This window comes from Prevotella heparinolytica (assembly GCF_002998535.1).
In the GTDB taxonomy this organism is placed as follows: Bacteria; Bacteroidota; Bacteroidia; order Bacteroidales; family Bacteroidaceae; genus Bacteroides; species Bacteroides heparinolyticus.
Genome location: NZ_CP027234.1, coordinates 2,116,372 through 2,347,057, shown reverse-complemented (window position 1 = coordinate 2,347,057; position 230,686 = coordinate 2,116,372). Strand labels below are relative to the sequence as shown.

At 48.9% G+C, this 230,686-nt stretch carries 160 protein-coding genes, 3 tRNA genes and 7 pseudogenes (1 of these 170 cut by a window edge); 92 read left to right on the top strand and 78 right to left on the bottom strand.

From position 1 onward, the window contains the following. The 3 genes in view from leuS to C3V43_RS09545 are tightly spaced (at most 43 nt apart) and all read left to right on the top strand, a layout consistent with a single transcriptional unit that may run on beyond the window. Positions 1–2,731, top strand: the 3' portion of a protein-coding gene (leuS, locus tag C3V43_RS09555; protein WP_106069615.1) for a leucine--tRNA ligase. Its footprint begins 110 nt before the window's first position; 2,731 of the gene's 2,841 nt are visible here — the last part of the coding sequence; its start codon lies beyond the left edge, outside the window; it ends in the stop codon at positions 2,729–2,731. A gap of 5 nt (positions 2,732–2,736) precedes the next feature. Continuing rightward, positions 2,737–3,639: a YitT family protein gene (locus C3V43_RS09550; protein ID WP_106069614.1), complete on the top strand. Its 903-nt coding sequence runs from the start codon at positions 2,737–2,739 to the stop codon at positions 3,637–3,639. A 43-nt stretch (positions 3,640–3,682) separates the two neighbouring features. Further along, complete coding sequence (locus tag C3V43_RS09545) at positions 3,683–4,264, top strand: non-canonical purine NTP diphosphatase (RefSeq protein ID WP_106070539.1); 582 nt, start codon at positions 3,683–3,685, stop codon at positions 4,262–4,264. A gap of 85 nt (positions 4,265–4,349) precedes the next feature. Here C3V43_RS09545 and nadA read toward each other — a convergent pair whose 3' ends face one another. Continuing rightward, positions 4,350–5,288 (bottom strand): quinolinate synthase NadA, encoded by a 939-nt coding sequence (gene nadA, locus C3V43_RS09540; RefSeq protein ID WP_106069613.1) that lies wholly within the window; start codon positions 5,286–5,288, stop codon positions 4,350–4,352. A 474-nt stretch (positions 5,289–5,762) separates the two neighbouring features. Between nadA and C3V43_RS09535 the strand changes: the two genes are divergently transcribed. Both C3V43_RS09535 and C3V43_RS09530 read left to right on the top strand, forming a co-directional pair. Further along, complete coding sequence (locus C3V43_RS09535) at positions 5,763–6,299, top strand: RNA methyltransferase (RefSeq protein WP_106069612.1); 537 nt, start codon at positions 5,763–5,765, stop codon at positions 6,297–6,299. Between the two features lie 142 nt (positions 6,300–6,441). After that, the gene (locus C3V43_RS09530) at positions 6,442–7,404 is read left to right on the top strand and encodes a YitT family protein (RefSeq protein WP_106041235.1); all 963 of its coding nucleotides are present in this window, start codon (positions 6,442–6,444) and stop codon (positions 7,402–7,404) included. A 26-nt stretch (positions 7,405–7,430) separates the two neighbouring features. Here the strand turns inward: C3V43_RS09530 and C3V43_RS09525 are convergent, their stop codons facing one another. After that, complete coding sequence (locus C3V43_RS09525; protein ID WP_106069611.1) at positions 7,431–9,419, bottom strand: sensor histidine kinase; 1,989 nt, start codon at positions 9,417–9,419, stop codon at positions 7,431–7,433. Positions 9,420–9,557: 138 nt separating this feature from the next. Beyond that, a complete protein-coding gene (locus tag C3V43_RS09520) occupies positions 9,558–10,193 on the bottom strand; it encodes a DUF4294 domain-containing protein (protein ID WP_174704387.1) in 636 nt (211 codons plus the stop codon). Between the two features lie 434 nt (positions 10,194–10,627). Here C3V43_RS09520 and C3V43_RS09515 point away from each other — a divergent pair, with 434 nt between their 5' ends. The 5 genes from C3V43_RS09515 to C3V43_RS09495 all read left to right on the top strand — a co-directional run bounded on the left by C3V43_RS09515 (position 10,628) and on the right by C3V43_RS09495 (position 14,683). Continuing rightward, on the top strand, positions 10,628–12,658 hold the full coding sequence (locus C3V43_RS09515; RefSeq protein WP_106070538.1) for a helix-hairpin-helix domain-containing protein: 2,031 nt from the start codon (positions 10,628–10,630) through the stop codon (positions 12,656–12,658). 97 nt (positions 12,659–12,755) lie between these two features. Further along, entirely contained in the window at positions 12,756–13,529 is a 774-nt protein-coding gene (locus C3V43_RS09510; protein WP_106069609.1) for a radical SAM protein, read from the top strand. A gap of 119 nt (positions 13,530–13,648) precedes the next feature. Beyond that, positions 13,649–14,113, top strand: coding sequence for an Lrp/AsnC family transcriptional regulator (locus tag C3V43_RS09505; RefSeq protein ID WP_106069608.1), 465 nt, complete (start codon positions 13,649–13,651; stop codon positions 14,111–14,113). 51 nt (positions 14,114–14,164) lie between these two features. Further along, a complete protein-coding gene (locus C3V43_RS09500; RefSeq protein ID WP_106069607.1) occupies positions 14,165–14,476 on the top strand; it encodes a DUF4491 family protein in 312 nt (103 codons plus the stop codon). Between the two features lie 133 nt (positions 14,477–14,609). Then, positions 14,610–14,683, top strand: a tRNA-Ile gene (locus tag C3V43_RS09495). 160 nt (positions 14,684–14,843) lie between these two features. On the opposite strand, the gene C3V43_RS09490 is transcribed toward C3V43_RS09495, so the two are convergent. The 14 genes from C3V43_RS09490 to typA form a co-directional block, all read right to left on the bottom strand. Beyond that, entirely contained in the window at positions 14,844–15,116 is a 273-nt protein-coding gene (locus C3V43_RS09490; protein WP_106069606.1) for a helix-turn-helix domain-containing protein, read from the bottom strand. Between the two features lie 144 nt (positions 15,117–15,260). Next, the gene (locus tag C3V43_RS09485; RefSeq protein ID WP_164996238.1) at positions 15,261–15,644 is read right to left on the bottom strand and encodes a PIN domain-containing protein; all 384 of its coding nucleotides are present in this window, start codon (positions 15,642–15,644) and stop codon (positions 15,261–15,263) included. Between the two features lie 39 nt (positions 15,645–15,683). Then, positions 15,684–17,471 (bottom strand): AAA domain-containing protein, encoded by a 1,788-nt coding sequence (locus tag C3V43_RS09480; RefSeq protein WP_106069604.1) that lies wholly within the window; start codon positions 17,469–17,471, stop codon positions 15,684–15,686. A gap of 2 nt (positions 17,472–17,473) precedes the next feature. Beyond that, on the bottom strand, positions 17,474–21,472 hold the full coding sequence (locus tag C3V43_RS09475; protein ID WP_106069603.1) for a sacsin N-terminal ATP-binding-like domain-containing protein: 3,999 nt from the start codon (positions 21,470–21,472) through the stop codon (positions 17,474–17,476). A gap of 12 nt (positions 21,473–21,484) precedes the next feature. After that, positions 21,485–21,823 carry a hypothetical protein gene (locus C3V43_RS09470; RefSeq protein WP_106069602.1) on the bottom strand — a complete coding sequence of 113 codons (339 nt, stop codon included), beginning with the start codon at positions 21,821–21,823 and terminating at the stop codon, positions 21,485–21,487. A gap of 129 nt (positions 21,824–21,952) precedes the next feature. Next, a tRNA-Gln gene (locus tag C3V43_RS09465) sits at positions 21,953–22,023 on the bottom strand. Between the two features lie 92 nt (positions 22,024–22,115). Next, complete coding sequence (gene tyrS / locus C3V43_RS09460; RefSeq protein WP_106069601.1) at positions 22,116–23,408, bottom strand: tyrosine--tRNA ligase; 1,293 nt, start codon at positions 23,406–23,408, stop codon at positions 22,116–22,118. A 63-nt stretch (positions 23,409–23,471) separates the two neighbouring features. Beyond that, positions 23,472–24,146: a TatD family hydrolase gene (locus C3V43_RS09455; RefSeq protein ID WP_106069600.1), complete on the bottom strand. Its 675-nt coding sequence runs from the start codon at positions 24,144–24,146 to the stop codon at positions 23,472–23,474. After that, a complete protein-coding gene (gene yidD / locus C3V43_RS09450) occupies positions 24,143–24,364 on the bottom strand; it encodes a membrane protein insertion efficiency factor YidD (RefSeq protein WP_106069599.1) in 222 nt (73 codons plus the stop codon). The genes C3V43_RS09455 and yidD overlap by 4 nt, the downstream gene beginning before the upstream one ends. Then, positions 24,361–24,753 carry a ribonuclease P protein component gene (gene rnpA / locus C3V43_RS09445; RefSeq protein WP_106069598.1) on the bottom strand — a complete coding sequence of 131 codons (393 nt, stop codon included), beginning with the start codon at positions 24,751–24,753 and terminating at the stop codon, positions 24,361–24,363. The genes yidD and rnpA overlap by 4 nt, the downstream gene beginning before the upstream one ends. 126 nt (positions 24,754–24,879) lie before the next feature. Next, complete coding sequence (locus C3V43_RS09440; protein WP_106069597.1) at positions 24,880–25,632, bottom strand: uroporphyrinogen-III synthase; 753 nt, start codon at positions 25,630–25,632, stop codon at positions 24,880–24,882. 4 nt (positions 25,633–25,636) lie between these two features. After that, positions 25,637–26,368, bottom strand: coding sequence for a DUF4271 domain-containing protein (locus C3V43_RS09435; protein WP_106069596.1), 732 nt, complete (start codon positions 26,366–26,368; stop codon positions 25,637–25,639). Next, complete coding sequence (locus tag C3V43_RS09430; RefSeq protein WP_106069595.1) at positions 26,365–26,952, bottom strand: LOG family protein; 588 nt, start codon at positions 26,950–26,952, stop codon at positions 26,365–26,367. Before C3V43_RS09430 ends, C3V43_RS09435 begins: the two co-directional genes overlap by 4 nt. A 92-nt stretch (positions 26,953–27,044) precedes the next feature. Then, positions 27,045–28,844: a translational GTPase TypA gene (gene typA, locus C3V43_RS09425; RefSeq protein ID WP_106069594.1), complete on the bottom strand. Its 1,800-nt coding sequence runs from the start codon at positions 28,842–28,844 to the stop codon at positions 27,045–27,047. A gap of 228 nt (positions 28,845–29,072) precedes the next feature. Between typA and rpsO the strand changes: the two genes are divergently transcribed. From rpsO to C3V43_RS09410, 3 genes are all read left to right on the top strand, one after another. Continuing rightward, complete coding sequence (gene rpsO, locus C3V43_RS09420; RefSeq protein ID WP_106069593.1) at positions 29,073–29,342, top strand: 30S ribosomal protein S15; 270 nt, start codon at positions 29,073–29,075, stop codon at positions 29,340–29,342. A 319-nt stretch (positions 29,343–29,661) separates the two neighbouring features. Beyond that, positions 29,662–30,237, top strand: a complete 576-nt coding sequence (locus C3V43_RS09415; RefSeq protein ID WP_106069592.1) for a helix-turn-helix domain-containing protein — start codon at positions 29,662–29,664, stop codon at positions 30,235–30,237. Between the two features lie 57 nt (positions 30,238–30,294). Next, positions 30,295–31,941, top strand: coding sequence for an AMP-binding protein (locus C3V43_RS09410; protein ID WP_106069591.1), 1,647 nt, complete (start codon positions 30,295–30,297; stop codon positions 31,939–31,941). 161 nt (positions 31,942–32,102) lie between these two features. On the opposite strand, the pseudogene C3V43_RS09405 reads toward C3V43_RS09410, so the two are convergent. Next, positions 32,103–32,423 (bottom strand): annotated as a pseudogene (locus C3V43_RS09405) (DNA alkylation repair protein); the annotation flags it as partial. A gap of 835 nt (positions 32,424–33,258) precedes the next feature. Here C3V43_RS09405 and C3V43_RS09400 point away from each other — a divergent pair. Next, a complete protein-coding gene (locus tag C3V43_RS09400; protein WP_106069590.1) occupies positions 33,259–33,966 on the top strand; it encodes a DUF6266 family protein in 708 nt (235 codons plus the stop codon). Positions 33,967–34,087: 121 nt separating this feature from the next. Here C3V43_RS09400 and C3V43_RS09395 read toward each other — a convergent pair whose 3' ends face one another. After that, positions 34,088–34,570, bottom strand: a complete 483-nt coding sequence (locus C3V43_RS09395) for an S-ribosylhomocysteine lyase (protein ID WP_106069589.1) — start codon at positions 34,568–34,570, stop codon at positions 34,088–34,090. 27 nt (positions 34,571–34,597) lie between these two features. Next, positions 34,598–35,308 (bottom strand): 5'-methylthioadenosine/adenosylhomocysteine nucleosidase, encoded by a 711-nt coding sequence (locus C3V43_RS09390; RefSeq protein ID WP_106070537.1) that lies wholly within the window; start codon positions 35,306–35,308, stop codon positions 34,598–34,600. Between the two features lie 136 nt (positions 35,309–35,444). Here C3V43_RS09390 and C3V43_RS09385 point away from each other — a divergent pair, with 136 nt between their 5' ends. The 3 genes from C3V43_RS09385 to C3V43_RS09375 are packed head-to-tail and all read left to right on the top strand — an operon-like array spanning position 35,445 to position 39,588. After that, entirely contained in the window at positions 35,445–37,952 is a 2,508-nt protein-coding gene (locus C3V43_RS09385; RefSeq protein ID WP_106069588.1) for a YfhO family protein, read from the top strand. A gap of 59 nt (positions 37,953–38,011) precedes the next feature. After that, complete coding sequence (gene rbfA / locus C3V43_RS09380; protein ID WP_106069587.1) at positions 38,012–38,344, top strand: 30S ribosome-binding factor RbfA; 333 nt, start codon at positions 38,012–38,014, stop codon at positions 38,342–38,344. Then, the gene (locus C3V43_RS09375) at positions 38,344–39,588 is read left to right on the top strand and encodes an FtsX-like permease family protein (protein ID WP_106069586.1); all 1,245 of its coding nucleotides are present in this window, start codon (positions 38,344–38,346) and stop codon (positions 39,586–39,588) included. The genes rbfA and C3V43_RS09375 overlap by 1 nt, the downstream gene beginning before the upstream one ends. Before the next feature lie 163 nt (positions 39,589–39,751). Here the strand turns inward: C3V43_RS09375 and C3V43_RS09370 are convergent, their stop codons facing one another. The 3 genes from C3V43_RS09370 to aroQ form a co-directional block, all read right to left on the bottom strand. Further along, complete coding sequence (locus C3V43_RS09370; protein WP_106069585.1) at positions 39,752–40,384, bottom strand: O-methyltransferase; 633 nt, start codon at positions 40,382–40,384, stop codon at positions 39,752–39,754. A gap of 61 nt (positions 40,385–40,445) precedes the next feature. Then, entirely contained in the window at positions 40,446–41,906 is a 1,461-nt protein-coding gene (gene pyk, locus C3V43_RS09365) for a pyruvate kinase (RefSeq protein ID WP_106069584.1), read from the bottom strand. 53 nt (positions 41,907–41,959) lie between these two features. Further along, positions 41,960–42,379 carry a type II 3-dehydroquinate dehydratase gene (gene aroQ, locus C3V43_RS09360; protein WP_106070536.1) on the bottom strand — a complete coding sequence of 140 codons (420 nt, stop codon included), beginning with the start codon at positions 42,377–42,379 and terminating at the stop codon, positions 41,960–41,962. A 133-nt stretch (positions 42,380–42,512) separates the two neighbouring features. Here aroQ and xerD point away from each other — a divergent pair, with 133 nt between their 5' ends. Together xerD and C3V43_RS09350 are read left to right on the top strand one after the other, a co-directional pair. Continuing rightward, on the top strand, positions 42,513–43,463 hold the full coding sequence (xerD, locus tag C3V43_RS09355) for a site-specific tyrosine recombinase XerD (protein ID WP_106069583.1): 951 nt from the start codon (positions 42,513–42,515) through the stop codon (positions 43,461–43,463). A gap of 135 nt (positions 43,464–43,598) precedes the next feature. Further along, the gene (locus C3V43_RS09350) at positions 43,599–45,293 is read left to right on the top strand and encodes a tetratricopeptide repeat protein (protein WP_106069582.1); all 1,695 of its coding nucleotides are present in this window, start codon (positions 43,599–43,601) and stop codon (positions 45,291–45,293) included. 92 nt (positions 45,294–45,385) lie between these two features. Here C3V43_RS09350 and C3V43_RS09345 read toward each other — a convergent pair whose 3' ends face one another. Beyond that, entirely contained in the window at positions 45,386–47,050 is a 1,665-nt protein-coding gene (locus C3V43_RS09345) for an IS1182 family transposase (RefSeq protein WP_106069581.1), read from the bottom strand. 314 nt (positions 47,051–47,364) lie between these two features. On the opposite strand from C3V43_RS09345, the gene C3V43_RS09340 reads away from it, so the two are divergent. Together C3V43_RS09340 and C3V43_RS09335 are read left to right on the top strand one after the other, a co-directional pair. After that, on the top strand, positions 47,365–48,393 hold the full coding sequence (locus C3V43_RS09340) for a TlpA disulfide reductase family protein (RefSeq protein ID WP_106069580.1): 1,029 nt from the start codon (positions 47,365–47,367) through the stop codon (positions 48,391–48,393). A gap of 10 nt (positions 48,394–48,403) precedes the next feature. Beyond that, entirely contained in the window at positions 48,404–49,942 is a 1,539-nt protein-coding gene (locus C3V43_RS09335) for a YifB family Mg chelatase-like AAA ATPase (protein WP_106069579.1), read from the top strand. 52 nt (positions 49,943–49,994) lie between these two features. On the opposite strand, the gene C3V43_RS09330 is transcribed toward C3V43_RS09335, so the two are convergent. The 10 genes from C3V43_RS09330 to epsC form a co-directional block, all read right to left on the bottom strand. Next, complete coding sequence (locus tag C3V43_RS09330; RefSeq protein ID WP_106069578.1) at positions 49,995–50,801, bottom strand: metal ABC transporter ATP-binding protein; 807 nt, start codon at positions 50,799–50,801, stop codon at positions 49,995–49,997. 112 nt (positions 50,802–50,913) lie between these two features. Beyond that, complete coding sequence (locus C3V43_RS09325; RefSeq protein ID WP_106069577.1) at positions 50,914–51,843, bottom strand: metal ABC transporter solute-binding protein, Zn/Mn family; 930 nt, start codon at positions 51,841–51,843, stop codon at positions 50,914–50,916. Positions 51,844–51,954: 111 nt separating this feature from the next. Next, entirely contained in the window at positions 51,955–52,638 is a 684-nt protein-coding gene (mnmD, locus tag C3V43_RS09320) for a tRNA (5-methylaminomethyl-2-thiouridine)(34)-methyltransferase MnmC2 (RefSeq protein ID WP_106069576.1), read from the bottom strand. An 87-nt stretch (positions 52,639–52,725) separates the two neighbouring features. After that, positions 52,726–53,202, bottom strand: coding sequence for a YqaA family protein (locus C3V43_RS09315; RefSeq protein WP_106069575.1), 477 nt, complete (start codon positions 53,200–53,202; stop codon positions 52,726–52,728). Then, a complete protein-coding gene (locus C3V43_RS09310) occupies positions 53,187–54,185 on the bottom strand; it encodes a hypothetical protein (protein ID WP_106069574.1) in 999 nt (332 codons plus the stop codon). The genes C3V43_RS09315 and C3V43_RS09310 overlap by 16 nt, the downstream gene beginning before the upstream one ends. Before the next feature lie 14 nt (positions 54,186–54,199). Next, a complete protein-coding gene (purD, locus tag C3V43_RS09305) occupies positions 54,200–55,474 on the bottom strand; it encodes a phosphoribosylamine--glycine ligase (protein WP_106069573.1) in 1,275 nt (424 codons plus the stop codon). Between the two features lie 254 nt (positions 55,475–55,728). Further along, positions 55,729–57,993: a S9 family peptidase gene (locus C3V43_RS09300; protein WP_106069572.1), complete on the bottom strand. Its 2,265-nt coding sequence runs from the start codon at positions 57,991–57,993 to the stop codon at positions 55,729–55,731. A gap of 33 nt (positions 57,994–58,026) precedes the next feature. Continuing rightward, positions 58,027–58,605: an ORF6N domain-containing protein gene (locus tag C3V43_RS09295; RefSeq protein ID WP_106070535.1), complete on the bottom strand. Its 579-nt coding sequence runs from the start codon at positions 58,603–58,605 to the stop codon at positions 58,027–58,029. Between the two features lie 65 nt (positions 58,606–58,670). Next, complete coding sequence (locus C3V43_RS09290) at positions 58,671–60,194, bottom strand: THUMP domain-containing class I SAM-dependent RNA methyltransferase (RefSeq protein ID WP_106069571.1); 1,524 nt, start codon at positions 60,192–60,194, stop codon at positions 58,671–58,673. 79 nt (positions 60,195–60,273) lie between these two features. Beyond that, a complete protein-coding gene (epsC, locus tag C3V43_RS09285; protein WP_106069570.1) occupies positions 60,274–61,176 on the bottom strand; it encodes a serine O-acetyltransferase EpsC in 903 nt (300 codons plus the stop codon). A 252-nt stretch (positions 61,177–61,428) separates the two neighbouring features. On the opposite strand from epsC, the gene cysK reads away from it, so the two are divergent. The 8 genes from cysK to C3V43_RS14695 all read left to right on the top strand — a co-directional run bounded on the left by cysK (position 61,429) and on the right by C3V43_RS14695 (position 71,709). After that, positions 61,429–62,376, top strand: a complete 948-nt coding sequence (gene cysK, locus C3V43_RS09280; protein ID WP_106069569.1) for a cysteine synthase A — start codon at positions 61,429–61,431, stop codon at positions 62,374–62,376. A gap of 72 nt (positions 62,377–62,448) precedes the next feature. Further along, positions 62,449–63,483 (top strand): tyrosine-type recombinase/integrase, encoded by a 1,035-nt coding sequence (locus C3V43_RS09275; RefSeq protein ID WP_164996237.1) that lies wholly within the window; start codon positions 62,449–62,451, stop codon positions 63,481–63,483. Between the two features lie 398 nt (positions 63,484–63,881). Beyond that, a complete protein-coding gene (locus C3V43_RS09265) occupies positions 63,882–65,123 on the top strand; it encodes a DUF3575 domain-containing protein (RefSeq protein WP_106069566.1) in 1,242 nt (413 codons plus the stop codon). Next, the gene (locus C3V43_RS09260; protein WP_106069565.1) at positions 65,120–66,166 is read left to right on the top strand and encodes a DUF5119 domain-containing protein; all 1,047 of its coding nucleotides are present in this window, start codon (positions 65,120–65,122) and stop codon (positions 66,164–66,166) included. Before C3V43_RS09265 ends, C3V43_RS09260 begins: the two co-directional genes overlap by 4 nt. Positions 66,167–66,242: 76 nt before the next feature. Continuing rightward, positions 66,243–67,340: a fimbrillin family protein gene (locus C3V43_RS09255; protein ID WP_106069564.1), complete on the top strand. Its 1,098-nt coding sequence runs from the start codon at positions 66,243–66,245 to the stop codon at positions 67,338–67,340. A 239-nt stretch (positions 67,341–67,579) separates the two neighbouring features. Further along, positions 67,580–70,279, top strand: coding sequence for a fimbrillin family protein (locus C3V43_RS09250; RefSeq protein ID WP_129588745.1), 2,700 nt, complete (start codon positions 67,580–67,582; stop codon positions 70,277–70,279). Positions 70,280–70,695: 416 nt separating this feature from the next. Further along, complete coding sequence (locus C3V43_RS09245) at positions 70,696–71,226, top strand: HU family DNA-binding protein (protein WP_106069562.1); 531 nt, start codon at positions 70,696–70,698, stop codon at positions 71,224–71,226. Positions 71,227–71,433: 207 nt separating this feature from the next. After that, entirely contained in the window at positions 71,434–71,709 is a 276-nt protein-coding gene (locus C3V43_RS14695; RefSeq protein WP_164996236.1) for a hypothetical protein, read from the top strand. 80 nt (positions 71,710–71,789) lie between these two features. Here C3V43_RS14695 and C3V43_RS09235 read toward each other — a convergent pair whose 3' ends face one another. The 3 genes from C3V43_RS09235 to metK form a co-directional block, all read right to left on the bottom strand. Continuing rightward, positions 71,790–72,206: a DUF2442 domain-containing protein gene (locus C3V43_RS09235; RefSeq protein WP_106069560.1), complete on the bottom strand. Its 417-nt coding sequence runs from the start codon at positions 72,204–72,206 to the stop codon at positions 71,790–71,792. A 27-nt stretch (positions 72,207–72,233) separates the two neighbouring features. Beyond that, positions 72,234–72,449: a DUF4160 domain-containing protein gene (locus C3V43_RS09230; RefSeq protein WP_106069559.1), complete on the bottom strand. Its 216-nt coding sequence runs from the start codon at positions 72,447–72,449 to the stop codon at positions 72,234–72,236. A 169-nt stretch (positions 72,450–72,618) separates the two neighbouring features. Then, positions 72,619–73,911, bottom strand: a complete 1,293-nt coding sequence (gene metK / locus C3V43_RS09225) for a methionine adenosyltransferase (RefSeq protein WP_106069558.1) — start codon at positions 73,909–73,911, stop codon at positions 72,619–72,621. Between the two features lie 457 nt (positions 73,912–74,368). On the opposite strand from metK, the pseudogene C3V43_RS14940 reads away from it, so the two are divergent. The 7 genes and pseudogenes from C3V43_RS14940 to C3V43_RS09185 all read left to right on the top strand — a co-directional run. Next, a pseudogene (locus C3V43_RS14940) lies at positions 74,369–74,524 on the top strand (helix-turn-helix domain-containing protein); the annotation flags it as partial. Continuing rightward, a pseudogene (locus C3V43_RS09210) lies at positions 74,514–75,017 on the top strand (site-specific integrase); the annotation flags it as partial. The pseudogenes C3V43_RS14940 and C3V43_RS09210, both read left to right, overlap by 11 nt. Before the next feature lie 138 nt (positions 75,018–75,155). Next, complete coding sequence (locus C3V43_RS09205) at positions 75,156–75,359, top strand: helix-turn-helix domain-containing protein (protein ID WP_106069556.1); 204 nt, start codon at positions 75,156–75,158, stop codon at positions 75,357–75,359. A gap of 1 nt (position 75,360) precedes the next feature. Then, entirely contained in the window at positions 75,361–77,274 is a 1,914-nt protein-coding gene (locus C3V43_RS09200) for an HsdM family class I SAM-dependent methyltransferase (RefSeq protein ID WP_106069555.1), read from the top strand. Further along, a complete protein-coding gene (locus C3V43_RS09195) occupies positions 77,267–78,355 on the top strand; it encodes a restriction endonuclease subunit S (protein ID WP_106069554.1) in 1,089 nt (362 codons plus the stop codon). The genes C3V43_RS09200 and C3V43_RS09195 overlap by 8 nt, the downstream gene beginning before the upstream one ends. A gap of 67 nt (positions 78,356–78,422) precedes the next feature. Next, on the top strand, positions 78,423–78,845 hold the full coding sequence (locus C3V43_RS09190) for a restriction endonuclease subunit S (protein WP_235655832.1): 423 nt from the start codon (positions 78,423–78,425) through the stop codon (positions 78,843–78,845). Beyond that, positions 78,842–81,190 carry an AAA family ATPase gene (locus C3V43_RS09185; RefSeq protein WP_106069553.1) on the top strand — a complete coding sequence of 783 codons (2,349 nt, stop codon included), beginning with the start codon at positions 78,842–78,844 and terminating at the stop codon, positions 81,188–81,190. The genes C3V43_RS09190 and C3V43_RS09185 overlap by 4 nt, the downstream gene beginning before the upstream one ends. Before the next feature lie 282 nt (positions 81,191–81,472). Here C3V43_RS09185 and C3V43_RS09175 read toward each other — a convergent pair whose 3' ends face one another. Continuing rightward, positions 81,473–81,880 (bottom strand): site-specific integrase, encoded by a 408-nt coding sequence (locus C3V43_RS09175; RefSeq protein ID WP_106069552.1) that lies wholly within the window; start codon positions 81,878–81,880, stop codon positions 81,473–81,475. A gap of 422 nt (positions 81,881–82,302) precedes the next feature. Here C3V43_RS09175 and C3V43_RS09170 point away from each other — a divergent pair, with 422 nt between their 5' ends. Further along, positions 82,303–82,995, top strand: coding sequence for a DUF6266 family protein (locus C3V43_RS09170; protein WP_106069551.1), 693 nt, complete (start codon positions 82,303–82,305; stop codon positions 82,993–82,995). Between the two features lie 138 nt (positions 82,996–83,133). Here C3V43_RS09170 and folK read toward each other — a convergent pair whose 3' ends face one another. The 7 genes from folK to C3V43_RS09135 all read right to left on the bottom strand — a co-directional run bounded on the left by folK (position 83,134) and on the right by C3V43_RS09135 (position 88,558). After that, positions 83,134–83,601, bottom strand: coding sequence for a 2-amino-4-hydroxy-6-hydroxymethyldihydropteridine diphosphokinase (gene folK, locus C3V43_RS09165; RefSeq protein WP_106069550.1), 468 nt, complete (start codon positions 83,599–83,601; stop codon positions 83,134–83,136). Between the two features lie 15 nt (positions 83,602–83,616). Continuing rightward, on the bottom strand, positions 83,617–84,675 hold the full coding sequence (queA, locus tag C3V43_RS09160; RefSeq protein ID WP_106069549.1) for a tRNA preQ1(34) S-adenosylmethionine ribosyltransferase-isomerase QueA: 1,059 nt from the start codon (positions 84,673–84,675) through the stop codon (positions 83,617–83,619). 80 nt (positions 84,676–84,755) lie between these two features. Continuing rightward, positions 84,756–85,466 (bottom strand): tRNA pseudouridine(55) synthase TruB, encoded by a 711-nt coding sequence (truB, locus tag C3V43_RS09155; protein WP_106069548.1) that lies wholly within the window; start codon positions 85,464–85,466, stop codon positions 84,756–84,758. 2 nt (positions 85,467–85,468) lie between these two features. Further along, complete coding sequence (locus C3V43_RS09150; RefSeq protein ID WP_106069547.1) at positions 85,469–86,359, bottom strand: undecaprenyl-diphosphate phosphatase; 891 nt, start codon at positions 86,357–86,359, stop codon at positions 85,469–85,471. Continuing rightward, complete coding sequence (locus C3V43_RS09145; RefSeq protein WP_106069546.1) at positions 86,359–86,604, bottom strand: DUF3098 domain-containing protein; 246 nt, start codon at positions 86,602–86,604, stop codon at positions 86,359–86,361. The genes C3V43_RS09150 and C3V43_RS09145 overlap by 1 nt, the downstream gene beginning before the upstream one ends. Positions 86,605–86,723: 119 nt before the next feature. Next, the gene (locus tag C3V43_RS09140; RefSeq protein WP_106069545.1) at positions 86,724–87,599 is read right to left on the bottom strand and encodes a cell division protein FtsX; all 876 of its coding nucleotides are present in this window, start codon (positions 87,597–87,599) and stop codon (positions 86,724–86,726) included. 62 nt (positions 87,600–87,661) lie between these two features. After that, positions 87,662–88,558 carry a class I SAM-dependent methyltransferase gene (locus tag C3V43_RS09135; protein ID WP_106070533.1) on the bottom strand — a complete coding sequence of 299 codons (897 nt, stop codon included), beginning with the start codon at positions 88,556–88,558 and terminating at the stop codon, positions 87,662–87,664. 319 nt (positions 88,559–88,877) lie between these two features. On the opposite strand from C3V43_RS09135, the gene C3V43_RS09130 reads away from it, so the two are divergent. After that, entirely contained in the window at positions 88,878–89,309 is a 432-nt protein-coding gene (locus C3V43_RS09130) for a hypothetical protein (protein ID WP_106069544.1), read from the top strand. A gap of 13 nt (positions 89,310–89,322) precedes the next feature. Continuing rightward, positions 89,323–90,567 carry a THUMP-like domain-containing protein gene (locus tag C3V43_RS09125; protein WP_106069543.1) on the top strand — a complete coding sequence of 415 codons (1,245 nt, stop codon included), beginning with the start codon at positions 89,323–89,325 and terminating at the stop codon, positions 90,565–90,567. A 14-nt stretch (positions 90,568–90,581) separates the two neighbouring features. On the opposite strand, the gene C3V43_RS09120 is transcribed toward C3V43_RS09125, so the two are convergent. From C3V43_RS09120 to upp, 4 genes are all read right to left on the bottom strand, one after another. After that, positions 90,582–90,785 (bottom strand): helix-turn-helix transcriptional regulator, encoded by a 204-nt coding sequence (locus C3V43_RS09120; RefSeq protein ID WP_106069542.1) that lies wholly within the window; start codon positions 90,783–90,785, stop codon positions 90,582–90,584. Next, complete coding sequence (locus C3V43_RS09115) at positions 90,778–91,224, bottom strand: hypothetical protein (protein ID WP_106069541.1); 447 nt, start codon at positions 91,222–91,224, stop codon at positions 90,778–90,780. Before C3V43_RS09115 ends, C3V43_RS09120 begins: the two co-directional genes overlap by 8 nt. Positions 91,225–91,522: 298 nt before the next feature. Further along, positions 91,523–92,041 carry an isoprenylcysteine carboxyl methyltransferase family protein gene (locus tag C3V43_RS09110; RefSeq protein WP_106069540.1) on the bottom strand — a complete coding sequence of 173 codons (519 nt, stop codon included), beginning with the start codon at positions 92,039–92,041 and terminating at the stop codon, positions 91,523–91,525. 78 nt (positions 92,042–92,119) lie between these two features. Then, entirely contained in the window at positions 92,120–92,779 is a 660-nt protein-coding gene (gene upp, locus C3V43_RS09105) for a uracil phosphoribosyltransferase (RefSeq protein WP_106069539.1), read from the bottom strand. 317 nt (positions 92,780–93,096) lie between these two features. On the opposite strand from upp, the gene pckA reads away from it, so the two are divergent. Next, positions 93,097–94,704 (top strand): phosphoenolpyruvate carboxykinase (ATP), encoded by a 1,608-nt coding sequence (pckA, locus tag C3V43_RS09100; RefSeq protein ID WP_106069538.1) that lies wholly within the window; start codon positions 93,097–93,099, stop codon positions 94,702–94,704. A 409-nt stretch (positions 94,705–95,113) separates the two neighbouring features. On the opposite strand, the gene C3V43_RS09090 is transcribed toward pckA, so the two are convergent. Continuing rightward, complete coding sequence (locus C3V43_RS09090) at positions 95,114–95,683, bottom strand: RNA polymerase sigma-70 factor (RefSeq protein WP_106069536.1); 570 nt, start codon at positions 95,681–95,683, stop codon at positions 95,114–95,116. 308 nt (positions 95,684–95,991) lie between these two features. Here C3V43_RS09090 and C3V43_RS14930 point away from each other — a divergent pair. From C3V43_RS14930 to C3V43_RS09045, 8 genes and pseudogenes are all read left to right on the top strand, one after another. Further along, positions 95,992–96,148, top strand: a pseudogene (locus C3V43_RS14930) (IS982 family transposase); the annotation flags it as partial. A 171-nt stretch (positions 96,149–96,319) separates the two neighbouring features. Further along, a complete protein-coding gene (locus tag C3V43_RS09080) occupies positions 96,320–97,060 on the top strand; it encodes a Lin1244/Lin1753 domain-containing protein (RefSeq protein ID WP_106069535.1) in 741 nt (246 codons plus the stop codon). 207 nt (positions 97,061–97,267) lie between these two features. Then, a complete protein-coding gene (locus C3V43_RS09075; RefSeq protein WP_106069534.1) occupies positions 97,268–98,203 on the top strand; it encodes a FecR family protein in 936 nt (311 codons plus the stop codon). 422 nt (positions 98,204–98,625) lie between these two features. After that, positions 98,626–101,802 carry a SusC/RagA family TonB-linked outer membrane protein gene (locus C3V43_RS09070; RefSeq protein ID WP_235655831.1) on the top strand — a complete coding sequence of 1,059 codons (3,177 nt, stop codon included), beginning with the start codon at positions 98,626–98,628 and terminating at the stop codon, positions 101,800–101,802. Positions 101,803–101,821: 19 nt separating this feature from the next. After that, positions 101,822–103,684: a RagB/SusD family nutrient uptake outer membrane protein gene (locus tag C3V43_RS09065; protein WP_106069532.1), complete on the top strand. Its 1,863-nt coding sequence runs from the start codon at positions 101,822–101,824 to the stop codon at positions 103,682–103,684. A 36-nt stretch (positions 103,685–103,720) separates the two neighbouring features. Then, on the top strand, positions 103,721–104,191 hold the full coding sequence (locus C3V43_RS09060) for a DUF5018-related domain-containing protein (protein ID WP_106069531.1): 471 nt from the start codon (positions 103,721–103,723) through the stop codon (positions 104,189–104,191). A gap of 508 nt (positions 104,192–104,699) precedes the next feature. Then, a complete protein-coding gene (locus C3V43_RS09050) occupies positions 104,700–106,526 on the top strand; it encodes a right-handed parallel beta-helix repeat-containing protein (RefSeq protein WP_106069529.1) in 1,827 nt (608 codons plus the stop codon). 125 nt (positions 106,527–106,651) lie between these two features. After that, positions 106,652–107,299: a nitroreductase family protein gene (locus C3V43_RS09045; RefSeq protein ID WP_106069528.1), complete on the top strand. Its 648-nt coding sequence runs from the start codon at positions 106,652–106,654 to the stop codon at positions 107,297–107,299. Between the two features lie 504 nt (positions 107,300–107,803). On the opposite strand, the gene C3V43_RS14805 is transcribed toward C3V43_RS09045, so the two are convergent. Then, positions 107,804–107,974: a hypothetical protein gene (locus C3V43_RS14805; RefSeq protein WP_164996235.1), complete on the bottom strand. Its 171-nt coding sequence runs from the start codon at positions 107,972–107,974 to the stop codon at positions 107,804–107,806. Between the two features lie 294 nt (positions 107,975–108,268). Between C3V43_RS14805 and C3V43_RS09035 the strand changes: the two genes are divergently transcribed. From C3V43_RS09035 to C3V43_RS08970, 14 genes and pseudogenes are all read left to right on the top strand, one after another. Further along, a complete protein-coding gene (locus C3V43_RS09035; RefSeq protein WP_394336172.1) occupies positions 108,269–109,948 on the top strand; it encodes a glycoside hydrolase family 43 protein in 1,680 nt (559 codons plus the stop codon). A gap of 114 nt (positions 109,949–110,062) precedes the next feature. Beyond that, positions 110,063–113,215: a SusC/RagA family TonB-linked outer membrane protein gene (locus C3V43_RS09030; protein WP_174704386.1), complete on the top strand. Its 3,153-nt coding sequence runs from the start codon at positions 110,063–110,065 to the stop codon at positions 113,213–113,215. Between the two features lie 12 nt (positions 113,216–113,227). Continuing rightward, positions 113,228–115,162 (top strand): RagB/SusD family nutrient uptake outer membrane protein, encoded by a 1,935-nt coding sequence (locus C3V43_RS09025; RefSeq protein ID WP_106041010.1) that lies wholly within the window; start codon positions 113,228–113,230, stop codon positions 115,160–115,162. Between the two features lie 44 nt (positions 115,163–115,206). Continuing rightward, positions 115,207–118,059 carry a SusC/RagA family TonB-linked outer membrane protein gene (locus C3V43_RS09020; protein WP_106069525.1) on the top strand — a complete coding sequence of 951 codons (2,853 nt, stop codon included), beginning with the start codon at positions 115,207–115,209 and terminating at the stop codon, positions 118,057–118,059. Between the two features lie 20 nt (positions 118,060–118,079). Then, entirely contained in the window at positions 118,080–119,873 is a 1,794-nt protein-coding gene (locus C3V43_RS09015) for a RagB/SusD family nutrient uptake outer membrane protein (RefSeq protein ID WP_106043206.1), read from the top strand. Positions 119,874–119,905: 32 nt separating this feature from the next. Further along, on the top strand, positions 119,906–120,931 hold the full coding sequence (locus C3V43_RS09010) for a DUF5627 domain-containing protein (RefSeq protein ID WP_106069524.1): 1,026 nt from the start codon (positions 119,906–119,908) through the stop codon (positions 120,929–120,931). A gap of 20 nt (positions 120,932–120,951) precedes the next feature. Next, entirely contained in the window at positions 120,952–123,201 is a 2,250-nt protein-coding gene (locus C3V43_RS09005) for an endo-1,4-beta-xylanase (RefSeq protein WP_106069523.1), read from the top strand. 100 nt (positions 123,202–123,301) lie between these two features. Next, a pseudogene (locus C3V43_RS09000) lies at positions 123,302–124,585 on the top strand (glycoside hydrolase family 5 protein); the annotation flags it as partial. A 121-nt stretch (positions 124,586–124,706) separates the two neighbouring features. Further along, positions 124,707–125,831, top strand: a complete 1,125-nt coding sequence (locus C3V43_RS08995; protein ID WP_106069521.1) for an endo-1,4-beta-xylanase — start codon at positions 124,707–124,709, stop codon at positions 125,829–125,831. A gap of 553 nt (positions 125,832–126,384) precedes the next feature. Beyond that, a complete protein-coding gene (locus C3V43_RS08990; RefSeq protein WP_317046019.1) occupies positions 126,385–128,958 on the top strand; it encodes a glycosyl hydrolase 115 family protein in 2,574 nt (857 codons plus the stop codon). Between the two features lie 72 nt (positions 128,959–129,030). After that, positions 129,031–131,601: a xylan 1,4-beta-xylosidase gene (xyl3A, locus tag C3V43_RS08985; RefSeq protein WP_106069519.1), complete on the top strand. Its 2,571-nt coding sequence runs from the start codon at positions 129,031–129,033 to the stop codon at positions 131,599–131,601. A 30-nt stretch (positions 131,602–131,631) separates the two neighbouring features. Beyond that, positions 131,632–134,154: a glycosyl hydrolase family 8 gene (locus tag C3V43_RS08980; RefSeq protein WP_106069518.1), complete on the top strand. Its 2,523-nt coding sequence runs from the start codon at positions 131,632–131,634 to the stop codon at positions 134,152–134,154. Positions 134,155–134,432: 278 nt separating this feature from the next. Then, the gene (locus C3V43_RS08975; RefSeq protein ID WP_106069517.1) at positions 134,433–136,367 is read left to right on the top strand and encodes a sialate O-acetylesterase; all 1,935 of its coding nucleotides are present in this window, start codon (positions 134,433–134,435) and stop codon (positions 136,365–136,367) included. An 18-nt stretch (positions 136,368–136,385) separates the two neighbouring features. Next, positions 136,386–137,951 (top strand): glycoside hydrolase family 43 protein, encoded by a 1,566-nt coding sequence (locus C3V43_RS08970; RefSeq protein WP_106069516.1) that lies wholly within the window; start codon positions 136,386–136,388, stop codon positions 137,949–137,951. A 6-nt stretch (positions 137,952–137,957) separates the two neighbouring features. On the opposite strand, the gene C3V43_RS08965 is transcribed toward C3V43_RS08970, so the two are convergent. Then, positions 137,958–142,031 carry a hybrid sensor histidine kinase/response regulator transcription factor gene (locus tag C3V43_RS08965; protein ID WP_106069515.1) on the bottom strand — a complete coding sequence of 1,358 codons (4,074 nt, stop codon included), beginning with the start codon at positions 142,029–142,031 and terminating at the stop codon, positions 137,958–137,960. Between the two features lie 154 nt (positions 142,032–142,185). Continuing rightward, positions 142,186–142,485, bottom strand: a pseudogene (gene rhuM, locus C3V43_RS14925) (RhuM family protein); the annotation flags it as partial. Positions 142,486–143,523: 1,038 nt separating this feature from the next. Here rhuM and C3V43_RS08950 point away from each other — a divergent pair. Both C3V43_RS08950 and C3V43_RS08945 read left to right on the top strand, forming a co-directional pair. Beyond that, positions 143,524–146,721 carry a SusC/RagA family TonB-linked outer membrane protein gene (locus C3V43_RS08950; protein WP_106069513.1) on the top strand — a complete coding sequence of 1,066 codons (3,198 nt, stop codon included), beginning with the start codon at positions 143,524–143,526 and terminating at the stop codon, positions 146,719–146,721. A gap of 33 nt (positions 146,722–146,754) precedes the next feature. Further along, on the top strand, positions 146,755–148,752 hold the full coding sequence (locus C3V43_RS08945) for a RagB/SusD family nutrient uptake outer membrane protein (protein WP_106069512.1): 1,998 nt from the start codon (positions 146,755–146,757) through the stop codon (positions 148,750–148,752). Positions 148,753–149,388: 636 nt separating this feature from the next. Here the strand turns inward: C3V43_RS08945 and C3V43_RS08940 are convergent. The 4 genes from C3V43_RS08940 to C3V43_RS08925 form a co-directional block, all read right to left on the bottom strand. Then, positions 149,389–151,341: an alpha-glucuronidase gene (locus tag C3V43_RS08940; protein WP_394336171.1), complete on the bottom strand. Its 1,953-nt coding sequence runs from the start codon at positions 151,339–151,341 to the stop codon at positions 149,389–149,391. Between the two features lie 75 nt (positions 151,342–151,416). Continuing rightward, positions 151,417–152,394 carry a glycoside hydrolase family 43 protein gene (locus tag C3V43_RS08935; RefSeq protein WP_106069510.1) on the bottom strand — a complete coding sequence of 326 codons (978 nt, stop codon included), beginning with the start codon at positions 152,392–152,394 and terminating at the stop codon, positions 151,417–151,419. Positions 152,395–152,460: 66 nt separating this feature from the next. Further along, entirely contained in the window at positions 152,461–153,957 is a 1,497-nt protein-coding gene (locus tag C3V43_RS08930) for an MFS transporter (protein WP_106069509.1), read from the bottom strand. A 21-nt stretch (positions 153,958–153,978) separates the two neighbouring features. Then, complete coding sequence (locus C3V43_RS08925) at positions 153,979–155,706, bottom strand: sialate O-acetylesterase (RefSeq protein ID WP_106069508.1); 1,728 nt, start codon at positions 155,704–155,706, stop codon at positions 153,979–153,981. 365 nt (positions 155,707–156,071) lie between these two features. Here C3V43_RS08925 and C3V43_RS08920 point away from each other — a divergent pair, with 365 nt between their 5' ends. Then, on the top strand, positions 156,072–160,151 hold the full coding sequence (locus C3V43_RS08920) for a hybrid sensor histidine kinase/response regulator transcription factor (protein ID WP_106069507.1): 4,080 nt from the start codon (positions 156,072–156,074) through the stop codon (positions 160,149–160,151). Positions 160,152–160,932: 781 nt separating this feature from the next. Here the strand turns inward: C3V43_RS08920 and C3V43_RS08915 are convergent. The 3 genes from C3V43_RS08915 to C3V43_RS08905 form a co-directional block, all read right to left on the bottom strand. Then, the gene (locus C3V43_RS08915) at positions 160,933–162,303 is read right to left on the bottom strand and encodes a TolC family protein (protein ID WP_106069506.1); all 1,371 of its coding nucleotides are present in this window, start codon (positions 162,301–162,303) and stop codon (positions 160,933–160,935) included. A 157-nt stretch (positions 162,304–162,460) separates the two neighbouring features. After that, positions 162,461–165,640 carry an efflux RND transporter permease subunit gene (locus tag C3V43_RS08910; protein WP_106069505.1) on the bottom strand — a complete coding sequence of 1,060 codons (3,180 nt, stop codon included), beginning with the start codon at positions 165,638–165,640 and terminating at the stop codon, positions 162,461–162,463. 15 nt (positions 165,641–165,655) lie between these two features. Then, positions 165,656–166,759: an efflux RND transporter periplasmic adaptor subunit gene (locus tag C3V43_RS08905; RefSeq protein ID WP_106069504.1), complete on the bottom strand. Its 1,104-nt coding sequence runs from the start codon at positions 166,757–166,759 to the stop codon at positions 165,656–165,658. 223 nt (positions 166,760–166,982) lie between these two features. On the opposite strand from C3V43_RS08905, the gene C3V43_RS08900 reads away from it, so the two are divergent. Continuing rightward, positions 166,983–167,891, top strand: coding sequence for a helix-turn-helix domain-containing protein (locus C3V43_RS08900; protein ID WP_106069503.1), 909 nt, complete (start codon positions 166,983–166,985; stop codon positions 167,889–167,891). 52 nt (positions 167,892–167,943) lie between these two features. On the opposite strand, the gene C3V43_RS08895 is transcribed toward C3V43_RS08900, so the two are convergent. The 6 genes and pseudogenes from C3V43_RS08895 to lpdA all read right to left on the bottom strand — a co-directional run bounded on the left by C3V43_RS08895 (position 167,944) and on the right by lpdA (position 173,589). After that, positions 167,944–168,387: a hypothetical protein gene (locus tag C3V43_RS08895; RefSeq protein WP_106069502.1), complete on the bottom strand. Its 444-nt coding sequence runs from the start codon at positions 168,385–168,387 to the stop codon at positions 167,944–167,946. Between the two features lie 60 nt (positions 168,388–168,447). After that, positions 168,448–169,137 carry a hypothetical protein gene (locus C3V43_RS08890; RefSeq protein WP_106069501.1) on the bottom strand — a complete coding sequence of 230 codons (690 nt, stop codon included), beginning with the start codon at positions 169,135–169,137 and terminating at the stop codon, positions 168,448–168,450. A gap of 175 nt (positions 169,138–169,312) precedes the next feature. Then, entirely contained in the window at positions 169,313–170,791 is a 1,479-nt protein-coding gene (gene dacB, locus C3V43_RS08885) for a D-alanyl-D-alanine carboxypeptidase/D-alanyl-D-alanine endopeptidase (RefSeq protein ID WP_106070531.1), read from the bottom strand. A gap of 56 nt (positions 170,792–170,847) precedes the next feature. Beyond that, positions 170,848–170,985: pseudogene (locus tag C3V43_RS08880) on the bottom strand (putative signal transducing protein); the annotation flags it as partial. 17 nt (positions 170,986–171,002) lie between these two features. Continuing rightward, on the bottom strand, positions 171,003–172,205 hold the full coding sequence (locus C3V43_RS08875) for a TlpA disulfide reductase family protein (RefSeq protein ID WP_106069500.1): 1,203 nt from the start codon (positions 172,203–172,205) through the stop codon (positions 171,003–171,005). A 25-nt stretch (positions 172,206–172,230) separates the two neighbouring features. Beyond that, positions 172,231–173,589 carry a dihydrolipoyl dehydrogenase gene (lpdA, locus tag C3V43_RS08870; RefSeq protein WP_106069499.1) on the bottom strand — a complete coding sequence of 453 codons (1,359 nt, stop codon included), beginning with the start codon at positions 173,587–173,589 and terminating at the stop codon, positions 172,231–172,233. A 156-nt stretch (positions 173,590–173,745) separates the two neighbouring features. On the opposite strand from lpdA, the gene C3V43_RS08865 reads away from it, so the two are divergent. From C3V43_RS08865 to C3V43_RS08840, 6 genes are all read left to right on the top strand, one after another. Continuing rightward, positions 173,746–174,699, top strand: a complete 954-nt coding sequence (locus C3V43_RS08865; RefSeq protein WP_106070530.1) for a hypothetical protein — start codon at positions 173,746–173,748, stop codon at positions 174,697–174,699. 399 nt (positions 174,700–175,098) lie between these two features. Beyond that, positions 175,099–176,055, top strand: coding sequence for a calcium/sodium antiporter (locus C3V43_RS08860; protein ID WP_106069498.1), 957 nt, complete (start codon positions 175,099–175,101; stop codon positions 176,053–176,055). Positions 176,056–176,166: 111 nt separating this feature from the next. After that, positions 176,167–177,303 carry a GNAT family N-acetyltransferase gene (locus tag C3V43_RS08855; protein WP_106069497.1) on the top strand — a complete coding sequence of 379 codons (1,137 nt, stop codon included), beginning with the start codon at positions 176,167–176,169 and terminating at the stop codon, positions 177,301–177,303. A gap of 236 nt (positions 177,304–177,539) precedes the next feature. Further along, the gene (locus C3V43_RS08850; RefSeq protein ID WP_106069496.1) at positions 177,540–179,474 is read left to right on the top strand and encodes a DNA topoisomerase IV subunit B; all 1,935 of its coding nucleotides are present in this window, start codon (positions 177,540–177,542) and stop codon (positions 179,472–179,474) included. Continuing rightward, entirely contained in the window at positions 179,471–179,941 is a 471-nt protein-coding gene (gene coaD, locus C3V43_RS08845) for a pantetheine-phosphate adenylyltransferase (protein WP_106069495.1), read from the top strand. The genes C3V43_RS08850 and coaD overlap by 4 nt, the downstream gene beginning before the upstream one ends. 10 nt (positions 179,942–179,951) lie before the next feature. Continuing rightward, complete coding sequence (locus tag C3V43_RS08840; RefSeq protein ID WP_106069494.1) at positions 179,952–181,571, top strand: S41 family peptidase; 1,620 nt, start codon at positions 179,952–179,954, stop codon at positions 181,569–181,571. Positions 181,572–181,579: 8 nt separating this feature from the next. On the opposite strand, the gene C3V43_RS08835 is transcribed toward C3V43_RS08840, so the two are convergent. Continuing rightward, positions 181,580–182,182 carry a phosphatase PAP2 family protein gene (locus C3V43_RS08835; RefSeq protein WP_106069493.1) on the bottom strand — a complete coding sequence of 201 codons (603 nt, stop codon included), beginning with the start codon at positions 182,180–182,182 and terminating at the stop codon, positions 181,580–181,582. Between the two features lie 104 nt (positions 182,183–182,286). On the opposite strand from C3V43_RS08835, the gene C3V43_RS08830 reads away from it, so the two are divergent. The 4 genes from C3V43_RS08830 to C3V43_RS08815 all read left to right on the top strand — a co-directional run bounded on the left by C3V43_RS08830 (position 182,287) and on the right by C3V43_RS08815 (position 187,177). After that, positions 182,287–183,189, top strand: a complete 903-nt coding sequence (locus tag C3V43_RS08830) for a helix-turn-helix domain-containing protein (RefSeq protein ID WP_106069492.1) — start codon at positions 182,287–182,289, stop codon at positions 183,187–183,189. Between the two features lie 521 nt (positions 183,190–183,710). After that, the gene (locus C3V43_RS08825; RefSeq protein WP_106069491.1) at positions 183,711–184,409 is read left to right on the top strand and encodes a succinate dehydrogenase/fumarate reductase cytochrome b subunit; all 699 of its coding nucleotides are present in this window, start codon (positions 183,711–183,713) and stop codon (positions 184,407–184,409) included. A 35-nt stretch (positions 184,410–184,444) separates the two neighbouring features. Beyond that, complete coding sequence (locus tag C3V43_RS08820; protein ID WP_106069490.1) at positions 184,445–186,391, top strand: fumarate reductase/succinate dehydrogenase flavoprotein subunit; 1,947 nt, start codon at positions 184,445–184,447, stop codon at positions 186,389–186,391. A 30-nt stretch (positions 186,392–186,421) separates the two neighbouring features. Continuing rightward, a complete protein-coding gene (locus tag C3V43_RS08815; protein WP_106069489.1) occupies positions 186,422–187,177 on the top strand; it encodes a succinate dehydrogenase/fumarate reductase iron-sulfur subunit in 756 nt (251 codons plus the stop codon). A 90-nt stretch (positions 187,178–187,267) separates the two neighbouring features. Here the strand turns inward: C3V43_RS08815 and C3V43_RS08810 are convergent, their stop codons facing one another. After that, the gene (locus C3V43_RS08810; RefSeq protein ID WP_235655830.1) at positions 187,268–189,025 is read right to left on the bottom strand and encodes a phosphatase PAP2 family protein; all 1,758 of its coding nucleotides are present in this window, start codon (positions 189,023–189,025) and stop codon (positions 187,268–187,270) included. A 214-nt stretch (positions 189,026–189,239) separates the two neighbouring features. Here C3V43_RS08810 and C3V43_RS08805 point away from each other — a divergent pair, with 214 nt between their 5' ends. After that, complete coding sequence (locus C3V43_RS08805) at positions 189,240–190,043, top strand: glycerophosphodiester phosphodiesterase family protein (RefSeq protein WP_106069488.1); 804 nt, start codon at positions 189,240–189,242, stop codon at positions 190,041–190,043. A 13-nt stretch (positions 190,044–190,056) separates the two neighbouring features. Here the strand turns inward: C3V43_RS08805 and dprA are convergent, their stop codons facing one another. The 4 genes from dprA to C3V43_RS08785 all read right to left on the bottom strand — a co-directional run bounded on the left by dprA (position 190,057) and on the right by C3V43_RS08785 (position 193,640). Then, complete coding sequence (gene dprA, locus C3V43_RS08800) at positions 190,057–191,181, bottom strand: DNA-processing protein DprA (RefSeq protein WP_106069487.1); 1,125 nt, start codon at positions 191,179–191,181, stop codon at positions 190,057–190,059. Between the two features lie 175 nt (positions 191,182–191,356). Next, positions 191,357–191,767 carry an acyl-CoA thioesterase gene (locus C3V43_RS08795; protein WP_106070528.1) on the bottom strand — a complete coding sequence of 137 codons (411 nt, stop codon included), beginning with the start codon at positions 191,765–191,767 and terminating at the stop codon, positions 191,357–191,359. A 95-nt stretch (positions 191,768–191,862) separates the two neighbouring features. Continuing rightward, complete coding sequence (locus tag C3V43_RS08790) at positions 191,863–193,155, bottom strand: peptidase U32 family protein (protein ID WP_106069486.1); 1,293 nt, start codon at positions 193,153–193,155, stop codon at positions 191,863–191,865. Positions 193,156–193,175: 20 nt separating this feature from the next. Further along, positions 193,176–193,640 carry a DUF2059 domain-containing protein gene (locus tag C3V43_RS08785; protein ID WP_106070527.1) on the bottom strand — a complete coding sequence of 155 codons (465 nt, stop codon included), beginning with the start codon at positions 193,638–193,640 and terminating at the stop codon, positions 193,176–193,178. A 101-nt stretch (positions 193,641–193,741) separates the two neighbouring features. Here C3V43_RS08785 and dusB point away from each other — a divergent pair, with 101 nt between their 5' ends. Beyond that, a complete protein-coding gene (gene dusB, locus C3V43_RS08780) occupies positions 193,742–194,722 on the top strand; it encodes a tRNA dihydrouridine synthase DusB (RefSeq protein WP_106069485.1) in 981 nt (326 codons plus the stop codon). 101 nt (positions 194,723–194,823) lie between these two features. Then, positions 194,824–196,395 carry an L-aspartate oxidase gene (gene nadB / locus C3V43_RS08775; protein ID WP_106069484.1) on the top strand — a complete coding sequence of 524 codons (1,572 nt, stop codon included), beginning with the start codon at positions 194,824–194,826 and terminating at the stop codon, positions 196,393–196,395. A gap of 116 nt (positions 196,396–196,511) precedes the next feature. On the opposite strand, the gene rbr is transcribed toward nadB, so the two are convergent. Beyond that, complete coding sequence (gene rbr, locus C3V43_RS08770; RefSeq protein WP_106069483.1) at positions 196,512–197,090, bottom strand: rubrerythrin; 579 nt, start codon at positions 197,088–197,090, stop codon at positions 196,512–196,514. Between the two features lie 1,080 nt (positions 197,091–198,170). On the opposite strand from rbr, the gene C3V43_RS08765 reads away from it, so the two are divergent. The 11 genes from C3V43_RS08765 to C3V43_RS08715 all read left to right on the top strand — a co-directional run bounded on the left by C3V43_RS08765 (position 198,171) and on the right by C3V43_RS08715 (position 219,082). Next, the gene (locus C3V43_RS08765; RefSeq protein WP_106069482.1) at positions 198,171–199,856 is read left to right on the top strand and encodes a SulP family inorganic anion transporter; all 1,686 of its coding nucleotides are present in this window, start codon (positions 198,171–198,173) and stop codon (positions 199,854–199,856) included. 57 nt (positions 199,857–199,913) lie between these two features. Continuing rightward, positions 199,914–200,819, top strand: a complete 906-nt coding sequence (locus C3V43_RS08760; RefSeq protein WP_394336031.1) for a DNA/RNA non-specific endonuclease — start codon at positions 199,914–199,916, stop codon at positions 200,817–200,819. A 116-nt stretch (positions 200,820–200,935) separates the two neighbouring features. Next, positions 200,936–201,667 carry a DUF5020 family protein gene (locus C3V43_RS08755; RefSeq protein WP_205729957.1) on the top strand — a complete coding sequence of 244 codons (732 nt, stop codon included), beginning with the start codon at positions 200,936–200,938 and terminating at the stop codon, positions 201,665–201,667. Between the two features lie 42 nt (positions 201,668–201,709). Next, positions 201,710–203,020 (top strand): NCS2 family permease, encoded by a 1,311-nt coding sequence (locus C3V43_RS08750; RefSeq protein ID WP_106041145.1) that lies wholly within the window; start codon positions 201,710–201,712, stop codon positions 203,018–203,020. Between the two features lie 1,381 nt (positions 203,021–204,401). Further along, positions 204,402–205,508: a FecR family protein gene (locus C3V43_RS08745; RefSeq protein WP_106069481.1), complete on the top strand. Its 1,107-nt coding sequence runs from the start codon at positions 204,402–204,404 to the stop codon at positions 205,506–205,508. A gap of 213 nt (positions 205,509–205,721) precedes the next feature. Next, the gene (locus C3V43_RS08740) at positions 205,722–209,042 is read left to right on the top strand and encodes a TonB-dependent receptor (RefSeq protein ID WP_106069480.1); all 3,321 of its coding nucleotides are present in this window, start codon (positions 205,722–205,724) and stop codon (positions 209,040–209,042) included. Between the two features lie 21 nt (positions 209,043–209,063). Further along, positions 209,064–210,713: a RagB/SusD family nutrient uptake outer membrane protein gene (locus C3V43_RS08735; protein WP_106069479.1), complete on the top strand. Its 1,650-nt coding sequence runs from the start codon at positions 209,064–209,066 to the stop codon at positions 210,711–210,713. A gap of 148 nt (positions 210,714–210,861) precedes the next feature. After that, positions 210,862–212,571, top strand: coding sequence for a hypothetical protein (locus C3V43_RS08730; protein WP_106069478.1), 1,710 nt, complete (start codon positions 210,862–210,864; stop codon positions 212,569–212,571). A 151-nt stretch (positions 212,572–212,722) separates the two neighbouring features. Next, entirely contained in the window at positions 212,723–212,890 is a 168-nt protein-coding gene (locus tag C3V43_RS08725) for a RagB/SusD family nutrient uptake outer membrane protein (protein WP_235655829.1), read from the top strand. Positions 212,891–213,022: 132 nt separating this feature from the next. Further along, positions 213,023–215,002 carry a beta-N-acetylhexosaminidase gene (locus C3V43_RS08720; protein WP_106069477.1) on the top strand — a complete coding sequence of 660 codons (1,980 nt, stop codon included), beginning with the start codon at positions 213,023–213,025 and terminating at the stop codon, positions 215,000–215,002. Between the two features lie 54 nt (positions 215,003–215,056). Continuing rightward, a complete protein-coding gene (locus C3V43_RS08715) occupies positions 215,057–219,082 on the top strand; it encodes a glycoside hydrolase family 2 TIM barrel-domain containing protein (RefSeq protein ID WP_106069476.1) in 4,026 nt (1,341 codons plus the stop codon). Between the two features lie 125 nt (positions 219,083–219,207). Here the strand turns inward: C3V43_RS08715 and C3V43_RS08710 are convergent, their stop codons facing one another. After that, the gene (locus C3V43_RS08710) at positions 219,208–220,704 is read right to left on the bottom strand and encodes a butyryl-CoA:acetate CoA transferase (RefSeq protein WP_106069475.1); all 1,497 of its coding nucleotides are present in this window, start codon (positions 220,702–220,704) and stop codon (positions 219,208–219,210) included. Between the two features lie 99 nt (positions 220,705–220,803). Continuing rightward, entirely contained in the window at positions 220,804–221,226 is a 423-nt protein-coding gene (locus tag C3V43_RS08705) for a hypothetical protein (protein ID WP_106069474.1), read from the bottom strand. A 763-nt stretch (positions 221,227–221,989) separates the two neighbouring features. On the opposite strand from C3V43_RS08705, the gene miaB reads away from it, so the two are divergent. Continuing rightward, positions 221,990–223,372, top strand: a complete 1,383-nt coding sequence (gene miaB / locus C3V43_RS08700) for a tRNA (N6-isopentenyl adenosine(37)-C2)-methylthiotransferase MiaB (protein WP_106069473.1) — start codon at positions 221,990–221,992, stop codon at positions 223,370–223,372. Between the two features lie 183 nt (positions 223,373–223,555). Here miaB and C3V43_RS08695 read toward each other — a convergent pair whose 3' ends face one another. From C3V43_RS08695 to C3V43_RS08685, 3 genes are all read right to left on the bottom strand, one after another. Further along, complete coding sequence (locus C3V43_RS08695; RefSeq protein WP_164996234.1) at positions 223,556–226,993, bottom strand: bifunctional proline dehydrogenase/L-glutamate gamma-semialdehyde dehydrogenase; 3,438 nt, start codon at positions 226,991–226,993, stop codon at positions 223,556–223,558. 531 nt (positions 226,994–227,524) lie between these two features. Beyond that, positions 227,525–228,529, bottom strand: a complete 1,005-nt coding sequence (locus C3V43_RS08690) for a 2-oxoacid:ferredoxin oxidoreductase subunit beta (RefSeq protein WP_106069472.1) — start codon at positions 228,527–228,529, stop codon at positions 227,525–227,527. 12 nt (positions 228,530–228,541) lie between these two features. Beyond that, positions 228,542–230,392 carry a 2-oxoacid:acceptor oxidoreductase subunit alpha gene (locus C3V43_RS08685; RefSeq protein ID WP_106069471.1) on the bottom strand — a complete coding sequence of 617 codons (1,851 nt, stop codon included), beginning with the start codon at positions 230,390–230,392 and terminating at the stop codon, positions 228,542–228,544. A gap of 161 nt (positions 230,393–230,553) precedes the next feature. Between C3V43_RS08685 and C3V43_RS08680 the strand changes: the two genes are divergently transcribed. Further along, positions 230,554–230,625 (top strand) — tRNA-Arg (locus tag C3V43_RS08680). The last annotated feature ends 61 nt before the right edge of the window (positions 230,626–230,686 follow it).

Genomic DNA, 230,686 nt, shown 5'->3' with positions numbered 1-230,686 from the left:
CATGTTCCCCTACCCCTCCGGTGCAGGCTTGCACGTAGGACACCCGCTGGGTTACATCGCTTCGGACATCTACGCCCGCTACAAACGACTGCAAGGTTTCAATGTACTGAATCCCATGGGATACGACGCATACGGACTTCCGGCAGAGCAGTATGCCATACAGACGGGACAGCACCCTGCCATCACCACCAAAGAAAACATCGACCGCTATCGCAAACAATTGGACAAGATAGGTTTCTCTTTCGACCGGAACCGCGAAATACGCACTTGCGAACCGGAATATTATCATTGGACGCAATGGGCTTTCCAGAAGATGTTCAATAACTATTATTGCAACGATGCCAAACAGGCACGCCCCATTGAAGAACTGATTGAGGTCTTCCAAAAACAAGGTAACAAAGACTTGAACGCGGCTTGCAGCGAAGAACTGCACTTCACTGCCGAAGAATGGAACTCCAAAACCGAAAAGGAACAGCAGGAAATCCTGATGAACTACCGCATCGCCTATCTGGGAGAAACAATGGTGAACTGGTGTCCGCAACTGGGAACCGTACTCGCCAACGATGAAGTGGTAGACGGTGTATCCGAACGAGGAGGTTTCCCCGTAGTGCAAAAGAAGATGCGTCAATGGTGTCTGCGTGTATCCGCTTATGCGCAACGTTTATTGGACGGACTGGATACCATCGACTGGACCGAATCTCTGAAAGAAACCCAAAAGAACTGGATAGGCCGCAGCGAAGGTGCCGAAATACAATTCAAAGTGAAAGACAGTGATTTGGAATTCACCATTTTCACCACCCGTGCAGATACCATGTTCGGTGTCACCTTCATGGTATTGGCTCCCGAAAGCGAATTGGTATCGCAACTGACAACCGATGCACAGAAAGCAGAGGTGGATGCCTACTTGGAACGTACCAAGAAGCGTACCGAACGCGAACGCATTGCCGACCGTAGCGTTACCGGTGTATTCTCCGGAAGTTATGCCGTGAATCCTTTCACAGGCGAAGCAGTGCCCATCTGGATCAGCGATTATGTATTGGCCGGATACGGAACAGGAGCCATCATGGCCGTTCCTGCCCATGACAGCCGTGACTATGCCTTTGCCAAACACTTCGGATTGGAAATACGTCCGTTGGTAGAAGGTTGCGATGTCAGCGAAGAGAGCTTCGATGCCAAAGAAGGCGTTGTATGCAACTCTCCGCGCAAAGATGCTGTTCCTTATTGCGACCTTTCATTGAACGGGCTCACCGTCAAGGAAGCCATCGAAGCGACCAAGAAATATGTAAGGGAACACAATCTGGGACGCGTAAAGGTCAACTTCCGCCTGCGTGATGCCATCTTCTCGCGGCAACGTTATTGGGGCGAACCTTTCCCTGTGTATTACAAAGAAGGTATGCCCTACATGATTCCCGAAAACTGCCTGCCTCTGGAACTTCCCGAAGTAGCAAAATTCCTGCCTACCGAAACCGGCGAACCTCCGTTGGGACATGCCGTGAAGTGGGCTTGGGACACTGTAAACAATTACGTCGTAGAAAACGAAAAGATAGACAACAAAACCGTTTATCCACTAGAACTGAACACCATGCCGGGATTCGCCGGTTCGAGCGCTTACTACCTGCGCTACATGGATCCTCGCAATCATAAAGCATTGGTCGATAAAAAAACGGATGAGTATTGGCGCAACGTAGACCTTTATGTGGGCGGAACGGAACATGCCACCGGACACTTGATTTACTCCCGCTTCTGGAATAAGTTCCTGTACGACCTCGGTGTTTCCGTAACGGAAGAACCGTTTCAAAAGTTAGTGAACCAAGGCATGATTCAGGGACGAAGCAACTTTGTATATCGCATCAAGGACACCAACACATTCGTGTCTCTGAACCTGAAAGACAAATACGACACTACCCCACTCCACGTGGATGTAAACATCGTATCGAATGATGTATTGGACATTGAAGCCTTCAAAGCATGGCGTCCCGAATATGCAACTGCCGAGTTCGTCTTGGAAGACGACGGCAAATACATCTGCGGATGGGCTGTGGAGAAGATGAGCAAATCGATGTTCAATGTTGTAAATCCCGATATGATTGTCGAGAGATACGGAGCCGACACGCTTCGTATGTACGAAATGTTCCTTGGTCCGGTGGAACAGTCGAAACCATGGGATACGAACGGCATAGACGGTGTGCACCGCTTCATCAAGAAATTCTGGTCTTTGTTCTACGACCGCAACGGCAACTATTTAGTGACGGACGAACCGCCCACCAAAGAAGAACTGAAATCACTGCATAAGCTGATTAAGAAAGTGACGGGAGACATCGAGCAGTTCTCTTACAACACCAGCATCAGCGCCTTTATGATTTGCGTAAACGAATTGTTCGGCATGAAATGCAGCAAAAAGGAAATCCTGAACCAATTTGTCGTCGTACTGGCTCCTTTTGCCCCGCACGTATGCGAAGAATTGTGGGAAACAATGGGAAATACAGAATCCGTATGTGATGCCGAATGGCCTGCCTCCAAGGAAGAATATCTGGTGGAAGACACTGTGAACTACACCGTTTCTTTCAACGGAAAGGCACGCTTCAACATGGAGTTCCCGGCAGATGCAACACCGGATACCATTCAAGCCGATGTATTGTCCGATGAACGTTCGGCCAAATGGATAGAAGGAAAGACCATTGCCAAGGTAATCGTCGTGCCGAAGAAGATTGTGAACATCGTTTTCAAATAACAGATATGCAAATTACAAAACCAACCAAAGCAGAAGTGACGAGAGAATTGCGAGACTATGTCTTCATCACTTTCGGACTCATCAGCTACGCACTGGGATGGGCGGCATTCCTCATCCCTTATCAGATTACTACCGGAGGCACTACCGGTATCGGAGCCATTATCTATTACGCCACCGGATTTCCAATCCAATGGTCGTACTTCATCATCAATGCCATTCTGATGACATTTGCCATTAAGATACTCGGACCGAAGTTCAGTATCAAAACCACATATGCCATCTTCGGACTGACTTTCCTGCTTTGGTTTTTCCAGTTGTTAGTGAACGGAGCGGACGGTGTTCCGCCGCAGATACTCGGTCCCGGACAAGACTTCATGGCCTGCCTGATAGGCGCCACGATGTGCGGAATCGGATTAGGCATCGTGTTCAACTGCAACGGAAGCACGGGAGGTACCGATATTATCGCCGCTATCATACACAAGTACCACGACGTCACCTTAGGACGCATGGTAATGGCATGCGACATAGTCATCATAAGTTCCTGTTACTTCATCTTCAACGACTGGCGACGGGTAATATTCGGTTTTGTAACTTTGTTTGTCATAGGATTCGTGTTGGATTACATCGTAAACAGTTCCCGACAATCCGTGCAATTCTTCATCTTCTCAAAAGAATATGAGAAAATTGCCGACCGAATCACCAAAGAAACCCATCGTGGTGTGACGGTACTCGACGGCATCGGCTGGTACAGCAAACATAACGTGAAAGTATTGATCGTACTTGCCTACAAACGCCAGTCGATAGAAATATTCCGGATGGTGAAAGACATAGACCCGAATGCGTTCATCTCGCAAAGTTCCGTCATCGGCGTATATGGAGAAGGATTCGACCGACTGAAAGTGAAGTAGTAATACAGGCGAGCCACAAATATAAAGGAGATATTCAATGAGTATAAAAAAGAAATTCGTATTTGCTACCAACAACACACACAAGCTGGAAGAAGTCAGCGCCATTCTTGGTAAGAAGATTGAACTTCTCAGCATGAAGGACATAGACTGCAACGTCGATATTCCCGAAACAGCAGATACGCTCGAAGGAAATGCTTTGATAAAAGCAAGATATATCTTCGAAAATTATCACTTGGATTGTTTTGCCGACGATACCGGTTTGGAAGTAGAAGCTCTCAACGGTGCTCCCGGAGTATATTCAGCCCGTTATGCCGGCGATGCACACGATTCGGAAGCCAATATGAAAAAACTGCTGAAAGAGATGGAGAATGTAGAAAATCGCAGAGCCCAATTCCGCACCGTATTTGCCCTTATCATCAACGGAAAAGAACACTTGTTCGAAGGAATCGTCAAAGGAGAAATCATCAAAAACAGAAAAGGAACTTCCGGCTTTGGATATGACCCTGTATTCGTGCCCGAAGGTTATTCACAAACCTTTGCCGAAATGGGCAACGAACTGAAGAATAAAATCAGCCACCGGGCAATGGCCACCCAAAAGCTTTGCCACTTCCTATTGATGAAATAATACTTGAGTTTGGGATAAGAAGCAGGTACACAGTAAAGCCCCCTATAAATGGCAATCGTTTATAGGAGACTTATATTTTAGATAACTACAATCCCAATTCGGCCGATATTTCCAACATCCTTTGTATGGGCTTCACTGCTTTGGCAACAATTTCGGCATCCACTTTTATTTCGGGCGACTCGTTTTTCAAGCAGTCATAGAGCTTTTCCAACGTATTCAGACGCATGTAGCTGCATTCATTGCAGGCACAGGTACTGTCGTTGGGAGGAGCAGGAATAAAAGTTGTATGCGGACACTTCTTTTGCATTTCGTGCAGGATGCCCGACTCCGTAGCCACAATATAACTCTTTTCAGGATGAGCCACGGCATATTTCAGCAATGCAGCCGTAGAACCTACCACATCGGCCAGCTTCAGAACCGTGCTTTTACATTCGGGATGCGCCAATACCAACGCACCGGGATACCGCATCTTTAATTCAACAATCTTTTCAACCGAGAATTGCTCGTGTACATGGCATGCGCCATCCCATAGTAACATCTCTCTTCCGGTGATGGAGTTGATATAATTACCCAGATTCCTGTCCGGCCCGAAGATTATTTTCTCATCTTTAGGGAAGCTTTCCACAATCTGCCTGGCGTTGGTAGAAGTGACCACCACATCGGTCACTGCCTTCACGGCTGCCGTTGTGTTGACGTAGGATATCACCGTATGTCCGGGATGCTCTTTGACAAACTTACCGAACTTATCGGCTGGACAACTATCAGCCAGCGAACAACCTGCCTCCATATCCGGAACCAGTACTTTCTTGTCAGGACAGAGAATCTTTGCCGTCTCGCCCATGAAGTGCACACCGCACATAACGATAATGTCAGCCTCCGTGCGAGCTGCCCATTGTGCCAAGGCCAGACTGTCACCCACATAGTCGGCTATATCCTGTATCTCACCTTTCTGGTAGTAGTGCCCCAGAATGATCGCACTCTTTTCTTTCTTCAGCTGTTTGATGGCTTCTGTCAGATTATCCATAATTATATTTTTTATTTCTCTTCTTTTAAAAAATCCTTTGATGGTGATGATAGTCGGTTAATAGTGTGGATAAATAAAAATGATTTTTCTTGCTTATTAAGTTATTAGTTATAAGCCATGTACTATCCTTAAGTTATCAACTCATTTTAAAGTATTCTATCAGCTGATTATAAGCTTACTACAGCTTTTATTATCTTTTCTATTAACAACAGTTCACAAGGCGCAAAGTTAATAACTTTAGAGAGATTAATGGTCGAAACAATGCTTAAAAATGTGTTGATATACCCTTAGAAGATTTTTGCTAACTTATTTGTTTTGTTAGTATCAGTATCGTAATATATTTTTCAATGAATAATGCAAGGATTACTTTTAAAAATGTTTCCACGCTGTATCGATACCTTTTCCACGGTTATTAACAGGGATGTTAACGGAAAGAATTATCTTTGCATCAGATAAATATAAATAGAGCGGCACATGAATCGAAAACTGAAGATAACGGAGTTGAATCGCATCAGTGTGGAAGAGTTTAAGGAAGCGGATAAACTGCCTCTGGTGGTCGTGCTGGACAATGTTCGCAGTCTTCATAACATAGGTTCTGTGTTTCGCACTTCGGACGCTTTCCGCATAGAGTGCATTTATCTTTGTGGCATCACTGCCACTCCTCCCCACCCTGAAATGCACAAAACGGCACTTGGAGCCGAATTCACCGTAGATTGGAAGTATGTTGATAACACTGTTGAAGTTGTTGATAACCTCAAGGAAGAAGGTTATACGGTCTATTCCATAGAGCAGGCAAAAGGCAGTGTGATGCTGGATGAACTTACGTTGGATAAGAGCGAAAAATATGCCGTGGTGTTGGGAAATGAGGTGAAAGGTGTTCAGCAGGAGGTGATAGACCATTCTCACGGTTGCATCGAAATACCCCAATACGGAACGAAGCATTCTTTGAACGTATCGGTCACGGCAGGTATCGTTATTTGGGATTTATTCAAACAATTGAAACAGCTGTAAGGCTTATTCCTGGTTTTGTGCATGTATATATGCAGTAGATTGGTTCTATGTACTTAAATTTATGCCTGTTCGGTACATTGATATGTTTTTATGTTTTCGTATATTTGCTGCATAAATATATAGATATATAATTCTGATTGATATGAAAAAAGTAATATCTTCGTGGATAGGTGTTTTTGTGGGTTGCATCATTATGGGAGCAGGGTTTGTATACTTTATCAATCCCTATAATTTGGTTCCGGGTGGGGTGTATGGAGCGAGTATTGTGCTTCATAATCTGGTTCCTTCCATTCAGGTGGGTACGTTCGGATATATGTTCGACATTCCGTTGCTTATTATTTCCGTGCTTTTTCTTGGAAAAAAACTCGGAGCGCGCACCATCGTTGCAGCGCTTTTCACTCCGCTTGTCATGAATACTTTGTCCATCTTGTCTTATCCTTCCAAGGAAGCACTCCATCGGTTGGATCCTACACAGTTACTGGGCGGTTGCATCGACATGACAAATCATCTGATGCTGACTTCCATAATCGGTGCGGTGGTCATCGGCATCGGTTGCGGCACCGTGGTGCGCAGTCAGGCTACAACGGGAGGCACGGACATTGTGGCAATGTTGTTGCAGAAATACTGTCACATACGTTTTTCAAAGGCCATTTTGCTGGTAGATGGCGTTGTGGTATTGTTCGGTCTGTTGGTCATCGGTTTCGGTATCGGCAATCCGGGCGATTCTGCCCAGCCTTCTTGGCATTTGTCTTTCTATTCGCTCATTGCCATTTTCGTCACTTCGAGGGTGATGGCCTATGTTATCAACGGAGAGAAGAACGATAAGATATTGTTTGTCATCAGTGATATGCGCCTGACTGCCTTGCACGACTATATTATCAAGGATTTGGACCGCACGGCCACCTGCATCAAGAGCAGCGGCCTGTATACAAAGTCCGATAAGGAAATGTTGTTTCTTGTGATGAGTTATAAAGAGGTGGCGGGCATTAAGCAAAAAATAAGAGAGGTCGACCCGAAAGCTTTCGTAGTGGTGACCGATGCTTACGATGCCTTTGGCGAGGGATGGAAAGAGTTGCCGATGGCGGGAGAACTGCAACCGGAATAAGGGGCGGGGGATAACAGTAAATAAAGCTATTCAATGATCAGGGGTGTCGTCGTGACATCCCTTTTATGTTTATAGGGGATTGTGAATATAAATCGTGCTCCTTGCATGTATTCAGAATCAATCCATATTCTGCCTCCCAGTTTTTTTATGGTAATCTTGCAAATGGAAAGTCCCAGCCCGGTGCCTTGTACATATTCGTCCAGTTTGCAGAATCTTTCGAATACGGCTTTCTGTTTGTCCAACGGAATGCCGCATCCGGTGTCGGTAACGGAAAATATCCATTCTTGTGCTTCATCATCGGGTTTCACACTCAGTTCGATGAAACCTTCCCGGGTGAACTTGGCAGCGTTTCCTATCAAGTTGATAAGGATCTGATTAAATTTTGTAAGGTCGGTTTCCGCGTTGGCGGTTAGCGTGGAGTGACGGAAATACAGCTTTGTATCTTTGTTGATGCTTGTCTGTATGCTGTTCATAACGTTTTGGCAATGTGGTATCAAATCTGTTTTGGAGAAGTTGAAATTCTGCTTGTCCGATTCCAGCCGCGAAAGGTCGAGGATGTCGTTGATGAGTTTCAACAACAAGTCCGAATTATAAGAGATGATGTTTACATATTCCTTTATATTTTTATTTTGTTTGGTCTCTTCTTGTAAGATGGTGGAAAATCCCACTATGGCATTGAGCGGAGTGCGTATTTCGTGGCTCATGTTCGATATGAACGCCGATTTCAGCCGGTTGCTCTCTTCGGCTTTATCCTTGGCTGAACGCAGTTCCTTTTCGGAATCCTCCAACCGTTTCTTGTCGTCCATCAGTTTGTTTTTCAGTTGGTGGATGTGCCAGGAATAGTGTATGGATATAATTATTCCCACGATAAGACTTATCATGACCACTGACATTAGCAGCAAATACCACCTGTAATTGTGTAATACTTCTTTCCAATTTAAGGTGGTGTCATTGATGTAGATGCTTTTATCGGGTAACATTTCTTTTGATAAATTGAATTTTTTCAATTTATCCATGTCAAAACGAAATTCATTGTAACAACGATGGAGGTATACAGGAAAGTCTTTCTTTTCTTTATCGATGTGTTGATAGACGTGTTGTGCAAGTGTCACTCCTACTTCTTCATTATATTTTGGGATGGAACCTCCGATGCACCAATAGCCTATACCTGTTCCGGTAAGGCTGAATACGGGTAGTTCGTTGTTGGCTTCCTTGAAGAGGTATTCGGCGTTTTTCATGTAGATTACATTCTTTTTGTCAAACCTCCAGATGCAGAGAATGGCCGCGGTGTTTTCGGGCAGTGAGGCCGTGGTGTGCAAAGCTTCTTCAAGATCCATCCGGCTGCCGTTTATGTAGATAAGGTTCATGTGCGGATAATTTTTCTCAAGCGTGTGTTTTACGATTCTCATCTCACTCAGTCCGAGGTAGGTATTATCGCTGATGATGGCTATGTTTTTGGTAGAGGGGAATAAGCGGGTGATCAGTTTGTAGTCGGAATCTGTGTCGTATTCATAGTAGTCAAAGAATCTTACGTTGAACTGTTCCATCACTTGTTTGTAGTCCACGATTCCTTGTTTTTGGGTATCAGCTACTTGCAGTGAAGGGATGGCATTGTCTGTGAATGTGGCACCGTATCGTTGGCCCATGATACATCCTAAAGGGATTTTCTTGTATTTCTCTTCGGTCAGCGAAAAGTAGCACGACCATGCTTCGGGTCCTAAAAGCAGGATGAATTTTGCGTCGGGATGTTTGTCGAGTATCTTTTTCATCCTGTTCATCCAATTGGTTCTTTCGTCCAAAGACAAGCAGTTGATCGATTCTACCACCGGTGAATATTTACCGTCCAACCGTGTGTATTCATTTACGAATTTCGTGATATTGCTGTATATATATTTACTTTCGTAACTATAGGAACTGATAATCAGTATTTCTTCCTTGTTTTTTTCTTGTTGTTGTGCGTATGCGGCTGAAAGGCAGAAATAAAGGAAAAAGAATGTTTTTATAATGCGTTTCATGGGAAATGGATTTGTTCGTCCGGACAAAAATAAATATTAATTTAGTAATAATGAAAGAATAATCCTGGAAAATGAAATTTTTACAAGTTTATAGCGAATCCTCCCGTAAAAGTCTTGATTTTTCGGCTTGGGGATGGTTCACAATTGTCCGTTTTCCACTAACTTTATTACTCGTTCGGTCAGCGCATCTTCTCCTGCGGGGTCATACTTTTTTTTCAGGCTGGCACCGAACAATGTGGCAAAGGTTTGGTAGAATCCCGCCTTGAAAGAGCCCATGAATGCCTTTACTAGTTCATAACCCGTGGAGTGCGTCTGTCGGTCTACCAGCTTTATCAGCAGCTTGCCCTGCGTAAGGGTCAGTTTCTTTAGCCGGGGGGTATATTGTTCTTTCATGCCTTTCTCTACGGCCTTGATGTGCTGCCGGCGTGCTTTCTCGTTGGGTAGGGTCATCATGTACTCGTAGGTTTCGATGATGGCACGGTTCACTTCTTTGGCGATGGGAAGCACTTTCTTCACGTCGCGGATAAGTTTATAGTACTTTTCCATCTCTCGCTTGTTCTTGAACGTTAGCGGCTTGAATATGTAGACGTTGGGCAAGTCGATACACGGAATGGTGTCTCCCTCGTACACGCACATGGGCACAAGGTAAACATTCTTTTGCGCATCGGCCCTTGTGGGCTGTCGCTGTGCAAGAGCTTTCGGGCCGATGCAGAGCAGAAACACAATGAATATTACGATATTAAGCCTAATGTTCATGTTACAAAAGTATATCATTCCACGGAATGTTGTTGCATTCGGTTGTTTTTTCCTCGGTATCTTAACTTATTTATTGAACTTTTGAGAATCGCGCAGCCAGCCTGTGCATTTGTGGGGATCGGTATTGCCGGAGCGGAAGCCGAGGGGGCATACGGTTCTGTTCGCCTGCGGATATATGCGCTCCATGCACAAGATGCCATCTTGTGTATCATGAGATGTGCATGTCATGCAACATAAGATGGCATCTTGTGCAGCGTAAATCAATATCTCGTGTTCATTGATACGCTTGTCTTAGGGGCATCGGGAAATATCTGCCTTATTTTCCGCCAATGGGTTGCTTATGCAAGTTGTACTTTTACGTTAAGTTTTCAGGAGAGTTCTTTCCTATTTCCGTTTAATAGCCGTACTTTCGCATGCCGATGACCATCAACAACGAAACGAATATAGAGAGAATGAAATACATCAGATTGGGAGTTTTTGTGAGTATGCTGCTGACGACCGCTGTGCTTTGGGCGCAAAACACGCCCTTGTCTCTTTGGGAAGAGCATCTGGAACAATTATCTGCCGATGCCGGAGAAGAGCATGATTGGGAAAACGAGCTGCAAGAACTCTCCCAACTACTGCAAGAACCCCTCAACCTCAACGAGGCGACCAAAAGCCAATTGGAGCGATTTCCTTTCCTTACGGATATTCAGATAGAAAACCTGTTGGCATACATCTACGTGCATGGGCCGATGCAGACCGTATATGAACTGCAACTGGTGGCGGAGATGGATAAACGCACCATCGAACTGCTGCTGCCCTTTGTATGCGTACAGCCGCTGAAAGGGGAGGGTAGGCGTTATCCCACCTTGAAAACCATCATGAAGTATGGTCGGCACGAAGCCCTTGCCCGTCTGGATTTGCCTTTCTATACGCGCAAAGGATATGCCAAGAACTACCTTGGCCCTTCGCCCTACCACTCCATGCGTTATGCCTTCCGCTACGGCGACTACCTGCAAGCAGGCATAACGGGCGAGAAGGATGCCGGAGAGCCGATGTTCGGCCTGCACAACGGCAAAGGCTATGATTCCTATTCGTATTATTTCATCATCAGGAACTTGGGCAGACTGAAAACGCTGGCTTTGGGCAATTATCGCCTCAGCTTCGGGCAAGGGCTGGTGGTCAGTACCGATTTCCGTTTGGGCAAGACCTTCTCCCTGTCCGCCGCCGAACATCGTGCCGGAGGCATACGCAAGCATGCCTCTACGGACGAATACAACTACTTCCGCGGAGCGGCGGCAACGGTGCAGGTCATTCCTTCGTTGGAGCTGTCGGCCTTCTGCTCGCACCGCCTCATGGATGGTGTGGTGAAGGAAGGAGAAATTACCTCCATCTACAAGACCGGCCTGCACCGCACGCAGAAAGAAGCGGACAAGGCAAATGCCTTTGCTCTTCAGCTCATGGGCGGCAACCTGACCTACGCGAAAAAGACATTAAAGTTGGGGGCAACGGGCATCTGTTATTTCTTCGACCGCCCTTATGAACCGAAACGGGACGGTTATAGCCGATACAATCTGCACGGCACAGCGTTTTATAACATCGGTGTGGATTATCAATATCGTTTGGGACGTATTGTGTGGGTAGGGGAGGCGGCCATGGGCAAGCAGGGATATGCTTTATTGAACAAGTGGAAGTATGACTTCTCGCCCGACTATCGGTTGTTGCTCGTTCATCGCTACTATTCCTTTGATTATTGGGCTATGTTCGCCCGCTCCTTTGCCGAAAGCAGCGCACCGCAAAACGAGAACGGTTGGTATCTGGCGGCAGAAACTGCTCCCTTTGCCCGTTGGAGGTTCTTCGCTTCGATAGACATGTTTTCCTTTCCTTGGTGGAAGTACCGCATCAGCAAGCCGTCGCAAGGAACGGATGTCATGTTTCAGGCATCCTATTCGCCCCGGCGCAATCTGTCCATGTATCTTAATCATCGATATAAGCGGAAGGAAAGAGACGTGACGGGCAGCGGCGGTGCAGTTACGTCGCCCATACGCCATCATCGGTTTCGGTATAGGCTGTCCTATGCGCCGGGGAGCTTTACATTCCGCACCACGATCGACTACAATCATTTTCGTCAGCAAGACAAAGCAGGCTATCACTTCGATGGGAAAGACGGATATCAGTTCACACTGTCTTGCGCCTACTCTCCTTCTTCCTTCCCCTTGTCGCTTGCCTTGCAAGCCACTTATTTTGATACGGACGATTACGATTCGCGCATATATGCCGCTGAAAGAGGCTTGCTGTACACCTTTTCTACGCCGTCTTTCTCCGGCAGAGGCTGGCGTTATTCCGCTGTTCTCCGTTACGACGTGGGCAAGGCCTTTATGTTTCTTGCCAAGTTCGGACAGACCGTTTACGGCGACCGCGAGACCATCGGTTCAGGCAACGAACAGATAGACAGCCATCGCAAGGCAGACTTGCAGATGCAGCTTAGAGTCAAGTTTTAGGCGGATTTCCATCCGTTGTTCCATTTATTCACTATATTTGCTCTTGCCTCAGGTTCATTCAGGTCAAAATAATAATTCATCAAATCATACGCTAACGATGACGGTCATTTATCCTTCTCCCATATTTGGTCCCGTTCATTCCCGCCGTTTGGGAGTATCATTGGGAATCAATCTGTTGCCTGCCGACGGCAAGGTGTGCACTTTCGACTGTATTTATTGCGAATGCGGCTTCAATGCCGACCGTCGCCCTAAACAGCAGTTTCCCACGCGCGAGGAGGTACGTGCCGCCCTCGAAGCGCGCCTGCAGAACATGCGACAGAACGGCCCTGCGCCCGATGTGCTGACCTTTGCCGGAAACGGTGAGCCTACCGCTCATCCCCGCTTCCCCGAGATCATAGAAGACACGCTGACCCTGCGCGACCGCTATTTCCCACATGCCAAGGTAAGCGTTCTGACCAACTCCACCTTTATCCATAAGCCTGCCGTGTTCGACGCCTTAAATAAGGTGGATAACAACATCCTGAAGCTCGACACGGTGGACGAGGCTTACATCCGCGAACTCGACCGTCCAACCGGTTCTTATTCCGTGAATAAAATCATCGAAGGTATGAAAGCCTTCAAGGGCAACTGCATCATACAGGCCATGTTCCTGAAAGGCAGCTACGCAGGCAAGAATATGGACAATACCTCGGACAAATACGTTCTTCCTTGGCTGGAAGCAGTGAAGGAGATAGCCCCTCGTCAAGTGATGATTTATACCATCGACCGCGAAACACCCGGTCAAGACTTACGGAAAGCCACACACGAAGAGCTGGATCGCATTGCAGCCCTGATAAAGAAAGAAGGAATAGAAGTAAGTGTATCTTATTGAATTATCTCACATATTTGTCACTTTTACTCATTTTTCCTTTCGTTTTTATAGATAAATTAAAATAAAGTCCTATATTTGCTTACTATTTGATAAGAATAAAACTTTACTTATTTACTATTATGGAAAAAATAGACAATCTTGACCGGCAGATTCTGGAAATCATTTCCCAAAATGCCCGTATTCCTTTCAAAGACGTAGCTGCCGAATGTGGAGTATCACGTGCTGCCATTCATCAGCGCGTACAGCGTTTGATTGATCTTGGGGTTATTGTTGGATCAGGCTATCATGTAAACCCCAAGTCCCTTGGATACAGAACCTGTACGTACGTGGGAATCAAGTTGGAAAAAGGTTCCATGTATAAAACGGTGGTTGCCGAGCTGAACAAGATTCCCGAAATCGTAGAATGCCACTTCACCACAGGCACATACACCATGTTGACCAAAGTGTATGCCCGCGACAACGAACATCTGATGGACTTGCTGAATAACAAAATGCAAGAAATTCCGGGTGTGACAGCCACAGAGACACTGATATCCTTGGAGCAAAGCATCAAGAAAGAAATTCCTATTTGTCCTGAGAAATAAAAAAGAGTTATAAGTGATTTGTCATCAGCTTATAGTCAATAGCAAACAATAATGGATTTCTTGAACGAATATCATCTGTCTGGTCTTGTCATCGGTATCTGTACATTTATCATTATCGGACTGTTTCATCCCATAGTTGTAAAAGCCGAATATCATTTGGGCACCAAATGTTGGTGGATTTTCCTTCTGCTCGGCATCGGCGGCGTCATAGCTTCTCTTTGCACGGAGAATATTATGGTTGCTTCTCTGTTGGGCGTATTCGCTTTCTCTTCCTTCTGGAGCATCAAAGAAGTGTTCGAGCAGGAAGAGCGGGTAAAAAAAGGCTGGTTTCCTAAGAATCCTAAAAGAATCTATAAGTTCTGAGGAGTTGCTGGTATATTTTACCGGTCTTTTTCGCAAGGCTGTTTTTGGTGTGTTTTTCTTTTTTAAGCGAAATTCTTGCATATTTCAATGGAAAACACTACTTTTGTCCCCGCTATCCGTAGAAGGATACATCGGACTTGTAGCTCAGTTGGTTAGAGCAACAGACTCATAATCTGGAGGTCCCTGGTTCAAGCCCAGGCTGGTCCACACTGAAAATCAGCAACTTAGAAGAAATTCGAGTTGCTGATTTTTCGTTTTGCGAAAACAATGCGAAAACAATCGGGTTGAGTTCGACACCATTTTATACAAGTTTTCGCAATCTTGTGAGACTGCGAAAACAAATATTCGAGAAGCGCAATGGATAAAACTACAGACTTTCATCAGCTTTGAAATACTCTTTTGCCAGATCAATGGCATCCAATTGCAAGGCTTTATCCTTAGCCTTCAATGTGGCATATACCGCATCGGCCAGCCAAAGAGTCGTTAACTCGTGTTCATTAACTTTATACAATTCGGCCAACTTGGGTATCATGTCGCGACGAACACGCCTTGCACCCAGTTCCATCTTGCTATACATCGGCATATCCGTTTCCAAGAGTTCCGCCAGATGGCGCTGCCTAAGCCCACGTTCCAGCCTCATGGCCTTAATCTTTGGACCGAAATACCATAAATTCTTTTATCCTTCATATCTCTTAGTAATCTTCTGTGATACATATAATCTTTCTCTCGTCATCATAGTCCCCAAAGTGCGAATTTTGCACTTTGGATTTAATTGTTTTGCCCATTACCTTTTCAGGAAGTTTCTTAATGATACAGTCGCAATGCCAAGAATCTTACATTTTAGCTGCAAACCATTATCCGAAGTTAGCATTATCGGGTTCTCGGATTTGTATTTCAAAGCAACGGACATAATCATATTATCTGGAGATTTTTTATCAAAATCCTCAGGAAGCAAAGATGTATCATCAAATTCATAAAAGAGTTCATGGTTCTTTTCTATATTTAATAATCTAAGAGCCTTCTCTGCATTCTTTTTCTTTTGTTCATCCAATTTTATCTTCATTTTGTCAAGTTCGTCTGTTACTTTCGCAGACAAGATAATCGGGTATTTCTTATCAATCTTACTGATAATATCAGAACAATCTACAAACACATTCGTATCTATCACATAGTAATTTCGTTTAAGTTTGCTGATTTCCTTTTTCTTTCACTCAAGCAAAGAGGGATCTATCTTTCCAAGCACCTTAAGTCTCGGCTTTTGGTCATCGTCTTCTTCAGTTTTTTCAATTTTAGGAACAGCATTCGATTTAACCCGTTCTAAATAATTACGCACATCATTATCCATATTGACCGTGTTCAACATGTTTTCATCACATACGATGACTGTGTTGAATATGGAGCGGCTTGTCGCCACATTGAATAATGTCTTTTCTAGAGACATATACTGCAAATCATTTGGAATGCAAAAGAAACAGACATCACAAGTAAGTCCTTGCACCCTTTCAACAGTATCAATTAAGACATTCTTTTGCTCTCCATAGTGGTTGATAAATGCACGCTGCATATTCTTAACCGTGGCTCTAAACTTTGAAAGAATGGCTATCTCTAACTTAGAGTTGTATGCAAGGATAGCCCGAACCATAGTTAGAACCTGGTCAATCATATTATCTGGCGCACGATTTCCTGATTCAAGAGGAAGCATCAAAAGTGATGGGCCACCACCTGAGGAAAGATTCGCAACAGGCAAATCATTATGTTTGTCTGCGACTGAACGTAATGCGCCATTGTAGAAAATGCCAGTAAATGCACATGCCCTTTCTGAGAGGCGATATGTATCACCCAGCAAATAACTCGGAAAAGAGAAGTTCTCGCAAAGAGTTTTGAATCCAGACGAAAGCGGTCTCCAATTCTTCTCTAATAATTTATCCGGGTTCATGTTGATGACTGGGGGCATCTGGCATTGGTCTCCAATCCAGATAACCTTCTTGCCCAATTTCTTTGCTGCACAGACCATTACAAAGAATCCTTGACTGGCTTCATCCATAATGACGTAATCAAAAGGAGGCTGGTCAATTATCATTTTGGCCCAATTTGAAGCCGCATAAAAAGTTGCCAGAGAAAGATTTCCTGGAATACAATGGATATCAGTTCCGTCGATTCTCTGAAGATTGGGAATTTCTTTCTGCTCATCCGTGGTTAGGCTAGTTTTGAAAACCCTTCCATCTTCAAGCATCTTTTTTAATGAATCTTTCCCAGCCAACTCCATCAATGCTCGATTTGTTAGTGCTGTTACAAGAACGCTGGCATTTTCTGGAAGACCAGCAATCAAGCTTGCCATTTTATATGTTTTGCCAGTACCTGGAGGCCCTTGGACAACAATCTCGTCAGTTAAAGAAAGTTGCCCAAGAAAGAAATCACCAGTACTGTTTTTAGCGGTCAGTTTAACAGGACTCCATTCAACTATCTGTCGATCATAATCCATCATTTTCCCAACGACACTATCAGTAGGTTCTGAACGAACTATGCTGATTAGATTCTGGTAATACTTAATCGGCGGTTCCTGAGGCCCAAGGACGAGGATGCACTCAGATTTAAGCTCGTTAGCAAGTTCCAGAGTAATTCCCTTAATGCCTACAAAAGAAAAATCAGGATCATCTGTTTTCCCAAGCCAAGCACAGTATACCTCCGAAAACTCCTTTTGGTACTTACGCCTCAAATCAGCCCATGAATTGTCCCTCCAATTCTTGAACTTACACATCTCACCAATGAATAAAGCGGCGCAAAAGTAGTCTCCCTTTCTAGGCAGTCCCCGAGAATTACGCATCTTCAAGATGGCACATCCTTTTTCGTCCATTTTTAAATATTGAGAGACGAACACTTCGCCACTCTCCATCAAAGCAACGGCCTTCTTGCTAATTAGTTTTATATATTTCTCTGATATTGCAGACAGCTCCTCATCAAGGAACTTTTCCTGCTGTTCTCTTGTATACTGCATAATTAAATATCTTCGTTTGTAGCAATTAGTATTGTTCCATCATTTTTCTTCTCCAAACCAAATCCCTTTATCTCTTCGTATGCGGAGTAGTGTGGGTCTCTAACTATAAATTTGGTGTTCTTGACGTATTTGAATATAACCGCAAGTGCCTGGAAATACTCTCTAGGCGTATGGCGTGCATCAAATACTAGATTGACATTGGAGTCGTTTCCGAATAATTCCTCAAACGTTACCGGTCGGATGCCTTGATTGTTTTCTACTATGAGTAGATTATTAGGATTCGACATTAATATCTCAAATGATGATGCTGAAAGATAAATATAACGTTGTTTCGCACTGCGGACCACAACATTGATGGGGTTGCCGTCAGAATCTTTGATGACTCCGACTAAATCTGAAAGTGATGTCTCTGGTATCCATTGGGAAACATCATAACCATGTGCAGCGAGGTAAGGCTTGGTGTGAATACGAGCCTCCTTATTGATTTCTTTCTGCTTTTCTGTCTCAACATTTCCTAATTCGCGCACGTCCACCTCTTCTGTGGGCATGGTGATTTCTTGCGGTCCACTAGCACCGCTTTTATTAACGGTCAATTCAACTGAAGGTTCGATTAACTTGCTTACGTCGTAGCCGCAGTCTGCGAGATAATCAACAAGAGATTGATGATCGTCAGTTATAAGAATCACCATCAATTTGCTGTCATTACTGCTTCCTAAGTTAAGATGACTACATAGAGGTGATAACAGCGGCTCCATAAGTGCAGGTGTAATCCTGCCAGTATAATAAAAGCTGTCTCCCTTAGAGAACGTGGACTTTGAAATGGTATCCTTATCTACGCCATATGTCAAAGTTATAGAATCACATTTGAAAAAAAGCGTTTTCTGAATCTTACTTTCCAGTTCTGCTTTCTTTTCTTCGAAATCTAATTTCGAATTATCACGCAATACAGCAAGGTATTGTAACTTCTTCAACAATTTTGTTTTCAGTTCTTCGTTTTCAACAGAATTAGTAAATTCTGTAGTAATATCTTTTTGCGTGATAACTTGAACGCCAAATGTTCTAAGCAGTTGGAGCAACTTTTCTCGATTATCTTTACCTATCTTTTCGCAGTATACCTTGTTTTCACTATTTTTAAAGCCATCGACTGTGATATAAGTCAACTTTGAGGCTGGAAGAAAATCCCCGGAATGCGAAAGAATCCTGTGAGTTTCCGCCCATTCTCTAATACTTGGAGAGTCCTGTTCGTCTCTATCAATTATTTCGCGATAAATTTTGGATATGCGTTCCTTTTTTGCATCCTTGTCTTCATCATCATCAATTGAGATTCCTTCCAGAATAGCCAACAGATCTTCTATTGTCAGGTTCATTTTAAAAGGAAGGATAGATCGCCAGCTCTCATGCACTTTTGTGTCAATCGCCAAAATCGGCAGATATTTGCCGGCTAATTCTACTGTAGCCGGATTGTTAATGTAGACTTCAGTGGGAGTGGCAGATGTACCCAGTGTAGTGGGGAACTTTTGCTCATTCGCTATTACGTATTCGAGGAAAGATTTATATCGACTTTTATATTCATAAGGTGCAAACTCACTTAAATTTCTTTCAACTCTGCTTCCCCAAAAAGAGATCTTCCCATATACTTTGTCATTGCAACTCCATTCGTTGCGATTCGTAGATAATACTTTAGAGAAAATAAACTTGTCAATTTCATAATTAGGGTTGTTAAAGTCAACGAATGTGAAATATGAAACACGGAAATGTATATTTACAATGGGGTTTTTATATCCACAATATCCACTATAATGGTGCGGACAATCTGTAAATGAATTTTCTGTTTCTCTTATAAAATTGAATCCTAGTTCGTTATTAGTATAATCCTTTTCTGAAATACCGATTTTGTAAATAACTCCACACTTCTTCAAAAAATAAGCCCAATCATCGACATCACTTCCTTCTGGATAATCTTCCGAAATATACAAATCAGTTCGTGGATTGACAATTTCCATATCATCATCTGGCCGATATATGCTTCCCAAATAGAGGTTACAGATTGGCTGTAATTGACCGTCTTTAGACAGAAAACATAAGTTCTTTGTCTTTTCAGCGTTTGATTCATTCTCTAAAAAGTTTTCCTTTTTCCATACGCTAAATAGGAATCTGCCAATTGATAATGCATTTGCAGTTGTAATGTGTTCTGGATGGTCATATAAATACTCTACAAAGGACATGTTAGACAAATCCCTCATCCCTAGAGATTTCAACCAGGATACCATTGATGAATTATTCTTGATGGTATCATAAATATCTCCATTTAATATTGATACACTTGAAGTTTCCTCGTATAGATCCTTGATATTTGAAGGGAAGAAAAGCACATTAAATCTTCGAAATTCACCATCCTCATCATAGAGGATAGAAGTATCAGCAAGGGAGTCTTTATAAAAATCAAACGTGTTCTCCGGTTTCTGAAAATAATCGTATAAGAAACGGATCAACTTAATATCATCATTAACAGAGATGCTCGCTGTGGTAGCTTTATCAGCAAGGAGTTTGATCAACTCTTCGCTGTCAAACAGGTTGATTAAATTATGGGCATATTCAACAATTTCATCATTATCAACAAAATTGTCTTCAGTGAAACGCGAGCTCTTTTTGCTATTTAAATATGCCAGCATCCTCTCAACGGGAATAATACCTTTCGAGATACCGGTCTTATCAATCAATACTTCTCCAAGTTTTAAAAGACGATCTTCATTGCGGTTTGGTACAAATGCAATGATCTCAAAGGCCTTTTTCAATTCACTACGATACACACTGACCAGTGTATCATTGTCTGGATATACAGTTGGTAATACCTTCGTATAATTGGCAAACTTCTTTGAGAACTGTGAAACGAAAGATAAATAAAGTTCGGGTATCTTCTTGAAAATAAGTTTGTTCCATTCACTCTCTTGATGCAGTTGTTGTCGTCCAGCATCAGTAATAAAGTTTGAATTGATTAAAAATGGTTGACGCAATCCACGGTAGGACGTGGGTAAGAATGTGAATACAGAAGTATTCTTTAATGGAACGACTTCGTCACCCTCTATCTGTACAGCAAAGGAGATCTCAACCTTATCTGCACCCTTTAATTTATCGGGTGTATTGAAATCATGCTCGAGAGCGGCTTTAACCTCAGAAGGGACTTCGACGTCCTTAGTGAAAAGCATCCAGTTACTCTGCTCCTGACTATTCTTCAATAATGTCACATTTTGTGTACAGTCACTCGTGTCATTGTTTTGCTTTTTTCCGACACTAAAGATATGACGTCCATTTCGTTCAAAGCGAATATTAACATTATTACTTCTCAAAAACAACAAGAACTGTAAATCGGAGAACAAATCTTCTATCCGGCTCCCAATCTTATCGGCTTCATTGGTATAGACAATAGTAATAACATTGAATCCTGTTTCACGAAAATCATGAAGCTGGGGCGCATCAATAGGTATTACCTGCCAAGGAACATCATCAGGGCCTAGGACTCCCTCGCTTGGAGGGAAGTTAGGCATAAGTGAGCGAGCCTTTTGTTTATCAAATTCAAAGCAATATTGGCCGCTAATAATGCTAACATGGTTTACAGATGGCATGAATACAGATTTGAATCCAATGCCTTTATAGCCAATTTTATTGCTGTCATTTGCTTTCGTTCCATTACCTACATCACATATGCCCTCAACATCTTTTTCATTGAAAGGCTTTCCGTTATGCATGAAAATGAACCTGTCTTGTTCTGCCTTGATAAGTATCTCTAGTGAGTCATTACCAGTATCTGTAAAAGCATCGACAGCGTTCTGAAGCAATTCGTATACGAACCTTTCGGGTTCGGTATAGATACCTACAGATAATTGAATTAGGGACTTTGCTATAGTCCTAACCTGGGATGCATATTTATAATCTGTGCGCTCTCTTTGTAACTTCTTGATAAAGTCTTCATTGGCGCACGAGTTTGACAGTCCTGTATTCATAACATAAAACAATTAATCCATCGTTAAACCGATTCCATTAATATGAATAAACTCGCATATATCGTAAAAGGAAGTGGCCTCATTAGGGTCAATATATTCATCCACTATGATCATTTTGCGCATCATTGTGGCAAATTCAGTTTTTTGCTCAATTGTCATTGATTTTATGATGCTTAAGCATTTAAGAGTGTTGAGATGCAAGATGTCGAAATGATCCTGGGTTGTCAATTGAAGCACTTGCTTAATGCTTTCGAAATACATAGTCTCTCGGGCATCAATATGCTCGTCAACACTTACGATGTCCAGTAATACTTTGGACATGGCCATTTTCTGATCTTTTGTGTACTCCATATCTTTTATCGTTCTAATTATTATTTCATTTTTTATGCCACACTTCCATAATGCTGGCTATTAATTGCAGACTGGCAAAAAATAATCAGGTCTTGAAAGAGTAATCTTTCAAGGCCTGATTACAAGAAGTTGGACTACCAGGATTCGAACCTGGACAAACAGAACCAAAACCTGTTGTGCTACCATTACACCATAGTCCAAACTTATACGCTTTCTGTTAAAAAGCGGTGCAAAGATAGAGGTCTGTACCGAAATATCCAAATATTCCGGGACTATTTTTTCTATTCTCTCCTTATTTGACGATAATCAGGTAGTAGTTTTTCTTTCCACGCTGCACCAATAAATACTTTCCGTCCAGCAAATCGGCTGCTGTAATCGTTTGGTCGAAAGCGGTTAGCTTCTCTTTGTTCAAGGAAACACCGCCACCTTGCACCAGTTTGCGCATCTCGCCTTTGGAGGCGAATACAGCCGCATTATCCACAAAGAAGTCCACAGCCTTTACGCCTGCCGACAGTGCGCCGCGAGACACCTCGAACTGGGGAACGCCTTCGAACACAGCCAGCAACGTGTCTTCGTCCAACTTCTTCAAGGCCTCGGAAGTGGCATTGCCGAAGAGGATGTTTGAGGCATCTACCGCGGCATTGTAGTCTTCTTCGGAGTGCACCATGATGGTGACTTCCTTTGCCAGACGCTTTTGAAGCGCACGCAAGTGAGGGGCTTCGGCATGTTCCGTCGTCAAGGCTTCTATCTCTTCTTTCGACAATGAGGTGAAAATCTTGATATAGCGTGCCGCATCTTCGTCGCTGACGTTGAGCCAGAACTGATAGAATTTGTAAGGAGAGGTGTAGCGGGGATCGAGCCAAACATTCCCTGATTCTGTCTTTCCGAACTTGCCGCCATCGGCTTTCGTAATCAACGGACAAGTCAAGGCAAACACTTCACCGCCATTGGTACGGCGAATCAGTTCGGCGCCGGTAGTGATGTTGCCCCATTGGTCCGAACCGCCCATCTGGAGCTTGCAGCCTCTGGTTTCATATAAATGCAGAAAATCGTAGCCTTGCAACAGCTGATAAGTGAATTCCGTGAACGAAAGACCGTCGCGTGCTTCACCGTTCAGACGTTTCTGTACGGATTCCTTTGCCATCATGTAGTTCACGGTGATATGCTTGCCTACATTGCGGGCAAAATCAAGGAAAGTGAAGTCCTTCATCCAGTCATAGTTGTTCACCAGTTCCGCCCTGTTGGGAGCGTCGCTCTCAAAATCGAGAAACTTGGCCAGTTGCTTCTTGATGCATTCCTGATTGTGACGGAGGGTTTCTTCGTCCAGCAAGTTGCGTTCGGCCGATTTGCCCGAAGGGTCGCCTATCATACCGGTTGCACCTCCCACAAGTGCCAAAGGCTTGTGTCCGCAACGCTGGAAATGGCGCAACATCATCACTCCGCATAGGTGACCGATGTGCAAAGAATCGGCAGTAGGGTCGATGCCTACATAAGCCGTAACCTGTTCCTTAGCCAATAATTCTTCGGTGCCCGGCATCATCGTGTGCACCATTCCACGCCATTTTAGTTCTTCTACAAAATTCATCGAATGATTGTCTTTATTAATTATTTTCGCAAAAGTACGACACTTTATTGAAGAAACAAACTCTTATTGTTTAAAAAAGAGTTTGATAACATTTTCTTCCACAGAGTTTTTGAGTTCAGAGGAGGGGACACCTCGCACGGTAGCAGCCCGTGCATACAGCTCGTCAATGGAGACATCGCTTTCGTCCGTTTCGATGAACAATCGGTGGGCCGGCATCAGACGAAGCGCCTCCTCCCGGTATTTCTCTCCGAATGAAAGGAAGAAGCCGTGTCGCAGATATTCTTCGGCGAGTGCCGCCTTGCCACGGAAGCCGTGAATAATCCACGGATTGGTAGGACGCAAGGTGTGCTTCAGTGCCAACAGCTCGTCGGTGGCTTTCACCAGATGAATAACCAAAGGTTTGTCTGCCTCCATTGCTAAGCGAGCCTGACGTTCGAACACTTCCAGCTGCAAGGTCATGGGTGCGTCTGCCAGCTTGTCCAGTCCTGCCTCGCCCACAGCCAATACGAGGGGATGGCACACCTGTGTCTCAAGACGATTCATGCGTTCGCTCACGATGAGATTTGGGGTAGGGGAATTATTCCGGCAAGCATAGGGTGCGGTGATGCTCCAAGGGTGTATCCCGACCGAGTACCATCCTTCTTTCTGCGGAAGAAATGTTTCGGGTTCGCAGTTTACGATTGCCTTTCCGAAGGTTTGCGGCAGCCGGTGCGTATGTATGTCGATAGGGATGTTCATGGCACAGGGTCATAACCGGAACCTCCCCAAGGATGGCAGCGCAGAATGCGTCTCACTGCCAGATAAAGCCCTTTGAAAGGTCCGTGTTTCTTGATGGCCTCCACGGCATATTGCGAGCAGGTGGGAGTGAAGCGGCATGATGGGGAGGTCATGGGCGAGATGAACTTCTGATAAAAATAAATGGGAAGCAACAGCAGATATGAAAGTGCTCTTTTCATGGCTCCGAGGTCGTTACTTTCTCGGCAATGCGTGCCAAGGCCGTCTTTACGCGGTTTTCAATGACAGAAGAATCCTCCGGGCGATCGGAAAGATAGATGAAGGCAATGGCCAGACGGCATTGTTTTTCGGCCAGCACGCTCAGCAACTTGTGCTTGTTGACGCGATAGGCTTCGCGTATCTGGCGTTTCACACGGTTGCGTTTCACCGCGCGCTTGAAACGGCGTTTTGAAACGCTGACCAAGATGGAAGCGGTAGCCTCCAGTTCCTCTACCTGCAGATACACCACGCGCAAAGGGAAAATAGAAAACGAATGCGAGCCGCCCGCAAACATCTTCTCTATCACTTTCTTTTTATCCAACCTTTCGGATTTGCACAGGGTATTTGCCACTTTTTTTAGAATTACAATAGGTTATAAAATCAAATTACGAACCACGAATTACGCATGCACGATTGTCTTCACACACTATGCCGCCGTAATCTGTGGTTCGTAATCTGTTATCCGTAACAATGAGGGTTACTTCCCTTTGTTGTTCTCTTTGATAAACATATCGAGTGCCGCCGTCATCGAAGGTGCTTGTACGCTGGGAGCTTCCAAATCCAGACGAAGTCCGGCGTCGCGGACAGCCTGTGCCGTGGTAGAACCGAACGTGCCGATTTTGATTTCTTTTTGGTCGAAATCCGGGAAGTTCTTCTTCAAAGAAGTCACACCGGCCGGACTGAAGAATACCAGCATGTCATAGTCGAACGCTTCGTCTGCCCCGAAGTCGTTGCTGACGGTGCGATACATCACCGCTTCGCTATGTTGAATCTTGTGCTTGTCCAGTATGTTCTTGATGTCATCATTATGTACATCCGACATGGGTACCAAGTACTTTTCCGTTTTGTGCTTTACGATGGCCGGTATCAAATCGTCTATTTTTCCTGTACTGCCAAAGAAGATTTTACGCTTGCGATATTGCACATACTTCTGTATATACAAAGCAACAGCCTCCGTCACACAAAAGTACTTCATGGTTTCGGGGATTGTTACGCGTAACTCGCCGCAAAGATGAAAAAAATGGTCGATAGCATGACGCGAAGTGAAAATAACGGCGGTATGATCGAGGATCGCAACTTTCTGCTGTCTGAATTCTTTCGCTGAAAGGCTCTCCACTTTGATGAACGGGCGAAAATCTATTTTCACACCGTACTTTTCGGCGATGTCGTAGTAGGGAGATTTCTCCGATGCCGGTTTAGGCTGCGACACAAGTACTTTCTTAATTTTCAACGTCCTAAAATTTTATTATCAAATAATCGTTTAATTGCACCATGCCTTGATATAAAACCAGACAAGGGATGATTTCAAGGGCACAAAAGTATAAAATTAAAAGCAAACCGCCATGTAAATCATGACAAAAAAGCTTTATCCACTTGTAGAACATCAATATTTTAGCAAAAAAGACCAAAATGAGGCCGATTATTATTGCCGAATGCAGATTCAAATCAAAATAAACAATGAATAAACTAAACGGGAAGAGGGTAAAACCAAGATGATAAAGCAGCGTGGAATAAGATTCCAACCAAAGCGATGTGGTGCTTTCGTCAAAAAAAATCCAACCCAGTAAGGAGTAAAGCAGCCATTTTGTCACCAGATAAAAAACACATATCCCGATATATATGCTTAGCAAGATTCCGGGATAAATATGATGTACAAGTTCCGGCTGCGCGTCATTGAAATAATTGAAGATGCACACGCCGCCAAGCACGCAAGTTTGCAGAATCAGCAACAACATATAGCGCATGTCGGCTGCCGTGGAAGTAGCGAATATGCTGGTGCGTTCGCGATGAAGCAGAAAGTCTTTCACTAACTGAAACAGGAACTTGCGGCTGCGAGACAGGACATAAGCCGACAGGAAGAAGCAACACAAAAGGATGACGGTGATGCCGTCGTCCATCCGCGGAGAATATGGAAGGGGAATTCCTCCTGTTACCCCCGTTGCCCAAGCCATCAACATCCCTATCATATCGCGGCGAATTTACGGATGGAAGCATCCCATAACGGCAGTGTATGTATCAGCTCGATTGCCTCTTGCGGTGTTTGTACCGTGTGCCAGATGGCGCCGTGCTGCGTACGCATGAAGTTTTCTTCCACCGCTTTGCCGAGCATATCGAGCAGAGGGTCGAAGTAGTTCTTGGTGTTCAGGATGACAATCGGGTTCAGATACAGCCCCAGTTGTTTCCAAGTGATGATTTCCAGCAGTTCTTCCAATGTGCCGCATCCGCCGGGCAGTGCAATGACGGCATCGCTCAGGTCGGCCATCGTTCTCTTTCGTTCGTGCATGCTTTCTACTTCGACGAGCTGTGTGAGTCCCGTATGATGCCATCCCTGTTCCACCATGAACCGGGGAATGACGCCCGTCACTTCTCCTCCCGCACGAAGTGCGGCATCCGATACGGCCGACATCAGTCCCATGTTTCCCGCTCCGTTAATCAGGCGGAGATGCTTCCTGCCCAGCAAAGTGCCCAGCTCGCGGGCGGCATCGAAATAAACAGGGTCTATCTTTGTGCTCGATGCACAATATACGCATACGGAATCTATCTTATTCATCGTTTTTTCCAACCTTTTTTGCAGATACTGCAAAGGTACATGATTTCAAGAAAATCTGAAACGATCCGGAGTATCGTGTATGGATTCTAATTTCAGTTTTTGTTGGCACGTTTGCGCTCCGTTTCATCCAGAATCACCTTGCGCATGCGCATGGATTTCGGAGTGACTTCTACATACTCGTCTTCCTTGATGTATTCCAGCGCCTCTTCCAAAGAGAACTGAACGGGCGGAATCAGGCGGGCCTTTTCATCGGAACCGCTGGCACGCATGTTTGTCAGTTTCTTGGACTTCGTGACGTTCACCACCAAGTCGTTGTCGTGCGAATGCTCGCCCACTACCTGACCGGCATATACTTCATCTTGCGGGAAGATGAAGAACTTGCCGCGATCCTGCAACTTGTCGATGGCATAGGCGAAAGCCGTACCTGCCTCCATGGCAATCATAGAACCGTTGGTGCGGCGTTCAATATCCCCCTTATAAGGCTGGTATTCTTTGAAGCGGTGTGCCATGATGGCTTCACCGGCCGAAGCGGTCAGCACGTTCGTGCGCAGGCCGATGATGCCGCGCGAGGGCATGTTGAATTCAAGGTTGACACGTTCGCCGGTACTCTCCATTTTCACCATTTCACCTTTACGGCGCGTCACCATGTCAATCATCTTGCTGGAGTATTCTTCGGGCACATTGATGGTCAACTCTTCGATAGGTTCGCATCTCACGCCGTCTATCTCCTTGAAGATAACCTGCGGCTGTCCCACTTGCAATTCGTATCCTTCGCGGCGCATGGTTTCAATCAGCACGGACAGATGGAGCACGCCGCGGCCCGAAACAACCCACTTGCCGTCTTCCTCGCTTTTGTTTACGCGGAGTGCAAGGTTCTTGTCCAGCTCTTTCATCAAGCGGTCGTGTATGTGGCGTGAAGTGACGAACTTGCCTTCTTTGCCGAAGAACGGAGAATCGTTGATGGTGAAAAGCATGCTCATGGTAGGTTCGTCGATGGCGATAGGCGGCAATGCCTCCGGATTCTCGTAATCGCATACGGTATCTCCGATTTCAAAGCCCTCTATGCCTACCAGTGCGCAGATGTCGCCGGAAGATACTTCCTGCACTTTCACACGTCCCATGCCCTCGAAGGTGTGCAGCTCTTTGATTTTAGACTTCAACACCTTTCCGTCACGCTTCACCAAAGAGACATTCATGCCCTCCTTCAATGTGCCGCGGTGCACACGTCCCACGGCAATACGCCCGGTATAAGAAGAATAGTCCAAAGAGGTTACCAACATTTGCGGCGTACCTTCCAATTGCTCGGGAGCGGGGATATTCTCCAAAATGCAGTCCAGCAACGGATAGATGTTGTCGGTAGGATGCTGCCAGTCCGTACTCATCCAGTTGTTCTTGGCCGAGCCATAGACAACGGGGAAGTCCAGCTGTTCTTCGGTAGCATCCAAGCTGAACATCAAGTCGAACACCATTTCATAGACCTCTTCGGGGCGGCAGTTCGGTTTGTCCACCTTGTTCACCACCACAATAGGCTTCAATCCGATTTGCAAAGCCTTCTGGAGTACGAAGCGCGTTTGCGGCATAGGGCCTTCAAAGGCATCTACGAGCAAGATGCATCCGTCCGCCATATTCAGCACGCGCTCCACTTCGCCTCCGAAGTCGCTGTGTCCCGGAGTGTCGATGATGTTAATCTTGGTGTCTTTATAATTGATAGAGACATTTTTAGAAAGAATCGTTATGCCTCGTTCACGTTCAAGGTCGTTGTTATCCAGCATTAATTCACCTGTGCTTTGGTTGCTTCGGAAGAGGTTTCCGGCCAGAAGCATCTTGTCAACGAGCGTTGTTTTCCCATGGTCCACATGGGCAATAATTGCAATGTTCCTAATGTTTTGCATATAATACCTATTAATTAAGGCAAAGACAGGCTATGCAGAAAGCCGATACGATTTCATTTGCCGTTCGCATCTATGGGGCCTGTTTTTGCGGTGCAAAGGTACGAATTTTGCATCATATATGCAGATACATAGAAGAAAAAAGCTGAATATCATTGCAATATAAAAGATTATATCTATCTTTGCAGCCCCGAAAGGGAATAATCATAATAACTTTTTAATTAAACAATTATGTATTTAGACGCTGCTAAAAAGCAAGAAATCTTCGGCAAATACGGAAAGTCTAACTCTGATACTGGATCAGCTGAGTCTCAGATAGCTTTGTTTTCCTACCGTATTGCCCATCTGACTGAGCACCTGAAGCTCAACAGAAAGGATTATAGCACTGAAAGAGCTTTGACTATGTTGGTAGGTAAACGCCGTGCGTTGCTGAACTACCTGAAGGACCGCGACATCGAACGTTATCGCGCCATAATCAAAGAACTTGGCTTGCGTAAGTAATTTTACTTGCGACGAAAGCATTAAAAAGAGGAGAATTCTCGGAAAGAGAGTTTTCCTCTTTTTGTTTGTGTGAAGCACTGGATGTTGGAGGCGAAGATGAAACTTTATATTTCCCAACTTTCGTTTTATGCGGATGGGTGGGAGTGCTCTCTTGGAGAATGGGAAAACCGAACAAGGGGAAAAGGGGATACCTTTCTTCCCTTGTTTTCGTATAAACCCAACTTTTTCCCCTCAGAATGTTGCAATAAGTAAAAGTTTCCCTTATTTTTGCGGTTCAACAACTATAATTCATAACTTTTCAGACCGTAAACGCTTCATTATGGATACCAGCAAGATTGTAGGAGAGAAAATAAAAACTCTCCGCGAAAACCAGTCCATCAGTATGGAAGAACTGGCACAACGTTCGGGGCTTGCCATCGAACAGATTGAACGCATAGAACGCAACATCGACCTTCCGTCGTTGGCTCCTCTTATCAAGATAGCACGTGTGCTGGGGGTGAGGTTGGGTACATTCCTCGACGATCAGGACGAAAACGGCCCCGTAGTATGCCGCAAAGACGAGTCGCAGAACAGCATCAGTTTCTCCAACAATGCCATACAGAGCCGCCGTCACATGGTTTATCATTCGCTCTCCAAGTCGAAGGCCGACCGCCACATGGAGCCATTCATCATCGACGTGGCAGCCACCAACGACAGCGACTTTGTGCTTTCCTCGCACGAAGGCGAAGAGTTTATCATGGTGATGGAAGGAATCATGGAAATAAGCTACGGAAAGAACACTTATCTGCTGGAACAAGGTGACAGCATCTACTACGACTCCATTGTTCCGCACCACGTGCATGCTTTCGAAGGAAAAGCTGCCAAAATCCTTGCGGTAATCTATACACCTATTTAATATAAAGAAAGTGGAAAGTAAGAGCTTTCCACTTTCCTGTTTTCCACTCATACAAATATGCTATACGAACGTACGCTCGGCCAATGGCTGGAGCATTGGGCGGAGACTACGCCCGACAAAGAATACATTGTTTATTCCGACCGTAACCTGCGTTTTACGTGGAGCCGCTTCAACCGCCGTGTGGACGACATGGCCAAGGGGCTTATCGCCATCGGCGTGCAGCGAGGGACGCATGTGGGCATTTGGGCCGCCAATGTTCCGGATTGGTTGACACTGCTCTACGCTTGCGCCAAGATAGGAGCCGTCTATGTGACGGTGAACACCAATTACAAACAGTCGGAGTTGGAGTATCTGTGCCAAAACTCGGATATGCACACCCTCTGCATCGTCAACGGCGAAAAGGACAGCGACTTTGTGCAGATGACCTATACCATGCTGCCCGAACTGAAGACCTGCGAGCGCGGACGCTTGAAGAGCGAACGCTTCCCGCACATGAAGCACGTGGTCTACGTGGGACAGGAGAAGCATCGAGGCATGTACAACACTTCCGAACTGCTGGTCTTGGGCGAGAATGTAGAGGACGACCGCCTGAATGAACTGAAGAGCCAAGTGACCCCGCACGACGTGGTGAACATGCAATACACGTCGGGCACCACCGGCTTCCCCAAAGGTGTCATGCTGACGCACTACAACATCACCAACAACGGCTACCTGACGGGCGAGCACATGAAGTTCACCGCCGACGACAAGTTGTGCGTCTGCGTGCCTCTGTTCCACTGTTTCGGCGTGGTGCTTGCCACCATGAACTGCCTGACACACGGTTGCATGCAAGTGATGGTGGAGCGTTTCGACCCGTTGGTTGTGCTGGCCTCTATTCACAAAGAGCGTTGCACGGCACTCTATGGCGTGCCCACCATGTTCATTGCCGAACTGCACCACCCGATGTTCGATATGTTCGACATGAGCAGTCTGCGCACCGGCATCATGGCCGGAGCCCTCTGTCCGATAGAACTGATGAAGCAGGTGGAGGAGAAGATGTTTATGAAGGTGACCAGCGTTTACGGACTGACGGAAGCCTCTCCCGGCATGACCGCCACACGCATAGACGATTCGTTTGAAGTGCGTTGTAACACGGTGGGGAGCGACTTTGAACATACCGAGGTGCGGGTCATCAATCCCGAAACGGGCGAGGAGTGTCCCGTAGGCGTGCAAGGCGAGATGTGCAACCGTGGCTACAACACCATGAAGGGCTACTACAAGAATCCCGAAGCCACGGCCGAGGTGATAGACAAGAACGGTTTCCTGCACTCCGGCGATTTGGGCGTCAAGGACGAAAACGGCAACTATCGCATTACCGGACGCATCAAAGACATGATTATCCGTGGGGGAGAGAACATCTACCCGCGCGAGATAGAGGAGTTTCTCTATCAGCTGAAAGGCATAAAGGATGTGCAGGTGGCAGGCATCCCGTCGAAGAAATACGGCGAGGCTGTGGGGGCTTTCATCATCCTGCGCGAAGGGGCAGACCTGCACGAGTCGGACGTGCGCGACTTCTGCATCGGCAAGATAGCACGCTACAAAATTCCGAAATACATCTTCTTCGTCAAAGATTTTCCCGTGACGGGAAGCGGCAAGATTCAGAAGTTCAAACTGAAGGATTTGGGGCTGCGGCTCTGCGAGGAACAGGGAATCACGATTATCTGAGAGAGTTCAACTAACATCCGAACAGGCTATAAAAAGGGATATTCAGAGAAGAACTCGGTCATGAGAAAACCATATAGCGGCCGCCTTCTTAGTGAACAGCGCCGAATATCCCTTTCGTAGCTGTCCGATATTGGAATTTATTATTCCTGATTATACAAAAATCAAGGATAGGATAAATCCCATTGCTGCACTTCCTGCCGGATCAATTCTGCGTGCTTCTTGCTTATATCCCTTAAAGCGTTTCCAACGGATTTCCTAAGATATTCGCTTTCGTGTGCCTTGTGCTTAGCGATTAGAGCAATAGCCACCAATGGGTTTTCTTTAAAGAACGGGCAACTTGTCCAAATTCTCAATCCCTCTGTTACAGCACGGATAACATTCGGATTATCGTCATTTATCCACTCTTCGACGAGAGGTAGAGACGCTTCGTATCCTCTGTGTTTGCAAATCTCATCAAAAGCCTTTGCAAGCATTTTTGCTACAATATCACATAATATCTTATCTGCGCATCATTAAATTGATAATACCTTTAGAAACTGTTTTGAATTTATTTAAATAGTTATCTATGAGCATTTCCTAATCTTCTTTTTGGTCTTTTTCTCCTTTCACATCCGTCACATAGCCCGCTATACTCCTCATGAGAAAGATGAAAAATCCGCAAAAATACCCCTTAGTAAATAGCGCAAATAAATTCAAAACAGTTTCTTAAAATATAAAAGCTGTTTTTATACTTTACACTGTTTATGCACAAATATATAAAAGTTTTTTTACAATGTGCAGCCATATCGCACGTTTTTATTCCACAACTATTTCATTTAAAACCGATAAAAAGAATCAGCAAAGGCTATGATACCGTATTTTTCTTTCATCATCTTCATCCTGCTATATTCTTATCAGGTTCTTATCATATTCTTATCAGGTTCTTGTTGAGGTGTTCGCTATAGACAGGAAGAAAACAAGAAGATGGCAAAAGTGCGTATCCGCTTTTTCTGAAGTGGGAGAGACTTTTATTTGTGATGTTTTCATAAAATAAAAATAAAGAAGAGGCTCATATCAAGTTGTCGCTCCAAATATCGGCCGGTTTTTTTTCTTAGATGAAAGAGCCCGTGCTGGGAAGTAAAAGAAATTTTGTTGAACGCTTTTGCCTTTTTTCATTTGCGGGAGAAAAACATGCGTCATATCTTTGCCGGCGTAACGGAAACACAAACACCGATACACGACGGACGGAGGAGGTAAGGAAATTGCTGCAGAAGTTTCTCAGGCATCCCCCCCGGCAACACAAACTTATTTTATTCACACACAAAAAAGAATTTCATTATGGGAACAATTACAAGAGGAATCTTCGGAGGATTTTCAGGAAAAGTAGGCACTGTGGTAGGCAGCAACTGGAAGGGCACCAGCTACATGAGAGCATTGGCCTTGAAGGTAAAAGACGCGAACACGGAAAAGCAACGGTATCAGCGAAACAAATTCATCATCACACATAGCTTCTTGAAAACGATGACACCGTTCATACGGTTCGGTTACCGGGGATATGCGAAAAGACAATCGGAATACAATGCGGCCACGTCGTACGTCATGAAGCATGCGATGGCCGACACCAAAGGCACTCCGGTCATAGATTATGACAAGGTGCTGCTGACGCGGGGCACCCTGACGACCGCAGCCAACCCCGCGGCAGTCATAGCCGAGAACAAGGCATCATACACGTGGAAAGACAACAGCGGCACGGGCGATGCGCAAGCCACCGACCGCGCCATGCTGCTGGTCTACAACAAGAAGAAGAATGAGGCTGTGTATGATGTCGATGCCGCCGCTCGCTCGGCCGGCAAGGCTCAGCTGGACCTGCCTGCGGCATGGAGCGGTGACGCCTTGGCCGTGTACATCGGCTTCCGGAGCGAAGACGACCGAAGCGTGGCCAACAGTGCCTGCCTGAAAAACGATGCTTTCAGCACCGGCAGCGAAGAGCAGGGAGGAGGCCAACCGGGCAGCGAATCGGGAGGCGGTGAGAATCCGCTTGGATAAACGCTAAGCCGGACACAGCAGCGGGAAGCGGCATTTTCGATATGCGGCTTCCCGCTTTTCCGTTATTCCTAAGGATTCTATGAATGTCCCTGTATGAGAAGCCTTATCTGCTGTTCTTCTTTTACCGCTCCGGATACTTCATGTTTTCCTCTTTCATCTGCTCCAGCACTTCGTGCAGATACTTGGCCGACTCCCATTTGGCCATAGGGAGGTCGTGAAGCAGGCAGTTGCCGCAGTCTTCCGGTGTGGTGCCCGGAATCTCACCCGTGTATTCGGCCACAAAACGGAATGTATCCTGCATCAAGGCTACAATATCTTGAGGTTGCAAGTCGCCTTTCATCAGCAGGTAATTGCCGGTGAGGCATCCCATAGGTCCCCAATAAATAATCTTGTCCTGCCAATGCGGTTCATTGCGCAGGTAAGTGGCCGCCAGATGTTCGATGGTGTGCAGTGCACCCTGTCCCAATGCCGGTTCCCGATTGGGCTCTTTCATGCGTATGTCAAAGGTGGTGATTACTTCGCCGTTCACTTCATCCTTGCGTGATACGTAGATGCCGCGCAGCATACGGATATGGTCGATGGTAAAACTGGGAATCTTCTTCATGTCTTTTTCTTCTTTATTTTTTTAAGTTTAGTAAGCAAGCGTATCGGGCAGTGAAGACAGGAACGCCCACGTGGTATGGAAAGAGCGTTCGGCCATCGTGCCCCAAAAGTCGAGGTATTGCAAGAACTGGTCTTCGCTTCCGGGCGTGTCGCTGATGATGCGGAAGCTCAGGAAAGGTACTTGATAGAGGTGGCAGGTCTGTGCTATGGCAGCCGATTCCATATCCACCGCCATGCCTTCGGGAAAATGAGTACGCACAGCAGCCAGTCCCGATTGCTCGGTGATGAATTGGTCGCCCGTACAGATGAGGCCGCCATGAATACGGCTTTCCGGTCCGGCGTCGTTCAGCTTCAGGGCATGTTGCAGCAACACGGCGCTCGATTCGAAAAAGAGCGGAAGGCCTTGTATCTGTCCGTAGGCATTTCCGTCGCCGCACCATACGTCGTGATAAACCGTGCGGTCGCCCGCCACCACGTCCGTCACCTTCAGGCAAGGGTCTATGCCGCCTGCCACTCCCGTGCTGATGACACAATCGGGATTGAAGCGCCGTATCAGCTCCGTGGCTCCGACGGCTGCATTCACTTTGCCTATACCGCTTTGCGTCAACACCACCTCGTTTTGCCCGATGCGTCCGGTGATATACTTGAAGCGTGCGTCGCCCGTATCTTTCTTATCCTGCAAGCGTCCGGCCAACTGCCGGTGCTCGCTGTCCATTGCGCTGATTATCCCGATTTTCATGAAAAAAAGTTCTTTATTGAAGATGAATCGGATGCAAAGATACATAAAATGCTGATTGCAAATGACACACCACAGAAAGAAATATCGTACCTTTGCAATCGCAAACCCTCAATCAAAACCATATAAAACAGCAGTCATGAAGAAGATTCTACCCGATTTGATTGCCATTCTGGCATTCGCCCTGCTTTCTTTCGCCTACTTTTTCCCGGCGGACATCGAGAACCGCATCCTGTTTCAACACGACACAGCCGCCGGTGCCGGTGCCGGACAAGAAATCAAAGAGTACTACGAACAAACGGGTGAGCGCAGCCGTTGGACCAACTCCCTGTTCGGCGGAATGCCGGTGTATCAGATAGCTCCTTCGTATGAATCTACCAAACCCTTGCAGTGGGTGCAAAAGACTTACCAGCTCTTTCTGCCCGACTACGTCTGCCTGACGTTCATGCTGATGCTCGGCTTCTACATCTTGCTGCGCGCCTTCGGCATACCGGCATGGCTGGCGGGATTGGGCGGAGTGATGTGGGCATTCTCTTCCTACTTCTTCATTTTGATATCTGCCGGGCACATCTGGAAGTTCATCACGTTGGCATACGTTCCGCCCACGATGGCAGGCATCGTTCTTGCCTATCGGGGCAAACTGTTGGCGGGAGGCATCGTCACGGCACTGTTCGTGGCCTTGCAGGTAACCTCCAACCACATACAGATGTCCTACTATTTCTTCTTCGTCATCTTGTTCTTCGTCGGTGCTTATTTGGAGGATGCATGGCGCAACAAGACGTTGCCCCGATTCTTCAAGGCAAGCGCCGTGCTGGTAGTGGCTGCCCTTATCGGTGTGGCCGCCAATCTGTCGAACCTCTATCACACCTATGCTTACAGCAAGGAAACCATGCGCGGTAAAAGCGAATTGGTGCAAACGGGAGAAACCGCCAAGCAGACCAGCGGCGGACTGGACCGTGACTATATCACCGGATGGAGCTACGGCATCGGCGAAACTCTGACCCTGCTCGTGCCCAACTTCAAAGGTGGGGCATCCGTCCCTTTGAGCCAAAGCGAGACGGCCATGCAGAAAGCGAATCCGATGTACGGCAGTTTATATAACTCATTGACGCAATACTTCGGCGAGCAGCCCATGACCTCAGGCCCTGTCTATGTGGGTGCTTTTGTTCTTTTCCTGTTCATTCTGGGATGTTTCATTGTGAAAGGTCCTCTGAAATGGGCGCTGATAGGGGCTACTCTTTTCTCCATCGTCTTGGCTTGGGGAAAGAATTTCATGCCTCTGACGGATTTCTTTATTGACCACGTGCCGATGTACAACAAATTCCGTGCGGTGTCGTCCATCCTTGTCATCGCAGAGTTCACCATACCCTTGCTGGCCATCTTTGCTTTGAAGAAGATACTGGACGAACCGGAAATCATGAAGCGCGAGAAAAAAGCCTTGTCCATCAGCCTTGCTCTTACCGCAGGCGTTGCCTTGGTGTTGGCCGTGGCTCCGGGAAGTTTCAGTTCCGGTTATGTGCCTGTCCAAGAGGCCCGGATGCTGCAAAACGCCGTCGACCGGAATATGATACCCGCCGAGGAGTTGTCCGGCATCCTTGCCAATCTGGGGGAAATGCGTGCCGCGCTTGTCAGCTCCGATGCGTTGCGAAGCTTTATCATCATTGTCATCGGTTGCGGCTTGCTTGGGCTTTACGTTGCGGGCAAGATGCGCGGTTCGCTGATTGTGGCGGGTATCACACTTCTTTGCTTGTTCGATATGTGGAGCGTCAACAAACGATACCTGCACGACGAGCAGTTTGTTCCCCGCTCTATCCGGACCGAAACGTTCAAGAAGACGAAAGCCGACGAACTGATTTTGCAGGACAATACTCCGGGATATCGCGTCCTGAACTTTGCCGGCAACACCTTCAATGAGAACAATACGTCTTATTGGCACAAGAGCGTCGGCGGATACCATGCCGCCAAACTGCGCCGTTATCAGGAGATGATAGAGCACCACATCTCTCCGGAGATGCAGGCTGCTTACAGCGCCATTGCCACCGCTGGGGGCGAAATGGACAGCGTGGATGCCGATAAGTTCAGGGTTCTGAATATGCTGAATACAAAATATTTCATTCTTCCGGCGGGGCAACAAGGGCAGACAGTTCCTGTTCTCAACCCATACGCCTATGGCAATGCGTGGTTTGTGAACAAGGTGCGGTATGTGAACAATGCCAACGAGGAAATAGATGCCTTGAATGATATTCATCCGGTAGAGACCGCCGTTGTAGACGCACGTTTCAAGAAAACTTTGAAGAGCGTTACGGAAAGCCACAAAGACAGCCTTTCGGTCGTTGAATTGACAAGCTATGCACCGAACCGTTTGACCTACAAGACGAATAATTCCAAAGACGGCGTTGTTGTATTCTCCGAAATCTATTATCCGGACGGATGGCATGTCACCATTGACGGACAGCCGGCTAAACTGGCACGTGCCGACTACATCCTGCGCACCATGTATGTCCCTGCCGGAGAGCATACCATCGAGATGTATTTCGACCCGGTGAGCCTGCATGTGACGGAAGGCATTGCATACGCTGCATTGGCTCTTCTCATCATAGGAGTGATGGTTGTGATTGTGAGGGGAAAGAATCTAAAAAAACTATAAATGCCCGGCGGAACAATATATTTCAGTAACTTTGCTTCTTAAATAAACAACTAAACTGTATGGAAACTACCAGACAAAACAAAATAGCCCGCTTGCTCCAGAAGGAATTAAGCGACATCTTTCTGATGCAAACCAAATCCATGTCCGGCACATTGATTTCAGTGAGCGCGGTACGTATCAGCCCCGATATGAGTGTGGCCCGTGCCTATCTCAGTGTGTTCCCTTCAGAAAAGAGTGAAGAAATCATCAGAAACGTCAACGCAAACATGAAATCCATCCGCTTTGAACTGGGCACACGTGTCCGCCATCAACTGCGCATCATACCCGAACTGAAGTTCTTTGTGGACGATTCATTGGATTATCTGGAGCGGATTGACGAACTCTTGAAATAGTGAATCTGCCATTCTACATAGCCCGTCGTTATCTCTTCTCAAAGAAGAAGCACAACGCCATCAATATCATTTCCGGCATTTCGGTATGTGGGGTGGCATTGGCCACGTTGGCATTGGTATGTACCTTGTCCGTGTTCAACGGCTTTCAGGACATGGTGGCAGGATTCTTCACGGCTTTCGACCCGGAATTGAAGATTACCATCCGTGAAGGCAAAGTTTTCGACCCTCGCGAGTCGCGCATCCGGCAAGTACGTGCCTTGCCCGAAATTGATGTCTGGACGGAAACATTGGAGGAGAATGCGATGGTGCAGTACAAAGACCGTCAGGCAATGGCCGTGATAAAAGGGGTGGAAGATAACTTCGAGCAACTGACTTCCATCGACAGCCTGCTGTATGGCACAGGCCGGTTTGTGCTCAACGATTCATTGGTGGATTATGGCTTCATGGGGGTGGAGCTCATGTCCGAACTCGGTACAGGCATTCAGTTCGTAGACCCTTTGCTGGTCTATGCCCCCAAACGGAATGTACGGGTGAACATTGCCAATCCTACCGCCGCTTTCAATCGGGAGTACCTTTTTTCGCCCGGAGCCATATTCGCGGTCAATCAGAAGAAATACGATTCACGCTACATCCTGACTTCCCTCGGCTTTGCCCGTCGCCTGTTCAATTATGATACGGAAGTCTTCGCCATCGAACTGAAGCTGAAGCCCGGATTCGGCGTCGATGCCGTGCAGAAGAAAATAAAGCATATCCTCGGCGACCGGTTTGTCGTGCAGAACCGCTACGAACAGCAGGCCGATGTCTTCCGTATTATGGAAATCGAGAAGCTGATTTCCTATCTATTTCTCACTTTCATCCTTGTCATTGCGTGCTTCAATGTCATCGGTTCCCTCTCCATGCTGATATTGGACAAGCGGGAAGACGTGGAGACCTTGCGTAATCTGGGAGCGGACGAACGCCTTGTTTTGAGCATCTTCCTGTTTGAAGGGCGGCTGATTTCTGTTTTCGGAGCTACTGTCGGCATCGTGTTGGGATTGTTGCTCTGTTTTCTGCAACAGCACTTCGGTCTGATTTCGCTGGGCGGAGGAAACGGTGCGTTTGTGGTAGATGCCTATCCGGTAAGCGTACACGTCATAGACATCGTTCTGGTGTTCGTCACTGTGATTGCCGTGGGTTTCTTCTCTGTCCGCTATCCCGTGAGATACCTTGGCAGGAGGTTGCTCAAGTCTTCGTCGGCAGAATAAAGTGATAGGTTGCAAAAGTCTGTTGAGGCTTTATTTTCCCCTTGCAGTTTACCGTTCCCAAGGTGTGGGCTTACCTCTTCTAAGGTGTGGGCTAATGCCTTCTGAAGTGTGGGGATAGGCTTCTTAAAGTGTGGGATTAGGTTTGCCGAGATGCGGGCAGACTTCAGCTCCTTTTACGAATAATGGTCAGCCCGTCGCGCAACGGAAGAATCACTTTCTCCACACGTCCGTCGCGTGCCACAAAATCGTTGAATTCCTTGATGCAGATGGTCTGCCGGTCGGAAGCGTGAGGATGCTCTTCCAGTACATGTCCATCCCACAAAGTGTTGTCGGCAATGATATATCCTCCATCGGAAAGACGGGCAAGCACCATTTCGTAATAATCCGCGTATTTGCGCTTGTCACCATCGATGAAGGCCAAATCGAAAGTGAGGTCGAGGCGGGGAACCAGTTTCAAGGCATCGCCGATGTAGAATTTGATTTTGTCGGCATAGTCCGAACCTTCCAGCCACGGACGTGTGAAGTCCTCCTGCTCATCATTGATTTCAATGGTGTGCAGCATTCCGCCCTCAGGCAACCCTTCGGCAATGCAAAGGGCGGAATATCCGCTGTAAGTTCCTATCTCCAGAACCCGACGGGGGCGTATCATACTGACAAACATCTTGAGCATGCGTCCCTGCAAATGCCCGGAAGCCATGCGGGGATAGAGCAACTTGACGTGCGTGTCGCGATAAAGCGCTTTCAGGTAGTCGCTCTCTTCATCGATATGTTGCAGGATATACTCGTCTATTGTCATTATATCAGGCTGGCGGTGAAGCTGTGCCGAAATGTCTGTTGCTCTTCCGGCACAACCTCATTTACAAATATCGGTTGCTGTTGGGAAGCACGCTTTCGGGTGCATGTTTCAAGGCATCCTCCACTACGTTTATCTCAAGGAACGAGGTCTGCGTGCCTGCTTTGCCGCTACTCAAGTAACCCACCATATCGGTCGGTTGCAGGCGGCCCTCCTTCAACAGGCGGCGCAAGGCGGTAAAATAGTATTCCTGTCCGTTGGCAAGTTCGGGCATATAGATGGCCTCCACACCGTAAGAAAGGGCGAGGTGACGCATGGTCTTCTCCTTGTAGCAGATGGCGAGTACCGGGAATTTACCGCGAAACGCAGCCAGATTGCGGGCCGTCCGGCCACTGTAACTGTCTGTGATGATGGCGCGTATTTTCAGTTTTGTAGTGGCTTTTACGGCTTGTTTGGCAAGGAAAGCCGTCACGTCGTTGCTGTTCTCATCCAAAGGAATACGGATGTCGTTGTCGGCCAGTTTATCCTTTTCGGCTTGTGCCGCAACTTTAGTCATCGTTTTCACCGCTTCCAAAGGATACTTTCCGTAGGCAGTCTCGCCGCTCAGCATCAAAGCATCCGTACGATAATAGATGGCATTGGCGATGTCCGTCACCTCCGCACGGGTAGGACGCGGATTGGAAATCATCGTGTGAAGCATCTGAGTGGCAACGATAACCGGCTTCTTGGCCAGAATACATTTGCGAATCAGCACACGCTGTATGCCGGGGATGCGTTCCTGAGGAACTTCTATGCCGAGGTCGCCGCGCGCCACCATCACACCGTCGGCCACTTCCAGAATCTCGTCGATATTGTCTACGCCTTCCTGATTTTCAATTTTGGCAATGATGCGGATGTCGCTGCCATGTGCGTCCAGAATGGATTTAATGTCCAGAATATCCTGCTTGTTGCGCACAAAAGAGTGGGCGATGAAGTCGATGTCTTTCTCGATGGCATACAGAATGTTATTGCGGTCTTTTTCCGTCAGCGACGGCAAGTTGATGCGCACTCCCGGCACGTTGACACTCTTGCGGCTGCCGAGCGTCGTGTCGTTCTGCATTTCGCACAGCAGATAGTCTGCATGCTTCTCTATAACCACCATTTCCATATCGCCGTCATCGATAAGGATGTGTCCGCCTACATTCAAATCCTGAACGAAGTTAGGATAAGAAACCGAGATGCACTCGCGGGTTGTCTGCAACTCAGGGTTACCTACAACCTTGACGCGGTCGCCGGTCTTGAAAGAAATCGGTTCGCCGGCCAAGGGGGTGGTGCGCACTTCGGGGCCTTTCGTATCCATCAAAATGGCAATGCGGTTGGACACCGCACGTACGTTGCCGATCAGCCGTTCAAAACCTTCACGATTGAGATGCGCGGTATTCATACGAACCACATTCATACCGGCTTCAAACAACTGCTTTATAAAATCGACGTCGCAACGTTGGTCGGAAATCGTTGCAACAATTTTGGTTTGCTTCAATAACATAATCTATACCTGTTTATTAAATAATGAATCATGGATAAAGGACCATGAACCGCCTATAATTCTTTCAGTGCCTCTACGGCCAACCGGTAGGAGTCTAAACCGAAGCCGAGAATGACACCTTTGCAAGCGCAGGAAATCATGGAGACATGGCGAAACGCCTCGCGTGCATGCACATTGGAAATATGCACTTCGACCACCGGAGCAGTAACCGCACGGATAGCATCTTGCAGAGCGATGGAAGTATGGGTGTAGGCACCTGCATTCAGCACAATGCCGTCTGCCTCGAAACCCGCCTGCTGAATCTTGTCTATCAATTCTCCCTCGATGTTGGACTGAAAATAATCAATCTCTACATCAGCATATCTTTTGCGGAGGTCGGCAAGATACTCTTCAAAAGTAACGCTGCCGTAAACGGAAGGTTCGCGTTTGCCTAGGAGATTTATGTTGGGGCCGTTGATAATCTGTATCCTCATAACACATTTTTTTATACCTTTGTCTCTCAATTAAATCCGCAAAGAAGATGCGAATGGGTAAGGCGACGCAGATTTTATGATGCTTTTCGCCATGTCACGGCTCGTCTCTGCGGTGCAAAGGTAGAAAAAAGAAATGAAATCAGAAGAAAAAACAAAGAATAAGGAAAGGCAAGCGCTGATAATCAGAAAGTACCGTCAATACCTGAAGTTAGAAAAATCTCTTTCTCCCAATACGCAGGATGCTTATCTGAGGGACTTGGAAAAGTTGCTTCATTTCCTTGACGGAGAAAACAAAAGTTTTCTCGACACTACCTTGGACGATTTGCACCGGTTTGCTGCCGGATTGCACGATATTGGCATTCACCCCCGTTCGCAGGCGCGTATTCTGTCGGGTGTCAAATCGTTTTTCCATTTCCTTGTCATGGCCGATTATCTGGAGGGTGATCCCAGCGAATTGCTCGAAGGCCCTAAAATAGGATTCAAACTGCCGGAAGTGCTGACACTGGATGAGATAGACCTAATAATCAGTGCCGTGGACTTGAGTAAAAACGAAGGACAACGCAACAGAGCCATCCTCGAAACACTGTATAGCTGTGGTCTGCGCGTGTCGGAACTTTGCAACCTGAAAATTTCCGATCTTTATTTTGAAGAGGGTTTCATCAAAGTGGATGGCAAGGGCGGCAAGCAGCGCCTTGTCCCCATTTCTCCGCGTGCCATCAAAGAAATTAAGCATTGGTTCATAGACCGTAATCAGGGTAAAATAAAGAAGGAGTTTGAGGACTATCTGTTTCTGGCACGTTGGGGGAACAAGATTTCGCGCATCATGGTATTTCACATGATCAAAGAACTGGCAAGCAAGGCCGGTATCACCAAGAACATCAGTCCGCATACCTTCCGCCACTCCTTTGCCACCCACCTGCTTGAAGGAGGAGCCAATCTTCGTGCCATACAATGTATGCTTGGGCATGAATCCATCGCAACAACAGAACTTTACACACACATCGACCGCAACAGATTGCGTAGTGAAATCATTGAGCATCATCCCCGTAATATAAAGTATCGCGAGGAGCAAAAGATTCATTAAATTATGGTAAAAATGGCATTGGGGTTAACAAACTCTAAGAGTATTTAATATCTTTGCGTTGTTGTGTTCATGCTTGATGAAGCACAATTGCAGAATAGATAAATCCAATTTACAAACAAAATAATTTTATCTGAAATGACTAAGAAATTGTATCTGCCTTTTTTAATGGCAATGGTTGTTGCGTTAATGACATCATGTAGCAGTAAGATGGGTGAATTGTCATCGGACTATTTCACCGTAACTCCTCAGGTATTGGAAGCTGTGGGCGGTAAAGTTCCCGCTACTATCAATGGAAAATTCCCTGAAAAGTATTTCAATAAGAAAGCCGTGGTGGAGGTGACTCCCGTGTTGAGATGGAACGGTGGCGAAGCCAAAGGCCGGCCGGCCGTATTCCAAGGAGAGAAAGTAGAAGGTAACGACCAGGCTATCTCTTACAAGATGGGCGGCAACTATACCCTGAGAACTTCTTTCGATTATGTTCCGGAAATGGCCAAATCGGAATTGTATCTGGAATTCAAAGCCACCATCGGAAACAAGACGGTGAACATTCCTGCCGTGAAAGTGGCCGATGGCGTAATCTCTACTTCCGAATTGATTGGCAAAACATTGGGCAGCGCCAATCCGGCTAACGGCGACGACGCTTTCCAACGCATCATCAAAGAAAAATATGACGCCAACATCATGTTCTTGATTCAACAAGCCAACGTACGGGCCGGCGAGCTGAAGACCGCCAAAACATTCGGCGACGAAGTGAAGAGCGTGAATGATGCTGCCAACAAAAAAATCAGCAACATCGAAATCTCTGCATACGCTTCTCCCGATGGTGGCGTAAGCCTGAACACCACATTGGCCGAAAACCGTCAGGACAATACTGCCAAAATTATCAACAAGGACCTGAAGAAAGCCAAAGTTGATGCAGCTGTAGATACCAGATATACTGCTCAGGACTGGGAAGGTTTCCAAGAACTGGTTTCCAAATCGAATATCCAGGACAAAGAACTGATTCTTCGCGTTCTGTCCATGTATTCCGATCCGGAACAAAGAGAACAGGAAATCAAGAACATCTCTTCCGTGTACAAGACTTTGGCTGATGAAGTGCTTCCGCAACTGCGTCGTTCTCGTCTGACCTTGAACTATGAAATCATCGGCAAGTCCGACGACGAAATTGCAAACCTTGCCGACAGCGATGCCAAGCAGCTGAATATCGAAGAACTGCTGTATGCTGCGACTCTGACCAAAGATGCTGCCAAGCAAGAGGCTATCTTCACAAAGGCCGCTCAAATCTATCCTAATGACTTCCGCGCTTACAACAATCTGGGTAAGTTGGCATATCAGGCAGGTAACCTTGACAAGGCTGAAAGCTACTTCAAGAAAGCTGCTGCTATCAAAGATGCTCCCGAAGTGAACACCAACCTTGGCTTGATTGCATTGAACAAGGGCGACAAGAGTGCTGCTGAAAGTTTCTTAGGCAAAGCCTCGGGTGCTAAAGCGCTGAACGAAGCATTGGGTAACTTGTATGTTGCTCAAGGTCAATATGACAGAGCTGTAAACGCATTTGCCGAAACAAAGACCAACAGTGCCGCTTTGGCTCAAATCTTGGCTAAAGACTACAATAAGGCAAAGAGTACATTGGCTGCCATCGAGAAGCCGGATGCATATACAGACTATCTGATGGCTGTGCTTGGCGCAAGAACCAACAACTCTTCCATGGTGATCAGCAGCCTGAAGAATGCCATCGTAAAAGAGCCTGCATTGGCCAAGAAGGCGGCTTCCGACTTGGAATTCACCAAGTTCTTCACAAACCCCTCCTTTATGGATATCCTCAAATAATATAAGGTGAGAACCGAAAGGGAGATGAGGGTGTGTCAAAATAGACACATCCTCTTTTTTTGTTTTTTCGCGTCTTCCCTGCTCGATTTCCCTTATGCCGCAATCAACTCTGTTTTTCTTCCATGACGGCCTCCATTGGGCCGGAAAAGGCGTATCAGGACACAAATCAAGGCTGTAAATGCGTCTGACAGCCCCGATATCCCCCCCTTGAGCATCTTTGCGCACATTTTCTTGATGTTGAAGGCCATGGCGAAGAAGGCAAAGTCCATCAAAACCTTGTCTTTTCCAAAGTGCCGGAAGCGTCGGTATGCCATATCGAACTTCATCTGTCCGAAGACGGCTTCAGGTTCAATGCACCGCCGTCCCCTGTGCCTGATGCCTTCCCGGGAAGTGAGCCTTTCCCGTGCCTTTCCCTTGTATTCGTTCAGCCTGTGGTTGACCTCCATGATGCGTCTGTCCGTCCTTGCCCCGTAGCATCTGCATCTGAGCGGGCATCCTTTGCAGTTCTGCGCCCGGTAGCGTGCGCTTTCGGTGAGGTATCCGCCTGCGGTCTTTCCACGGGTTGTCCCGACGCGCTCCATGTGCTGCCCCATGGGACAGACGTAATAATCCTCCTCCTTATTATAGTACAGGCTGTCCTGATGGAACGGGGCCGGTGTATAATGTGGACGCTGTTCCATGTGGAAACGGTTGTACTTGACGTATGCCTCCACGCCGGCATCCTCCATGAAACGGTAGTTCTCCTCCGAGCCGTACCCCGAGTCGGCAACGGCGGTGGAAGGATGACGGTGATAGCGCCGGAAGAAAGAATCCATAAAGGGGATAAACGTGAGCGTGTCGGTGGGATTGGGAAACAGGGCAAAGTCGGTGATGAACTGGTTCTCCGTCGCTATCTGGAGATTATAGCCGGGCTTGGTCTGCCCGTTGTTCATGGCATCCTCTTTCATGTGCATGAACGTGGCGTCAGGGTCTGTCTTGGACATGGAATTGCGACTGCCAATCTGTTCAAGACGGCTGTCATACTCCTGCAGTTTCTCACGGTACTTATCCAGTTCCTTTATCTGTTTCTCCTTTTTCTTGCACTGTGCTTTCTCTTCTTTGGTGGTAGCGGCAGGGGGCGTGGCAAGGGCTTCTCTAAGTTCGGCAGACAGTTCGCTCAATGTTGCGGGCGTGAACTCCACATGCTCTTTCTCCGAGGATTTCTCTTGCGCAATGGTATCATCGACCTGCTGCAGGAGGATGCGTATCTTCTCTATCAGTTTAGTGCGATTCTTTTCTATTGTCCTGCGCCATACAAAAGTGTATTTGTTGGCTTTTGACTCTATCTTCGTACCATCGATATATTCCACATCGAGCGTTACAAAGCCACGCTCCGCGAGCAGAAGAACCAACCGGGTAAATACATTGTTGAGTTCGTCCTTGACACGATTACGGAATCGGTTGATAGTAATAAAATCAGGTTTCTCATATCCTGCAAGCCAAATGAAGTGTATGTCACGCAGGAGCAATTGCTCTATCTTGCGGCAAGAATAGATATTATTCATATAGGCATAGAGGATAACCTTGAGCATTATCTTCGGGTGGTATGGACTACGACCGCTTTCCTTGTAGAGCTTGCGGAAATTATCCAAATTAAGACCGTCAACAATGGCGTTGACCATGCGGACAGGGTCGTTCTCCGCAATATTTTCATCAAGCCGTTGTGGAAAAAGCACCGTTTGGTTGCAAGTGTAAGGGCGAAAGTGTAACTTTGACATAACGTAATTTTGTATGCCTAAAGTTACAAAAACTTTAGGAAATAGCAAAGCCCTGGCTTGAGAAAGTCGGGGCTTTGTGCAAAAAAAGAGGATGTGTCTATTTTGACACACCCTCATTTCTTTTGATGATAAAACTTGGGGAAAACACAAGTCCGCGCACTGCGAACAAAGATTCGGAAATAAAAGTTGAAGTGTGTAAGTCAATCGGTCGGAGGAAAGTTTTAGCGGACACGAATAAAAATAAACTTCAAACAGCTTCTCATTTATATCAAAAAGAAGTACTTTCGCAACGAGTATCAGAAAAAAGAATCGCAATGAAGAAAATCTATCTCGCATACTTTCTGCTTTTCACTTTGTCCGCTTGCAGCAGTAGGACAACAGATTCCGTCCGCCTTAGCGGTGAAATCAAAGGATTGGGAAATGACACTCTTTATATCTATGGTGCGGATAATCTGCATAACCGCATGGATACTTTGATTGCCAAGAACGATAAATTCTCTGCAACCCTCGCGATAGATACATTGGTGGCTGCATGGCTGCAATTCAGTGACGGCACCGAGTATCCTCTTTACCTGAATAAGGGAGACGAAATCAAAATAAGCGGCTCCGTTGCCGAACTTTCCTCGCCGGATATCACCGGCAATGCTCCCAATGAAGAGCTGACCGCCTTCCTGAAAGAACTGAAAAGTATAAGCCAACCTTCGGAGAAGGCCTTGCAGGAAAAGGCCGAAACTTTCATCAACAGCCATCCCGGCTCTTTGGCAAGTATCTATCTGCTGGAGAAATTCTTCGTGCAGAAGCCTCATCCGGACTTTGCGTTTATCAAAAGGCTGACAAACCGCATGAGCGGAGAGTTGAAAGACCGTCCTTACGTGAGCGAATTGATGACCCTTATACAGGAAGAAGAAAGGGTGTCTGTGGGGAAAGTGCTTCCATACATTTCTTTGCCCAATGCCAAAGGCGTACAAATCAGCCGTACCGGCTTTAAAGATAAATACCTGTTAATACACTTCTGGGCTTCGTGGGACTTGCCAAGCATGGAAAACAATGCTGCCTTGCGTCGAATCTACAAGAAAGAAGAGAAGAATAAGATGTTTGCCCTTTGGGGCATCTCTTTGGATGTGGACAAGAAAGCGTGGGAGGATGCTATCAGTAACGATACGTTGAAGTGGGAGCAAACCTGCGATTTCCTGGGCTGGAATACAATGCCGGCCAAACAGCTTTCCATACATGCCTTGCCTGCCAATCTGCTGATTGGCCCTTCCGGAAGGATAGAAGGCAAGAACCTGACTACGGCAGAGATTGAGAAGAAACTGGAGGAGTTGAAACAGAAAGCAAAATAGACCAACGTATATGCTCATAAAAGTTTTCGGGGCGGCTGTTCAAGGTATCGATGCAACTCTTATCACCATCGAAGTCAGCAGTTCCAGAGGTTGCATGTTTTATTTAGTAGGCCTGCCGGATGTGGCCGTCAAGGAAAGCCAGCAACGCATACGCTCCGCCCTGCAGGAGAACGGATACCGGATGCCCACATGTACGCTCACCATCAACATGGCGCCGGCAGACATACGCAAGGAAGGTTCTGCCTACGATCTGCCTTTGGCCATAGGCATGCTTGCCGCCAACGAAATCATGCGGGCGGACAAGCTGGCAGATTACCTCCTCATGGGAGAACTTGGTTTGGACGGCAACCTGCAACCTATCAAAGGAGTGCTTCCTATTGCCATCAAAGCGAGGGAACTGGGTTTCAAAGGTATGATTGTGCCCCGGCAGAATGCTCGTGAAGCAGCAGTGGTCAATAATATAGAAGTATATGGAGCAGGCAACATCAAGGAAGTCATCGAATTCCTCGACGGCAAGCGAGATTTGACGCCTACCATTGTCAACACACGCGAGGAGTTTTATAGCCGTCAAAGCAGTTTTGAGGCAGACTTTGCTGATGTGAAAGGGCAGGAGAACGTGAAGCGTGCCTTGGAAGTGGCCGCAGCGGGCGGACATAACATCCTGCTTGTCGGTGCTCCGGGCAGTGGAAAGTCCATGCTTGCCAAGCGGCTTCCATCCATATTGCCGCCCTTGTCGCTGGGCGAGAGCCTTGAGACGACCAAGATACATTCTGTGGCAGGCAAGCTGGGGCAGAATGGCGGACTTATCTCCCAACGTCCTTTTCAGAGTCCGCACCACACCATTTCCACCGTAGCCATGACCGGTGGCGGCAGTTTTCCGCAGCCCGGTGAAATCAGTCTGGCGCACAATGGTGTGCTCTTTCTGGATGAACTTCCGGAGTTCAACCGCAGTGTGCTCGAAGTGCTTCGCCAGCCGTTGGAAGACCGCAGAATCACCATCTCACGTGTGAAGTGCAATGTAGAATATCCGGCCAGCTTTATGCTCGTGGCAGCCATGAATCCTTGTCCCTGCGGTTACTACAATCACCCGACGAAAGCCTGTGTATGCAGTCCGGGACAAGTACAGAAATACCTTAACCGTATTTCCGGCCCCTTGCTCGACCGCATAGACCTTCAGGTAGAAGTCATTCCCGTGCCTTTCGATAAGATTTCCGATGCCCGTCCGGGCGAGGCGAGTGCCGCCATCCGCGAACGCGTGGTGCGTGCCCGGTCGGTACAAGAAAAGAGATATGCCGAACTTCCCGGTATCTACTGCAATGCGCAGATGAGCAGTAAACTTCTCTCCCTTTATGCCCGTCCCGACGATCGGGGACTGGCCTTGCTGAAAACCGCCATGCACCGTCTCAATCTTTCAGCACGTGCCTACGACCGTATATTGAAGGTTGCCCGCACCATTGCCGACCTTGAAGGCAGTGAGACTATTCAGCCGGCGCATCTGGCGGAAGCCATCGGATACAGGAACCTGGATAGGGAAGACTGGGCGGGATGAATGTAAACCCCATGGCTTATCGGAGGCGGTTTCTGCAGCAAACCGGTTTTCTTTATTCGTGGGCATGTTTGTGCTCTCCCAATATTCTGTGAGGTAGCGTTCCGTGGCCCAGCAGCTCTATCGGACAGTTGAAGTTCCGCTCCAGCCACTCTCCCGTGATGCCGGTATCGGGATGGTAATCCAGTGTCTCGTTGACGCAGGCGATGGATTTGACCTGTTGCAGCACAGTGCCGATGTCGTGGCTGACGAGGATAATGGCACACTCTTTATTGATTTCCGCCAGCAATTCGTAGAGGCGGGCCTCGAAACGCTTGTCGATGTATGTGCTCGGCTCGTCGAGAATGACGACTTGAGGGTCGGAGATGATGGCACGTCCCAACAAGGCACGCTGCAACTGTCCGCCGCTCAGCTCACCGATGGCGCGTTGCTCCATCCCTTCCAACCCCATGCGTGCTATTACATCGCGTGCTTTTTCTCGATGGCAGGAACTGAAACGGGAAATGAGCGTTTTTTTGCTGCTTAGTCCCGATAAAATGACTTCCTCCACCGTGATAGGGAACTTACGGTCTATGCTGTTATACTGAGGAAGATAGCCGATGGTTAGCGGTAAGCGATGAGTGTTTAGCGGTGAGTGCCGAGTGATTGTCTGCTTACCGCTCGTCGCTAACCGCTCACCGTTATATAAAATTTCTCCGGAAATTGGCTTTAACAATCCCAGGATACATTTGATCAGGGTTGTTTTTCCTCCGCCGTTAGGGCCGATTATACCCAGAAAGTCGCGTTCGTGAACGGTCAGGTTCACGTCGCGCAATACGATGTGCCCGTCATATCCGGCATAGAGGTTCTTTATCTCAATCATACGTTTTGTGATCTTTCTAATCGTTCTTAATGCAAATGACACCGCATTTCTTTATTCAAGCTATGTGTGTTACTATCTGCTTCCGGGAAAACGCTTTATTCAGGCATATTGTTTACTCTTGGGGTGTTTGGGTCGGGTTGGACGATAGATTCTTCGCCACATTCAGCATCTCTTCCTCCCAATCGTAGGACAGGGGATTGATGTTTACCACCTGTGTTCCTGTCTGTCGGGCTATTAGCTCGGCATTGCGGCGGTCGAACTCCGGTTGTACGAAGATGACACGTACTTTTTCAGCCTTGCAGGTCTTCATCAGCTCTTTTAAGTGAGCGGGCGAAGGCTCTTTGCCGCCAGCTTCGATGGGGATTTGGTGCAGGTCGTAGTCGCGGGCAAAGTATGACAATGCAGGATGGTAAATCATAAAAGCACGGTCGGCGTTGCCGGCAGAAAGCATTTGGCAGATGAGGTTGTCCGTATGCTTTATTTTCCGGATAAGCTCCTGATAACGCTTCATATAAAACGCTTCGTTATTCTTGTCAAGGGTGCAGAGAGCGTGCAGAATGTTTCCCGCAATGATTTGGGCATTGGTGGCGGAGCTCCAGATATGAGGCTCTATGCCTGAAGCATGGGCATGGTCTGTGTGTCTATGGTTGTCGCCCTCTTCGTGATGATGCACATGGCTATCGTCCGAAATAAGCTCCACGCCTTTGGACATGTCATAAAACTGCAAGTGCGGAGCATTGTCCGTGAGTTTCTCTATCCATGCCAACTCAAAACCGATGTATCCGATGCGGAAGTAAGCTTTACTCTTGGCAAGGTCTACGAGTTGTCCCGGAGTAGGGTCGTAGGTCTCCGGACTCATTCCTTTGGGCACCATGCTGACAACGGTAAACTTATCACCGGCAATGGCTTCGGTGAAATATCGCAAAGGTTCGATAGTGACGGTAATAACAGTCTTGCCGTCGTTTTTCTCCGTTTGTCGGTTTGCCTGCTTGCAAGAAACGAGCAGAACGGCTATGAGGAATAATGCATAAACTTTTTTCATTTGGCAGAGTATTTTATTTGTTGTTAGTTGGTTAGCGATGGTTGGTAAACAGTGGTTAGTGATAAGTGCTTAACGATTGGCAAGGCGTTGACGGGGCATGCTAATCACTGATCACCCACCGCTGACCGCTATTTTCCTTCCTCTCAGTATTTCTCGTTTTCCACCGGGAGGACCCGGAAGACGTTCTACCTCGAACCCTATGCCTTGCAGCATGCGGCGTATCACTCCTTTGGAGCAGTAAGTTGTCAGTATGCCGTTGTCATTCATCACGGCATACAGACTGCGGAATATCTCTTCTTTCCACATCTCCGGTTGCTTTTCGGGAGCAAAAGCGTCAAAGTAAACGAGATCGTATTTTAGCGATAACCGCTCATCACTGACAACTAACCACCCTCCGCTAACCACGTTTTCCTGTATTTTGAGCAGGGTGAAGTAGGGCGTGATGTTTACTTCTTCTTCCCACGGTGCTTGGTGCAGCATCTTGAACAGCGGGTGCTCGCTATATTTTAACGCATCCACTTCCTGCCATGCAAGCGGATAAAGCTCGATGCCGGTGTAGTGTATGTGTCGTTTTTCTTTCTCGGCAGTCTCCAAAGTGAGCAGCGCATTCAGTCCCGTGCCGAAGCCTATCTCCAGCACACGGGGGTGCAAAGCGGTCGAAGCCTTCAGCCCCATGTCGATAAAGATGTGCTGAGACTCGGTGCGTGCTCCCTTCACCGAATGGTAATGCTCATTCAGTTGGGGTACAAACAGCGTTGCACTTCCGTCTTCTGTCTTTTCAATCACACGTTTCATTTTCCTCTACCGTTTATTGTTTGTTTCTCAGTCACCCGCTTTGTTCCTCCCCTCTTTTCCAACCATCCGCATTTTCCTCCATCCGCCTTATCCTATCATCGAAACCGCTCCTTGCAACGCCCATTGCATCACGACGTATCGTGCCAGTTTTCCTGCAAACATGGAAGTGGCAGTCAGCGCAAGGTTGCTGCGCATAAAGCCCAGCGCAATGGCTATTGCCTCACCCACAAAAGGCAGAAAAGCGAAGAAAGCCATCAGTGCACCTTTTCCTTGCAGGAAATGCTGCATCTTGTCTATCTTCTCTTTCTTCACCTTGAAGTATTTCTCAATCCGGTCTATCCGTCCCAGATGTCCCATGTAGTAGCACGTCAGGCCTCCTATCGTGTTGCCCAGCGTGGCTGCAAGGATGCAGAGTGCGGGGCTTAGCCCCACTTTGACCAATGCCACCATCACCACCTCCGAACTGAATGGCAGGATGCTGCCCGCCAGCAAAGCGGAGAAGAACAAACCGGGGTAGCCCCAGTCTATCAATAGCTGCACGAGTGTCTCTATAAAAGCGTCCATATATTGAATCCGAATAGAACGAACAGCCCGACAAGGGCACAGATAAAGAAAAGGTTGGAACTGCGGCTATTGGTAAGCACAAACAAATGTCCCGCCAGGATGCTGACCCCGATAAGCAGGAACGACATCAGATGAATGGTTAAAGCCGGTTGCAGTCCGATACAGACAAAGATGCAGAAGTTCAGCAGGATGAGGAATTGCAGGTAGCTTCGTGTGCGTATCTTGTCCTCGTAGCCGGTCACCAGACAATGTGCCGAACTCACGATGAACAAGATAAGGAGGTATCCGAGGGTGGCTTGCTCCCACGGTGCGAAATCGAACCCGACAGGTGAGAAAGACGCCAATTCCCGGAAGGGATGGTAGAATGTCTCCATTTGTCCGTAGTAGAAAGCATGTCCCAATAAAAACCAGTAGGGTACGCTCCATCCTATCAATGAGGCAAGAAAGCTTTTGGGATGAAGCGATTGGAAGTTGTAGGCTCCTATCCAGAAGATGGGGATGAACAGCATGGTTTGCGGCAGCAGCAGGCTGCCCAGCCCGATGAATGCAAAGGCATGGAAAAGACTACTCATGGGACGTGCCTGCTGATAGCTCCTGAACAGGAAGTACAATGCCACGAGGAATGCGGCAGCCGCCAAGTCTCCGGCGTACAGTGTATGAATGCAGGGACAGACGGATATCAGCAGGATATAGACGGAGGTTTGTACCGATGCCCGCATGCGGATAAGGGCGAACGTATTGTTGAGCTGTATCAGGAAATAACCGATGAGGGCATACAAGACAAAACCTGCGAGACGATTGGCCCAAGCGGGGATGCATAAGTCGCAAAACGTCTGCCAGAGCGGATATTCGTTTGAGTGCACTTGCAAGTCGGGCAACAGAACGCCTGACAGTAACCAGCAGGCCACCGATATCAGGATGGCCGCAGGCAACGTCAGTCGTCCTGCCGTTATCCGGCTCTGGAATCGTTTGGTTCTGTACATACCGCAAATTGCTTTTATAAGTCGAAGCCGATGTCGCGGCGGAAGTATTTCTTTTCGAAGTCTATCCTATCGGCCACTTTATAGCTCTTGGCAAGCGCTTCTTCTTTCGTATCTCCATAGGAGCATACGGCAATCACACGTCCGCCGTTGGTCACCGTCTGTCCGTCTTTCATGGCCGTGCCGGCATGGAACAGGATGCTGTCGGTTTGTGCAGCCTGCTCTAATCCGCTCATCACTTTGCCCTTTTCGTAGGCTTCGGGATAGCCGCCGCTTACCAGCATGACGCAAGCTGCCGTGCGCGGGTCGAACTCCAATGTACGGCGGTCGAGGTCTCCTTGTGCAACTCCTTCCAGCAACTCTACAAAGTCGCTCTTGATGCGCAGCATGACGCTTTCTGTTTCGGGGTCGCCCATGCGCACGTTGTATTCGATGACCATCGGCTCGCATTTCACGTTAATCAATCCCAAGAAGATGAAGCCCTGATATCGGATTCCTTCTTCCTGCAATCCGTTCACCGTGGGTTCGATGATGCGGGTGCGCACCTTCTCCATGAACACTTCGTCGGCAAAAGGAACGGGTGTCACACTGCCCATGCCGCCTGTGTTGAGGCCTTTGTCTCCTTCGCCGATGCGCTTGTAGTCTTTGGCCACGGGCAACACTTTATAGTGCCGGCCGTCGGTCATTACGAACACCGAGCACTCTATGCCGCTGAGAAACTCCTCGATGACTACCGTGGCGCTGGCATCGCCGAACATACCGCCCAACATCTCTTTCAGTTCGCTCTTCGCCTCTTCCAATGTGGGCAGAATCAGTACTCCTTTGCCGGCGCACAAGCCGTCGGCTTTCAGCACATAGGGAGCTTCCAGCGTTTCAAGGAAATCGAGCCCTTCTTGCAGGGTGGCAGACGTAACGCTTTTGTAGCGGGCGGTAGGTATGTTGTGGCGCACCATGAACTCTTTGGCAAACTCCTTGCTTCCTTCCAATATGGCTCCTTTGGCTGTGGGGCCGATGACGGCGATATGGGCGGTGGCGGCATCGGTTTTGAAGTAGTCGAAGATGCCTTGCACCAATGGGTCTTCGGGTCCTACCACAATCATGTCGATTCCTTTCTCAAGAGCAAAGGCCTTGAGTGTGGGGAAGTCGGTGGCTTTCATGTTCACATTCTTGCCTGCTGCGTTTGTTCCGGCATTGCCGGGGGCAATATATAGTTTCTCTACTCTGGCGCTTTGGGCAATCTTCCATGCCAAAGCGTGTTCGCGGCCGCCTGAGCCTAACAATAATATCTTCATGGTTGCTGTTATATATGGTGTTATCGTTTATTTTAGTTCGATATAAAAGGCTGTCTGAAATGACTTCCGTTAGTCGTCACTGTTGACTTCCGTTAGTCGTCACTGTTGACTTCCGTTAGTCGTCACTGTTGACTTCCGTTAGTCGTCACTGTTGACTTCCGTTAGTCATCACTGCTGACTTCCGTTAGTCGTAGCGATGACTCCTGCGTTTCGTTTCACAGACTGCCGGAAGGGTTTTGCAACGCCCTTCTGTATTAGAGATAATCCTCAAAATACCTTGTTATCTTTTCGTGCAGATGCACGCGGTCGCGTCCCAGCACGTTGTGCTTGTGGCCGGGGTAGATGAACAAGTCCGGATAGGTGCGGGCATCCACGCAAGCTTTCATGAACGAGAGGGTATGCTGGGGCACGCAGGTGTCGTCGTGGTCGTCGTGGATGATGAGCAGACGCCCCTTCAGGTTGCCGGCAAGGTTCTTCAGGTTGGTGGCCTTGTAACCTTCGGGATTGCTTTGCGGGGTATCCATATATCGTTCGCCGTACATCACTTCGTAATATTGCCAGTCGATGACCGGACCACCGGCTACGCCTACCTTGAAGATTTCGGGATGGCGCAGCATCAGGGCGGTTGTCATGTGTCCGCCGAAGCTCCAGCCGTGCACGCCGATGCGATTGCCGTCCACGTAGGGCAGGCTTTGCAGGAATTCGGCTCCTTTCACTTGATCTTTGCACTCTTCGATGCCCAATTGGCGGAAGGTGGCATTCTCGAACTCCAGTCCCCGGTTGCTGCTGCCCCGGTTGTCCAGCGAGAAGAGGATATAGCCTCTGTTTGCCATGTAAAGGTCCCAGCCGCGGGCATCGTTCATCCAGCCGTTGCTTATCATCTGGGCATGCGGGCCGCCATATACGTAGACGATGGCGGGGTATTTCCTGTTCGGGTCGAAGTCGGCAGGTTTCACGATGCGGTAGTAGAGGTCGGTTGTGCCGTCGGCGGCTTTGATGGTTCCCGTCTCTATGCTTGGCATGTCGAAACCTTCGTATGGGCTCGAAGCCGTCAGCAGGTTGGCAAGCTGCTTGCCGTTCCGGGTGGCTGTCAGATGGATGGAACGCGGTACATCGGGTGTGGAATAACTGTCGATGAGGTAGCTGCCCGATGCGGAGAGCCGGGGACGGTGCACGCCTTCGCCGTTATCCAGACGTGTGATTTGGCCGTTGCTTACGTTTACCTTATATATATTGCTTTGCAAGGGCGACTCTTTGGTAGCGGTGAAGATGATTTCCTTCTTCTTGACATTGAAGCCGAGCACGTCTTTCACTATCCAGTTGCCGGAGGTGAGCTGCATGCCGGCTGCTTCTTTCGGACTCTTGCCTTTGCCGACGGCTTTTATCAGCCCCCACATCTTTTCCATGCTTTCCGCAGTGAGGGGTTGGGGGTGCGAGGCGAGCTTGCCGAGGTCGTACAGATAAAGGTGGTCGTATCCGCTGCGTTGGCTGCGGTAGATGAATTTCGTGTCGTCCCATGGCAGGAAGAGGATGGCGTTCTGCGGCTCCACGTATTTGGGATGCGTCTCTTCTATCAGCACTCGCACGAGTTCGCCCGTCTCAACATCGTATTGGCAGAGTTTGGAGTGGTTCTGGTCGCGGTTCAATTCTATCAGGAAGAGGCTGCGGCCGTTCGGTGCCCATGCGATATTGGTGAAATAACGGTCGGTGGGGTCGCCGGTGTTGAGGTAGACGGTCTGTTCGGTAGCGGGGCTATAGATGCCCACCTGCACCTTATGGCTGGTCATGCCCGCCATTGGATAGCGGATGGCGTTCAGTTCGCCCACGCGTGCGGTGATGTCTACCAACGGATATTCCGTCACCATGCGTTCGTCCATGCGATAGAAGGCGAGGAGATCGCCGGCAGGACTCCAGAAAGTACCTTTCGAGATGCCGAACTCGTTGCGGTGCACGCTTTGCCCGCATACCACGCCGAGAGGTTCGTCGGTGATACGGTGGCCGTTGACGTAGAGGTTGTTCTTTACGGTGTAGGCCAGATTCCGGCTTTCGGTGCTCAGGTCGTAGTTGGCGGTGGGTTCTTTCGGCAGATTGTCTTTATAGGTCAGTTGACCTGTCTGCCAGTTATAGACGGCATACTTCTGGGCCAGAGGGAGCAGCAGCTCTTTCTTTTCAGCCCACGGCAGGCTGACGCTGTAAAGATGCGACAGTTCTTTCAGCCCGGCCTCTTTCAAGGCGCGGTTTACCGTTTCGCGGGTGACGAGCACGGTTTCCTTACCGCTTTGGAGGTCGATGATTTTCAAGTCGTCCATATCGGGCTTGATGCAGACATCGCCCCACCATTGCAGCCCGTAGAGGTTCTTGGTGTAGCGGTAGGTTTCCCCGCCGGGGATGAGGTCTTCCAGTGTGGGGCGTTTCAGTGTCTCGGCATTTCGTTCTTGTGCCATGATGTGGGTTTCGCTTGGGGCAGACATTGCAAACAGCAGTGCCAGCATGCCCTCGGTTATTGTTTTCTTGTTCATGAGTATGGTTGGTTTAAGGGGCTAAGATTCTTCTTAATCATTATTCCTTTCTTCCTTTCTGAATCCTTTAACGGCTACTCTGCCAAGCGAGGCGCTTCTTACTTGCACCACCGCACTGAGTTTGGCAAAGGCCGAGAAGAGTTCATCGAACTGTTTCTCGTAATTGTCTCTGTCTGAAGACACGTCTTCCTCCAGATATTCTATTCTCTTTCGTAACTCTTCCAGTTCTTGCTTGGGTGCATGCGAAAGAAGATATTGCCGCATGCGGACGAAAGCACGCATGATGTTGATATTGACTTCGATGGCCTGAGGACTGCGCAGAAGGCCGGAAAGCATGGCTACTCCCTGTTCGGTAAAGGCGAGAGGGGCGTAGCGTGTACCGCCCCAACTTGAGGTCACAATTTGTGACCTCAAGTTGGTCATCAGCCATTTTACTTCCTCGTCAGTGAGTTGAAACATAAAATCTTGAGGAAACCGTTCGCTATTTCGGCGTACAGCTTGATTCAAACGTTTTGTCTCCACTCCATACATCTCAGCCAAATCAAAGTCCAGCATCACTTTCTGTCCCCTGATTTCATGTATCTTGTTTTCTATGATAATCAAATCATTCATTGCGATAGCTTTATGTTTCCGATACATCTACCGGTCGCAATTTGTGACCGGTTCGTAAAGGTGGGCTATTCTTCCGGCTTCTTCTCCCGTCTCTTCCTTTCCGGGTAAGACTCTCCCGACCGTGGTTTGCGTTCCGTGCGGAACTCCCTCTTCTCGCGTGGCTTGAACTCAGGCTTCTCTCTGTCGTTGAACTCTCTGCGTTCTCTTGGACGAAACTCTCGTTTCTCTCCGCCTTTGAACTCCCGACGTTCTCTTGGGCGGAACTCCCGTTTTTCGTCACGGAAGTCTCTCTTTTCGCGGGGACGGAATTCCCGCTTCTCTCCATCTCTGAACTCACAGTGTTCTCTGGTGCGGAACTCCCGCCTTTCACCCTCTTTGAACCGACGCTTCTCGTCCGATTCCTCCGGTCCGGATTCCTTGTTCAACCCTTCTCCGCTTTCACGGAACTCCTTGTACTTCCCGTCGAAGATTTCGTATTGACGGAATTGGCACTCCAGCGCACCGTTGAACAAGGGCGTCTTTGTGGTGGCTTTCAGACCGATTTGGTCGAAACACTCATCCCGGTAGGAGAGCACCCATGCCGTATTACCGGTGAAGGCATGTTTCAGCCGTTCGCCTATCATGGAGTAAAGGCCCAGCAGATCGTTTGTGGATATGCGTTCGCCATAAGGAGGGTTGGTGATGATGATAGACTTCTCGGCGGGCTGCTCGAACTGCTGGAAGGGTTGCAGCTTCAGCACCACATCCTTGCTGACGCCGGCGGCCTTTACGTTGCGCATGGCTATCTCGTTGGCTTTCGGATTGTTGTCGTAGCCGTAAATCTTATGAGCGAACTCACGCTCCTGACTGTCGTCGTTGTAGAGGGTGTCGAACAGTTCTTGGTCGAAGTCCACCCACTTCTCGAAAGCAAATTCCTTGCGGAATACACCCGGAGCGATGTTGCGGGCGATGAGAGCCGCCTCGATGGGTATGGTGCCCGAACCGCACATGGGGTCTATCAGGTCGCATTCGCCTCTCCAGCCGGTCATCAGTATCATTCCTGCGGCCAGCACTTCGTTGAGCGGAGCTTCCACAGCTTCCTGACGGTAGCCCCGTCGGTGGAGCGATTCGCCGCTGGAATCGAGCGAGAGTGTGCAGTGGGTTTCGGCGATGTGGATGTTGAGCAGTACGTCGGGATTGTTGACGCGTACGCCGGGACGTTCGCCCGTCTTCTCGCGGAAGTAGTCCACAATGGCATCCTTCACCTTGTAGGCTACGAACTTTGAGTGACGGAACTCTTCGCTGAAGACGGTGGGTTCTACGGCAAAGGTTTTGTCCGTGTCCAGATACTCTTCCCAACGGATGGTTTTTATCTGTTCGTAGACCTCGTCGGCGTCTTTGGCCTCGAAGTGCTTGATGGGTTTCAGGATTCGGATGGCTGTGCGCAGGCAGAAGTTTGCTTTGTACATCATCTCTTTGTCACCGCTGAAGGACACCATGCGGCGGCCTATCTCGATGTCGTTGGCTCCCAGTGCAGTGAGTTCTTGCGCCAGCACTTCTTCCAGTCCCTGAAAGGTTTTGGCAATCATTTCAAAAGATTGTTCGCTCATTTATTTTTTTACTATTTTGAGTATTCTTTGATTCTTGGTTTCGGCCTCTCGGTTCTGTGCTCCGTGGTCTGCGGCTCACTTATCTTCGGGCCTTTGTCTGTACGATTCTTGTTCCGGCCGGCACATCTTCGGTCACCCAGATATTGCCGCCCACGGTAGCACCTTTCCCGATGGTGATGCGCCCCAATATGGTAGCGTTGGAGTAGATAATGACATTGTCCTCCAGGATGGGGTGACGGGGAATGCCCTTGATGGGTTTGCCGTCTTCATCGAGCGGGAAGCTCTTGGCACCGAGCGTCACGCCCTGATACAGCTTCACATTGTTCCCTATGATGCAGGTTTCACCGATGACGACACCTGTGCCGTGGTCGATAGTGAAATAACGTCCTATCTCGGCTCCCGGATGGATGTCGATGCCGGTTTCGCTGTGCGCCATTTCGGTGATGATGCGTGGAATCAGAGGGACACCTTGCTTGAGCAGTTCGTGTGCGATGCGATAGTTGCTGATGGCACGGATGGCCGGATAACAGCTGATGACCTCGCCGAACGAATGGGCGGCGGGATCGCCGTTGTAGGCGGCTTCCACATCTGTGGCAAGTATACGTCTCATCTCCGGCAGGCGACTGATGAATTTGGCGGCCAGCAGGGTAGCTTCTTCGCGTTGCATCTCGGTACAGCAACTGCATTCGCCACCGTCACCGGCAAAGCAGAGGCCGGCAAGAATCTGTCCGGTCAGCAGGTCGAACAGACGTTCTACGTTGACGCCGATGTGGTAGGTCACCGTGCGGCTGTTTACCGTTGAGTTTCCAAAATATCCGGGAAAGATGATGGCTCGTGCCAATTCTATGATATCGCGCAGGATTTTCGCCGAAGGCAGTGGATTGCCGTCCGTATGCTGTTGGAACAGTCCTTTGTATGACTCGCTTTCCGATAGCTCGTCGACTGCCTGTGTCAGAATGTGAGTAAAATTGAGTGGACTCATTACGTGATATCCTTAAGTTTAAAAGTGGCAACAAAGATATGAAATACTCGTTAAATATCCTACATATCCCTCATTTATAGTATGTATTTACCATATTTGTGGTATTTCGGGTGAGGCTGTTTCACACTATTTTTGTCGTATAAAAAATAATATCCTCTCGCCTTCTCCCGAAAGGGAAGAAAAAAGACAGCCGGGTTCAAGCACAAGCCTGTATCTTTTCCCGAGGAAGCGAGACATTAAAAAGGAAAAAATATGAAGAAAGTAGCGCAACGCCTCACCGATTTGGTGGGCAACACTCCCCTGCTGGAGCTGAATAATTACAATCGAAACAAAGAGCTGAAAGCCGATATCATCGCCAAGCTGGAATACTTCAACCCCGCAGGCAGCGTAAAAGATCGTGTGGCGCTTGCCATGATCGAAGATGCCGAGACAAGAGGCTTGCTGAAGCCGGGAGCCACCCTCATCGAACCCACCAGTGGCAATACCGGTGTAGGGCTGGCTTTCGTGGCTGCTGCCAAAGGATATAAGCTGATATTGACCATGCCCGATACCATGAGTCTGGAACGGCGCAACCTCTTGAAAGCGCTTGGAGCCGAATTGGTGTTGACCCCGGGTGCCGACGGCATGAAGGGAGCTATTGCCCGTGCCGAAGAGCTGAAAACCGTCACTCCCGGCTCGCTGATTCTCCAGCAGTTCGATAATCCGGCTAATCCTGCGGCGCACGAGCGCACCACGGGGCAGGAAATCTGGCGCGACACGGACGGAAAGGTCGACATCTTCGTGGCCGGCGTGGGAACAGGAGGTACTGTAAGCGGTGTGGGTGCAGCCTTGAAAGCACATAACCCGAAGGTGAAGATTGTCGCCGTTGAGCCGGAAGATTCTCCCGTTCTTTCGGGTGGGAAGCCCGGTCCTCACAAGATACAGGGTATCGGTGCCGGATTTGTTCCGAGAAACTACAACAGAGCAGTGATAGATGAAATCGTACAGGTGTCCAACGACGATGCCATCCGCACCGGGCGCAAGTTGGCGAAGGATGAAGGCTTGCTGGTGGGTATCTCCTCCGGGGCTGTCATTGCCGCTGCAACCCGCTTGGCGCAGTTGCCCGAAAACGAAGGAAAAACCATCGTGGCCCTGCTGCCCGATACGGGCGAACGCTATCTCTCAACGCTGCTCTATGCGTTCGAGGAATATCCGTTGTAGAGAGACTTTCTCATTTAAGGTTCACGCTGTATTTTTGCGTTCAAATCAAAGAAACGCAAAACCATGATACAGATGTTCAATATTCTATCTTATTTCAGAAGGGCAGACGGACTCCGAAGAGTAAGCTCCGCCGGCAAAAGAGAGACGGAAAAGAAAGTAAGGAACGTAAGTAAAGAGCGGAGCACCGTCCTCACGCTTTCCGGTTTCATCCATGCGGCAGCCCGTGGCTTAAGCCGCTCCACCGCCGACAACTACCGCACGGCGGTGCGTTCGTTCGTCCGCTTCAACGGCGGCAGGGACCTGCCGCTATCCGCGCTGGATGCCGACACCCTGCGCCGCTACGAGCGGTGGCTGCGCGAAAGGGGCGTATGCCCCAACACGTCCTCGTGCTACATGCGCTCCCTGCGCGCCATCTACAACAAGGCGGCCGCAAAGCGGCTCGTGAAGGACAGGACGCCGTTCAAGGGCGTGTTTACGGGCAACGAGCGTACCGTCAAGCGGAGCATCGGGGCGGAGGAGATGCGCAGGCTGATCCTCACCCCCTTTCCCCCTCCCTGCGGGGGAGGAAAGGGGAAAGGGGCCGCACCGGCTCTGGGGGCTTCCGCCCTCGACCTCTTCCTCTTCTCGTTCTACGCCATGGGCATGCCCTTCACCGACCTGGCGCACTTGAGGAAGCGGCAGGTAAAGGACGGGGTGCTTACCTACCGGCGCTGCAAGACGGGGCGGCAGGTGAGGGTGAAACTCGAAAAGTGCATGCTCGACATCTTGGGGAAGTACAAGGCTGAGGGCACGGACTATCTCTTCCCTATATTATATAAGGTGAAGGACGGACGGATATGCCCCGTCTCCTATCCCTGCGCCCTGAACCGCTACAACCGCTCGTTGAAGCAGCTTGCCCGGCAGGCCGGGATTGCGGTGAACCTCACCTCCTACGTCGCCCGACACTCGTGGGCGAGCATCGCCTACGAGCATGGCGTCGACCTGCCCGTCATCTCCAAGGCGCTGGGGCATACCGATACCAAGACCACGCTCATATACATCGAGGGTATAAAGGACGAACGGCTGGCGGAGGCCAACCGCGGACTGCTGGAAAGAATCGGGGCATGAGCCCCCAAAGGCATGCGCCTTACCGACAACATTTTACATCCCACCTCTTACGAAGAGGTGTTGCCTTGCCCGTAAGTCTCTGCAAATAAACCACTTTTATCCCATATTAACAAGCTTTAGGACGAATATTTTATAAATATTATTTACACGAACATTTGCGTCCCCCGCCATTTCGCCTCTGCATCCGCCGGGAAGCGTGTCCCCGCCATAAGGAATCCGCCCCGGAAAGTCTCGCCCATGCCCCCTCCCTCCTTCTTTCCCCCACCTCTTCGTAAGAGGCGGCTTGCCCTGACCCCCTTGCCCACGGCTTTTGCGGGAGATTCCGTCAGGCTTCCTCCCTCTTTCCGTGCACGAGGGCAGGCAAGATGAAAAAGATGTATAACCCTTAAGCGTCAACGATGAAAAGACCCTTTATCCTCCTGTTGCTGCTGCTCCTGTCCGGGCATTCCCGGGCGCAGGATCCCGGCATCCGCCGCGGCACGGATTCCGTGCGCGTCTATTTCCGTCAGGGCGAATCGCGCCTCGACCCCTATTTCCGTGAGAACGGCGCGCGCGTGCGCGCCTTCACCGAGCGTTTCAGAACCCTGCTGCAAGACCCCTCGCGGCGCATACGGGGCCTGCGGGTCACCGCAGGCGCCTCCCCCGAGGGAAGCACGGCATTGAACCAGCGTCTCTCCGAGCGGAGGGCCGAGGCCATCCGGCAGCTGGTCTCCGGCTACTTCCCCCATGAGTTCGGGTGGCTCTCCACCGTGCCCAAGGGCGTGGACTGGCAGGGACTGGAAAAGCTCGTGCAGGCGGACGAGTACATGCCCTACCGCTACGAGGTGCTCGACATCCTGCGCTACACCCCCGAGTGGATTACTCGCGAGGGCAAGGTGGCCGACGGCCGCAAGCGCCGTCTGGCCATGGCGGGCGGGGGCTACGCCTGGCGCTACATGGAGAGCCGCTTCTTCCCCGAGCTGCGCGCCTCCACCCTGCACGTGTGGTACGAGACAGAGGAGGCGCAACAGGCCGTGAAGGACACCGTCTACATCCTCCCGCCCGAACAGGCTGAGGCCGTACCAGCGCCGCAGGATCGCAGACCTTTCTACATGGCGCTGAAGACCAACCTGCTCTATGACGCCCTGGTCGTTCCCAACATCGGGCTGGAGTTCTACTTGGGCCGCGGCTGGTCGGTAGCCGGCAACTGGATGTACACCTGGTTCAAGAGCGACAGCCGCCACCGTTACCACCGCATCTATGGCGGCGACCTGGAGGTGCGGCGCTGGCTGAGCTACGGCAAGAAGCCGCTGACCGGGCACCACATAGGGCTTTACGGCCAGCTGCTGACCTACGACTTAGAGTGGGGCGGCAAGGGCTATCTGGGCGACCGCTGGAGCTACGGGGGCGGCATCGCCTATGGCTACTCCGCCCCCATCGGACGCAGGCTGAACCTCGACTTCAGCATCGGCATCGGCTACTTGGGCGGCGAATACTTCGAGTACATCCCCAAGGGATGGTGCGAGACCCACCGGAAAGAGTGCTACCTGTGGCAGGCCACCCGGCAACGCCGCTGGTTCGGCCCCACCAAGGCCGAGGTGTCGCTCGTGTGGCTGCTGGGCCACGATAACGTAAACAAAAAGAAAGGAGGCAAGAGATGAAAACCTATAATACGATGAAAACGGGAAAGCACCCGTTCCCTTCCCGCACCCTGCGGGCCCTCGGCACCACAGTAGCCGCCATGGCGCTGGCACTCTGCGCGGCCTTAGCAGCCGCCATCATCGCCGGCACGCTCTCATCCTGCGAGCACAAAGGGTTCTGCGAGCCCGGGGCCGTCGTGTCGAGGGTGCATGTCGTCTTCGACTGGCGCAACGCCCCTGGGGCCACGGCCAAGACCATGAGCCTGTACCTCTACCCCGAAACGGGAGGCGAACCCCTCCGCTACGACTTCGACAACGCCGCAGGGGGGACGGTGGAGATCCCGCCCGGCACCTACAAGGCCGTGTTCCTGAACAACGACACCGAGGCCGTGCTGCTCCGCGGTACTGACGGCTACGGTACTTTCGAGGCCTACACGCGCCCCTCCTACCTGCTCGAGCCGCTGGGGCTGCAGGGCAACCCTGCCGGCGCCAACCCCTCGGGCGAGGCCGTCTGCCTGCCCCCCGACCGCCTTTGGGCGGGAAGCCGCACGGATGTGGAGATACTGCCGCCGGAAGGGCCGTCGGGAGCGGCCTACGACCGGGAAGTCACGTTCTATCCCGTGGAGGAGACCTCCCGCTACACGGTGGAGATACGCAACGTCCGGAACCTGAAGTTCGCCTCGGCACTGGGGCTCTCGCTGTCGGGGCTTTCGGGCAGCCTGGCGGTTGCCGGCTCCGCCCGCTCGGCCCTGCGCACGATGCTGCCCTTCGAGGCGAGGGGCGACGAAGCGGCTTCCGTCATCACGGGCGGTTGCCACGCCTTCGGCCTGTCCGCATCGGCCAACAAGATGCGCACGCTGGCGCTCTACGTCATCCTGACGGACGGGAGCAAGCAGTACTACACTTTCGATGTGGCTGCCCAGGTGAACGGGGCCCCCGACCCAAAGAACGTGCACATCGTCATCGACGGGCTCGACCTTCCCAAACCCATCGTGGAGGAGGGAGGAGGCTTCATGCCTTCGGTGGACGACTGGATAGGGGAGAACGTGGAGGTGGAGATGTAGGCGGCAGACATTTGAGATTGTGATGTGACACCTATATATTATCAATTATCAATTATCAATTTAAACGATTAAAGACATGAAAAAGAATGTATTGTATTTGGCAATGGGTCTTCTTGCCCTTGCCTCCTGCTCGCAGGACGAGACCACGGGCCTGGACAACGGCGCGGGCATCAAATTCCGCCCCAGCGTTGGCAACGTGACGCGCGGCCCTGTCATCACCACGGCCAACATCTCGCAGTTCAAGGTGAGCTCTTACCTGGCGGGTGCGGCTGCCAACTTCTTCACGGACCTGCAGGTGAACAAGGCCGGTTCCGTCTGGAGCACTGCGCAGACCTACTACTGGCCGGGCACGGGCACGCTGAACTTCTTCGCGTACTCCCCGGTCGACGTGACGACCGTTGCCGTGAGTCCCACGGCGCGCGCCATCAACAACTTCTCGCCCGCACCGGCCGTTGCCGACCAGAAAGACGTCGTGGTGGCCTTCGCCACGGGAACGAAAGCGGCCAACGAGACTTCCGGCGTTGCCCTGCAGTTCAAGCACATCCTCTCCCAGATACAGGTGAAGGCCAAGTCGGCCAACACCACCGCATATGAGATCAAGGTGCTTGGCGTGAAGCTGGGTCACGTGTCCTCCACGGCCAACTTCACCTTCCCCACCACGGTGGTGACGGGCACGCTGCCCTCCAGCCACTGGACGGTTCCCGGCACAGCGAAGGACTACGCTACCAACCTCGACTCCGAATTCACGCTCACTTCGGACGCCGAGAACATCACCAAGAGCAACTTCCTGATGATTCCCCAGCAGCTTACGCCTTGGACGAAGGGGAGCGGCGCCGACGGTGCCTACATCGCCGTGCTTTGCCGGATTTCGAGCAAGAACGGGGGCAACCTGACGCAGATCTTCCCTCCCCAGGCGGACAAGTTCGCCTATGCGGCAGTGCCCGTCGGGACGAACTGGCTGCCGGGTAAGAAGTACACTTACACGCTGAATTTCCTCGGAAGCGGCGGCGGTGGCAACATAGACCCGAATCCCACGAACCCCGACAATCCGGTAGACCCGAACGTGGACCCCAACCCGGGCACGGGCGGCGATCCTGTATTGGGCGGTGCCATCAAGTTCACCGTTACGGTTGACGAGTGGGACAACCAGCCCGAAGAGGAGATAGGCCTGTAATCCTCGTGTTACGGGCGTCACACCACATACCGAAGGACGGCGGGGGTTGGACCGGCCCGATACAGGCGGCCGGGGAGGGCGCAAGCCCTCCGTCCCCCGACGTCCGCACGTAATATAGCGGTGAGCGGTTAGCGATGAGCGGTCAGCAGGCTGCGCTATCGACTAATCACTGACCACTGACCGTTAACCACTAATCAACTGACCGCTAATTAACGCTAATCGCTAAATAAACTTTGCTTATGAGAACTATTGTAACTATGAGATTTATCCGCCCGGCCACGGCCTCCCGATTGTTGCCGGGCGGCCTGTTGCTGTCCGCCCTGCTGTTTGCGGCGTGCTCGGACGAACATGAAACCGGACACCGTGCGGGGGCGTCCATCGGGTTTGCCGTGACCGCATTGCAGGGGGCGGGGGACGCCCCCTCAACCACGCGTGCCTCCGCCGACAGCGTGCCGCACTTGGAGATAACCCCCATCGGTGGGGAGACGTCGGACGGCGGGCAGGAATTGTACCTGCACACCCTGACGGAAGAGGGCATCGCCACGGATGAGGCGCGGGAAGCCGGCGCCGGCGTTGCCGGGGAAAGCGGCGGCGCAACCACCAAGGGCGCCCCGGTGACAACCGCCACCATGCATGCCGACGCCACGGTGTTCGCGGCCGTATATCCGTCCACCGACACGTGGAACAACACCGTCGCCCCTAACTACTTCTTCGACACGCAGGTGAAGAAGTCGGAAAGCTGGGCGACGACCTACTACTGGCCGGGCACGAACAAGCGGGTGGCTTTCTTCGCTTACGCCCCTCACCACTGCGCGGGCGTTACCCTGACCACGGGCATCACCACGCCCGGAGCACCGGCGTTCAGCTACACCGTTCCGGCGGCCGTGGCTGCCCAGACCGACCTGCTGACGGCCTCGTCGGTGGACGTGGCGGGGGTGCTGCACGCGCCTGCGCCGCTGACATTCAGGCACGCGCTGACGGCCGTGCGCTTCGAGACGGGCAACCCGCTGCTGCCGGGTACGGTGACGAAGATAACGCTGAAGGGGGTGTACGGCACGGCTACGCACCGCATAGGGGAGACGGCGTGGAGCGGTCACTCGACCACAAGGGATTTTGCGCAGACGCTGAACGTGACCACGCCCGACCCCAACGTGTTGGGGGCACCCATCACGCAGCCGGCGGCAACGTTCATGATGATACCGCAGACGCTGCCCGCAGGTGCGCAACTGGAAGTTGTCTACACCGACAAGCTTACGAACACGCAGCGCACGCTCACGGCAAGCATAGCGGGTAAGGCATGGCCTATGGGCAAGACGGTGACCTACCGCATCAGCACGTCGAGCATCTCGGTGGTGCCGAGGCTGAACGTCATCGCCCCGGGTGACTTCGAGCATACGGGAGGCACGCAGAACTACACCGTATCCAGCTACCTGGAGGTGACACGTCCGGGAGACGCGACAAAGACGCTACCCATGGCGTGGACGGTGGAATACTCCACGGACAACGGGCTGAACTGGAGCAGCACCAAACCGGCGTGGCTGACGACGTTCACCGAAAGCGGGCCCGGGGGTAACACCCCGGCGGCGCACCAGGCCACGGCCGCGGCACAGGTGAAGGTGATGTACGAGCCCAACAACGACAACCTGCGGGCTGCATCGCCGAAGACGAACTGGAACCTCTCGAACGCCACGGGGGCGGACGCCGTGCAGAACACGGCCAACTGCTACGTGGTGAACGCGCCGGGTACGTACCGGTTGCCGCTGGTGTACGGGAACGCAATCAAGAACGGAAGCACGAATGCCTCGGCCTATACCTCCACGGCAAGCGGGGCCAATGTGCTGGTGAATTTCATCAACCACCTGGGAAATGCCATTACCAATCCTTATATAGGCAGCAATGCGGGCTGCACGCCTGCCAATGCCACACTCGTGTGGCAGGACGAGCAGGACCTTGTGACTGGTGTGGGGCTGTCGGGGGGATTCCTGACGTTCACGGTGGCGCAAAGCACCATCAAGCAGGGCAATGCTGTGGTGGCGGTGCGTGACGCATCCAACACCATACTCTGGAGCTGGCACATCTGGGTGACGGACTATGTGCCGGGGACAGGCTTGAAGACCATTACCAACTTCCAGAACCATCATTACACCATTCTGCCCGTGAACATAGGCTGGTGCGACGAGAAGAGGGAGAACTATGCTGAAAGGCAGGTGAAGGTACGCTTCAAACAACAAACTACCCAAGGATATCCGGGAACGACAGAGACGGTGACCGTGAAACAGAAAGCGAAAGAAATAATATACATTGGTAACAGCACGTACTATCAGTGGGGGCGGAAAGACCCGTTCGTAGGGGGGCTTTCGGGAAATATCAATAAAACGTGGTACAATGAGGTAGGTACTGCTTCTGTATCCAATCCGCCTGCTCAATATTTTGGCACAGGCAATGCTTGCATCATATCAGGTATCACCAATCCCGGCATGTTTTGTAGAAACGGAGTTATGGATAATACCTATGCCAACCTTTGGAGTGGAGACAATAACATTTATTCTGCGAACAACAATCCGATAGTAAAGACTGTCTACGATCCCTCGCCTGTGGGTTACATATTACCGCCAGGCAATGGCTTTACGGGCTTTACTACAACGGGAGATAATACAAACAACCAATCCCAATTCAATGTACTTTTGCCATGGAATAAGGGTTGGAACTTCTACTGTGGCCTGAATAAGACAGGTGATACCGTTTTTTTCCCAGCTTTGGGCTTGCGAGACGAAAATTCTGCCACGCTGTACGATGTGGAGAACGGTGGCTTCTATTGGTTGGCAGTGCCGTACAATCTGCACTATGGGTGGCGTTTGTATTTGAGCTCGAACTACGTAGGGCCACTGTACAACTACTACCGTAGCCGTGGGTTCGGGGTGAGGCCATGCCAAGAATAAAAGGAGCGAAGCGACCGCATCAATTATTATTTGTAAGGATTATTTTGTTATCGTGCAATCTGAGGTAACAAGCAAATTTATCGGTGTATGCCGTCCGAAGAAGAGAGTTATCTCATAAACAGGATGCTCCGATGATACGGAAATAACGACTTTGTATGTGCGTATTATGCTGACAATGAAACATATACAAACCCGGTTGCGGTATGCGTATCTACCTGCCCGTGACATACGTATCTCAACGGTCATGACATACGTATCTCATGAGGCAAGACATACGTGTCTCGTCACGCACGACATACGTATGTCACCGCCAACGACATACGTATGTCATCGCGGGGTATGAACCGAAGAAAGAGAGTCATCCGAAAGGATGTAATATATTTTTATTAACCATTTAACAAATAGGAGATCGAACTATGAGTGTAAATTACAAATTAGTGCGGAAGAAAAATCCGCAAAAGAAAAGCGAACCTGCCAAATGGTATGCCACGCCCAACAGTGCAAAACCCTTGGCGCAGAAAGCCCTGACCCGTGCCGCCACGGAGAACACTACCACGGCGCCCATCGAGATGGAGGCGGCCATGGAGCTGCTGGCAGCCTTCATTCCGCAACAGCTTCAGCAGGGTCACACGGTGAACGTGCCCGGCATGGGTACATTCCGCCTCACCTTCAAGAGCGAGGGCGTGGAAGACATCGACAAGTTCAATGCCGGGCAGATGATAAAATCGCCCCGCATCGTCTTCACCCCCGCCAAAGAGCTGCGTGAGAGAACTCTGCAAGGCATCAGCTATGAGAATAGCGGCGTACTTGAGAATAAAATCAACTATGCTTCGTTGGCGGACTACCGCAAAGCCAAAGGACTGCCGACGCCTGCACCGGGCGGCACGGGCGGCAGTACAGGCGGCGGCAGCGGCTCGGGCGGCCAGGGAGAGAATCCGCTTGGTTAGTGGTTGTTAGCGGTTAGTGGTTAGTTGTTAGTTGTCAGTGGTGAGCGATTAGTGAGTGGTGAGTGAAAAACAGAAAGCTTCAAAGCCACACGAACAGCGCTCACCACTTATCACTCACCGTTCATCACTTATCGTTAACCGTTCGCCACTCACCGCTCATCACTCACCGTTCACCGCTCATCGACTAACCGTTAAACACTACTACCCATGGCTCCCTATCGAATTACCAAAAGAATACGGGCGGCTGAATTCCGCAAGAGCTGCCTGATAAACATCGACATGACGAAAAGCTCATTTACAGCCTACGACCGCTCGGCCTTGCTATTGCACGCCATATACCCGCAACTGCCCCTCCGGCACGTGACCGGCGAAGACGGAATGACGCATCCGATGGTGACGGACATCCCGCAGAAAATCATCCGCGAGGTGTGCCGCAAGTACCGGTTGGTGGAGGCGACGGCAGCAGTAATCAGCGGTAAGTGATTAAGCATGAAAGGGTAGAGAGAGGTAAAAACTTAACTTTGACGAAAAGTTATGTGGATGATCGGCACAGTTTTTGGAGACTATACAGCAGCCAGTTCTTTACCCAATGCATGCAAAGCTTCCTTGATTTGGTTAATCCGTTCCTCACTCGGCTTCTTTATACCGTAAATATATTTAGAGAGCAGGCTCTTGTTTATACCCAAATTGCGTGCCACCTCGGACACATTCAGTTGCGGAAAATGATTGAATATCTTTGCCACCTCATTGTCGTACATAGGTTCTTCCGTGTCATAAAAGCTCGATATGTGTATATCCTCATCCAATTCAGCCCAGCGGAGCGCTTCGCCCCTCATCTCTAAGGTGTAGCGTTTACGTTGGCTTTCGGTAGCGTCCTTTAATAAAGGGAAAGCCTCTAAAGGACGACTGTATACCTTATCGTCGCTTGAAAGCATGTAAATCCTCTCATTCTCAAACCAAACACCCTTAATTGTTTCCATATTTTCCTTGTTTTAGTGATATTCGTTCTACTTTCCTATGATATCGTCTCTATACATCTCAGTAAGTTCCAAAGCCCGCTTTAAGTATTTTGCTTTCAGCCCGTGGTTATATACTAATTTGATCTCGGGTTCGATTTGAATCTTTGCATCGTCATCTCCTTTTACCACGTGTACGTGAATTGGAGTGTGGTCTTCTGAAAAGAAAAAGAACCGAAGTCCAAATATCTCAAAGATAGTAGGCATGTTTCATCTCTTTAGTTACACAAAACAAAAGTAGGGATAAAATTTATCCCTACAAGCGCTTGGCAATCTTTTTCAAAGTGTGCCGCAAGTACCGGCTGGTGGAGGCAACGGCAGCAGTAATCAGCGGTGAGCAGACGGTAGGTGGTAGACGTCTAATCCCTAACGCCTATCAAAGGCCGAATGCCGCCTTCACCTTGTCTACATAGTCCAGCTTCTCCCAAGTGAAGAGTTCCACCTCTACTTCCTTGTCGCCCTCGTAGCGGCTGCGGAAGTGCTTCACCACGGTTTGCGGTTCGCGTCCCATGTGTCCGTAGGCAGCCGTCTCCTGATAGATGGGATTGCGTAGCTTGAGGCGCTCTTCGATGGCTTTCGGACGGAGGTCGAACAGTTCGTCTATTTTCCGGGCAATCTCACCGTCGCTCATGCCTACGTGGCTGCGGCCGTAAGTATCTACAAAGATATTGATGGGGCGTGCCACGCCGATGGCATACGACACCTGCACCAGCATCTCGTCCGCCACGCCGGCGGCCACCAGATTCTTGGCAATGTGGCGTGCCGCATACGCCGCGCTGCGGTCTACCTTCGAAGGGTCTTTCCCGGAGAAAGCGCCGCCGCCGTGAGCACCCTTGCCGCCATACGTGTCTACGATAATCTTGCGTCCCGTCAGTCCGGTATCTCCGTGAGGCCCGCCGATGACGAATTTTCCGGTGGGGTTGACGTGATACGTGATGCGGTCGTTGAACAATGCCAGCACCTTTTCGGCATGGATGGAGGCGATGACGCGCGGCATCAGCACTTCGATGACGTCCTTGCGGATGACGGCAAGCATCTCCTCGTCGGCCTTCAGCTGTGCGGCTTCGCTCTCGTCGGCAGGTTGCACAAAGTCGTCGTGCTGCGTAGAAACCACGATGGTGTCTATGCGGACGGGGGTTCCGTTGTCGTCGTACTCTATGGTTACTTGGCTCTTGGCGTCGGGGCGGAGGTAGGTCATCACCTTGCCCTCGCGACGGATGTCGGCCAACACCTGCAAGATGCGGTGAGCAAGGTCGAGCGAGAGCGGCATGTAGTTTTCCGTTTCGTTGGTGGCATAGCCGAACATCATGCCTTGGTCTCCGGCTCCCTGTTCCATGGGGTCTTGCCGTTCCACGCCCCGGTTGATGTCGGGACTTTGCTCGTGAATGGCGCTCAGCACGCCGCACGAGTTACTCTCGAACATATACTCGCCTTTTGTATAGCCGATTTTCTTGATTACTTCGCGTGCGATGAGTTGCAGGTCAACGTACGCTTTTGTTTTCACTTCGCCCGCCAGCACCACCTGTCCGGTAGTGACCAGTGTTTCGCAAGCTACTTTCGAACTGGGGTCGTAAGCCAACAGTTTGTCAAGCACAGCGTCCGATATTTGATCGGCCACTTTGTCGGGGTGTCCTTCAGACACCGATTCGGATGTGAATAAATAGCCCATTTCTTCAATGATAATTAATGGTTGATAATTGATGGTTCAATGAGAGGTGGAAGTGGGCAATGAGCAGATGCGCCGGGCAGGAAGCCGTCAGAAAAGGATGTGTTTTTAGCATTTTTTTCTGTGGTTGCAAGCTACTCAAATCTTTCCACATATCATTTTATGGGCGCAAAGATAATGCTTTCTTCTCAAACTCCTCTTTCTGCAAGCGGTATTAACATTCTATAAACAAAGAAGAGGGTTGCCATCTTTCATAAACAGCCAATCGTTTAGGTATACGATGTATCTGTTTTCAATAGAAAGTACGTTTTTTTTGTCTTTGATAACGATATTACCTGTAGCCGAATAGCCGAATCTGATTATAGGCATTTCTTTCGGCACGGGAAATAGCGCTCCAAGCATATATTTTATTACTCCGTTTTCGGCATTGCCTTTGGACGAAAATTTGGTTATTACAGCCTGCGAAAGGCTGTTCCTCTCTTCCCGCACCTTGCAGGACTATCGGGATAAATGCATTTTCCCCTACACGCAGATTGCTGGGAAGATACTTTATCGATTGTCTGACCAGCAACGAATTTTGGAGGAGAGTTATGTCAGCCGAAATGGTGTTTGGTGATTTCGTAGAAGATTGTGGGCGACAGAACAACTGGACGGATTCCACGTATGAGAAATTTGCAGCAGTGAAGAATCATTTGACCAACTTTCGTAAAGCACTTACCTTTGAGTTCTTTGACGAGCAAGGTTTGAATGATTATGTTAGTTATCTGCGTGATGTCTTTCTCTTCCAATGCTTCACAGGTTTGCGCTATTCGGATGTATTCAATCTCCGCAGAAGTGATATTAAAGGCGACCATATTGAAGTTACAACGGTTAAGACTTCCGATAGTTTGATTATCGAACTGAACAATCACAGTAAGGCAATTCTTGATAAGTATAAGGATGTGGTGTTTGAAAATGATAAGGTACTGCTAGTGATTACCAATCAGAAGATGAACGATTATCTTAAAGAATTGGCAGAAATGGCAGGGATTGATGAACCTGTGTGCCAAACTTATTACAAAGGTAATGAGCGCATAGATGAGGTTACGCCTAAATATGTCCTGCTGGGATTTCCAATATTCTTGTAGGTCGACAATGTCTTCGTCAAAACGAAAAACGTTTCTCCACAGTGTTAAAGCTGAATTTATATTCATTGTATTCTGTATAAGTTCATATATTTGCATCTGTAACGGATATAGAAAAAATCAATGGAACAGAAAAAAGAGCATAGCAACCTCATCAAGGAGCATTTGAAGAAGCGAGGCATCACCCAAACGTGGCTCGCCAAAGAATTGGGCATGAGCTTCAGCATCACCAACGCTTACGTTTGCAACCGAAAGCAACCTAACCTTGCTATTATCTTCAAAGTGGCAGACTTACTCAATGTTTCACCCAAAGAATTAGTAAAGTAAAATGGCAAAGAAAGAAGCACAAACAGATATATGGGTATATGAGCTACTGAAGTCGGCTCATATAGATTTATGCTACCAAAGCTCAGATATTCCTGAAATAGAGAAAGCATTGAAAACTGCCTCTAAAGCAGAATCAGGAAAAGTAGGTAAGCCAGAGTTTGTTGGGGTCGTAAAAGACTTTGTATTAGTCATCGAGAATAAAGCCAACATTGTTTGTCACGAGCAACGAGATAAGGATAATAATCTCCTTGAAGACATAGCAAGTAAACAGGGGTATGCTGTAAATGGTGCGTTACACTATGGACGGCATATAATTCAACATACGAATTACAAGAAAGTCATTGCTATTGGTGTTTCTGGAGATGAAAAACGTCATCGTATTACCCCAATCTTTTTGGATGACAGTCTTTATCCTAAAGAGTTGGCAGATGTAGAAACCTTTATCTCTTTCAATGAAGATAATATTGATCGTTACTACCATCGTGAGATTTTACAAGAAGAAAGCGAGGAGGAAAAGACTACTGCCGAGATACTCAAAGACGCAGAAACGCTGCACGAGATGCTTTGGAAAGGAGGTCTGACCAATCAAGAGAAACCGCTTGTGGTTTCAGGGATTTTGTTAGCGCTTCGAGAGGAAAGCTTTAAGGGATTTTCCATTGACGAACTTACAGGCGATACGGTTAAATCCGATGGCAAAAAAATATATGATGCCATCGAAGCCAATCTTACTCGTGCTAATGTTTCGCCCACTACGAAGAGGGATAAGATTTTGGTACAGTTTGCAGTCATTAGAGATAATCGTAAGATTAACGATAAAGACCCAAAGAGCAAGAAAACACTCCTACGTGAATATACCGAATTTTTACGAGAGAGTATTCATCGTTCTATCCTTTATTCTCAGTCCGCGGATGATTATTTAGGCATGTTTTATGGGGAGTTTATGGCTTACTCGGGTAAGGATGGGCAAAATCTGGGAATAGTTCTTACTCCAAGACATATTACAGAACTATTCTGCGACTTGATAGGGTTGAAAACCTCAGACAGAGTACTCGACCCTTGCTGTGGAACAGGAGGCTTTCTCATTGCAGCTATGCACTCAATGTTACAACAGACAGACTGTTTAGACCTTCAACGCTCTATACGCAAAGAACAATTGATGGGTATTGAACTACAAGACTACATGTTTACTATTGCTACAACCAATATGATATTGCGTGGTGATGGCAAGAGCAATTTGCACAACTTCGATTTCCTTGCTGAGTCTGCGAGTAAGCTTCAAAAAGAGATGCACTGCACAGTCGGAATGATGAACCCTCCTTATTCACAGGGGAGTAAAGACGATCCTGATAAGTACGAGATCGCTTTTACTGAACATTTGCTTGATTCCCTAAGCGAGGATGCAAAGGCAATTGTCATTATACCTCAGTCTTCTGTTACAGGTAAGACCACCACTGAGAAAACCATCAAGCGTAATATCCTCAAACACCACACACTCGAAGGGGTGATAACGCTCAATAATAATACCTTCTACGGTGTCGGTACAAATCCTTGTATCGCCATCTTTACGGCAGGCGTGCCACACCCTAAGGAGAAGAAGTGCAAGTTCATCAACTTCGAGGACGATGGTTTCATTGTAGCTAAGCACGTGGGGTTAGTGGATAATGGCACTGCCAAAGACCGCAAACAGCATCTTCTTGATGTATGGAATGGAAAAATAGAAGCAGAAAGTAAATTCTGCGTGGAAACTACGATTGAACCAGAGGACGAATGGTTGCATTCGTTCTACTATTTTAATGATGAAATCCCGAGCGAGGAAGATTTCCGCAAAACGATGGCAGACTATCTTACCTTTCAGTTCAATATGATTACCCACGGAAGAGGCTACCTCTTTGAAAACACTGCAGGCGATGAGTAAGAAGTTAAAACTGACTGATAGGGAGTGGAGGGAATTTGTCTTTGGGGATCTTTTTGATATCTCATCAACGAGTAGTAGTATTGATAAGAAACGACTTACAGGTATACTTGGCAATAACCCCTACATAACTCGTAGTGAAAATAATAATGGAATAGATAGCTTTATTGATAAGCAGGCTTGCTTCTTGATGGATGAAGCTAATGTTATCACTATTGGACTTGACACCCAAACTGTATTCTATCAATCTTTTCCTTTTTATACTGGGCAGAATATTCAGGTCGTAAGACATCCTCAGCTTAATAAGTATAATGCTCTATTCGTTATTAGAGTAATCAAGATACTTGTTCAGAAGTTTAGTTGGGGAAGTTATGGTGCAACCTTAACTCGCCTAAGACGAGGAAAGTTGTTTTTGCCTGTTGATACCAATCATCTACCCGACTGGGCTTTTATGGAAGCCTTTATGAAGCAGGTAGAGGACGAACTTTTATCAGAAGTTCGCCCCAAGCTGGAAGCACAACTACTTGAGCATATCATAAGCCTTGGTGCATTGGAAGACAGGGAATGGAGAGAGTTTTATTTCTCAGACATCTTCACTCGTGTAGAAAGAGGTAAAAGATTAAAGAAAGGCGACCATATAGAAGGAACTACTCCTTATGTATCTTCCACAGCTATGAACAATGGAATAGATGGTTTCGTTGGTAATAGGGAACGGGTACGTATTTTCTCTGATTGCATAAGCCTTGCCAATAGTGGAAGTGTTGGAAATGCATTCTTTCAAGAGTTTGAGTTCGTTGCAAGCGACCATGTAACATCGCTCCAAAAGGAAGGAATAGACAAGTATGCTTACCTATTTATGCTTCCTATTATTAGTAGACTTTCCGAGAAATACAGTTTCAATAGAGAGATAAATGATTTACGCATTTCAAGAGAACGCCTGATGCTCCCTATCCAAGCCGATGGTACGCCTGACTGGGAATTTATGTCCGCTTTTATGAAGAAAGTAGATCAAGATACACTTAGCGATGCATTGCGCTACTTCAATTGCAACAAATGCAAACAAATGTTAATGGGGGGGGGGTAAAATGAGACCTTTCTTTATGGAAGATATTCTATATATTGTTAATGGGGTAAGGCTTACCAAGGCTGATATGACAATAGGTAATCGCCCTTTTGTTGGAGCTTCTGAAGTGTGCAATGGTATTACAGAGTTCGTAGACAATGCTAATGCTAGCATTGACAAAGAGGTTTTGGGCGTGAATTACAATGGTAGTGTTGGCTTTTCGTTCTATCATCCCTACGAAGCCCTCTTCTCTGACGATGTAAAACGTGTACGCTGGAAAGATGAAGACGCCAACAATAAGTATACTCTCCTTTATCTCTCCACCGCCATTGCTCAGCAACGCAGTAAATATGCCTACGGCTATAAATTCAATGCCCAACGTATGAAGCGACAAATCATTATGCTCCCCTCCCAAGCAGACGGTATCCCCGACTACGCCTATATGGAGCAAACTATGCGTGTGATGGAGTATGATGTACTCAGAACATATCTAAATTCAATAAATGTATGATTAAGAAGTTTCTCAAAATCAACAACCTTGGGGTCTTCAAAGACTTTGAATGGGATAAGAATGTCGTAGGTCCTCAAGGAAAGCCAGTAGTCCTGGAAGACATAAACATTTTTTGGGGGAGGAATTACTCTGGAAAGACTACGATTTCTCGGATTTTTCGTGCATTTGAAGTGAGGGCAGGACTCGAGAAATATGAGGGCGGAACTTTCAAGTTTGAAATGAATGATAAGAGTACTGTTGATGAAAACACCTTGGAGAACTTATCTTATCCCGTCCGTGTATTCAACGAAGATTTTGTTAGAGAAAATCTACTCTTTATCAATGCTCCAGAGCAAGGAGTTGCACCATTTGCCGTTTTAGGTGGAAATGTGGAGATAGAGCAAGAGATTCAGAAAATCAAGGGAAAACTAGGCTCGTCGGAAGAGGGAAACGAGACAGGACTTTATCGAGAGAAATTTGAGATAACTAATGCCTATAACACTGCACATAAAAACTATCAAGATGAACAGAATAGTCTAGAACAGAGATTGAAAAATAAAGCTCTTGCAAGAGATGTTGGAATTAAGTACCAGCCAGAAGTATATGGAGATCAAAATTATACAACCCAAAAGCTCAAGGATGATTTAACCCATGTTAAAAAGGAAGATATCCTTACCAATGAGCAAGTTGATGAACTAAAAGCCTCATTGAAAGAAGAACTGAGGCCGATACCTAGCATAAATGAAGTCGTATTTCCTAGCTTTGAAGAAATCAATACAAGAGTAAAAAGCATTGTAGAACAACAAATCTTAGCTTCAAATAAGATAGAGGAACTTGTTCATAATGCTATGGCTCACAAATGGGTGGAGGAAGGTTGTGAATTGCATAGAGATAGGGATACTTGTTTTTTCTGCGGGGGAACAATTACAGAGTCTCGATGGGCAACTTTAGAACGCCATTATGATGAGGCAACAAAGGAATTAAAGTCAAGTATAGAAAAAGCTATTAAGTGGATAAATGATAGTATTCAGATAGCTCAAGAACTCTACAAAGTTTCACCAAGTAACTATTATCCCTGTTTTAAGAATGAGCTAGAGGGGATAAATAAAGACATGGATATTTTCCGAAAAAATCTCATCTCTACCTTAGAAAGTATACTCCAACAATTAAAGAGCAAACAAGAAAGCATTCACACAACTCTTGCCTATACAGAATATACCTTTGATTTCACAGCCATAGGGGCAATATATCAACGCATCCAAAATCTTAATGAGAGTGCTAGTCTGTATGGTAGCAATTTAAGCAAAGTGCAGGCAGAAAATCGAATAAAACTCCGTCTAAGCGAGGTCGCTCGCTTTAAAGAAGAAATTGGATATTCTAATACGTTGGCTACGATTGCAGAAAAAGAGCGTATCGCTAATGAGCAGAAAACTCTCAAAGAGCAGAAAGAATCGGATATTCGTACACTTGAATACGAAGTAAAAGCCAAGGAACGCCTCCGCCAAAACGAAGAAGAAGGGGCAAGAAGGGTAAATGAGATTCTTCAGAACTACTTTGGGCATCGATTTATTGAACTAAGATCAGTAAAGAAAGAAGACAAAGAGGGTATTTATTTTGATGTGTTCAGGCAAGACAAGAAAGCTTATAATCTTAGTGAGGGGGAGAGAAATCTTATTGCCTTTGCTTACTTCGTCGCTAAACTCAGTGATGTTAATACTGTCTCAGAAAAGCCAATGATCTGGATAGATGACCCGATATCAAGTTTAGATGCAAATCATGTCTTCTTTGTCTTCTCCTTAATAGACCAGCAGGTAGTAGCAAAGGAGCAGTGGAGTCAGCTCTTTATATCTACGCACAATCTTGACTTCTTACGCTATCTCAAACGCATACATACAAGCAAACAACGTGCATGGTTTTTGATTGAACGGCAAGGCGATCAGTCTTGTCTACGAAGCATGCCTAAGTATATGAAAGAGCATGTGACAGAGTTTAATTACTTATTTCACCAAATCCACAAATGTAGTCAAGCTACCGAAAGTGAAAATCATGAGCTATTCTACAACTTTGGGAATAATGCACGTAAGTTTTTGGAGGCGTATCTTTACTATAAATACCCTGATAACGAGATAAATTGCCTCCATAAGAAGATGAAGCGTTTCTTCTCTAATGGATGTGAGGCTACTACTATAGATCGTATAGATAACGAACTTTCTCACCTCGAGGGATTAATAGAGAGAGGAATGTCTATATCTGATCATGCTGAAATAAAGAAATGTGCCCAGTATATACTGGGGGCTATCAAAACAAAAGATCCAGATCAATACAATGCTTTTCTTGAGAGCATAGGAGTAAGCAATAAGGAGTAATGAGTATTCTCCTTGTATTTTTTTGGTGCAATAAAGGGTGTAGATCACGTAACTCGTTGATTTGCCCCCTTGTTTGCGGAGAGACAGGGCACTATAAAATATTTGGTAGAGAGTTGGCAATGAGGGCTGATGCTTGTTGGTAACATAAAGATTGACCATATTAAAGCTTTTCCCCAAACGAATTGACAGTTCCGTTTGGCTCATTCTTCTTTCAATGCTTCCTTTATCTTGTTCATATAGCACATGTGAGACCATCTTTTTCGAGTGCAAAATTACATAACTCTATTGGGTATCATGCAGGAAATTGCTTTTATTTTCATTTGGTCTTGCACTTTTTTCTATAGGTCTGTCCATATCCGTTGAAATCTTCCGGTCTGTGATTTGAGCATAGATTTGTGTGCTGGCAATTGATGCATGTCCCGTCATTTTGGCAATATTCTCTATCGGAACACCGGCTTCTAATACCGGCGTACCGAAAGAATGCCGGCCTACATGTGTGGTCAAGGGTATGGCAATTACTGCTCTCAGTTGCAGGGTTTTCAGGAGGAAACGATAGGTCTCGTAGCTGATATTCGGCAAAAGCGTGTCCCGCTCATCTGAGCTATATGTATCAAGCAGAGCAACGACTTGAGGTAGAAGTTTTACCCGACAAAGGGTGTTTGTCTTTTGCCTTCTAAATTTAAGCCATATATCCCCTGCGTCATCCTGAAGTGCGCTACTCTTTCATTTAAAATCTGTAAAAATATTCGGAGGGTTATAATGCCATCTCTTCGTCCTACCATGTTCTTGTCATGTTCTTGTCATGTTCGTGTTGATATGCTCGCTATGGACAAGAAGTAAACACGGAGATGATAAAAGTGCATATCCACTTTTTCGAAGGTGGGAGAGGCTTTTATTTGCTGTGCATGGAATCCAAAAAAACATTTTGTTGAACGCTTTTGCCTTTTTTCATTTGCGGGAGAAAAATATGCGTCATATCTTTGCCGGCGTAACGGAAACACAAACACCGATACACGCCGGACGGAGGAGGTAAGGAAATTGCTGCAGAAGTTTCTCGGGCATCCCCACCTCGGCAACACAAACTTTTTATTAACACAAAAAACTTTTTAATAATGGGAACAATTACAAGAGGAATTCTCGGAGGATTTTCGGGAAAAGTAGGCACCGTGATAGGCAGTAACTGGAAAGGCACCAGCTACATGAGGGCATTGGCCTTGAAGATAAAAGACGCGAACACGGAAAAGCAGCGGCACCAGCGAGCCAAATTCATCATAGCGAATAATTTCCTGAAAACGATGACGCCTTTCATACGCTTCGGCTACAAGGGGTATGCAAAAACACAATCGGAATACAATGCAGCGATGTCATACATCATGAAAAATGCGATGACCGGCAGCAAAGATACCTTAGCCATAGATTATGACAAGGTATTGCTGACACGGGGCAGCCTGACGACAGCGGTGAATCCCACAGCTTCCATAACCGGAAACAAGGTGATGTACACTTGGACGGACAACAGCGGAACAGGCGACGCGCAAGCCACCGACCGCGCCATGTTGCTGGTCTACAACAAGAAAAAGGGTGAGGCCATGTATGACATCGATGCTGCCGTACGCTCGGTCGGCAAGGCTCAACTGGACCTGCCTGCGGCATGGAGCGGTGATGCCTTGGCTGTGTACCTCGGTTTCCGAAGTGAAGATGGCCGAAGCGTGGCCAACAGCACTTGCCTGAAAAACGACGCTGAAAGCGGCGGCGGTGGAGAGTCGGGCAGCGAACCGGGAGGAGGCGAGAACCCGCTCGGATAAACACGGAACGGGCATTTCTCCCAATCCGGCCTGAAAGCCGGACTTTGAAGCGGGAAGCGGCATTTTCGATATGCGGCTTCCCGCTTTTCGGCCATATCCGGGAGCGGCACATGCCGCCTGCGCACTCCGAAAATTATCTTAAAACGACCTTGTCAACCGACTGTTCCGACTGCGGGGGAGGGTCACTTCAGGCGCAATCTCCATTAGCGGATTCATCACGAAGTCGCGTTCCTGCATGAGCGGATGGGGGAGCGTCAGTTCGGGGGTATCGAGCACGACGGGCGTACCGTCGGATTCGAAGCAGAGCAGCAGGTCGATGTCTATCACTCTGTCGCTGTACGCGCCATTCACCGATTTGCGGGCACGCCCCATCTCACGCTCTATCTCTTGCGTGATTCTCAATACTTCCAACGGACGGAAGGCGGTTTTCGTACAAAGGGCGGCATTGAGGAAGGTGTTCTCCGAGGTGAATCCCCACGGGGCAGTAGCATAGAAAGAAGACAGGGAGAGAATTTTCCCTATCTTCTCCTTTATCTTCTGCACGGCAAGAAGCAGGTTCTGCTCCTTATCGCCGAGATTAGTGCCGAGACTGAAAAAAAAGTACATCACTAACCGCTACTTTCACCTATCGGTTATCAGCATCGCGTCGCCGTAGGTGCCGAAGCGGTAGCCTTCTTTCAATGCTACGTCGTAGGCCTCCATCACTTGGTCGTATCCGCCGAAAGCGGCCACAATCATCAGCAGGGTGGAAAGCGGCATGTGGAAGTTGGACACCATGGCGTTGGCTACGGTGAAGTCGTAAGGGGGGAAGATGAATTTGTTTGTCCAGCCGTCGTATGTCTTCAGATGTCCGTCCGTGCTGACGGTACTCTCGATGGCGCGCATCACGGTGGTTCCTACGGCGCATACCTGCTTTCCCATGTCTTTGGCACGGTTCACCGTCTTTACGGCTTCTTCGTTCACAATCATCTGCTCGGAATCGGTCTTATGCTTGGTGAGGTCTTCCACGTCGATGTCGCGGAAGTTCCCTAATCCTGCGTGCAGGGTGATGTAGGCAAAATCGATGCCTTTTATCTCCATGCGTTTCATCAGTTCGCGGCTGAAGTGCAGACTGGCGGTAGGTGCCGTTACCGCCCCTTCGTTGCGGGCAAAGATGGATTGGAAACGCTCGGCATCCTCCGCTTCCACGGGGCGGTTGATGATGCTGTGCGGCAACGGTGTCTCGCCCAACGCATAGAGGGCTTTCTTAAATTCATCGTGCGGGCCGTCGTAGAGGAAACGGAGCGTACGTCCGCGCGAAGTGGTGTTGTCAATCACTTCGGCCACCATCGATTCGTCTTCGCCGAAATAAAGTTTGTTGCCGATACGGATTTTGCGGGCGGGGTCTACCAGCACATCCCATAACCGGAACTCTTCGTTCAGCTCGCGCAACAGAAACACTTCGATGCGTGCGCCGGTCTTTTCCTTGTTGCCGTACAGACGGGCGGGAAACACTTTGGTGTCGTTGAAGACAAATACATCCTTGTCGTCGAAATAATTCAGGATATCCTTGAATGTCTTGTGTTCGATTTTACCTGTCTTGCGGTGCAATACCATCAGGCGCGATTCATCTCTGTACTTCGTGGGATGCAAAGCTATCTTCTCTTCGGGAAGCTTGAATTTAAATTGCGACAGTTTCATATTATATATATATGTGTGCTAATGTGCCGATATGCTTGTGTGGCGGTGAAGCGTGAAGCTACGGCACGATGTTAATAATTCTATTGGTTCTTTTCTTCTGTTTCAATTTCTTGTGCGTCTATCCATTCCTTGAAATCGAGCGGATCCAGGCAGTCTTCTATGCGTACATCGCCCACACGGGTACGTTGAAGAGCCGTGAGGTGCGCCCCGCTCTCCAATGCTTGGCCGATGTCGCGGGCCAAGGCGCGGATATAGGTTCCTTTGCTGCACACTACCCGCACCTTGATTTCGGGCAGGTTGCATTCCAGCAACTCTATCTCGTCGATGACCAGCAGTTTGGGCTTCAGCTCCACCTCCTTGCCTTTGCGGGCAAGGTCGTAGGCGCGTTTGCCATTCACCATACAGGCCGAGAATGCGGGAGGCACTTGCTCTATCTCGCCGATAAATTTCTTCAAGGTTTCCTCCACCAGCCGGCGGGTGATGTGTTCCGTGGGGTAGCGGGCGTCTATCTCATGTTCCAAATCGTATGAGGGAGTGGTGGCACCCAATTGTATGGTGGCTACATACTCCTTGGTATGATATTGGAACTCTTCGATTCTTTTTGTGGCCTTGCCCGTGCAGACAATCATCACACCCGTGGCAAGCGGGTCGAGCGTACCGGCATGTCCTACCTTCAGCTTCTTCACTTTCATCCGCCGGCAGATGTGGTAGCGTGCATGTCCCACAACCTTGAACGATGTCCATCCTAACGGCTTATTGAAATACAATACTTCTCCTTCTTTGAAATCCATGCTTACATTATTTCCAGTGTATGCCCGGTCAGCAACATAATCAATATCAGTCCGCCCACTGCGATGCGATACCAGCCGAATGCCTTGAAGCCGTATTTGGTGACGAAGCTGATGAAGAACTTGATGGCAAGCAAGGCCACCACGAAGGCCACCACATTGCCTATTATCAAGGCCGGCATGTTGTTGACGATGATTTCCGTTCCGCCGTCAAGAAACAGTTTCAGCATCTTGTAGGCGGTGGCGGCAAACATGGTGGGAACAGCCAGAAAGAACGAGAACTCGGCCGCCTGCTTGCGGGTCAGCCTCTGTGCCATGCCGCCCACAATGGTAGCCATGGAACGGGATACACCCGGTATCATGGCAATACACTGAAAGAGGCCGATGTTGAAAGCACGCTTCTCGGTCAGCACCGTGTTTTCGCTGCCTTTATCGAATATCTTGTCGCAGAACAGCATGAACACGCCTCCCACGACCAGCATAACGGCAACCACCGTCACGCTTTCGAGCAGTTGGTCTATCTTGTCGCTGAACAAAAAGCCCAGAACTACCGCAGGGATAAATGCCACCAGCAGCTTCCAGTAGAAATCGAACTTCTGCAAGGAACGCTTGGCCCATATAGCGAGTTTTGCGGATGTTCCTTTCCCGGCGGTTGCTTCAGCATCGAACACCTTGACGGGATTGAGCCGGAAAAAACGTTTCCGGTACAGCCACACCACCGAAAGAATGGCGCCGAACTGAATGATGACCGTAAAGGCTTTGACAAATTCCGTGCTCTCCACTCCCAAGAGGTTTTGCGCAATTATCATGTGTCCGGTGGAAGATACCGGCAAGAATTCCGTCAGCCCCTCGACGATGGCGATGACAATCACCTCGAATATGCTCAAGTCTCCCATCAGTCCTCAGCCTCCTCTTTCTTGGTCTTAGGCTTGCGCAGCACGGCGTATATCATGAATACAAACCCCAAAAGGCAAACCACCGGAGCCACTTTGATGCGTCTTGCGCTGAAAATGTCCGGCTCGAAAGCAGCCTGCGTAGATGCAGGGCCGGTCATCAGAAGAAAACCGATGATTACCACCGCCATGCCCACGGCAAGCAGGATAAAGTTGGTCTTATCAAAAGCGAATTTCTCTTTACTCATTTTATGTCTTTACTATTATACGGTTTTACGGTTCATTGTTTCGTGCAAGTTGCCTCTTGCCTTTAAAAGTCCTTCGGGTGTTGAGGCCGGTTGTAAACGCCGATATGCCCCCGGAGCACCTATATATAATACAGCGTGCTTGCTTTCATCCTGAGATATTTATTGATGGAAAGCAATGCGCACAGCCAAGTGATGAGTACCCCGAACACCAGTACGGCAAGAGATACCGACAGCATGACGTCGGGGGTGATGACTTTCATCAAATCGGGTTCGTATGACACCAGCCACAAGGCTGCCCCCCACAAGATGCCGTCGGCAATGAAGGCGGCCAGCACCCCGATCCAGAAGTTACGGCGCAGGAACGGGCGGCGGATAAATGCCCAGCTTGCCCCCACCAACTTCATGGTGTGGATGAGGAAACGCTTGGAATATATCGCCAGCCGGATGGTGTTGTTTATCAGTGCAAAGGAGATAAAGGTCAGTATCACGGCCAGTCCCAGCAACAACAGGCTGATGTTTCGTATGTTGTCGTTCACGGCATCTATCAGGTCTTTCTGATAGAGCACTTCCTGAATATTGGTATTCTTCTTGATCAGTTTCTCTATTTTGGCGATGCTGTCGGAATTGGCGTAGTCGGAGTGCAGCTTTATCTCGATGGAGGCGGTGAAAGGGTTGTAGCCGAGGAACTCTTGCGGGTCGGTGCCCATCGCCTCGGTCTGCTCGCGCAGGGCCTGCTTCTTGGAGATGTATTCCGTCTGCTTCACGAAGGCTTCCTTATCCAGCTTCTTTTGAAGTTTCAGGATGTCGCCCTCCTTCATGTCGTCGCTGATGAGTACGGAAAAGCTGATGTTTTCTTTGACGTACACGGACAGGTTGTGGGCTGCCAGTACAAAAAACACGACCAGTCCCAACAGCAGCAACACCAACGTCGTGCTGATGCTGGACGTGATGAACTGCATGTCAAAATAGGATATCGAGTTGTTTTTAGCTTTCATCGGTCACTGTCTTATATCTGTTATCGCCCTGCTTCCCGGTCTTTTCCGTCGGCAGGCATTCGTCATTTTTTTCTGAACACGTAAATCATCGAACTGCTGCGCTCTTTCTTCACCAGCGCACTGAACCATGCCAGCGTGCCCACAATCATCCCTTTGAGGAAAGTGCACGAGTGCCTCATGTGCCGTTCCGTCAGCATGGACACATAGAAAGCGTCGAACGGCATGGGATGCCTCTCGGCCAATATGAATCCGTGTTTGGCTCCGAATTGTTGTATGGTGGCGGGGGTGAAATGCCACAAATGGCGGGGCACATCGTAGGCGGCCCAATAGGCGCCGTACTTCTTGGCGTCGAAAGAGGAGCTGTTGGGCACTGCCACAATCAGTACGCCTTTTTCCGTCAACAGGGAATGCAACGTTTCCCATGTCTCATTGAGTGGTTCCAGATGCTCCATGACGTGCCACAGGGTGATGACATCGAAACTGTCCGGAGTGAAATCTTTTAAAGCAGTATGGGGCTTTACGTCCATATTGAAGTGCTCCTTGGCGAATGCGCGTGCTTGCGGACTTTTCTCCACTGCCTCCACCTGCCAGCCGCGGCGCTGCATGGCATCGGCAAAGTAGCCCGTCCCCGTACCTATATCCAGCAGACTCCCCGTCTTGCGGTGGGCTTCGCGCATCACGAGGGCCGCTTTGCGCTTCAGCATGTAGTTGCGCACCCAATGATATACGGAGTTCATCGCTCCTTTTTTCGTATCCGTGTGCGAAATATAATCGGAAGCCTCATAATATCGTCCGATTTCGCTCTCTGCGGGAGCGTCTTGCGTAAGGAGAAATCCGCAGTCCCGACAGCGGCACAGATGGAACATCTCGCCTGATACGTAATGGTCTACACAAGTCAGGGCACGCTCCAAATGCGTTCCGCCACACAACGGACAAGTTTTTATAGTGAGTTTATTCATCGAACGTTCTGCCAACAAGGAAGTGTGCACCCCGCATCATGACAAGGCACACCAACCCCGAATTTGGTGCAAAATAACAAATAAAAACTGATTTACAAGGCTTTCGTTAAGGAGATTTAAGAGTAAAGCCGCAGGGTGGATGCTTGGTGAGACTTATTTTCCCGCCTGTTTTTCTATGATGAAACAATTTACACTGCCATTTTCTGCCTCTTTTTCTTGTTATTTCTTTATGATTTCTTTTTCTTTGTTCTTTTTAGGGCATATCCCTTTTTGGAAAATTTTCAACAGGCTCTTATAAGCCATTAAGATCATTGTATCTATGAAATACGGAGTATCTCCAAATATCCTTCTCATTACTGCCGGGACGATATGGATACTGGCCGGGGCCAATATCCTGCGCATCGGGCTGATATGCTGGATGGACGACGGGCACTATTGGTTGTTTAAGGTTTGTGAAGCCTGTTTGATATTCTTTTTGTTCTTCGGCGTTATCTTTCATAGGCTGTACAAGAAATATACTTTGCGCATTTCGCAGAAAAAGGGGAAGCACTGCCCTTTCTCTTTCTTCGATGTAAAAGGGTGGATTGTGATGGCGTGCATGATTACGATGGGGGTCGTGATACGCGTCTACAGCCTTTTGCCCAAAACTTTCATCGCCGTGTTCTACACCGGACTTTCTTTGGCGCTTCTCGGCACAGGGTTGCGCTTCATCGGATATTGGTGGAGAAACCGTTTTGTGCTGAATCCATAACAGAATACCTCCTATGTCTGCATTCAATCCTGAAACCCTCGCGTTTATCCATGAACACCGCAACGACGATGTGCGAACGCTTGCCCTGAAAACCGGCAAGTTTCCTGCCGTAGATATGCCTGCCGCCATCACGCAAATAGCCGGACGACAGACGGTCAGAGAGAAAGTGCCTGCATGGGCGGAGCAAGAAGGCATTCTCTATCCCGTCCACCTCTCTTTGGAACAATGTTCGTCGGAATCGACGGCGCGTCATAAGGCAGACATCATCCGCCGGATAAGGCATGCCTCTGCCTCGGAGAATAAGATTCCGGATGAAGTAGAGGGTACGTTTACCGATTTGACGGGAGGTTTCGGAATAGACTGCGCTTTTCTTTCTGCCTGTTTCCGGGAAGCCACCTACGTGGAGAGGCAAGAGGCGCTTTGCGACATAGCCGTGCATAACTTTCCGCTTTTAGGTTTGAAGCACATAACTGTCTGTCACGATGACTGTATCCGGCATCTGCAACAGATGCAGCCTGCCGACTGGATTTTCATCGACCCTGCCCGTCGTGACGGACAAGGAGGAAAGGTCGTGGCTATCAGCGACTGCGAACCGGATGTCGCTGCTTTGGAAGAACTGCTGCTCGAAAAAGCGGAGCATGTATTGATTAAACTGTCGCCCATGTTGGACCTGGCACTTGCTTTGAACAATTTGAAGCATGTGCAGGAGGCTCATATCATTTCGGTAAACAACGAGTGCAAGGAGTTGTTGCTCGTATTGGGGCGCAGCGAAACCTTGCCGACGGATGTTATTCCCATTCATTGCACCAACCTCACCGGTGCAGGCTTAGCCCAAACTCTTACCTTCTGCCGTCGGCAGGAGAAGGAGAGCACGTGCCGGTTTGCCTCTGTGCCGCAGGCCTATCTTTACGAGTCGAACGCCTCCATCCTGAAAGGTGGAGCTTTCCGTTGCGTTTCTCATATATATAAGGTAGAGAAGTTACACCCCAACAGCCACCTTTACACTTCCGACGAATATATATCCGACTTTCCCGGCCGTAAGTTTCAGGTTCTCGGCAGTTGCGGTTTCGGCAAGAAGGAGATAAAAGAACTGTTGGGCGTAGCAAAGAGGGGAAATCTCACAGTGCGCAATTTCCCCTCTTCTGTTGCCGAGCTGCGCAAACGGTTGAAGCTGACAGAGGGCGGTGATGTTTACTTCTTCGCCACCACGCTGGCCGACGAGAAGAAAGTGCTGATACGCTGCCGCCCTATGGGCTGACGTCTGCCGTCTGCCTATTCGTCTTTTTCTTCCAAAAGGAAAATCTCGTTTACCGGCTTCCCGAATATCCGGGATATTTTCAGTGCCAACAGCGTGGAAGGGATGTATTTTCCCGACTCTATGGCATTGATTGTCTGCCGGCTAACTCCTATGGCATCTGCCAGTTGTTGCTGCGTCATCTGCTTGATGGCTCTTTCTACTCTTAGTGTATTAGTCATTGCTGTTTCTCCTGAATTTATAAATTTCAATACGGTATTTTATCATAAACAAGAGCAGCAAGATGAAAGGAGCTATGAACATAAAGGTCAGAAACGGCATTCCGTAAATCAGCAATGTGCCCAAGATGATGAGCGCATAGCTGACAATAGTGGCCCAAATAAGGGCCTGCGAACGGATGGCGGCAATGCATTCGTCTTCACCTTTCTCTTTGGCCAGACAAATAAACAGGAGAGACAGGGTCAGCCCTATCATTCCTATCTCGTCGAACACGGAGTCGGTAATGATTTCTCTTTGGAAGAGAGAAAATACGGGAATCTTTAACCAGTTGTTCCAATCGGAATTGCTCGATAGACAAATCAAATCCATTACGAATGTCGGGAAAAACAGAATCCAACCTATTTTCCTGAAATAAGTCGGAAGCAGATAATTTGTTTTCATACTGATATAGTTTTTTAAGTGACGACGCAAAGGTAATGTTTGCTTTACATAAAAACAAGTATTCTTTACTAAAAGTCGTGTTTCCTTTTCTTGAAAGGAACTGATAGAACCGGAGTTTTTCCTCAAAAAGATTATCATCTATAAGCCCTGTTATGTTGAAAAAGAAACCCGCCATTGATATTAACTTCATCAATGACGGGTAATTTATGATATTCTGATATATTGTATCGAACTTACGTAATTTTGCGATGCGCAAATATATGTGTTCGCTATCTTTTCACCAATGAATTACTGTTTTTTATCTGTTTTTCCACAAATCGGTCATGGCTTTCTCTTCCTGACGGATGCGTATGGCAAGAAAACAGATATAAACCGGCAGTCCGATTGCCAAGGTATGCCACGCATTACAGAGCAGAGCCACCCCGATCAGCTCGGGCAAGATATTCAGGTAATAGTTAGGATGACGCACCGTCCTGAAAAGGAAACTTCTCTCTATGCGCTGATTGGGAACGATATATAGTTTTACCGTCCAAACATCTCTCAACTTATAGATGACGTAAAACAGCATTGCATAGGCAAACCCCATAACGGCAACACCCCATACTGAGAAATAATTGAATCCGCTACCCGAAGCATAAGCTTCGTACAGGGAGGAAAAATAGTATGCTATATGCGCCAAAGTCAGTAAAAGCGAGTTCAACTTGCCGTATTGTACTGCTCCCTTTTTCAGGATGCGTTTCTCGTTGCGGATGGAATAAGAGAGAGAAACCAGCCGGAGGGCGAAGAAGATGACGAATGTGATAATAATGCACTGCATATAATTAGATTTTACCAATTGTTATTGCTAATATCCATCTCCGCTTCTTCATGATCCGAGGCAGAGAAGAGACTTCTCTTAAATCTTATCGCCGAACGCCAAATCTCCCGCATCGCCCAAGCCGGGCACGATGTAAGAATGTTCGTTCATATCGGGGTCGATGGCGGCACACCATAAAGTCACTTCATCTCCGGGGAAGAGCTTCTCCAAGTGTTCTACTCCCTGCCTGCTGGCTATGACGCAAGCTATCTGCAATTTGGAAGGAGTGCCTTTGGTAAGGAAAGCCTTCCATGCAAGTTCCATGCTTTCGCCCGTGGCAAGCATGGGGTCTACCAGCAACAAGGTTTTCTTTGACAAGTCTGGAGTGGCGATGTATTCGATGTGTACATCTACCGTGCGGCACTCTTTGTCCTTATAATAACGGTAAGCAGAAACGAAGGCGTTGCCGGCACAGTCGAACACGTTCAGAAAGCCCGTATGCAAAGGCAGTCCGGCACGGAAGACAGTGGCAATCACCACGTCATCGTCAGGGGTGCTGACCGATGCCACTCCCAATGGGGTTTGTACTTGCTTGACGGAATAAGTCAGTTCTTTACTCATTTCATAAGCCATAATTTCTCCGATACGTTCGATATTACGCCGGAAACGCATGCGGTCGCTTTGGATTGCCACATCGCGAATCTCCGCTACGTATTGGTTCAAGACAGAATCTGTCTCGGCAAAGTTGACAATTTTCATTGTTATTATTGGGTTAATATGTTTTGGGTTGTATCTCTTCGACGAAATGCGGGTGCAAAAGTAAATGAATTTCATCCAATTTGCAACATTCAGTTAGCAGATATTGTTACTGTTCTATAAAAGACTTCTTATTACAGAAAAATTTCTCTAATAGAATGTTTCTTTTAAAAGAAAGTATTACTTTTGTAAGCGAAAAACAAGGGGCTTATCAAAAAGCAGTCAAAGTAGCGAACTTTTCATGCAATTTTTCCCTTGCAAATCATAAGGTAAAAAGAGATTATAAACCAAAATACCAAATTTTAAAATCTTAAAAAGAAATGGCAAATTTAGATTTAAGCAAGTACGGTATCAAAGACGTGAAGGAGATTATCCACAACCCGTCTTATGATGTATTGTTCGCTGAAGAGACCAAGCCGGGTCTGGAAGGCTTCGAAAAAGGCCAAGTAACTGAACTGGGTGCTGTGAACGTAATGACGGGTATCTATACCGGACGTTCTCCTAAAGATAAATTCTTCGTGATGAATGAGGCCAGCAAGGATTCTGTATGGTGGACGTCAGAAGAATACAAAAACGACAACAAACCTTGCTCCGAGGCAGCTTGGGCCGACCTGAAGGCTAAAGCCGTAAAGCAATTGAGCGGCAAACGTCTGTTTGTGGTCGATACTTTCTGCGGAGCCAACGAGGGCACTCGCATGAAAGTGCGCTTCATCATGGAAGTGGCATGGCAGGCTCATTTCGTGACCAACATGTTCATCCGTCCCACAGCAGAAGAGCTGGCTAATTACGGAGAACCCGATTTCGTATCGTTCAACGCCTCCAAAGCAAAAGTAGACAACTACAAGGAACTGGGGCTGAACTCCGAAACAGCTACCGTATTCAACTTGAAGACCAATGAACAGGTTATCCTGAACACTTGGTACGGCGGCGAGATGAAGAAAGGCATGTTCTCCATCATGAACTACAAGAACCCGCTTCGCGGCATCGCTTCCATGCACTGCTCTGCCAATACCAACAAGGAAGGCACCGACTCTGCCATCTTCTTCGGCCTCTCCGGTACGGGCAAGACAACCCTGTCTACCGACCCGAAACGTCTGCTCATCGGCGACGACGAGCACGGATGGGACGACGAAGGCGTATTCAACTACGAAGGCGGATGCTATGCCAAGGTCATCAACCTGGATAAAGAAAGCGAACCCGATATCTATAACGCCATCAAGCGCGACGCCCTGTTGGAGAACGTAACTGTCGACGCCAAAGGCAAGATTGACTTCGCGGACAAGAGCGTGACAGAGAATACCCGTGTCTCTTATCCCATCGATCACATCGAGAACATCGTTAAGCCCGTATCCAAAGGTCCTCATGCCCATCAGGTAATCTTCCTGTCGGCTGACGCATTTGGCGTATTGCCTCCGGTATCTATTCTGAACCCCGAACAGGCTCAGTACTACTTCCTGTCAGGCTTCACCGCCAAACTGGCCGGAACGGAACGTGGCATCACCGAACCCACTCCTACATTCTCCGCTTGCTTCGGTGCCGCTTTCTTGAGCTTGCACCCCACTAAATATGCGGAAGAATTAGTGAAGAAGATGAACAAAGTAGGCGCCAAGGCATACTTGGTAAACACCGGTTGGAACGGTAGCGGCAAGCGTATCTCCATCAAAGATACTCGCGGCATCATCGACGCCATCCTCAATGGTTCTATCGACAAGGCTCCGACAAAGACTATTCCTTTCTTCGATTTCGTAGTTCCTACTGCGTTGCCGGGTGTCGATCCGAAGATTCTCGATCCTCGCGACACGTACGACTGTGCTTGCAAGTGGGAAGAAAAAGCAAAAGACTTGGCCGGTCGCTTCATCAAGAACTTCGCCAAGTTTACGGGCAACGCAGCCGGTAAGGCTTTGGTTGCTGCCGGTCCGAAACTCTGATAGAAGCGGATTATATATTTTTAGGCGACTTCCGGTATCGGGAGTCGCCTTTTTTTCTTTTGAAAACAGTTGTTCGTTAAACCTACCCAACCTGCCATTATGATATCTGAGTTCGGGATAAGAAGTACGTGGGTGCCTGCCGCCACAAAGGCTCGGTAGCGGTCAAACGCCCCATCTTTAGCGAAAAAAGAACTGCCTGTCCCGAGTTTAAGTATTATGACAAAAAATATTACATATATTATTTTTAAACAACAGTTCTGAAAAATAGGAGGAAACACGATTGGAGATTGGCCGTACACTTAATACATTCTGCTCCAAGAGGGGATAATTTCAAATTCGGATTTATAGAAGAGGGAGGAGTAAGCGAATATTCAACCGTCTTGCATGTAATAAATTAAACAATAATTTATTACATGAAGAATAGTATGAAGAGCATGTGTTTCAGTGATTTTTTAAGCAACCGTATGGCTTTTGCCATATGATATTCGACACCCTTGACCGACATGTTCATTATCATCGCTATTTCACGATGAGTCTTTTCTTCGAAATGGTGCATGATAAAAATTCTCCGCGTCACCTCAGGCAGCTTTGCCAATGCCCGTTGCACTTGTTCCTGAATCTCCTTAGACAACAGTTCTTGGGGATTGCAGGCTTCCAGCGTGGCTATCTGTATGGACAATTTCCATTCTTCATGTTTTTGCATCTGCTCCGAAAGCATTTGGTCATAGCGACGGTTGCGCAGATAGTTGAGGCATTTGTTTCTGATAGCAGTAAAAATATATACGTATGGTAGAGACAGCGATTCTTTCTCGCCGTTTATTCTTGCCCGGTTTTCCCAATAATACATCATCGATTCCATTACGATATCTTCAGCCGCCATTTGATCGTCGACATACGTAGAAGCGAAATGGATGAATTTAGACTGATATTCGTTAAATATCTTATTGAATAAGGCTATGTCGGAATTTGTTTCTATCATTTTGTATTTTCATCTTTTTTATTTTAAGCATTCGCATGGGGGAAAATTTGGTTCGGTTATTGTCCCTCAAAAAGATAATAGTTTTTTCTCTGCTTTTAAGATAGAAACTACAATATTAAAGTTTTTTTCAGGAAAAGCCAAATGGTTGTTTCTTTTTTTATTTTCAGCCTCCGTTCAGCCTTGTCGGACCAAACAATTACGTCAGTTCGGGATAAGAGAATGGTAATAAAAGTTGGTATCCCGTTTATTTATCGTAACTTTTAGCCTCTACCGCCGAGGGGTATAAACATATTCGGCACCGTAAGGGACGTATGTCCGATAGCGAGATTATGACGATCCTGCTGTGCCGTCATTTCGGGACTTTCTGCAATACCAAGCATTATTATCTGTTTTTTTATCAAAGGATATTTGAGGAGTTATTTCCCAACCGCAGTACCCCGCAACCGCTTTGTGCAACTTGAAGCCGCGGCACCATCCCGAACTGACGTTTTTTATGAAATGCCCGGTTCGCGGTGTTTTATCGCCCCTACAGTATGTTCTGAGGGGGATAAAATGCCGTGAACCGGGCATTTGGTGCATTTGCATTTCGGGCTTTCATGTATTAACTTTGCGGTTGCAAATCAAACACGATACAGTATGGAAAATTTTTTCTGGTTTAAACACCGCTTCAACCTGAGCCGCGACAGCAGGCTCTACAAACTCATCGACGAAGAGGGTGCACGGGGCTACGGCAGCTACCTCTTCATTCTCGAACGGCTTTACAGTCAGGAGTCCGGTAGGCTTTTCATCGGGCAACTGAAACTGATACAGCAGAAAGGATTCCCGCAGGCTTATCTCGAAAAAATAGTCCGGAACTACGGTCTGTTCGTCATCGAGGACGATATGTTTTCATCGGCCATCGACTATTTGGGCACTTCGCGGAAGAAAGCGGAAGTGTCAAAGAAAAATACTACCGAGAGAGGAGCGGAAGAAGAGGAGGCGATGGCGGATAGGATGAAGATTGCCGAAGAAACAGAACCGATGCCCGAAGAGACAGCGCCAGTTGTCGAAGAAGCAAGCCCGCTTGTAGAAGAGGACGGGGATTTTCGGGCGGCAACTTCTCTTGCCGCTGCTGTGGAAGTGTCCGAAGCTTGCGCGGAGACTCCGGACGAACTTGTAGCCGACTGCCTGCCGGCTCGCAGTCGGCAAGCAGTCCGGAAAGCGGTAAAAAGCAGGATAACACACAGTGCCTTAGGGAGTTATCGAACGGACCTCCCTCGCCGCACGAGAGAAGAGAAGAATAGAGAAGAAGAGAAAAGAAAATACCTCCTCTATATAATTCCTCCTCTTAAGGTGGAGGAGGTGGAGGAACGCCACACCGTATGCGTCGTAACGTGAGGGCGCAACGGGTGCGAGGTGTGAGATTGCAGACGGTGAAGTGCGGGCTTACGGAAGCTGAAGTGCGGAGTTGCGGACGATGAAGTGTGGAGGGGGTGAGGGAGATGAATGAATTGAATCATACGAACATTTCTTTTAATGTTTTTTAAATGGGGGAAAGCGATGCTGATGTGCTTTATATAAAGAAACATTCAAAAAAATGCCCCGATGTATACAAATATAGACCGAGAAATATTATTTCGATTCTTCAACCGCACCGCCACCAACGAAGAAGAAAACAAAATTCGTGAATGGGTTGAAGAAGCGGATGAAAATTACCGATTATTGCTCGAAGAACGCAAATTCTTCGATGCCGTACTTCTGCATGGGGATGTTTCGTATAAAAAGCAATATAGCAGAATCCCTTTACGAAAAATAGCATTGAGAGTTGCCGGTATAGCTGCCGTGGTAGCACTCACCATTGCCCTTACTACTTTGAATTTGGAACAAGGCCTCCGAGAGGCTCCGCTGAATAAGATTACGGTGCCGCAAGGGCAACGGGTGAATTTAACCCTTTCCGACGGAACAAACGTATGGTTGAATACCAAAACTCGAATGGAGTATCCGCAAAGTTTCAAAGGAGCAGACAAGAGAATCGTAAGGGTGAATGGGGAAGCCTACTTCGAAGTCAGTAAAAACGCAAATCGGCCTTTTATCGTAGAAACATCCAAAGGAAAAGTCGAAGTATTAGGAACCAAATTCTATGTCAATGCTTATGAACATACCGACGACTTTGAAATCTCGTTAATCGAAGGAAGTGTTAAGGTGTTGACAGCCAATGATAATATGATTTTATCTCCCAATCATAAAGCTGTTTTGCAAAACAAAAAACTTCATTGCAGGAATATAGAAGACACGGATGCTTTCCGCTGGCGCGACGGGCTTTTTTGTTTTAAGGATTTGCCTTTCGACGAAGTATTAAAGTTGTTTGAGACTTACTATGACGTCTCTTTTGTCAAGGAGAATGAAAAGATACCCAACATAAGAATGAACGGTAAGTTCCGGTTGGTAGACGGCGTTGATTATGCGCTCCGGGTATTGCAAAAAGAAGTGCGGTTCTCTTTTAGCAGAGATCATGAAAGCAATGTTATATATCTGAAATGAAAAAAATGAATAATAACCTTAGATAATATTTTGTTAAACTTTAAATCCGAAAGCCTATGCCAAATACCCTCAATTAATGCCTCTTAATTAAAGAGCGGCAAGTACTGCAATACTTGCCGCAAGTGGAAAAGCTCTTTCACTTAAATGGAAAAGAAACCTTTATTAAACTCAAACGTAAATGTATGAAAAAAGATTCAACTGAAGATAGAACTTTAGGGAAAGTACATCCTTTTAACCTATTTTATAGAGTAATGAAAATCACTACATTATTATTATTCTGCACTTTTTGCGCAGCAGCTTCGACGGTCAACTCTCAAACGGCAAAGGTAACCATTAAGAAGTCAAATGTATCTCTCCTTGAGGTGTTGAATGAAATTGAGAACCAAACAAATTTTCTGTTTATATACTCCAATAACATTAATGTGAAACGTCCGGTTTCTGTCAATGTGAGTAACAAAAAAGTAGAAAGCGTATTATCACGGCTGTTTCCCGAAGGAAACGTAACTTTCACATTGGAGGGTACACACATTGTTTTAACCCAGACAGATACCGCTTCTCAGGCTGTGGCACAGCAAAAAGGAGAAGAGAAAAAAGTGACGGGCATTATTACCGATGAAAACGGCGAACCTATTATAGGAGCCACTGTCAAAGTAAAAGGCGGGTCTGTGGGAACGATTACGGACATGGATGGTAAGTTCACTCTTTCCGCTACCTCGAAATCGCAACTTGAAATATCCTACATCGGATATAAAACGCAAACGGTGACGGTGTCGACAGACGAGATGCTGCAAATCCGGCTGGTGGTAGATACGCAACTTCTGGACGAAGTGGTGGTGGTTGGCTATGGCACAACTTCTAAAAAGAAAACAACTTCCGCCATATCGCAAGTAAAAGCAGACGAATTGGGCAAAGTACCCGTTCCAAATATCACGCAAAGTCTTGCAGGCCGTGCACCGGGACTAATCGTACAGCAGTCCGGAGGCGGAATCAATTCCAAGGCTTCCATTTCAATCCGTGGTGGCGGAACACCGCTTTATGTCATCAATGACGTTATTTGCGAAGAACGCGATTTCCAAAACCTGAATCCGGAAGATATCGAGCAGATGTCTGTTCTGAAAGACGCTTCGGCAACCGCTGTCTATGGAGCGCGTGCAGCCAATGGCATCATCATGGTGCGGACAAAGAACGGACAAACAGGCAAAATCAACGTGGAATACAATTTTAACTATACGTTGAGCCAGCCTGCCAATCTGGCGGATAAGGTCGACTCCCACACGGCGGCTTTCTACCTAAACCGTGGTTTGCAGTACGACGGACGCACGCCTCAATATACTGATGAAGACCTGAATCTATTCAAAAACGGTACTGACCCGAAAGGGCATCCCAACACCGACTGGCAAAAAGTGACCATGCGTAACTTTGCCCCTGAAACGCGCCACAATCTGAGTTTCACCGGAGGTTCGGAAACCATGAAAATATATACAGGATTGGGGTATTACGACCAAGAATCCATTTATCGTACAAATGCCCATAACATGCAACGATATAATTTCCGCACCAACGTGGAGACATATCTGAAAGCCATCGGATTAAGAGTGGCGGCAAGTGTAGATGCTTACCTGCTCAACACCAAAGAACCGGCAACGACAAACGGACGCGGATATTATTACGTATGGTCGCATATCCAAAACAAGCGTCCTATGGAGGCAGCCTACAATCCTGCCGGACAAATATACAGCGGCACCAACGACAATCCGTTGTTAGACATCAGCAACGAAGGGGGCTACTACACCGCAAAAGAGAATTCGGTGAGAGGAAACCTGAATATGGAATGGAGTGTTCCTTGGGTAGAAGGACTGAAACTGAAAGTCATCGGAAGTTATACATTAGCCAACGATCAATACAAACAATGGGCTAAGACGGCAACTTCGTACGATTGGGAAGGCAGCCCGTCTACCACAGGCAAGCCCAATCTGAATAAATGGGTCAATCACCACACCAATTTCAATACGCAATTCTTGGCGGACTACTCGCGGACTTTCGCAAATGTGCATACTGTAGGCGCTCTGTTCGGCTTGGAAGCCAGCGGTAGCGATTACAACAACTTATGGGCGGCGCGCAAAAACTTCATCTTCGATGTCGACCAGATGGGAGCGGGGCCGAGCAGCACCATGGAAAACAGTTCGGGTGAAGGAGTGGGCGAACGCCGTGCAGCTTTCATCGGGCGTGTGAAATACGACTACAATGCCAAGTACATGGCAGAGCTCAATTTCCGCCATGATGGCAGCGATTATTTCCCGAAAGGCAACCGTTGGGGCACATTCTTCTCCGGTTCGCTGGCATGGACAATATCCGATGAGAACTTCTGGCATAATCTGGGTGCTGATAAGATTTTCGACCAGTTTAAGTTCCGTATGTCTTATGGTGAAATAGGTCAAGACTTCCTCGACCAAAACGGAGACAATGTGGCCGACCGCTACACTTACTTCACTTCTTATAATTTAAATCAACGTAGCGCATACATCGGCAGAGAATGGGTGCCCGGATTCAGTGAGGGGGCGTTGGTCAGCCCGGACATGACTTGGTACACTACCAAGGACTTCAATGTCGGCATCGATTTCGCATCATTCAATAGTCGTTTGTCTGGTTCTATCGATTATTTCGCAAAAGCAACCACCGGTTATCTGGCTACTCCATCGAACGTTGGTTATACCGCTCCGTTAGGAAAGAACTTACCGGTGGTCAAATCTAACGGAGAAAGTATCCGCCGGGGAGTTGAATTCGTATTGCAATGGAAAGATAGAATCGGCGACTGGGCATACGGTGTATCGGCCAATATGACTCTATACGATAACCGATGGAACATAAACCCGAATGAAGCCGAAACCCAACTTAAAAATCCGTATAAAAGAGGAACGCAAGTGAGCCCGTATTCCGGTAATTATTATAAGAATTTGGGTTATTACCAGAACTACGAGGACATTCTGAATTCTCCTAAGCGCAACGGTTCTGCCAATCTGATGGCAGGCGACTTGAAATATTATGATTTCAATGGTGACGGCAAGATTGACAGTGACGACCAGATACGCATGGGTGCAGGCGGAAAACCCAGAGCCAACTACGGTTTCGATTTCGACTTGAACTATAAAGGCTGGTTCTTTAACATGCTGTGGCAAGGGGCTACCAACTACAACTTTTATGTAGACGCCATCTTGCAGGGAGGAAACAGTAATTATCTGCCCGTAATCTATGAGTTCCAAACTGACATTTGGGCACCGGACAATACCGGCTCTTTATATCCCCGCCAGCATGCTTCGGCAGGTTATAACGGAAACAATAACTTTGTAAGCAGCGACTTCTGGCTGGTTGACGCTCATTACCTCCGCCTGAAGAATATGAGTATAGGCTACGACTTCAAACACAAACTTTTGAAAAGTGCCACATGGCTCTCCAAGTTTGCCTTGTCGCTTTCCGGATATAACCTGTTAACGTTCAGCCCGGCCAACAATTATGGCTTTGACCCCGAAGCCGGAAGAGGAGACGGGTATACCTATCCCATATCGCGAGTTTATACTGTAAGTTTAACCATCGGCTTCTAAACCAATAAAGACTAAAGACATGAAAATCAATAAATACATTTTATCCCTTTGTCTCGTTTGCACAATCGGATTGCAAGGATGTGAAGACTTCTTGGATACGTATCCCAAAGAAAGTTACAGTGACAATACAGTATGGGCAAGCCAAGGAACTGTCGACGCGTTTGTTGTCAATTGCTACGGTTCTGCATATGACCCCTACTTGAATTTCTCCACATGGGACAAGACTTTTACCAATAACATGGTGAATTGCCGACATTCCTGTCCCAATGAAGCGAGGGGCTTGATGGAAAACACATATGGATGGGGATTGAACGACCGCTTCGCAGCCATTCGCAATTGTAACCTTATCCTTGAAAAGGTGGACAAATCGGAAGTTCTGAACGAAGCTTTCAAAAAACGCTATACGGCAGAAGCTAAAATGATGCGTGCCATGATATATTATGACCTTGCACGCAAAGGAGGCCGTTATATTTGGGTGGACAAAGTGCTGAACACGGAAGATGAATTCAATCTGCCGCTCACCAAAGATATAGTAGAAAGTTACAGCTATGTGCTGAAAGATCTGCGCGAAGCCATCGTCAACCTACCCGTTGAGAAAGTGGCAGGGCGCTTGAATAAAAATGCCGGGTTGGCTCTCTTGTCCGAGGTGTGCCTGACGGCAGCCGCTTATACCGACGACGCAAAGGCCTTGCAAACAGGAAGCAAGAGCTTGTATCAAGAGGCTGTCGATGCCGTGGATGCCATTGAGGATGTTTCGTTAGACAAGGACTATGAGAGTATGTTCAATCAGAACGGTGCTTACTCCTCCCCTGAAATCATTCTTGCCCGATATTGGAGTGCTGACAATACGCAGATGATGCATACCGACATGATTAATCTGGTGCCGAACCTGACGAACAGCAATCTGGAAATCAATGGTTGCAGTCCGCTGTTCAACAAACCCGACATCTTTGAGTGTTGGTTGGATCATACACCCAGCCAGAACTTGGTGGACGCTTATTTGGTTATTGATGAAGAGAGCCAAAAGGCCGTACGCTGGTATGAGTCTTCACAATTCAAGAACAATACCAAACTCATTGGTGCCGATGAAGCGATGAAAAAAATCGAGTATAAAGATGAAGCGGAATTGAAAGGAGACAGATTCAAGGCTTTCGAGACGACAACTCCCGGAAAGAGTATCAGCGACTTGATGTATAACCGCCGCGACAAACGTTTCGATGCTTCCATCATTCACGATGGTTCCAGGTTCTTGAACGAAGACATCACTACCTGTAACCATGGCAACATGAGCCGTTGGGCTACAAAACGTTATGCTGCCGACCATGTGCCTCTGACCAATTATAGTACACGCAAGTATATCTATACCGACATGGCGCCTCGCCCATTCTATAACGTATATACTGACTATCACAAAATTCTGTTCCGCTATGGAAGGGCTTTGCTGAATAAAGCGGAGGCATTGTTGAAACTGGGACAGATAAAGGAGGCAGTCGCCACGCTGAACAAAACCAGAACCACGCACGGCGGCTTGCCCGAGTCTACGGCTTCTACGGCAGAGGAGGCATGGAATGACTATAAAATAGAGCGACGTGTGGAATTGTTCTGGGAAGGCGATTTCTACTTCAGCTTGTTGCGTTGGGGAAAATATGGCAAAGAAGCCAATGACGGTAAAGAACCGGGAAGCGTAATCGACGAGTTGTGCGAACCCGCCACGTTCATCGAAATCAACAAAGACCGTACGGCGGCATTTGTGGGCATCGTGCAACAGCAGAATGATCAACGCAAATTCGATATTCGTTCTTATTTGTTCCCTATAACCAAATCTGTCATTCAAGCCAATTCGGCTATTTCAGATGCGGACCAGAATAAGGGGTGGGAATGATTTGTCTGATTATTAACTATAAAAAAACAGAAAAAGATGAAACATATAAATTATAAATGGTTGGTGATGCTGCTGTGCATACCGTTTATGACCGCATGCAACTGGGAAGAGCTTCCTGCCTATGAAGATGCCGAAATCAGTGCTGTGCAGTTCTATTTCCGTTGGGCAAGCGATAAGAAAGATCCCATCACCGGTGAGCCTGTGGTGAAAGAGCAACGTCTGAACACGACCAACAACGTGAAATCCGAAAATGGAATAATCGAAGCAACCGTAACGGTTCCCGATGCCGGGGGAGACTTTACGGAAGCCATACGTAAACAAGTTTCCACCGGTAAACTGTGGGGACAGGTTTCCGTATCGACGGCTGCCCTCATTACCCCTATCGACGGAAGTGCCGCTTTAGGTACGCCTGATGATTGGAGTAAAGAACGTAAGTTCGAGGTGATGGCTGCCAATGGGAAAAAGAAAGTTTGGACCATCAGAATCACTCAATTCAATAATGAGTAAGAAAGGTTGAGGGTCCTTGAGGATATGTTGCGAAAGCCATACTTACCTGAGTCCGGGATAGACGGTTTCTTTTGCTAAAGATGAGGGACGGTCATATCAGACTGATATTTCTTGAATGCACCGGTTTATAGCGATCGGGCAGAAAAGGAGAGATTCTTTTACGCCGCCTTCTCTCCCTCTGTTTGACAGTTGCAATCATTTGTCGTGTCAGACGCAAGTGTTCAATCCGACAGACACTTGTGCCTGACGTGACAGACACAAGTGTTTGAGCCGTCAGACACAAGCCTCTGATGTGATAGTAGTAAATGTTTGATAACCAATGTCTTTCGGCTTTAAAAGATAAGTCGCCGAGTGAGGTTGTCGACCTGCTTCTTATCCCGGATCAGGTGCTTTATAACGAATCGACCGCCGTTATCTTTTTAAAAGAGCCGGCATGGAAGATGTGGAATGAAACGTTTTTATGGCATATCCTCTTATTGAATATAAAAACAAATAGGTATTAGTTTATATGAGAACACTCTTTCTCTCCATCATGTTGCTTTGCTTATTGCCTTTGTCGGCGCAACGAAAAGACACCGTGTACATATCAGACTTCGGCATCAGGCCATACTCTTACGAGAACAGCGTTGAGAAACTTCAGCTCGTCATCAAGGCTTGCAAGGTACAGAAGGCCCGCTGGTTGGTCTTTGAAAAGGGACGTTACGATTTCTGGCCGGAAGGCGCTATACGAAAAGAATATTTCATCACCAACACCTCGACAGCAGAGGAATGTCTGTCGAAAGTAAAAACCATCGGACTGTTTTTCGAGGAGATGGATGGGTTGACCATAGAGGGGAACGGTGCCATACTGATGTTTCACGGTAAAATGACGATGATTGCTTTCGATCATTGCAAACGGATGAGGCTGCAAAATATTCATCTCGACTTTGAGCGTCCGGGAGGTTCGGAAATGATGTATACTAAAGTAGACGAGAAAGGAGTAGAGGTAATGATACACAGAGATACTCGATATGAAATTGCCAACGGGCAGATACATCTATACGGCGAGGGATGGCGTTCCAACCGGAATCACTGCATCGAATATAATCCGCAAAACAAGTTCTTCTTCTATAGTAATGGATGGAGGGTTCTGGCGGCATCCAAAGCCGTCGAAAAAGCACCGGGCATTGTCCGCTTTACCACGCCTGAGGGATTCCGTCCCCAAACAGGCAACACACTGACCGTGCGCGACATCATCCGCGATCAAGTTGGCATGTTCATCTATCAAAGTCGGGACATAACCTTGGAAAATATGGATGTGCACTACATGCACGGGTTGGGCATCGTAAGTCAGTACACCGAAAACATCACGATGAACAACGTGAGATGCGAACCGCGTAAAGAGAGTGGACGCATCTTGGCCTCATCGGCCGATTTTATGCACTTTTCAGGTTGTAGCGGGAAGATCAGCATCATCGGTTGCCGATACGCCGGGGCGCAAGACGACCCCATCAACGTGCACGGCACCAATCTATGCGCCGTGCGGCAGGTAAACGACCACACGCTGGTGTTGCGATTCATGCACGGGCAAAGCTATGGATTCGATGCTTATTTCGAGGGAGACACGGTGGCCTTCGTCAATGCCTCTACCATGGAACGGTTCGCTTGCGCCAAGGTGACGTCGGTCAAACGGCTGACAGACTATACTGTGGAGGTGAGTTTCGACCGAAAGGTTCCACGAACACTGACGTTGAACAGCGACTGTGTGGAGAATATCAGCCGTACGCCCGAAGTGGAAATTCGCAACTGCTACTTTACGCGAACCAGTACGCGAGGCACGTTGGTTACTACTCCTCGGAAAGTGGTCATAGCCGACAACATTTATTACAAAACGGGAATGAGCGCCATCTTGATAGAGGGAGATGCTAAGGACTGGTACGAATCGGGACCGGTGAAAGATGTACTGATTAAAGGGAATACGTTTATAGAATGCGCACATAGTGGAGGACCGGAAAAAGCCGTTATTGCCATCCATCCCTCCAATAGTGAAATCGACGCTAATCGTCCAGTGCATCGGAACATACGTATTGAGAACAATGTATTCAAGACCTTGGGAAATCCGGTGCTCTACGCCAAAAGCACGCAAGGGCTGGTGTTCAAGGAGAACACTGTGGAGAAAGGAGATACCTTTATCTTCTCTGGAGAAAAGCCGTTATTTCACATGGTAGGGTGCAAAGACGTGGTTATTAAAGGCAACCGATTGGATAGGGAGAATGAAAAGCTTTTGATTATGGAAAAGATGAGGAGGCAATTCATTGATATTGACTGTAAGATAAAGGTGAAGAAGCTTCCATGAGAAGTTGTGTTTCAAGAATGCCGTTACACTTACACTGCTGATATTTCACATTATTTAATCTGCTTCCGTAGACGGAAGGAATTTCTTTTTTATTAGTTTTGTGTGAATATAAAAACTTATTGACTATGAAGAATTTAAAATCAGCTCTTATGGTTACCGCTCTATTGTATCTTTGCGGTTGCACCCCTTCGTCGAAACAACAAGAAAACGCCACTGTTGCCGATGTGACAGAGAAGAATGCCGTGATAGAAACTATTATGTCTCGTCGCAGCTTCCGCAAGTACCAACCGCAAGCGGTGAGCCGCGATACCATGCAGATTATTCTGGATTGCGGCATCAACGCTCCCAACGGGCAGAATAAGCAATCGTGGGAAATACGTGTAGTGGATAATCCGGAGTTCATCAATGGAATTAGCGAAGTTTATAAGAAAGAAAACCCCAAAGCCGCCGAAGACCCGGACTTCAAAAACATGTTCCGCAACGCTCCCACAGTGGTTTTCATTGCCAACGATACCTCGTACGGACTTTCGCAGATTGACTGCGGTTTGCTGGGCGAGAACATGATTCTTTCGGCTTGGTCTATGGGAATAGGCTCATGCTGCTTAGGCGGCCCTACTCGTTTCATGACCTCCAGCCCTGCCGCTGCCGAATATCTGAAGAAACTGGATATCCCGGAAGGTTACCAATTGCTCTATTGCATTGCTTTCGGCTATCCGGACGAGACGCCCGCAGCCAAACCACGTAATGCGGCAAAAATTAAGTTCATAGATTAATCTCCTTTATAGAGAGATAACCGTATTAAGAAAAAGCCATGCCGAAGGATATACCTTCTGACATGGCTTTAAAACTAATCCATTTTCCCGCATAGATACGCCGGCAGTGGGAAGGCAACGAACCAAACGGCTTTTGTTTGTAGTTGCGTAAAAGTTCGAGAATCAGCAGGCAACAGCCATACAGCAAGGTGATGGGCCCGGCCATGACAAACAGCGCAAATTCAAATTAAAGGGAATGCCTATAATTTTATGTTCAAGCAAAAAAGAAGCTTTGCAGCATTCGTCTCATCCGTTTTTTTTGAAACCGGAGTGACTGATGTTTTTAGGTCGATTTTCCCCTTGTTTGTAAAGATTTAGAAATCTGCACTAAAAACCGAGTGGATTTTTAGTAAAATCTCCCCCGATTTTTAGTAAAAATTCCCCGGAAAATTAGTAAAAACGGCCTCGATTTTTAGTAAAATTTCATCTCCTTGATTTACAAAGGGTTACAAAATGGTTTTTTGTTTATGTTTTTCTTAACGCGTAAAGAAAGAAAAACAGTGCTTTGAGGTTGCTTTTTTGCATCAATAAAGCATAACGAAACATCCCTGTTGCCGCCTGCTGTGCAGTTTGTGCAAAGCGGCGCAAAGCAAGTGCATGCCTCGTCCGGCCTTGCCGAGATTTGAGGTGGCGCATGCTTGTTTTTTCGTATGCCGCTTTTATCTTTAGCGTGTTATCTTGTTAAATTACAGATGATTAATGTGTTTTGATGTAATATAGGGAAAAAGAAATGTAACATAAAAAAGAAACATGTAGCACAATCAAAAAAACGTGTATCATAATGCTGTCAGTCGTATGCGCGTATGCTCTATCTTTGTCTCACCGGAAAACTCCGGGTTATAAAACTGAAACGTTAATCTTTAAAATCTGCTTCTGATGAAAAAGAGACAAAACTCCAAACTTCTGGCGGCCTTGTTCGTCCTTTCCTGTATGTCGGGATTTTCTTGCGCTTCTTCCACTGCGGGGGTAGGCAGAACTCCGGTTGTGGCAAAGTCAACGGCTATGTTCGACCGCTTCACCTACAAAGGAGAAGATACCTTTTATAAAGAGCATCCGCTGCCCGATGCCGAGTCGTTCTACAATCCCATCCTTCCGGGTTGGTATTCCGATCCCAGTATCTGCACCAATGGCGAGGGGGATTACTTCCTTGTTACTTCCACCTTCACCTTCTTCCCCGGAGTGCCCATCTTTCACAGTACGGATTTGGTGAACTGGCGGCAGGTAGGCCATGTGCTCACTCGTCCCTCGCAGTTGGTCAACATGAAAGGCCAGCACGTCAGTGGCGGTATCTTCGCACCGGCCATCTCTTACAACCCGCACAACAAAACCTACTACATGGTCACCACCAACGTGGGGGCGGGCAACTTCTTCGTAAAGACCCGGAACCCTTTCGGTGAATGGTCCGACCCCATCATGTTGCCCGAAGTGGGAGGCATCGACCCCTCTTTCTTCTTCGATGAAGATGGCAGGGCTTATATTGTGAACAACGATGACGCACCGGACAACAAACCCGAATACAGCGGGCACCGCACCATACGCGTGCAAGAGTTCGATGTGGTGACCGACCGCACCATCGGCCCTCGCAAGATATTAATAAATAAAGGTGTGCATCCCGAAGAAAAACCCATCTGGATTGAAGGCCCTCACATGTACAAAATAAATGGAAAGTACTTCCTGATGGATGCCGAAGGCGGTACCAGCAACTGGCACTCCGAGGTGATATTCCGTGGCGACTCTCCGATGGGTCCCTTTACGCCGTGGGACAAAAACCCTATCCTCACGCAAAGACACCTGTCAGGTTCGCGCCCCAATCCTGTGACTTGCGCCGGCCATGCCGACCTGATACAAACCAAAGAAGGTGATTGGTGGGCTGTCTTTCTGGCTTGCCGCCCCATCGACAACAAGTTCGAGAACTTGGGCCGTGAAACCTTCCTGATGCCCGTGCGCTGGAGCGAGGACGGATTCCCCTACATGACGCAGGGCGACGAGACCGTACCTCCGGTCTTGAAACGTCCCGGCGTGAAGCGCAACGAAACAGTGACCTTCGGCAATTTTGAGGAAATCGAAGAATTCGACGGTAAAACGTTGGGTATGCAATGGACTACGCTCCGTGCTCCCGCCACCGGTCTGTACTCCTTGTCTTCAGCCCCCAGCTATCTGACGCTGAAGTGTGCCGATATCAGTGCCACCGAGCGCGATACCCCCGCGTTTGTTTCCCGCCGCATGCAGCACCACAATTTTGAGGCTGCCACCCGTATGCTGTTCAATCCCTCCGACGACAAAGAGGCTGCCGGCCTGCTGCTGTTCAAGGACGAACGCCATCAATACTTCTTCTGCGTGTCTCAACCCGGAGGAGTGCGCAGCATCTCCTTGAAGAAAATCGGTGCTTCCGCCGAAGAGGTGCTTGCCACACGGAAACTTCCTGCCAAGCAAACCGACATCCGTCTGAAAGTCGTGTCGCGCGGCACGCACTACGATTTCTACTACGCCACCTCCAAAGGCAAAGCGTGGACACTGCTGTGCAAGGACGTAGATGCCGGCTATCTCTCTACGGCTACGGCCGGAGGCTTCACCGGCAGCATGATAGGCCTGTATGCCACCCGGAAATGATTACACCTTATAAATACTATTATGAACACTGTGAATATGTATGACGATAGTTGAAACTGTTATCTGTAACAATTAATAATTAGAGAGAAAATGTAGTGATTAATTCTTAAACTAATGGTAATGAAAAATGTAACAAAAAAGATTCAGAAGATTCCCGGCCTGATCTTGATGATGCTGCTCTGTTGTTTGACGGTGTCGGCGCAAAAAGGAGTGACGGTGAAGGGAGTTGTTGTAGACGGCAACGGAGAAACTATCATTGGTGCTTCGGTCGTATTAAAAAGTAACAGCTCGGTAGGTACGATATCCGACATAGATGGTAACTTCGTCTTAAACGTACCCAATGAGAACGCCACTCTTGTTGTTTCATTTGTGGGAATGAAGCCGAAAGAAGTGAGAGCGACTTCCAAAGCTATTATGAGAGTGATGCTCGAAGACGACAGCCAGCAATTGGAAGAAGTGGTGGTAGTGGGTTACGGCCAACAGAAGAAAGCCTCAGTGGTAGGTGCCATTACCCAAACCACCGGTAAAGTGCTGGAAAGAGCTGCCGGTGTAAGCAACATTGGTGGAGCGCTCACCGGAAACCTGCCGGGCGTAATCACCACGCAAGGCACGGGAATGCCCGGTGAGGAAGATCCTAAAATTGTGATTCGTGGTGCAAGTTCTTGGAATAACAGCGAGCCTTTGGTGTTGGTCGACGGTATAGAGCGACCGATGAATAGCGTGGATATCAGTTCTGTACAGTCATTGTCCGTCCTGAAAGATGCCTCTGCTACGGCCGTTTATGGTGTGAAGGGAGCCAATGGTGTCATCTTGATTACAACTAAACGAGGAACCGAAGGCAGTGCGAAAATAGATGTGGGTTTTAATGCCACACTCAAGGCTCCTTCCAAATTGCCTAATAAGCTCGATGCATACGATGCTTTGATGGCCCGCAACGTGGCCATAGAGCATGAATTAGGCTTAACACCCGACTCTTGGGCTTATATTAGGCCGCAATCGTTTATCAATAACTACCGCAATCAGACCTCCGTCGAACAGATGGAACGCTATCCCAACGTGGATTGGCAAAAAGCACTGTTCAAAGAAACGGCCGTGTCCTACAATGCCAATGTGAACGTAAGCGGTGGTACAAAGTTTGTGAAATATTTTGCTTCGGCCGATTATGTTCACGAGGGTGACCTCTTCCGCGTATACGACAATAATCGGAATTACAACTCCGGTTATGGATACGATCGTCTCAATGTGCGCAGTAACTTAGACTTTAGTATAACCAAAACCACGTTGCTCAAGATCAACTTGGCCGGTTCGAATGGCGTACGCAAGTCTCCTTGGAATAATGTCAGTGGAGACGAGTGGCAGATAGGACAACAATGGGCAGGTGCCTATAACATTGCCCCCGATGTGTTTTTGCCGCAATACAGCGATGGTTCTTGGGGATACTATCCTCAAATATCCAATGTGTCTAACTCGGCTTCGAACATGGCATTGGGTGGTTATATGCAAACCACCAGTACCCGTATCAATACGGACTTTACATTAGAACAGGATCTGGGTTTTGTGACGAAGGGATTGAGTGCCCGCGCCATGGTGTCTTGGGATAATATGTTTGTAGAGAATCGGCGAGGTATCAACGACCTTTATAATCAAGCCCAACAGAAGTGGATAAATCCTGAAACTGGCCAGGTCGTACTTAAAAACGACTTCGATAGTGCAAATGGCTTCGACTGGCAGCAAGGTGTGAACTGGACCACACAAGCCGGAACGGTAGATAATGGTGCTACGGTGCGTAATCTGTATTATCAGGCGCAATTAAATTGGGCACGTAGTTTCGGTAAGCATAATATTACGGCTATGGGACTGTTCAGCCGGCAGGAAAATGCCCGAGGCAGTGTGATGCCTACCTACCGTGAGGACTGGGCTTTCCGTACCACATATAATTTTGCCGACCGTTATTTCATTGAATACAATGGCGCTTACAACGGTTCGGAGAAATTCAGCAAGGAGAATCGTTTTGCTTTCTTTAATTCAGGAGCTTTGGGCTGGATGGTGAGCGAAGAACCGCTTTTCAAGCCTCTCAAAAAGTATGTTGATATGTTGAAGCTAAGGGCTTCTTATGGTGAGATTGGTGATGACAATCTGGGACCCAATCCTTTTGACCCAAGCAGACGATGGCTCTATATGAGCCAGTGGGCCTATGGAGGACATACCACCATCGATTTGAATCAGAAAGAAAGCATCTATACGTGGTACAGAGAAGCTGCCATAGGTAATAAAGATGTGAAATGGGAAACGGTGAAGAAGATAAACCTGGGTATCGACTACTCTGTTCTGGGTGGTTTGCTGGCCGGTAGCTTGGAGTTTTTCCGTGACGAGCGTACGGACATCTTGGTGTTTGGTGCCGATCGTTCGGTTCCTTCTTATTTTGGAAGTACACCGCCCACTGCCAACATCGGTAAGGTTAGAACCAATGGATACGAATTGGAATTGCGCGTTAACAAAACATTTGCCAATGATATGCGCGTATGGGGTAACTTCAGCATGACGCATGCCAAGAATAAAATTCTGCAGAAAGACGATCAGGAATTGCGTCCCGGATATCAGAAAGCTGCGGGTTATAGCATCGGGCAATATATTTCATATATAGATGGTGGATTTATTCAGAATTTCGATGAACTCTATGGTAGTCCGGCTCATGATACGAATGACGCACACAAGTTGCCGGGTGACTATTACATCGTGGACTTCAATGGCGACGGTGTGATAGACAATAAAGACCAGGCTCCTTATGGATACACAGGAACCCCGCAGAACACCTTCAATGCGACCATCGGTTTTGAATGGAAAGGATTCAGCTGTTTCGCCCAGTTCTATGGAGTGACCAATGTAACGCGTGACGTATCTCTGAATAGCTTTGGCAGTAAACTCAATACGGTTTACAATATCGGTACTTGGTGGTCGGTAGACAATCCCAATGCTGATGTGGTGGTGCCGCGTTGGAACTCTACTCCAAGCTATAACACCGGAACTCAGTTCCTTTACGACGGTTCTTATATCCGCTTGAAGAATGTGGAGGTGGCTTATACCTTTACAAAAGGATTTGTAAAGAAGTTCGGAGTGCAGAATCTGAAAATTTATCTGAATGGAAATAATCTGTGGCTGTGGACCAGAATGCCGGACGACCGTGAGGCAAACCTTTCCGGAGCGGGCTATTTGGGAGCATATCCTACGGTGAAGCGTTTTAATTTAGGTATAAAATTCACATTATAAAAGGAGAATCTTATGAATAAAAGATACACAACATATCTGTGGACCGGTGTTCTGTCTCTTGCTTTGGGGATAACTTTTCCCTCGTGCGAGGATTATCTGGACAAAGAACCGGAATCTACATTGTCTGAGACGGATGCGTATAAAAACTTCAGGAACTTTCAGGGTTTCATCGAAGAGATTTATAACTGTATTCCCGATAAGGAAAAGAATAACTATTGTACATCGTGGAACTGGGGAGACGATGAAGTGTTTAATCCTGAGGGAAATGCACACATGACACATCAGGCTGATTTAGGAAACTTCAGAGCTTGGCAGTCAAACAACCAAAGCTGGTTGTATCGCACCGGTAGCAATCCCGCTTCTACCAATAAATTTAACCACTCTTTGTGGCCGCATGCTTGGTATTGCATTCGTAAGTGCAATCTGGGTATAGATAATCTGGATAAGTTTACCGGAACGGAAGAGGAAAAAAAACTTATCGAAGGACAATTGTATTTCTTCCGTGCATGGTGGCATTTTGAACTGATGCAGTATTTCGGTGGATTGGCCTATGTGGATCAAACACTGGATGCTTCTACTAAACTGAAACTGCCCAGACTGAGTTATCAGGAGTGTGCCGACAAAGCAGCTGCCGATTTTCGTAAAGCTGCCGATTTGCTGCCCATCAATTGGGATAATACCACAACGGGCAAGCTCACCGAAGGGAAAAACCAGCTGCGTATCAATAAGATCATGGCTTTAGGTTATTTGGGAAAGAACTACCTGTGGGCTGCAAGTCCGTTGATGGAGCATGGTGCTCAAATGGGCGGAGCTAAAACTTATAGCTACAATACGGACTATGCAAAGAAGGCTGCCGAGGCTTTCGGCGAACTGCTTGCTTTGGTAGAGAGCGGACAAACGCAATATGCCTTGGCGCAGTATGAGTATTCGGACATCTACAATCACGAAAAGGCTTCTTCCGCATCTACTTGTTTTTCTGATATCTTCTACACCCGACGCCAAAACTGGTTGATGCCGGGTAGTGTGGAAGCTATCTTCCGTGGTCCTTCGCCTGACGCCAATGGTTCGAACTGGAACGTTTCTAAACTGTTTGGCCCCAAGGTGGGAGGTATGGTTGAACACGACAACATTATTCACCAGCCCACTGCCAATTTGGTGAACATGTATGGTATGGCAAACGGATTGCCGCTGACTGACCCTAATTCGGGTTTCGATCCCGAATATCCGTTTAAGGACAGAGATCCTCGTTTCTATCACGACATCGTTTTTGATGGATTTAAATACGTAAACGGAACATTGAGTGCAGAGCGTGAGCAATACCGCTATTGTGAACTGTTTACCGGTGGTAATATGCGTCCGGTGGCCAATGGCAGTCGTACAGGATATTTCATTCAAAAATTGGTGCCGCATACTTGTAATGTAGGCGATAGAGAATACGATTGGGGTTCGAACTTGCACTGCTACCTGCCTTACATGCGCTTGGCAGACATTTATTTGATGTATGCAGAGGCATGTGCAGCCCAAGGTGGCGCCGGGGTGAGGTCCTCTAACTGTTCGTTGACGGCAGTCGATGCGGTAAATAGAATCCGCGAACGCTGTGGGGCCGGACACGTGGCTGAATCTTTCTTAACCGACAACCGGAAGTTTATGGACGAGTTGCGCCGCGAGCGTGCTGTTGAACTGGCTTTTGAAGGATTCCGGTTCTGCGATTTGCAACGTTGGCTGTTGTTGACCGAAGCTCCTTATACCATTAAAACTTCTCAAGAATTCGATCGTCTGGAAAGCGCAGATTTCTTTAAAGAAAACGACCCGAGAGAGGCTAAGGTGGCAAACTTCAGAGAAGAGGTTATCTTGAAACGCATCTTCGGTACTAAACATTATTGGTTTCCATTGCCGGACGATGATGTGTACCTCTATGTAGAGTTCAAACAGAATCCCGGATGGTAATGCCGATCGTGGAGAATGCATGTTTAATACTAAAAGAGTAAACAATGAAATATATACAAACGAAATTCATTTTATGTGCGATGTCGGTCTTTTCATCCTTTGCTGTCAATGCACAGACAATGGTCGAAAATGAAATGGATTCTTTGGCGACTGACAAACAGCCGCTTGTACAAGTCGCATATCGCAAGGTGGCACAAAATGACTTGTTGGGAGGTGTCTCCGTAGTGAATGTTGAAGAGCTGACCGACAAGAATTACAACACTTATAGCTTGGATAATATGCAAGGATATATCGGTGGCTGGACCGGTAACTCAATGTGGGGAATGGATGCCGACAATGCCGGATACTTGGTGTTGGTGGATGGAGTACCTCGCAGCACAGACAATGTATTACCCTCTGAAATTTCTCAGATAACATTCCTGAAAGGGGCACAGGCCGTAGTTCTCTATGGAAGCCGTGCGGCCAAAGGAGCTATCTTGATAACCACGAAACGAGGTAGCGAAGGAGATTTAAGAGTGAATGTACGTGCCAATACTCGGTTGGATGTAGCAAAAAGCTTTCCGGAATACTTGGGCGCTGCCGAATACATGACGCTTTATAACGAGGCTTCCTTGAACGATGGTAAGGGCATCTCGTATACGCAAGAGCAAATCTATAACCATGGTTCCGGATTGAATCCGTATCGCTATCCGGATATGAATTTCTATTCGTCCGATTATATTCGGAAGGTTTCTAACTATTCAGATGTGTCTGCCGAGATTACAGGAGGTGGAAAACGTGCTCGTTTCTACACTCAAGTAGGGTATGCGCATGGGGGTAGCCTGCTGAAGCTTGGTGAAGCCAAGAACAATGGTACCAACCGTTTGAATGTGCGTGGTAATGTAGATGTTACCATTAACGATTTTATCAATGCCTACATCAATGCCAATGCTGTGTTTCATGATGCAAAGAGTGCAAAAGGCAATTATTGGTCTGATGCGGCTACCGTTCGTCCTAACTCCCACAACTATGTAGCTCCATTTATTCCGTTGGATTATATCGACCCTAATGCGGCTGCTGCATGGGAGTTGATCAATACTTCTAACAACATCATTGATGGTAAGTACTTCCTTGGTGGTTCCAGTCTTGCTCCTACCAACGTTTTTGCCGACAGCTATGCAGCCGGAAGCTTAAAACTAACAAGCCGTCAGTTCCAATTTGATGCAGGAGTGGATATAAACCTGAATAAAGTTTTGAAGGGACTTTCTTTTCATACGCAATTTGCAGTGGATTATGCCACCGCTTATACAACCTCATTCGACAATAAATATGCCGTTTACACTCCGACGTGGTCTAACTACGGTGGGAAAGACGTTATTGTGGGATTAGTGAAAGAAGGTAATGATGAGCGGACGGCTACACAGAATGTAGGTTCAAGTGCTGATACACAGACCATCGCTTTTTCCGGTCGGTTCAATTATGAGAGGACTTTCAATAAAGACCATAACATTTCGGCCATGCTGATAGCTTCGGGTTATCAACAAACATTGTCGGCCAGATATCATCGCATCAGTAATGCTAACTTGGCTTTGCAGGCCGGATACAATTTCCGCAATAAATATTATGCAGACTTTGGAATGGCATTGATTCATTCGGCTAAGCTGGCCGAAGGACACCGCAACGCTCTCTCTCCTTCTTTGACATTGGGATGGAGAATGAGCAAAGAGGGTTTCTTGGCCGATTCTCCGGTAGTAGACGATTTGATGTTCAGTATATCCGGAAGTGTGTTGCATCAAGACATAGATGTAGCGTTGGGAGGAAACGAGTATTATCTGTATAAATCGGTATGGACTCAGAACGATGGTTATGGCTGGTACGATGGTTCAAGCGGAAGATATACTATCTCCACCCGTGGCGAAAATACAGATCTCACTTTCATTAAGCGTAAAGAACTGTCTGTCAATCTGCGCACGTCATTATGGAAGAAACTGTTAACTGCCGATGCTTCGTTCTTTATCAATTCTATGGAAGGCTACTTGGTTAACCCCACTTCTTATCCGGGACATTTGGTTACCGGATATCCGGCGGCATCGTTTGTTCCTGTGATGAACTATAACAACAACCGTCGCGTTGGGTTTGACTTCAACGTAAATATGAATAAACGTTTAGGTAAGGTGGACTTTTCTTTGGGACTGTCGGGAACTTATTACGACACCAAGGCTACAAAGCGTGACGAAATCTTCACAGATACCCGTAAGCGCGAAGGACGTCCGGTGGATGGCATCTGGGGATATAAGAGTGCAGGCTTCTTTAAGAACGACGCGGATATTGCCGCTTCTCCGGAGCAGAAATTGGGAGGTACGGTAAAACCCGGTGACATCAAGTACATTGATTTGAATAACGATAACGTGATTGACGAGAAAGACCAGACCTACTTAGGCAAGGGCGGATGGTATGGAGCGCCTTTTACCCTCGGTGTGAACCTGACGGCAAAATGGAACGGGTTTACGTTCTTTGCTTTGGGTACGGGAGGTTTCGGAGCTTATGGCATGAAGAACAGTTCTTATTATTGGATTTCGGGAGAAAACAAATATTCAGCAATAGTACGCAACCGTTGGACACCTGAAACGGCCGAAACTGCCACTTATCCTCGTCTTACCACGGAGAGTGGAAGCAACAATTTCGTCTCTTCGGATTTCTGGATGTATAAAAACAACCGTTTTAATCTGGTCAAAGTGCAGGTTACTTATGACTTGCCCAAACAGTGGCTCCGCAACTCGTTCCTGCACGAAGTTTCTGCTTATGTGAGCGGAGGAAATCTGCTTACCATAGCCAAGGAGCGCAAGCATATGGAGATGAGCGTGGGAAGTGCGCCACAAACCCGATTCTATAATATTGGCGTGAAAGCGGTATTCTAAAAAATATAACAATGAACAATATGAAAATAAAAAACATCATAGGATGCGTGGCGTTGCTCGCCACATTTACGGCATGTGATGATATGTTTTCGCCTGCTATCGAAAACAATAGAGGTATACAGGAGATGTATAACGAACCGGCCTATGCCCAAGGACTTCTGGGATATGCCTATGCCATGCTCCCTTATGACACCCGAAGTGTGAGCGATGTGGCCACAGATGATGCCGTAACGAACGACCGGTCGAATAATCTGCAGAAAATGGCTCAAGGGGCTTGGAACTCTGCTAACAATCCGGTGTCTCAATGGCAGGCTCGTAAGGCCACCATTCAATATCTCAATATTTTTCTTGAAAATGTAGATAAGGTGGTGTGGGCCAAAGACGAGAAAGTCAATGCGATGTATTGCGACCACTTGAAAGGTGAAGCTTATGCGCTTCGTGCCTTGAACATGTATTATTTGCTGATGGCTCATGCAGGAAAAACATCGGATGGGCGGATGTTGGGTGTTCCTAAATTGACGAGCTCTGAAGGAGCTTCTTCGGATTTCAATCTGCCAAGAAACACGTTTCAAGAGTGCTTGGACATGATCTTTGAAGATATTGATGCTGCTTTGCAATTGCTTCCTTTGGATTATGTGAATGTGAAAGATGCTGATATCCCTGCAAAGTATAAAGCAAATGGTGTAACAAATGCCGGTGATTACAACCGGGTGTTTGGTACTTACATGCGTGGCCGTATGAGTGCGCGCATTGCAGAAGCCATTCGGGCACAAGTAGCTTTGTTAGCCACCAGTCCCGCTTTCATAGAGGGTACCACGATCAATCAAGCAACAGCTGCCGATTATGCTGCAATAGTGTTGGATCGCATAGGCGGTGTTTCAGGTATTGCTCCTAAGGGACATACGTGGTTTATGAATACGGCAGAGATTGATAATTTAGGTTCGGGAGCTGTGCCGGCCGAAATTATCTGGCGCGGAAATATATCCAATGGAGATGCTGATTGGGATATCGGGCTTCAGACCGAAAAAGACAATTTCCCTCCTTCGCTCTATGGCAACGGACGTATCAATCCTACTCAGAATTTGGTAGATGCTTTCCCTATGGCCAATGGATATCCCATTGATGATGCGTTGAGCGGTTATTCAAAAAAATCTCCTTATGTTGGTCGTGACCCGCGTTTGGCACAGTACATCATCTATGATGGTGCAAACTTCAAAGGAAAAACAATTACTACAGGTACCTATACTTCCGACAATGATGGGCTGAACAAGCAAGCTACTTCTACTCGTACCGGATATTACATGCGTAAGCTCTTGCGTGAAGATTGTAGTGCCAATCCCAGTGCACTGAATGCGCAGAAGCACTATACGGCACGAATCCGTTACACAGAGATTTTTCTGGCTTATGCTGAGTCTGCCAACGAAGCATGGGGACCTACCGGTAAAGGAAATCACGCATACAGTGCGTATGATGTTATCAAAGCCATCCGTGCTCGCGCAGGGGTAGGTGCGGATAACGGGGATGCCTACTTGGAGAGCATTAAGAACGACAAAGACAAGATGCGTCAGCTTATTCGCAATGAACGTCGCATAGAGCTTTGTTTCGAGAATAAGCGTTTCTGGGACTTGCGTCGTTGGAAAGCTCCTTTGACCGAGCCGGCTCAAGGCATGCAGGTGAGCAAAGCAGGCGATGAACTGACCTATACGGAGATTAAAGTAGAAGACAGAGTATATAAGGATTATATGTACTATGGTCCTATACCTTATGACGAAACGATGAAATGGGGAAACCTGGAACAAAATGCAGGTTGGTAATCTATTGTGTGTAATAAAAAAAGTAGAACGAAATGAAACTAATTAATATATTATCAGTATTGGCAGTGGGGGCATTGATGGCTTCTTGCGAAAATCTAACAGTTACGTTTCCTGATTATGAGGGAGGTACTTCCGTGTATTTCGCCTATCAATATCCGGTACGCACACTGATCTTGGGAAACAGTACAACCACCCCTGTGGATAATGACCGTAAGTGCATCATCTATGGTGCAATGGGTGGAGCTTATAAGGGAAAGGATATCACGGTAGACATTAAAGTGGACAACACCTTGACGGATAATCTTTATTTTCCCGATGGTTCGGTTGTGCAGCCCATGCCTGCCGAATATTATACCTTAGGAGGTGATAAACTTATTTATGGTGGAGACTATATGGGAGGTGTGGAAGTACAGTTCACTGATGCTTTCTTTGCCGATCCCAAGGCCTTGAAGAACACGTATGTAATTCCTCTGATGATGACGGGGGTAAAAGGGGCTGATAGAATACTGGCCGGCACTCCCCTGATTGAAGGCGATAAGCCTGCACACACAAATTCGGAGTATTGGAGTGTACAACCCAAAGATTATGTGCTCTATTGCGTGAAGTTCATCAACCCTTGGCATGCTACTTATTTGCGTAGGGGAGTGGATGTTATTACCGAGAATGGAAAAACAACAACGGTAGTAAGACATACCGGCGATGTAGAGAAAAATGAGGTATGTAAAATGACCACGTCGGGTCTGAAGCAAACGCTTTATCCCGTTACCACCACCGTGGCATCTACTCAGGCAAAACTGGCTTGCGACTTATTGCTTACCTTCAATGATAAGAATGAATGTGTGATTACCTCTGCCACTGCCGGATACACAGCATCCGGTTCCGGAAAGTTTGTGGAAGCAGGCGAGAAAAAGAGCTTTGGAAACAAAGACAGAGATGTGATGTATTTGGAGTATAACATTGATTTTGGAGCACAGAAGTATGCTACAAAGGATACACTGGTGGTACAAACACGTGGCGTGGTGGCAGAGTGGTTTACTCCTACATATAAAGCTAATTAAGTTATGAAAAACATGGAATTATGAGAAAGTTACTATCATTATTATTTGTGGCTACATTGTTCTCTTGCGCCGATGATGTGATTATGGACTACAAAATAGACAAACCGGCATCTTTGGAACAGTACGAATACCTCAACGCTTACGAGGCATTGAAAAATTATGTAGACCGCGCAAGCAATCCGAACTTTAAGCTGGGATTGGCCATTTCTGTCAATCAGTTTCTGGAGAAAGGTGGAGTTTATGCCCTGGCATGTTCCAATTTCGATGAGCTGACAGCGGGCAATGCCATGAAGTATAGCTCTGTGGTTAGAGATAATGGTGCAATGGATTTTTCTACTGTCACCAATTTTGTGAATCTGGCAAAAGCTGCAAATCTCACTATCTACGGGCATACGTTGGCTTGGCATTCGCAACAGAACAATAAGTATCTGAATTCGCTGATCAAGGATAAGGAACTTAAGGTAGATCCAAATGCGGCGAATAATTTTATTGTCTACAATACGGGTACTGCCGGTGCAAATCCTTGGGATAAGCAAGCAATTTACTCGCTTCCGGTGGCATTGGAAGCCGGTGCTGACTATACACTGACTGTTGACATTAAAGCTTCTGATGCTTGCCAATGCGGCCTTTGGCCCATCTGGGATGCGAGTCCTAATAAGAACCAATGGGGTGGAAGTAATGATGTGCAATACTTGAATGAAAATACTATCGGTACCCAATGGGCTACTTATACATGGAAGTTCAATGCTGCATTTACTCACGATAAATTGCAGTTTGTGTTTGGAAAGCATGGCGGTACAATCTGTTTTGATAACCTTGTGCTTGTAAAAGATGGTACGGACGCCAACCTCATTAAAAACGGTGATTTTGCGGAGGCTGCTACAACCGGTTGGGGAAATAACAGGCAAGGGCCTTCCTTTGAAATTGGTAAGGAAGGTACAGCTTCTGCCATTTATTACCTTAATCAGGTAGAGAATAGTAAAATGGAGGTTGGAGGAAGTATGGCTAACTTTGTTGTTCGTGAAAAAGGGAAAAGTGATGTTCCCGGTACTATTATTGAAGGACAAGGTCCGGAAGGTATGAATTGCACGAAGATAACTTCTGTTGCAAATCCTAGTCAAGATTGGGATACTCAATTCTTTATTTATACCCCTAATAAAGAATGGGCAAGTGGGCAGAAATATAAAATTTCTTTTTGGTATAAAGCTTCTGCTGAAGCAGATTGTTCAACACAATGTCATGGCGAACCGGGAGCTTATAAGCATTGGGCTATGCTTCCTCAAAATCCTCATTTCACACAAGAGTGGCAGTACTATGAAGCGACGGGAAGTATTCCGGCAGAGGGTGCCGGTATGAAATCTATCGCCTTTAATCTCAACGTAGACAAAAATGCCGTAACATATTATTTTGCCAATATTGTTTGGGAATCGGAGGAAAAGGGAAATACTATCCCCCTCACTCCTGCCGAGAAGAAAGACACCCTTACATGGGCTATGAACAACTGGGTGGAAGGTATGATGAAAGCAACGGGTGGTTATGTCACTACTTGGGATGTGGTGAACGAAGCCATCGCAGGCGGCGGCGATGACGGCGAAGGCTTCTATCCTTTGCAATCCGCCAAGAACGTATCGGCAGAAGATGCCAAGAACAACTTCTATTGGCAAGACTACTTGGGAAGCGAAGACTATGTACGTATCGTGATAGCTACTGCCCGCAAGTATTATGCCGAAAACGGTGGTACGGCTCCGTTGAAGCTCTTCATCAACGACTACAATCTGGAATCCGACTGGGACGACAATAAGAAAGCCAAGAGTTTGGTACACTGGATTGAGAAGTGGGAATCCGACGGCGTGACGAAGATTGACGGTATCGGCACACAGATGCACGTAAGCTGCCATGCCAATGCTGCCATGCAGAAGAGCAAGGAAGAGCACGTGGTGAAGATGTTCGAGATTCTGGCCAAAAGCGGCAAGTTAGTGAAGATTTCCGAACTCGACATGGGCTATGTGAACGAAGACGGCAAGAGTGTGAAGACGGCAGACATGACCGAAGCGCAGCACAAAGCGATGGCCGAGTACTATAAGTTCATCGTGAAGAAGTACTTCGAGATTATTCCTGCTGCACAGCGATATGGCATCACCCAGTGGTGTGCCACCGACAGTCCTGCCGATTCGGGTTGGCGCGGTGGCGAACCCGTAGGTTTGTGGGATGCCAACTACAACCGTAAACACACTTACGCAGGCTTTGCCGATGGTTTGGCAGGAAAATAACCATTTAAATCAATAACCTTGATGGTAGAAGGCATTACGCTTTCTACCATCTATACCTCATCAATTAAACAAAGAAAACCGAAGTATTATCTTTAGAGACATGAAGCATATTCCCATTTTTTTCCTCTTTTTCTGCCTGTTTTTTTCTGCTTGTTCCGAGGAGTCTCTGCCACCTGAGCCGAAACCCAAGCCACAGCCGGAAGTGGAAGAGCCGCAGCCGAAGCCTGAACCGGAAGAGGTAGTGACCAACGTGTTGCCCGCCTTGAACGTGGTGGGGCGTTACTTGAAGAACGAAAAGGGGGAAATCGTTAACCTGCATGGATTTACGCAGACTTACAGCCCTTTCTTCAACAACAACGCATGGAACAACTATGATGTGCAAGCCTGCCTTGCATACAACAAACGCATGGTGGACGAGATACTGGCGGCAGGCTGGAAGTTCGACTTCGTGCGGATGCATCTCGACCCTTACTGGAGCGACGACCCCGATATGAAGTCCGTGCGCTACGAAGGACACGAACGCTTCTCCGAAGCCCGTTTCAGGAAATACCTCGACGCGCTGTTTGTGCCGATGGCGGAGTATTTCATCTCCAAAGGCCTGTATGTGGTGATGCGTCCGCCGGGCGTATGTCCGCATGCTGATCCTTACAAGGGCATCGAGTTGGGCGACAGTTATCAGTTCTTCCTCCTCAAAGTGTGGGACATCGTGGCGCAGCATACCAAGCTGAAGAACAACACGGGCGTGATGTTCGAGCTGGCCAACGAGCCTGTCAACATCAAAGGGACTGACGGCACTTACGGCAGTTGGGGCGATGGGCACTTCAAGAATCTCAAGCTGTACTTTCAGGAGATAGTGAATAAGGTTCGCAAGCATTGCCGCAACGTCATCTGGGTGCCGGGATTGGGCTACCAGTCTTTGTATGCCGGCTATGCCAAGCATCGCATCGAAGGAGAGAACATCGGCTTTGCAGTGCATTGCTATCCCGGATGGTATGGCAGCGACGCCGAAGAAGACAGTGCCGAGGGCATAGGAGCATCTGTGGGTGGAGGTTACGAGAGCTTCCTGCGTGGATGGAAGGCACAGGTAGGGCCGGTATCGGCTTTCGCCCCCATCATGGTGACGGAGATAGACTGGGCGCCGAAGAAGTACAACGCCACTTGGGGAAAGAGCATCACCGGCGTGGCGGGAGGAAAAGGCTTCGGGGCTAACTTCAAGCGCATTGCCGACGACGAGGGGAACGTGTCTTGGCTGTTCTTCACCACGAGGTCGCACGAGTTGGCGGCTTTCAAGGACGTGGAAGGTACGCCGGGCAACTACACTTTCCTCAACGACCCCGAAGCATGCGCATGGCCCATATACCATTGGTTTAAGGAATATGCCGAAGCAAAGAACAACAATTAGCCCCAAAGCAGCCGGGGAGCATATAAAGAATAAGAATAAATAATACTTATCGGTCTGATGACCGGTTTGGGTTAAATAATCGACAAGCAAAAAAGAACGAAAAATGAGAAACAAGAAAACAGTATTGGCCGGCCTGCTTGCCATCGTGGTGGCGGCTTGCGGTGCGCAGACAGCCGTAAAGAAAGAGGCGACGTTGAAAGATGCGTTAGGCGATAAGTTCCTTATCGGCACGGCGTTGAACACGCGGCAGTCGTCCGGACAAGACACGAATGCCGTGAAGGTGGTGAAAAAACATTTCAATGCCATTGTGGCCGAGAACTGCATGAAGAGCGAAGTGCTTCAGCCCGAAGAGGGGCGTTATGACTTCCGTCAGGCCGACGAGTTCGTGAAGTTCGGCGAAGACAACGGCATGACGGTGACGGGACATTGCCTTATCTGGCACTCGCAGTGCCCCCGTTGGTTCTTGGTGGACAAAGACGGGAAGAACGTTTCGGCCGAAGTGCTGAAGCAACGCATGAAAGAACACATCACAACTGTTGTGAGCCGCTACAAAGGCCGCATCCTCGGTTGGGACGTGGTGAACGAGGCAATTATGGAAGACGGTTCGTACCGCAAGAGCAAGTTCTACGAGATATTGGGCGAGGAGTTCATTCCGCTTGCTTTCCAATATGCCCACGAGGCCGACCCCGAAGCGGAGCTCTACTACAACGACTACAACATGCACGAACCCGGCAAGCGCGCCACGGTGGTGAAATTGGTGAACGACCTGAAGAAGCGCGGCCTGCGCATCGATGCCGTGGGCATGCAGGGGCACGTAGGCATGGACTATCCCGACCTGTCGGAGTTTGAGGCAAGCATGGAAGCTTATGCGGCAACCGGTGCGAAGGTGATGATTACGGAGTTCGACATGAGCGCACTGCCCACCATCAGCCGCTCGGCCAACGTGGCAGACAGGGTGGATTTTGAGAAGAAGACGTTGAATCCCTATCCCAATGGCTTGCCCGACAGCGTTTCGGTGGAATGGAACGCACGCATGGAGACGTTCATGAACCTCTTCATCAAGCACGCCGACTACGTGACCCGTGTGACGGCATGGGGCGTGAGCGACCGCGACTCATGGAAGAACAACTTCCCGATGCGTGGACGTACGGACTATCCGCTGTTCTTCGACCGCGAATATCGTCCGAAACCTTTCGTGCGGAAACTCATCGACGGCGTAGCGAAGTAAAACAGCCTCGCCACCCTCATACTTTTTTTAGAGGCGCAGATCGCTTCGGCTTCAAGACCCTCCGAGCAGAGGAGGAAACCTTGAAGGGCTGTGCGGTCTGCGCCTTTCTTGTTTCTCTCCGTCCGGGTTTTTGGAGGCCTTGCGCAGCGGTGTTTTGTGGGGACGGAAAGCTACCTATATTTATCTCGTTCGGTGTGCATATATCCGCAGCGTGGTGCGGATATATCTCCAGCACGGTGCGGATATATGCGCACCAAACAAGAAAAGTGGAGTTTGCAAGGGCTTGAGATACAGAAGTTTGCAAAACGTCATTTTCCCCCCAAAAATGCGCTCCGAAAGCATACTCGTTTTCCCCGTTCGGTGCGGCGGTGCGGATTGGCTTAGTGAAGCAGGCCTGTCGGTCGAAAAAAACAGCCCACGGCCCGCTTCATAGGCCATTATATGCAATATGTAACATCGGCAAAAGTTTTTGAAACATGTTTATGGGGCAGATTGGCAAAGAATGCTTTTCTTTGCCTCCGTCTGAAAGAACAAGATATTGAGTATGAAGAAAATGATTACGCTGATGCTGCTGTGGATGCTTTCCGCGCAGGCCACTTTTTTGAGGGCAACCGATAGATGGCTCTCTTTCCAACCCGATGGCGGAAGTTTCGCGCTGGTCACTCCGCAAAGCAAATCGTTCGCCATTTGGTGCGACGGGGCGGAACATAAGGGCGTGTTGAGGGCAGTGGGCAATTTGCAGGCCGACTTCGAGAGGGTGACGGCGGCAAAGCCCCGTTTGGTGACAGAGGCCGGAAAAGACGTACGCATTGTAGTGGGCTCGTGGGACAAGAGTCCGCTCGTTCGTCGGCTGATGAAAGCCGCCGGGATAGAAGCCGGCGTGTTGGAAGGCAAAAACGAGAAATTTCTCATCACCACCCTTCGTGCGCCGCTTCCTGAATCGGAGGAAGAAATACTGCTCATTGCCGGAAGCGACAAGCGCGGCACTATCTACGGCATCTACGAACTCTCTGCCCGTATAGGAGTTTCGCCTTGGTATTGGTGGATGGATGTCCCTGCAGAACAACACGATGCAATCCATATAAAAAGAGGTGTGTACACCGATGGCGAACCGGCCGTGAAGTACCGGGGCCTGTTCATCAACGACGAATGGCCCTGTCTGGGCAGCTGGGCCACCGCAAAGTTCGGCGAGTTCAACAGCAAGATGTACGAACATGTCTACGAGCTGCTGCTACGGCTCAAAGCCAATTTCCTGTGGCCTGCCATGTGGGCATCGGCCTTCTATGCCGACGACCCGATGAACAGCGTGCTGGCCGATGAAATGGGAATCATCGTAGGCACCTCTCACCACGAACCGATGGCACGCAACCATCAGGAGTGGGTAAGGAAACGCAAGGAATACGGGGCATGGGATTACGCCTCCAACCGGGAGGTGATAGACCGCTTCTTCCGCGAGGGAATGGAAAGGGCTGCCTCCACCGAAGACCTCATCACCATAGGGATGCGTGGCGACGGCGATGCCCCGATGGGTGGCGAAGAGGGCAAAGACCACGAATACGTGGCACGCTACAAGGAGAACATGCGCCTCATGGAGCAGATATTCAAGAACCAGCGCCGCATCATCAAGGAGGTGACGGGAAAGCCGGCCGAGAAGCGTCCGCAGGTATGGGCCATCTATAAGGAGGTGCAGAAATACTACGACATGGGTCTGCGTCCGCCCAAAGATGTCATCATGCTGGTGTGCGACGACAACTGGGGAAACGTGCGCCGTCTGCCCGATGCCGAAGGGCGGAAACATCCGGGAGGGTGGGGCATGTACTACCACGTGGACTATGTGGGTGCGCCCCGCAATACCAAGTGGTTGAACGTGACCCCCATTCAGAACCTGTGGGAGCAGATGCGCCTGACCTACGACTACGGTGTGGACAAGCTCTGGGTACTGAACGTGGGCGACATCAAGCCGATGGAATATCCCATTACATTGTTCTTGGATATGGCATGGAACCCACGAAGCTACAACGCCGACAACCTGCTGGAGCATACCGAGCGGTTCTGCGCCGCCCAGTTCGGCGAAGAGCAGGCCAAAGAGGCCATGCGCATCTTTAACCTCTACAGCAAATACAGCGGACGTGTCACGCCCGAGATGCTGGACCGCAACACCTACAACCTTGAAACGGGCGAATGGAAACAAGTGTCGGACGAGTTCCTGAAGCTGGAAGCCGAAGCCTTGAGGCAATACATCTCGTTGAAACCGGCCTACAAGGATGCTTACAAACAGCTCATCCTCTTCCCCGTGCAGGCCATGGCAAACCTTTATGAGATGTACTATGCCCAAGCCATGAACCATAAACTCTATAAGGAGAACAATCCGCAGGCCAACGAGTGGGCGGAGCGGGTGGAGCGTGCTTTTAAACGCGACGCCGAACTGTGCCACGACTACAATGAGCTGATGTCGGGCGGCAAGTGGAAGGGCATCATGACGCAGAAGCACATCGGATACACCTCGTGGAACGATGACTTCCCGGCCGACGTGCAGCCGGAAGTGTTCCGTGTGGCAGACGCCGGACGCCTTACGGGCGGATACACCTTCACCGGAGAGAACGGGGTGGTGGCTATCGAAGCCGAGCACTTCCATCGTGCCGTAGATGCCGCCGATGCCGCATGGAAAGTGATTCCGCATATGGGGCGCACGTTGAGCGGCGTAGCCTTGATGCCTTATACTGCTGCGGTGGACAATGCGTCGTTGAGCTACCGGATGCAGCTTCCGGCAGAACAGGAGTGGGTCGACGTGCACGTTGTGGTGAAGTCCACCTTGGCTTTCAGCAATGTGCAGGGGCACCGCTATTCCGTGGCTTTCGAGGGAGGCGCCGAAGAGGTAGTGAACTTCAATGGCGACCTGAACGAAGAGCCTGCCAACATCTACACCAAGTTCTATCCCACGGTGGCACGCCGGGTGGTGGAGAAGAAGATACGGATGCGCCTTCCGGAAACAAACTCCGGATTGCATATGCTGGTGCTGAAACCTCTGGAGCCCGGCATCGTTTTCGAGAAAATCGTGGTGGACTACGGAGGCTATAAAGAAAGCTACCTGTTCATGAACGAGTCTCCTTGCAGGCGCGAGCCGTAGCGTTGGAACGAAAAACATCGGGGGAATCCCCGGTCGGATATACCTTGTTTTAAAATCTTTAATTGAAATATCATGAAAAAAGTTCTTTTATTTGTTGTCTGCGTCCTCTGCGCCCTGCTGGTGAAAGCAGAAAAAGAGCCTTACCAGAATCCTGATTTAAGTTCGACGGAAAGAGCGAAGGACTTGCTCTCGCGTCTTACATTGGAAGAAAAAGCACAACTGATGTGCGACGTTTCCGAAGCCATTCCCCGGCTGGGAATCAAGAAGTTCAACTGGTGGAGCGAGGCGCTGCACGGCGTGGCCAATCAGGGAAACGTCACCGTGTTTCCCGAACCGATAGGAATGGCGGCCTCGTTCAACGAAGACCTGTTGTTCCGCATCTTCACCGCCACATCCGACGAGATGCGTGCCAAGTACAACGAGCGTATGCGCAACGGGCAGGAAGATGAACGCTTCCACAGCCTCTCGGTATGGACACCCAACGTAAACATCTTCCGCGACCCGCGCTGGGGACGCGGACAGGAAACCTACGGCGAAGACCCTTACCTGACATCGCAGATGGGAATAGCCGTGGTGAAGGGATTGCAAGGCCCTGAAAACGAGAAATACCGCAAGCTGCTGGCCTGCGCCAAGCACTATGCCGTACACAGCGGCCCGGAGTGGAGCCGCCACTCGGCCAACTTGAACAATGTGAGTCCCCGCGATTTGTGGGAGACCTACCTGCCTGCCTTCAAAGCATTGGTGCAGAAAGCCGATGTGCGCGAGGTGATGTGTGCCTACCAGCGTCTGGACGATGACCCATGCTGTGGCAACAGCCGTCTGCTCCAACAAATCCTGCGCGACGAATGGGGCTTCAAGTACATGGTGGTTTCGGATTGCGGTGCCATCTCCGATTTCTGGACTTCGCACAAGTCTTCGTCCACCGCCATGCATGCCGCCGCCAAAGGTGTGTTGGCCGGTACGGATGTGGAGTGCGGCTTCGGCTATGCTTACACCGAACTGCCCAAAGCCGTGAAGCAGGGACTGATTTCGGAAGAGGAGATAGACAAGCATGTGCTCCGCCTGCTCGAAGGCCGTTTTGAGCTGGGCGAGATGGACGACCCCTCGTTGGTGTCGTGGTCTAAGATTCCGGCATCGGTCATCAATTGCGACGCGCACAAAAAACTTGCTCTTGAGATGTCAAGACAAACCATGACTTTGTTGCAGAATAAGAATAATGTGCTGCCGCTGAGCAAGTCTGCCGGCAAGATTGCCGTTATCGGTCCGAATGCCGACGAGAAGGCCATGCTTTGGGGAAACTACAACGGGACGCCCAACCGAACCGTCACCATTCTGGATGGCATACGCGGCAAACTCGGCAAGAACAAAGTGACCTACCTGAGAGGTTGCGACTTGGTGAACAACCGCATTCTGGAATCCTATCTCGACCAATGCGGGATAGGCGGTAGACCCGGCATCAAGGCCACTTTTTGGAATAACCCCGACCGCGCAGGCGAACCGGTTTCCTCGCTTCGCACCACCCGCCCCATCAACGTGACCACCTACGGACAACATACGTTCGGTCCGGGCGTCAACCTCGAAAAGTTCTCTGCCAAATATGAGACGGTGTTCAGACCGAAAGAATCGGGCGAGGTACTTCTCAGCATGGAAGGATGCAGCTATTTCGAACTGTTCGTCAACGGCGAGTCCATGCGCAAGGAACGCACGTGGCGTACCACCGACACACGCACCTTGCTGCAAGTGGAAAAAGGAAAAGAATATAAGATAGAGATATTGTATGCACAGGTAGAGAATTGGGCGGCCAACCTCAAGTTCAATCTTGGGAAAGAGACCGACATCGACTACGGACAGAGCATAGCCCGGCTGAAAGGCATTGAGACTGTTGTGTTTGTAGGAGGAATCTCTCCGCAATTGGAGGGTGAGGAGATGCCGGTGGAACTGCCCGGATTCAAAGGTGGCGACCGCACCGACATCGAACTGCCTGCCGTGCAGCGCAACTTCTTGAAGGCTTTGAAAGAAGCGGGAAAGAAAGTGATTCTGGTCAACTGTTCAGGTTCGGCCATTGCCCTGCTGCCCGAAACGGAGAGCTGCGATGCCATCCTTCAGGCTTGGTATGGTGGCGAACTGGGCGGCGAAGCGGTGGCCGACGTGCTGTTTGGCGACTATAACCCTTCGGGCAAGCTGCCGGTGACATTCTACAAATCGAGCGACCAACTGCCCGATTACGAAGATTATTCAATGAAAGGGCGTACCTATCGTTATATGTCCGATGCGTTGTTTCCTTTCGGCTACGGATTGAGTTACACCGACTTCAGCTTCGGCGAGGCACGGGCGGACAAGGCGAAACGCACACTGATCGTGCCCGTGAGCAACACCGGTAAGCGTGCCGGTACGGAGGTAGTGCAGGTGTACGTGCGTAAAGTGGGCGACACCGACGGACCGTTGAAGAGCCTGAAAGCTTATCAGCGTGTCTCCCTGAAGCCGGGCGAAAGCAAGGACGTGGTGCTGCAACTCTCGGACGAGGCGTTTGAATTCTTCGACCACAGCACGAACACCATGCGCGTGACGCCGGGTGCCCGGTATGAGGTGTTCTACGGCAACAGTTCCAAGGATGAAGACCTGAAGATGATAGTGATGGATTGAGAATAGAAAACGAACATTGCCCTTTTGCTAATGAAAAACAAATCAATCATATCGGCATTTGCCTTTCTGTGCTTGACGTCCGTTGCGATGCAGGCACAGAACCCCATTATCCGCGACCAGTTTTCGGCCGATCCCACGGCCAGAGTGTTTGAGGGAAAGATGTACGTCTACCCTTCTCATGACATACCAAGTCCCATAGAGCGGCTGAAGGAGTGGTTCTGCATGGCCGACTATCATGTGTTTTCCTCCGAAAACCTGACCGACTGGAAAGACCACGGCGTCATCGTCAGTCAGGAGCGTGTCCCGTGGGTGCAGCCCGAATCGTATTCCATGTGGGCGCCCGACTGCGTCTTTAAAGATGGCAAGTACTACTTCTATTTCCCATCCACGCCACGTGGCGGAGAGAGGGGCTTTGCCGTGGGAGTGGCTGTGAGCGATAAACCATACGGTCCTTTTATTCCACAGATGCGTGCCATAGAAGGCGTGAGGGGCATCGACCCTTGTGTGCTGACCGACAAGGACGGGCAGAGCTACATCTATTGGGCAGGCGGTGGCATGTGGATGGCAAAGCTGAAAGACAATATGCTGGAACTGGCTTCCGAACCCGTGCAAGTGCAGAAGTTGCCCGATGGGTTCAAGGAAGGCCCTTTCGTCTTTGAGCGCGGCGGCAAGTATTATTACACTTTCCCGTGGGTGCAGGACAAGACCGAAACATTGGCCTATGCCATGGGCGACCATCCGATGGGACCTTTCGAGTTTAAAGGAATCATCATGGACCAATCCCCTACCGGATGCTGGACAAACCACCACTCCATCGTGGAGTATCAGGGACAATGGTATCTATTTTATCATCATAACGACTATTCGCCGCAGTTCGATAAAAACCGTTCGGTGCGGGTAGATTCGCTTTCTTTCAATGAGGACGGAACGATACGCAAAGTAATTCCCACTCTGCGTGGGGTAGGAATCACGGATGCCCGTACCAGAATCCAGATAGACCGTTATAGCCGTACGGCTCCCGCCGGAGTCTCCATCGCATTCTTGGACGAGGCCGATAAATTCCGGGGGTGGAAAGCGGTCTTCAGCAGAAAGAATGCGTGGCTGCAATACGACCGGGTGGACTTCGGCAATGAAAAGGTGGAGAGGCTGACGGTACGCGCCCGTTCGTTCTCTGCCAATGTGCTGCAAGTGCGGGCAGGCGGAAAGGACGGAAAGTTGATAGCGTCTGTGCCCATCCCGCGCAGCAAGGAGTGGACAGAGAGCTGTGTGGCTGTGGCCTCGGCTCCGCAGGGAATACATGATCTGCACATCTCGCTTCAGAAAGGCGGAAAGGTGGAAGTGGATTGGATAGGTTTCGATGCCCTTCCGTGGGAAGCCGGCGCGTTCGAGACGAGGCAGTACCGCAACCTGTTCGCCGAGATGGGATACAAGCAGGCCGACATCGACGCCAAACTGAAAGAGGCATTCGACGGCATCTTCTACGGACCTGACAAAGTCTATTTTGAAGTGGGCGATTCGATGGCCTACATCAGCGATGTCAAGAACCACGACGTGCGCACGGAGGGCATGTCCTACGGACTGATGATTGCCGTGCAGTTCGACCGCAAGGATATCTTCGACCGCCTCTGGCGTTGGGGAAAGAAATACATGCAGCATCAGTCAGGCCCGATGAAAGGATACTTTGCATGGAGCTGCAAGACCGACGGTACGCGCAACGCACAAGGTCCGGCCTCGGATGGCGAGTTCTATTACGTCACGTCGCTCATCTTCGCCTCCAACCGTTGGGGAAACGATACAGGCATCGACTATCTGGCTGAAGCCCGGCACATACTGGACTGCTCCATGCAGAAGACCGGAATGGATCGTGTGGTGCCTTTTATCCATACGGAGCGTAAGCTGATAACCTTTACGCCCGATCCGTGGGGCGGGAGCTTCACCGACCCCTCCTATCACCTGCCTGCCTTCTACGAGGTATGGGCAAGATGGGCGGACGACGGACGGGCAGGCTTCTGGCGCGAGTGCGCCCGGCAGAGCAGGGAGTATCTGCACCGCAGCATTCACCCCGTGACGGGACTCAACCCCGACTATAACAATTACGACGGTACATTGCTGGGCGGCAACCGCATCATCGGCGATGCTTTCCGTTTCGACTCTTGGCGTGTACCCATGAACATTGCGTTGGATTATTCTTGGGCATGCGAAGATGCCAAATGGCAGCAACAGTACGGGAACAAGATACAGAACTTCTTCTACAACGAGGGCATAGACACTTTTGTAGATCAGTATAATGTGGACGGCACGCAGGTAAAGGAGATTTTGGATGCCGGGGGATATAAAAAGTTACGCCACTCCTTGGGGCTGGTGGCCACTGCCGCAGCCGTGTCGCTGACCGTCACTCATTGCAAGAGCCGTGAGTTCGTAGACCGCCTTTGGAATGCAAGACATGTGCCTTATGAAGACGGCTATTTCGATGCCTATTACGACGGACTGCTCCGGCTGTTTGCTTTCATGCACCTGAGCGGGCAATACCGGATTATCTTTCCCGAAAGATGAGGAGCAGAAAAAAGGCCGGCAAGAGGCCGTTTTGCAGGGCATCGGTGTCTGCCTTCAAAACACTTGTGTTTGTCGTGTCAGGCACTTGTGTCTGTCAGCTCAAACACAAGTGCCTGTCGGCTCAAACACCGGTGTTTGACAAAAGGGCTGCGAATGCCTGAAAAAGAAACCTCCTCCTTGAGAGGCAGAACGCAGAACAAGAGCATGATACAGAGATATACAACAAACGATTTCCGGCAACGGAGAGGTCGTGATGGCGAATCAATAATCTATATGACATGAAAAAGGTTTTATTTTCCGTCCTTTTGTGGGTGGGGTTATTCTTGGCAGGAGCCGAGGCTTTTGCGCAAGACGAGAATTTTTACGTTTATCTGTGTCTCGGACAATCGAACATGGAAGGTAGTGCACATTATGAAGCACAAGACACATTGGTCAATCCGCGTTTTCAGGTACTGTCGGCGGTAGACAACAAAGAATTGGGCAGAGTGAAGGGCAACTGGTATCCCGCCCGTGCCCCGCTGTGCCGCCCTAATACGGGGTTGACGCCTGCCGATTACTTCGGGCGGACAATGGTGGAGAATCTTCCGGAAAACGTGCGGATAGGTGTGGTGCACGTGGCCGTTGGAGGTTGCAGGATAGAACTTTTCCAGAAAGACAAGCGTGAGGCGTACGTCAAGACAGCTCCCGACTGGATGGCCGGTATATTGAAGGCGTATGACAACGACCCGTACGGCCGCTTGGTGGAGATGGCCAAGATTGCCCGGAAAGACGGCGTGATAAAGGGCATCCTGCTGCATCAAGGCGAATCGAACACCGGTGAGCAGGATTGGCCGCAGAAAGTAAAGAGCGTTTATGAGAGTTTGTTGGCCGATTTGAACCTGAAGGCCGAAGAGGTGCCTTTGCTCGCAGGCGAAGTGGTCAATGCCGACCACGGAGGCGTGTGTGCAAGCATGAACCCGATTATCGCCACCCTGCCGCAAGTAATTAAGAATGCTGCCGTTGTCTCTTCCAAAGGCTTGAGCTGTGCCGCCGACCACCTGCATTTCGATGCTGCCGGCTATCGGGTGTTGGGACGTCGCTATGCCGAGCAAATGTTGAAGCTGATGGGCAAGGAGCTGATTACGGCGGAAGAGATAATGAAGAGCACGACGCCTGCTTCTACCAACATGCACGGGTGCGACTTTCCCCGGTTAGATAAAGAAAACCGTGCTTATTTCCGCATTCACTCGCCTCACGTGAAGCGTCTTCAGGTGGATATATGCGGCAAGAAGTACGATATGAGCAAGGATGAAAACGGCTGGTGGACAGTCAAGACCGAGCCGTTGGTGGTAGGTTTCCACTACTACTTCCTGTTGGTGGACGGTTTTTCCGTCATCGACCCCATGACCACTACTTTCTTCGGGTGCAGCCGCATGGCAGGTGGCATCGAAGTGCCCGAAGGAGAAGAGGGTAATTACTATCGCACGCAGCACGTGCCCCACGGACAGGTGCGCACATGCACGTACTACTCTGAGACGCAGCAGCGTTTCCGCCGTTGTGTGGTATATACGCCTGCCGAATACGAAACGAAGCCCAAGAAGCGCTATCCGGTGCTCTACCTGCAACACGGCATGGGCGAAGACGAGACCGGCTGGAGCACACAAGGACTGATGTACAACATTATGGACAACCAGATTGCCGAAGGAAAGTGCGTGCCGATGATCGTGGTGATGGAGAGCGGCGATGTGGAAGTGGGCTTCCGTCCCCGTCCCGGCAAGGATGTGAACGAAGAACGCAACCTGTATGGCGCCTCTTTTGCCAAGCTGATGATAAACGACCTCATCCCTATGATAGACAAAACGTTCCGCACCTATACCGACCGCGAGCATCGCGCCATGGCGGGATTGTCTTGGGGAGGTAAGCAGACGTTCGACATCACGCTGACCAATCTGGATAAGTTCTCCTATATCGGAGGTTTCAGCGGCGCCATCTTCGGCTTGAATGTAGAAGACGCCTTTAACGGGGTATTTACCGATGCCGCCGCTTTCAACAAGAAGGTGCACTGCTTGTTCCTCGGATGCGGAACCGAAGAAAACATGGGAACCGCACAATTGGTGAAATCGCTCCGCGACATGGGCATTCGCGTAGCTTCGTATGAGTCGCAAGGCACAGCGCACGAATGGCTTACTTGGCGCAGATGCCTGAATGAGTTCCTGCCGAATCTGTTTAAATAGACCATTACCTTTATTACGATGAACATATTCAGAATACTTTTACTCTTATGCGTACTATCGGGCGGCACACTGCTGCAAGCGCAACAAAGGGCAACGAACCCGTTGATTTATGCCGATGTGCCCGACATGTCGATGGTGCGTGTGGGCGACACCTATTATATGAGCAGCACTACGATGCACATGGTGCCGGGTGTACCTATCATGAAATCGAAAGACCTTGCCAACTGGGAGTTGGTGAACTATGCCTGCGACGTCCTGACCGGCGAATTGCCGACCATGAATCTGGACGGCGGACAGAACACCTACGGACGCGGGTCGTGGGCAAGCTGCATCCGCCACCATAAAGGAATGTATTACGTATCCACTTTTGCGCAGACCACCGGCAAGACCTATTTCTTTGTCACCGCAGATATAGAGAAAGGTCCGTGGAAGCGCATCGAGTTCTCGCCCTCCTGCCACGACCATACCTTTTTCTTTGACGATGACGGGCGCATCTACCTGATATACGGCAACGGCAAGCTGTTCATTGCCGAGTTGGAAGCAGACCTATCGGGTCTGAAGCCGGGCACCGAACGCGTATTGCTGGAGAATGCCAGCGCTCCGGCAGGCGACCGGATTATGCTGGGCGCCGAAGGTTCGCAACTCTTCAAGGTAAACGGCAAGTACTATCTGGTCAACATCGTCTGGCCTCGCGGCGGCATGCGCACTGTGTTGGTGCATCGTGCCGATAGTATCAACGGCCCGTATGAGGGGAAGGTCGCCTTTCAGGATCGCGGCATTGCGCAGGGTGGACTGATAGATACGCCCGACGGGCGCTGGTTTGCCTACCTGTTTCAGGACTGCGGTGCCGTGGGACGCATTCCTTATTTGGTACCTGTTCGGTGGGAAGACGGCTGGCCGGTGTTTGGCGTCAACGGCGTAGCTCCCGACGAACTGGAACTTCCGGCAAGCAAAGGCCTGATGCCGGGCATTGTCTGTTCCGACGACTTCGTACGGAAACCCGGCGAGGCTGCGTTGCCGCTTGTGTGGCAGTGGAATCATAATCCCGACAATGCACTGTGGTCGGTCACTGCCCGCAAAGGCTACCTGCGCCTGACCACCGGACGTGTGGAGACTTCTTTCATGCAAGCCAAGAACACATTGACGCAGCGCACCATCGGCCCGGTTTGCTCCGGCTTCGTGCGCATGGACGTCACGGGCATGAAGGAAGGCGACTTTGCCGGACTCTCACTCTTCCAGCGCAAGTACGGACAAGTGGGTGTGAAGGTGGTAGGCGGCAAGAAGCGCATCGTGATGGTGAACGGGGAGGCGGACGAACCGGTGGAAGTGGAAAGCCTGCCCTTAAACGGAAAGGCGGTTTACCTCAAGGCCGAATGCGACTTCAGAAACCGGACGGATAAAGGACGTTTCTATTATAGCACGGACGGCAGCACATGGACACTGATAGGAAACACCTTGCAGATGTCGTACACCATGCCTCACTTTATGGGCTATCGCTTCGCCCTATTCAATTACGCCACCCGAAAGGCAGGCGGACACGTCGATTTCGATTATTTCAGGTTAGAAGATGAGATTTCGGATTAAAGGGCCTCACTCCCGTGTCTTTTCCATATAGGAGCTGGGCGACACACCGTAAAGCTCCTTGAAAACCGTAGAGAAGTAGGCGACATTCGTAAATCCCGTCAGTGTGGCAACTTCGTTGATGCTGTGCTTCTTGCTGGCCAACAGAGTTGCCGCCTGTTTCAGTCGCACGTTCCGTATCAGGTCGCGGGTAGTCTGGTTGGTCAGCTCCTTCAGCTTTCTGTGCAGATGCACGCGGCTGATACCGACGTTTTCGGCAATCATTTCCACGTTCAGCTCCGGGTTGCTTAGTTGCTCGTTGATGACTTTCATGATTCTGTTCAGCAGACGTTCGTCAGGCGACTCCAATTCGGGTGTCTGGATGTGCCTCTCCTGCTCTTGGTTGCCTTGGAAGTTATTCTTCAGCACTTCCCGGTTCTTGATAAGGTTAAAGGCGGTTTGCCGCACGATTTCAATGTTGAATGGCTTTGTGATATAAGCATCCGCCCCTATGCTGAGCCCTTCTATATTATCCTCTTCCCTATTCTTGGCGGTAAGCAGGATGACGGGGATGTGGTTGAGGTGGATGTTCCCCTTCACTTTCCGGCAAAGCGTCATGCCGTCCATTTCGGGCATCATCACATCGCTGATTATCAAGTCGGGCATTCGGTCGTGCACAAGGGCAAGTGCCTCTTTCCCGTTGGTACATTCCTGCACGTGGAAGTCAGAACCCAGTTCACGGCGGATGTAACGGCGTATCTCCTCGTCGTCCTCTGCCACTAATATGCGGTGTTTGGTCTTGGTCGGTTTACCGTCGTTCTCTTCCGGCTCGGCAGGTGCGAGAGGGGCAGCCAGCGCATCTGCGTGGTGGGTGGGTTCGGCAATGGTGTCTTCTATTTCCGACTCGCTAAGGTGCGCTTTCCCCAGTGGCAGGCGTATGATGAAGCTACATCCCGGTGTATCGCTGTTGTTCCGCACCTCTATTGTGCCGTGATGCAGTTCCACTAACGAGCGTGTCAGGTGCAGGCCGATACCCGTGCCCATGTTCGATTCATTCTGGTTGTTCTGTATCTGGTAGAAGCGATCGAAGATATGCTTCTCTTCATTCTCCTTGATGCCGATTCCGCTGTCCTTTACAACGATCTCAAAGTAGTGGCGCATGGCGGCGGAGGGTGCTTCGAGATCTTCGCCCGTGTGCAGGTCAATGTCTATGTTCCCTCCTTCGGGTGTGTACTTAAAGGCGTTGGAGAGGATGTTCATGATGACCTTGTCGAAGTTATTCGAGTCGATGAACGCCATCAGCTCCTCTACTTCGGGGCGGAAGTTCAGTTTAATGTGTTTGGCCGTGGCAAGGTGCTCGAACGTGTGATAAAGGTCTTGCACGAAACTCACAATCTCCGTTTCTCTGAAGCGGAGCTGCATCTGTCCCTTGTCTATTTTCCGCACGTCCATCAGTTGGTTCACAAGCCGTAGAATCCGTTTGGCGTTACGGTATATCAGTCCGTAGTTCCGCTGCCGCTCTTTGTCCGTGTCTGTTTCAATCAGCTTTTGCAGGGGACTGATGATGAGCGACATCGGCGTACGTATCTCGTGGGAAATGTTGATGAAGAACTGAAGTTTGGCTTCATTCAGCTGCTCAGCGTGCCGATGTTTCTGCATGGCTTGGCGTGTGCGGTAGCGTTGGCGGATTTGCAGGGCAATCAGTGCGATAATGCCCGCCGTGATGAGGAAATAGAGCATCTTGGCCCACCGTGACTCGTACCAAGGGGGCGAGATGGTGATTTTGATTTCTTTTGTCTCGGAATAGTTGTTATAGTCTTTGGCCTTCACACGGAAGAGGTATGTGCCAGGCACCAAGTCGCTGAAAGACACCCGGTTGATGCCCGGTTGCAGACTGACCCAAGCGCCGTTGTTCAGCGTGTAGGTATAGCTGATTCGTTCGGGGTTGTAGAATTCCATGGCCGAAAACTCGATACTGAACGAGTTGTCTTTGTATGAAAGCCGGAACTCTTCCGCATCGGTTACGGAGGTGGTCACGATGTCCCGGTTGCCCGATTGCATGCCGGCTCTCACGGCTTTGTCGTGTATGTAGAAGTCGACAATGCGTATTTCGGGCTTCTTGTTGATGTCGTTTATTTTATTGGGGGTGAAGTAGGTGATGCCGTTCGTTCCTCCGAAGAACAGTTCCTTGCGTGCGCTGGTGCAGACAGCACCTTTGCTGAATTCGTTCCCCTGCAATCCGTCGCCCGCATAGAAGTTGACAAAGACCTTGGTTTTGGGGTTGAAGCGCGAGATGCCGAAGTTGGTGCTTATCCACAGGTTGCCGTTGCTGTCTGCCTTGATGGCCGATATGGAGTTGCTCGGAAGCCCGTCTTCCATTGTAAATTCTTGAATGTTTCCCTGTCTTGGGTCGAGGAATTTCAGTCCCTGCGTGGAGCCTATCCATATTCCTCCGTCTGCGTCTTCAAATAGGGCGGAAACGACAATTCCCGGCAGCAAACGGTTGGTCTTGTGGGTAGAGGCAAAGTGTCCGGTGGCGATGTCGAGGCAACCCAAGCCATCGTATGTGCCTATGTAGAGTTTGTCATTCCGGGTGTGCAGCAGGCAGTTTATCCAAGCATTGTGCAGCATGTTGGCATCGGTGCGGTATTCCAGTCCGCTTTTGGGAGTAGGATAGCAGAATACCTTTTTCGTGTCGAGTTGCATGCGGAAGAGTCCGGCTCCCATGGAACCTATCCACAACTGTTTGCGGTTGTCTTCTACCATGCAGTAGATGCTTTGGGCATTTTGCCCGTTCTTGTCGGGCAGGTGCATGTAGTCGCATCGGCCGGTCAGCGGATTGAGGCGGGCGAGGCCGTCGCGGTAGGAACCTATCCATAGATTCCGGTTGGAGTCTTCGTATACGCTCATGATGGTGGGCGATACGGAGTAGGCGGTATCTGCCGTCTGCACAAAGTGTACTTTTGGGTTTCCGTCGGGATGAATGCCGTATATGCCGTCATTGTCTGTCCCCACCCAAATTGTCCCGTCGCGGCTTTGGCAAATGGACATGATGCAGCCCGAACCGATGGAGTTGTGCGTGGACGATTTGTAGCCTATATACTTGAAGCCGTTCGTGATGGTAGGCAGCACCATCACGCCTTTCTGAAAGAATCCTAACCAGATGTTCCCTTGCTTGTCTTTCAGGATGGAGTGCACTTTGGCCTTGTCCGAATCGAAGGCGGAGGTAATGATGCGGCTGTCTTCGACGACCTGCCTGCTTATGTTGTAAACCTTCATGCCGTTTCCGTCCGTACCGATATAAATCTCATTGTCGCCCATGCGCGTGAGGGTCTTGACGGGAAGGGAAGAGTGTACTCCGTGGGTGATGTGTACGAACTTGTCCGCCTGTGCATCGTATCTGAACAAGCCTCTTTTGAGGCATCCTATGTAGATGTTTCCCCGGTTGTCTTCGCAGATGCACGAGGGCCACATGAAGTCCTTGCCGCTTGGATAGTTCACGGTCTGCCCGCCTTTCTTTATGCGGAACACGCCCTTGTCGTCGGTGATTACCCACAAGGTTTCGGTGCGGTCTTCGTAGAGTCCGTTGACGAAGAAAGTGGGTAGCAGGTCGGGCATTTGGCGGGCTTCTATCTTCTTTGCTTCGGGGTTCAGCAAGAAAACGCCGTGCCCCGATGTGCCGATAAGTACGTCGCCGTTCTTGCGTTCGATGATGCTGGATATGTTGGCATTCACGGTGGGACTGCTGTTGAAGTCCATGGGTACGTTGGTGAAACGTTCCGTACTGCGGTCGTAGGTTTGCACTCCCGTCAATGTTCCCACGAAGAAGTGCTGCTTTCTGTCTTCAAAAAGCACGCGGGTATAGTTGTTCTGCAAAGAGAAAGGGTTCTTTTCCTGATGCTTGTATGCCGTGAACTTGCTTCCGTCGTAGCGGTTCAGTCCGTCTTCAGTGGCCATCCATACAATACCTTTCCGGTCTTGGTAGATGCTGTTTATCATGCTGCTCGACAGCTCCCGGTCTACGGTGAAAAGTTTCCCTTTTTGTCCGTGGCACAAGGTTGATATATACAGAAGCAGAAATAGGATGGTGACTTTGTTTCTCATGGCGCATTATATATGTCGCAAAAATAAGAAAAAGAACCGCTTTTTGGTATTTGTATTGGTGAAAAAACACTTAAAGCGGCTATTAAGAGTTCATTATTAAGAAAGTTACATCCTGTGCTGTTTTGGTTGGGAGTAAAAAGTAAATCGAAAAAACTTATTCTTTCTTCAACGGATTTTGCTCTCGCTTGGAAAGTCGTTTCACCATTTTATCGAAGTCGCTTTCAAGTTGAGCCATTTTTCTTTAGCGGTAGAGATGGTAGATGGCGAACTCTCATTCGGTTTTCTCTATAGCTCCTTTGTGGAATACACAGCCTTTCCCCTCCAAATAGTTTGCGTTGCAGAGCTATGATTTGATTGTCGAAGGCGGCTATCCATCCGTCATCTTCGTCGGACGTTCCTCCAGAGCTTGGAACTCAACAAAGTCGAGGAATTACGATACGAGAAGGTTGAGCCGTTACTGTTCTTTTCCATGAGGTATTCTGTTGGGTAGTATCGTAAATCTCCGCCAACTGTCTCTGTGTGAGCCACACATCCTCATCGGCAAAGTGTATATTTACCTTTGAGGTTGTGCAGAGTTTTGGCACAACCTCCACAGCCTAAATCTTATATAAGTGGATAATTCGGTACTTATTCAGATATAGAAATTTCATTCTCGGATATGGTCATTATTCTTATTTCACCTTATCGGATGCAGGATGTTTTTCCCTATTCTATGGAGGAGACTGCTAATCGAAACTGTTAGATAATATCTATTTAGTACCTGAGTTTGGGATAAGAAGCAGGTCGACAACCTCGCACGGAGACTTGTGTTTTAAAGCCAAACTGCATTGGTTATCAGGTGTTTACTCCTGCCTTGTCGGACACTTGCGTCTGACGGCTCAAACACTTGTGTCTGTCATGTCGGAGACTTATGTCTGTCGGCTTGGACACTTGCCTCTGTCACGACAAAGGATTGCAACTGTCAAACAGGGCGAGGGCGGCCGACCTGAAAGGCTCTCTTTTGCCTGACCGCCGTAAACCGGTGTATTCAGGAAATATCCGTCCGAAAGGACGCAACCCCTCATCTTCAGCAAAAGGAACAGCCTATCACAAATTCAGGTATTTAGTAGATTTGGAAGAGAAAATAAATAAAGTATCTGATACTTATCAAACTGTTAGATTGATAGAAGGATATTTATTAAAGGTGATTATTTACGACAGAACAACCTTATATTTTATACAATGTAGGAAAATCCTTTCGGTTTTATTATTTATTCCGTAATATTTATTACTTATAGGATATATATAGAAAATAGATATGTTTTTCAGCATATATAACCAAATATTTATTTAAAATATTGCTTTATATAAAAATATTTTCTTTATTTGTGCGAACAATATTAAACTACTCGCAAATTTTCTTGCATATTTTAGCTATAATACAATTCTATTAGCGAATAGGATTCTTACCTATATTACAAACATTTTAATCTTAACACAAAAGACAAGAAGTATGAAAAATGCAACAGAATGTAGCTTTAAAAGAATGAGTTTGTGGGTTTTTCTTCTGCTTACAGCATCTTCCCTATTAGGACAAACCCTCATCACCGTAAAAGGAACAGTAACCGACGCACAAGGTGAAATACTGATCGGTGTAACCGTCTTGGTGCAAGGTACCAAAAATGGGACTGTAACCAATGCCGATGGGCATTATACTATACAGAATGTTCCGATAAACAGTATCTTGGATTTCTCTTACGTAGGTATGCGGATGCAATCTGTTGAGGTAAATCGTAACTCCGTGATTAACGTGATCTTGAAAGAAGATAGTGAAATGCTTGAGAATGTGGTAGTGATAGGTTATGGAGAACAAAAGCGTGATCAAGTGGTAAGCTCTATCTCAGCCATTGAAGGAAAAAGATTAGAGTTACCAGCACGAAACCTGACCAACAATATAGCAGGACGTATTCCGGGTCTATTGGCCATCCAACGTTCGGGTGAGCCTGGGTATGACAATGCCGAAATATGGATTCGTGGAATCAGTTCATTTTCGGGAGGTACCGGAGCCTTAGTTTTAGTCGACGGTGTACCTCGCCACATTCAGGACATCAGTCCTGAAGAAATAGAATCATTCACTATTCTCAAAGATGCTTCGGCTACTGCTGTATATGGTGCGGAAGGAGCTAATGGCGTAATTCTGATAACCTCTAAACGTGGAAAAATACAAAAGACAAATATCGAACTTCGAGCCGATTGTTTCGTAAATCAGCCTACTCGTGTAGTGGAATTTGTTGACTCTAAAGACTGGCTTACTTTATACAACGAAGCGGCATGGAACACAGCCGGAAATCCCGATAAGAGATTTTGGAATATAGCAGGTAATTATGCTCCTCCTTACTCGGATGAGATAATCAACCGTTACATCACCAATGCCGATCCCGATATCTACCCAAATACACGATGGATGGATTTGTTGAAACCTGTGGCACTGAATCAGCGGTTGGCACTGAACTTCAGAGGAGGGGGCGAAAAAGTACGTTTTTTCGTAGCAGCTTCTTTCTTCAACGAAGAAGGGTTATTCAAATCGAAGCCTACGAGTGACGTAACCGAGTTTGAGAAAAAAGACCAATACAACGTGAATATCGGATTGCAGCGATACAATCTGCGTACTAATATAGACTTCGATATAGCCAAATGGACTAAGTTGCGTGTGGATTTGAGCGGACAGTACCTTACCACCAACTATCCCGGAACCTCGACAAAAGACATTTTCAATGCCATGATGCGTAGTGCTCCTCACCTTATTCCGATGTTATACTCCAATGGTTATCCGTCCAGATATAGCGCAACGGGAGGTTTTGAAAATCCTTACACACTGCTGAACTTCAAAGGCTATACACGCGAATATCGGGTAGGACTGCAAACCAATGTAGGTATAGAACAGCGTCTTAATTTCATTACGCCGGGACTTTATATAAAGGGGAATGTAAGTTTTGATGCCGACTTCATTGCCCGAATAAGCCGTGCCCGTAAGCCCAACGAATTCTATCAATCCGGTCGAGACGATGATGGTAATCTGCTGCTGAAAAAAGTGGTAAATGGACAGAGTACAGCCACAGAAGCTAAAGACGGTAGCTTTAACGGAGGAAACAAGCGCATTTATTTGGAGGCCTCTTTGAACTATAATCGAACTTTCGCCAAACGCCACGCCGTGAACGCTCTATTGCTTTATATGCAAAAAGAAAGCCAGATACAAGGTAACCCTTATCCGTACAAGAAACAAAGTTTTGTGGGACGTGCCGGCTACGCTTTTGACAACAAGTACTATATTAACCTGAGCTTCGGCTTTACGGGTAGCGAGAATTTTGCTCCTAATCACCGGTATGGTTTCTTTCCCGCCATGGGGCTAGGTTATCAACTTACTAACGAAAGAAAGATCGGACCTTGGCTCAGAAAACAAGGAGTCAGCAACCTGAAACTCAGACTATCGTATGGTCTAACGGGTAATGATCAAGTGGCATCCAGTCGTTTCCCTTACAAAGAGAGCCTCACGTGGTCTAATGAGAGAGTTTTTCTGGGTATGTCTTCTGCTGGTGGTCTCAATCAGTCCGAACGTCTGATTTACGAGAAACAGGCCTACAATCCACAGATTCGTTGGGAAATAGAGGAGAAGCGAAATATTGGTCTGGATATTGGACTTTTAGACGATGCATTCAGCTTGACACTTGAATACTTTAATAATCTTAGACACGACATTTTACTGCAACGCAATACCGTAAGTCAGGTTTCAGGGTTAATAAATAATCCATTCCAGAATTTTGGAAAAGTGAGAAACTATGGATTTGAAAGCAGTCTTAACTTCTCGAAAACATGGCAGAAATGGCAAATCGGGGCTATGGGTACTTTTACTTTCGCACGCAACAAGATAATAGAGATGGATGAAGTGCCAAGGAAATATGCCTACCAGATGACTACAGGAAGTAAAATTGGTCAGATAGATGCATGGGTTGCCGAACGATTATATATCGACAATGATTTTGACATCACCGAAAATCCTGTTACCGGCGTAAAGACCTACACCCTTAAGGATGGAATTCCCGTATCCAAATATGGAGCTGTATATCCCGGTAACATCAAGTATGTTGATATGAATAATGATGGTATAATCGACGAATTCGACTGGGTCAGAACCCCCAAAGGCACATTTCCTGAGAAACCTGAAATTGTTTATGGTTTCGGATTTTCGGCCAGCTATGGCGGAGTGTACTTAAGCACCTTTTTCCAAGGTATGGCAAACAGAAGTGTGTATCTGCAACCATCTGAGATGTTGCCGTTCTTAGGGCAGGAGCCACTCACAACCTCTGTAAAACAATTTGCGCTCAGCCGATGGCAAAGCGACAATCCGAGCCAGCAAGTCGTATTACCTCGCCTGATGTTGGGCAATATGAGTGAAAACGACAATCGAAGAAGCACTTGGTGGCTAAGAGATGGTAGTTTCCTAAGATTTAAGAATCTGGAAGTGGGATATCGTTTCAACCGAAGTTTTCTTGAGCGTATTGGAATGAGGGCATTGCGTATATATCTTTTGTGTCAAAATATCTGCACTTGGGATCATATCAAATATTGGGATCCCGAAATGGGTAATTCTTCTTCTGGAATGGGATATCCCATACAACGTTCATTCAATCTCGGGGTGGACATCACTTTTTAGAAGCTCACGTTTAATAAATAATAGAAAAACAAGATGAAAAAGCATATTCATTTATCATTTATATTATCCATTCTACTTATTTGTAACCTGCTATCATGCAGCTACTTGGATATACAAGACGATTTCTCATCGTCGGACACCAAAGCCTTTGTATTGACCGATAATCCCGGACAGATACGCCGCTTTCAGCGTAATATTTATAAAGCCATGCCTGACTATTCAGCCTATACCTCTGCCAGTCCCAATGGTATGCAAAATCCTTGGGTGGCATTATCTGATGAAATGTGCACCAACCTGAACGGTAATCTAAAAACGACTCCCGTTTCGGGATATACCTCGGCATCCGGTAACTTCCACCGTTGGAAAGCATTGTATCAAGTAATCCGGCAAGCCACTATTTACATAGACTCCGCACGGGTAGTGGGTCGGTTGGGAGAAGCTGATTTTATCAGCGAAACCGAAATGAAGCAACTCAAAGCCGAGGCTTACTTTTTTCGTGCCTATTCACATTATCTACTTTTAGAACAATACGGCCCTATTCCAATAATGAAAACGGAAGCTGACCCGTCAGACCCTGATGCTGATTATGCCCGAAATACAGTTGATGAGGTGGTTGATGCCATCGAAGAAGATATCAAATTGTCTATGGAGGGGTTAGATGATACTCGCCTTTCAGATGCCTATCCCAGTGGATTCGAAGAGAATCGGTTGGCTATCCCGACCAAGGGTGTGGCGTTGGCACTGAAAGCCAAAGTACGGGTTTTAGCCGCCTCTCCATTATTAAATGGGAAATACACTGAGGCATTGACTCTTACCAATAAAGACGGCAAAAAATTATTCCCTGCATATGATGCAAAAAAATGGGAGAAGGCTAAGGAAGCTCTTGAGGAGTTACTGCATTATGCAGAACAAGGGAATTACACATTATACAAAAGTGAGAACAATGATCCGCATTTGAATGTGTACGAACTCTTTCAACACTACAACAAAGAGATTATTTGGGCCAATCCTAACCAATCATGGAAAGATGTGGAGATAGCGCAAACACCTAGGGATATACAAGTTACCGGTGGTAACAGTAATGGGGGATACATGGGAGTGACACAAGAGATGGTAGATGCCTTTTTTATGGACAATGGTCTGAAAATAAGCGATAAAGACTCCGGTTATAGAACAGATGGTAAAACCGAGGTGAAAAATCCAGCTACCACTTTTAAGAAAAAAGGCAAAACTATCGTACTGACCGATAAAGATATTTCTAATATGTACGCGCATCGTGAACCGCGTTTTTATGCTGCAATAACTTATCAGGGAAAGAGCTGGCACGATGTGGTATCGAACACCAAACTGCAAGGAAATACCCCCGAAAGTTCCAAAGCCACACGGGTATATTTCTCTAAAGACATTGAATCGTCTTCCAATCCGCTTCCCGGATATGGTGGGATAGCTGGTTGCCATAATCAGGCCGGCAACTATCCTTCTACCGGATATCTGTGCTATAAATTTTGTAACCGCAATGTACATCCCACTTTACCCAATGGTAGAAGATTCGTGTATAGACCCTCCATTATTTTCAGATTGGCCGATTTTTATCTACTATATGCCGAAGTGTTGAACGAAATAGACCCCAAGCATCCGAAAATAGCGGAATACCTTGATCTTGTGCGCGAACGGGCAGGCATTCCCGGCTATCAGAAATTGCAAGAGGAAGGGAAGAAAATCGGTATTATCAGCAATCAGGAGGCTATGCGTCAGGCTATCCGAGATGAAAGACAGGTAGAATTGTTTGCTGAGGGGTATCGTTATTTCGATGTGCGCCGCTGGATGATTGCCGACAAAAATGAAGGTAGACAAGGAGGTGAATTTCATGGCATGAATATGAATGGAAACGAGCAAGACGGCTCATTCTACACTCTTATTCCTTATAATATATTGCCGAGAAAGTTTAGTACCAACATGTATCTTTACCCTATTCCTTTCAATCAGACAAGCATTAGTAATCTATTGGTACAAAACCCGGGATGGAATTAAAAAAGGATTATTCCATCAAATCTTTTTTGCCCGCCGTTGACATTTCAATCCTTAACGGCGGGCAGATTGTTTGATTTTCTCAACCTACGTATCAAGGTTTCTGAAGAATCATCGAAATCTGCAGATGGAATACAGAAAATCAAGTAAACGGAAAGGGAAATATCCCTTACTGCGATGTTGTTCCGACTTTCTCCGACTTGGAGGTAGTGGGATTTTTCGTCACGGTAGAAGAGGCATTTAGTATTGACTCCAAGCCAGTGAAAGTATACCGGAATGCTCGTGCAAACCGGTGCACCATGGGCAGCAATATAAGTTTGTGGGACTGTGTGATTGCTGTATGGATAAATCCTTCTTTGTTAAGATTATTCTAATCATTCCTTTTTACCTTTTTATCTCTCTCAGAACACCTTCCTGCATGGGTGCTTGTTCCTCACCGAGAAACGATGCGTTCCTCACCGAGGAACACCCTCTTCCTCACCGAGGAACGAGGTCTTTCTCGGTGTGGAAGAAAAGGCTGAGAATGTTCTTTCGGTTTGATGTAAAAATAAATTCTCCATCGGGCAGCTGTGGGAGAACAGCCGCCCGATGGAGAAAATGTGAAAAACGGCAGACTTGTGCCGGACTGTGCTTGTGCCCTTATCGGTTGCGATTCAGCAGTTCGCTGTCGGGGCACTCGAAGTTGCTGATGGGCAGTGCAACCTTCTTCAGCTCGTCCAACTCGTGTATGGGGCGTTCTATGCCGTAGGGAATGGGAAGCTTTGAGAATTCCTGAAAATAGAGCAGGCAGGCGTCTTTCCACCAAACGGCATCGCGGAGCTGCGTTTTCAGTCGCGACTGCACGTCCCGAAAACGTTCGGCATCTATCAAACTCTCAACTCTGTCCCACGTCTTCTGGAACTCCCTGACTTGCTGCACGCCGCTGTCGTAGCGGTGGCAAAGCTCGTCCCACAGGGTGCGACCGCTCTTCATGCGGTGGTTCCACGGGAGGTGATGGAACCAAAGCAGATAGGGTTCGGGACAGGTGGCAGGGTCGTCGTACAGTCGGCAAAGCGAGTCGGGATATTGGGCGGTGGCGTCACTGCCTGTGCGGCTACGGTCGAAACCAATGCCGTTGCCGTCGGCTCTGTGATAATAAGAGGGCATCCAGTCGGGGCGTGCGCCGGGCACGTCGCACCACGGTTCAGGGCCGTAATGATGTCCCCAAGCGAAAATGTGGTGCAGACCCAGCGGCATCATATAGTCCACTGCCGCTTCATGGCTGCGGAGCATAAGCCGGCCGATGGGTTCCACGAACTCTTTTTCCTTGCTGAAAGTCTGTCGCAGCCACTCGTCGGCTATGGCCTCGGACGAGAGCGACGGGTTCCATGCAAGACGCCCGAAGGCGTACCAGTTGGCTTGCGCAAAGGGATGGCCGCACCAGTTGGCATCGCTGCCGATGTTGGAAACGCCGGCAACGGCTTTCAGCGTAGAGGGCGGCACAAGGCCGAAGAACTCTTTCCACATGGGTGCCAGATAGACGAGGTGGTTGGAATGCCCCAGATACTCTTGGGTGATTTGGAACTCTACCATCAGCGGAGTATGCCGCATGGTGCCGAACAGAGGGCTGTAAGGTTCGCGAGGCTGAAAGTCCACCGGGCCGTTCTTTACCTGTACGATGACGTTCGGGCGAAACTGTCCGTCTAAAGGCTTGAATTCAAGATAGGCTTGCTTGGCACGGTCGGCATCCGAGGGGCTGTAGACGAAAGCGCGCCACATGACGATGCCTTTATGAGGCTTCAGCGCATCGGCCAGCATGTTGGCGCCATCGGCATGCGTGCGTCCGAAGTCGCATGGGCCGGGCTGTCCTTCGCTGTTGGCTTTCACCAGAAAACCTCCGAAGTCGGGGATGAGGCCGTAGATTTCGCCGGCTTTCTTTTTCCACCAACGAATCACACGCTTGTCCAGCGGATCGGCAGTAGGCAGGCTGTCGAGAACCATCGGGCTGGCGAAGTTGACCGAGAGATAAACACGTATGCCGTAAGGACGAAAAACATCGGCCAACGTCTTTACCTTGCTCAGGTATTCGGCAGAGAGAATTTCGGGCGAGGCGTTTACGTTGTTCAGCACCGTGCCGTTGATGCCTATGGAGGCGTTGGCACGGGCGTAGTCCTTATAGCTCTCGGAAAGCGTGTGGGGAAGCTTTTCCCAATCCCAAAGCGATTCTCCGGCATATCCCCGTTCTACGGTGCGGTCTGTGTTGTCCCAATGGTTGAGGATGCGGAGCGTGTAGGCGGGGTTCTCTGTGGTGGAGGCGATGGCTTGCCCGCTTTCTTGCAGGCGCAGCAGGTGATAGGCGGCATAGAGCAGGCCGGTTCCGGTAGGCGAGATGACCCGTATATTGCCTTCGCTGCACACGATTTTGAAGCCATCGGCGGCCAGTGCCTTGTCTTTCTCGATGGCGAGGATGACAGGGTTCCCTCTCCACGATTGCCGCAACTCCTCGGCGGCTATGTTCAGTGTGGCGGATGCATGCCGGGACAATACTTCGACCGATGCACCGGCTCTTCCGCTCTGCCGTAACCACAAACGGCTGCCATTCTCGGCAGCCATTTGGTTAATGAAGAACAGAGCGATACAAATCAGCAGATAGAATCGATGTTTCATACGATATATATAACTTGTGGTTTATTCTCCTCCTCCGTCGATGGTTATGATTTTTCCTTCCGAATCATATTCCAGTTCGCATACCTTCAGGCTGCGGAGCCATGTCCGGCCGTTGGACGGCACGCAGTCGTGGTGGAAGAGGTACCACTTCCCTTTGTATTCGGCAATGGCGTGGTGTGTGGTCCAGCCCACCACGGGGGTGAGGATGACTCCTTGGTAGGTGAAAGGCCCGTAAGGATTGTCGCCTATGGCATAGCACAGGCGGTGCGTGTCGCCGGTGGAGTAGGAGAAATAATACTTGCCGTTGTATTTGTGCACCCAGCTGGCCTCGAAGAAGCGGCGTTCGTTGTCGCCGGCTGTCAGCGGTGTACCGTTCTCATCCAGAATCACCACGGGTCTCGGCTCTTCGGCAAATTGCAACATGTCGTCGCTCAGCTTCACCACCCGTCCCGGCAGGGCAGGCTCATCGCCCGTTGGCAGTACGGCACTTTCCAGTGCTTTGTTGTCGCGGTAGCGTTGCAGTTGCCCGCCCCACAATCCGCCAAAGTACATGTAGTAGCAACCGTCGCCGTCGTCCAGAATGGCGGGGTCTATGCTGTAACTTCCTTTTATCGGATCGGGCTGCGGGATGAAAGGCCCTTCGGGCGAGTCGCTGATGGCCACACCGATACGGAAAATATCGTTCTTGTCTTTCAACGGGAAGTACATGTAGTATTTACCGTTCTTAAAGGCCACGTCGCTGTCCCATAGCTGACGCCCTGCCCAAGGGATGTCTTCAGTGGCAAGCACCACTCCGTGGTCTTTGATTTCGCCGTGCATCACGTCGTCGGTAGAAAAGACGTGGTAGTCCTTCATATTGAAGTGGTCGCCGTTGTCGTTTTCGGGGATGCCGCTCTCCCAATCGTGGCTGGGGTAGATGTACACTCTGCCGTTGAAGACATGCACTGCCGGGTCTGCCATGTAGTCTCCGGGTACTAAGTATCTCATTTCTTTCTTCATATTGTTATTTTTTAGCGTTGTTTTATGGTAAGCACGAATTGTTTGCAGTGCTCTGTTCTTTTCTTTTTAATAATCGTTTCTCATTCTTCGCTCCGTCAGTTCGGCCTGCATCCGCTCATTATAGGTTTTGGTGATGGGGTAGAAGCAGAGGGTAATGACTCCGACGGCAAATGTGGCTGCCGGTATCAGACTTGACGAAAGCACGATGCCATGAATGGCCGACTCTGTCTGTGCCGTTCCGGCTCCGCTGACATATCCGAAACCGGAGAGCAGGAATCCCAGAATAGCCCCGCCGATGCCAAGGCCCGCTTTCAGGGCAAATACCACTCCGGCAAAGACAAATCCCGTGGCACGACGGTAGTTCACGTATTCCGAGTGGTCTGCCACATCGGCAATCATGGCCCATAGCAATGGCACTGTCGGGGCGTAGGCAAGGCTCTTCAGGAAGTTCAGGAAGAACATCGTTTCTATATCCGTTTCGTTGGGGAAGTAGAACATGGCGGTGAAGGCGGCCGTCAAAGCCAGACAGATGATGAATACACGCTTCTTTCCGTAGCGGTTGGCAAGGAATTCAGAGAGCAGGATCACGCCGAAGAACTGAACCAATGCGCCCAGCATGTTGAATACACCGAAGCCTACTTCGTATGCCTTGTTCGGACTGCTCACTATCAGACCGAATGCGTTGAGCAGGCTATATCCAAGACCTGTGCCGGCCTGTGTGGTGACCAATCCCAGTTTGTCGAGGAAAGAGTACAGGGCATCGGCATCCACATAATTCTCAAAATAGTAGTTCATGGCACTTCCCCACATGGCCAACGTGGTGAAGAGGAACAGAGTGAGGATGAACATGGCACGCCAGGGAATGCTGCGGAATACATCCTTGATATCTTTCACGGTATCTGTCTTCTGGCCGGAGGGTGGTGTGATGCGTTCGCGTGCGGAGAAGAAGGTGATGATAAAAAATACGAAGCCTATGATGGCAAACAGCGAAATGGTGCACAGCCAACCATGACCCTTGTCGCCTTCCGGACCGGCAAACTTGCTGACGAGAGGCAACGTAAGTCCTTGTACCACAAACTGCGCGATGGTGGCGGCCACAAAACGAATGCTGGTGATGCTGTTGCGCTCTTTGATGTCGCTGGTCATCACACCGCCCAATGAGGCGTAAGGTGTGTTGTTGAACGAATAAAGCGTCATCAGCAGGGTGTATGAGATGGTGGCGTACACGGCGACCAATCCTTTGTCTTCAATGCCGGGATTGTAGAAAGCCAGTACATAGAATACCATGAAGGGCAAGGCTGTCCATAACACCCACGGGCGATATTTACCCCAACGGGTTTGGGTCCTATCGGACAGAAGTCCCACGGTAGGGTCTACAAAAGCATCTACTATGCGGGCTATCAGCATGACGCTGCCGGCAACTGCACCTTCCAGACCGAATACGTCCGTGTAGAACTTGGTTTGATAAATCATCATCATCTGGAACACTAAGTTCGCGGAGCAATCGCCGAGACTGTAACCTATTTTCTCGGCCATCGATACTTTTTGGTTCATGTTATTCATGGTATCTTAATCTGTTGGGGGTTAATTGTTCTTGTTTTTATTTCTGCTTTTACTTGGTGATTTGGGCACGGCCGATTGCGATACGGCATTCGCCACACGTTGTCCCAGTGTCTTTTTGTCTAACGGATGGATGTCGTTCCACTCTCCGAGGTCACTGTTCTTTATCAAGTAGGCATTCGAGTTGGTTCGGGCTGTCTCGGCCTGTACCTGCCGCATTTCCGCCCATGCTTTGCGTCCGTTCATGTTTTCTTTGGCAAGGAAGTCTGCCAGTTCCACGATATAAAAAGGTAGCTTCTCCGATTGGAAAGCGCTTCGCCAGTCGGCTATCATGGCAGTCAGCAGGGATTGATATTCGTTGCGTCGTGACACATTGGATTCTCCTTGATACCACACCACGCCCCGTATGCCGTAGTTCTTGAGCGGTGCAATCATGGCGTTGTACAAGCATACGGGCTTGTAGCAGAAGAACATCATATCCGGAGCGTTAGTCATGGGAGCGCCGAGGTGGTACTTCCAGGTTGTTTGGAGGTTAAGCTCTTTGGCAGGTTGGCCGTTTGCGGTCCGGTAAATAATCTTATAGGGTTTTTCTTTGACAAAGCTTGGTTGTCCGCCATTGCTGATGAGGCGAACCGTGATGTTGTTTTTTCCGGCTTTGAGCACGCTTGCCGGCACTTTGTAGATACGCGGCGGATATTGATAGGTGGTATTGCCCACAAAAACTCCGTTCACATATACCGAGTCGGCATCTACCATGCAGCCCAATCGCAGGGTGGCTTCGCTGTTTGGCATGATGTCGGGGAGGCTGACCTCTTGGCGGAACCAGTGCGAACCGCCAATCGGATTCAAACCGTTGTTTCCCCAATCGGAAGCGAACATGTCGACTTCTCGCCATGCGCTGTCGTCGTAGTCTTTGGCATACCACGGTGTGGCTTCGTGCAGTCCGGCGTCTCCGCGATACAATGCCTCGTTCCAGCGACGGAAGTTTTCACTTTCCAGCTGTTTGATGTGCGCGCAGTAGCTGTCGTCCTCATAACGCCGTTTATCATTGATGTATAAAGGAAATTCTTTCAAGCCCTCTTCGCTGACCCAAGCTTCCACAGGTGTCCCGCCCCAACTGGCATTGATAAGTCCTATGGGAGTGCCCGTCTTTTCGTACAAGGCTTTGGCAAAGAAATAGGCCAATGCGGAGAACTCCATCACATTCTCTTGGTTCAGCTTCTTCCAAGCGGCATGCGGCATCTCGTCTTGCGGAGCATGGAAATCGTACACTTTCGGTACAATGAGGTGGCGTATCTTTTCATTGTCGTAGCTTGCTATCTCGTCAGCAAACATGTCCGTAACCCTTCTGACAGGCAATTCCATATTCGATTGTCCGGAGCACAACCATACGTCTCCTATCAGGATGTCTTTTATTTCCGTGTCATTGATATGCAAGGTGTAGGGGCCTCCGGCTTTCAGGGGGGGGAGTTCGATGCTCCATTGTCCGTCGGTGTTTGTTGTGGCGGTGTAGGTGTCTTTCAGTTTCTTTCCTTTCATGGAGAGCGGAAGTGCGGTTTTGCCGAAGTTTACTCGGACGTTCTCTCCGGCATCGGCTTTTCCCCATATCTTGACGGGCTGTTCGCGTTGCAACACCATTCCGTCTGAAATTAAGGCAGGCAGCTTCACTTTTGCTTCCGCCATCACGGCGCTACAAAAATAAAGCAGCACTGCCATTCCTAACCTAACTTTATTATAACCACTAAACATCATCTCTTAATTTTTTTTTGATTCTGGATTGATTTTGATTCCGTTTGCCGCAGGCTATGCTTTTAAATTTAAATGAATATTGAATGTTGCTCATCGCAGAATAACTCATTCGTATAGCCTGCATGAATTCATTGCATTGATTTAAGAAATAATTTCTTCCGGATGCAAAGATAATGTCCTGTAAATAAAGGAAACCACAAATATGTTGCACAAAACTTTATTCAGGTAACATCCGTTTTTGTCTACGTTACATAAACTTTCGTATAGCGTACATTTTGGCTTTAGAACCTCTTTAGGGCAGGTTCTTCTCGAAAAGAATGAAGAAGTTTTTTTATCTTTGCTTAGTTTAATAAATATCGAATGCGACTATGAAGACACTGCTCCGGTATATATATGTGTGGCTTGCAATGATTGCGATGTCCATGCCTTGTCACTTCTCAAAGGCGCAGACCGGAAAATTTTATTCTACGGAAAACGGATTGTCCAGCAGTCTGATAAATCAGCTCTTTCAAGACAGCAAAGGTTTCATTTGGGTAGCTACCGAATATGGACTGAACCGTTTCGACGGACTCAACTTCTTTACTTATAGACATGTGCTCGACGATGCTGCTTCGCTGACGAGTGACTACGTGCGTACTATATTTGAGGATAGCCGTCATAATCTGCTGATAGGTTGTATCAACGGTCTGATGAGATATGACAGGGAGACTGACACTTTTTGCACAATCCCCATGATACGTGCAGGCAAGAAGGTTACTCCGCACGTCACGCACTTTCAGGAAGTGAACCAAGGAGAAATCTGGCTGAGTACCAGTGGACAAGGATTATTCCGGTTGGACGATCGGCTCACCAAAGCGGTGTCTGTCGACAGCATGTTTCAGCAAGTGAATTGCACCTATCAATCCAAATTCTGTATCGATTCTCGTTCGGACATCTGGATAGGGACGGATGGGAATGGTCTGGCCCGCTACGTTTCCGGCACGAAGACGCTGCAATACTTTAAGTATCCCACGTTCGGCGACAATAATGTGACGTCTATCTTGGAAGACCGGTCGGGAAATATCTTTGTCGGCACACAAAAGCAGGGTGTGTCGCGCTATGATGAAGTGAAAGGACAAATGGTGCCGGTGCACTACGAGGGCGATGACAAAAGTGTCTCTGTGTATTGCATGGCAATGGTGAACGGGCAAATTTGGGTGGGAACTGACGGACAAGGGGTGAAAGTCTATAACCCCCGGAAGAACCGGCTGGAAGATTATAAGATCAATTCCGCTCCTGTGGACTTCTCCAAGGGGAAGGTGCATTCCATCATGCAAGACAGAGACGGAAATCTGTGGATCGGGTTGTTTCAGAAGGGTATTGTCTTGGTCAGGAGACAAGAAAATCCATTCGAGTACTATGGAAGCAAGTCTATTTATTATAATCCTATCGGACAAGGCTGTGTGATGTCTGTGTTTGCTGACGGTGATGGACATCTGTGGGCAGGTGCGGATAATGAAGGACTTTATGAGTTGGGAGCGGATGGCAGGCGGTTGCGTCACTTTGCTCCCGATGGCGGAGCGTATTCGGTGCCAAACACCATAATATGTATGTATGAGGATAGCGACCATAATTTATGGATAGGCTCTTATGGGCAAGGGGTAGAGAAGCTGAACAAGACTACGGGCAGAAGCGAACCTTTCTCTCAGATAGACGGTTCTGTGGTCTATACCATAATCGAGGATAAAGAGAAGAATCTCTATTTCGCTGTATTCGGCTCCGGTTTTTACCGCTACAATCTGCTATCCGGAAAGATGGAGCACTATGTGTCATCGAAAGATGAAAAAGGCGACCTGAAGCGTAACGAACTGGCGAACGACTGGATAAACTACATCTTTTGTGACAGTGAGGGGCTGTTGTGGCTGGGACATTACAAAGGAGTGAGCTGCTTCAACCCGAAGACCAAGAACTTCGTCAACTACCGGCAGACGAACACTTTGATAACCGGTTGTATCGGTTATGCCTTTGCAGAAGATGGCGACGGTAATATCTGGGTAGGCACAACGAACGGTCTTTATTGCTTCAATAAGAAAACTTCGGAACTGAAACAATACACCACGGCCGACGGATTGCCGAACAATGTGATTTGTGGTATTTGTGAAGATGAGGCGGGAAATATCTGGGTAAGTACCTATAAGGGTGTCAGCAGGTATGATGTGAAGAAGAAGACTTTTGTGAACTATTATTCGGGCGACGGTCTGCAAGGGAATGAATTTACGCATGGGGCATATTACAAGGATGCCAATGGCAGAATTTATTTCGGCGGTGTGAACGGCATCACCCATTTCAATCCGAAGAAGATTAATGCAGGTTCCAAGGAGTTGGGCATTTTTATTACGGATTTCTATATATATAATCAGCCGGTACATAAGAATACGTTTTCGGGGGGTGAGCCTGTGGTGTATTCCTCTGTGCAGGATGCCAATATCTTTCAGCTCTCGCATCAGGATAATACGTTCAGCATAGCGTTTTCCACTTTGCAGTATAATAATCCCGAACAGATAGTCTATCAATACCGGATAGATGAATTGAGCACCCAATGGTCTGTGACGGAGCCGGGAATGAACCGTGTGACATACAACAATCTGTTTCCGGGCAAATATACTTTCCGGGTGCGTGCTCTTAATCATGGCAATTTCTCGGAGATACGCACCGTGAAGATTCTGATTGCCGCCCCCTGGTATCAGACGTGGTGGGCATACTGCCTTTATTTCGGACTGGCGATATTGCTTGTATGGGGAATCGTGAGCAATGTGATGTCGCGCGTGAAGCATCGTCGTGAAATCATGAAACGCGAGCATGCCGAACAGCTGAATGAAGCGAAGTTGCAGTTCTTCATCAACATCTCTCATGAAATACGCACCCCGATGACACTTATCATCAATCCGTTGGAGAAACTGTTGGCCGAAGAGAGCAAAGGGGAACTGCATAAGACGTATCTGATGATTTACCGCAATGCCCAGCGCATCCTCCGCCTGATTAACCAACTGATGGATATACGAAAGCTGGACAAGGGACAGATGTTCATGAAATTCCGCGAAACGGATATGGTGGGATTTATCGGCGATGTGATGCAGCCGTTTGATTACATGGCACATAAGAAGAACATTGATTTTGTTTTTCAGCATGATATGCCTGAGTTGAAGGCGTGGGTGGACTTGAACAATTTCGATAAAGTGCTGATGAACGTGCTTTCCAATGCCTTCAAGTACACGCCCGAAGGCGGCGAAATACGCGTCGGCCTCTCCACCGGCCAAGATGCTTCTCGCAACGACGCCTTGCGAGACTATTTCGAGATTGTGATTACGGATAGCGGCATCGGCATTGATAAGGATAAGATAGAACGAATCTTCGAGCGTTTCTATCAGGTAGACAATGATGTGACGAAATCCAATTTCGGAACGGGCATCGGTCTGCACTTGTCCCGCTTACTGGTGCAGCTGCATCATGGCGAGATTCATGCCGAAAGCAGGACAGACGCCCCGGGCAGCCGTTTCGTTATCCGCATTCCATTGGGTGCCGAGCACTTGAGGGCCGACGAGATGGAAGAAGGCGTTTCGTTTGCCCTTCCTCTGCAAATGGCGGCTTCCGACGGAGAGTATGCGGATGAAGGAGATGAAAAGCAGCTTGCCAAGCCCAAGAGTCGGCAGAAGGTTCTGGTGGTCGAGGATGAAGAAGAAATCAGAACCTATTTGCAAAAAGAACTATCCGATGAATACAGGGTATGGACTCGTTGCAATGGTAAGGAAGCATACGACAGCATCCTTAAGGAAATGCCAGACTTGGTGATCTGCGATATCATGATGCCGGAAATGGACGGTCTGATGTTGTGCCACAAACTGAAGCAAAATACGAACATCAACCATATCCCTGTGATATTGCTGACTGCCAAATCGAGGATGGAAGATACTTTGGAAGGCATGGAGACCGGTGCCGATGCCTACATCGTGAAACCTTTCAATACGGAACTTCTGAAAAGCACCATCGCCAACCTGCTTACGAACCGGCGGCTGCTGCGCAATAAGTTCAGCGGTGCACAGCAGCAGGAAGATAAGGTGGACAAACTCTCAATGAAATCGAATGACGAAGTATTGATGGAACGCATCATGAAGGTGGTGAACAAACATCTGGACGACCCTGAACTGAATGTGGAGATGCTTGCTTCGGAGGTGGGGCTGAGCAGGGTGCATGTGCATCGCAAGCTGAAGGAACTGACCAACCTGTCCACGCGCGACTTCATCAAGAACATCCGTTTGCAGCAAGCTGCCTCGTTGTTGGCGCAAGACAAGAAGATGACCATATCCGAAGTGGCCTATGCCGTGGGATATAGCAATCTGTCGCATTTCTCCAACTCCTTCAAGGAGAAGTACGGCATGTCGCCCAAAGAGTATATGAATAAACCTCAATAAACTCTCGCATCAAGTTTTAAAAGAAATCGTCGTATGATAAGAATTCAGTAATCTGTTTTCCGGGGAATGAACAGCGGAGTTATAAATAACTGTTTATCACTAAAACAATTAAACGTTTCTCCGTCTCCGAATGCAAGGCGGCTTCTCTCTATACAGAAAACTCTTGAAAATCGTGGAACAAACTTGTAAGCGGTATGAAATAAAGTTGTTTGCTCCTCGGATGAAACTCTGTTCGCACCGTGCGAACAGATGTCCGTACGGTGCGGATAGACATTTTGAGAATGAAACCGTAAACTCTTTCAATAAACGGATAATATTTACCTGAGTACGCCCACCGCCCTCCCCCCTGTTTTGACAGCTGCAAGCCTTTGTCTTGACAGAGGCAAGTGTCCAAGCCGATAGACACAAGTCTCTGACGTGACAGGCACAGGTGTTTGAGCCGTCAGACGCAAGTGCCTGACGGGGCAGTGGTAAACGTCTGATAAGCAATGAGATTTGACTTTAAGACACAAGCCGCCGGGTGAGGTTATCTACTTGCTTCTTATGCCGAATTCAGGCAATATTTAACCCGTCCGACTTTTGGGGTGCACTTCACCGATGTCCTCTCTGTATACGACTGATCCTACATCAGTCTGCGACTCATGTAGGATCGGTATAGAACCCAATCTGCCTTGTTTTTTTTGATTGGTTCCCGAAGGCCTTTTTAAAGGCTTTCGGGGTGAATATTTTCAATGCCGTTGATGGGCGGGGTCGGAGGAATGAGCCTTTCTTACGGGGGCATCTATTCCTCGCCGCCTCCCAATGCCTGATAAAGGTTTATCAGACTTTGTATCTCGGCAAAGCGGTTGGCTGTTTGCGACAGTTGCGCATTGAGTAATGTCTGCCGGGCGGTGAGCACCTCCAGATAAGTGGTGTTGCCATGCTCCATCAACAGGGAAGTACTTTTTGCGGCTGTTTGCAGAGCAGTCACCTGCTTGTCCAGCAATTCGCTTTTGGCTATGCTTGTCTGCCATGCAGTCAAAGCGTCGTTCACCTCGCTGCCGGCTTTCAACAATGTCTGCCGGAAGGCAAGGGCTGCTTCTTCCTGTCGGGCACGGGCAATGCGATACTGCGCGATGACCTGCCCACGTGCAAAGAGGGGTTGCGTCAACGAGCCCACTGCCGAGGCAAGGAACTTACCGGGATTCACAATCATCGAACCCGCCGCATTGGTCCAGCCTGCACTTCCGCTCAAGGTGATGGAGGGGTAGAATGCAGAGCGGGCCGCGTTGGTTCCGTAGAATGCCGCTTCCAGTGTCCGTTCGGCCGAACGGACATCGGGCCGGGCGGAAAGCATCCGCACGGGAACACCAACGGAAAAGCCTGTCGGGAATTGCTGCCCTGCCAGCACACCGCGCTCGTAGTGGCGAGGTGTTTCTGCCAGCAATAAGGCAAGGCTGTTCTCTACTTGGCTTATCTGCTTTTTCAAGTCGAGGACGGAAGTCTGTACCTGATAGTAAGTGCCTTCTATTTGCGAAACTGCCGCTTCGTTTCTCATGCCCGCCTTCATCAGGGCACGGGTAGAAGCTAAAGTTTCTTTCCATGCTTCTTCCATTTGTTGGGAGATAACAAGCTGTTCGTCCAGCATCAGCAAGGTGTAGTACGTATTGGCAACCCCGGATATGAGGCGCGTACGTACTGCCTGACGATAGTCCAGACTTTGTGCATAGAGCGCCTTAGACTGTTTTTTGGCATTGCGCATACGGCCGAACACATCCAGTTCCCAACCGGCAGTAACCGGCAGGGAATAGGTTTGTGTGGCCTTGCCTCCGTCGAAGCTGCTCACTGTTCCTTGCCGTGCCAAAGCAAAGGAGGGCAGAAAGGCGAGCTTTGCAGACAGCAGAGTAGCTTCGGCCTCTTCCACACGGAGCTGTGCCGTTTGATAGTCGGTGTTGTTCTCCAAAGCCTGTTCGATGAGGGCCTGCAACTGTGGGTCGGTGAAAAGTTCGCGCCACTCCATGTTTCTTAAACTGGCAGAGTCGTCTTCCGTTGCGGAATATTCGCCATACAGATTGTCGGGTACGGAGGTGGCCGGCTTATATTTGGTGTAGACGCCACAACTGCTCAACAATGAACCGAGGGCGACTAACAGAAATGTATTTTTCTTCTTCATGCTTTCGTTTTTTTTATTTATGTTTTGAATGGAAAAAGTTCTTTCCGGTATCTATCTTATCTAAGATGTACACCACGAGGAACGCAATGACAAATGCTACTGCTTGTTCCGTCAGAAATGAATAACACTCTTCGTACATTTGCCATATCTCCTCTTCTTATTTGTTTTCCTTCTCTTTCTCACTCCGTTGTTTCTCCAGCAACACCTGCACATCGGCATCCTCGTGTTTCGGCGTGCGTACTTTCTCTTGCAGGAACTCGAAGATAATGTAGAACACGGGCACCACGAAAAGCAATGCCAACGTACCTATCATCATACCGCCCACGACACCCGTTCCGAGAGATGAGTTGCCATTGGCACCCGCACCGGAGGAGAACATCAACGGAAGCATACCGAATATCATCGTGAGCACCGTCATCAGGATGGGGCGCAAACGAGCTTGTGCGGCAGCATAAGCGCTCTCTATAATGCCCATGCCCTTGCGGCGACGTTCCACGGCATACTCCGTAATCAGGATGGCCGTCTTGGCCAGCAAACCGATGAGCATGATGACACCCGTCTGCAAATAGATGTTGTTCTCTAAGCCGAAGAACTTCGCAAAGAGGAACGAACCCATCAGTCCGAAGGGTACGGAGAAGATGACGGCAAACGGTATGAGGAAACTTTCATAAAGACATGACAGAATCAAGAAGATAAGCACCACGCAGATACCGTAAATCAGCACTGTTTGCATGCCGCCGCTGCCGGCTTCTTCGCGAGCCATGCCGCCGTATTCGTAACCATATCCGGAGGGCAATGCTTGGGCGGCGACTTCTTCGATGGCCTTTTGCACCTCACCGGTAGAGTATCCGGCAGCCGGATTGACGTTCACCGAAATAGAACTGTAAAGATTGAATCGGTCTGCCGTTTCCGGGCCGAGCACCTTCTTCAGCGTGACGAACTGGCTTACGGGAGCCATCTCCGTCCCATTGCGCACGAACATGTTGTCCAGTGCATGCTCGTCGAGCCGGAACTCCGGAGAAGCCTGCATCATCACCCGGTAAACCTTGCCATACTTGTTGTAGTTCGATATATATCCGCCGCCGCAGTAGCTGTTCAGCACATCGAGCACCGTGGCGGGCGATATACCTGCACGCTTGCATTTGGCGGCATCCACCTCTACCGACAGTTGCGGGAAATTCATGGCATACGAGGTATAGGCCACCGCTACTTCCGGACGCTGGTTCAATGCGCCGAGAAATTGCATCACATTCTGATAAAACACAGATTTCTCTCCACCCGTCTTGTCCTGCATGTTCAGTTCCACCGAGTTACCCATACCGTAGCCCGGTATCATACCCATTTGGAAACTGAATATCTGTGCCTCCTTGATGCTTTGGAACCGTGCGTTGAGGCGTGCCATTACGGCATCGGACGAATGCTCCTTGCCTTTGCGCTCGCTCCAATCTTTAAGGCGTACCATAATCATACCGTAAGAAGTGCCTTGTCCGGACAACAATCCATAGCCGGCCACTTTGGAGTAGTGTTGCACTTCGGGCACATCCTTTAACAAGGCTTCTGCCTTATTCAATACCTTGGAAGTCTCTTCGAGCGTATTGCCCGGAGCCGTGCTGACGTTAATCATGATGAATCCTTGGTCTTCCTGCGGCACAAGCCCTGTCTTCGTAGTAGCCATAAGCCATACGAGCAGTACGGTGGCAATGCCCAGTGAAGTCCATGTCATCCAGCGATGGTGGATGGCGAACATCACTCCTTTCTTATATTTGCCTAAGAGGGCGTTGTACGAAGCATTATAAGCGGCCCGTACCCGTCCGTTGATGCTTTTGGGGCTCTTTTTCCCGTCCGAGGGGCGCATCATGATGGCACACAGTGCCGGACACAGCGTCAAGGCGGAAACCATGGAGATGCCTACGGCGGTAGCCATCGTCACACCGAACTGTGTATAGAAGATACCGGATGTTCCACCCATGAACGTCACAGGGATGAACACGGCCATGAACACACAAGTACAAGAGATAACAGCCATCGTCACATCGCCCATGGCGTCTTTCGTGGCTTTATAGGGCGAGGTATAGCCGGCATCGAACTTGGCCTGCACCGCCTCCACCACCACAATGGCATCGTCCACTACCGTACCGATGGCAAGCACGAGGGCAAACAGCGTCAGAATGTTGATGCTGAATCCCGCTGCTGTCATACAGGCAAACGTTCCTACCAATGACACGATGATGGAGATAGAAGGAATGAGCGTACTCTTTAAATCCTGAAGGAAGAAATAAACCACAAGAATCACCAGAATGATGGCAATGACCAGCGTCTCTACCACATTGTGGATAGAAGCGAAGAGGAAGTTGTTGGAACTCATCAGAGTGATAAACTCCGTGCCTTTGGGCAAATCCTTGCTCATATCTTTCAGCAGTTCGGCGATGTTGGCATTCACCTCCGTGGCATTGGCACCCGCCACTTGGAAGGCTATGAAAGTGACACCCGGATGCCCGTCGGTTTCGGCTTGGAAACTGTAAGAAAGCGCACCCAGTTCCACATCGGCCACGTTCTTCAGGCGCAGTACGGAGCCGTCTTCCAACGAACGAATCACGATATTCTGAAACTCTTCCGTACTCTTCAACCGTCCGCTGTATTTCATTGTAAACTGGAACACGTTGTTCGAGTTGGCACCCAGCGAACCGGTAGGTGCTTCGATGTTCTGCTCGCCCAGCACGGCGGTCACGTCCGAAGGTACCAGTCCGTATTGTGCCATGCGTTCGGGGTTCAGCCAAATGCGCATACTGTACGTATCGCCCAGTGCCATCACGTCGCCCACGCCTTCCACACGTTTCACGGCAGGGATGATGTTGATGTCGAGGTAATTGGCCAAAAAGCGTGCGTCGTAGGTCCCATCGGTGCTGACCAGCGTGTTGACCTGCAAGAAGCTGGTTTGCCGTTTTTGCGTGGTGACACCGATTCTCGTTACTTCGGCAGGCAGCAAGCCTTGTGCTTTCGCTACACGGTTCTGCACATTCACCGCAGCCATGTCGGGATCAGTGCCTTGTTTGAAGTAAACGTTTATCGTAGCCGTACCGGCGTTGGTGGCGGTAGAAGTGATATACATCATGTTCTCCACACCATTGATACTCTCTTCCAGGGGCATGATGACACTGTTCATCACTGCTTCCGCATCGGCGCCTATATAGGTGGCGTTGACCTGCACCGTAGGCGGTGCTATGTCAGGATACTGCTCCACCGGGAGGGTGAGGAGCGAGATGAACCCGACTATCAGTATCAGCAGCGAGATGGAAATAGCCATCACCGGCCGCTTAATGAATATATTTCCTTTCATAAAATCTTTTCCTCCTTACTTCACTTGCGTTCCTTCTCTCACCAATCCGGCACCATCGGAGATAATCTCATCATCCTGCTTCAATCCGTCCAGCACCACATACTCGCGTCCGTCGCTTACCGATGCCACGCTGATCAAGGTGGAGGCGGCTTTGCCATTTACTACCTTATATACTATGATCTTGTCCTGAAGCTGCACTGTGGCACCTTGCGGAATAACGATACATTGTTTATATGTACTCGGTATCACTACATTGCCCGACGCACCGCTATGCAACAGACGCGAGGCATTGGGAAATATGGCGCGCACCGACACGGTTCCCGTCTTGCGGTCTATCACGCCGCTGATAGATTCTATCTTTCCCTTTTGCTCATACATGGAGCCGTCGTTCAGTTGAAGCTGAACTTCGGGCATGGCTTTCAGCGCCTCATCCATCGTGCCGTGTTCGCGAGTGAGAGCCAGCAGTTGATTCTCCGTCATGGAGAAGTAGACGTACATGTCGCTGTTGTCGCTTACCGTGGTGAGCGGCTGCGGTATGGCGGCACTCACCAAAGCGCCCACCCGGTAGGGTAATGCTCCCACCACTCCGTCGGAAGGACTCTTCACTTCGGTGTAAGAGAGGTTGTTGCGGGCAATTACCTCCTGAGCCTCTGCCTGCGAGAGTTGTGCTTTGGCAGAAAGATAGGAGTTCTCCGACATTTGTAGTGTGTATTGTGAAACCACCTTTTGTGTATGCAACTCCTTATTACTGTCATAAGCCAGTTGTGCGGTGGCCAGCGAAGCGCGTGCCGCCTCCACATTGGCCGCCGCTGTCTTGAGGGCCGCCCTATAGGGCACTTGGTCTATAACGAACAACAATTGCCCGCGACGTACTTTCTGTCCTTCCGTCACACAGAGCCGTTCTATCGTTCCCGATACCTGCGGATAGATATCGATGTCCTGTCGTCCGCGGATGGTGGCAGAGTAAGAAGTTGAAAATTCCTTGTCGGTAGTAGTCACCTTCATGGTGGCATACGAAGATTTTACCTGAGCGTCCGGTGCTTGTTTGCACGATGTCAACCACATTGTACCACTGATGAACATCATCAGCCGTATCCATTTTCCATTTACCTTTATCATATTCCTAATATAATATTAAAAACTGCGGCAAAAATAGGATTATAGAATATCATTGACGTAACATATTATTCCACAGTAATGTTCTTTTTTTTCTATTCTTTTTCTTTTTTCAATCTATGGTACAGGAAATAAGTAATATAGAACAATGCTAAGAGTAAATAGGACATTTTGATTAAGGGATTATTGACCATCTTTGCACTATTCAATAAGGAATAATAGGACAATGGAAAATAGAACAATCAAAGAACTCTCTTTTGAAGACCTCAAGCCCTACAGCAGTCAGTTCATGTATATGGATGACTATGTGATGATGACCGATCAGTTCCAGATACCTTCTCTTCATCCCGAAGAAGCCGTAAGGATGCAGTTTCTCCTCATCGTACTGTGCCAGGAAGGGTATGTACAGCTGGACGTCAATGGGAAGAATTATCAATTGAATGCGTATGACGTCCTCATTTGTCTGCCCACCATGGTGTTGAGCCGCATCATGTTCTCGCCCGGCACCCGGATAAGAATGACAGGCTTTTCCATTCAGTTCCTGAACCGTGCAGTCAAAAAAGAAGAGGGGATGGATAACATGTTCTTTTACCTCAACAAACACCCCATACAGCGTCCTTGCGAAAGCGGAAAGCCGCCTTTGGCTCATTATTATGAACAGCTCATCAAAGGAAAGATAAACAGTGTGCCCGGGCGTTTCCATAAGGATATCTTGCAACATCTTTTCTCTGCCTTTTTCTGCGAGGTGATGTCGGTGCTTTATGAGCAGGCCGGTAAAGAGGAGCAACAGCAGGGAGGTGGCATCAAGCGTGGAAGCTATGTGTTCAAGCAATTCCTGATGGAACTTTCCAAAGCCAACGGTATGCACCGCACGGTGAATTACTTTGCCGATCGCTTGTGCTACTCGCCCAAATACGTGTCGGCCGTCATCAAGCAGGTGAGCGGACGCACCGCCATGGAATGGATCAACGAATATGCCATCGAGCAGATAAAGCTTCGACTGAAGCACTCGGACAAATCCATCAAAGAGATTGCCGATGAGTTCAATTTCTCCAACCAGTCATTCTTCGGCAAGTATGTGAAGGCGCATTTGGGCATGTCGCCTGCGCAGTACAGGAGAGAACCGGAGGGATAAGGCGTATAGGGTGGTAGAAAGAATGGCACAAACGAGGATAATGATACCGAATTTATTTCAATCTCAGCCAGTTCTTGATGTATTGTTTCTTGAATGTATCTCCGAAGGCTAAAATAGGCGGTGTCGATATCAGGCATGCTCCTATGAAATAGACCACGGCCAAGCCATGCAGTAGCAAATAGCCTAGCATGAACATGCCGACCACCAACGCTTGCTTGTTTAGCAGCGAGCGTTTCGACCTGTATATGAGCAACAGCCATCCCAAGCAGTAGAACGCAACGGCCAACTCGTCTCCCTGATTATTCGGAATAAAAGCAAACGTCTTCGTATCTATGTAGCAGGAACAAAGCGTAAATACGTTCCATTGCAGCCAAGCGGGTTTTATGCCTTGCATCACAAAGAAATATACCCCCGACAGTCCCAAGAGGATAAAAACTATTCCACCGGCTGTCAGGAGCATATCTCCGTTTCTTGTAGTTTCATTGTCTTTTCTCATCTTTCTGCTGCAAACATCGTCAAAGGCACGACAAGAGAGAGAAATAGATACTCCTTCCGTTTATTTAAAGAGGCTTATGACAGAACCGTCCTCAAGATGAACGGCCACTTCCACCAATCCGAATTTATGGTTTCCGGTGTAGACCACTTTCGTTACTCCCGGTTCGGCAGGAATCTGCTCCACTTGTACCACCTTAATCTTTGTGAACCCCATGTTGTAATCATTGTCTGTCGATTTCTTCGTGACTTTGAAAGTCTCCACGGTTCCCTTTTTGGTCTTATACGTCCAAGTATCTCCCACATTGACATCGTATTTCATGACAACCGCCTGCCTGCCGGACGAGTTGACGATTGCCACTCCATCCGTGGAATTAAACAGTTTGCCTTTTGCTTTGATGTTCCCGCCGGAAGTGCTGAAAGAATCATCGATATTGAACTCTTCCGCATAACCGGCAAGGCGGCTTAGCACGTTGTTCAACGGTTCGGATTCTGTCTGCATCGAAAGCTCTACTTCGATAACGCCGTCGTCATTGGCGGTAACTTTCGATTTACCGGACCCTATCAAACGCTTGTCACCGATAATCAGCCTGACCATACTGTTCAACACCGTGCCCACCTTGTTTTCTTCAAGGTTGGTGTCGCCTTTTAAGGTAATGCTTCCGCCTTCTTCTTCTTTCTCGCAAGCAACCATTGCCAACATGCCACATAGCAGAAGAAGCAACCACTTGATTTTGAATTTTCTTTTTTTCATATTCGTCTGATTATTTATAAGAAATGATATTCTCTTTGAACGTCAAGCCGCCGGGGCTGTTTCTTTCTTACAAATTAATGGAATATATGCGTTGGCGGGACTAACAAATCATATGAAAACACTAACAAATCGTATAAATCTTTGAATTTGTCTGTTTCAGAGCCTATATCTTCTGTTATTTAATTATCTCCTCGCACACGGCATCCTGAAATGCCCGTGCTGCCCTGCCCGAAAGCACATTCTGATTCATGATGGCGAAAGCTATTTCGTGTCCGTTTGCCGCTTTCACATATCCGGCAAGGCAATTGATGGCTGTAAAAGAGCCGGTCTTGGCATGGACGTTCTTGTAGGCCGGCGTGCCCTTTTTCATCCGGTTTTTCAATGTGCCGTCCACTCCGCTAATGGGCAATGCCTTATACAGTTTCGCAAAGATGTCGGTTTGTGAATAGGCGTACTTCAAGAAACCTACCAGCAATGCCGGAGAGATGTAATTGTAGTTGGACAGTCCGCAACCGTCTGCCAGCTTGTAGTCGTCGGGGTTGTGTCCCAGCTGTTTTATCAGCATGCGGATGGCGGAAAGTCCGTCGTCCGCCGAAACATGCTTTTTGCCGGTATATTGTGCTCCGAGACGGCAAAGCAGGGCTTCGGCATTGAGGTTGTCGCTCTCTTTCATAATCTCATTCACCACATGTTGCACGGGCGTCTCATATACTGTTACCTGCACGGAAAGGCTGTCTCTCAATAATTCGCCGAAGATATAGCCGGAAGAGGGGATGTGTTCTTCGGGCATAATGCACCGGATGCCCCGTGCTTGCAGGCGTTCCATAAAGGTGTGCATGAAGAAGTCTTGCGAAGAGTAGATATTCACGGTTGCCTCCCGGCGCCTGTCTACGTTTCCGGTTACGATGATGCGGTTTCCGTTTTCCAGCCAGTTGCGCGACACATGGAAACGGCCGGCAGAAGGGGTTTGAGACTTTGTCTGGTTGGTCAGAGTGTAGTATGAAGAGGCGGGGATGCACGATAGTCGTGCGGTCCCTCCCCGCTCGCCGGGTGTGGCGGCCACAGTGACCGTGCCTTTGTTCAGCATCAACGACGAAAGGTAGGGTTGGTAGGCTTCGGGGGTGTCGTCCCATGCCCATCCGTTTCCCCAATACAAGGAGTCTTTCATGGAGATGTCGCCGTACACTCTTCCGTGAATCACGCTGAACGGCAACCGTGCCACGGCGTTTACCAACGAGTCCAATGCGGAGTCGTCAAATTTCGGGTCATATCCACCTATTATATATAGGTCGCCTTGCAGGGTGTCGCGTGCAACCGTTCCCTTGTACCACACTTCGGTGCGGAACGGTTCGTCGGCTTCGGGGCGGGCAAGGGCGGTGATGGTGGTAAGCAGCTTCATGGTAGAGGCGGGACGGGAAAGCATATCGGCCTGATACTCGTACAACGGCCTGCCGTCCGTCAGGTCATACACCGAGATGCCCACGTTGGAACCGGCAGGAAGCATCTGTTTGATGAGCGTGTCGAGGCGGGAAGAGAGGCTGTTCGGCCTATCTATGTCCTTTTGAGCGGCAATAGGCAATAAATAGAAGCAGAGCAGTACCGGCAGCCACTTTCTCCTCGTAAATATATCCTTTCTGTTTTGACTGACCTCCATACACATGATTATTGCTTGTCCTCCTCTTTCCTTGCTACGGGATTTTCAAAACGGGTGTCGCACGTATACCCTTGCATTATGCCGGACATGTTTTCATTATGCAGGATGGAAGCAATCCCTTCGTTCTGCAAAGCACCCTGAATGACGTGTGCCTGAAAGATATCTTTGCATGTGATGAGTTTGATGGTTTTCATGTGTCGTTATTGTTTTTTTAATTTATCCCGATGTTGATTTCTTCTTTCAACTTTTTGAGCAAGGAGCCTTTGCCATAACCTCCCCATATACTCTGTATCTTCCCATCGGGAGCAATCAAGACATAGTGAGGATATCCTTTCACTCCATAAGACATGGCAAGACCTGTGCCTGCTTTGCGAAGTTCGTTCCATTGATTACCCTTCATCTGTCTTTTCTCTACAAAAGCTTTCCAGCTCTTTTGGGGGTCGATGCTGATACTGACAATAGCCAAATCCCTATACAGTTCTGCAATTTCTTCCAGTTCGGGAAGAGACTCGATGCAAGGGCCGCACCCGGAGCTCCAAAAATCGAATAGAATGTAGCGTCCTTTAAATTGGGAAAGATGATGACTTCCCCCCTGAACATCGTACAATTCGCCATCAACCATTTCATCGCCCACCCCGACCGTAGCGGCAGGATAGAGGTATTGATACGCCAACTCCGCTTCGGGCGTATGTTTCACGGAATCGGGCAGCCGGGCGTACAGGGCTTTCAGCTCGTCGGAGTAGGGCATGAACTCTTTTGAAGAACTCATCTGTGCATAAGTCAGCAACTTTGTCATAAAGACTTTGCCTATTGGAGACGTCGCCATATAATCCAGCTCTTTTTTGTAGACTGCACGCATCAGGGGGAACGAATACTGGCGCAGAGAGTCCACCTTTGCCCATGCCAGCCGGGCAAATTCCTTATCACCTGCATGCTCCAATTGCATTTTCCGAAGCCAACCGCACTCGGCCGCATTATAAATCAGATGCTTCCTGTTCAACTCACGCGAAGCATCTTGAAAAAGATTTTGCTCATGCTGTTCAGCAATATCGCTTTCTGCCCGCCAAAGGGGAAGCAGCCTGTCTTCTCCGGTGACGGTTATCTGTTTGCCCGGAGCCACCCACACGTCCAGCCACTGCGAGGGAAATCCCTCATCCGAAGAGATAAGCATCAGCGACTTTGTACAAGAGACGGTGTCGCTGAAAGCAAATTTTCCATCCGCAACAGTGTCGAGAGTCATCGGTATAAGGAGTTGTCCATCCGATTGGTACAAGCCGATAACTATTCCATCAGGAAGAGAGGGGACTTTTCCGGTAATGGAAAAACGGTTAGCGGTAACAGGTGCGGTATCTTGCGACCGGCTATCGTATGTGTGGCACACAAATAAAATAAAAAAGAATAAAAACTTTTTCATTATTTCTGATTGGAATTATTGCCTTTTACACCATCTCCCTGAATATCTCCCCCACCGTGGGATGCGGGAAAACAATCTTCTTCCATTGGCCGATGGTGAGTCTTAGTTCGATGGCCATGCCTGCCAGCGTGATGATTTCGGAGGCGGGGTTGCCCAGCACGTGTGCTCCCAGCACGGTGTCGTCGTCGGCAAGCAGTAGCTTGCATACGCCGTTCACGCCCTCGTTTTCGGCTACGAAGCGGCCGCTATAAGCCATCGGAAGTTTGAGGGCACGATAGGCGATGCCTTTCTTTTGTAGGGATTCTTCGGTTTCTCCCACACCGGCTATTTCGGGGTTGGTATATACCACGCCGGGGATGGCGCGATAGCTCATGACGTCTTCCTTGCCTATGATATGATGTACGGCTACTTCGGCTTCGCGCACGGCAGTGTGTGCCAGCAGCGAGAAACCGGTGAGGTCGCCGCAGACGTAGACGCCGGGGAGGGAGGTCTGCATGTGCCCGTCCACACGGATGCTGCCGCGCTCGGTCTTTTCAAGATTCAGGTTCTCCAGTCCGAAGCCTTTCGTCACGGGCCGGCGGCCTACGCTCATCAGCAGCTTGTGGCCCACCACGGAACCTGTACCTTGGGCGTCCTCATAGTTCACCTGCACTTGCGGGAGGCCTTCTGCCGATGAGGCTTCGGACAGGGCGGTCACTTTCGTGCCCGTCAGGAAGCGGATGCCCCGTTTGGCATATTCCGCACGGAGCAGGGCGGAGAGTTCCTTATCCATGCCGCCGAGGATTTCGTCGAGCATCTCGACGACCGTGACCTGCACGCCCAAGCTGTTGAAGAAAGAGGCGAACTCCATGCCGATGACGCCGCCGCCGATGACGACGAGCGAGTCGAGAAGCTCTTTGTTGTCCAGCGCGTCGCGGTGTGTCCAGTAAGGCACTCGGTCTACGCCGGGAATGGGAGGGATGAATGTCTCCGAGCCGGTGCACAGCAGCAGGTTGTCGCATTCGTAGGTCTCTTCGCCGCACTGCACGTGGTGGTTATCCACAATCACGGCCTCGCCGCTTACGATGTTCACCCCGTGGGCGGTGAGTTTGCCTTTTACGCCCAATACCAGTTTGCGCACCACCTTCTGTTTGCGGGCTATTATCTTGGGCAGGTCGAACGACGCTTCGGGCACGTTGACCGCATATTTGGAGGCATGGCGCGCCCCGTCGTAGGTCTTTGCCGAGTAGAGCAGGGTTTTGGTGGGGATGCAGCCCTCGTTCAGGCATACTCCGCCAAGGTTTTGTTTCTCGAACAGGACTACACTCAGGCCGGCTTTTCCGGCAGCTTCGGCGGCCGTATATCCCGCAGGGCCTCCGCCGATAATGGCAAGTTGATATTTCATGGTTTTCCGTATTATAGATTTCTGCCTGCAAGATACGACATCTATTTCAGAAAAACTCGCTCTGCGGCACTCTTTTTGCAGAAAACGCATACCTTTGCCGATACATTCATTAACCTGCTCCGTCTTTGACGGATGAAGACCAAACTGAAGATAGAGATGAAAACAACCTTGTTATTCCGGTCGTTCGCTTTGCCGTTCGTCCTTCTTGCCTGCTTGCTGACGGCTTGCGATGGCGACGACGATATCACCCTTGCTCCTTTCCGCAAAATCACCGTGGAGGGCGAAGCCTGCACCTTGCAAATAGACATGTCGCGCGGCGGATGGCGCATCGCCTCCGTCGTCACCCCTTGGGGAGAGGCCATGACGGACCGGTATGGCAAGCCCCTGCAATTGGAGGAGACAGGAAGCCTGCACTACCGTTGGTGGGACTTGGAACGCGACACCGACACCCACCTCAGCCTGCACTTGAAAGATAATTTCGATTTGGGAGAACGCCGTTTCCTCATCCTCAACCTTGAGATGAAAGAGGGATTTTACAAGGAACAAGTTGTCATCGAACAAAACGTCTGTCGTAGTTTTTACGAAATAGAATCACTTATTTACACGCTGGAAGAGGGCGACGGTCTATCGGAAGCCGAAGCCGGCCACTACGGTATGAAGTATCGGATAGAAGGTGGAGGCGACGAGGTGGAGCCATTCACCGTTTATCCTTTCCTCAACCAACAGGCCACCTGCCGGTTCAGTTTTGATGACCGTACAGAAAACTTTCTCTCTTGGATAAGCTCTGAAAAACGCTTTGTGAATCTGCCCGACCGCATAGAAGGCGGAAAGATCATTATGGGCGAAGAGCCTCTTTTTCTTGATTACGAAATCAAGTATATCAAGGACAAGGTGTTGAGAGAGAAAAGCTTGGAGGTGGAGATGGTACCTTCCAAGTGGAACATTTATGCAGCCAACGTCTACTACAAGCGGTTGCAGTTGACTTTCTGCCTGACCCTTGCCCGGCCCGGCAGCGACGTGAAGCTGGTGCTCAAAGGAAAACTGACGCAGAAGTTCCCTTACGACTGCTCACCGGTGAGGCACACTACCCAAGATTATAAAGGGGAATAGCGGCACGAAGAATCAGCCAAAGCTCCATGCCCGTTCCTTCGCGGCATGAGAGGCGGATGGTGCAAATGTCAATATTTATCCGAAGCTCCTTGAGGATTGTCGTACCCCGCCGAGAAGGTGCTCTGGATGGGGTATTCTTCCGACACCGAGAAACGGGTCGTTTCTCACCGAGGAACACCCTCTTCCTCACCGAGGAACGAGGCTTTGCTCGGTGTCCGGGAAGCGGGCATTCCGCATCCTATGGAAGTTTGTAAAAAGAAATGAACCCTCGGGGTGGTGGCCGGGGGAAGGAACCGTAGCTATATAAGCGGCGGTTGAAACTTCCATGGCTTTATTTTCACAAGAGAATGAGCGTATAAAATGATACTCTTGCTATCTTTGCACCCAAAACCAATCGTTATGAACATACTTCTTCTCATCGGAGGCCTCCTCCTTATCCTTTTGGGAGCCAACGGCCTGACAGACGGTGCCGCTTCTTTGGCCAAACGTTTCCGCATCCCGAACATTGTCATCGGACTCACCATCGTGGCTTTCGGTACTTCCACTCCCGAACTGACGGTCAGCGTGTCGTCTGCCCTGAAAGGCAGTGCCGACCTGGCCATAGGTAACGTGGTGGGCAGCAATATCTTCAACGTACTGATGATTGTGGGCTGCACGGCACTCGTTGCCCCAATCGTGGTGACGCGTAACACGCTGGTCAAAGAAATCCCGCTTTGCATCCTTTCGTCCGTGGTGCTCTTATTCTGTGCCAACGACATTTTGCTCGATGGCAGCACAGATAACGTCATCAGCGTCACCGACGGGCTTGTGCTGCTCTGCTTCTTTATTATTTTCCTGAGCTATACGCTCGCCATTGCGCGAGGCGGAAACGAGGGCGGAGAGGAGGAAGAGATAAAACAACTTCCCTTGTGGAGGTCGGTGCTCTATATTCTCGGCGGACTGGCAGGACTCATCCTCGGCGGTAATTTCTTTGTGGAGGGTGCCGGCGGCATAGCCCGCAGTCTGGGTGTCAGCGAATCCGTCATCGGCCTTACGCTGGTGGCAGGCGGTACTTCGCTGCCCGAACTTGCCACCAGTGTGGTAGCCGCCCTGAAGAAGAATCCCGAGATAGCCATCGGAAACGTCATAGGCAGCAACCTCTTCAACGTCTTCTTCGTGTTGGGCTGCGCGGCTTCCATCACTCCGTTGCATTTAGGAGGCATCAACAACATGGATTTGCTGGTGCTCATCGGGGCAAGTATATTGCTCTGGCTCGTCGGCGTGTTCTTCGGCAAGCGCACCATCACGCGCGTAGAGGGCAGCCTGATGGTACTGTGCTACATCGCCTACACGGCTGTGCTCGTCTATAACGCCTGAACACGCACTTCGTCTGAAGCGAGAAGAATGTGCCTGCATCCATTTTTCGGACAGATATATCTCTTTTTAAGGAGAATAAAGTATCTTTGCGCCGCATAACAATATACAGATATGGCTATTACAATCAAAAAAGTTTCTACAAGAAGAGAGCTGGAGAAGTTCATCCGGTTCAACTACCGGTTATACAAAGAGAATCCCTATTCCGTGCCCGACCTCTTCGACGACATGCTGAACACCTTCAACAAGAAGAAAAACGCAGCTTTCGAGTTCTGCGAAGCCGATTATTTTCTGGCACTTCGCGACGGCGAAATCGTGGGCCGCGTGGCAGCCATCATCAACCATAAAGCCAACCGGACGTGGAACAAGAAAGATGTCCGCTTCGGATGGATAGACTTCATAGACGATGCCGAAGTGTCCGAAGCCCTGATGCGCACCGTGGAGCAATGGGGCAAGGAACGAGGCATGACGCACATACAAGGGCCGTTGGGCTTCACCGACTTCGATGCCGAAGGCATGCTCATCGAAGGCTTCGACCAGCTCAGCACCATGTCCACTACCTACAACTATCCTTATTATAGCACGCACATAGAGCGCATGGGATTCGAGAAAGATGCCGACTGGGTGGAGTACAAAATCTACATCCCCAACGACATCCCCGACAAGCACAAACGCATCTCCGAGCTGATTCAGCGCAAATACAACCTGAACGTGGTGAAATGCACCTCGGCCCGGACGCTTGCCAAGAAATACGGACAGGCCATCTTCGAACTGATGAACGAGGCCTACCGGCCGCTCTATGGCTATTCCGCCCTTTCGCAACGGCAGATAGACCAATACATCAGGATGTACCTGCCCATCATCGACCTGCGCATGGTGACGCTTATCACCGATGCCGACGACCGCCTGATAGCCGTAGGCCTATCCATGCCGTCGCTTTCTAAAGCGTTGCAAAAGAGCAACGGGCGCTTGCTGCCCCTCGGCTGGTATTATCTGGGCAAGACCATCTTCCTGAAACGATATCCCAAGATACTGGACCTGCTGCTTGTGGCCGTGAAGCCCGAATATCAGAACAAAGGCGTCAATGCGCTGCTCTTCTCCGACCTCATTCCCGTCTATCGGAAACTCGGCTTCGAATATGCCGAAAGCAATCCCGAACTGGAGATGAACGGCAAGGTGCAGGCACAGTGGGAGTACTTCAAGACGGAGCAGCATAAACGCAGACGCTGTTTCGTGAAGGAAATAAAGTAAGATGTAAAATCGTCCCAAAAAACGTCCGTTTCTTTGCGAAGCTCCGATTTTCTGATTATTTTTGCGCAATAGCGAGCGCATGGCAACGCTGTTTTATGATGTTCCGGGCACGGACGGCATGGGTTCGATGCATAGAATCCGTCTTAATCGGTGCAACCCGTGCCCGGAAAATCACAAAGTGTTTTTTCTGCGTTCTCCTCATAAAGTATCAACCGGAAGCATCGTAAAATAGAATAATGGAAGAAAACAACAACCTGCTCTTATCTCCGGACGGCGAAAACACCCTGCCGGACAACTCCGCCACTTCTACCGTAGAATATACCGACGACAATATCCGCCACCTCGACGACATGGAGCACATCCGTGTACGTTCGGGCATGTACATAGGCCGGCTGGGCGACGGCTCGCAAAGCGACGACGGCATCTATGTGCTGCTGAAGGAAGTGATGGACAACAGCATCGACGAATTCAAGATGGGAGCGGGGCGGAAAATTGAAGTTGCCATCGAAGACAACCTGCGCGTCAGCGTGCGCGACTACGGACGGGGCATCCCGCAAGGCAAGCTGATAGAAGCCGTCAGCAAACTGAACACCGGCGGCAAGTACGACTCGAAAGCCTTCAAAAAGAGCGTGGGGCTGAACGGTGTGGGCATCAAAGCCGTCAATGCGCTGAGCGCCCGCTTCGAGGTGCGCAGCTATCGCGACGGCAAAGTGCGCTCCGCCACCTTCGAGCGGGGCATGCTGCAAGCCGACACCACCGAAGACACCACCGAAGAGAACGGAACCTACATCTTCTTCGAACCGGACGGCGGACTGTTCCTGAACTATTCTTTCCAGAACCAGTTTGTCGAAGGGTTGCTGCGCAACTACACTTATCTCAATACCGGTCTTACCTTTATATATAACGGTCAGCGCATCGTCTCCCGTCATGGGTTGGAAGACCTGCTGAAGGACAACATGACCAGCGAAGGCCTCTACGACATCGTCCACCTGAAAGGCGAGGACATCGAAATAGCCTTTACGCACACCAATCAGTACGGCGAGGAGTATTACTCTTTCGTCAACGGGCAGCACACCACTCAGGGCGGAACACACCAGACGGCACTGAAGGAACACATCGCCCGAACCATCAAGGAGTTCTTCAATAAGAATCAGGAGTATGCCGATATCCGCAACGGACTGGTGGCGGCTATCGCCATTGACGTGGAGGAGCCGATGTTCGAGAGCCAGACTAAGACGAAGCTGGGCAGCAACAACATGTGGCCCGCCGTGCCCCAGGAACAGAAAGCCGCAGGACCCACGGTGAACAAATATGTGGGCGACTTCATCAAGACCGAGGTGGATAACTACCTGCACAAGCATCCGTTGGTCAGCGAGGTGATGCTGCAAAAGATACAAGACTCCGAGAAAGAGCGCAAAGCCATTGCCGGAGTCACCAAACTGGCACGCGAACGTGCCAAGAAAGCCAACCTGCACAACCGCAAGCTGCGCGACTGCCGCTACCACCTGAGCGACGGGAAAGGAAAAGCGCAGGAAGAAGAGTCGTGCATATTCATCACCGAGGGCGACTCTGCCAGCGGCTCCATCACCAAAAGCCGAGATGTGAACACACAGGCCGTATTCAGTCTGCGGGGCAAGCCCCTCAACTCTTACGGACTGACCAAGAAAGTGGTGTACGAAAACGAAGAGTTCAACCTGCTGCAAGCCGCCCTGAACATAGAAGACGGCATAGAGGGGCTGCGCTATAACAAAGTAATCGTAGCCACCGATGCCGATGTGGACGGCATGCACATCCGCCTGCTCATCATCACGTTCTTCTTGCAATTCTTCCCCGACCTGATAAAGAAAGGGCATGTATATATCCTGCAAACTCCCTTGTTCCGTGTGCGTAATAAGAAGAAGACCAACTACTGCTACACGGAAGAGGAGCGCGTAAAAGCCATTGAGGAGTTAGGCCCCAACCCCGAAATCACGCGGTTCAAGGGATTGGGCGAAATATCGCCCGACGAGTTCAAGTATTTCATTGGTAAGGATATGCGCTTGGAGCAGGTGTCCCTGCGCAAGACAGACCTCGTGAAGGAGTTGCTGGAATTCTACATGGGAAAGAACACCATGGAGCGGCAAACCTTTATCATCAACAATCTGGTTATAGAAGAAGATTTAGCGTCATGAGAAGAGCCATCTTTCCGGGAACATTCGACCCCTTTACTATCGGGCATGCTTCGGTGGTGAACCGTGCGTTGACATTCATAGACGAGATTGTCATCGGCATCGGTATCAACGAAAACAAGAATACGTATTTCCCCCTTGACAAGCGCGAACAGATGATACGCGACTACTATCGGAATGAGCCTCGCGTCATGGTACAGGCTTACGACAGTCTGACCATCGACTTTGCCAAACAGGTGGACGCCAACCTGATAATACGCGGTATCCGCACCGTGAAGGACTTTGAATACGAAGAAACCATTGCCGACATCAACCGCAAACTGACGGGAATCGAGACAATCCTGCTCTTCACCGAGCCGGAACTGACGTGTGTCAGCTCTACCATCGTTCGCGAATTGCTGCAATTCGGCAAAGACATCAGCATGTTCCTGCCGGAAGGAATGGAAATTCCGCCGGCTGACCGGAAATAGAAGAAACGATATGAAAAAAATACTGTTTATCATAGCATGCCTGTGCCTTGCGACGGTGCAGGCGCAGAATTCGAACAACGAAGCCTTGCGCAAATTGCAAATGGCCGAGTTTGCCATTACCAACCTTTATGTAGACAAGGTGGATGAAAACAAGCTGGTAGAAGAGGCCATCATCAGGATGCTGGCGCAACTCGACCCGCATTCCACCTACAACAATGCCGAAGAGGTGAAGAAAATGAACGAGCCTTTGCAAGGAAATTTCGAGGGCATCGGCGTGCAGTTTCAGATGATAGAAGACACGCTGCTCGTCATACAACCCGTGAGCAACGGTCCTTCGGAGAAGGTGGGCATTCTTGCCGGCGACCGTATTGTGGCTGTCAACGACAGTGCCATCGCAGGGGTAAAGATGAGCACGGAAGACATCATGTCCCGTTTGCGCGGCCCGAAGGATTCGGAAGTGAAGCTGACTGTCGTGCGCCGTGGCGTGGACGACTCCTTGTTTTTTACGGTGAAGCGCGACAAAATACCCATTCTCAGTCTGGACGCCTCGTACATGATACAGCCGCAGACCGGCTACATACGCGTCAACCGTTTCGGGGCGACCACCGCCGAGGAGTTTGTAAAAGCATTGAAAGCCTTGCAGAAGAAAGGTATGAAAGATTTGATTCTCGACCTGCAAGGAAACGGGGGAGGCTATTTGAATGCCGCCATCGACCTTGCCAATGAATTCCTGCAACAAAAAGAGTTGATAGTCTATACCGAAGGAAGAGCTGCGCGCCGCAGCGATTTCTTTGCCAAAGGAACGGGCAACTTCAAGCAGGGACGTCTTGTCGTGTTGGTTGACGAGTATTCTGCTTCGGCCAGTGAAATCGTGACCGGTGCCGTGCAAGACTGGGACAGAGGAGTGGTGGTAGGTCGCCGCACCTTCGGCAAAGGGCTGGTACAACGGTCTCTCGACCTGCCCGACGGTTCGATGATACGTCTCACCGTGGCCCGCTATTACACCCCTTCGGGCCGCTGTATTCAGAAGCCCTATGACAACACTGCCAACCTTGACGGTCGGACGGGCGGAGAAGGCAGTCAGGAAAAATACAATCAGGAACTGACAGACCGTTTCAATCATGGGGAAATGATTCATGCAGACAGCATACATTTTGCGGACTCGCTGAAAGTCCGGACAAAGCGCATGGAGCGTATTGTCTACGGGGGCGGAGGCATCATGCCGGATTTCTTTGTCCCGATTGACACCACCCGATATACGGATTATCACCGCAATCTCGTGGCCAAAGGTGTGGTCATCAAAGGAGTTGCAAAATATATCGAGAAGCGCAGGAAAGAGTTGCAGAACCTCTATAAGAAGTTTGAGGCATTCAATGAAAAGTTCGAGATAGACGACGAAATGCTTGCAGGGCTGCGCACGTTGGCCGACAACGAGAAAATCGCTTTCAACGAAGAACAGTACAGCCGCTCGTTACCGCTGATCAAGACCCAACTCAAAGCCCTGATTGCCCGTGACCTATGGGATATGAACGAGTATTTCCAAGTGATGAACGCTACCAATAGCAGCGTGGATCAAGCTCTGAAGATATTGAATGAGGGGAAGTATGAGGAGACGATAAAAGCTGAATAAACAGAATTTCAGTTTCCGAACAACCTGCGGTTCAGCCAACGGTTAATGTAGGCGTTGGCCACGGCACACCCTGCACCCACCACCGCGCCTGCCAGTACATCCGACGGGTAGTGTACCCCTTCGTTCATGCGCGAGATGCCGACAGAGCAGGCCCATAAAGCCGAGGGGGTTATCACATACCATTTGGGATACTTCAGAGAGAGTGAGGTGGCAAGGGCAAAGGCCGTTGCCGTATGTCCGGATGGAAAAGACGGGCTGTTTTCATGACTGTAGGCATGCACCCTATCGGGATATTTGTCGTAAGGACGCTCACGGCCTACCAGATATTTCATGCCATAGGTCACGGCGAACGCTCCGGCCACACTGGTACCTATGTAGGCCGCATCTTTTAACAACTCTTTATCGTGCCTGATCCAAGCCACGGCAGCCATGGCTACGGGGACACCGACAGCGATGTACGGTTCCGTTACCGAAACAATCTTGTTGTAGTTGCGTATGAACTGCCCATTCCAGCTGTTCACTTTGTGCAAAATGTCAATATCACAGTTTTGAGCCGGGAGGTTGAACGCGATAAGTAGGGCGAAATATGCACAAAAAACATTTCTTTTCATCAATTAACTTATTGGTTTGGTGCAAAGATAGAATAAACTGATAGAGTTTTCATAAAAAAGCTCTATCTTTGTCAATTAGTTTATTATAATTCGCTAATTATTTCATGGGATTGGAAACTTATTGCAAGCGACAGATTAACTGTAATGAATGTCCCCAAAAATCGGAAGGAGTATTGGTTTATCACCATTATTCCAAGGGGCAACATTTCCCTGCCGAAAAGTTTACCCAGAACTGCATGCTCTTTATGTTGCAGGGCGAATTGCTTGTAAACAGTGAAGAATATCCCGGAACCACCCTCCAAAGCCGCCAAATCATTTTGCAAGCCATCGGCTCCAAAGTGGAGTTGCTGGCTTTGACAGAAGTGGAATATATCGTGTATTGGTTCACCGAGCTTCCGGTGCTATGCGAAGAGCGTTACAAAGAGATATTGGAACGTTCGCAAGCTCCGCTGACCTATACCCCGCTGACAGCAATCGCCGCACTGCAAAATCAACTGGACTTCCTGGTGGCCTATCTCAAGGATCAACCTTATGCCTGCGGCAGGTATCTGGAAATAAAATGTAAGGAACTGGTGTACATCCTGACATGCTATTATCCGTTGCCTCAAATCAGTTCTTTCTTCTACCCCATCAGTACGTACACGGAAAGCTTCCAGTATTTTGTGATGCAGAATTACGACAAGGTGAAGAATGTGGAAGAGTTCGCACATTTGGGAGGATATACCACCACTACTTTCCGCCGTCTCTTTAAAAACATGTATGGAGTGCCGGTGTACGAATGGATTCTGGACAAGAAACGGGAAGGCATCTTGAATGATTTGCAATATACCAAGCAACGTATCTCGGTCATCAGTTCCCGATACGGCTTCGATTCTCTATCTCATTTTGCGCATTTTTGTAAAGATTCTTTTGGTGATACTCCTCGTAACCTTAGGAAGCGGTTGGTAAGCGGAGAGAAAATTACAATCGTTTATAAAAGACAAGAAAAAGATTCGGACGACGAGTAATTTACCTGAATTCGGGATAAGAAGCAGGTCGATAACCCACCCGGCGACCTGTATTTCAAAGTAAATGTTTATTGATTATCAGTTGCTTACTCCTGACTTGTCAGACGCTTGCATCTGACGGCTCAAACACTTGTGTCTGTCACGTCAGGCACAAGTGTCTGTCGGCTTGAACACTTGCCTCTGTCACGACAAAGGCTTGCAGCTGTCAAACAGAGGGAGGGCGGTCGGCGTAAAAGGCTCTCTTCTCTTCCGGTTGATCGCCGTAAACCGGTACATCTGGGAAATATCCGTCCGATAGGATGCTGCCCCTCATCTTTAGCAAAAGGAACTACCTATCCCTAACTCAGGTAGTAATTTGGAGGCTTGTTTCACGGGTCTTCCATGTCCTTTCCTCTATTATGGAATAATTTCTTTAATTCCTTGCTTAATCAAGGTTTTTCCTCTATTTTTGCGAGAAAATAGTGAAAGTGTCTTCAATAAATAATATTTCCAACTATTAAATAACTTAAATTCAATCATTTATGTGGTTAAGTAATTCATCTGTAGGAAGGAAAGTGGTGATGAGCGTTACCGGTATCGCCCTTGTCCTGTTTCTAACGTTTCACATGGCGATGAACCTTGTAGCATTGGTCTCGGCCGATGGATACAACATGGTTTGTGAGTTCCTGGGAGCAAACTGGTACGCGCTGGCAGCCACAGCAGGTTTGGCCGCCTTGTTCATCATCCACATCATCTATGCTTTCTGGCTGACTATGCAGAACCGCAAAGCCCGCGGTAACGAACGCTATGCAGTGGTAGACAAACCGAAAAACGTGGAATGGGCTTCGCAGAACATGCTCGTATTGGGTATCATCGTTATTGTCGGTCTGGCTTTGCACATGGTGAACTTCTGGTCTAAGATGCAGTTGCCCGAACTGATGCACAACATGGGCATGCATGCTGACACAATGACGCTGGCGTATGCTGCCAATGGCATTTATCACATTCAGAACACATTCAGCAATCCGGTATTCGTAGTGCTTTATCTCATCTGGTTGGCGGCATTGTGGTTCCACCTGACACACGGGTTCTGGAGTTCCATGCAGTCGTTGGGCTGGAACAACAAAGTATGGATCGAGCGTTGGAAATGTATCTCCAACATATACTCTACCATCATTGTTGCAGGCTTCGCTCTGGTAGTTGTCGTATTCTTTGTAAAATCTCTGTGCGGCACTTGCTAAAATTAAATTGTAAATGACTAAATTGAAATTGCATTATGACTAAGATCGATTCTAAAATACCCGAAGGGCCGGTAGCTGAGAAATGGACCAACTATAAAGCTCACCAAAAACTTGTAAACCCTGCCAACAAACGTCGTTTGGACATCATCGTAGTAGGAACCGGACTTGCCGGTGCATCTGCTGCCGCTTCGCTTGGCGAAATGGGTTTCAGAGTATTCAACTTCTGCATTCAGGACTCTCCACGGCGTGCGCACTCCATCGCTGCACAAGGTGGTATCAACGCTGCAAAGAATTATCAAAATGACGGTGACTCCGTTTACCGTCTGTTCTACGATACAGTAAAGGGTGGCGACTACCGTGCCCGCGAAGCCAACGTTTACCGCTTGGCCGAAGTTTCTAACAGTATCATCGACCAGTGCGTGGCTCAAGGTGTGCCTTTCGCTCGCGAATACGGAGGCTTGCTGGACAACCGCTCTTTCGGTGGTGCGCAGGTTTCGCGTACATTCTACGCCAAAGGCCAGACCGGACAGCAGTTGCTGCTGGGTGCATATTCGGCACTGAGCCGTCAGGTGAATGTAGGTACTGTGAAGCTTTACACTCGCTATGAAATGGAAGATGTTGTCCTTGTGGACGGACGTGCACGTGGTATCATCGCCAAGAACCTCGTGACCGGTAAGCTGGAACGCTTTGCCGCCCATGCTGTGGTTATCGCCACCGGCGGATATGGCAACGCTTACTTCCTCTCTACCAACGCTATGACTTGTAACTGTACGGCAGCTGTGGCTTGCTACCGCAAGGGAGCTTGGTTTGCCAACCCAGCATATGTGCAGATTCACCCCACTTGTATCCCCGTTCACGGTGACAAGCAGTCTAAATTGACGTTGATGTCAGAGTCTTTGCGTAACGACGGCCGCATCTGGGTGCCGAGAAAGATAGAAGACGCCAAGAAACTACAGGAAGGCACGCTGCAAGGAAAAGATATCCCCGAAGAAGATCGCGATTACTATCTGGAACGTCGCTATCCGGCATTCGGTAACCTCGTGCCGCGTGACGTGGCCAGCCGTGCAGCCAAAGAACGCTGCGACAAAGGCTTCGGCGTGAACAACACAGGTTTGGCCGTATTCCTCGACTTCAGCGACGCCATCAACCGCTTGGGCAAGGATGTCGTGGTCCAGCGCTACGGTAACCTTTTCGACATGTACGAAGAAATCACCGACGTCAGCCCATACGAGAACCCGATGATGATTTATCCGGCCATCCACTACACAATGGGTGGTATCTGGGTAGACTACGAACTGATGACTTCCATCAAGGGTCTGTTCGCCATCGGTGAATGTAACTTCTCCGACCACGGTGCCAACCGCCTCGGTGCTTCCGCATTGATGCAAGGCTTGGCCGACGGTTACTTCGTATTGCCTTATACCATCCAAAACTATCTGGCCGACCAGATTACCGTTCCCCGTTTCTCTACCGACTTGCCCGAATTTGTAGCCGCAGAGAAAGCCGTTCAGGACAAAATCGACTGGATGATGAACATCAAGGGAAAGAAATCGGTGGATTCCATCCACAAGGAACTGGGCCACGTAATGTGGGAATACGTAGGTATGGGACGTACGGCTGAAGGTCTGAAAGAAGGTCTGGCCAAGATGAAAGAAATCCGCAAGGAATTTGAGACTAACCTCTTCATTCCGGGCAGTAAGGAAGGTATGAACGTGGAACTTGATAAAGCCATTCGTCTGTACGACTTCATCATCATGGGTGAGTTGGTGGCTTATGACGCCTTGAACCGTGACGAAAGTTGCGGTGGACACTTCCGCGAAGAGTATCAGACGGAGGAAGGTGAAGCCAAACGTGACGATGAAAACTTCTTCTACGTAGCTTGCTGGGAGTATCAGGGTTCGGACGAAAAAGCTCCGGTCTTGCTGAAAGAACCGCTGGTTTACGAAGCTATCAAAGTGCAGACTCGCAACTACAAGAGCTAACAGATGTTCAACCTTTAAAGACTAAAAGAAATGGATAAAAATATATCATTCAAACTGAGAGTTTGGCGTCAGGCCGGTCCGAAGGCAAAGGGCGCTTTTAAAGAATATGAAATGAAAGATATTCCGGGCGACACCTCTTTTCTGGAGATGCTGGATATCTTGAACGAAATGCTGATTGCCAAAGGCGAGGAACCGGTAGTGTTTGACCATGACTGCCGCGAGGGTATTTGCGGAATGTGTTCGCTCTACATCAACGGACATCCGCACGGTCCGGCAACGAGTGCCACCACCTGCCAGATTTACATGCGCCGCTTCAAGGATGGCGATACCATCACCGTAGAGCCGTGGCGTTCGGCCGGTTTCCCGGTAATCAAGGACTTGATGGTGGACCGTACGGCGTACGACAAGATTATGCAGGCCGGCGGATACGTCAGCGTGCGTACCGGCGCTCCTCAGGATGCCAACGCTATCCTTATTCCGAAGCCTGTTGCCGACGAAGCGATGGATGCTGCTTCCTGCATCGGTTGCGGTGCTTGTGTGGCTGCCTGCAAGAACGGTTCGGCCATGTTGTTCGTATCTGCCAAAGTAAGCCAGTTGAATCTGTTGCCTCAAGGCAAACCGGAAGCATTGCGCCGCGCAAAAGCCATGTTGAGCAAGATGGACGAACTGGGTTTCGGTAACTGTACAAACACCCGTGCGTGCGAGGCCGAATGCCCGAAGAACATTTCCATCAGCAACATCGCTCGCTTGAACCGCGACTTTATCATTGCGAAACTGAAAGACTAATCAGCCTTTCTATATTTGATTAATAGCACAGACGACTCCTCTGCCGGGCAAGCCGGCAGGGGAGTTTTTTTTAGTCCTGAAAGCCGGTTTTTAGAAGGTGACACAAAAAGCTCCTCCCAAGACGAATTTCGACATGCTCTTGGTTGTATGCATGGTGTATGAGGTGATATAATCGTCGGCATTGGCCGGACGGCCGTTGAAAGTAAGATTTCGGGCTGCAGCCTTCATAAAGAGCATCGGTGCGTAGTCGATTTCGTAGCGTTTGCGCGTGAAATCGTAGTCGAGAAAAAGCCTGAATGCCATGCGTGATTTGTAAGCATAAGTAAGCGATACTCCTGTGCCCACCTCCATCGACCTGCCTGCTTTCACGCTGAGATAATCCCAGTCGGTCTCGTATTTTTCTCCTTCCGGACTATTCTCTCCTTTTATTTCGTAGACGAGAAAGCGTCTTCCGTCTTCCTCGTCATACGACATGTCGACATCGCGCTTTTGCCCCTCGACGTGGGCGTTGATGTCGATGCCCTGAGTATAGTTCCTGCCTACGAGCAGTTTTGTGCCGAGTGCCAGCCTCGGTGTAAGGGGCAGGCTGAAATAGGCTCCGGCAGATAAGGAGAATTCGGAGAGACGATCGGATTTTACGTTCAGTTCATATTTGTTGATGAAGCTCTCCAGATAAGGATCCAGTTGAGACAAGTTGCCGATTGGGCTTCGGGCGAAATCGCTCCAGTTCTTTACCAGCCTCGAATTTACCCTTAGCCGTCCTCCGATGCCGAAGTAAGGATTGAAGAAGTAAGCCCCTTCTGCACCTACCACAGTGGCCCGGCTGAATTTGAGATTTCGGACGGAATATCCTTCGTAGAAGTCGGCAAGGTCGGGATTGCCTGCTATCAGGTCGAGCGACTGTGCACCCAGTCCCACACCCAGATGCACATTGAAGAACGACGGATACCGGTACAGGTTGTTGGGGCGTTCGATGTCGGGGCGTTGCAATCCTTTGTCCTTGAATAGGAGGTCTCCGATGGCATACCCCAATTCCGTGGATAGGATGCCGATGCCTGCCCCTGCAAAGGTGTCGCTTATCCAATGGCGGTTGTTGAGCACCCGCATGCACCCTGTGGCGGTGGCCAGCGCATATCCGGCGATACTTATCCACGGGCTGCGCGTCATGCCGTATTCCTTGTGCAGAATGGTTGCGGCAACAAAAGCCGTAGCGGTGTGTCCCGATGGGAAGGAGTTGCGTGTGGAGCCGTCGGGGCGCAACTCCTTCATGCTGTATTTCACTCCGTTGACCAATGCGGCCATGATGGCATATGAGGCTCCTGCGCTTACGCCGTAACGATCCCAACGGCTGCGCCCTTCGTAGCCGGCAAGCTTGAGGCCTGTGGTAACGGCAAGCGGCACGTACTGCGAATAGTTGTCGGCCGTATGGTGGAAGTTATAGAGGAATTTGTTGCGCACTTCGCGGAAGTTTGCCTTGTCGTTGCGAAGGAGGAAGCCTGCAACAATCCACGGCAGGCCCACCCACGACACGTCGGAGCGGAAAGTGTGTTTCGTGCGGGGGGTAGGGAAGCGTTGTGCAGTCATGGTGTCAGGAAGAGATAATCGGGCAGAGCCGACAGATTGTGCCTGCAACGGAGCGGTGCAGAAAAGCATCATCCAACACACGACCGGAAAGCCTCGCAATGCCATTGTTAAAGGGGTTTGCCGGTTGTTGTTCACTGTCGCATCGACAGATGCGATTCCTTGCAGAATATACCCGGCAAACAGTTGCTCTCTTTTACCTGCCTTTAGGAATTCTTGCAGAAGAATTTGGGTATAATAGAGTATTCTTTTACAGATAGTATGCATATCGTGGACAAAGATAAGGAAAAATGTCCGTACATACATCATTATTAATACTATGCCGACCGTTTATCGGAGGAAAACGGGAGTTCTTATGAAACAAGCTGAAGACAATAAATGTTTATAAAGATATTGATTGATAAAAGAAGGGTGTCAATTCTTCGTTGAATAATGGAATTATTCTATCTTTGACAAATATTTAACCTATTGATTCAAGAAAATGAGAGTCATTCTGTATATATTTTCTATTGTTGCTTTGTTCACCGTTGTATATGGCGGCCGCCAGACGGTGAGATATGCCAAGGTGCCTGCTGCAAGCGGGCATCGAGGTGCCAATACCATTGCGCCGGAGAATACCATGGCGTCGGCGGACTCTTGCATCAAGTATGGCATAGGCAATATAGAATGTGATATCTGCATCAGCAAGGACAGTGTGTTCTACCTTATGCACGATTCTACGCTGGACCGCACTACCAATGGAACGGGCAAAATCTGTGAATGGATGTCTGCCGACATTGATACGCTGGATGCCGGTTCGTGGTTCGGACCCGAATTTGCCGGGCAGCGTGTGCCGCGCTTTGTGGACTTGCTGCGCAGAGCCAAACAAGCCGGCATGAGACTCGCTGTGGATTTTTGGAACGGAGACATGCGGAAGTTGCTGGAACTGATAAAGGAGGAGGGGATGCTGGAAAGTTGCAACTTCTCTTTCTATAAAGAAAAAGACATGAGGCTGTTCAGAAGCCTTGAACCGGATGTGAAGACCTTACAGGCCTACGTCAGAAGTCAGGACGAGCTGGAATATGTGGTCAATGAGTTTAAACCCAATGTCGTTGTGGTGCACATTGACTCGCTGACACCGGATTTCATGAAGAAGTGTCGCGGATATGATTTGCAAGTGGTGGCACTCGTGTTAGGTTTGGAAGACAAGACGACCGAAAACCGGAAAGCCGTAGAGCTGGGCGTAGACATTGTAGCCACCGACCGCCCCGATGCTTTCGTCAAGGAATATGGCAGGGAAAGATGAGAAAGGGAATCCTTCAGTTTCTTGCCGGCAAATGATAGACATCGCCCGGCATTGCCTTTACCGCTCCTTTCATCTCCAGCTCGAACAGCAGAACGCTCATGCGGTTCACGGGGATGTTGCTCTCCACTACCAATGTATTGATGTGCAGGTCTCCTTTCTGTGAAAGGATATGTACCACCCGTTCTTCCTCTTCCGAGAGCTCAAGGAAGAGGTTGCGCTGAATGCCTTCCGGACGAACTTCTTTGCGTGCAGTATCCCAGCCCATGGCTTGCATAAACTCTTCGGCGCTCTGAATAAGAGCCGCCTTGTTGTCGCGTATCAGCCGGTTGCAGCCGATGGAAGCGGTATCGGTGATGCGTCCGGGCACGGCAAAACAATCTCTGTGATAGCTTTCGGCCAGCTCGGCCGTGATGAGAGAGCCGCCTTTGGCTGCCGACTCTACCACGATGGTGGCGTCGCACATGCCTGCCACGATGCGGTTGCGGCTGACGAAGTTGTATCGGTCGGGGTTGGTTCCGGTGAGGAATTCGGTCAGCAAACCGCCGTCGGCCAGCATATCCACCGCCGTTTTGCGATGTACGTATGGATAGAGGCGGTCCAGACCGTGGGCAAGGACGGCAACTGTGGAGAGCCCGTTTGCCAACGCTGCGCGGTGGGCGTGGATGTCGATGCCGTAGGCCAGTCCGCTCACCACGAGCACATCGGGACAGAGGGCCGCGAGGTCGTGCAGGAAGTCGGCACAGAACTGCTTGCCGTAGTCCGTGGCCTGCCGGGTTCCTACCATATTGATGACGTGCAGCCGGTTGAAGTCGACGTTCCCCTTGAAGAAAAGTACCGCAGGGGCGTCGTCGCACTCGCGCAGACGACCGGGATAAGCCTCGTCTTTCAGGGTCAGACATGTCAGTCGGTTCTTTTCCACAAACTTCATCTCTTGCCCGGCACGCTCGAAGGCGGCGGGACAATCGAGTGCGGCCACCACGCCGCCGGTCACTTCGGGTATGATTTCAGGAAGTTCCTTTCGCCGGCTGAATACTTCGGCGGCGCTGCCTGTACCCTCTATCAGGCGTTTCGCCCCTACATGCCCGATGCCGGGACAGAGCGTAAGGGCTATGCTGCAAAGCTGTTCTTCGCTGTTCATCGGTAGTCTTTTCTGCAACAAAAAGACCCCGGCCGACAGACACTTGTGTTTGTCGCAACAGACACTTGTGTCTGTCGTGACAGAGTCCGGTGTTTGTATCGATAAAGACTTGTGTCTGTCATGACAAAGGCTTGTGTCTGTCAGCCGAGGTTTAAACGTTTGTTATACAACGGGGTTACTCTTCTTTCAAGTAAGGCGCGAAGAGGGTGTCGAAGAGGCTGCTGTCCGTCAGGCGGCCGTTCACCACACAGACGGTTTCCACCACGCCTTTCAGGGAGACTTTTCCGTCGCTTGCCCGGAAGATGTCCTGATAGAAGACGTACTTGATGCCCTCTTTCCGCATATAGAGCTTGCAGACGAACTCGTCTCCGCTCTTCAACGGTGTCTTGAATGCCATGCTGATGCGCGCCACCACAGGGTCGATGCCCTCTGTGTGCAGTTTGGCGAAGTCGGCGCCTGCCGAAATCAGAAATTCATGACGCGTATGTTCCAGATAATGTTGGTAGTTGGCATTGTTTACGATGCCTTGCAGGTCGCACTCATAGTCGCGCACCTTCATTTTCAGTTCATAAATATACTTTTCCATAAATGCTTTTTTGTCGAGGTTCTGTCGAACCTTCTTTATCATTGGTTTCTCGGCGGGATTGCACCGATTTCACTGATTTACAGGTTTCCGGTCGGTCATCCCCGTTGCTTCTCCACATCCAGTCCTTTGAACTTCTTCAGCTCTTCCACGCTGACCAGCTTGTAGAGTTTGTCGCTGGGGCGTATTTTGGGCGATTTCATCGAGAAGTGTTCTCCTTTCTTTACCGTGTGCACCGGCTTCAGGTCTACACGGGCTTCGTCCAGCGTGAGGAATTCCGCTCCCGTCGTGGGGCCTGTTATCAGCAGCTTGTCGCCCACGCTGACTTCGGCGGCTTCCACCAGAAATTCGGCCACTCCGATGTTGCTGAAGTAGCGTATGCCCTTACCCACATAAATCTTGCGCTCCGTAGCAGCGGAACCGTAGTTCTTGGTCCATTCGCCCAAGCGTTGTCCCAAATAATAGCCATCCCAGAAGCCACGGTTGAAGACCGTCTTCAGTCGCTCGTCCCACACAGCAATCTTCTCGTCGGTGAAGGAGCCGTCCACATAAGCGCGGATGGCCTCTTTGTAGCATTCCACCACCGTGCGCACGTATTCGGGCCCGCGGGCACGCCCTTCAATCTTGAACACGCGCACGCCGGCATCCAGCATCTTGTTCATGAAGTGGATGGTCTTCAGGTCTTTGGGCGACATGATGTACTGGTTGTCTACCTCCAGTTCTACGTCCGTCTCCTTGTCGCGCACCGTGTAGCTGCGTCGGCACACCTGCATGCAGGCGCCCCGGTTGGCCGAGTGGTTCATCTCGTGCAGCGAGAGGTAGCACTTTCCGCTCACGGCCATGCAGAGCGCGCCGTGGCAGAACATTTCGATGCGTACCGGCCGGCCGCCTGGTCCGCAGATGTTCTCCTCCCTGATGTGGCGGTAGATTTCGGCCACCTGCTCCAGATTCAACTCGCGTGCCAGCACCACCACATCGGCAAAGCGGGCATAGAAACGGAGCGCCTCTACGTTGGAGATGTTGAGCTGCGTGCTGAGGTGTACTTCCTGCCCTATGCGGTAGGCATACTCCATCACGGCCACATCGGCCGCAATCACGGCAGAGATGCCCGCCGCTTTGGCGGCATCCACAATGGTGCGCATCAGGGCGATGTCGTGGTCGTATATGATGGTGTTTACCGTCAGGTAGCTCTTCATGCCGTGCTCGTCGCACGTGCGGGCTATCTCACGCAGGTCGTCTATCGTGAAGGTATTCGCCGAGCGGGCACGCATATTCAGGTTCTCGATGCCGAAGTATATGGAGTCGGCACCTGCCTGTATGGCTGCCGCGAGCGACTCGCGCGAACCTACGGGGGCCATTATCTCAAAATCGGAAAGGCGGGGTGAATTCATAAAGCCGAAAGGGAAAGGGGTTATTTACTTACCATGTTGGCAATCTCATTCTGCATCTGCCGGCCGATTTCCGTGCCGAGTTGCTGTCCTATCGGCATGACTTCCTTGGCCACGGCGGGCGTACTGGCAGACAACTTCTTTCCGGCAGGCGTGTTGTAGAAAGCCAGAATATCTTCCAGATCTTTCAGTGTAAGGTGTTTTTGGTAAATAGGGGTGATGCCCTCCACCATCTTGTCGATGAACTGCTTCGTCCAGCGTTTGGTGAAGTCTTCCCAGAAAGAGTCGGGTTGCGATGCAGTCTGCTGCTTCATCATGTTTACAAGTTGCGGAACCATCAGCTTCACGGATTCCAAGCCTCCGGATTTATCCAGCATTTTGTAGAGGGTTTCCTTGTACTGATTGTTTGTTTCTTGCGCATAAGTGCCGGTCGGTTGAAGCGACAACATGGCGATGCACATTGTTGCCATGAAGAAAAACTTTTTCATTTGGACTGTCGTTCTGGGTGAATACTCTTTCATTTAACACGGCAAAGGTAGTTCTTTTTATCTTACGAATGATTAACTTTGCCCGAAAAACCTGATTACGCATGAAGATAGCCGATATGGATTTGGGCGCCCGCCCCCTGTTGCTCGCTCCGATGGAAGACGTCACCGACCCTGCTTTCCGCCTGATGTGCAAGCAGTTCGGTGCAGATATGGTATATACCGAGTTCGTCTCTGCCGACGCTCTGATACGTTCGGTGAGCAAAACCGAACAGAAGCTGAACATCAGCGACCGTGAGCGTCCCGTAGCCATACAGATATACGGCCGAGACACGCCTACGATGGTGGAAGCCGCCCGCATCGTGGAGCAGGCCCGCCCCGACATTCTCGACATCAACTTCGGTTGCCCCGTGAAGCGCGTGGCCGGCAAGGGCGCCGGTGCCGGCATGCTGCAAAACGTCCCGCTCATGCTCGAAATCACTCGCGCGGTGGTAGATGCCGTGAAGATACCTGTCACCGTGAAGACGCGCCTCGGATGGGATGCCGACCACAAAATCATCGTCACCTTGGCCGAGCAACTGCAAGATTGCGGCATCGCCGCCCTCACCATACACGGGCGCACCCGTGCGCAGATGTACACCGGCGAGGCCGACTGGACACTCATCGGCGAGGTAAAGAGGAATCCGCGCATGCACATCCCCATCATCGGCAACGGCGACGTCACCACCCCCCGGCGGGCCAAAGAGTGTTTCGACCTTTACGGGGTGGATGCCGTCATGATAGGGCGTGCCAGCTTCGGCCGTCCGTGGTTCTTCAAAGAAGTGAAGCACTACCTGGAAAGCGGCGAAGAGTTGCCCCCGCTCAGTTCCGAGTGGCAACTGAACGTGTTGCGCCAAGAAGTGGAAGACAGCATCCGGCTGCTTGACGAGCGCCGGGGCATTCTGCACGTGCGTCGCCATTTGGCTGCCAGCCCCTTGTTCAAAGGCATTCCCAACTTCCGCGATACGCGGATAGCCATGCTGCGTGCCGAAACGAAGGAAGAGTTGTATCGCATCTTCGATGCCATCGGTCCGATGCTGCCTTGAAACAGTTTGGCAAGGCGAAGATTTTCTCCGTTTTTTGCGGCTAAGATGAATGTTTTTAAGAGCTTTGCACTATCTTTGCCATATCAAAAGACATAAAACGTATGGTAAGAAAGTACGATTTCCTCGTTATCGGTTCCGGGATTGCCGGTATGAGTTTTGCGCTGAAAGTGGCACATAAAGGAACGGTAGCCCTCGTCTGCAAAGCCGGTCTGGAAGAGGCAAACACCTATTATGCGCAAGGAGGCATCGCCTCTGTCACCAATCCGGCCGTAGACAATTTCGAGAAGCACATCGAAGACACCCTGATTGCAGGCGACTGGATAAGCGATCGCGAAGCCGTGGAAAAAGTAGTGCGCAATGCTCCCGAACAAATCGGCGAACTCATCAAATGGGGCGTGAACTTCGACAAGAAAGAGAACGGAGAGTTCGACCTGCACAAAGAGGGCGGCCACTCCGAATTCCGCATCCTCCACCATAAGGACAATACGGGCGCAGAGATACAGACCAGCCTGATTGAAGCAGTGAAACGGCATCCCGGCATCACCGTCTTCACCGACCACTATGCCGTGGAAATCATCACCCAGCACCATCAGGGCATCATCGTCACCCGCCATACCCCCGGCATCAAGTGCTACGGTGCATACGTGCTGAACGAGCGGAGCGGTGAAGTAGACACTTTCCTGTCGAAAGTCACCGTCATGGCCACGGGCGGTTGCGAAGCCGTCTACCGCAACACTACCAACCCGTTGGTAGCCACGGGCGACGGCATTGCCATGGTCTACCGTGCCAAAGGCATCGTAAAAGATATGGAGTTCATCCAGTTCCACCCCACCGCCCTTTACCATCCGGGCGACCGTCCCGCTTTCCTCATCACCGAAGCCATGCGCGGATATGGCGGCGTGCTCCACACCATGGACGGGAAGGAGTTCATGCAGAAGTACGACCCGCGACTCTCGCTGGCTCCGCGCGACATCGTGGCACGCGCCATCGACAACGAAATGAAGCAACGGGGCGACGAGCATGTCTATCTGGACGTGACGCACAAAGACCCCGAAGAAACCAAACGGCATTTCCCCAACATCTACAAGAAATGTCTTGGCATAGGCATCGACATCACCAAAGACTACATTCCGGTGGCTCCTGCCGCCCACTATCTTTGCGGAGGCATCAAGGTGGATTTGGACGGGCAGTCGAGCATCCGCCGCCTTTATGCCATCGGCGAGTGCTCGTGCACCGGCCTGCACGGCGGAAACCGTCTGGCCAGCAACTCGCTGATTGAAGCCGTGGTCTATGCCGACGCGGCTGCCAAACATGCACTGAGCGTGCTGGAGCGTTACGACTTCAACGAAGACATCCCCGAATGGAACGACGAAGGAACCATCTCCACCGAAGAGCGTGTACTCATCACGCAGAGCATGAAAGAGGTGAACCAGATTATGGAAGCCTACGTGGGCATCGTGCGCAGCAACCTCCGTCTGACACGCGCTTGGAACCGTCTGGATATCCTTTACGAGGAGACCGAAGCCCTCTTCAAGCGCACCAAAGCCACACGCGAACTGTGCGAACTGCGCAACATGATAAACGTGGGTTACCTGATAACGAAGCAGGCCATGGAGCGCAAGGAAAGCCGCGGATTGCACTACACGATAGATTATCCGCATGCGGGGAGATAAAAAGAGTTGTGCTCCTGAAAAATATCCGCTTTCGCGGAAAAAGAACGGCGGTGTGTCCGAAACCCGAATAACCGTTTCCCGACACACCGCCTGCCTGTAATGCTAAGGCAATCTTATCAATAATTCTCTTTCTTCACTTCGAAGTAGGCCTGCGGATGCAAGCAAGCCGGACAAGCCTGCGGAGCTTCCTTGCCGGTGTAGACGAAACCGCAGTTGCGGCACTGCCACACCACTTCACCCTCTTTGGCAAATACGGTGGCCGCTTCGATGTTCCGGATGAAAGCGCGATAGCGTTCCTCGTGCGCTTTTTCGGCAACGGCAACGTTGCGATACATCAATGCGATGGCAGGAAAACCTTCCTCATCGGCAATGTCGGCAAACTTGGGATAATCCAGCGTCCATTCCTCATTTTCGCCGGCTGCTGCTGCCTCAAGATTCTGCAAAGTAGTGCCGATGATGCCGGCGGGATAAGATGCAGTGATTTCCACCATGCCGCCCTCCAGCCATTTGAACATACGCTTGGCGTGTTCCTTTTCCTGCTCGGCCGTCTCCGTGAAGATAGCGGCGATTTGTTCGTAACCTTCTTTCTTTGCCACACTTGCAAAATAAGTATAACGCATTCTTGCCTGCGATTCGCCCGCGAATGATGTCAACAGATTCTTCTCTGTACGAGTTCCTTTGATACTTTTAGCCATAATCTTTTTTTACTTGGTTAATATAATTACGTAACGATTCAATCTTTTCATCAGCTGACAGCACAAATCTAAGCATTAACTCCGAGATTATCAATCTTTTGCCCCATCATATTTGCCTATCGGCACATAAAAAACTTGCTGTCCGTTAAATCATAAATCATTTTTCCAACCTTGGAACATAAGAGTTAGAAGTTCCTTTATGTAAAATCACCTCCTTTGGGAAGAGAATTTGAGGCATTTTGCACGAACAGAAAGAAACAAAAAGCAATAGACGGAAGTTTTTATAGTTCCGGCTTAACACATCGTTAGAATGGATATACCCGTTATTCTTTTCTATATATGTCTTTGAAGTAATAAGAAAAAAGATACAATGCTGTAATAGCGTTTAATAAGAAAGAAATGATTCTTTCTTGAAACAGAAAAAACACTATAGTATTAACTAATAGTAGAAAAGCACCAAGCAGCCCTATCTTCTTATTATAGTTCATAATTACATTATTAAAGGTTGAACATACCCAAACATATGAAAATTGTGATTAAAACCAAAGCATGATAATGAATATTTATCTAAAAACTGAGTTCGGGATAAGAAGCCGGTCAAGAGCCTCACCCGAAAGCTTGTATTTTAAAGTCAATTTCCATTGATTATCAAATGTTTAATATCGGTTTGTCAGACACTTGCGTCTGACGGCTCAAACACTTGTGTCTGTCACGTCAGAGACTTGTGTCTGTCGGCTTGAACACTTGCCTCTGTCAAGACAAAGGATTGCAGTTGTCAAAACAGGAGGAGGGGGGCGGCGTAAAAGGCGCTCTGACCTTCTGACCAATCGCTGCAAACCGGTGCATTCAAGGAATATCCGCCCGACAGGATGCACCCTCGTCTTTAGTGAAAGCAACCGCTTATACCGAATTCAGGTTAAAAAACAGATTCTTATGACGCAGGATGACGCTTTCTTTCTTTAAAGCTTTGTAGTTTTTAGGCATGGATAATTGCCTCTGTTTGCACTATTTTAATTAATTTTGCATCCTCTATTCATAAAGACAACAAGAACAGGTAAAATAAAGATTCTCAGATTGCAAATGAAAGTACTCGAATTCAAGCCGAAGCTGTACGCAACGCTTAAAAATTACTCGAAAGAGCTTTTCGTGGCCGATCTGATGGCGGGTATCATCGTCGGCATCGTAGCCCTTCCGCTTGCCATCGCATTCGGCATCGCCTCCGGCGTGTCGCCGGAGAAGGGCATCGTCACGGCCATCATCGCAGGCTTCCTCATCTCTCTGTTAGGTGGAAGCAAGGTGCAGATAGGCGGACCCACAGGCGCATTCATCGTCATCATCTACGGCATCATTCAGCAGTACGGCGAGTCGGGACTGATTGTGGCCACGCTCATGGCAGGCGTCATGCTCGTCCTGCTGGGAGTGTTCAAGCTCGGAGCGGTCATCAAGTTCATCCCCTATCCCATTATCGTGGGGTTTACGAGCGGTATTGCCGTCACCATCTTCACCACGCAGATTGCCGATATCTTCGGACTGACGTTCGGTGGCGAGAAAGTGCCGGGCGATTTCGTGGGAAAATGGATGATTTACTTCCGCCACCTCGATAGCATCAATTGGTGGAACACACTTGTAAGTATCGTAAGCATCTTTATCATTGCCGTTACGCCCCGGTTCTCGAAGAAAATTCCGGGTTCGCTCATTGCCATCATCGTGGTGACGGTGGCGGTCTGGCTGATGAAGGTGTATGGAGGCATCGACAGCATAGATACCATCGGCGACCGTTTCAGCATCCGTGCCGAATTGCCCGATGCCGTGTTGCCCGCTTTGGATTGGGAGGCGGTACGCGAATTGTTTCCGGTGGCCGTGACCATTGCCGTGCTGGGGGCAATCGAATCACTGCTTTCCGCTACCGTGGCCGACGGTATGATAGGCGACAAGCACGACTCTAACACGGAACTGATTGCGCAAGGCATAGCCAACATGGCCACTCCCTTGTTCGGCGGCATTCCTGCCACGGGCGCCATTGCACGCACCATGGCAAACATCAATAACGGAGGTAAATCGCCCGTTGCCGGCATGGTGCATGCCGTAGTGTTGCTGCTTATCCTGCTGTTCCTCATGCCGTTGGCACAATATATCCCGATGGCTTGCCTGGCAGGTGTATTGGTCATCGTGTCCTACAACATGAGCGGCTGGCGCACTTTCAAGGCATTGATGAAGAGCCCCAAGTCGGACATCACCGTGCTGCTGATAACCTTTTTCCTGACGGTTATCTTCGACCTGACGATTGCCATCGAGATAGGGCTGGTTATTGCCTGCGTGCTCTTCATGCGCCGTGTGATGGAAACTACCGAGATATCCGTTATAAAAGATGAGATCGACCCGAACGCGGAATCGGACATCAGTACTCACGAAGAACATCTGATTATCCCCGAAGGTGTGGAAGTGTACGAGATAAACGGCCCTTACTTTTTCGGCATCGCCACCAAGTTCGAAGAGACGATGGCACAGTTGGGCGACCGTCCCAAAGTGCGCATCATCCGTATGCGCAAAGTTCCTTTTATCGACTCTACAGGTGTGCATAACCTGACAAGCCTCTGCCGGATGTCTCAGAAAGAGAAGATAACGATTATTCTGTCCGGCGTCAACGGGAAAGTGCACAAGGTGCTTGAAAAGTCCGGTTTCTACGAACTGCTGGGCGAAGAGAATATCTGTCCGAATATCAATGTGGCGCTGGAAAGAGCGGAAGAGAAATTAAATAGCGATTAGTTATTAGCAACCAACTGACGTTAATCGCTCATCCCTCATCGCAAAATACTAATCCACGTGGCCCGAAAGAAGAAAAAGAAACAATCCAAAAGCATCTACTGCCTCATCGCTTTTATATGTGCGGTCTGTCTGCTCTATGAGCCTGTTGCCGGACTGATTGCAGAGAGAGAACAGAAAGAAAAGGAACTTCCTGTTTCCAAGACGGAAGAGCCTGCAAAGAAGAAAGCATTTGCTTCAACCGATACGGGGGCGGCACTCCCATCCGAACCCCGCCTTGAGATACCGGGCAAAATGGCACATGCCGACGAGCTGATTCTGTACCGGAGGGGATATGCCGTGTCCTACAACAGAGACTTGAAGATTCCCAATTGGGTGGCTTGGGAACTTACTCCGGCAAAACTGATAGAACGCGAAAGCCGCAGCAGCAAGTTCCTGCCCGACCCCGACCTGCCTGCCGACGAGGCGGTGACGACCGACGACTACAAAGGCGCCGGACTGGATCGCGGACACATGTGTCCTGCCGGCGACAATCGTTGGCATTGGCGAGCCATGCAGGAAAGTTTCTACATGACCAATATCTGTCCGCAAGACCATAACCTGAACCGGGGTGACTGGAAGGAACTGGAAGAGGCTTGTCGTCGTTGGGCGCAGGAGGAGGGCAGGATATACATTGTCTGTGGGCCTGTCCTTTATAAAAAAAAGCACCGCACCATAGGGAAGCGACACCTTATCACCGTGCCCGAAGCATTCTTCAAGGTGATACTCTGCATTGAAAGCAATCCTCCCAAAGCCATCGGCTTCATTTACAAAAACACGTCGGGCAACCGTCCGATGGACAGCTATGTCAATACGATAGACCAAGTGGAACGGATTACGGGCATCGACTTCTTTCCTGCACTGCCGGACAAGATGGAAAAAGAAGTGGAAGCGACGTACGACCTGAAGCTGTGGAAGATGAATTGATGTTTTGACAGATTCTTATGGTATAAAGCTCTAAATTGATGCACGGGAATGCTTTCATGAAACGTTTTTTTTGTATCTTCGCCACTTAATTTTACTTTTTTTTATTTTTTAGCCTTATGAATTACAAAAACATGCTTCTTGCCTGTCTGTTCCTCGTATGCGGAGGAGCCGGCTCTGTTGCACAAAATGTGCAGTTACACTTCGATTCACGTCACAGCCTGTATGGAAATGATGCCGGACCGGTAAACTTCATGACTGCCACTTTCGAGATGTTCAAGCCCGACAAGTGGGGTTCTACCTTCATGTTTGTCGATTTCGATTTCAGTGCCAAAGATGGAAATATGGGGCTGGCCTACATGGAGATAGCCCGCGACTTTAAAATAAAGGGTTTTCCGTTGATGCCGCACATCGAGTATAACGGTGGTCTCGGTCTGGTACGGAACACCGACTTCGGGTTCTCCATTCCCAATGCTTACCTTGCCGGTCTTTCTTATCCTTTCCAATTAGGACAATTCTATATGGGCACGTATCTGGCCTATAAACTCAACGCCTTCAAGAAGAACAGCCATGATATTCAGTGGACGGTGACATGGAATGCCAATCTGGCGAACAACAAGCTGACGCTCTCGGGCTTTCTCGATCTTTGGAGCGAGAATAAGGACACCACGGGCGAGAGCGGAAAATCGGGAAAGAGGCTTATCTTGCTTTCCGAGCCGCAGATATGGTATAACGTGACACCGAACTTCAGCGTCGGAAGCGAGGTGGAGTTGAGTTATAACTTCGTAAACGCCTCCCAACACAAACGTTTCTATGCCATTCCCACACTGGCTGCCAAGTGGAACTTCTAAACGAAATTCTCATCGAATATCCATTGTTTAAAACGAATGACTATGTTGGAAAAACTTTTTAAACTGAAAGAAAATCATACCACTGTCCGCACCGAGTTGATTGCGGGCGTCATCACATTCCTCACCATGTCCTACATTCTGGTGGTGAATCCCAATATCTTGGGCGAGACGGGCATGGACAAAGCCGCACTTTTCACGGCAACGGCGGTGGCCAGTGTGTTGGGCACGCTGTTCATGGCTTTCATCCCCAATCTTCCCATCGCTCAGGCTCCGGGTATGGGGTTGAACAGTTTCTTTGCTTTCTCCGTGGTGTTGGGATTGGGATATTCTTGGCAGATGGCACTGACGGCCGTCTTCATAGAGGGTATCATCTTCTTGGTGCTGACCCTGTTCAACGTGCGCGAGCTGATTGTGCAGACCATTCCGCAGACCATCAAAGAGGCTATTCCGGTGGGCATCGGGCTGTTCATCACGCTGATTGGCCTGAAAAACGGGGGATTGGTGGTTGCCAACCCGAATACGATGGTTTCTTTGGGCGATATGGCCGACAAGAATGTATGGGTGGCGCTTATCGGTCTGGTGGTGACCGCCGTGCTGTATATAAGAAATGTATACGGTTCTTTCTTCATCGGTATCGTGGTGGCTACGGCGTGTGCGGCACTTTTCGGATTGGTGCACCTGCCCGAAGGAAGCATCTTCTCACTTCCCCCCGACATTTCGCCCATCTTCCTGCAATTCAGCTTTGACAAGATTTTCTCGCTCGATATGCTGATTATCGTCTTTACGTTCCTTTTCGTCAACCTGTTCGATACCATCGGCACGCTGCTGGGCGTGGCCAGCAAGGCAGGCCTGATTGACAAGAACGGTAATTTCCCTCAGATAAAGAAGGCTCTCTTTGCCGATGCGTTGGGAACTACTTTCGGCGCCATCACCGGAACGAGTACGGTGACTTCTTACGTGGAGAGTGCATCGGGCGTGGCTGCGGGTGGACGCACCGGACTGACAGCCGTGTCTACGGCGGTGATGTTCGCTTTGGCTCTGTTCTTGGCTCCGCTCTTCCTGATGGTGCCTGCGGCGGCCACTTCTCCGGCGCTCATCATCGTGGGCTTGTTCATGATTTCTTCCGTCGTGAAAATCAATTTCGACGATATGGGCGAGGCGCTCCCTGCTTTCCTCACCATCACGATGATGCCGTTTACGTTCAGCATTGCCCACGGCATCGTGTTCGGTATGCTGTCTTATGTCATCATCAAGACGTTTAGCGGGAAGTTCAAACACATATCGGTCACGATGTGGGTTATCTTCGCGTTGCTGCTGCTCAAGCTGGTGCTTGAGGGCATGCACATACTTTAAAGGGAATTCGGAGGATGTTTCGGCGTTGCCGGAACACCTCTTTATGATTATTTTCAGGCGCGGATTTCGCAGATCTCACGGATGCCGTTTGACAGGCACTGTGTTGTTTCGCGAATCCCGCGCCTGATTTTTTTGTCTGTTTTGAAGTGTTTCCGTTTCTGTCCGAGATTTGTTTTTCTGCTCTTACTGAAGTATTTATTCTTGACATCATTCGGCACTCTCTCCATTGCTTCCGAACCTTGCTCAAAACATGTTCTGACGAGGGTGCTCCTCCCACACCGAGAAACGAGGGGTTCCTCACCGAGGAACGACGTCTTCCTCGGTGTCGAAGGCATCGTTCCTCGGTGAGGAAGAAAACGAATGTCGGCGAAAATCTGCTCAAACATCCTTTTTTTATCAATTTATCTATACATCAGATGCGCCTATCAATGGGTATCGACGGTTTAGAGTGCCGGAAGAAGTATTTATTGCATAATGTTGCCCAATAAGCACGTAGATAGAGGAAAAGGGGGGAGAACTCCATTTGTCTGGTGAGGCGATGAGCTACTCTTTGATAACTATTTAGTTATATACATAGAAATGATTATTGCATTATTTACAATATAAATTACATCAGCAAGAGCTTTATAGCTATTCTTTTTGAATGTAAAGTTAATTTCTTTCAATGATTTCTCTTTAAATTGATTCAAATAATTATTGATTTTAGGTTCAATTAGAGAAAATGCTCTTTTTATTTTCAGGAATAAATTGTGCAATCCATCCTCGAAGAATAAATTTGGCCTCTAAATATTGCGGCTCTGGGAACTTGTAATCCAAATATTTTGTTTCAGTAAAAAGCATAACAATCTCAATGTTATGCAAAAATACTAATATTTGTGGGAATAAGGATACTATTCTTTATTTCTTTTGAAAAAGGAATTGCGCTATTCTTAAAACGATATGCGCTTAAATATTGACTCTGTTTTTGTTTGGTTTCTTCGTTAAGCGAATGGCAGTGTTTCCGAACGGACTTGCAGCCGACTGTCTGCCGGATTGAAGTCGGCAAGCAGTTCGGGAAGTGCGAAAAAGAGGGATAATAGGCAGTAATTTAGTGAGTTATCCTATATACTCTCCCTCGCGCGCGTAATAGAGAAGAGAAGAAAAGAACAGAAAAGAGAAGAATAGAAAATACCTCTTCCTCTTTGAGGTTCCGCACCGTATGCATCGCAACGTGAGGGTACGGCGAGTACGAGGTGTGGGATTGCAGACGGTGAAGTGTGGAGTTACGGATGATGAAGTGTGGGGATTGAAGAACATGAATGAGGTTATAGAGATTTTTTCTGCTTGCAGTAAGGGTTCTTCCCGTTTCATGTGTCATATATAACAAAAGCAAGACGAAAACATGAAGCAACATATACCTTGGGACTTGATAATAGCCTGCCTGAGCCGCAAAGAAAATGAGGAGCAGGCACGGGAGCTGGAGCAGTGGACTGCTCTGCCGGAGAATCGGGCCCTCTACGAACAACTGTCTCGATTATGGGCCGGCATCCAAAAAGAAACCGGGACATATACCCCCGACAAAGAGTATTATTGGCGGAAGTTGCAGGCACGCATGCACGAGGAGAAGGCGTTAGACGTTAGAGGGGAGAGGTTAGACGTTAGGAAAATGCAGGGGTGTGCACGCAAGGCAGAGGCTCTTTCCGCATATAATACGAAAATAACGGCAGAGAACCGTAAAAGCCGGAAGCAGTCGGGAATGTCTTTCTTTCTGCGCTACGTGGCGGCAGCTTCCATTGTATTGGCAGTGATAGCGGGAGGCATTGCTTATTATACGATGCGGGAAGCCCGGAACATGGCGGCACAGGAAGTGCAGTTTGCCAATTTGAACGGAAAGTCGCAAGTGTTGCTTGCCGACGGCACTAAAGTATGGCTTCACAACAACACTTCGCTGAACTACCGTCGTCTCTCACTCGGTGGCAACCGCGAAGTGAGCATGAGCGGAGAGGCCTTCTTTGAAGTGTCGCACGACGCCCGGCATCCCTTTGTGGTGCAGATGGACGGGGTGAAACTGACCGTTTACGGAACAAAGTTCAACATCCGCAACATGGAGGAGCAAAGCAAAGTGCAGATAAGCCTCATCGAGGGTTCTGTGGGACTGGAAACCTCGTGCGAAAACCGCAAGATGCACCCGGGTGAGACAGCCCTTTTCGACAGGCAGACAAACACCCTGCAAATAGAAAGCGGAGATGTGAACTTCGATTGCCTTTGGGCACAGAAACAGATTGTGTTCAACCAAAAAACATTGGGATACATCTCCAGATACCTGTCCAAGTGGTACAACGTAGAGATAGAGCTGGCGCCCGAACTGGCGGACAAGTATCTGTACACCTTTACTCTGCGCGACGAGCCGCTGGAAGAAATCATGAGGCTGATAGCACGTATCAATCCCGTTTACTATCAGTTTGATGAGAACAACAAACTGCTGATAACCGCCGGTAAAGCAAAATAAACGATATTATCGACCAATAATGTTTAATCTTAAAAAATAACAAGATGCCTATGAGTTGACACGGAAAAAGAAAAACAGAAGGTACCATCCTTATCAGACAGTACCTTCATCACGAAAACCTTAAAATTAACCCGGGCCGGAGAGGAAGGAAAACCGCAACTTTTCCTTATCCAGCATAGAGGCCCCAACAGTTAACTTCTAATAAACAAAGCTATGAATAAAAAACTGTGCTTACTAATTTCTCTATTATTATTGAGCTTTCTAAATGTCTTTTCACAGACAGGAAAAGCTGAAAAAACGATTTCCATTCAATTCTCTAACCTATCTCTACAAACAGCCCTGAATAGATTTGAACAAGCGTCGGGCTATACGTTTTTCTATGACGCCGAACAAGTGAACTTGCAGCAAACCGTCAGTATGAACGTGAAGCAGGCCACCGTCAGCAAAGCTGTGACAGAATTGCTGAAGAACACAGGTCTCGGTTTCGAGATTGCCAACCTGCAAATCACTCTTTTCAATAAAAAAGAGCCCGCCCGGCAACAGAAGAAAGAGGTGCGGGTGACGGGTGTCGTCTCGGACGATACCGGCGAACCGGTCATCGGTGCCAACGTGTTGGTGCAAGGCACTACCATCGGTGCCATCACCGACCTTGACGGACGCTACATGCTGAATGTGCCCGCAGGCTCCACGCTGATTATCTCCTACATAGGCTACACCAACAGCCAAGTCAAGGTGAATGCAGCCGGCAACTATGACATCCGCCTGAAAGAAGACACCGAGATGCTGCACGAGGTAGTGGTTGTGGGCTATGGCACGCAGAAGAAAGCCAACCTTTCCGGTTCGGTGGCCAGTGTCGATAGCAAAGAACTTCAGAACCGTCCCATACAGAACCTTACCAACGGTTTGCAAGGCTTGATGCCGGGTGTCACCATCACGGGCACAAACGGTGCGCCGGGACAAGACAACGGTAGCATTCGCGTGCGCGGTACGGGTACGCTCAACACGGCTTCTCCTTACATACTGATAGATGGTGTGGAATCGGGTACGCTCAATGCCGTCGACCCTAACGACATCGAAAGCATCTCCGTACTGAAAGATGCCGCTTCGGCCGCTATTTACGGTTCAAAAGCCTCCAATGGCGTTATCCTGATTACCACCAAACGCGGAAAGACGGGCAAACCGCAGATATCATACAGCGGCTATGTCAGCTTCCAGAATGCCACGAATATGATTGATCGTCTGAGTTCCGCCGAATATGCCTCTATGTATAACGACGTACTTGCGGCAGAAGGCAAAACCAAGCGCTTCACCGACGAAGAGATTCAAAAATTCTACGATGGCACAGACCCCAAATATCCCAATACGGATTGGTATGATTTGGCCTATAAGACCGGTGTTCAGCACCGCCATAATGTAAACATCAACGGTGGTGCCGAAAATGCTTCTTATATGGCGTCCATCGGATATCTGAACCAGACCGGTATTCTTCCCAACGCCGGACGCGAACAATTCAACGCCCGCACCAACCTCGACATGAAACTATCCAAGCGCTTCACCGCACGCATGAATCTGGCTTTCATCAAAAACGAGTACACCGATGCCAGTTCTGCCTATGCAGGAGGCAGCTCCGACCAGATTATTCGCCAGTTGAACCTCATCGCTCCTTGGATTGTGGCACGCAACGACAACGGAACTTGGGGCACTATCTCCGACGGAAGCCCCATCGCATGGCTGGATTCGGGCATGAAGGTGACGAGAGACAATTACAACTTCACCGGCATGGCTGCATTGGACTATGAAATCATGGACGGACTGAAGCTGACCATGAGCGGCGCATACGTACACAACCTGCAAAACTACCGGTATTTTCAGAAGTTCATCCAATACAACGAAAACAAGAAGTCCGACCCCAATTCTTTGGACGAACGCTTCTACAAATGGAATCGTACCAATTATGACGTCCTCCTGAATTATGACAAGAACTTCGGACAGCACAACCTGAAGGGATTGTTAGGTTGGCACACCGAAAAATATAACTACAAAGAACAGAGAGCCTCTCGTAAAAACTTCCCGAACAACGACCTGACCGACATGAATGCCGGCGACAGCTCCACTCAGAAGAACGAGGGTTTCACTCGTGAACTTGCCATGATATCTTGGTTTGCCCGCGTCAACTACGATTATGCGGGTAAGTATTTGCTGGAGGCTAATATCCGTTCGGACGCCTCTTCACGCTTTGCCGAAGGCAACCGTTGGGGATATTTCCCCTCTTTCTCTGCCGCATGGCGCATGAGCGAAGAAGCTTTCATGGAAGATGCCCAGAACTGGTTGAGCACTTTGAAGATTCGCGCCTCTTGGGGTATGCTGGGCAATCAGGATGCTTTGGACGATTACTATCCGGCTTTAAACACTTACAACCTGGATGCCACTTATCCCTTTGACGGTTCGTTGAACGGTGGCTACTATCAGAAGAAATATCGCCTGTCCACCATTTCGTGGGAGAAGGCAACCACTTGGGGCATCGGTCTGGACTTAGGTTTCCTGAATAATAGAATCAACGCTACCATCGACTATTACAACCGCAAAACCACAGGCATCATCATGGACGTAACAGTTCCCAATGAATTTGCATTGGACGCTTATAAAGACAATGTGGGAGCTATGCGCAACAGTGGTGTGGAAGTGAACGTAAGCTATAACGACAGGTCCGGTGATTGGAGATGGGGCATTGCTGCCAATTTTACTTACAACAAGAATGAGATTCTGGATTTGGGATTTGCAAGCGACATAGCATTAAAAGACCAACACATAGATAAGGATAAGGGATATTACCAGCGTAATCATGTAGGCGATAAGATTGATGCATATTACGTGTATAAAGCAGATGGTTTCTTTAGAACACAAGAAGAAGCTGATGCCTATACAGCTAAATACAGCCCTAAACTTGGTGGCGGCAAACTCAAAGCCGGCGACCTTCGATATGCAGATACGGACGGTGATGGGAAATTGACCGAGAACGATAAAGTTTATTGCAACAGCCCCGAACCGGCATATACATTCGGTTTGAACCTAAATGTCGGCTACAAAGACTTCGATCTTTCGTTGATGTTCAATGGCGCAGCCAAGGTAGCACGTTTGTTTGATGCTTACGAAGTATACGGTGCTTTCTCCGGTGATGCCGGACATCCGGCTTCCATTTGGAAGAAGTCATGGACATTCAATCCCGACAATGCAGAGATGCCTCGTATCTTCACCGATACCAATTCGCCGAGCAGTTCAAGAAACGTACCATCCACATTCTGGTTGCAGAACACCAGCTACCTGCGTCTGAAGAACTTGCAGTTGGGTTATACCTTCCCGAAAGAATGGTTAGGCTCATTGGGCGTGCAGAATCTGCGCATCTACTACTCTGTAGAAAACTTGTTTACCATAGACAGCATGAAAATCAATATCGACCCGGAAGCCACCAGCCAGCGTCTGTCTTCTTATCCGTTATTGCGTACTCATGCGTTTGGTATTAATCTTTCTTTCTAATAATCTAAATCTGTATGTATTATGAATAGTATCAAAAACTACATATTGGCAGGAATGGTTGCTTTGAGCGCCACCTCATGCAATGATTTTCTCACTACGACTCCTTATGATGCGCTATCGCCTTCCACTACTTGGAAGACAGAGGAAGATGCACAAAAGTTTGTAGTAGGCTGTTATGACGGTTGGGAGTCCGGTGAAACACTGCTTTACTTGGATTGTATGTCCGACTTTGGCTACAATAACTTCCCTTGGGAAGGTTTTACGGCCTATGGCAACGGCACTGCCGTTGGAAGTGATCAAGAAGCAAATTTCTATGACTTTTCTATTATCCGTCGTTGCAATACATTCCTTGGAAATATAGAAGGAATCGCTTTCAACGATGCAGCAGTAAAAAAAGATTTGATTGCCCAAGTACGTTTTTTGCGTGCTTATCAGTACTTCGTAATGAACTGGCTGTATGGTGGTGTACCCATCATTGAAAACTACATGACTGCCGATGAAGCCAAAGTGCCTCGTGACACCGAAGCCAAAGTTCGTGCGTTTATTGAAAAAGAATTGGACGAATGTACTCCTGATTTGAACGATCGGCCTGCTGCTCTTGGTCGTGTTGCCAAAGGTGCTGCATTAGCTTTAAGAATGCGCGAGGCTTTGTATTATGGTGATTGGGCTACAGCCAAAGACCGTGCCGAGAAAATCAAAGCACTGAAACAGTACTCTCTAGAAAGCAATTACAGTAATTTGTTCCGCATCAGCGGTAAAAGATCTCAAGAAATCATCTTGTCTGTCCAATACATACCTAACACGAAAACGTTAGGTACTATTGGACAGATGTACAACAATGGCGATGGTGGTTGGTCATCCATCGTTCCCACACAGAATTTGGTGGATGAATATGAAATGTCTACCGGGCTTACTACTGGTGAAGCCGGTTCAGGCTACGACCCCACTCATCCTTACGTCAACCGTGACCCTCGGATGAGCATGACCATTTACTATCCCGGCTGTGACTTTACTAAAGATGACGGTACGGTAATCGTATTCAATACGTTAGACAAAGAAATAGAAGGAAAGAAAAATGCAAATTACACTTTGGCTGCCAACAATGCCTCAAAAACAGCTTTGACATGGGCGAAATATTTAGATCCCATCACTCAGTATAATGCCACAGGTGTTTGGGATACGGAAGCATGTCCTATCGTATTCCGTTATGCAGAGGTGTTACTCACTCTGGCTGAAGCGGAAAACGAATTGAACGGACCTTCTGCCGGTGTTTATGATGCTTTGGATGAAGTTCGTGCTCGTGCTGGTATGCCTGCAGTGGATAAGAATAAGTATGCTACAAAAGAGAAACTGCGCGAGCTTATTCGACGTGAGCGTGCCGTAGAGTTTGCCGGTGAGGGATTGAGACGTGCCGATATTGTTCGTTGGAAAACATCTGACGGAAAGATGGTGGCAGAAAAGGTTATGAACGGAAAGCTAAATCGTGTTGTCGGAACGGTATCAATGGATACATCTGTAGCTCCTGAAATGCGAGCTACAATCAACGTGAATGCATCTCCCGAACTTGGTCTTATAGAGGAGCGCACATTTAAAGCTCATAATCGTTATCTGCCAATCCGGTTAACAATATTGAGTAAGAATCCGCAATTGAGTCAGAATGATGGGTATTGATAAAATGTGATTTATAAAAGATAAAGAACTGTTTATTGATATATAATTGTAACTTACATTTGTTTGATAATTAAAAATAAACAGCTCTTTATCTCTTGTCCTTTCTTAAATTTAAAGAGCTTATTCAAATAACTTTAAAACACCTATTATGAAAAATATGAGAAATTATTTGTTGAGTACGATAATTGTACTCTTTACTGCATGTAGTGACAATGTTCTTTTAGAACAAAATATAAGCCAACAAGTAATAACGCGTGGTATTACTAATGGTCAATCTTTGACTAATCCTCTTTTAATTGATGATTGGGAACACCAAGAAACTATTGTTTTTTCTAACAATCAAAAGATATTAGCTCCTTGGGTAGCTGGAGCTAATATTATTACTACCGACGAATTTGCCAAAGACATTAAAAAAGAAGATGGATGGGTTATGCTGTTTCACACATTTAAAGAATTAAATTATGGACCTAAAACTAACTATCTATTTTTCTATAATCAATTAACCGGCTTCTTAAAAGTTTTCTATTATAATGAATTTGATTTCTTTGGTCCAAATGGAGCCTTATGGTACTTTACTTCCATGAATGGCGCATCTACCTCTCTCTTTAATTTAAATGATTATATTGCTTTACCAGATAATTCGTCTAGAAAAAACTCTTTTATTAGTCTTTCTAATGCAATAAATGACCCTTCAAACGGTTTTCAATTTGGTTGGAATGGATTTGAAATAGAAGTACCGTATACCAAAGATTATAAAAATATAAATTTTTCTCTTTCAACTTACAATAAACAATTATCCTCTTTTTCTTTTGATGGAAAAACCGAATCTACAATAGAGGGAACAATAGTCAAAACGATGTCTAAAGAGAGTGGAATAACTAGTGGTATCTCTACTATAGCTGGGAAAGGTGCAAAATCATTAGTTGACAAACTATATGAGAAATCAAAAAAGGCAGATGATGCTAGTGGTGGGAAACCCTCCTTTGGTTCCAAGATTCTCAGAGCTTTGGCAGACATTCCGAAAAGTGATTATGCTTCTGCTATCTCTAAAGGGTTAAATTTTATATTTGGATCTACAACGAGTACAGATACTCAAGAAGTACATTTGACTTCTCATGGAACTATGAATTTAACAGGTTCTTCTCTAACAGTTACTACAGGTGCATCAGCACCTATCGGGCTTTTGAATTTTTATGATATTATGAATAATAAAATGTCTAAAGACAATAGTGTATCTAGCATTATCCCTAACTCTTCGACTACCGATAATACTGAAGATCGGTATTTAGGGGTTTGGACATTAAAAGATACTCCTATTATTTATGTAAGTCAATATTCTGCACTTGATAAAACCTACTCTGGAGACTATTCTTTGTACCCTCCTTACTTAACAAGACCTATAGAATACCATATAGAAATAAACCCTAATATTAAGCCTTATATAGTCTCATATGAAATGACAGCTAGCATTATTGATTATAGCAAAAAAAGTAAAGCTAACACAGATTCAGATATTTCAATGGAAGATAATCCAGATTTGATATATTCTGATAGTTCAATAATTGTAAAAGAGTCGGTGTTAACAACACAAAAATCAATAGGGCAAGTTTCTAATCCATCTACTCAGCCTGTACCATATGGATATAGTGTATTTTATGATTGGGGTACAGAATATAATAATAATGACTTAGTGGTAATAACTGTAACTATTAAATACGATTATAATGGGAAAAGAAAAACAGTTACTTCATCTCGTACTTATACTCCTAAATATATTGTTAATACTGCTGTAAGCAAACAGATTCTTCTATCAAGAGGGAAAAATTACTATATAATCAATGATCCTAATAATTATTAATTACCACTTAATTTTTGTTTGTTAAATAAACTTGCTTTGTAGGCTTATATAATATATTTTACAAGCTAAGTTTTATGAAATATACATTTATGTATTACTGCTTGATTATTTATGTTCACTCTGTCGGTTGCGTGTTGCCGGCACAGTTTCCATGGATACTTCAGTTCCCGCCGAGATGCGCGCGACCATTAATCCCAATGCAAGCAAGGCAGAACGATTGATTGAAGAGCGAGTTTTCAAATCCCACTACCGCTATCTGCCCATTCCGCAGTCGGCTCGTGACAAGAATCCGCAACTGACCCAGAACGACGGGTATTGATAAATAGTTAATACTATATAAACTAAATCCCCATAAGTATAATTTCTTGTGGGGATTTATAATCTTTACACCTTATAATCTTATGAGCAAACCTTTTGCGAAAAATATTCATAACCATTTATAAGAGATACCATGATTACCCTTAAAAACATCCGATTGTTGATAACTGTTGCAGCCTTGTTTCTCTCTTTTTCCACTTCATGGGCAGAGAATAATCCCAAGCCTTTTACTATCCCCGAACTGAAAGAATGGAAAGGGGGAAAGGGTTATTTTGATTTTACCGGACGAACATGGCTTGCTTTTGATGCAAGCAATCCTGGCGTGGCCGAAGTGGCGAAGCTGTTTGCCGATGATTGTGGACTGATGTTCGGTTTCGCTCCCAGGATAATGCCCGATGCCGGGACGAAAGGCTGTGTTCGTTTTCGATTGTCATCTAAGCTCGGCTTGGGTGAAGAAGGGTATCGCATCCGGATTGACGAAAGCGTAGAAGTGTCTGCTTCGCATGCAAAGGGATTGTATTGGGCTACCCGCACCCTGCTTCAAATAGCCGAACAAGACGGACAGCATCGGCTGCCCAAAGGCACGATAACCGACCGCCCCGATTATGATGTGCGCGGCTTCATGATAGACTGCGGGCGTAAGTTCATACCGATGGCCTATCTAAAAGACCTCCTCAAAGTGATGGCCTACTACAAGATGAACACTTTGCAGGTGCATCTCAACGATAATGGTTTCAAAGAATACTTTGAAAACGATTGGAACAAGACGTATGCCGCTTTCCGTTTGGAGTGCGACACTTATCCGGGGCTGACCGCAAGAGACGGGCACTACACCAAAAAGGAATTTATAGCCTTGCAGGAAGAGGCCGGAAAGATGGGCATCAATATCATCCCCGAGATAGACGTGCCCGCGCATGCGTTGGCGTTTACCCGGTACAAACCGTCCATCGGCAGTAAAGAGTATGGCATGGATCATCTCGACCTGTTCAACCCGGAAACTTATACCTTTGTGGATGCGCTGTTTAAGGAATATCTGGAAGGAGAGCAACCCGTATTCAGAGGACCGCAGGTGCACATCGGCACGGACGAGTATTCCAACAAAGACAAAGCTGTGGTGGAACGGTTCAGGGCTTTTACCGACCGCTACATCAGATATGTGGAGAGCTTCGGCAAGCAGGCCGTTATTTGGGGATCGCTGACGCATGCCAAAGGCAGCACCCCGGTGAAAGTAGACAATGTTGTTATGGATGCTTGGTCTAATGATTATGCCAATCCGCTTGAGATGCTCGACTTGGGCTACAAATTAGTCAGTATTCCCGACGGACTGACGTATATCGTACCTGCTGCCGGATACTATTACGACTACTTGAATACGAAGCGCTTGTATGAGAGCTGGACACCGGCGCAAATCAATTCCGTAAAGATAGAGGAACGTCATCCGAATTTGCTTGGGGGCATGTTCGCCGTATGGAACGACCATGTGGGGAACGGTATTTCGGTGCAAGATATTCACCATCGCACGTATCCGGCTTTGCAAACATTGGCTGTCAAGATGTGGACGGGCGAAAACATTTCTTGGTCTTACGATGATTTTGAAGAAAAGAGGCTGGCGTTGAGCGAAGCTCCGGGAGTAAACCGGCTGGGGCGTATCGGTTCGACGAAAGGATTGGTGTACGAACTCTCCGAACTGAAACCGGGCTTTACCACCCCTTATCGCGAAATAGGATACGGTTATCGTGTTTCCTTTGATGTGGAAGGACGCGAAGAGTCGAAAGGAGCCGTGCTGTTCCGCTCGCCCGATGCCGAATTCTACCTTGCCGACCCAATAAGTGGAATGATGGGCTTTGCGCGCGATGGTTATCTCAATACCTTCAACTACCGGGTGATGCCGGGTGAGAAAGTCTCCATTTCCATCGAAGGGGACAATAAATCGACACGGCTTTATGTAGACGGCAAGTTGCGGGAAGAACTCAACATCCTGCGCCGCGATTTCGTGCAAAACGATAGTCAGAAGATAAAGAAGATGTATTATGTACGTACGCTTCTGTTCCCGCTCAAGGAAGCCGGGACATTCAACAGCATAATCTGGAACTTGAAAGTATATAACGAGTGAGAACCTTTAAAATAAATTCTAACCATTTTGATACAGAAACAATCTTTTAATTTTATGAAAAAGCTACTTGTCATCATTTTGTTGTTTGAGTCGTTTGTTTCGGCAGCATTCGCGGTTCGAGACAGTCTGGGCGGATTTCAATACGCGTTAGTCCAAGCACCCGACGGGAAGGAATGGGAGTCGCCCGAGCGATTGGCCCTGAACAAAGAGCAACCTCGCGCCACTTTCTTTTCCTTTGCCGACGTTGTCTCCGCCCGCAAAGTTTTGCCGGAGCATAGCGCTTATTGGATGAGTCTCAACGGTGACTGGAAATTCAAGTGGGTGCCCAATCCCGATGAGCGTCCGAAAGACTTCCAACGCACGGACTATGATGTGTCGGCTTGGGACGACATCCACGTGCCCTCGAGCTGGAACATTTACGGCATACAGAAAGACGGCACGCAGAAGTACGGCACGCCCATCTACGTGAACCAGCCTGTCATTTTCCAGCATAAAGTGGCGGTGGACGACTGGCGCGGAGGAGTGATGCGCACACCGCCTGCCCACTGGACCACCTACAAGCATCGCAACGAAGTGGGGTCTTACCGCCGTGATTTTACGTTGCCTGCCGGCTGGAACGGCCGCAAAGTATTCATTAACTTCGACGGGGTGGATTCTTTCTTTTATCTTTGGATAAACGGGCAATACGTGGGCTTCTCCAAAAACTCGCGAAACACGGCGAGCTTCAACATCACTCCTTACCTCACAGCCGGAAAAAACACGGTGGCCGTGGCTGTTTATCGTAGTTCCGACGCTTCTTTCCTCGAAGCGCAAGATATGTTCCGCCTGCCAGGAATCTTCCGTACGGTGGCACTCACCTCCGTTCCGAAGCTGCATGTGCGCGACTTGGTGGTTATCCCCGACCTGAATTCCGCCTTCGACGAGGGTACACTCTCCATCAAGGCCGATATTCGCAATCTGGACAAGAAAGAGGCAAAAGGCTACAGCATGGTCTATTCGCTTTATGCCAACAAGCTTTATTCGGACGAGAACACGCCGTTGGCAAATGTTGCGGCCGTTGCTTCCATCGTGCCCGTGGGCAAAGAGGGCGTCGTCACCTGTGAAACCACACTGGCACTGCCGAAACCTCTGCTGTGGTCGGCAGAGACGCCTCACCGCTACACATTGGTGGGCGAACTGAAAGACAAGAAAGGGCGCACCATGGAAACCGTTTCTGCCTATGTGGGATTCCGCAAAGTGGAAATCAAGGACACGCCGGCTTCTGAAGACGAATTCGGACTGGCCGGACGCTATTACTACATCAACGGGAAAACGGTGAAACTGAAAGGTGTGAACCGCCATGAGACGAATCCCGCATTGGGACATGCCATCACACGCGAACAGATGGAGAAGGAAATGATGCTGATGAAACGTGCCAACATCAACCACGTGCGCAATTCGCACTATCCCGACGACCCTTATTGGTACTATCTTTGCGATAAATACGGCATCTATCTGGAAGATGAAGCCAATTTGGAATCGCATCAGTATTATTACGGCAAAGCATCCCTGTCTCACCCCGTAGAATGGGAAAAGGCGCACGTGGCACGCGTGATGGAGATGGTGCACAGCAATGTCAATCACCCCTCTATCGCCATCTGGTCGCTGGGCAACGAGGCCGGGCCGGGAAAGAACTTCGTGACCGCCTACAATGCCCTGAAGACTTTCGACCGCTCGCGGCCGGTACAATACGAGCGTAACAACGATATTGTGGATATGGGTTCCAACCAATATCCCTCCATCGCTTGGACACGTGAGGCCGTGAAAGGGAAGTACGACATCAAGTATCCTTTCCACATTTCGGAATACGCACACTCCATGGGCAATGCCGTGGGTAATCTGGTGGATTATTGGGAAGCCATCGAATCGACCAACTTCTTCTGCGGTGCTGCCATCTGGGATTGGGTGGACCAAGCCATGTACAACTATACCCCCGACGGCAAGCGATACATGGCTTACGGCGGCGACTTCGGCGATACGCCCAACGATGGGCAGTTCGTGATGAACGGCATCGTCTTTGCCGACCTCGAGCCCAAACCGCAATACTATGAGGTGAAGAAAGTATATCAGCATATCGGTGTGCAAGCCAAAGATGTGCAGAAGGGCAGTTTTGAAATCTTCAATAAATACTATTTCAAAGACCTCGGCGACTATGAAGTGCGTTGGTCGCTTTACGAAAACGGTGTGGAGGTGCAGAACGGCATGCTGCCTCACGTTGCAGTTGCTCCACGCAGCCGCGCTCTCGTGCGGATTCCTTATAAATATGAAACGTTGAAACCCGCCGCCGAATATTTCGTGAAAGTACAGTTCCTCTTGAAAGAGGCGCAGCCTTGGGCGGAAAAGGGCTATGTGATGGCGGAGGAGCAACTCCCCTTGAAGCCGGCAAGCAATCTGCCCGGCATGGGTACGTTGACCGCAAATACCGGAGAGCTCATTACCGGCAAGACGGACGGACGTTTCACTGACGTACAAGGTAAGGATTTCGAAGCTTGTTTCGACATGCAAACCGGAAGCATTCATCGCTTGAAATACAAGGGCGAGACTATCATTGCCGATGGAAACGGGCCGAAGTTGGATGCTTTCCGTGCTTTCGTCAACAACGACAACTGGGTGTATGCCGGTTGGTTTGAAAACGGGTTGCACAACCTGCAACACAAGGTGGTGCGCGCCACCACCATGCAACGTGCCGACGGGGCTGTGGTATTGGCCTTCACCGTGGAATCCCAGGCTCCCAATGCCGCACGCATTCTGGGCGGAACATCCAGCGGTAAGAACAAGATAGAGGAACTGACCGACCGGAAGTTCGGCGAGAACGACTTTAAATTTACCACCAATCAGGTATGGACGGTCTATCGCGACGGTTCGATAGAACTTCAGGCAGGCATTACGTCCAACCGTCCTACGCTGATACTTCCACGCTTGGGCTATGTGATGAAACTTCCGCAGAAATACGAGAACTTTACGTACTACGGTCGCGGGCCTGTCGAGAACTATCCCGACCGTAAGACGGGGCAGTTCATCGAGATACACCGCAACAAGGTGGCGGATGAATTTGCCAATTTCCCCAAGCCGCAAGACATGGCAAACCATGAAGACGTGCGTTGGTGTGCGTTGACCGATGAGGCAGGCGCAGGAGCGCAATTCATCGCTACCGGCGGCAAGATGTCTGTGGCACCCTTGCAATATACAGCCACAGAGATGATTCTGGCGGGGCATCCTTATCAGCTTCCGGAGGTGACGGGCACTTATCTGCATCTCGACTTGGGAGTTACCGGATTGGGCGGAAACAGTTGCGGGCAAGGCGGCCCGTTGAAACACGACAGAATATTGGCAGGCCAGCATTCGTTCGGTTTCATCATCCGTCCGGCAGCGCACGACCTGAGTGCAGCCGCACAAGTGGCTGCCGGCGGAGAGATTCCGCTGAACATCGTGCGCAACGAAGCAGGCGATGTGACATTCGTATCCACACGCCCCGAAGCCGAGATATGCTACACTGTGGGGAAAGAAAAGAAAGCGAGAACCTACAATGCTCCTATCCCGATGCGCGAAGGCGGCAACGTGACGGCATGGTTCAAGTCGACTCCCGGCATCAAGGCATCGCAAACATTCGGCAAGATAGAGAAAGTGCAGGCTGAAGTGATAAACGCCAGCAGTCAGGAAACCGATGGCGGAGAAGCCACGAACCTGACCGACGGAGATGCCGGAACCATTTGGCATACCATGTACTCCGTGACCCTTGCCAAATATCCGCATTGGATAGATTTGGATGCCAAGGATGCGAAGATAATCAAAGGCGTCACTTACCTGCCCCGGCAGGACAGCGACAACGGAAACGTGAAGGACTACAGCATCCTGATCAGTACCGACGGCAAAACTTGGAGCGATCCCGTGGCTAAAGGCAGCTTCGAGAACGACCGGAAAGAAAAGACCGTACGCTTTGACAAACCGGTGAAAGCACGCTACATCCGTTTCATGGCTTTGAGCGAGCAACACGGGCAGGATTATGCGTCGGGAGCGGAAATAGGTATCTTGGCCGAATAAGAAAGGAGAATCGAAGAGCGGTTTTATGAAAAGGAAGCCCCGATAGCATCACGAAGCTATCGGGGCTTTCCGTTTTTTTGACAGACCTTTTTCCTGTTCCGATATGCCGAATTCAGAAGGGGCGTTTATTTATACTGCGCCCAGTCCACGTTCCTCATATCTCCGCTTTTGGCCAGTTCGGCATGCATTGCCAGTGCGGCACGCAGGGCATGAGGCGTTTGCGCTTTCCCGTCGGTCAGTTTCAGGTAATCCCAAAGGATGCTCTTGTAGTCGGGGTGAACGCAGTTCTCGATGATGGCTTGTGCACGTTCTTTCGGACTCTTGCCACGGAGGTCGGCCACACCTTGTTCGGTGATGATGATGTTGACGTCGTGCTCCGAGTGGTCGGCATGCGAAACCATTGGCACGATGGCGCTGATTTTGCCTTCCTTGGCTACGGACGGGCAGGTGAAGATGGAGATGTAGGCATTGCGTGTGAAGTCGCCCGAACCTCCGATACCGTTCATCATCTTCGTGCCGCTGATGTGGGTGGAGTTCACGTTTCCGTAAAGGTCGGCTTCGATGGCGGTGTTGATGGAGATAATTCCCAGGCGACGCACCACTTCGGGGCTGTTAGATATCTCCGACGGACGGAGAACCAACTTGTCGCGGAAGAAGTCCATATCATTGTATATGCCTTCCAGACAGTCGTTGGTCACGGTCAGCGAACAGGCGCTGCCGAACTTCACGCGGCCTTCGCGAATCAGTCCGATAACGGAGTTCTGAATAACCTCCGTGTACATTTCGAAGGCAGGGATGGTCTTGTCCCTTCCCAATGCACCCAGCACGGCGTTGGCAATGTTGCCCACACCCGATTGCAAGGGCAGGAAGGTGGAGGGAATGATTCCGCGTTTCATGTCGGCAGCCAGAAAGTCGGCCACGTTCTGTCCGATTTTATCCGTCAGCGGGTCGGCGTCGGCAAAGCCACGTGCTTCGTCGGGCCAGTTGGTCTCTACTACGCCGACAATCTTTTCGGGGTCAACCTGAATATAAGGCAGTCCGATGCGGTCGCTCGGCTTGTAGATGGGTATTTCGCGGCGATAGGGAGGGTCGAGCGGTTCGTAAACGTCGTGCAGCCCCATGGCGTTTTTGCTGTGGGCGGCATTCAGTTCCACGATAATCCGGTCGGCCAACCGGCATACGGTAGGGGCGATGCCGCCGGCAGCTGTCAGGTAGATTTTGCCGTCGGGTGTCACTTCGCAGGCTTCGATGATGGCAATGTCCACTTTGCCCATGAAGCCGTAGCGTACTTCTTGTGCCATTTGCGAGAGGTGTATGTCGTTGTAGGCTATCTCGCCGTTGTTCACGGCTTTGCGGAAGTCGGAGTTGGTGGTGTAGGGTGCGCGGTAGCGGATGGCTTTGGCACGTGCCAGAACGCCGTCGCAAGAGTCTCCCGTGGAAGCACCGGTAAAGATGCCTATTTGGAAGGGATTCCCTTTAGCATGTTCTTCTTCTGCTATTTTTGCTAATTCTGCCGTAACGGCTTTGGCTGTTCCTGCGGGTGTGAATCCGCTCAAGCCGATGTTGTAGCCATGTTTGATGAGGCTTGCAGCTTCTGCTGCCGAAATGTGATTAAGTGCCATAATATAACTGTTATTTTTCGTGTAAAGATTTTCAAGGATTCCTCAGCTGTTTTCATGCCGGTCGGTTCTGAGTCACCTCAATCGCCCTTTGTTTGCTGTTCAGTATTTCCGTTGGAGTATTTCTGACCAGACGAATGCTTTTCTGGCTTCTTCTACCGAATGGATGCCGAAGTCGGAAGTGTCGTCGCAGTCCTGTGGGTCTGATATCGGGGGAGGGGAGGCATTGATGGAAGAGGGCGACGAAACAGAAGTTTTTGATTGGAACGGCTGCTTTTTGTGGCGTGGCTGCTTGTTGGGTTTTGCAGACGGCCGCTGCATGAATTCCGGTTCTGTTTCGGGTTCCTCGGGGATAAAGTCTCTGTCGGTATCTTCGTTCTGATATTCGGGCAACGGGAAGTTTGCCTCGGGCATAGGCATGGCAGGTTTCTTGTCAGCGTTCTTTTGAGCCTCTTTCTTGAACTGCTTGACGATTCCGATTACAATGACAGACATAACTAACAGGAATTTGAAGAAATCTTCCATATTGCTCTTTTATTTTTCCCCAAAGATAATGCAAACCGAAAGTAGAACAAACGAATCCGGCTATTTTTTAGCTGTGAAGTGCAATTTATCTTTGCTTTCGGCGGATGTAATCATTAAAAAGAGGCAGTCTGAAAAGTCCGGTTAGCTATTTGGCATTTCCTTGATCGGCCTCCCTTGAGGTGTGGGCTGATGCTTTCTGAAGTACGGGCTTGTCTTTCCTAAAGTGCGGGCATACGTCTCATCAAGTGTGGGGTTGCGGTTCCTAAAGTGTGGGCATAATCTTGCTAAAGTTGTGGGCTGGGACTACTACCCAAGAGCGGATAAATAAAAAGGAGAGCTTCACAGCTCCCCTTTTTTTAACCTAAACCTTAACTATGAAAAAATCTAATGTTTCTTTCATTCCACAAATTTGTGAATAATATCTTTTAATACCAAATTGAAAGTAGAAAAGTTTGTGTAATTAACACTAATTAAAAACGCTGAATAGATGATGGTTTAATGCCGGTTTGAGGAAAAATGTGTGTGACAAGGAGTAAACTTGTTCTCTGCCTGAATCAATTTCTGTTCGCGCCGTGCGCACGGATATCCGCACGGCGCGGACGGACTTTCGCGAAGCAAAGTGGAGCGAATCGCATAATAAAATGAAAAGCGTTTCTTTATTTTCGGGGAAGGACGTATCTTTGCACACTCTTTTGTGCTTGAAAATCTGTCTGTTCGAGCCACGAAAGAGGCAGTTTGCAAATCAATAACGATAAAGACAAGTATGGAAAAAGTAACGGGAGCAGACTTTAAATCTGCAACTGCCGATGAAAACAAGAAATTGTTTATCGAAACCTATGGCTGCCAGATGAATGTGGCAGACAGTGAAGTAATCGCGTCCGTCATGCAGATGGCGGGCTACTCCGTGGCAGAGACGCTGGAAGAGGCCGATGCCGTGTTTATGAACACCTGCTCCATACGCGACAATGCGGAGCAGAAAATCCTGAACCGGCTGGAGTTTTTCCATTCGCTCAGAAAGAAGAGGCGAGGGCTGATAGTCGGTGTGCTGGGTTGTATGGCCGAGCGTGTGAAAGACGACCTCATCACCAACCACCACGTCGATTTGGTGGTAGGCCCCGACGCCTACCTTACCCTGCCGGAGCTGATTGCGGCGGTAGAGGCCGGCGAGAAAGCGATGAACGTGGAACTTTCTACCACCGAAACCTACCGGGACGTCATTCCTTCGCGCATCTGCGGAAACCATATCTCCGGTTTCGTATCCATTATGCGCGGCTGTAACAACTTCTGCACCTATTGCATTGTGCCCTACACCCGCGGGCGCGAGCGCAGCCGCGACGTGGAGAGCATCCTCAACGAAGTGACCGATCTCGTGGCGAAAGGATATAAGGAAGTCACCCTGCTGGGGCAGAACGTCAACTCCTACCGTTTTGAAAGGCCCGACGGAACGGTGGTAGGCTTCCCTGCGTTGCTTCGTATCGTGGCCGAGGCCGCACCGGGCGTGCGTGTGCGTTTCACCACCTCGCACCCCAAGGATATGAGCGACGAAACCTTACAGGTCATTGCCGATATGCCCAACGTGTGCAGACACATACACCTGCCGGTGCAAAGCGGTAGCAGCCGCATCCTGAAGCTGATGAACCGCAAATATACCCGTGAGTGGTATCTGGAGCGTGTGGCCGCCATCCGTCGCATCATCCCCGATTGCGGTTTGTCTACCGACATCTTCTCTGGTTTCCATTCCGAAACGGAGGAAGACCACCGGCTTTCTCTTTCGCTTATGGAAGAGTGCGGATACGATGCAGCCTTTATGTTCAAATATTCCGAGCGTCCCGGCACGTATGCCAGCAAGCACCTGCCCGACGATGTGCCCGAAGAGGTGAAAGTTCGCCGTCTGAACGAAATCATCGCTCTTCAGAACCGTCTTTCCGCCGAAGCCAATGCCCGTTGTGTGGGTCAGACCTACGAAGTGCTGGTAGAGGGTGTGAGCAAGCGCAGCCGCGACCAACTGTTCGGGCGTACGGAGCAGAACCGTGTAGTGGTCTTCGACCGTGGCAAGCACCGGATAGGAGACTTCGTGATGGTGAAAATCACGGAATCCAGTTCGGCTACGCTGAAGGGGGAAGAGGTTTTTGCCGGGAACGGATGACAGAACCGATTCTTAAGCACTATTTTTTTTGATGCAGACGACGCATAGGCATCATTTACAGAAAGAACACAGAGGAACGGAATTTCTTGTTTATGACAAGCATAAAATTCCGTGGCTCTGTGTTCAAATCTTATCTCGGAAAGCAATTCCAAGCTTCGTTCCTTCCTGATATCCGGTTCCGCTTCACTCTACCGGCGGTACTTCCGTGATGCTTCCATACCGGTGATACTCAAACGTGATGCTTTGTTCCTTGAGGTAATGAAGCAGTTCCACACGTCCGTTCTTCACCGGAGGAGCTGTGGCGACATACATGTTCATAGCGGAAACTTCTTTATAGAAACCATCCGGAATATCCGAGCTGCAAGTGCGTATGCGGTAATAATTGTCCAACGAATCGTAGAAGGTCTTTAAGTCTTCCTTCTTTAGCGGGCATCCGGTCGAGGCCAGCGCTTCCGTGCGGTCGTCATCCTCACCGAAGCTGATGACGAGCGGAGTATGGCAGGTTTGGGCGGCAAAGGCAATCATCCTTGCCTCTTCATTGCTGTCGCCGGGGAATAGGCGGAGCACCATGCGTTCCACCGGAAGATAGCGGAGCACATTCTGTTCGCCGTAGAGGTTGTTGATGTCGCGGGCATGGGCAAACTCTTTCGCGAAAGCTTCCGCATAGCTCTTCCGGTAGTCGGTATTGCTGTCGGGTTTGTCCGTTATCTTCACGAAACTGCTGCAATAGTTCGGGCCGCCGGCTTTCAGTCCGCCGCCGATGGCAGAGAACTTCATGCCGCCGAAAGGCTGACGGTTCACAATGGCTCCCGTAATGCCTCGGTTGATGTAAAGGTTGCCCGCACACATGGTGTTTTTCCACAATGCCTGCTCGTTCTCGTCAAGGCTTTGCAAACCGGAGGTCAGACCATATTCAAGGTTGTTGATGGACCGGATGGTCTCTTGCAGGTTGTCGAAGCAGACTACGCTCAGCACCGGAGCAAAGATTTCCGTCCTGAACGAGTAACTCTTCGGGGTCACTCCCCATTTCACCGTCGGGGCAAGGATATATTTCTTCTTGTCGATGAAGCGGGGCGGTACGAGCCACGATTCTCCCGGCTCCAGTTCCAAGGCTTTATACAACTTGTCGTTCTCATTGGTAATCATCGGCCCTACCACGTTTCCGGGATTCCATACGCTACCCACCTTCATGCTGGTGGCGGCGTCTTTCAGTTTGTCTTGGAAATTCTTGTCCTCATACACCGAGCGTTCCACCAGCAACAAGGAGCAGGCGGAACATTTCTGTCCGGCATTGCCGAAGGCGGAAGTGACAATATTCATAATGGCATGGTCGCGGTCGCCGGAAGCAGTGAGGATGATGGCATTCTTGCCTCCCGTTTCGGCCGAAAGCGGCTTGGCGGGCGCATTCTTGAGAATCTTCTCTGCGGTTTCGAGCCCACCCGTCAGGATGATGTGCTTGATGGCGGGAGCGGTGGTGAGCACATTCAAGGCTTCGCGGTCTGTGATGACAACCTGCAAGGCTTCTTTCGGCACACCGGCATCCCAGAAGGCTTTGGCAAACATCCATGCCACAGGAGCGGCCACGGTGGCGGGTTTCAGTATCACCGTGTTGCCGCCTGCCAGCGCGGCTACGATTCCGCCGATGGGAATGGCGCAGGGGAAGTTCCAAGGCGAAATGACGAGTATGACCCCTTTCGGTGTAATATCTACGTCGGTCAGTGCGGCAAAAGGCTTCATGGAGGTGGTGTAGAAGCGGGCGTAGTCTACGCCTTCGGACACTTCCACGTCTCCTTCGACTACGGTCTTGCCGGTCACGGCACACATGCAGCCTATCAGGTCGCCACGCATCTCGGCCAGACGGTTGGCGGCATCATACATGATGCGGTGCCGTTGCTCCAGTGTGGTGTTGCGCCAGCCTGCCGGGTCTTTCTCGGCTATGTCGATAATCTGCTTTACCTGTTCGCTGTTGGCTTGCGACATTTCGCAAACGCACACCTCGTCATCCTGACAACGGTCCATGTACCGATGGCGCTTTTCGCACACCACCGTCTCGGCACCTATCTGAAGAGGTATGATTTCGGGTGTATCGTCGGGCGACTTCTTCCATTTGGCAAAGATGTTCCGCACCCATTCCTGATTTTGGAGCAGATCGAAATCCGTGTCCGGTTCGTTCTTCATCGTATCGGAAGGCGGAACAGGCGCATAGGCTTTCAGGCGGTTTTGTGTGCGCGTGGGCATGTGGGTGAGGGTATCTTTCATGCGGTATGCGTCTTCAAACTGCTTTTGCAGGAAGTTCCATGTATCGGTTCCCGGTTTCAGGTTGAAGGAATGGGTCAGGAAGTTATCGGGAGCGGTGTTCTCGTCCATACGGCGCACCAGATAGGAGACGGCATTCAGGAAGTGCTCGTCCTTCACCACGGGGGCGTAGAGTATGACATGGTTGCCAAGTATGGACTGCGCCCGCCATACATGGTCGGCCATTCCTTCCAACATTTCGAATGTCATGTATTCCGAACTTCCCGACTTCCGGCTGAGCAGGTAGGCGTATGCAATGGTGAACAAGTTGTGTGAGGCCACTCCTAAATGGAGCGCTTTGGCGTTTTCGGGTTGCAGGGCACGCTCCAGCAGGTGCAGGTAGTTGGCATCCACCTCCGTCTTGCTGGTACGTATCGGGTTGGGCCAGCCACGCAAAGAGGAGACGACGGTCTCCATTTCGAGGTTGCAACCCTTCACCAGACGCATCTTCAACGACGCGCCACCCTCTGCCGCACGTGCTTTGGCAAACTCCAGCAGTTCGGTCTGGAAGTCGTAGGCATCGGGCAGATAAGCTTGTACGACGATACCTGCCGAATAGTTCTTGAATTCGGGTTTGCCGAGTACCTCCTTGAAGAGCCTGAGGGTGAAGTGCGCGTCTTTGTATTCTTCCATGTCGAGGTTGACGAACTTGGAACGCTTCACCCCGTTTTCGTCCGTATAAGGAAATTCCATTGCCTTCCGGTAGAGTGCGGACATACGGTTTACCAGTTCGGGGAAGCTTTCTTCATAGTTCAGCGCATGGGTCTGCGCATAAATGCCGGATATCTTGACGGAAATATAGTTGATGTCGGGTGCTTCCAATGCTTCCAGATAGTGGTTGTAGCGGTGGTCGGCCTCTCCGTTGCCCAATACTACTTCGCCCAGCAGGTTGACGTTCTGCCCTATCTTCTGCTTGAACCGTTCGGCCAGATGTTCCGTCAACTTGGGCCGCGCTTCGTCCAAGATGACTTTGGAAGTATCCATGCGAAGGCGCTTCTTTATAATAGGTATGGCAATGAAGTCGAAATGATGCCCGAAGGTTTGGTACATTTTGAAGAGGAAAGCGTCTCGTTTATTCAGGAATTGAGGGATGCCGTAGCGGTCTATCAACGTTTTGATACGTGTCGCCAGTTTCTTGCGGTCGCGTATTTGCGACGATTCGTCCAGCATTTTCACCAAAAAGCGTTTGTCTTGCGGACGTTGCACCATGACGGCGTATTTATACTGTTCCTTACGCTCTTCGTCGGTAATGGTTTGTTCGCACGTGTCATAAAGCTTCAGTACCCATTCTTGTACTTCGGCTATGGTTGGTCTGGTGGTATCCATATTGTTTCCAATGTTTCATGAGGATATGTCAAGACACCGATATTTCTTCTTTTAGGCGCGGGTTTCGCAAGAACCATGTTTATGATACACGTGGCCCATGCCTGATTCATGATGCAAAAGCTTTTAAGTCTGACACATTCTCATTGTTTTTTTGTTAATGAAGTCATATCTCTTATGGGGTATAGCATAGTGAGGAAATGCCTGAACTCAGATGTCTGTTCTTTTTTTTGGGGGGGGAGAATCCGCCGTGGCATATCTTTAGTAATAGGAGGGAGGGCTGAACATCACCGCACGATACCTGTGCAAGGTCTGGAGGGCCTGCTGGGAAAATCGGTCGAAGAGATGTTCCTGATTCATAAGTATGAATGATAAAAAGTGAACAATGTGATGCAAATATACATTATTTCTTTTATTATCAAAGAAAAACGGCCTTTTTTATTGGAAAATATAAAAATCCCCTTCACTTTTGCCTTTCGGGGCTTGGTGAAGGGGATAAAATAATGAACAAAAAAGTATTATTGTGATGAAGGCTTATTTTACCTCCCATGTATCGTTTGTCATCAGTAGCTCTTCAAAGTTGTGATACTTCTTCTTGGAAGATACTTCTTCTATTTGTTCGTGAACGGCGTCGTTGTAGGTAGGTGCTTCCACATCACGGATTATGCCGAGAGCGACCGGGAAGTCGGGGCCTTCCATCAAGGCAAGTTTCAGTTGCAGGGTGTTGTCCATGCAGTGGGCGTCGTGAACGAGAATGTCCTTTTCCGTGATGCCGTTTTCGCCGAGCTTTACAACTTTCAGGCCGAATCCTTCCTGCATCAGGCCATATTCATTGTTCTCTCCGAAAAGCATCGGTTTGCCGTGTTCCAGATAGATGGCGTTTTTGGCGCGGCCCTCTTTCTTGTAAACATTGTCGTAGGTATTGTCGTTGAAGATGACGCAATGTTGCAGAATCTCGCAGACGGAAGCTCCCTTGTGGGCGATAGCTGCTTTCAGGATTTCTGTGGTTCCGGAGGCGTCGGTGGCTACCGCGCGGGCAAAGAAGCGACCACGGGCACCGAAACAGAGTTCCGCCGGATGGAACGGGTCTTCTACCGTGCCGTAGGGAGATGATTTGCTGACGAAACCGCGTGGAGAAGTCGGCGAGTATTGTCCTTTCGTCAAGCCGTAGATGCGGTTGTTCAGCAGAATCATGTTCAGATCGATGTTACGGCGTACGGCATGTATGAAGTGGTTGCCACCGATGGCCAATCCGTCGCCGTCACCCGAAATCTGCCATACGGTCAGGTTGGGGTTGGCCACTTTGGCGCCGGTCGAGATGGCGGCGGCACGCCCGTGGATTGTCTGCATCGCATACGTATTCATGTAGTAGGGCAGGCGGCTGGAGCAGCCGATGCCTGAGATGACGGCGCTCTCCCAGGGAGCTATGCCGATTTCTGCCATTGCTTTGTGCAGTGAAGCCAGAAAGAAGTGGTCACCGCAACCCGGACACCAACGGGGTTGTCCTTTCTTGAAGTCTTTTGCTGTATATTCGCACATGATGTTTTTCTTTTAGTCGTTATCAATTATCTTATTGAAAGCTTCTACCAACTCGGCCACGACAAATGGTTGTCCTTTGACCTCGTTGAACCGGTACGGCGTGAAGTTGTCTATCTTCATGCGCAGATAGCCTGCGAATTGCCCGAAATTTTGTTCGGCAACTACCACTTTTTTATACTTCTTCAATACAGCTTCCGTATTCTTGGGCAACGGATTCAGATAGGTGAAGTGGGCGAGGGCTGTCTTTCTGCCTGCCTTGTTCATCTCTTTCATGGCCGAATACAGATGGCCGTATGTGCCGCCGAAACCAACTATCAGCAGGTCGGCGTCATCGACGCAACCTAACACTTCTACATCGGGTACGGGTATTTTGGCAACCTTCTCTGCACGCAGGCGGCACATCAGGTTGTGGTTGTCTGGGTCGGTGGAGATGGCGCCGGTGTTGCTGTCCTTTTCCAGACCGCCGAGGATGTGCATATACCCCTCTTGTCCGGGAACTGCCCAGTAGCGTACACCCGTTTCCGGATTACGCTTGTATGGAGTATAGTTGTCTTTCATCTCCGGAGTGACGTAAGGCGGATTGATGGCGGGATAGTCTGCCAGCTTGGGCAACTTCCATGCACCGGAGCCGTTGGCAACAAAGCCATCGGTCAGTAATACCACCGGTGTCATGTGTTCCAACGCAATTTTGCAGGCCATGTAAGCGGCGTCGAAGCAACCGGTGGGCGAAGCGGCGGCAATGACGGGCATCGGGCTTTCGCCGTTGCGGCCGAACAGGGCTTGTAACAAGTCGGTCTGTTCCGACTTGGTGGGCAGACCGGTGGAAGGGCCTCCGCGTTGCACGTCGAGCACCACGAGCGGTAATTCCGTGATGACAGCCAGATTCATGGCTTCCGACTTGAGGCAGACGCCGGGACCGGAAGTGGAAGTGACGGCCAACGCACCGGCAAAGGAGGCGCCGATGGCAGTGGCGCAACCCGAGATTTCGTCTTCGCACTGCACGGTCATCACACCCAGCGATTTGTGTTTTGAAAGCTCGTGCAGCACGTCGGTGGCAGGAGTGATGGGGTAAGAACCGAGGAACAGTTTCATGCCTGCTTTTTCGGCAGCGGCAATGAAACCGTAGGCCGTGGCCTTGTTTCCCGTGATGTCCATGTATCGGCCGGGCACGGTGGCCTTGCTTTCTATTTTATAAGTATGGGCTACGGAAGCATGTGTGTTGTGGCCGTAGTCATATCCTGCATGAATGACCTTGATGTTTGCTTCGGCAATTTCGGGTTTCTTGCCAAATTTCTCGCGGATGAAGTCTTCGGCAATCTTCAGGTCGCGGTTGAACAGCCAGCATACCAATCCCACCGCGAACATGTTGCGGCATTTCAGTATGGATTTGTTGTCCATCCCGGTGTCGGCCAGACAGTCTTTCACCATCTGCGAGATGGGAGCGGCAATCACGTCTTGCTTGATTCCCATTTCTTCAATGGGATTGTCGGTCTTAAAAGCTGCTTTCTCCAGATCTCCTTTCTGGAAGGCGTCTGTATCTATGATGATGCAGGCTGTGGGCTTAGCAAACTTGTACTGCGTTTTCAGGGCGGCTGCGTTCATTGCCACCAATACATCGCATTTATCTCCCGGAGTATAGACCTTGCCTGCACCGATGTGTACCTGAAAGCCTGAAACACCGGTAAGTGAGCCTTGCGGGGCGCGGATATCTGCCGGATAGTCGGGGAATGTGCTGATGTCATTTCCCACCGTAGCCGAAACTGTTGAAAAGATGTTGCCGGCGAGCTGCATACCGTCGCCGGAGTCTCCGGAGAAGCGGACTACCACTTGCTCCAGTTCTTTGACCATCATGTCGTTTGCCATACTTACGATTTTCTAAAGGTTATTTTTAGAGGTTATTGTTCTTTTACACACTTGGCAAATTTCGTAAAGTTAATTGGATTAACAAAACTTTTTTCGGAAAATCGGCAAAATACATTATCTTTGTACCCGCAATCTTGTTGTTCAAGCTACAACAGAGACAAGCCCTTGTAGTTCAACGGATAGAACAAGCGTTTCCTAAACGTTAAATAGCAGTTCGATTCTGCTCAGGGGTACAAAATCAGGCCTATTCGTAGCGGGATAGGCTTTTTTTGTTCCTGCAAGAACAGCGATGAA

Bases quoted from the DNA above. Each gene is read 5' to 3' on its own strand.
- C3V43_RS09550 (WP_106069614.1), top strand. From the start codon at position 2,737: ATGCAAATTACAAAACCAACCAAAGCAGAAGTGACGAGAGAATTGCGA.
- nadA (WP_106069613.1), bottom strand. From the start codon at position 5,288: ATGGATAATCTGACAGAAGCCATCAAACAGCTGAAGAAAGAAAAGAGT.
- C3V43_RS09535 (WP_106069612.1), top strand. From the start codon at position 5,763: ATGAATCGAAAACTGAAGATAACGGAGTTGAATCGCATCAGTGTGGAA.
- C3V43_RS09530 (WP_106041235.1), top strand. From the start codon at position 6,442: ATGAAAAAAGTAATATCTTCGTGGATAGGTGTTTTTGTGGGTTGCATC.
- C3V43_RS09525 (WP_106069611.1), bottom strand. From the start codon at position 9,419: ATGAAACGCATTATAAAAACATTCTTTTTCCTTTATTTCTGCCTTTCA.
- C3V43_RS09520 (WP_174704387.1), bottom strand. From the start codon at position 10,193: ATGATATACTTTTGTAACATGAACATTAGGCTTAATATCGTAATATTC.
- C3V43_RS09515 (WP_106070538.1), top strand. From the start codon at position 10,628: ATGAAATACATCAGATTGGGAGTTTTTGTGAGTATGCTGCTGACGACC.
- C3V43_RS09510 (WP_106069609.1), top strand. From the start codon at position 12,756: ATGACGGTCATTTATCCTTCTCCCATATTTGGTCCCGTTCATTCCCGC.
- C3V43_RS09505 (WP_106069608.1), top strand. From the start codon at position 13,649: ATGGAAAAAATAGACAATCTTGACCGGCAGATTCTGGAAATCATTTCC.
- C3V43_RS09500 (WP_106069607.1), top strand. From the start codon at position 14,165: ATGGATTTCTTGAACGAATATCATCTGTCTGGTCTTGTCATCGGTATC.
- C3V43_RS09490 (WP_106069606.1), bottom strand. From the start codon at position 15,116: ATGAGGCTGGAACGTGGGCTTAGGCAGCGCCATCTGGCGGAACTCTTG.
- C3V43_RS09480 (WP_106069604.1), bottom strand. From the start codon at position 17,471: ATGCAGTATACAAGAGAACAGCAGGAAAAGTTCCTTGATGAGGAGCTG.
- C3V43_RS09475 (WP_106069603.1), bottom strand. From the start codon at position 21,472: ATGAATACAGGACTGTCAAACTCGTGCGCCAATGAAGACTTTATCAAG.
- C3V43_RS09470 (WP_106069602.1), bottom strand. From the start codon at position 21,823: ATGGAGTACACAAAAGATCAGAAAATGGCCATGTCCAAAGTATTACTG.
- tyrS (WP_106069601.1), bottom strand. From the start codon at position 23,408: ATGAATTTTGTAGAAGAACTAAAATGGCGTGGAATGGTGCACACGATG.
- C3V43_RS09455 (WP_106069600.1), bottom strand. From the start codon at position 24,146: ATGAACATCCCTATCGACATACATACGCACCGGCTGCCGCAAACCTTC.
- yidD (WP_106069599.1), bottom strand. From the start codon at position 24,364: ATGAAAAGAGCACTTTCATATCTGCTGTTGCTTCCCATTTATTTTTAT.
- C3V43_RS09435 (WP_106069596.1), bottom strand. From the start codon at position 26,368: ATGATAGGGATGTTGATGGCTTGGGCAACGGGGGTAACAGGAGGAATT.
- C3V43_RS09430 (WP_106069595.1), bottom strand. From the start codon at position 26,952: ATGAATAAGATAGATTCCGTATGCGTATATTGTGCATCGAGCACAAAG.
- typA (WP_106069594.1), bottom strand. From the start codon at position 28,844: ATGCAAAACATTAGGAACATTGCAATTATTGCCCATGTGGACCATGGG.
- rpsO (WP_106069593.1), top strand. From the start codon at position 29,073: ATGTATTTAGACGCTGCTAAAAAGCAAGAAATCTTCGGCAAATACGGA.
- C3V43_RS09415 (WP_106069592.1), top strand. From the start codon at position 29,662: ATGGATACCAGCAAGATTGTAGGAGAGAAAATAAAAACTCTCCGCGAA.
- C3V43_RS09410 (WP_106069591.1), top strand. From the start codon at position 30,295: ATGCTATACGAACGTACGCTCGGCCAATGGCTGGAGCATTGGGCGGAG.
- C3V43_RS09400 (WP_106069590.1), top strand. From the start codon at position 33,259: ATGGGAACAATTACAAGAGGAATCTTCGGAGGATTTTCAGGAAAAGTA.
- C3V43_RS09395 (WP_106069589.1), bottom strand. From the start codon at position 34,570: ATGAAGAAGATTCCCAGTTTTACCATCGACCATATCCGTATGCTGCGC.
- C3V43_RS09390 (WP_106070537.1), bottom strand. From the start codon at position 35,308: ATGAAAATCGGGATAATCAGCGCAATGGACAGCGAGCACCGGCAGTTG.
- C3V43_RS09385 (WP_106069588.1), top strand. From the start codon at position 35,445: ATGAAGAAGATTCTACCCGATTTGATTGCCATTCTGGCATTCGCCCTG.
- rbfA (WP_106069587.1), top strand. From the start codon at position 38,012: ATGGAAACTACCAGACAAAACAAAATAGCCCGCTTGCTCCAGAAGGAA.
- C3V43_RS09370 (WP_106069585.1), bottom strand. From the start codon at position 40,384: ATGACAATAGACGAGTATATCCTGCAACATATCGATGAAGAGAGCGAC.
- pyk (WP_106069584.1), bottom strand. From the start codon at position 41,906: ATGTTATTGAAGCAAACCAAAATTGTTGCAACGATTTCCGACCAACGT.
- aroQ (WP_106070536.1), bottom strand. From the start codon at position 42,379: ATGAGGATACAGATTATCAACGGCCCCAACATAAATCTCCTAGGCAAA.
- xerD (WP_106069583.1), top strand. From the start codon at position 42,513: ATGAAATCAGAAGAAAAAACAAAGAATAAGGAAAGGCAAGCGCTGATA.
- C3V43_RS09350 (WP_106069582.1), top strand. From the start codon at position 43,599: ATGACTAAGAAATTGTATCTGCCTTTTTTAATGGCAATGGTTGTTGCG.
- C3V43_RS09345 (WP_106069581.1), bottom strand. From the start codon at position 47,050: ATGTCAAAGTTACACTTTCGCCCTTACACTTGCAACCAAACGGTGCTT.
- C3V43_RS09340 (WP_106069580.1), top strand. From the start codon at position 47,365: ATGAAGAAAATCTATCTCGCATACTTTCTGCTTTTCACTTTGTCCGCT.
- C3V43_RS09335 (WP_106069579.1), top strand. From the start codon at position 48,404: ATGCTCATAAAAGTTTTCGGGGCGGCTGTTCAAGGTATCGATGCAACT.
- C3V43_RS09330 (WP_106069578.1), bottom strand. From the start codon at position 50,801: ATGATTGAGATAAAGAACCTCTATGCCGGATATGACGGGCACATCGTA.
- C3V43_RS09325 (WP_106069577.1), bottom strand. From the start codon at position 51,843: ATGAAAAAAGTTTATGCATTATTCCTCATAGCCGTTCTGCTCGTTTCT.
- mnmD (WP_106069576.1), bottom strand. From the start codon at position 52,638: ATGAAACGTGTGATTGAAAAGACAGAAGACGGAAGTGCAACGCTGTTT.
- C3V43_RS09315 (WP_106069575.1), bottom strand. From the start codon at position 53,202: ATGGACGCTTTTATAGAGACACTCGTGCAGCTATTGATAGACTGGGGC.
- C3V43_RS09310 (WP_106069574.1), bottom strand. From the start codon at position 54,185: ATGTACAGAACCAAACGATTCCAGAGCCGGATAACGGCAGGACGACTG.
- purD (WP_106069573.1), bottom strand. From the start codon at position 55,474: ATGAAGATATTATTGTTAGGCTCAGGCGGCCGCGAACACGCTTTGGCA.
- C3V43_RS09300 (WP_106069572.1), bottom strand. From the start codon at position 57,993: ATGAACAAGAAAACAATAACCGAGGGCATGCTGGCACTGCTGTTTGCA.
- C3V43_RS09295 (WP_106070535.1), bottom strand. From the start codon at position 58,605: ATGAATGATTTGATTATCATAGAAAACAAGATACATGAAATCAGGGGA.
- C3V43_RS09290 (WP_106069571.1), bottom strand. From the start codon at position 60,194: ATGAGCGAACAATCTTTTGAAATGATTGCCAAAACCTTTCAGGGACTG.
- epsC (WP_106069570.1), bottom strand. From the start codon at position 61,176: ATGAGTCCACTCAATTTTACTCACATTCTGACACAGGCAGTCGACGAG.
- cysK (WP_106069569.1), top strand. From the start codon at position 61,429: ATGAAGAAAGTAGCGCAACGCCTCACCGATTTGGTGGGCAACACTCCC.
- C3V43_RS09275 (WP_164996237.1), top strand. From the start codon at position 62,449: ATGTTCAATATTCTATCTTATTTCAGAAGGGCAGACGGACTCCGAAGA.
- C3V43_RS09265 (WP_106069566.1), top strand. From the start codon at position 63,882: ATGAAAAGACCCTTTATCCTCCTGTTGCTGCTGCTCCTGTCCGGGCAT.
- C3V43_RS09260 (WP_106069565.1), top strand. From the start codon at position 65,120: ATGAAAACCTATAATACGATGAAAACGGGAAAGCACCCGTTCCCTTCC.
- C3V43_RS09255 (WP_106069564.1), top strand. From the start codon at position 66,243: ATGAAAAAGAATGTATTGTATTTGGCAATGGGTCTTCTTGCCCTTGCC.
- C3V43_RS09250 (WP_129588745.1), top strand. From the start codon at position 67,580: ATGAGAACTATTGTAACTATGAGATTTATCCGCCCGGCCACGGCCTCC.
- C3V43_RS09245 (WP_106069562.1), top strand. From the start codon at position 70,696: ATGAGTGTAAATTACAAATTAGTGCGGAAGAAAAATCCGCAAAAGAAA.
- C3V43_RS14695 (WP_164996236.1), top strand. From the start codon at position 71,434: ATGGCTCCCTATCGAATTACCAAAAGAATACGGGCGGCTGAATTCCGC.
- C3V43_RS09235 (WP_106069560.1), bottom strand. From the start codon at position 72,206: ATGGAAACAATTAAGGGTGTTTGGTTTGAGAATGAGAGGATTTACATG.
- C3V43_RS09230 (WP_106069559.1), bottom strand. From the start codon at position 72,449: ATGCCTACTATCTTTGAGATATTTGGACTTCGGTTCTTTTTCTTTTCA.
- metK (WP_106069558.1), bottom strand. From the start codon at position 73,911: ATGGGCTATTTATTCACATCCGAATCGGTGTCTGAAGGACACCCCGAC.
- C3V43_RS09205 (WP_106069556.1), top strand. From the start codon at position 75,156: ATGGAACAGAAAAAAGAGCATAGCAACCTCATCAAGGAGCATTTGAAG.
- C3V43_RS09200 (WP_106069555.1), top strand. From the start codon at position 75,361: ATGGCAAAGAAAGAAGCACAAACAGATATATGGGTATATGAGCTACTG.
- C3V43_RS09195 (WP_106069554.1), top strand. From the start codon at position 77,267: ATGAGTAAGAAGTTAAAACTGACTGATAGGGAGTGGAGGGAATTTGTC.
- C3V43_RS09190 (WP_235655832.1), top strand. From the start codon at position 78,423: ATGACAATAGGTAATCGCCCTTTTGTTGGAGCTTCTGAAGTGTGCAAT.
- C3V43_RS09185 (WP_106069553.1), top strand. From the start codon at position 78,842: ATGATTAAGAAGTTTCTCAAAATCAACAACCTTGGGGTCTTCAAAGAC.
- C3V43_RS09170 (WP_106069551.1), top strand. From the start codon at position 82,303: ATGGGAACAATTACAAGAGGAATTCTCGGAGGATTTTCGGGAAAAGTA.
- folK (WP_106069550.1), bottom strand. From the start codon at position 83,601: ATGTACTTTTTTTTCAGTCTCGGCACTAATCTCGGCGATAAGGAGCAG.
- queA (WP_106069549.1), bottom strand. From the start codon at position 84,675: ATGAAACTGTCGCAATTTAAATTCAAGCTTCCCGAAGAGAAGATAGCT.
- truB (WP_106069548.1), bottom strand. From the start codon at position 85,466: ATGGATTTCAAAGAAGGAGAAGTATTGTATTTCAATAAGCCGTTAGGA.
- C3V43_RS09150 (WP_106069547.1), bottom strand. From the start codon at position 86,359: ATGGGAGACTTGAGCATATTCGAGGTGATTGTCATCGCCATCGTCGAG.
- C3V43_RS09145 (WP_106069546.1), bottom strand. From the start codon at position 86,604: ATGAGTAAAGAGAAATTCGCTTTTGATAAGACCAACTTTATCCTGCTT.
- C3V43_RS09140 (WP_106069545.1), bottom strand. From the start codon at position 87,599: ATGAAAGCTAAAAACAACTCGATATCCTATTTTGACATGCAGTTCATC.
- C3V43_RS09135 (WP_106070533.1), bottom strand. From the start codon at position 88,558: ATGAATAAACTCACTATAAAAACTTGTCCGTTGTGTGGCGGAACGCAT.
- C3V43_RS09130 (WP_106069544.1), top strand. From the start codon at position 88,878: ATGAAATACGGAGTATCTCCAAATATCCTTCTCATTACTGCCGGGACG.
- C3V43_RS09125 (WP_106069543.1), top strand. From the start codon at position 89,323: ATGTCTGCATTCAATCCTGAAACCCTCGCGTTTATCCATGAACACCGC.
- C3V43_RS09120 (WP_106069542.1), bottom strand. From the start codon at position 90,785: ATGACTAATACACTAAGAGTAGAAAGAGCCATCAAGCAGATGACGCAG.
- C3V43_RS09115 (WP_106069541.1), bottom strand. From the start codon at position 91,224: ATGAAAACAAATTATCTGCTTCCGACTTATTTCAGGAAAATAGGTTGG.
- C3V43_RS09110 (WP_106069540.1), bottom strand. From the start codon at position 92,041: ATGCAGTGCATTATTATCACATTCGTCATCTTCTTCGCCCTCCGGCTG.
- upp (WP_106069539.1), bottom strand. From the start codon at position 92,779: ATGAAAATTGTCAACTTTGCCGAGACAGATTCTGTCTTGAACCAATAC.
- pckA (WP_106069538.1), top strand. From the start codon at position 93,097: ATGGCAAATTTAGATTTAAGCAAGTACGGTATCAAAGACGTGAAGGAG.
- C3V43_RS09090 (WP_106069536.1), bottom strand. From the start codon at position 95,683: ATGATAGAAACAAATTCCGACATAGCCTTATTCAATAAGATATTTAAC.
- C3V43_RS09080 (WP_106069535.1), top strand. From the start codon at position 96,320: ATGGAAAATTTTTTCTGGTTTAAACACCGCTTCAACCTGAGCCGCGAC.
- C3V43_RS09075 (WP_106069534.1), top strand. From the start codon at position 97,268: ATGTATACAAATATAGACCGAGAAATATTATTTCGATTCTTCAACCGC.
- C3V43_RS09065 (WP_106069532.1), top strand. From the start codon at position 101,822: ATGAAAATCAATAAATACATTTTATCCCTTTGTCTCGTTTGCACAATC.
- C3V43_RS09060 (WP_106069531.1), top strand. From the start codon at position 103,721: ATGAAACATATAAATTATAAATGGTTGGTGATGCTGCTGTGCATACCG.
- C3V43_RS09050 (WP_106069529.1), top strand. From the start codon at position 104,700: ATGAGAACACTCTTTCTCTCCATCATGTTGCTTTGCTTATTGCCTTTG.
- C3V43_RS09045 (WP_106069528.1), top strand. From the start codon at position 106,652: ATGAAGAATTTAAAATCAGCTCTTATGGTTACCGCTCTATTGTATCTT.
- C3V43_RS14805 (WP_164996235.1), bottom strand. From the start codon at position 107,974: ATGCGCCACCTCAAATCTCGGCAAGGCCGGACGAGGCATGCACTTGCT.
- C3V43_RS09035 (WP_394336172.1), top strand. From the start codon at position 108,269: ATGTCGGGATTTTCTTGCGCTTCTTCCACTGCGGGGGTAGGCAGAACT.
- C3V43_RS09030 (WP_174704386.1), top strand. From the start codon at position 110,063: ATGGTAATGAAAAATGTAACAAAAAAGATTCAGAAGATTCCCGGCCTG.
- C3V43_RS09025 (WP_106041010.1), top strand. From the start codon at position 113,228: ATGAATAAAAGATACACAACATATCTGTGGACCGGTGTTCTGTCTCTT.
- C3V43_RS09020 (WP_106069525.1), top strand. From the start codon at position 115,207: ATGAAATATATACAAACGAAATTCATTTTATGTGCGATGTCGGTCTTT.
- C3V43_RS09015 (WP_106043206.1), top strand. From the start codon at position 118,080: ATGAAAATAAAAAACATCATAGGATGCGTGGCGTTGCTCGCCACATTT.
- C3V43_RS09010 (WP_106069524.1), top strand. From the start codon at position 119,906: ATGAAACTAATTAATATATTATCAGTATTGGCAGTGGGGGCATTGATG.
- C3V43_RS09005 (WP_106069523.1), top strand. From the start codon at position 120,952: ATGAGAAAGTTACTATCATTATTATTTGTGGCTACATTGTTCTCTTGC.
- C3V43_RS08995 (WP_106069521.1), top strand. From the start codon at position 124,707: ATGAGAAACAAGAAAACAGTATTGGCCGGCCTGCTTGCCATCGTGGTG.
- C3V43_RS08990 (WP_317046019.1), top strand. From the start codon at position 126,385: ATGATTACGCTGATGCTGCTGTGGATGCTTTCCGCGCAGGCCACTTTT.
- xyl3A (WP_106069519.1), top strand. From the start codon at position 129,031: ATGAAAAAAGTTCTTTTATTTGTTGTCTGCGTCCTCTGCGCCCTGCTG.
- C3V43_RS08980 (WP_106069518.1), top strand. From the start codon at position 131,632: ATGAAAAACAAATCAATCATATCGGCATTTGCCTTTCTGTGCTTGACG.
- C3V43_RS08975 (WP_106069517.1), top strand. From the start codon at position 134,433: ATGAAAAAGGTTTTATTTTCCGTCCTTTTGTGGGTGGGGTTATTCTTG.
- C3V43_RS08970 (WP_106069516.1), top strand. From the start codon at position 136,386: ATGAACATATTCAGAATACTTTTACTCTTATGCGTACTATCGGGCGGC.
- C3V43_RS08965 (WP_106069515.1), bottom strand. From the start codon at position 142,031: ATGAGAAACAAAGTCACCATCCTATTTCTGCTTCTGTATATATCAACC.
- C3V43_RS08950 (WP_106069513.1), top strand. From the start codon at position 143,524: ATGAAAAATGCAACAGAATGTAGCTTTAAAAGAATGAGTTTGTGGGTT.
- C3V43_RS08945 (WP_106069512.1), top strand. From the start codon at position 146,755: ATGAAAAAGCATATTCATTTATCATTTATATTATCCATTCTACTTATT.
- C3V43_RS08940 (WP_394336171.1), bottom strand. From the start codon at position 151,341: ATGGCTGCCGAGAATGGCAGCCGTTTGTGGTTACGGCAGAGCGGAAGA.
- C3V43_RS08935 (WP_106069510.1), bottom strand. From the start codon at position 152,394: ATGAAGAAAGAAATGAGATACTTAGTACCCGGAGACTACATGGCAGAC.
- C3V43_RS08930 (WP_106069509.1), bottom strand. From the start codon at position 153,957: ATGAATAACATGAACCAAAAAGTATCGATGGCCGAGAAAATAGGTTAC.
- C3V43_RS08925 (WP_106069508.1), bottom strand. From the start codon at position 155,706: ATGATGTTTAGTGGTTATAATAAAGTTAGGTTAGGAATGGCAGTGCTG.
- C3V43_RS08920 (WP_106069507.1), top strand. From the start codon at position 156,072: ATGAAGACACTGCTCCGGTATATATATGTGTGGCTTGCAATGATTGCG.
- C3V43_RS08915 (WP_106069506.1), bottom strand. From the start codon at position 162,303: ATGAAGAAGAAAAATACATTTCTGTTAGTCGCCCTCGGTTCATTGTTG.
- C3V43_RS08910 (WP_106069505.1), bottom strand. From the start codon at position 165,640: ATGAAAGGAAATATATTCATTAAGCGGCCGGTGATGGCTATTTCCATC.
- C3V43_RS08905 (WP_106069504.1), bottom strand. From the start codon at position 166,759: ATGATAAAGGTAAATGGAAAATGGATACGGCTGATGATGTTCATCAGT.
- C3V43_RS08900 (WP_106069503.1), top strand. From the start codon at position 166,983: ATGGAAAATAGAACAATCAAAGAACTCTCTTTTGAAGACCTCAAGCCC.
- C3V43_RS08895 (WP_106069502.1), bottom strand. From the start codon at position 168,387: ATGAGAAAAGACAATGAAACTACAAGAAACGGAGATATGCTCCTGACA.
- C3V43_RS08890 (WP_106069501.1), bottom strand. From the start codon at position 169,137: ATGAAAAAAAGAAAATTCAAAATCAAGTGGTTGCTTCTTCTGCTATGT.
- dacB (WP_106070531.1), bottom strand. From the start codon at position 170,791: ATGGAGGTCAGTCAAAACAGAAAGGATATATTTACGAGGAGAAAGTGG.
- C3V43_RS08875 (WP_106069500.1), bottom strand. From the start codon at position 172,205: ATGAAAAAGTTTTTATTCTTTTTTATTTTATTTGTGTGCCACACATAC.
- lpdA (WP_106069499.1), bottom strand. From the start codon at position 173,589: ATGAAATATCAACTTGCCATTATCGGCGGAGGCCCTGCGGGATATACG.
- C3V43_RS08865 (WP_106070530.1), top strand. From the start codon at position 173,746: ATGAAAACAACCTTGTTATTCCGGTCGTTCGCTTTGCCGTTCGTCCTT.
- C3V43_RS08860 (WP_106069498.1), top strand. From the start codon at position 175,099: ATGAACATACTTCTTCTCATCGGAGGCCTCCTCCTTATCCTTTTGGGA.
- C3V43_RS08855 (WP_106069497.1), top strand. From the start codon at position 176,167: ATGGCTATTACAATCAAAAAAGTTTCTACAAGAAGAGAGCTGGAGAAG.
- C3V43_RS08850 (WP_106069496.1), top strand. From the start codon at position 177,540: ATGGAAGAAAACAACAACCTGCTCTTATCTCCGGACGGCGAAAACACC.
- coaD (WP_106069495.1), top strand. From the start codon at position 179,471: ATGAGAAGAGCCATCTTTCCGGGAACATTCGACCCCTTTACTATCGGG.
- C3V43_RS08840 (WP_106069494.1), top strand. From the start codon at position 179,952: ATGAAAAAAATACTGTTTATCATAGCATGCCTGTGCCTTGCGACGGTG.
- C3V43_RS08835 (WP_106069493.1), bottom strand. From the start codon at position 182,182: ATGAAAAGAAATGTTTTTTGTGCATATTTCGCCCTACTTATCGCGTTC.
- C3V43_RS08830 (WP_106069492.1), top strand. From the start codon at position 182,287: ATGGGATTGGAAACTTATTGCAAGCGACAGATTAACTGTAATGAATGT.
- C3V43_RS08825 (WP_106069491.1), top strand. From the start codon at position 183,711: ATGTGGTTAAGTAATTCATCTGTAGGAAGGAAAGTGGTGATGAGCGTT.
- C3V43_RS08820 (WP_106069490.1), top strand. From the start codon at position 184,445: ATGACTAAGATCGATTCTAAAATACCCGAAGGGCCGGTAGCTGAGAAA.
- C3V43_RS08815 (WP_106069489.1), top strand. From the start codon at position 186,422: ATGGATAAAAATATATCATTCAAACTGAGAGTTTGGCGTCAGGCCGGT.
- C3V43_RS08810 (WP_235655830.1), bottom strand. From the start codon at position 189,025: ATGCATACTATCTGTAAAAGAATACTCTATTATACCCAAATTCTTCTG.
- C3V43_RS08805 (WP_106069488.1), top strand. From the start codon at position 189,240: ATGAGAGTCATTCTGTATATATTTTCTATTGTTGCTTTGTTCACCGTT.
- dprA (WP_106069487.1), bottom strand. From the start codon at position 191,181: ATGAACAGCGAAGAACAGCTTTGCAGCATAGCCCTTACGCTCTGTCCC.
- C3V43_RS08795 (WP_106070528.1), bottom strand. From the start codon at position 191,767: ATGGAAAAGTATATTTATGAACTGAAAATGAAGGTGCGCGACTATGAG.
- C3V43_RS08790 (WP_106069486.1), bottom strand. From the start codon at position 193,155: ATGAATTCACCCCGCCTTTCCGATTTTGAGATAATGGCCCCCGTAGGT.
- C3V43_RS08785 (WP_106070527.1), bottom strand. From the start codon at position 193,640: ATGAAAAAGTTTTTCTTCATGGCAACAATGTGCATCGCCATGTTGTCG.
- dusB (WP_106069485.1), top strand. From the start codon at position 193,742: ATGAAGATAGCCGATATGGATTTGGGCGCCCGCCCCCTGTTGCTCGCT.
- nadB (WP_106069484.1), top strand. From the start codon at position 194,824: ATGGTAAGAAAGTACGATTTCCTCGTTATCGGTTCCGGGATTGCCGGT.
- rbr (WP_106069483.1), bottom strand. From the start codon at position 197,090: ATGGCTAAAAGTATCAAAGGAACTCGTACAGAGAAGAATCTGTTGACA.
- C3V43_RS08765 (WP_106069482.1), top strand. From the start codon at position 198,171: ATGAAAGTACTCGAATTCAAGCCGAAGCTGTACGCAACGCTTAAAAAT.
- C3V43_RS08755 (WP_205729957.1), top strand. From the start codon at position 200,936: ATGAATTACAAAAACATGCTTCTTGCCTGTCTGTTCCTCGTATGCGGA.
- C3V43_RS08750 (WP_106041145.1), top strand. From the start codon at position 201,710: ATGTTGGAAAAACTTTTTAAACTGAAAGAAAATCATACCACTGTCCGC.
- C3V43_RS08745 (WP_106069481.1), top strand. From the start codon at position 204,402: ATGAAGCAACATATACCTTGGGACTTGATAATAGCCTGCCTGAGCCGC.
- C3V43_RS08740 (WP_106069480.1), top strand. From the start codon at position 205,722: ATGAATAAAAAACTGTGCTTACTAATTTCTCTATTATTATTGAGCTTT.
- C3V43_RS08735 (WP_106069479.1), top strand. From the start codon at position 209,064: ATGAATAGTATCAAAAACTACATATTGGCAGGAATGGTTGCTTTGAGC.
- C3V43_RS08730 (WP_106069478.1), top strand. From the start codon at position 210,862: ATGAAAAATATGAGAAATTATTTGTTGAGTACGATAATTGTACTCTTT.
- C3V43_RS08725 (WP_235655829.1), top strand. From the start codon at position 212,723: ATGGATACTTCAGTTCCCGCCGAGATGCGCGCGACCATTAATCCCAAT.
- C3V43_RS08720 (WP_106069477.1), top strand. From the start codon at position 213,023: ATGATTACCCTTAAAAACATCCGATTGTTGATAACTGTTGCAGCCTTG.
- C3V43_RS08715 (WP_106069476.1), top strand. From the start codon at position 215,057: ATGAAAAAGCTACTTGTCATCATTTTGTTGTTTGAGTCGTTTGTTTCG.
- C3V43_RS08710 (WP_106069475.1), bottom strand. From the start codon at position 220,704: ATGGCACTTAATCACATTTCGGCAGCAGAAGCTGCAAGCCTCATCAAA.
- C3V43_RS08705 (WP_106069474.1), bottom strand. From the start codon at position 221,226: ATGGAAGATTTCTTCAAATTCCTGTTAGTTATGTCTGTCATTGTAATC.
- miaB (WP_106069473.1), top strand. From the start codon at position 221,990: ATGGAAAAAGTAACGGGAGCAGACTTTAAATCTGCAACTGCCGATGAA.
- C3V43_RS08695 (WP_164996234.1), bottom strand. From the start codon at position 226,993: ATGGATACCACCAGACCAACCATAGCCGAAGTACAAGAATGGGTACTG.
- C3V43_RS08690 (WP_106069472.1), bottom strand. From the start codon at position 228,529: ATGTGCGAATATACAGCAAAAGACTTCAAGAAAGGACAACCCCGTTGG.
- C3V43_RS08685 (WP_106069471.1), bottom strand. From the start codon at position 230,392: ATGGCAAACGACATGATGGTCAAAGAACTGGAGCAAGTGGTAGTCCGC.